The organism is Cedecea sp. B1(4), assembly GCF_059414925.1.
In genome coordinates, this window is record NZ_JCAHMZ010000003.1 from 281,256 (window position 1) to 467,832 (window position 186,577).

At 54.1% G+C, this 186,577-nt stretch carries 162 protein-coding genes, 1 riboswitch and 1 other annotated feature; of the genes, 103 read left to right on the forward strand and 59 right to left on the reverse strand.

The features are described 5' to 3' along the window. The first annotated feature begins 401 nt into the window (after nt 1-401). From ACR6JA_RS08855 to ACR6JA_RS08880, 6 genes are all read left to right on the forward strand, one after another. Complete coding sequence (locus tag ACR6JA_RS08855) at nt 402-1,088, forward strand: tRNA/rRNA methyltransferase (RefSeq protein WP_213715094.1); 687 nt, start codon at nt 402-404, stop codon at nt 1,086-1,088. Between the two features lie 196 nt (nt 1,089-1,284). After that, the gene (gene thrL / locus ACR6JA_RS08860; protein WP_071530522.1) at nt 1,285-1,353 is read left to right on the forward strand and encodes a thr operon leader peptide; all 69 of its coding nucleotides are present in this window, start codon (nt 1,285-1,287) and stop codon (nt 1,351-1,353) included. After that, nucleotides 1,292-1,409, forward strand: a sequence feature (Thr leader region). Its footprint overlaps the gene before it by 62 nt. A 25-nt stretch (nt 1,410-1,434) precedes the next feature. Further along, complete coding sequence (thrA, locus tag ACR6JA_RS08865; protein WP_494493914.1) at nt 1,435-3,897, forward strand: bifunctional aspartate kinase/homoserine dehydrogenase I; 2,463 nt, start codon at nt 1,435-1,437, stop codon at nt 3,895-3,897. Nucleotide 3,898: 1 nt separating this feature from the next. Then, a complete protein-coding gene (gene thrB, locus ACR6JA_RS08870) occupies nt 3,899-4,828 on the forward strand; it encodes a homoserine kinase (protein WP_008461668.1) in 930 nt (309 codons plus the stop codon). A 3-nt stretch (nt 4,829-4,831) separates the two neighbouring features. Next, nucleotides 4,832-6,118, forward strand: coding sequence for a threonine synthase (gene thrC, locus ACR6JA_RS08875; protein WP_213715097.1), 1,287 nt, complete (start codon nt 4,832-4,834; stop codon nt 6,116-6,118). A 212-nt stretch (nt 6,119-6,330) separates the two neighbouring features. Beyond that, nucleotides 6,331-6,591 (forward strand): DUF2502 domain-containing protein, encoded by a 261-nt coding sequence (locus ACR6JA_RS08880; RefSeq protein WP_213715098.1) that lies wholly within the window; start codon nt 6,331-6,333, stop codon nt 6,589-6,591. A 48-nt stretch (nt 6,592-6,639) separates the two neighbouring features. Here ACR6JA_RS08880 and yaaA read toward each other — a convergent pair whose 3' ends face one another. Continuing rightward, nucleotides 6,640-7,413, reverse strand: coding sequence for a peroxide stress protein YaaA (gene yaaA / locus ACR6JA_RS08885; protein ID WP_213715099.1), 774 nt, complete (start codon nt 7,411-7,413; stop codon nt 6,640-6,642). Between the two features lie 72 nt (nt 7,414-7,485). Next, the gene (locus ACR6JA_RS08890; protein ID WP_494493915.1) at nt 7,486-8,925 is read right to left on the reverse strand and encodes an alanine/glycine:cation symporter family protein; all 1,440 of its coding nucleotides are present in this window, start codon (nt 8,923-8,925) and stop codon (nt 7,486-7,488) included. A 217-nt stretch (nt 8,926-9,142) separates the two neighbouring features. On the opposite strand from ACR6JA_RS08890, the gene tal reads away from it, so the two are divergent. The 3 genes from tal to ACR6JA_RS08905 all read left to right on the forward strand — a co-directional run bounded on the left by tal (nt 9,143) and on the right by ACR6JA_RS08905 (nt 12,229). Beyond that, nucleotides 9,143-10,096 (forward strand): transaldolase, encoded by a 954-nt coding sequence (gene tal / locus ACR6JA_RS08895; protein WP_008461680.1) that lies wholly within the window; start codon nt 9,143-9,145, stop codon nt 10,094-10,096. A gap of 109 nt (nt 10,097-10,205) precedes the next feature. Next, nucleotides 10,206-10,793, forward strand: a complete 588-nt coding sequence (mog, locus tag ACR6JA_RS08900) for a molybdopterin adenylyltransferase (protein ID WP_085541382.1) — start codon at nt 10,206-10,208, stop codon at nt 10,791-10,793. A 125-nt stretch (nt 10,794-10,918) separates the two neighbouring features. Then, nucleotides 10,919-12,229 (forward strand): MFS transporter, encoded by a 1,311-nt coding sequence (locus tag ACR6JA_RS08905; protein ID WP_213715101.1) that lies wholly within the window; start codon nt 10,919-10,921, stop codon nt 12,227-12,229. Between the two features lie 51 nt (nt 12,230-12,280). Here ACR6JA_RS08905 and satP read toward each other — a convergent pair whose 3' ends face one another. After that, nucleotides 12,281-12,847: an acetate uptake transporter gene (gene satP, locus ACR6JA_RS08910; RefSeq protein WP_008461687.1), complete on the reverse strand. Its 567-nt coding sequence runs from the start codon at nt 12,845-12,847 to the stop codon at nt 12,281-12,283. A 297-nt stretch (nt 12,848-13,144) separates the two neighbouring features. On the opposite strand from satP, the gene dnaK reads away from it, so the two are divergent. The 4 genes from dnaK to nhaR all read left to right on the forward strand — a co-directional run bounded on the left by dnaK (nt 13,145) and on the right by nhaR (nt 18,616). Continuing rightward, entirely contained in the window at nt 13,145-15,067 is a 1,923-nt protein-coding gene (dnaK, locus tag ACR6JA_RS08915; RefSeq protein WP_008461689.1) for a molecular chaperone DnaK, read from the forward strand. Between the two features lie 84 nt (nt 15,068-15,151). Continuing rightward, nucleotides 15,152-16,285, forward strand: coding sequence for a molecular chaperone DnaJ (dnaJ, locus tag ACR6JA_RS08920; RefSeq protein WP_213715102.1), 1,134 nt, complete (start codon nt 15,152-15,154; stop codon nt 16,283-16,285). 198 nt (nt 16,286-16,483) lie between these two features. Beyond that, nucleotides 16,484-17,656 (forward strand): Na+/H+ antiporter NhaA, encoded by a 1,173-nt coding sequence (nhaA, locus tag ACR6JA_RS08925; RefSeq protein ID WP_213715103.1) that lies wholly within the window; start codon nt 16,484-16,486, stop codon nt 17,654-17,656. A 66-nt stretch (nt 17,657-17,722) separates the two neighbouring features. Continuing rightward, entirely contained in the window at nt 17,723-18,616 is an 894-nt protein-coding gene (gene nhaR, locus ACR6JA_RS08930) for a transcriptional activator NhaR (RefSeq protein ID WP_008461693.1), read from the forward strand. A 64-nt stretch (nt 18,617-18,680) separates the two neighbouring features. Here nhaR and rpsT read toward each other — a convergent pair whose 3' ends face one another. Then, nucleotides 18,681-18,944, reverse strand: coding sequence for a 30S ribosomal protein S20 (gene rpsT, locus ACR6JA_RS08935; RefSeq protein WP_008461694.1), 264 nt, complete (start codon nt 18,942-18,944; stop codon nt 18,681-18,683). Nucleotides 18,945-19,270: 326 nt separating this feature from the next. Here rpsT and ribF point away from each other — a divergent pair, with 326 nt between their 5' ends. The 13 genes from ribF (at nt 19,271) to folA (ending at nt 35,328) form a co-directional block, all read left to right on the forward strand. Further along, entirely contained in the window at nt 19,271-20,203 is a 933-nt protein-coding gene (ribF, locus tag ACR6JA_RS08940) for a bifunctional riboflavin kinase/FAD synthetase (RefSeq protein ID WP_494493916.1), read from the forward strand. A 32-nt stretch (nt 20,204-20,235) separates the two neighbouring features. After that, nucleotides 20,236-23,052 carry an isoleucine--tRNA ligase gene (ileS, locus tag ACR6JA_RS08945; RefSeq protein ID WP_494493917.1) on the forward strand — a complete coding sequence of 939 codons (2,817 nt, stop codon included), beginning with the start codon at nt 20,236-20,238 and terminating at the stop codon, nt 23,050-23,052. Next, the gene (gene lspA, locus ACR6JA_RS08950; protein ID WP_039290186.1) at nt 23,049-23,555 is read left to right on the forward strand and encodes a signal peptidase II; all 507 of its coding nucleotides are present in this window, start codon (nt 23,049-23,051) and stop codon (nt 23,553-23,555) included. Before ileS ends, lspA begins: the two co-directional genes overlap by 4 nt. Before the next feature lie 3 nt (nt 23,556-23,558). Further along, on the forward strand, nt 23,559-24,029 hold the full coding sequence (gene fkpB, locus ACR6JA_RS08955) for an FKBP-type peptidyl-prolyl cis-trans isomerase (protein ID WP_039300323.1): 471 nt from the start codon (nt 23,559-23,561) through the stop codon (nt 24,027-24,029). Further along, nucleotides 24,010-24,960 (forward strand): 4-hydroxy-3-methylbut-2-enyl diphosphate reductase, encoded by a 951-nt coding sequence (gene ispH / locus ACR6JA_RS08960; protein WP_166876868.1) that lies wholly within the window; start codon nt 24,010-24,012, stop codon nt 24,958-24,960. The genes fkpB and ispH overlap by 20 nt, the downstream gene beginning before the upstream one ends. A gap of 74 nt (nt 24,961-25,034) precedes the next feature. Then, nucleotides 25,035-25,949 carry a ribonucleoside hydrolase RihC gene (rihC, locus tag ACR6JA_RS08965; RefSeq protein ID WP_213715249.1) on the forward strand — a complete coding sequence of 305 codons (915 nt, stop codon included), beginning with the start codon at nt 25,035-25,037 and terminating at the stop codon, nt 25,947-25,949. 159 nt (nt 25,950-26,108) lie between these two features. Beyond that, on the forward strand, nt 26,109-26,930 hold the full coding sequence (dapB, locus tag ACR6JA_RS08970) for a 4-hydroxy-tetrahydrodipicolinate reductase (protein WP_213715106.1): 822 nt from the start codon (nt 26,109-26,111) through the stop codon (nt 26,928-26,930). Nucleotides 26,931-27,388: 458 nt separating this feature from the next. Continuing rightward, complete coding sequence (carA, locus tag ACR6JA_RS08975; protein WP_008461704.1) at nt 27,389-28,537, forward strand: glutamine-hydrolyzing carbamoyl-phosphate synthase small subunit; 1,149 nt, start codon at nt 27,389-27,391, stop codon at nt 28,535-28,537. A gap of 18 nt (nt 28,538-28,555) precedes the next feature. Then, on the forward strand, nt 28,556-31,780 hold the full coding sequence (gene carB, locus ACR6JA_RS08980; RefSeq protein ID WP_008461705.1) for a carbamoyl-phosphate synthase large subunit: 3,225 nt from the start codon (nt 28,556-28,558) through the stop codon (nt 31,778-31,780). A gap of 139 nt (nt 31,781-31,919) precedes the next feature. After that, nucleotides 31,920-32,153, forward strand: coding sequence for a YgdI/YgdR family lipoprotein (locus tag ACR6JA_RS08985; protein WP_494493918.1), 234 nt, complete (start codon nt 31,920-31,922; stop codon nt 32,151-32,153). A 104-nt stretch (nt 32,154-32,257) separates the two neighbouring features. Then, nucleotides 32,258-32,788, forward strand: coding sequence for a glutathione-regulated potassium-efflux system oxidoreductase KefF (gene kefF / locus ACR6JA_RS08990; RefSeq protein ID WP_494493919.1), 531 nt, complete (start codon nt 32,258-32,260; stop codon nt 32,786-32,788). Continuing rightward, nucleotides 32,781-34,643, forward strand: a complete 1,863-nt coding sequence (kefC, locus tag ACR6JA_RS08995; protein ID WP_494493920.1) for a glutathione-regulated potassium-efflux system protein KefC — start codon at nt 32,781-32,783, stop codon at nt 34,641-34,643. Before kefF ends, kefC begins: the two co-directional genes overlap by 8 nt. A 205-nt stretch (nt 34,644-34,848) precedes the next feature. Beyond that, the gene (gene folA / locus ACR6JA_RS09000) at nt 34,849-35,328 is read left to right on the forward strand and encodes a type 3 dihydrofolate reductase (RefSeq protein ID WP_008461713.1); all 480 of its coding nucleotides are present in this window, start codon (nt 34,849-34,851) and stop codon (nt 35,326-35,328) included. Between the two features lie 37 nt (nt 35,329-35,365). Here folA and apaH read toward each other — a convergent pair whose 3' ends face one another. From apaH to lptD, 6 genes are read right to left on the reverse strand one after another with little or no spacing between them, the layout of a single operon-like run. Continuing rightward, the gene (apaH, locus tag ACR6JA_RS09005) at nt 35,366-36,217 is read right to left on the reverse strand and encodes a bis(5'-nucleosyl)-tetraphosphatase (symmetrical) ApaH (RefSeq protein WP_213715110.1); all 852 of its coding nucleotides are present in this window, start codon (nt 36,215-36,217) and stop codon (nt 35,366-35,368) included. Between the two features lie 4 nt (nt 36,218-36,221). Beyond that, nucleotides 36,222-36,599: a Co2+/Mg2+ efflux facilitator ApaG/CorD gene (gene apaG / locus ACR6JA_RS09010; RefSeq protein ID WP_008461718.1), complete on the reverse strand. Its 378-nt coding sequence runs from the start codon at nt 36,597-36,599 to the stop codon at nt 36,222-36,224. A 3-nt stretch (nt 36,600-36,602) separates the two neighbouring features. Next, nucleotides 36,603-37,427: a 16S rRNA (adenine(1518)-N(6)/adenine(1519)-N(6))-dimethyltransferase RsmA gene (rsmA, locus tag ACR6JA_RS09015; RefSeq protein WP_039300352.1), complete on the reverse strand. Its 825-nt coding sequence runs from the start codon at nt 37,425-37,427 to the stop codon at nt 36,603-36,605. Further along, entirely contained in the window at nt 37,424-38,413 is a 990-nt protein-coding gene (pdxA, locus tag ACR6JA_RS09020) for a 4-hydroxythreonine-4-phosphate dehydrogenase PdxA (protein WP_008461723.1), read from the reverse strand. The genes rsmA and pdxA overlap by 4 nt, the downstream gene beginning before the upstream one ends. Next, on the reverse strand, nt 38,406-39,698 hold the full coding sequence (gene surA / locus ACR6JA_RS09025) for a peptidylprolyl isomerase SurA (RefSeq protein ID WP_008461725.1): 1,293 nt from the start codon (nt 39,696-39,698) through the stop codon (nt 38,406-38,408). Before surA ends, pdxA begins: the two co-directional genes overlap by 8 nt. A gap of 58 nt (nt 39,699-39,756) precedes the next feature. Next, a complete protein-coding gene (gene lptD, locus ACR6JA_RS09030) occupies nt 39,757-42,168 on the reverse strand; it encodes an LPS assembly protein LptD (protein WP_494493921.1) in 2,412 nt (803 codons plus the stop codon). A 181-nt stretch (nt 42,169-42,349) separates the two neighbouring features. Between lptD and djlA the strand changes: the two genes are divergently transcribed. Then, the gene (gene djlA, locus ACR6JA_RS09035) at nt 42,350-43,168 is read left to right on the forward strand and encodes a co-chaperone DjlA (protein WP_008461730.1); all 819 of its coding nucleotides are present in this window, start codon (nt 42,350-42,352) and stop codon (nt 43,166-43,168) included. 30 nt (nt 43,169-43,198) lie between these two features. On the opposite strand, the gene rluA is transcribed toward djlA, so the two are convergent. The 3 genes from rluA to polB all read right to left on the reverse strand — a co-directional run bounded on the left by rluA (nt 43,199) and on the right by polB (nt 49,358). Next, nucleotides 43,199-43,858 carry a bifunctional tRNA pseudouridine(32) synthase/23S rRNA pseudouridine(746) synthase RluA gene (gene rluA / locus ACR6JA_RS09040; RefSeq protein WP_213715116.1) on the reverse strand — a complete coding sequence of 220 codons (660 nt, stop codon included), beginning with the start codon at nt 43,856-43,858 and terminating at the stop codon, nt 43,199-43,201. Between the two features lie 10 nt (nt 43,859-43,868). Beyond that, nucleotides 43,869-46,775 (reverse strand): RNA polymerase-associated protein RapA, encoded by a 2,907-nt coding sequence (rapA, locus tag ACR6JA_RS09045; protein ID WP_494493922.1) that lies wholly within the window; start codon nt 46,773-46,775, stop codon nt 43,869-43,871. A 222-nt stretch (nt 46,776-46,997) separates the two neighbouring features. Continuing rightward, nucleotides 46,998-49,358 carry a DNA polymerase II gene (gene polB, locus ACR6JA_RS09050; protein ID WP_213715121.1) on the reverse strand — a complete coding sequence of 787 codons (2,361 nt, stop codon included), beginning with the start codon at nt 49,356-49,358 and terminating at the stop codon, nt 46,998-47,000. A gap of 198 nt (nt 49,359-49,556) precedes the next feature. Here polB and ACR6JA_RS09055 point away from each other — a divergent pair, with 198 nt between their 5' ends. Next, nucleotides 49,557-50,324: a DedA family protein gene (locus tag ACR6JA_RS09055; RefSeq protein ID WP_213715123.1), complete on the forward strand. Its 768-nt coding sequence runs from the start codon at nt 49,557-49,559 to the stop codon at nt 50,322-50,324. On the opposite strand, the gene thiQ is transcribed toward ACR6JA_RS09055, so the two are convergent. From thiQ to sgrR, 4 genes are all read right to left on the reverse strand, one after another. Next, nucleotides 50,321-51,019 (reverse strand): thiamine ABC transporter ATP-binding protein ThiQ, encoded by a 699-nt coding sequence (thiQ, locus tag ACR6JA_RS09060; protein ID WP_494493923.1) that lies wholly within the window; start codon nt 51,017-51,019, stop codon nt 50,321-50,323. The two genes, ACR6JA_RS09055 and thiQ, sit on opposite strands and share 4 nt — an antisense overlap. After that, entirely contained in the window at nt 51,003-52,613 is a 1,611-nt protein-coding gene (gene thiP / locus ACR6JA_RS09065) for a thiamine/thiamine pyrophosphate ABC transporter permease ThiP (protein WP_494493924.1), read from the reverse strand. Before thiP ends, thiQ begins: the two co-directional genes overlap by 17 nt. Then, nucleotides 52,589-53,572, reverse strand: a complete 984-nt coding sequence (thiB, locus tag ACR6JA_RS09070) for a thiamine ABC transporter substrate binding subunit (protein ID WP_494493925.1) — start codon at nt 53,570-53,572, stop codon at nt 52,589-52,591. Before thiB ends, thiP begins: the two co-directional genes overlap by 25 nt. Nucleotides 53,573-53,603: 31 nt before the next feature. Next, nucleotides 53,604-53,705: riboswitch (TPP riboswitch) on the reverse strand. Between the two features lie 49 nt (nt 53,706-53,754). Continuing rightward, a complete protein-coding gene (sgrR, locus tag ACR6JA_RS09075) occupies nt 53,755-55,413 on the reverse strand; it encodes an HTH-type transcriptional regulator SgrR (protein WP_008461747.1) in 1,659 nt (552 codons plus the stop codon). An 87-nt stretch (nt 55,414-55,500) separates the two neighbouring features. Here sgrR and sgrT point away from each other — a divergent pair, with 87 nt between their 5' ends. Both sgrT and ACR6JA_RS09085 read left to right on the forward strand, forming a co-directional pair. Next, nucleotides 55,501-55,680, forward strand: a complete 180-nt coding sequence (gene sgrT, locus ACR6JA_RS09080; protein ID WP_008461749.1) for a glucose uptake inhibitor SgrT — start codon at nt 55,501-55,503, stop codon at nt 55,678-55,680. A 112-nt stretch (nt 55,681-55,792) separates the two neighbouring features. Then, on the forward strand, nt 55,793-56,971 hold the full coding sequence (locus ACR6JA_RS09085; protein WP_494493926.1) for a sugar efflux transporter: 1,179 nt from the start codon (nt 55,793-55,795) through the stop codon (nt 56,969-56,971). 36 nt (nt 56,972-57,007) lie between these two features. Here the strand turns inward: ACR6JA_RS09085 and leuD are convergent, their stop codons facing one another. The 5 genes from leuD to leuL all read right to left on the reverse strand — a co-directional run bounded on the left by leuD (nt 57,008) and on the right by leuL (nt 61,870). Further along, complete coding sequence (gene leuD / locus ACR6JA_RS09090; protein WP_008461753.1) at nt 57,008-57,613, reverse strand: 3-isopropylmalate dehydratase small subunit; 606 nt, start codon at nt 57,611-57,613, stop codon at nt 57,008-57,010. An 11-nt stretch (nt 57,614-57,624) separates the two neighbouring features. Then, nucleotides 57,625-59,025 (reverse strand): 3-isopropylmalate dehydratase large subunit, encoded by a 1,401-nt coding sequence (leuC, locus tag ACR6JA_RS09095; protein WP_494493927.1) that lies wholly within the window; start codon nt 59,023-59,025, stop codon nt 57,625-57,627. A 2-nt stretch (nt 59,026-59,027) separates the two neighbouring features. Continuing rightward, on the reverse strand, nt 59,028-60,119 hold the full coding sequence (gene leuB, locus ACR6JA_RS09100; RefSeq protein WP_166993533.1) for a 3-isopropylmalate dehydrogenase: 1,092 nt from the start codon (nt 60,117-60,119) through the stop codon (nt 59,028-59,030). Further along, a complete protein-coding gene (gene leuA, locus ACR6JA_RS09105) occupies nt 60,119-61,696 on the reverse strand; it encodes a 2-isopropylmalate synthase (protein ID WP_008461762.1) in 1,578 nt (525 codons plus the stop codon). Before leuA ends, leuB begins: the two co-directional genes overlap by 1 nt. A gap of 90 nt (nt 61,697-61,786) precedes the next feature. After that, a complete protein-coding gene (gene leuL, locus ACR6JA_RS09110; RefSeq protein ID WP_139827388.1) occupies nt 61,787-61,870 on the reverse strand; it encodes a leu operon leader peptide in 84 nt (27 codons plus the stop codon). Nucleotides 61,871-62,314: 444 nt separating this feature from the next. Between leuL and leuO the strand changes: the two genes are divergently transcribed. From leuO to lpxC, 20 genes are all read left to right on the forward strand, one after another. Beyond that, on the forward strand, nt 62,315-63,259 hold the full coding sequence (gene leuO / locus ACR6JA_RS09115; RefSeq protein ID WP_213715133.1) for a transcriptional regulator LeuO: 945 nt from the start codon (nt 62,315-62,317) through the stop codon (nt 63,257-63,259). Nucleotides 63,260-63,664: 405 nt separating this feature from the next. Then, complete coding sequence (gene ilvI, locus ACR6JA_RS09120) at nt 63,665-65,389, forward strand: acetolactate synthase 3 large subunit (protein ID WP_213715135.1); 1,725 nt, start codon at nt 63,665-63,667, stop codon at nt 65,387-65,389. A 2-nt stretch (nt 65,390-65,391) separates the two neighbouring features. Then, complete coding sequence (gene ilvN / locus ACR6JA_RS09125) at nt 65,392-65,883, forward strand: acetolactate synthase small subunit (protein ID WP_008461768.1); 492 nt, start codon at nt 65,392-65,394, stop codon at nt 65,881-65,883. Between the two features lie 176 nt (nt 65,884-66,059). After that, complete coding sequence (gene cra / locus ACR6JA_RS09130; RefSeq protein WP_008461770.1) at nt 66,060-67,064, forward strand: catabolite repressor/activator; 1,005 nt, start codon at nt 66,060-66,062, stop codon at nt 67,062-67,064. A gap of 562 nt (nt 67,065-67,626) precedes the next feature. Beyond that, nucleotides 67,627-68,085, forward strand: a complete 459-nt coding sequence (mraZ, locus tag ACR6JA_RS09135) for a division/cell wall cluster transcriptional repressor MraZ (RefSeq protein ID WP_008461772.1) — start codon at nt 67,627-67,629, stop codon at nt 68,083-68,085. A 2-nt stretch (nt 68,086-68,087) separates the two neighbouring features. After that, nucleotides 68,088-69,029, forward strand: coding sequence for a 16S rRNA (cytosine(1402)-N(4))-methyltransferase RsmH (gene rsmH, locus ACR6JA_RS09140; protein WP_039300407.1), 942 nt, complete (start codon nt 68,088-68,090; stop codon nt 69,027-69,029). After that, complete coding sequence (gene ftsL, locus ACR6JA_RS09145; protein WP_008461776.1) at nt 69,026-69,388, forward strand: cell division protein FtsL; 363 nt, start codon at nt 69,026-69,028, stop codon at nt 69,386-69,388. The genes rsmH and ftsL overlap by 4 nt, the downstream gene beginning before the upstream one ends. A 15-nt stretch (nt 69,389-69,403) precedes the next feature. Continuing rightward, a complete protein-coding gene (locus ACR6JA_RS09150) occupies nt 69,404-71,170 on the forward strand; it encodes a peptidoglycan glycosyltransferase FtsI (RefSeq protein ID WP_166876803.1) in 1,767 nt (588 codons plus the stop codon). Further along, nucleotides 71,157-72,644 carry a UDP-N-acetylmuramoyl-L-alanyl-D-glutamate--2,6-diaminopimelate ligase gene (gene murE / locus ACR6JA_RS09155; RefSeq protein WP_494493928.1) on the forward strand — a complete coding sequence of 496 codons (1,488 nt, stop codon included), beginning with the start codon at nt 71,157-71,159 and terminating at the stop codon, nt 72,642-72,644. Before ACR6JA_RS09150 ends, murE begins: the two co-directional genes overlap by 14 nt. Continuing rightward, nucleotides 72,641-73,999 (forward strand): UDP-N-acetylmuramoyl-tripeptide--D-alanyl-D-alanine ligase, encoded by a 1,359-nt coding sequence (murF, locus tag ACR6JA_RS09160; RefSeq protein ID WP_494493929.1) that lies wholly within the window; start codon nt 72,641-72,643, stop codon nt 73,997-73,999. Before murE ends, murF begins: the two co-directional genes overlap by 4 nt. Continuing rightward, nucleotides 73,993-75,075 (forward strand): phospho-N-acetylmuramoyl-pentapeptide-transferase, encoded by a 1,083-nt coding sequence (gene mraY / locus ACR6JA_RS09165; protein ID WP_039290277.1) that lies wholly within the window; start codon nt 73,993-73,995, stop codon nt 75,073-75,075. Before murF ends, mraY begins: the two co-directional genes overlap by 7 nt. 2 nt (nt 75,076-75,077) lie before the next feature. Then, entirely contained in the window at nt 75,078-76,394 is a 1,317-nt protein-coding gene (gene murD, locus ACR6JA_RS09170) for a UDP-N-acetylmuramoyl-L-alanine--D-glutamate ligase (protein WP_494493930.1), read from the forward strand. Next, entirely contained in the window at nt 76,394-77,638 is a 1,245-nt protein-coding gene (gene ftsW / locus ACR6JA_RS09175; RefSeq protein WP_045781354.1) for a cell division protein FtsW, read from the forward strand. The genes murD and ftsW overlap by 1 nt, the downstream gene beginning before the upstream one ends. Then, nucleotides 77,635-78,702, forward strand: coding sequence for an undecaprenyldiphospho-muramoylpentapeptide beta-N-acetylglucosaminyltransferase (gene murG / locus ACR6JA_RS09180; protein ID WP_494493931.1), 1,068 nt, complete (start codon nt 77,635-77,637; stop codon nt 78,700-78,702). The genes ftsW and murG overlap by 4 nt, the downstream gene beginning before the upstream one ends. A gap of 70 nt (nt 78,703-78,772) precedes the next feature. Next, a complete protein-coding gene (gene murC, locus ACR6JA_RS09185) occupies nt 78,773-80,248 on the forward strand; it encodes a UDP-N-acetylmuramate--L-alanine ligase (protein ID WP_039300422.1) in 1,476 nt (491 codons plus the stop codon). Beyond that, nucleotides 80,241-81,161 (forward strand): D-alanine--D-alanine ligase, encoded by a 921-nt coding sequence (locus ACR6JA_RS09190; protein ID WP_008461794.1) that lies wholly within the window; start codon nt 80,241-80,243, stop codon nt 81,159-81,161. Before murC ends, ACR6JA_RS09190 begins: the two co-directional genes overlap by 8 nt. A 1-nt stretch (nt 81,162) precedes the next feature. Beyond that, the gene (ftsQ, locus tag ACR6JA_RS09195; RefSeq protein ID WP_008461795.1) at nt 81,163-81,999 is read left to right on the forward strand and encodes a cell division protein FtsQ; all 837 of its coding nucleotides are present in this window, start codon (nt 81,163-81,165) and stop codon (nt 81,997-81,999) included. Next, complete coding sequence (gene ftsA / locus ACR6JA_RS09200) at nt 81,996-83,252, forward strand: cell division protein FtsA (RefSeq protein WP_008461798.1); 1,257 nt, start codon at nt 81,996-81,998, stop codon at nt 83,250-83,252. Before ftsQ ends, ftsA begins: the two co-directional genes overlap by 4 nt. A 63-nt stretch (nt 83,253-83,315) precedes the next feature. Continuing rightward, nucleotides 83,316-84,467 (forward strand): cell division protein FtsZ, encoded by a 1,152-nt coding sequence (gene ftsZ / locus ACR6JA_RS09205; protein WP_008461800.1) that lies wholly within the window; start codon nt 83,316-83,318, stop codon nt 84,465-84,467. Nucleotides 84,468-84,568: 101 nt separating this feature from the next. Next, nucleotides 84,569-85,486 (forward strand): UDP-3-O-acyl-N-acetylglucosamine deacetylase, encoded by a 918-nt coding sequence (lpxC, locus tag ACR6JA_RS09210; RefSeq protein WP_085541415.1) that lies wholly within the window; start codon nt 84,569-84,571, stop codon nt 85,484-85,486. Nucleotides 85,487-85,494: 8 nt separating this feature from the next. Here the strand turns inward: lpxC and ACR6JA_RS09215 are convergent, their stop codons facing one another. Beyond that, the gene (locus ACR6JA_RS09215; protein ID WP_213715144.1) at nt 85,495-86,010 is read right to left on the reverse strand and encodes a DUF721 domain-containing protein; all 516 of its coding nucleotides are present in this window, start codon (nt 86,008-86,010) and stop codon (nt 85,495-85,497) included. A 22-nt stretch (nt 86,011-86,032) separates the two neighbouring features. Here ACR6JA_RS09215 and secM point away from each other — a divergent pair, with 22 nt between their 5' ends. The 3 genes from secM to mutT all read left to right on the forward strand — a co-directional run bounded on the left by secM (nt 86,033) and on the right by mutT (nt 89,760). Further along, complete coding sequence (gene secM, locus ACR6JA_RS09220; RefSeq protein WP_494493932.1) at nt 86,033-86,539, forward strand: secA translation cis-regulator SecM; 507 nt, start codon at nt 86,033-86,035, stop codon at nt 86,537-86,539. Nucleotides 86,540-86,602: 63 nt separating this feature from the next. Continuing rightward, on the forward strand, nt 86,603-89,308 hold the full coding sequence (gene secA, locus ACR6JA_RS09225; protein ID WP_494493933.1) for a preprotein translocase subunit SecA: 2,706 nt from the start codon (nt 86,603-86,605) through the stop codon (nt 89,306-89,308). Between the two features lie 62 nt (nt 89,309-89,370). Beyond that, nucleotides 89,371-89,760, forward strand: coding sequence for an 8-oxo-dGTP diphosphatase MutT (gene mutT / locus ACR6JA_RS09230; RefSeq protein ID WP_494493934.1), 390 nt, complete (start codon nt 89,371-89,373; stop codon nt 89,758-89,760). Here mutT and yacG read toward each other — a convergent pair. From yacG to coaE, 3 genes are read right to left on the reverse strand one after another with little or no spacing between them, the layout of a single operon-like run. Next, complete coding sequence (gene yacG, locus ACR6JA_RS09235; RefSeq protein WP_008461812.1) at nt 89,757-89,954, reverse strand: DNA gyrase inhibitor YacG; 198 nt, start codon at nt 89,952-89,954, stop codon at nt 89,757-89,759. The two genes, mutT and yacG, sit on opposite strands and share 4 nt — an antisense overlap. A gap of 9 nt (nt 89,955-89,963) precedes the next feature. Beyond that, nucleotides 89,964-90,707 (reverse strand): cell division protein ZapD, encoded by a 744-nt coding sequence (zapD, locus tag ACR6JA_RS09240; RefSeq protein ID WP_008461814.1) that lies wholly within the window; start codon nt 90,705-90,707, stop codon nt 89,964-89,966. Beyond that, complete coding sequence (gene coaE / locus ACR6JA_RS09245; protein WP_494493935.1) at nt 90,707-91,327, reverse strand: dephospho-CoA kinase; 621 nt, start codon at nt 91,325-91,327, stop codon at nt 90,707-90,709. Before coaE ends, zapD begins: the two co-directional genes overlap by 1 nt. Before the next feature lie 387 nt (nt 91,328-91,714). On the opposite strand from coaE, the gene ACR6JA_RS09250 reads away from it, so the two are divergent. Beyond that, nucleotides 91,715-92,758, forward strand: coding sequence for a GMP reductase (locus ACR6JA_RS09250; RefSeq protein WP_008461816.1), 1,044 nt, complete (start codon nt 91,715-91,717; stop codon nt 92,756-92,758). 29 nt (nt 92,759-92,787) lie between these two features. On the opposite strand, the gene hofC is transcribed toward ACR6JA_RS09250, so the two are convergent. From hofC to nadC, 4 genes are all read right to left on the reverse strand, one after another. After that, on the reverse strand, nt 92,788-93,996 hold the full coding sequence (gene hofC / locus ACR6JA_RS09255) for a protein transport protein HofC (RefSeq protein WP_494493936.1): 1,209 nt from the start codon (nt 93,994-93,996) through the stop codon (nt 92,788-92,790). Next, the gene (gspE, locus tag ACR6JA_RS09260) at nt 93,989-95,368 is read right to left on the reverse strand and encodes a type II secretion system protein GspE (protein WP_494493937.1); all 1,380 of its coding nucleotides are present in this window, start codon (nt 95,366-95,368) and stop codon (nt 93,989-93,991) included. The genes hofC and gspE overlap by 8 nt, the downstream gene beginning before the upstream one ends. After that, nucleotides 95,365-95,820 carry a prepilin peptidase-dependent pilin gene (gene ppdD / locus ACR6JA_RS09265; protein ID WP_494493938.1) on the reverse strand — a complete coding sequence of 152 codons (456 nt, stop codon included), beginning with the start codon at nt 95,818-95,820 and terminating at the stop codon, nt 95,365-95,367. Before ppdD ends, gspE begins: the two co-directional genes overlap by 4 nt. A gap of 185 nt (nt 95,821-96,005) precedes the next feature. Beyond that, entirely contained in the window at nt 96,006-96,896 is an 891-nt protein-coding gene (gene nadC / locus ACR6JA_RS09270; RefSeq protein ID WP_494493939.1) for a carboxylating nicotinate-nucleotide diphosphorylase, read from the reverse strand. Between the two features lie 83 nt (nt 96,897-96,979). Here nadC and ampD point away from each other — a divergent pair, with 83 nt between their 5' ends. Beyond that, nucleotides 96,980-97,543: a 1,6-anhydro-N-acetylmuramyl-L-alanine amidase AmpD gene (ampD, locus tag ACR6JA_RS09275; protein WP_213715170.1), complete on the forward strand. Its 564-nt coding sequence runs from the start codon at nt 96,980-96,982 to the stop codon at nt 97,541-97,543. After that, nucleotides 97,540-98,394 carry a beta-lactamase regulator AmpE gene (gene ampE, locus ACR6JA_RS09280; RefSeq protein ID WP_166876761.1) on the forward strand — a complete coding sequence of 285 codons (855 nt, stop codon included), beginning with the start codon at nt 97,540-97,542 and terminating at the stop codon, nt 98,392-98,394. The genes ampD and ampE overlap by 4 nt, the downstream gene beginning before the upstream one ends. Nucleotides 98,395-98,443: 49 nt before the next feature. Here the strand turns inward: ampE and aroP are convergent, their stop codons facing one another. Next, complete coding sequence (aroP, locus tag ACR6JA_RS09285) at nt 98,444-99,814, reverse strand: aromatic amino acid transporter AroP (protein WP_197061703.1); 1,371 nt, start codon at nt 99,812-99,814, stop codon at nt 98,444-98,446. A gap of 537 nt (nt 99,815-100,351) precedes the next feature. On the opposite strand from aroP, the gene pdhR reads away from it, so the two are divergent. The 6 genes from pdhR (at nt 100,352) to yacL (ending at nt 111,363) form a co-directional block, all read left to right on the forward strand. Then, a complete protein-coding gene (pdhR, locus tag ACR6JA_RS09290) occupies nt 100,352-101,116 on the forward strand; it encodes a pyruvate dehydrogenase complex transcriptional repressor PdhR (RefSeq protein WP_039290334.1) in 765 nt (254 codons plus the stop codon). Between the two features lie 145 nt (nt 101,117-101,261). Beyond that, nucleotides 101,262-103,925 (forward strand): pyruvate dehydrogenase (acetyl-transferring), homodimeric type, encoded by a 2,664-nt coding sequence (aceE, locus tag ACR6JA_RS09295; protein ID WP_008461826.1) that lies wholly within the window; start codon nt 101,262-101,264, stop codon nt 103,923-103,925. A gap of 14 nt (nt 103,926-103,939) precedes the next feature. After that, entirely contained in the window at nt 103,940-105,829 is a 1,890-nt protein-coding gene (gene aceF, locus ACR6JA_RS09300) for a pyruvate dehydrogenase complex dihydrolipoyllysine-residue acetyltransferase (protein ID WP_085541982.1), read from the forward strand. A gap of 175 nt (nt 105,830-106,004) precedes the next feature. Beyond that, nucleotides 106,005-107,429, forward strand: a complete 1,425-nt coding sequence (gene lpdA / locus ACR6JA_RS09305) for a dihydrolipoyl dehydrogenase (RefSeq protein ID WP_008461828.1) — start codon at nt 106,005-106,007, stop codon at nt 107,427-107,429. Between the two features lie 780 nt (nt 107,430-108,209). Further along, nucleotides 108,210-110,807 carry a bifunctional aconitate hydratase 2/2-methylisocitrate dehydratase gene (gene acnB, locus ACR6JA_RS09310; RefSeq protein WP_166993565.1) on the forward strand — a complete coding sequence of 866 codons (2,598 nt, stop codon included), beginning with the start codon at nt 108,210-108,212 and terminating at the stop codon, nt 110,805-110,807. A gap of 193 nt (nt 110,808-111,000) precedes the next feature. Beyond that, nucleotides 111,001-111,363 carry a protein YacL gene (gene yacL / locus ACR6JA_RS09315; RefSeq protein WP_213715179.1) on the forward strand — a complete coding sequence of 121 codons (363 nt, stop codon included), beginning with the start codon at nt 111,001-111,003 and terminating at the stop codon, nt 111,361-111,363. Nucleotides 111,364-111,456: 93 nt separating this feature from the next. Here yacL and ACR6JA_RS09320 read toward each other — a convergent pair whose 3' ends face one another. Then, nucleotides 111,457-111,804, reverse strand: a complete 348-nt coding sequence (locus tag ACR6JA_RS09320) for a YacC family pilotin-like protein (protein ID WP_213715181.1) — start codon at nt 111,802-111,804, stop codon at nt 111,457-111,459. Nucleotides 111,805-111,948: 144 nt separating this feature from the next. Between ACR6JA_RS09320 and cueO the strand changes: the two genes are divergently transcribed. Next, nucleotides 111,949-113,541, forward strand: a complete 1,593-nt coding sequence (gene cueO, locus ACR6JA_RS09325) for a multicopper oxidase CueO (protein WP_494493940.1) — start codon at nt 111,949-111,951, stop codon at nt 113,539-113,541. A gap of 36 nt (nt 113,542-113,577) precedes the next feature. Here cueO and ACR6JA_RS09330 read toward each other — a convergent pair whose 3' ends face one another. Continuing rightward, nucleotides 113,578-115,983 (reverse strand): glucose/quinate/shikimate family membrane-bound PQQ-dependent dehydrogenase, encoded by a 2,406-nt coding sequence (locus ACR6JA_RS09330; RefSeq protein WP_494493941.1) that lies wholly within the window; start codon nt 115,981-115,983, stop codon nt 113,578-113,580. A gap of 181 nt (nt 115,984-116,164) precedes the next feature. Between ACR6JA_RS09330 and hpt the strand changes: the two genes are divergently transcribed. Continuing rightward, nucleotides 116,165-116,701, forward strand: coding sequence for a hypoxanthine phosphoribosyltransferase (gene hpt / locus ACR6JA_RS09335; RefSeq protein ID WP_008461837.1), 537 nt, complete (start codon nt 116,165-116,167; stop codon nt 116,699-116,701). Between the two features lie 66 nt (nt 116,702-116,767). On the opposite strand, the gene can is transcribed toward hpt, so the two are convergent. After that, nucleotides 116,768-117,448: a carbonate dehydratase gene (can, locus tag ACR6JA_RS09340; protein ID WP_008461838.1), complete on the reverse strand. Its 681-nt coding sequence runs from the start codon at nt 117,446-117,448 to the stop codon at nt 116,768-116,770. Nucleotides 117,449-117,545: 97 nt separating this feature from the next. On the opposite strand from can, the gene ACR6JA_RS09345 reads away from it, so the two are divergent. The 4 genes from ACR6JA_RS09345 to ACR6JA_RS09360 all read left to right on the forward strand — a co-directional run bounded on the left by ACR6JA_RS09345 (nt 117,546) and on the right by ACR6JA_RS09360 (nt 121,128). Further along, a complete protein-coding gene (locus tag ACR6JA_RS09345) occupies nt 117,546-118,472 on the forward strand; it encodes an ABC transporter ATP-binding protein (protein WP_008461839.1) in 927 nt (308 codons plus the stop codon). Beyond that, the gene (locus ACR6JA_RS09350) at nt 118,469-119,239 is read left to right on the forward strand and encodes an ABC transporter permease (protein ID WP_008461840.1); all 771 of its coding nucleotides are present in this window, start codon (nt 118,469-118,471) and stop codon (nt 119,237-119,239) included. Before ACR6JA_RS09345 ends, ACR6JA_RS09350 begins: the two co-directional genes overlap by 4 nt. A gap of 115 nt (nt 119,240-119,354) precedes the next feature. Next, complete coding sequence (locus tag ACR6JA_RS09355) at nt 119,355-119,786, forward strand: PTS sugar transporter subunit IIA (RefSeq protein ID WP_494493942.1); 432 nt, start codon at nt 119,355-119,357, stop codon at nt 119,784-119,786. Nucleotides 119,787-119,877: 91 nt separating this feature from the next. Further along, nucleotides 119,878-121,128, forward strand: a complete 1,251-nt coding sequence (locus ACR6JA_RS09360; RefSeq protein WP_166876749.1) for a polysaccharide deacetylase family protein — start codon at nt 119,878-119,880, stop codon at nt 121,126-121,128. A 71-nt stretch (nt 121,129-121,199) separates the two neighbouring features. Here the strand turns inward: ACR6JA_RS09360 and panD are convergent, their stop codons facing one another. From panD to thpR, 9 genes are all read right to left on the reverse strand, one after another. Beyond that, a complete protein-coding gene (gene panD, locus ACR6JA_RS09365; RefSeq protein ID WP_008461846.1) occupies nt 121,200-121,580 on the reverse strand; it encodes an aspartate 1-decarboxylase in 381 nt (126 codons plus the stop codon). A 92-nt stretch (nt 121,581-121,672) separates the two neighbouring features. Continuing rightward, nucleotides 121,673-122,527 carry a pantoate--beta-alanine ligase gene (gene panC, locus ACR6JA_RS09370; protein ID WP_166993577.1) on the reverse strand — a complete coding sequence of 285 codons (855 nt, stop codon included), beginning with the start codon at nt 122,525-122,527 and terminating at the stop codon, nt 121,673-121,675. Nucleotides 122,528-122,540: 13 nt separating this feature from the next. Continuing rightward, nucleotides 122,541-123,335 carry a 3-methyl-2-oxobutanoate hydroxymethyltransferase gene (panB, locus tag ACR6JA_RS09375; RefSeq protein WP_166876740.1) on the reverse strand — a complete coding sequence of 265 codons (795 nt, stop codon included), beginning with the start codon at nt 123,333-123,335 and terminating at the stop codon, nt 122,541-122,543. A 44-nt stretch (nt 123,336-123,379) separates the two neighbouring features. Next, nucleotides 123,380-123,859, reverse strand: coding sequence for a 2-amino-4-hydroxy-6-hydroxymethyldihydropteridine diphosphokinase (gene folK / locus ACR6JA_RS09380; protein WP_494493943.1), 480 nt, complete (start codon nt 123,857-123,859; stop codon nt 123,380-123,382). Then, nucleotides 123,856-125,256 carry a polynucleotide adenylyltransferase PcnB gene (gene pcnB, locus ACR6JA_RS09385; protein ID WP_213715251.1) on the reverse strand — a complete coding sequence of 467 codons (1,401 nt, stop codon included), beginning with the start codon at nt 125,254-125,256 and terminating at the stop codon, nt 123,856-123,858. The genes folK and pcnB overlap by 4 nt, the downstream gene beginning before the upstream one ends. 56 nt (nt 125,257-125,312) lie before the next feature. Beyond that, a complete protein-coding gene (gluQRS, locus tag ACR6JA_RS09390; RefSeq protein WP_494493944.1) occupies nt 125,313-126,197 on the reverse strand; it encodes a tRNA glutamyl-Q(34) synthetase GluQRS in 885 nt (294 codons plus the stop codon). 71 nt (nt 126,198-126,268) lie between these two features. Then, entirely contained in the window at nt 126,269-126,724 is a 456-nt protein-coding gene (gene dksA, locus ACR6JA_RS09395; protein WP_008460361.1) for an RNA polymerase-binding protein DksA, read from the reverse strand. Nucleotides 126,725-126,915: 191 nt separating this feature from the next. Then, nucleotides 126,916-127,620, reverse strand: a complete 705-nt coding sequence (sfsA, locus tag ACR6JA_RS09400; protein ID WP_213715204.1) for a DNA/RNA nuclease SfsA — start codon at nt 127,618-127,620, stop codon at nt 126,916-126,918. Further along, on the reverse strand, nt 127,621-128,160 hold the full coding sequence (gene thpR, locus ACR6JA_RS09405; protein WP_494493945.1) for an RNA 2',3'-cyclic phosphodiesterase: 540 nt from the start codon (nt 128,158-128,160) through the stop codon (nt 127,621-127,623). It abuts the gene before it with no gap. A 73-nt stretch (nt 128,161-128,233) separates the two neighbouring features. On the opposite strand from thpR, the gene hrpB reads away from it, so the two are divergent. The 6 genes from hrpB to fhuB all read left to right on the forward strand — a co-directional run bounded on the left by hrpB (nt 128,234) and on the right by fhuB (nt 139,591). Next, nucleotides 128,234-130,669 (forward strand): ATP-dependent helicase HrpB, encoded by a 2,436-nt coding sequence (gene hrpB / locus ACR6JA_RS09410; RefSeq protein WP_494493946.1) that lies wholly within the window; start codon nt 128,234-128,236, stop codon nt 130,667-130,669. A gap of 147 nt (nt 130,670-130,816) precedes the next feature. Further along, nucleotides 130,817-133,375 carry a bifunctional glycosyl transferase/transpeptidase gene (gene mrcB, locus ACR6JA_RS09415; RefSeq protein WP_494493947.1) on the forward strand — a complete coding sequence of 853 codons (2,559 nt, stop codon included), beginning with the start codon at nt 130,817-130,819 and terminating at the stop codon, nt 133,373-133,375. Nucleotides 133,376-133,632: 257 nt separating this feature from the next. Continuing rightward, nucleotides 133,633-135,870: a ferrichrome porin FhuA gene (gene fhuA / locus ACR6JA_RS09420; RefSeq protein ID WP_494493948.1), complete on the forward strand. Its 2,238-nt coding sequence runs from the start codon at nt 133,633-133,635 to the stop codon at nt 135,868-135,870. A gap of 48 nt (nt 135,871-135,918) precedes the next feature. Further along, nucleotides 135,919-136,716 (forward strand): Fe3+-hydroxamate ABC transporter ATP-binding protein FhuC, encoded by a 798-nt coding sequence (fhuC, locus tag ACR6JA_RS09425; protein ID WP_494493949.1) that lies wholly within the window; start codon nt 135,919-135,921, stop codon nt 136,714-136,716. Continuing rightward, nucleotides 136,716-137,615 carry a Fe(3+)-hydroxamate ABC transporter substrate-binding protein FhuD gene (gene fhuD / locus ACR6JA_RS09430; RefSeq protein WP_494493950.1) on the forward strand — a complete coding sequence of 300 codons (900 nt, stop codon included), beginning with the start codon at nt 136,716-136,718 and terminating at the stop codon, nt 137,613-137,615. The genes fhuC and fhuD overlap by 1 nt, the downstream gene beginning before the upstream one ends. After that, the gene (gene fhuB, locus ACR6JA_RS09435; RefSeq protein WP_494493951.1) at nt 137,615-139,591 is read left to right on the forward strand and encodes a Fe(3+)-hydroxamate ABC transporter permease FhuB; all 1,977 of its coding nucleotides are present in this window, start codon (nt 137,615-137,617) and stop codon (nt 139,589-139,591) included. The genes fhuD and fhuB overlap by 1 nt, the downstream gene beginning before the upstream one ends. 108 nt (nt 139,592-139,699) lie before the next feature. Here fhuB and hemL read toward each other — a convergent pair whose 3' ends face one another. Then, nucleotides 139,700-140,980, reverse strand: a complete 1,281-nt coding sequence (gene hemL / locus ACR6JA_RS09440; RefSeq protein ID WP_166876711.1) for a glutamate-1-semialdehyde 2,1-aminomutase — start codon at nt 140,978-140,980, stop codon at nt 139,700-139,702. 176 nt (nt 140,981-141,156) lie between these two features. On the opposite strand from hemL, the gene clcA reads away from it, so the two are divergent. Both clcA and erpA read left to right on the forward strand, forming a co-directional pair. Further along, nucleotides 141,157-142,578 carry a H(+)/Cl(-) exchange transporter ClcA gene (gene clcA / locus ACR6JA_RS09445; protein WP_494493952.1) on the forward strand — a complete coding sequence of 474 codons (1,422 nt, stop codon included), beginning with the start codon at nt 141,157-141,159 and terminating at the stop codon, nt 142,576-142,578. 80 nt (nt 142,579-142,658) lie between these two features. Further along, entirely contained in the window at nt 142,659-143,006 is a 348-nt protein-coding gene (gene erpA / locus ACR6JA_RS09450) for an iron-sulfur cluster insertion protein ErpA (protein WP_008456903.1), read from the forward strand. Between the two features lie 50 nt (nt 143,007-143,056). Here the strand turns inward: erpA and ACR6JA_RS09455 are convergent, their stop codons facing one another. Genes ACR6JA_RS09455 through mtnN form a run of 3 tightly spaced genes read right to left on the reverse strand, consistent with a single transcriptional unit; the run spans nt 143,057 to nt 145,191 of the window. Further along, entirely contained in the window at nt 143,057-143,677 is a 621-nt protein-coding gene (locus tag ACR6JA_RS09455; protein WP_008456904.1) for a TRIC cation channel family protein, read from the reverse strand. A gap of 22 nt (nt 143,678-143,699) precedes the next feature. Continuing rightward, nucleotides 143,700-144,500: a vitamin B12 ABC transporter substrate-binding protein BtuF gene (gene btuF / locus ACR6JA_RS09460; RefSeq protein ID WP_213715217.1), complete on the reverse strand. Its 801-nt coding sequence runs from the start codon at nt 144,498-144,500 to the stop codon at nt 143,700-143,702. After that, nucleotides 144,493-145,191 carry a 5'-methylthioadenosine/S-adenosylhomocysteine nucleosidase gene (gene mtnN, locus ACR6JA_RS09465; RefSeq protein ID WP_039296490.1) on the reverse strand — a complete coding sequence of 233 codons (699 nt, stop codon included), beginning with the start codon at nt 145,189-145,191 and terminating at the stop codon, nt 144,493-144,495. Before mtnN ends, btuF begins: the two co-directional genes overlap by 8 nt. Nucleotides 145,192-145,285: 94 nt before the next feature. Between mtnN and dgt the strand changes: the two genes are divergently transcribed. Continuing rightward, nucleotides 145,286-146,800: a dGTPase gene (gene dgt / locus ACR6JA_RS09470; RefSeq protein ID WP_494493953.1), complete on the forward strand. Its 1,515-nt coding sequence runs from the start codon at nt 145,286-145,288 to the stop codon at nt 146,798-146,800. A 142-nt stretch (nt 146,801-146,942) separates the two neighbouring features. Then, nucleotides 146,943-148,385, forward strand: coding sequence for a serine endoprotease DegP (degP, locus tag ACR6JA_RS09475; RefSeq protein WP_312744158.1), 1,443 nt, complete (start codon nt 146,943-146,945; stop codon nt 148,383-148,385). A gap of 57 nt (nt 148,386-148,442) precedes the next feature. On the opposite strand, the gene ACR6JA_RS09480 is transcribed toward degP, so the two are convergent. The 4 genes from ACR6JA_RS09480 to map form a co-directional block, all read right to left on the reverse strand. After that, the gene (locus ACR6JA_RS09480; RefSeq protein ID WP_008456913.1) at nt 148,443-148,832 is read right to left on the reverse strand and encodes a DUF3461 family protein; all 390 of its coding nucleotides are present in this window, start codon (nt 148,830-148,832) and stop codon (nt 148,443-148,445) included. A gap of 110 nt (nt 148,833-148,942) precedes the next feature. Continuing rightward, nucleotides 148,943-149,767: a 2,3,4,5-tetrahydropyridine-2,6-dicarboxylate N-succinyltransferase gene (dapD, locus tag ACR6JA_RS09485; RefSeq protein WP_008456915.1), complete on the reverse strand. Its 825-nt coding sequence runs from the start codon at nt 149,765-149,767 to the stop codon at nt 148,943-148,945. Nucleotides 149,768-149,864: 97 nt separating this feature from the next. Next, a complete protein-coding gene (gene glnD, locus ACR6JA_RS09490; protein ID WP_213715221.1) occupies nt 149,865-152,537 on the reverse strand; it encodes a bifunctional uridylyltransferase/uridylyl-removing protein GlnD in 2,673 nt (890 codons plus the stop codon). 64 nt (nt 152,538-152,601) lie between these two features. Continuing rightward, entirely contained in the window at nt 152,602-153,396 is a 795-nt protein-coding gene (map, locus tag ACR6JA_RS09495) for a type I methionyl aminopeptidase (RefSeq protein ID WP_494493954.1), read from the reverse strand. A 314-nt stretch (nt 153,397-153,710) separates the two neighbouring features. Here map and rpsB point away from each other — a divergent pair, with 314 nt between their 5' ends. The 21 genes from rpsB (at nt 153,711) to ACR6JA_RS09600 (ending at nt 177,762) form a co-directional block, all read left to right on the forward strand. After that, nucleotides 153,711-154,436, forward strand: a complete 726-nt coding sequence (gene rpsB, locus ACR6JA_RS09500) for a 30S ribosomal protein S2 (protein WP_008456923.1) — start codon at nt 153,711-153,713, stop codon at nt 154,434-154,436. Between the two features lie 256 nt (nt 154,437-154,692). Next, nucleotides 154,693-155,544 carry a translation elongation factor Ts gene (gene tsf / locus ACR6JA_RS09505; RefSeq protein ID WP_008456925.1) on the forward strand — a complete coding sequence of 284 codons (852 nt, stop codon included), beginning with the start codon at nt 154,693-154,695 and terminating at the stop codon, nt 155,542-155,544. Between the two features lie 147 nt (nt 155,545-155,691). Beyond that, nucleotides 155,692-156,417, forward strand: coding sequence for a UMP kinase (pyrH, locus tag ACR6JA_RS09510; RefSeq protein ID WP_008456928.1), 726 nt, complete (start codon nt 155,692-155,694; stop codon nt 156,415-156,417). 138 nt (nt 156,418-156,555) lie between these two features. Next, nucleotides 156,556-157,113 carry a ribosome recycling factor gene (frr, locus tag ACR6JA_RS09515; RefSeq protein ID WP_008456929.1) on the forward strand — a complete coding sequence of 186 codons (558 nt, stop codon included), beginning with the start codon at nt 156,556-156,558 and terminating at the stop codon, nt 157,111-157,113. A 170-nt stretch (nt 157,114-157,283) separates the two neighbouring features. Beyond that, nucleotides 157,284-158,483: a 1-deoxy-D-xylulose-5-phosphate reductoisomerase gene (ispC, locus tag ACR6JA_RS09520; RefSeq protein WP_494493955.1), complete on the forward strand. Its 1,200-nt coding sequence runs from the start codon at nt 157,284-157,286 to the stop codon at nt 158,481-158,483. A gap of 186 nt (nt 158,484-158,669) precedes the next feature. Next, complete coding sequence (ispU, locus tag ACR6JA_RS09525; protein ID WP_008456932.1) at nt 158,670-159,422, forward strand: (2E,6E)-farnesyl-diphosphate-specific ditrans,polycis-undecaprenyl-diphosphate synthase; 753 nt, start codon at nt 158,670-158,672, stop codon at nt 159,420-159,422. Between the two features lie 18 nt (nt 159,423-159,440). Next, nucleotides 159,441-160,298: a phosphatidate cytidylyltransferase gene (gene cdsA / locus ACR6JA_RS09530; protein ID WP_008456935.1), complete on the forward strand. Its 858-nt coding sequence runs from the start codon at nt 159,441-159,443 to the stop codon at nt 160,296-160,298. A gap of 11 nt (nt 160,299-160,309) precedes the next feature. Then, nucleotides 160,310-161,662 carry a sigma E protease regulator RseP gene (gene rseP, locus ACR6JA_RS09535; RefSeq protein ID WP_494493956.1) on the forward strand — a complete coding sequence of 451 codons (1,353 nt, stop codon included), beginning with the start codon at nt 160,310-160,312 and terminating at the stop codon, nt 161,660-161,662. A gap of 33 nt (nt 161,663-161,695) precedes the next feature. Further along, the gene (gene bamA / locus ACR6JA_RS09540) at nt 161,696-164,101 is read left to right on the forward strand and encodes an outer membrane protein assembly factor BamA (RefSeq protein ID WP_213715227.1); all 2,406 of its coding nucleotides are present in this window, start codon (nt 161,696-161,698) and stop codon (nt 164,099-164,101) included. A gap of 123 nt (nt 164,102-164,224) precedes the next feature. Beyond that, nucleotides 164,225-164,725 carry a molecular chaperone Skp gene (skp, locus tag ACR6JA_RS09545; RefSeq protein WP_008456940.1) on the forward strand — a complete coding sequence of 167 codons (501 nt, stop codon included), beginning with the start codon at nt 164,225-164,227 and terminating at the stop codon, nt 164,723-164,725. A 3-nt stretch (nt 164,726-164,728) separates the two neighbouring features. Then, entirely contained in the window at nt 164,729-165,754 is a 1,026-nt protein-coding gene (gene lpxD / locus ACR6JA_RS09550) for a UDP-3-O-(3-hydroxymyristoyl)glucosamine N-acyltransferase (protein ID WP_494493957.1), read from the forward strand. A 148-nt stretch (nt 165,755-165,902) separates the two neighbouring features. Next, nucleotides 165,903-166,358 (forward strand): 3-hydroxyacyl-ACP dehydratase FabZ, encoded by a 456-nt coding sequence (gene fabZ / locus ACR6JA_RS09555; protein WP_039290428.1) that lies wholly within the window; start codon nt 165,903-165,905, stop codon nt 166,356-166,358. A gap of 3 nt (nt 166,359-166,361) precedes the next feature. Beyond that, a complete protein-coding gene (gene lpxA / locus ACR6JA_RS09560; protein ID WP_008456945.1) occupies nt 166,362-167,150 on the forward strand; it encodes an acyl-ACP--UDP-N-acetylglucosamine O-acyltransferase in 789 nt (262 codons plus the stop codon). Beyond that, nucleotides 167,151-168,299 (forward strand): lipid-A-disaccharide synthase, encoded by a 1,149-nt coding sequence (gene lpxB / locus ACR6JA_RS09565; RefSeq protein WP_213715229.1) that lies wholly within the window; start codon nt 167,151-167,153, stop codon nt 168,297-168,299. Beyond that, nucleotides 168,296-168,892, forward strand: a complete 597-nt coding sequence (rnhB, locus tag ACR6JA_RS09570; RefSeq protein ID WP_008456948.1) for a ribonuclease HII — start codon at nt 168,296-168,298, stop codon at nt 168,890-168,892. The genes lpxB and rnhB overlap by 4 nt, the downstream gene beginning before the upstream one ends. 34 nt (nt 168,893-168,926) lie before the next feature. After that, nucleotides 168,927-172,409 carry a DNA polymerase III subunit alpha gene (gene dnaE, locus ACR6JA_RS09575; protein WP_166876682.1) on the forward strand — a complete coding sequence of 1,161 codons (3,483 nt, stop codon included), beginning with the start codon at nt 168,927-168,929 and terminating at the stop codon, nt 172,407-172,409. A 12-nt stretch (nt 172,410-172,421) separates the two neighbouring features. Further along, nucleotides 172,422-173,381, forward strand: a complete 960-nt coding sequence (gene accA / locus ACR6JA_RS09580; protein ID WP_008456951.1) for an acetyl-CoA carboxylase carboxyl transferase subunit alpha — start codon at nt 172,422-172,424, stop codon at nt 173,379-173,381. 115 nt (nt 173,382-173,496) lie between these two features. Next, the gene (locus ACR6JA_RS09585) at nt 173,497-175,638 is read left to right on the forward strand and encodes a lysine decarboxylase LdcC (protein WP_213715233.1); all 2,142 of its coding nucleotides are present in this window, start codon (nt 173,497-173,499) and stop codon (nt 175,636-175,638) included. A 57-nt stretch (nt 175,639-175,695) separates the two neighbouring features. After that, a complete protein-coding gene (locus ACR6JA_RS09590) occupies nt 175,696-176,085 on the forward strand; it encodes a VOC family protein (protein WP_213715236.1) in 390 nt (129 codons plus the stop codon). A 61-nt stretch (nt 176,086-176,146) separates the two neighbouring features. Beyond that, nucleotides 176,147-177,454 carry a tRNA lysidine(34) synthetase TilS gene (tilS, locus tag ACR6JA_RS09595; RefSeq protein ID WP_494493958.1) on the forward strand — a complete coding sequence of 436 codons (1,308 nt, stop codon included), beginning with the start codon at nt 176,147-176,149 and terminating at the stop codon, nt 177,452-177,454. Beyond that, nucleotides 177,451-177,762: a c-type cytochrome gene (locus ACR6JA_RS09600; protein ID WP_213715240.1), complete on the forward strand. Its 312-nt coding sequence runs from the start codon at nt 177,451-177,453 to the stop codon at nt 177,760-177,762. The genes tilS and ACR6JA_RS09600 overlap by 4 nt, the downstream gene beginning before the upstream one ends. A gap of 55 nt (nt 177,763-177,817) precedes the next feature. Here the strand turns inward: ACR6JA_RS09600 and rof are convergent, their stop codons facing one another. Then, nucleotides 177,818-178,078, reverse strand: coding sequence for a Rho-binding antiterminator (gene rof / locus ACR6JA_RS09605; protein WP_008456962.1), 261 nt, complete (start codon nt 178,076-178,078; stop codon nt 177,818-177,820). Beyond that, nucleotides 178,065-178,265: a YaeP family protein gene (locus ACR6JA_RS09610; protein ID WP_008456963.1), complete on the reverse strand. Its 201-nt coding sequence runs from the start codon at nt 178,263-178,265 to the stop codon at nt 178,065-178,067. Before ACR6JA_RS09610 ends, rof begins: the two co-directional genes overlap by 14 nt. A 198-nt stretch (nt 178,266-178,463) precedes the next feature. Between ACR6JA_RS09610 and ACR6JA_RS09615 the strand changes: the two genes are divergently transcribed. Genes ACR6JA_RS09615 through nlpE form a run of 3 tightly spaced genes read left to right on the forward strand, consistent with a single transcriptional unit; the run spans nt 178,464 to nt 180,151 of the window. Continuing rightward, entirely contained in the window at nt 178,464-179,006 is a 543-nt protein-coding gene (locus ACR6JA_RS09615) for a YaeQ family protein (RefSeq protein WP_008456965.1), read from the forward strand. Next, nucleotides 179,003-179,425, forward strand: a complete 423-nt coding sequence (gene arfB / locus ACR6JA_RS09620) for an alternative ribosome rescue aminoacyl-tRNA hydrolase ArfB (protein WP_008456967.1) — start codon at nt 179,003-179,005, stop codon at nt 179,423-179,425. Before ACR6JA_RS09615 ends, arfB begins: the two co-directional genes overlap by 4 nt. A gap of 36 nt (nt 179,426-179,461) precedes the next feature. Continuing rightward, on the forward strand, nt 179,462-180,151 hold the full coding sequence (gene nlpE, locus ACR6JA_RS09625; protein ID WP_008456969.1) for an envelope stress response activation lipoprotein NlpE: 690 nt from the start codon (nt 179,462-179,464) through the stop codon (nt 180,149-180,151). Nucleotides 180,152-180,201: 50 nt separating this feature from the next. Here nlpE and proS read toward each other — a convergent pair whose 3' ends face one another. From proS to metN, 6 genes are all read right to left on the reverse strand, one after another. Next, a complete protein-coding gene (gene proS, locus ACR6JA_RS09630) occupies nt 180,202-181,920 on the reverse strand; it encodes a proline--tRNA ligase (protein ID WP_494493959.1) in 1,719 nt (572 codons plus the stop codon). A 110-nt stretch (nt 181,921-182,030) separates the two neighbouring features. Next, complete coding sequence (gene tsaA / locus ACR6JA_RS09635) at nt 182,031-182,738, reverse strand: tRNA (N6-threonylcarbamoyladenosine(37)-N6)-methyltransferase TrmO (RefSeq protein ID WP_494493960.1); 708 nt, start codon at nt 182,736-182,738, stop codon at nt 182,031-182,033. Beyond that, the gene (gene rcsF, locus ACR6JA_RS09640) at nt 182,735-183,139 is read right to left on the reverse strand and encodes an Rcs stress response system protein RcsF (protein ID WP_008456976.1); all 405 of its coding nucleotides are present in this window, start codon (nt 183,137-183,139) and stop codon (nt 182,735-182,737) included. Before rcsF ends, tsaA begins: the two co-directional genes overlap by 4 nt. Nucleotides 183,140-183,252: 113 nt before the next feature. Next, complete coding sequence (locus tag ACR6JA_RS09645; RefSeq protein ID WP_008456978.1) at nt 183,253-184,068, reverse strand: MetQ/NlpA family lipoprotein; 816 nt, start codon at nt 184,066-184,068, stop codon at nt 183,253-183,255. A 30-nt stretch (nt 184,069-184,098) separates the two neighbouring features. Further along, complete coding sequence (locus ACR6JA_RS09650; RefSeq protein ID WP_008456980.1) at nt 184,099-184,752, reverse strand: methionine ABC transporter permease MetI; 654 nt, start codon at nt 184,750-184,752, stop codon at nt 184,099-184,101. Next, a complete protein-coding gene (gene metN / locus ACR6JA_RS09655; RefSeq protein WP_008456982.1) occupies nt 184,745-185,776 on the reverse strand; it encodes a methionine ABC transporter ATP-binding protein MetN in 1,032 nt (343 codons plus the stop codon). Before metN ends, ACR6JA_RS09650 begins: the two co-directional genes overlap by 8 nt. 188 nt (nt 185,777-185,964) lie before the next feature. Between metN and gmhB the strand changes: the two genes are divergently transcribed. After that, on the forward strand, nt 185,965-186,531 hold the full coding sequence (gene gmhB / locus ACR6JA_RS09660) for a D-glycero-beta-D-manno-heptose 1,7-bisphosphate 7-phosphatase (protein ID WP_213715245.1): 567 nt from the start codon (nt 185,965-185,967) through the stop codon (nt 186,529-186,531). Nucleotides 186,532-186,577 lie beyond the last annotated feature (46 nt).

Consider the following 186,577-nt stretch of genomic DNA (forward strand, 5'->3'; position numbering starts at 1 on the left):
CAGGCTAGTGCTGCTTAGACACCTGATAAAACTACGCTTCGTTGACATATATCAATTTCAATTGTAGCACGTTAACAGTTTCATTAAATCATCGTAGCTCAATGCTAGCTTTTGTCACAACTTTTTAATAATCAAGATCGTAAAGCGTTAAAAAAGTAAGCTGAATCTGGCCTGTGGTGGTAATGAGCTTACGGAAGAATAAACCATACTAAACAAGTGGATATAGCCGGTATTTACCCCATTTTCATGGTATATAATCACGTAAAAGCATAAGGTTAAGTTATAAATCCATCGAAAGCCGTTGCCACAATATATGTTGCAACAAAGTAAATTTGCGATGCGTATTATCCAAATTTGTGCATCACTTCGCACGTTTTAACGAATTTTAGAAGAGAGTTCCAATGCGTTTGCCAATTATCCTGGTTTCACCGGCCAGAGCAGAGAACGTCGGGGCAGCTGCCCGGGCGATGAAGACCATGGGGTTTACGGAGATGAGGATCGTTGCCAGTGATGCGCATCTCCAGCCCGCCGCGCGCTGGGTAGCGCATGGCGCGGGCGATATTCTTGATGGAATTCGCCACTTTGACACGCTTGCGGATGCTCTGAGTGACGTGGATTTTTCCATCGCCACAACGGCCCGCAGTCGGGCGAAGTTTCATTACTATGCGACGCCACAGCAGCTGCTGCCAATGCTCGAAGAGAAACGCCAGTGGGTAGGATGCGTGGCGCTGGTTTTTGGCCGTGAAGACTCCGGGCTGACGAACGAGGAGCTGGCGCTGGCGGATGTTTTAACCGGCGTGCCGATGGTCGCGGATTATCCGTCGCTTAACCTGGGGCAGGCCGTGATGGTTTATTGCTACCAGCTTTCCGCTTTGATGCAGCAACCGCCTGTGGAAAACGTGGCCGGTGACGGGCAGCAGTTGAATGCGCTGCGTTTGCGAATGGCGGCGCTTTTGCATCGTCTTGAGGTCGCGGGCGACCAAAAAATGGTCGATTGGGTCCAGCAGCGTTTGGGGCTACTGGAGCAGAGAGATACGGCAATGCTTCACCGTTTGCTTCATGACATCGAAAAAAAATTACCAGAATGAAATGTTTTTGAATGACTCTTTTTGAGGCGTTCATCTAACTTATTGCGCTATTTACGCGCTTTTGCTCCCATTTTCGGTGGGTTTTTCAGCTCAACCGGGCAAGGCGATTTTTTGTGACAGAACTAAAAAAAATTGACTTGGTAAAGGGATTGCTTTAACCAATAGAGCTATTACAAATTTAGAGCACACAACATCCATGTTTCGCTTCAGCCTGATTACCACAATTATCACAACCACCATTACCACAGGTAACGGTGCGGGCTGACGCATACAGGTAAAAATGAAAAAAGCCCGCACCTAAACAGTGCGGGCTTTTTTTTCGGGAAAAAATCAAGGGGTCACAACAATGCGAGTGTTGAAATTCGGCGGTACTTCGGTGGCAAATGCGGAGCGTTTCCTTCGCGTTGCCGATATCCTGGAAAGTAATGCCAAACAGGGGCAGGTGGCGACCGTGTTGTCTGCTCCGGCAAAAATTACTAACCACCTTGTGGCGATGATTGAGAAAACCATCGGGGGCCAGGACGCTGTGCCGAATATCAGCGACGCAGAGCGTATTTTTGCTGAACTGCTGAATGGTCTGGCAGAGGCGCAGCCGGGCTTTCCGTTGGCTGAACTGAAAGGGTTAGTGAATCAGGAGTTTGCTCAGCTTAAACATGTTCTGCACGGGATCAGCCTGCTGAGTCAGTGCCCGGACAGCATCAATGCGGCGATCATTTGCCGTGGCGAGAAGCTGTCTATCGCTATTATGTCGGGCGTGCTGCAGGCTCGCGGCTACCAGGTGACCGTGATCGATCCGGTCGAGAAGCTGCTGGCAGTGGGGCATTATCTGGATTCCAGCGTGGATATCGCAGAGTCAACTCGCCGCATTGCCGCCAGCCGCATTCCTGAAGATCACATGATCCTGATGGCTGGGTTTACCGCCGGGAACGACAAAGGTGAGCTGGTTGTTCTGGGCCGCAATGGTTCCGACTATTCTGCCGCCGTGCTGGCTGCCTGTCTGCGAGCCGACTGTTGTGAAATCTGGACTGACGTCGACGGCGTTTATACCTGCGACCCACGCCAGGTCCCTGATGCCCGACTGCTGAAGTCGATGTCTTACCAGGAAGCGATGGAGCTTTCCTACTTCGGCGCCAAAGTACTTCACCCTCGCACCATCACCCCGATTGCTCAGTTCCAGATCCCTTGCCTGATTAAAAATACCGGAAACCCGCAGGCGCCAGGTACGCTCATTGGCGACAAGAGTGATGACGAAGGGCTGCCGGTGAAAGGCATCACCAACCTGAATAACATGGCGATGTTTAGCGTTTCAGGCCCGGGCATGAAAGGCATGGTCGGCATGGCTGCACGCGTGTTTGCCGCGATGTCCCGTGCCGGGATCTCCGTGGTGCTGATCACCCAGTCCTCTTCCGAGTACAGCATCAGCTTCTGCGTTCCGCAGGCCGATTGCGGCCGCGCTCGCAAGGCGATGGAAGACGAATTCTATCTCGAACTGAAAGAAGAGCTGCTGGAGCCGCTGGCGGTCACCGAACGCCTGGCGGTTATCTCCGTTGTGGGCGACGGCATGAAAACGCTGCGCGGTATCTCCGCCAAGTTCTTTGCTGCCCTGGCCCGCGCGAATATCAACATTATCGCTATCGCACAGGGCTCTTCCGAGCGCTCTATCTCCGTTGTGGTCAATAACGACGATGCTGTGACCGGTGTTCGTGTGACTCACCAGATGCTGTTTAACACCGACCAGGTTATTGAGCTGTTCCTGGTGGGCGTTGGCGGCGTGGGCGCGGCTCTGCTGGAGCAGGTTAAACGCCAGCAAGCGTGGCTGAAGGAGAAGCATATCGACCTGCGCGTTTGCGGCGTGGCGAATTCTAAAGCCCTGCTGACTAACGTGCATGGCCTGGATCTCGAGAACTGGCAGCAGGCGCTGGAGCAGGCCAAAGAGCCGTTCAACCTTGGCCGCCTGATCCGCCTGGTGAAAGAGTATCATCTGCTGAACCCGGTGATTGTGGACTGTACTTCCAGCCAGGCCGTGGCGGATCAGTATGCTGATTTCCTGAGCGAAGGTTTCCACGTAGTGACGCCAAACAAAAAGGCCAACACCTCAAGCATGAATTATTACCACCAGTTGCGTAATGCCGCGGAGAGTTCTCGCCGGAAGTTCCTCTACGACACCAACGTGGGAGCAGGCTTGCCGGTTATCGAAAACCTGCAAAACCTGCTGAATGCGGGCGATGAGCTGCAGCGTTTCTCCGGCATTCTTTCCGGGTCGCTTTCTTACATCTTCGGGAAGTTGGATGAGGGAATGAGCTTCTCGCTGGCGACCAGCACTGCGCGTGAAATGGGATACACCGAACCGGATCCGCGAGACGATCTTTCCGGTATGGATGTGGCGCGTAAGCTGTTGATCCTGGCACGTGAGACCGGGAGCGATCTGGAACTTTCGGATATTGAGATCGAATCCGTACTTCCGGAAAATTTTGATGCAAGCGGAGACGTCGAGTCTTTTATGGCACGCCTTCCTCAGTTGGATGATGAGTTTGCGGCTCGTGTGAGGAAGGCGCGTGACGATGGGAAAGTGCTACGTTACGTCGGCATTATTGAAGAAGACGGCAGCTGCAAAGTGAAAATCGACGCCGTAGACGGCAACGATCCGCTGTATAAGGTGAAGAACGGCGAAAATGCCCTGGCCTTCTACAGCCACTATTATCAACCGCTGCCGCTGGTACTGCGTGGCTACGGGGCGGGTAACGACGTTACCGCCGCCGGTGTCTTTGCGGATCTGCTTCGCACCCTGTCATGGAAGTTAGGAGTTTAAGATGGTTAAAGTATATGCCCCGGCTTCCAGCGCCAATATGAGCGTCGGTTTTGATGTGCTGGGTGCGGCGGTGTCGCCGGTTGATGGCTCACATTTGGGTGATTACGTCACGGTTGAAGCGGCAGACAGCTTCAGCCTGACCAACCTTGGGCGGTTCGCCAGCAAGCTGCCGGATGAACCGCGCGAGAACATTGTTTATCAGTGCTGGGAGCGTTTCTGCCAGGAAATTGGCAAGACTATTCCCGTGGCGATGACGCTTGAGAAAAACATGCCCATCGGCTCCGGGCTGGGATCCAGCGCCTGTTCGGTGGTGGCTGGCCTGATGGCGATGAATGAATTTTGCGGTAAGCCTTTGAGCGACACACGCTTGCTGGCGCTAATGGGCGAGCTGGAAGGGCGTATTTCAGGCAGTATTCATTACGATAACGTCGCGCCTTGTTTCCTCGGCGGCATGCAGTTAATGATTGAAGAAAACGGCATCATCAGCCAGCAGGTGCCAGGCTTTGATGAGTGGCTTTGGGTGCTGGCGTACCCTGGGATTAAGGTTTCAACCGCCGAAGCGCGTGCGATTTTACCCGCCCAGTATCGCCGTCAGGACTGCATCAGCCACGGTCGCCATCTTGCCGGTTTTATTCATGCCTGTCATACCCGCCAGCCTGCACTCGCGGCGAAGCTGATGAAGGATGTGATTGCTGAACCTTACCGCGCCAAATTGCTGCCGAAGTTTGATGAATCCCGTAAAGCCGTGGCGGATATCGGCGCGTTGGCGAGCGGGATTTCGGGTTCTGGCCCGACCTTATTTGCACTGTGCGATAACACCGATACCGCGCAGCGCGTGGCTGACTGGCTCAGCCAACATTATTTGCAGAACCAGGAAGGTTTTGTACATATTTGCCGTCTGGATACGGCTGGCGCACGAGTTTTGGGATAAGACATGAAACTGTACAACCTTAAAGATCACAACGAGCAGGTCTCCTTTGCACAGGCGGTTACCCAGGGCCTGGGCAAACAGCAGGGCCTGTTTTTCCCGCATGACCTGCCTGAATTTGAACTGACTGAAATCGACGCCATGCTGGAGATGGATTTTGTCAGCCGTAGCAGCAAAATTTTGTCCGCATTTATCGGGGATGAGATCCCGCAGGAGATTCTGGAAGAGCGCGTGCGTGCGGCCTTCGCGTTTCCTGCACCGGTGAACATGGTTGAGCCGGACGTGGGCTGCCTGGAGCTGTTCCACGGCCCGACGCTGGCGTTTAAAGACTTTGGCGGGCGCTTTATGGCGCAGATGCTGACCCACATCAGCGGCGACAAGCCTGTAACCATTCTGACCGCAACATCCGGCGATACCGGTGCGGCGGTGGCCCATGCGTTCTACGGCCTTAAGAATGTGCGCGTCGTTATTCTTTATCCGCGCGGGAAAATCAGCCCGCTGCAGGAAAAACTGTTCTGTACCCTCGGTGGAAATATCGAAACCGTGGCAATTGACGGCGATTTTGATGCCTGCCAGGCGCTAGTGAAACAGGCATTTGATGATGAAGAACTGAAGGTGGCGCTGGGGTTAAACTCGGCTAACTCTATTAACATCAGCCGCCTGCTGGCGCAGATCTGCTATTACTTCGAAGCGGTAGCCCAGTTGCCGCAGGAAGCGCGTAATCAGCTTGTGGTCTCCGTGCCGAGCGGTAACTTTGGCGATCTGACGGCTGGCCTGCTGGCAAAATCCCTCGGCCTGCCGATTAAGCGCTTTATTGCGGCGACTAATGCCAACGACACCGTTCCGCGTTTCCTGGCTGAAGGCCAGTGGGCGCCTAAAGCGACCGTGGCCACGCTGTCCAACGCCATGGATGTTAGCCAGCCGAACAACTGGCCGCGAGTGGAAGAGCTTTTCCGCCGTAAAATTTGGCGTCTGACCGACCTTGGCTATGCTGCCGTGACCGACGCAACCACCAAAGACACGATGCGCGAGCTGAAGGCGATTGGCTACGTTTCTGAACCACACGCGGCGATTGCTTACCGTGCTCTGCGCGACCAGTTGCAGCCAGGTGAGTTTGGGCTGTTCCTGGGGACCGCGCATCCGGCGAAGTTTAAAGAGTGCGTAGAAGAGATTCTGGGCGAAGCGCTGCCGCTGCCGGAGGAGCTGGCCTCCCGCGCCGATCTGCCGCTGCTGTCCCACAACCTCCCAGCTGATTTTGCCGAACTGCGTAAGTTTATGATGGTTAAAGCGTAATTCTGAAGCCCCATTTTGCTTGTCAGACTGGGGCGTTTTTCCCTGTAAATCAGGGAGAAAATAAGCAGGCATTTAGCAGGAAAAAAGGAGAAATTCCCATAAAATGCGGATGCTTAGAGATTAGGATTGCGGAGAATAACGCGGGCGTGATTTCCGACATAAGCTCATCTTAACGGGCCTACTGGGCCGGCTTAAGAAGTAAGGAGCAAGTTATGTTGAAATCCATTTTTCTGGCGTTGTCCCTGCTGGTGGTGACGCCGCTGGCGGTACAGGCGGGAGAAATCACGCTGGTGCCTGCCGTGACGCTGCACTTCGGCGATCAGGATAACCACGGGCGCTACTGGGACGGCCGCTACTGGCGAGACCACGACTGGTGGGTAAGACACTATGAGTGGCGTGAACACCGTTGGCAGCGCCACGCAAGGTTTGATGGCCCGCCACGGGAACATCATGATAATCGCTGGGACAGATAACCGGCGCGAGTTCAAAGTAAAACGCCAGCATAATGCTGGCGTTTTTTTCTATTGCTCGTGGCGCTTAAACACCAGTTCGTTTTTCTGTGAGGCGTCTTCATCAAAGAAATAGCCGTCGGTATTAAACGCTTTGAGTTGTTCTGGCTTTGTCAGGCGATTCTCAATGATGTAGCGGCTCATCAGTCCGCGCGCTTTTTTCGCGTAGAAGCTGATAACTTTAAACTTGCCGTTCTTTTCATCCAGGAAAACGGGCTTGACGATCTCCGCGTTCAGCTTCTTCGGCTTGACCGCTTTAAAGTATTCATCAGACGCCAGGTTGACCACGATATTGTCGCCCTGGGTGGCCAGCACCTGATTGAGCTTCTCGGTAATTGTCTCGCCCCAGAAGTGATACAGATCTTTGCCTTTTGGGTTTTCCAGGCGAATGCCCATTTCCAGCCGGTAAGGCTGCATTAAATCCAGCGGGCGCAGCACGCCGTACAGCCCGGAAAGCATACGCAGATGCTGTTGGGCGAAATCAAAGTCGGCTTCACTAAACTCTTCGGCCTGCAGGCCGGTATACACATCGCCTTTAAAGGCGAGAATGGCCGGGCGCGCGTTTTGTGGCGTAAATGCCGGATGCCACTCGTGGAAACGGGTTTCGTTAAGAGAAGCCAGCTTATCGCTGATGCTCATCAGGGAGGCAATTTGCGGTGCGCTAAGCTTGCGGGCAACGCTGATTAACTGCTGTGAATATTCCAACAGTTCCGGCTGTGTATAGCGATCCGTCGGCAGCTCGCTTTGGTAATCCAGCGTTTTGGCAGGTGAGATAAGAATTAGCATGTCCACTCCTTGCATAGTTTGGCCGTTACTTTAGCAAATTTCCTGCCTGTCGCGGCCTATGGCTGCAATCAGCTAAGGTTTTTTTTCCACGTCTCTGTCCCAAACGCCGGGGGCAAGCTGGGTCTTAATCTCCGGGAAACGGTTGGGGTTGAAAATAGGCGATATGCCCAGCTTTTGCTGGCGCAGATAATCTGCCGCTATCGTTTTCACCACCGGAGAAAGCAGCAGGATCGCCGTGATATTGGTTAACGCCATAATCGCCATCGCCACGTCTGCCAGCTGCCAGACCAGCGGCAGCGCGGCCTGCGTACCGAACATCACCATAGTGAGTACCATAAAGCGCAGTAAAAATTTCAGCGCGCGGCTGTCCTGGTTCAGGAACAGCAAATTGTTCTCAGCGTAGGAGTAATTCGCCATGATAGACGTGAAGGCGAACAGGAAAACGATAACCACGATAAAACCGCTTCCCCAGCCGCCTACGGCTGAGCTGAGCGCCTGCTGAACCAAAATAATGCCGCTGCGCGACGTTTCTATGCCGTCCATCATGCCGGACATCAGCACAATGGCGGCAGTCGCGGTGCAGATGATCACCGTATCAATTAACACCCCAAACATTTGCACCACGCCCTGAGTGGCCGGATGTGGAGGCCATGCCGCTGCCGCGGCGGCTGCGTTAGGCGTGGAGCCCATGCCCGCTTCGTTAGAAAACATCCCGCGCTGGAAGCCATTGGTGATGGCCTGGCTGACGGTATAACCCAGCGCGCCCGAAGCGGCTTCGTGCCAGCCGAAGGCTTGGCTGAAAATCAGCCGGATGACTTCGGGGAAACGTTCAATGTGCAGCCCCACAACATACAGGCTCATGCATACCCAGAGTAATGCCATTGGCGGCACTAGCCACTGGGAGAGGCGAGCAATGGTCCGCATTCCTCGCCAGATGACCAGCGCGGTAGCCGTAACCAGGAAAAGGCCCACCCAGATTTTTGGCACGTCAAACGCGTAGTGAGTGGCAATCGCGATGGAGTTGGCCTGTACGGCGTTGAACACCATGCCGAAGGCAACGATCAAAAAGACGGAAAACAGCACCCCCATCCAGCGTATGCCAAGCCCACGCTCCATATACCAGGCCGGGCCGCCGCGGTAGTTTCCTTCTTTGTCGCGGGTTTTATAGAGTTGGGCGAGGGAGCACTCTGCGAAGGCGGTGGCCATGCTGAGCACGGCGGCAACCCACATCCAGAACACCGAGCCGGGGCCACCTGCTGAGATGGCCAGCGCAATGCCCGCAAGGTTACCGCTGCCGACGCGCGCGGCAAGGCTGGTGCAAAGTGCCTGGAATGAGGATATTCCGGAAGGATCCGGCGAGTCGCTGTTGCGCAGGAAAAGGCGCAGCCGGGTAAAGTAACGGAACTGGACGAAGCCGCTGCGGAAGGTGAACCAGATGCCCGCGCCAATAAGCAGCCAAAGTAGGACCGAGCCCCAAAGCACCTCATTGATAAAAAATAAAAAATCTGTCATTAACGTCCCTCTTGTTAATGCGTGATGGCGGCGAGGTTGACGGGCCCGGGCCATACAATCCATTACGTTACAGATAAATTGGCGGTCGAGTTTAGCATATTCTCGTCCACTGGACGGACAGCACTTGTCGCGGTTGCACCTGATGGGCGGCGTGATATCATCAAGCCAGACCGGTTACATCTCCCTAACAAGCTACACCTGAAGAGAAACACTCATTATGACGGATAAATTGACTTCTTTGCGTCAACTGACCACCGTGGTTGCTGACACCGGAGATATCGCGGCGATGAAGCTGTACCAGCCGCAAGATGCTACTACCAACCCTTCTCTGATCCTTAACGCTGCGCAGATCCCTGAGTACCGTAAACTGATCGACGAAGCGATTACCTGGGCTCGTAGCCAGAGCAACGATCGCGCTCAGCAGGTGGTTGATGCTTCCGACAAGCTGGCGGTAAACATCGGCCTGGAAATTCTGAAGCTGATCCCTGGCCGTATCTCGACCGAAGTGGATGCTCGCCTTTCCTATGATACCGAAGCCAGCATCGCGAAAGCCAAACACCTGATCAAGCTCTACAACGACGCGGGCATCAGCAACGATCGCATCCTGATTAAACTGGCTTCTACCTGGCAGGGCATCCGCGCTGCAGAACAGCTGGAAAAAGAAGGCATCAACTGTAACCTGACCCTGCTGTTCTCCTTCGCTCAGGCTCGTGCCTGTGCTGAAGCTGGCGTGTTCCTGATTTCTCCGTTCGTTGGCCGTATCCTTGACTGGTACAAAGCTAACACCGATAAGAAAGAGTACGCACCGCAGGAAGATCCAGGCGTGGTTTCCGTGACTGAAATCTACCAGTACTACAAGCAGCACGGTTATGAAACCGTGGTGATGGGTGCAAGCTTCCGTAACGTCGGTGAAATCGTCGAGCTGGCTGGCTGTGACCGCCTGACTATCGCACCTGCCCTGCTGAAAGAGCTGGCAGAAAGCGAAGGCGCAATCGAGCGTAAGCTGAGCTACACCGGGGAAGTGAAAGCGCGTCCTGAGCGCATCACCGAGTCCCAGTTCCTGTGGCAGCACAACCAGGATCCAATGGCCGTAGACAAACTGGCGGACGGTATCCGTAAGTTTGCTATCGACCAGGAAAAACTGGAAAAAATGATCGGCGACCTGCTGTAATCATTCTCGTGGCCGGCTTCTGTCGGCCACGCTTTTCACCGCTTTCCCTGTCTGCAACGCCTTTCCCCGTGTATCATTCCTCTCAGACTTGCTGATTTCCGGGATTGATATGAATACCTTACGCATTGGACTCGTGTCCATTTCAGACCGCGCTTCTAGCGGCGTTTATCAGGATAAAGGCATCCCTGCGCTGCAAGAGTGGCTTGAGCAGACGTTGACGACGCCGTTTAAAATAGAAACCCGACTGATCCCTGACGAGCAATCCATCATTGAACAAGCACTTTGCGAGCTGGTGGATGAAATGGCCTGCCATTTGGTGCTGACCACCGGCGGAACCGGGCCGGCGCGTCGTGACGTAACGCCGGACGCTACGCTCGCCGTCGCAGATCGTTTAATGCCTGGCTTTGGCGAACAGATGCGTCAGATCAGCCTGCATTTTGTCCCGACAGCGATCCTCTCGCGTCAGGTGGGCGTCATTCGCAAACAGGCGTTGATCCTCAACCTTCCGGGGCAGCCAAAATCGATTCAGGAAACGCTGGAAGGCGTGAAAGATGAAACCGGCAAGGTTGTGGTGCCGGGAATTTTTGCGAGTGTACCGTATTGTATACAACTGCTGGATGGGCCTTATGTTGAAACACATGACCATGTGGTAGCAGCTTTCCGCCCTAAAAGTGCTCGGCGCGAGACAAAACCCTGAATAATTGGCTTTTGTGACATAAGATCGAATTGGTATGGAGTGTGAACATTTTATCGTTATAGTAACTCTGGCTTTACAGCTAAACGGAAAAAATAATTAACACTCCTCTTTACAAGCGGTCCCCTATGTCAAAACAGCACGCCAGACCTCTTAACCGGCAGGATTACAAAACCCTGACGCTTGCAGCCCTCGGTGGCGCCCTCGAATTCTACGACTTCATTATCTTCGTCTTCTTTGCGGCGGTGCTGGGAGAGCTCTTCTTCCCGGCCGATATCCCGGAGTGGCTGCGCCAGGTGCAGACATTCGCTATTTTCGCGGCCGGTTATCTTGTGCGTCCGCTGGGCGGGGTTGTGATGGCGCACTTTGGCGATCTGGTTGGCCGCAAAAAGATGTTTACCCTCAGCATTCTGCTGATGGCGGTACCGACGCTGGCCATAGGTTTGTTGCCAACGTACGCTTCATTAGGCATTGCGGCTCCTCTGTTGCTGCTGCTGATGCGTATTCTGCAGGGGGCGGCAATCGGCGGCGAAGTTCCGGGCGCCTGGGTGTTTGTCTCTGAGCATGTGCCGGATAAGCGGATTGGTATTGCCTGCGGCATTTTGACGATGGGGCTGACCGTCGGGATTCTGTTGGGCTCCGTGGTGGCAACCATTATTAATACTTCCATGACCCAGCAGGCGATTCATGACGGCGGCTGGCGCATTCCTTTCTTCCTTGGCGGGATTTTTGGTCTGGTGGCGATGTACCTTCGCCGCTGGCTGCGTGAAACGCCGATCTTCCTCGAAATGCAGCAGCGTAAAGCGCTGGCCGAGGAGATGCCGCTTAAGTCAGTCGTGGTTGGGCATAAAAAAGCGGTGGTTGTTTCTATGCTGCTGACCTGGCTGCTCTCCGCCTGCATCGTGGTGGTGATATTGATGTCGCCGATCTGGCTGCAAAAACAGCATGGGATCGCGCCTGCTTTAACGTTGCAGGCAAACAGTATTGCCACGATTATGCTGTGCGTGGGCTGCCTGCTGGCAGGGCTGTCGGCTGACCGCTATGGCTCAGGGAAAACCTTTACCGTCGGCAGCGTCTTGCTCGCCATCTGTAGCTGGATGTTTTATCACCTGAGTGGGACGCATCCAGAGCATCTCTTCTTGCTGTATGGCCTGGTCGGGCTGAGCGTGGGCGTGGTTGGCGCGGTGCCATATGTTATGGTGCGAGCCTTCCCGGCGCAGGTACGATTCACCGGAATTTCGTTTTCTTACAATCTGTCCTATGCCATTTTTGGCGGCCTGACGCCGATTGCGGTCACCATGTTAATGGGCGTTTCGCCGATGGCTCCGGCCTGGTACGTGCTGGCGCTTGCCATTGTGGGTTTGGTGATGGGGATTTGGCTAAGAAAGGATATTCATCATCAGGATAAGATAGAGGAAAGGGCGCTGACGCCTTCCTGAATAAAAAAACGCGGAGCAGAGCTCCGCGTTTTGCTTTTCGCTAAAGGAATATTAGTGCTTTTCGCCGATCGGCAGTACGGTGCGGCCAAACTGCTCGTTCAGCACTTCACCCATCGCCAGGTAGATAGCGCTTGCGCCACACACCAGGCCAATCCAGCCCGCGACTTTCACCATACCTTCGTTATCTGCCAGGTGGCCAATCGCCAGCAGGGCAAACAGCACGGTCAGGCTGGCAAACACGAACTGCAGCATACGTGGGGCCTTCAGGGTGCCGAAGAACATGAACAGGGTGAAGACACCCCACAGGCCCAGGTACGCGCCAAGGAAGTGGCCGTTGGCCGCATCGCTAAGGCCCATCTTAGGCATCAGCAGAATCGCCACCAGCGTCAGCCAGAAAGAGCCGTAGGAGGTGAAGGCGGTTAAACCGAAAGTGTTCCCTTTTTTAAACTCCAGCAGGCCCGCGAAGATTTGCGCGATACCGCCGTAGAAAATCCCCATCGCGAGGATAGTAACGTCAAAACCAAAAATACCTGCGTTATGCAGGTTGAGCAAAATGGTGGTCATGCCGAAGCCCATTAAGCCCAGGGGAGCTGGATTAGCCAACTTAGTGTTGCCCATAGTTCCTCTAAAAAATTCATCTGAAATGTAGTGTTAATTAAGGCCCCGCAGCCGGGAGTCCGGTTGCGGGCGCGGCATAATAATCAGGCTGCACGTCGGCGTCTATGATCTGAGCGGGGGGAAAGCGGAAAATTTTTTTTCACCTGCCCCTTGATGGCAAGCGTTGCGACCCCATCTTGTATGCAACCGCAGTTGGCGGACCTGAAAAAAAACGCTTCGGGCAGTTGAAACAGACGCTTTTGCCCGCATAACAGGTTCACAACCACATGATGACGAATTTTTAGTGGAGACGTTTAGATGGGTAAAATTATTGGTATCGACCTGGGGACTACTAACTCTTGTGTCGCGATTATGGATGGTACAACTGCTCGTGTGCTGGAGAACGCCGAGGGCGACCGCACCACGCCTTCTATCATTGCTTACACGCAGGACGGAGAAATCCTGGTAGGTCAGCCGGCTAAACGTCAGGCAGTGACTAACCCGCAAAACACTCTCTTTGCGATTAAACGCCTGATTGGCCGTCGCTTCCAGGACGAAGAAGTGCAGCGTGATGAAGCCATCATGCCTTACAAAATCATCGGCGCTGACAACGGCGACGCATGGATTGACGTAAAAGGTCAGAAAATGGCACCGCCGCAGATCTCTGCTGAAGTGCTGAAGAAAATGAAGAAAACCGCTGAAGATTACCTGGGTGAGCCGGTAACCGAAGCTGTTATCACCGTACCTGCATACTTTAACGATGCTCAGCGTCAGGCAACCAAAGACGCTGGCCGTATCGCAGGTCTGGAAGTGAAACGTATCATCAACGAACCAACCGCCGCCGCTCTGGCTTACGGCCTCGATAAAGAAGTCGGCAACCGTACAATCGCGGTTTACGACCTCGGTGGTGGTACTTTCGATATCTCTATTATCGAAATCGACGAAGTTGACGGCGAGAAAACCTTCGAAGTTCTGGCAACCAACGGTGATACCCACCTGGGTGGTGAAGACTTCGACAGCCGTATGATCAACTACCTCGTTGACGAGTTTAAGAAAGATCAGGGTATTGACCTGCGTAACGATCCGCTGGCAATGCAGCGCCTGAAAGAAGCGGCAGAAAAAGCCAAAATCGAGCTTTCTTCTGCACAGCAGACCGACGTGAACCTGCCGTACATCACTGCAGACGCGACCGGTCCAAAGCATATGAACATCAAAGTGACCCGTGCGAAACTGGAATCCCTGGTCGAAGACCTGGTCAACCGTTCTATCGAGCCGCTGAAAGTTGCCCTGCAGGATGCTGGCCTGTCCGTTTCCGATATCCAGGACGTTATCCTGGTCGGCGGCCAGACTCGTATGCCAATGGTGCAGAAAAAAGTTGCTGAGTTCTTCGGTAAAGAGCCGCGTAAAGACGTTAACCCGGACGAAGCTGTTGCTATCGGTGCAGCGGTTCAGGGCGGCGTGCTGACCGGTGATGTAAAAGACGTGCTGTTGCTGGACGTTACCCCACTGTCTCTGGGTATCGAAACTATGGGTGGCGTGATGACTGCGCTCATCAGCAAAAACACCACCATCCCAACCAAGCACAGCCAGGTGTTCTCTACTGCGGAAGACAACCAGTCTGCGGTAACCATCCACGTGATTCAGGGTGAGCGTAAACGCGCATCCGATAACAAATCACTGGGTCAGTTCAACCTGGATGGGATCAGCCCGGCACCGCGCGGTATGCCACAGATCGAAGTCACCTTCGACATCGATGCTGACGGTATTCTGCACGTCTCCGCGAAAGACAAAAACAGCGGTAAAGAGCAGAAGATCACCATCAAAGCATCTTCTGGCCTGAACGAAGACGAAATCCAGAAAATGGTTCGTGATGCAGAAGCTAACGCCGAAGCTGACCGTAAGTTCGAAGAGCTGGTTCAGACCCGTAACCAGGGTGACCATCTGCTGCACAGCACCCGTAAGCAGGTTGAAGAAGCAGGCGACAAACTGCCGGCTGACGACAAAACTGCTATCGAGTCTGCGCTGACCGCGCTGGAAGCGTCCCTGAAGGGCGAAGACAAAGCGGACATCGAAGCTAAAATCCAGGCTCTGGCTGAAGTTTCCCAGAAGCTGATGGAACTGGCTCAGCAGCAGCACGCTGAGCAGCAGGCTGGCAATGCCGCAGATGCAGGCCACGCCAACGCCGGCAAAGACGACGATGTTGTTGATGCCGAGTTCGAAGAAGTTAAAGATAAAAAATAATCGCCCTGATGCAGGGTAATTAACCGGCACGGGCGCGGAGTTTACTCCACGCCCGTGCTCGTATGTTAAGGGCAGAAAAAAGAGATGGCGAAGAGAGACTATTACGAGGTTTTAGGCGTTCCGAAGTCAGCGGAAGAGCGTGAAATCAAAAAGGCTTACAAGCGCCTGGCGATGAAGTTCCATCCGGACCGTAACCAGGGCGATAAAGAGGCCGAGGCGAAGTTCAAAGAGATCAAAGAAGCCTACGAAATCCTGACCGATGACCAAAAACGTGCGGCCTACGATCAGTACGGTCACGCTGCGTTTGAACAAGGTGGTATGGGCGGCGGTGGCGGCTTTGGCGGCGGCGGTGCCGACTTCAGCGATATCTTTGGCGACGTATTCGGCGACATTTTTGGTGGCGGACGACGCCAGCGTGCGTCCCGCGGTGCAGACCTGCGCTACAACATGGACTTAACGCTTGAGGAAGCGGTTCGTGGCGTCACCAAAGAGATCCGTATCCCGACGCTCGAAGAGTGCGAAGTTTGCCACGGCAGCGGCGCGAAGAAAGGGTCTTCCCCGCAGACCTGTCCAACCTGTCACGGCCAGGGCCAGGTGCAGATGCGCCAGGGCTTCTTTACCGTGCAGCAAAGCTGCCCGCACTGTCAGGGCCGCGGCACTATCATTAAAGATCCGTGCAACAGCTGTCACGGTCATGGCCGCGTAGAGAAAACCAAAACGCTGTCGGTGAAAATCCCGGCAGGCGTGGATACCGGTGACCGTATTCGTCTGTCTGGCGAAGGCGAAGCGGGCGAACACGGCGCGCCATCAGGCGATCTGTACGTTCAGGTTCAGGTGAAACAGCACCCAATCTTCGAACGTGAAGGCAATAACCTCTACTGCGAAGTGCCGATCAACTTTGCGATGGCTGCGCTGGGTGGGGAAATTGAAGTCCCCACTCTGGACGGTCGAGTTAACTTGAAGGTTCCGGGTGAAACGCAAACTGGCAAGCTGTTCAGAATGCGCGGTAAAGGCGTGAAGTCCGTACGCGGCGGTGCGCAGGGCGATCTGCTGTGCCGTGTCGTTGTAGAGACGCCAGTTAGTCTGAACGAAAAACAGAAAAAGCTGCTGCGTGATTTAGAAGAGAGCTTCGGCGGCCCTACCGGGTCGAATAACAGCCCGCGTTCGAAGAGCTTCTTCGACGGGGTGAAGAAATTCTTTGATGATTTAACTCGGTAATTTCTTCCTGTTGGTGTGCTTCAAAAAACCTGAACTGCTTCATTCGGTTCAGGTTTTTTTTATGTTTTTTGATATGAATCGGTTTTTCCGATCGTTTTTTGCCATATAAGCTGTTTTTAACGATGTGTCATTATCGCTATGCTGGCTACCCTATTAGTGTTCAGGATGAATACGCTACTTAGAGAGTTGGGTGAAATAATGACTAAAAATCTGCAACGTTTCTTTCAGAATGATGCCGCTGGCGGTATTTTTTTGATTGTTGCCGCGGCACTGGCAATGCTACTGGCAAATATGGGATCGACCAGCGCTGGCTATGAGGCTTTTCTTGCCACACCTGTTGAAGTGAGAATTGGGCCGCTGGATATCAGTAAAAATCTGCTGCTGTGGGTGAATGATGCCTTGATGGCGATTTTCTTCCTGATGATTGGCCTTGAGGTAAAGAGGGAAATGGTTATCGGGTCACTGGCCGATCGCCGTCAGGCTTCATTCCCGGTCATTGCCGCCCTGGGTGGGATGGTGGTACCGGCTCTGCTTTATCTGGTTTTTAACTATGCTGATCCTGTAACCCGTGAAGGCTGGGCGATACCTGCGGCAACCGACATTGCCTTTGCTTTAGGGATCCTTGCGCTTCTAGGCAACCGTGTCCCGCTGGCACTGAAGGTTTTCCTGATGGCGCTGGCAATTATTGATGATCTTGGCGCAATTGTGATTATCGCGCTGTTTTATACCAGCGATCTTTCGGTGATGTCGCTCGGTGTCGCTGCCGTGGCCATTGTGGCACTGGCATTGCTGAACCTGTTTAACGTGCGTCGTACCGGAGTCTACATTCTGGTGGGCGTAATATTGTGGACTGCGGTACTGAAATCAGGCGTGCATGCCACGCTAGCAGGCGTGATTATTGGCTTCTTCATTCCACTGAAAGAAGAAAAGGGACGCTCGCCAGCTCAGGACCTGGAGCATGTGCTGCATCCGTGGGTCGCCTTCCTGATCCTGCCGCTGTTTGCTTTTGCTAATGCAGGGGTTTCCCTCAGCGGAGTGACCATGCAGGGGCTAACGTCGCTTCTGCCGCTGGGTATTATGGCCGGGTTGTTCATCGGTAAGCCGCTAGGTATCAGCCTGTTTTGCTGGCTGGCGCTCAAGTTTAAACTTGCCTCACTGCCAGAGGGAACAACCTTCAGGGACATTATGGCAGTAGGCGTGCTGTGCGGCATAGGGTTTACGATGTCCATCTTTATCGCTTCGCTGGCCTTTGGTGACGTTGACGCGGAACTGATCACTTGGGCGAAGCTGGGAATTCTGCTGGGCTCGTTGCTCTCTGCCGTCGTCGGTTTCATGATGCTAAAAGCACGATTGCCTAAGGCGACTTCATGACGTTACTGGCTGCCGGGTCATCGTCAGATGACCCGATAATGGATTAATTCTCAGGGAGTGAAGGGCATGTCCCATATCAATTACAATCATCTTTATTATTTCTGGCACGTTTGCAAAGAAGGGTCGGTTGTCGGTGCCGCTGAGGCATTGTTCCTGACCCCACAAACGATCACCGGGCAAATCAAAGCGCTTGAAGAGCGCCTGCAGGGCAAACTATTTCGCCGTCAGGGCAGGGGACTTGTCCCTTCGGAGCTGGGGCAACTGGTGTTCCGCTACGCCGACAGAATGTTTACCCTGAGCCAGGAAATGCTGGATATCGTTAACTACCGTAAAGAAGCTAACATTCTGTTTGATGTTGGCGTGGCGGATGCGTTATCCAAGCGTCTGGTTAGCGGCGTGCTGGATGCGGCCGTGGTCGAGGATGAGCAGATCCACCTGCGCTGTTTTGAATCTACCCATGAAATGCTGCTGGAGCAGCTTAGCCAGCATAAGCTGGATATGATCATCTCGGACTGCCCGATTGATTCTACTCAGCAGGAAGGGCTGTTCTCGGTGAAGCTCGGTGAATGCGGTATCAGTTTCTGGTGCCAGGGACCGAAGCCTGAACTGCCTTTCCCCGCCTGTCTGGAAACCAGGCGTCTGCTTATTCCCGGGCGTCGCTCAATGCTGGGGCGCAAACTGCTTAACTGGATTAACATCCAGGGACTGAAGATTGAGATTCTGGGCGAGTTCGATGATGCCGCGCTGATGAAGGCGTTTGGCGCCGCACATAACGCTATCTTTGTGGCACCGACGCTATATGCGCAGGATATCTATAGCGATGACGATATCGTCGAGATAGGCAGAATGGATAACGTGCTGGAGGAGTACCATGCCATTTTTGCCGAACGCATGATTCAGCATCCTGCGGTGCAGCGTATCTGCAGCAAGGATTACTCAGCGCTGTTTAAAGTTGACTGAATGACAGGCATAAAAAAACCGGCGTTAGCCGGTTTTTTTATCAAAGCTCACAGCAAAAAGGCGATTAAGCCAGTTTGTTGATTTGCGCAGTCAGGTTTGCTTTATGACGCGCAGCTTTGTTTTTGTGGATCAGACCTTTAGCAGCCTGACGGTCCACGATTGGTTGCATTTCGTTAAATGCTTTCTGTGCAGCAGCTTTATCGCCAGTTTCAATCGCTGCGTATACTTTCTTGATGAAAGTACGCATCATAGAGCGACGGCTTGCGTTGTGCTTACGAGCCTTTTCAGACTGTACGGCACGTTTCTTAGCTGATTTGATATTAGCCAAGGTCCAACTCCCAAATATGATCTATGTGGACAATTCAAAGGCCGAGGAATATGCCCCGTTAGCCTTCTTTTGTCAATGGATTTGTGCAAATAAGCGTCGTTAAATTTCCGACACCTCTTACGTGTGATGGCGCGGATTCTACCAGCATCAGGCTTCGGAATACAGTCTTTCGCATCAAAATTCGTCAAGACAAATGCGAAGTCTGCGCAAAGCCCTTCCCAGTACAATGAATTCATTCAAGCTTTACGTTAAAGGCGCTAATCGCCGGTTAACCTTAATCGCGGTAGTTGGTATAATCCGCCAATTTCCACTGTTTTGAGCCAGCCATGAAGCTGATACGCGGTATACATAATCTGCGCCGGGAGCACCACGGGTGTGTACTCACCATTGGTAATTTCGACGGCGTGCATCGTGGCCATCAGGCGCTATTAAAGGGTCTGTGCGAAGAGGGGCGTGCGCGCAACCTTCCGGTAATGGTCATGATTTTTGAGCCTCAACCGCTCGAATTGTTTGCACCGGAAAAAGCCCCTGCCCGGCTGACTCGCCTGCGAGAAAAGCTGCGCTACTTGGCCGAGTGTGGTGTGGACTACGTGCTGTGCGTGCGCTTTGATCGCCGCTTCGCCGCGCTGAGCGCACAAAATTTTGTGAGCAACCTTCTGGTTGACCGGCTCGGGGTGCAATTCCTCGCGGTGGGGGATGATTTCCGCTTTGGCGCTGGTCGCCAGGGGGATTTCTTGTTATTACAGAAGGCTGGCCGCGAATACGGTTTTGATATCACCAGCACCCAAACGTTTTGTGACGATGGGGTGCGTATCAGCAGTACCGCGGTGCGCCAGGCGCTGGCCGATGATGATCTGCAGCAGGCAGAAAACCTGTTAGGGCATCCGTTTATGATCTCCGGCCGCGTTGTGCATGGGGATGAACTGGGCCGTACTATTGGCTTCCCGACGGCAAACCTGCCGCTGCGTCGCCACGTTTCCCCGGTAAAAGGGGTTTATGCGGTGGAAGTCTCAGGCCTTGGTGAAAAGCCGATTGCCGGCGTGGCAAACATCGGTACTCGCCCTACGGTGGCGGGAATACGCCAGCAGCTTGAAGTCCATTTACTGGACGTTGTAATGGACCTTTATGGTCGCCATATAGAAGTAGTGCTGCGTAAAAAGATACGTAATGAGCAGCGATTTGCTTCACTCGATGAGCTGAAGGCGCAAATCGCCAGAGATGTGGTGTCAGCCCGAGAATTTTTTGAGTCAAATGCCTGAAAGGCTAACCGAAATACGGAACCGAGAATCTAATGAGTGACTTTAAATCTACCCTAAATTTGCCTGAAACAGGGTTCCCGATGCGCGGCGACTTAGCCAAGCGCGAACCGGGTATGCTGGCGCGTTGGAATGATGACGATCTGTACGGCATCATCCGTAATGCGAAAAAAGGCAAAAAAACCTTTATTTTGCATGATGGCCCTCCTTATGCGAACGGTAGCATTCACATTGGTCACTCAGTTAACAAGATTCTGAAAGATATTATTATCAAATCTAAAGGGCTTTCCGGCTTCGACTCGCCGTACGTTCCAGGCTGGGACTGTCACGGTCTGCCAATCGAGCTTAAGGTTGAGCAGGAATTTGGCAAGCCGGGGGAGAAATTCACCGCAGCAGAATTCCGTGCAAAATGCCGCGAATACGCCGCTAATCAGGTTAACGGTCAGCGCGAAGACTTCATCCGTCTGGGCGTGCTGGGCGACTGGTCGCGTCCTTATCTGACCATGGACTTCAATACTGAAGCCAACATCATTCGTGCGCTGGGCAAAATCATTGGCAATGGCCACCTGCACAAAGGTGCTAAGCCGGTTCACTGGTGCGTGGACTGCCGTTCTGCGCTTGCGGAGGCCGAAGTTGAGTATTACGACAAAACATCCCCGTCCATTGACGTAACGTTCAATGCCGTTGATGCCGATGCCGTGAAAGCTAAGTTTGGTGCTTCTGCCGTTAATGGCCCGGTCTCTCTGCTTATCTGGACCACAACGCCGTGGACGCTGCCAGCGAACCGCGCTATCTCTCTGGGCGCCGAGTTCGATTACGTGCTGGTGCAGATTGAAGGCCAGGCGCTGATCGTGGCGAAAGACCTGCTGGAAAGCGTGCTGAAGCGCGCTGGCGTAACTGATTACCAGGTTCTCGGTACCGTGAAAGGTGCTGAGCTTGAGCTGCTGCGCTTTAAGCACCCGTTCATGGGCTTTGACGTCCCGGCTATTCTGGGCGATCACGTTACCCTGGACGCTGGCACAGGTGCGGTTCACACCGCCGGTGGTCACGGCCCGGACGACTACACCATCAGTCAGAAATACGGCCTGGAAATCGCGAACCCGGTTGGCCCGGACGGGAGCTATCTGCCGGGGACCTATGAAGGTCTGGACGGTGTTCAGGTGTTCAAAGCGAACGACCTGATCGTTAACATCCTGCGTGATAAAGGTGCTCTGCTGCACGTTGAAAAACTGCTGCACAGCTACCCACATTGCTGGCGCCACAAAACGCCGATCATCTTCCGTGCAACGCCACAGTGGTTTATCAGCATGGATCAGAAAGGCCTGCGCGCGCAGTCCCTGAAAGAGATCAAAGGCGTGCAGTGGATCCCTGACTGGGGCCAGGCGCGTATCGAATCCATGGTGGCAAATCGCCCTGACTGGTGTATCTCGCGTCAGCGTACCTGGGGCGTGCCGATGTCCCTGTTCGTGCATAAAGAGACCGAAGAACTGCACCCACGTTCGCTCGAGCTGATGGAAGAAGTCGCTAAGCGCGTTGAGCAAGATGGTATCCAGGCGTGGTGGGATCTCGATCCGCGCGACATCATGGGTGATGACGCAGACAACTACGTTAAAGTGCCGGATACCCTGGACGTTTGGTTCGATTCAGGATCTACGCACTCTTCCGTTGTTGACGTGCGTCCAGAATTCCACGGTCACGCGGCGGATATGTACCTGGAAGGTTCGGATCAGCATCGTGGCTGGTTCATGTCCTCCCTGATGATTTCCACTGCGATGAAAGGCAAAGCGCCTTACCGTCAGGTACTGACCCACGGCTTTACCGTGGATGGTCAGGGCCGCAAGATGTCCAAATCTATCGGCAACACCGTTAGCCCGCAGGACGTGATGAACAAACTCGGCGCGGATATTCTGCGTCTGTGGGTGGCATCTACCGATTACACTGGCGAAATGGCCGTTTCCGACGAGATCCTGAAACGCTCCGCTGACGCTTACCGCCGTATCCGTAACACCGCCCGCTTCCTGCTGGCCAACCTGAACGGCTTCAATCCGGAAACCGATATGGTGAAACCGGAAGAAATGGTGGTGCTGGATCGCTGGGCCGTTGGCTGTGCGCAAGAAGCTCAGGCGGATATCATCGCCTCTTACGAAAACTACGATTTCCACGAAGTTGTGCAGCGCCTGATGCGCTTCTGCTCCGTGGAAATGGGCTCGTTCTACCTCGACATCATCAAAGACCGCCAGTACACCGCGAAAGCGGACAGCGTGGCACGTCGCAGCTGCCAGACCGCGCTGTACCACATTGCTGAAGCGCTGGTCCGCTGGATGGCGCCGATCATGTCCTTCACCGCCGATGAAATCTGGGGCTACCTGCCAGGTTCTCGCGAGAAGTATGTATTCACCGGTGAATGGTACGAAGGTCTGTTTGGCCTGGCGGAAAGCGAAGCGATGAACGGTGAGTTCTGGGACACGCTGCTGATCGTTCGTGGTGAAGTGAACAAGGTTATCGAGCAGGCTCGTACTGATAAGCGCATCGGTGGTTCTCTGGAAGCGGCAGTAACGCTGTACGCTGACGCAGAGCTGGCGGCCAAGCTGAACAGCCTGAGCGACGAATTACGATTTGTCTTGTTGACCTCCGGGGCTGCGGTTGCCGATTATGCGCAGGCGAGTGAAGATGCTCAGCAGAGCGAAATCCTCAAGGGGCTGAAAGTGGCTCTGCGTAAAGCCGACGGTGAGAAGTGCCCGCGCTGCTGGCATTACACCACCGATATCGGTCAGGTAGCGGAACACGCAGAAATCTGCGGCCGCTGTGTCAGCAACGTAGCCGGTGACGGCGAACAACGTAAGTTTGCTTGATGAAACCCATTTTCTCTACCGGATTGCGCTGGCTGTGGCTGGTGGTGGTAGTGCTGATTGTGGACTTGGGCAGTAAATATCTGATCCTCCAGCATTTCATGCTGGGGGATACGGTATCCCTGTTCCCGTCCCTGAATTTGCACTATGCGCGTAACTATGGCGCGGCGTTTAGCTTCCTGGCCGACAAAGGCGGCTGGCAGCGCTGGTTCTTCGCGGGTATCGCTATCGGTATCTGTGTGGCGTTGGTATGGATGATGTATCGCGCTAAAGCCAGCCAGAAACTGAATAACATCGCCTATGCGTTAATCATTGGCGGTGCGCTCGGGAATCTGTTCGATCGCCTGTGGCACGGTTTTGTCGTCGACATGATCGATTTCTACGTTGGCGACTGGCATTTTGCCACCTTCAATCTGGCCGATACCGCAATTTGTATCGGTGCGGCGCTGATTGTGCTGGAGGGATTCTTTGTTTCCTCCGACAAGCCCGCGAAGCAAAAAGGGTAATCCATGGCTGAGTCCGTACAAACCAACAGCGCGGTGCTGGTGCACTTTACGCTTAAGCTTGAGGATGGTTCCACCGCGGAGTCAACCCGTGCTAACGGTAAGCCTGCGCTATTCCGCCTCGGGGATGAAACATTGTCGCCGGGCCTGGAAGACCAACTGGTTGGCCTGAAAGCTGGCGACAAAAAAGCGTTCTCGCTGGCGCCAGAAGCAGCTTTTGGAATTCCAAGCCCGGATATGATCCAGTACTTCTCGCGCCGTGAGTTTGTCGAAGCGGGCGAGCCGGAGCCGGGCGCTATCATGCTCTTTACCGCAATGGATGGCAGCGAAATGCCGGGCGTGGTGCGTGAAGTTAACGGTGATTCTATCACCGTAGACTTTAACCATCCGCTGGCCGGGCAGACTATCCATTTTGATATTGAAGTGCTGGAAGTTGATCCGGTCCTGGAGGCGTTGAATGCAGATCCTGTTGGCTAACCCCAGAGGCTTTTGCGCTGGAGTCGACCGTGCTATCAGCATTGTGGAAAACGCGCTGCAGATTTACGGCGCGCCTATCTACGTTCGTCATGAAGTGGTGCATAACCGCTATGTGGTGGACAGCCTGCGCGAGCGCGGAGCGATTTTTATCGAGCAAATTAGCGAAGTGCCGGACGGCGCTATCCTGATTTTCTCCGCGCACGGTGTTTCTCAGGCGGTGCGTAACGAAGCGAAGAGCCGTGAGCTGACAGTTTTCGATGCCACCTGTCCGTTAGTGACTAAAGTGCATATGGAAGTGGCGCGTGCCAGCCGCCGTGGTGAAGAGTCTATTCTGATTGGCCATGCTGGCCACCCGGAAGTGGAAGGCACCATGGGCCAGTACAGCAACCCGAAAGGGGGCATGTATCTGGTGGAGTCACCGGACGATGTCTGGACGCTTGAAGTCAAAGACGAAAGCAATCTGTCGTTTATGACCCAAACTACGCTTTCCGTGGACGATACCTCGGATGTGATTGACGCCCTGCGTCAGCGCTTCCCGAAAATTATCGGCCCGCGTAAAGACGACATTTGTTATGCCACGACCAACCGTCAGGAAGCGGTTCGGGCGCTGGCCACGGAAGCTGATGTTGTGCTGGTGGTAGGCTCCAAAAACTCCTCGAACTCCAACCGTCTTGCCGAACTGGCGCAGCGGATGGGGAAAGCCGCCTGGCTTATTGATGATGCTTCTGATATTCAGGAGTCCTGGCTAAAAGACGTGAATTGCGTCGGTGTTACCGCCGGGGCCTCTGCGCCTGATGTATTGGTGCAAAACGTCATTGCTCGCCTGCGCGAACTTGGCGGGAGCGAAGCGCAGGAACTGACAGGGCGTGAAGAGAACATCGTCTTTGAAGTGCCGCGTGAACTGCGCGTGGACATCCGTGAAGTGGATTAGCGTCGCAGGTTTCCGTTTATGAGAAGATGCCAGCTGGTGTATGCCCGCTGGCATTTTTTATGGAGAACAGCATGATCAGAACCCCGATTATTCTTGATACTGACCCCGGTATCGACGATGCGGTTGCCCTTGCCGCGGCTTTATTTGCACCCCAGCTGGATTTGAAACTCATCACCACCGTGGCTGGAAATGTCTCGGTGGACAAAACCACGCGTAATGCCCTTCAACTGCTGGAGTTTTGGCAGAAAGAGACGCCCGTGGCGAAAGGGGCTTCTGTCCCGCTGCTACGCCCGCTGCGGGATGCAGCTTACGTGCACGGCGAGTCGGGAATGGAAGGGTATGTCTTCACCGAAACATCTCGCCGTGAACTGCCAATTCCCGCATTCCAGGCCATGTACGATTGTCTGAAAAGCAGCGATGAGCCGGTGACTCTGGTTACCATTGGCCCATTGACTAACGTTGCCATGCTGCTGACGCAGTACCCTGAATGTAAGGCGCGTATTAAACGCGTGGTTATGATGGGCGGCTCTGCGGGGCGGGGCAACTTTACGCCGACGGCTGAATTTAATATGGCCATTGATCCCGAGGCGGCAGCACGCGTCTTTGACAGCGGGCTGGATATCGTCATGTGTGGGCTGGATGTGACAAATCGTGCAATGCTTGCGCCTGAATTTCTGGCTCAGCTGCCAGCCTTGAATCGCACCGGGAAGATGCTGCACGCGCTATTCAGTCATTACCGCAGCGGCAGCATGGATACCGGGCTGCGAATGCATGATTTGACCGCCATTGCGTGGCTGGTGAAGCCCGAGCTGTTCCAGACATTCGCCTGCTTTGTCGCGGTAGAAACGCACGGCACTTATACCAGCGGAACGACAGTGGTGGATCTCGAACATCGTCTCGAACGTCCGGCCAATGCACAGGTTGCGCTGGATATTGATATCCCTGGTTTTCAGGCGTGGGTTGCTGAAGTTCTGGCGTTGGCACCGTGAATAATTATCCCATTAAAAATAGGGGAATTATCTACGTTATTGATAACTGTCGGGCCATGACAGTAAATTCTAATTATGGGTGTTTTCGGCTGGCGGCCTGTTAGAGGGCTGGTTAACCTGATAACGTTTTTACGAATTATTTAACCAAAGAGTAATGATATGCATGATGCACAGATTCGCGTAGCCATCGCGGGCGCGGGCGGCCGTATGGGGCGCCAGTTAATTCAGGCGGCTTTACAGCTGGATGGCGTTCAGCTTGGGGCGGCGCTTGAGCGTCCGGGTTCTTCTCTGGTCGGTAGCGATGCGGGCGAGCTGGCCGGCGTGGCAAAAACAGGGGTGCTGGTAAGCGATAACCTGGATGCGGTCGCTAACGATTTCGACGTTTTTATTGATTTTACTCGCCCTGAGGGAACGCTAGCTCACCTGGCATTTTGCCTCAAGCATGGCAAAGGCATGGTCATCGGCACGACGGGTTTTGATGAAGCCGGTAAGCAGGCCATTAACGATGCGGCGTGTGAGATCCCGATTGTTTTCGCGGCAAACTTTAGCGTGGGCGTGAATGTCATGCTGAAGCTGCTGGAGAAAGCGGCAAAAGTCATGGGCGAATACACCGATATCGAAATCATCGAAGCGCACCACCGCTACAAGGTGGATGCCCCGTCAGGCACCGCGTTGGCGATGGGCGAAGCGATTGCTCAGGCGATGGACAAAGATCTTAAAGATTGTGCTGTTTATACCCGCGAAGGTCATACCGGTGAACGTGTGCCTGGTACCATCGGTTTTGCCACCGTGCGTGCGGGCGATATCGTCGGGGAGCATACCGCGATGTTTGCAGATATTGGCGAACGAGTTGAGATTACCCACAAGGCTTCCAGCCGCATGACGTTTGCTAATGGGGCAGTTCGATCAGCTTCATGGCTTAAAGGTAAAAAGAACGGTATTTTTGATATGCGAGATGTGTTAGATCTCAATAATTTGTAGTTAAACGCATCCTTATAAATGTGGTTATTTGTTTTTAATTGATTGATTTTAGGGTGATTAATTTCACCCTTTTGTTTTTTTAAGTGTTTGATATTAATTTGTATATATTAGCCATTAAACTAGTGGTTATCCTCTGTTTTTGTGTTGTTGCAATGTTAATTTTGACCACTTGGTCCACTTTTTTACTGCCCTCTCTCCACTTTTCCAGTATTCATGGTCGGCAACCGATTACTTTCCCCAGGTTAGTTGGCTATTTTGACCTTCAAATCAGATATTTTTACTCTGAGCGGCAAAAGAGACATAAAAACTTCGTCTTGAGGTAGACTTTTACCCGGCTTGTCTCTAGAATGCCGCCGTTTGCCAAAAATCCGTAGGGCAGACGCTTTTTGCATTTGATTCAGGCGTTAGTTTTGAATTAATATGCGAATAAATTGAATGTTTATTCCCTGGAGGACGTTTTGATTAAGTCAGCGCTGTTGGTTCTGGAAGACGGAACCCAATTCCACGGTCGGGCCATTGGGGCATCGGGTACGGCAGTGGGTGAAGTCGTTTTCAATACCTCATTGACCGGTTATCAAGAAATCCTCACTGATCCTTCCTACTCCCGCCAGATCGTCACTCTTACTTATCCTCATATCGGTAATGTCGGCACCAATGAAGCCGACGAAGAATCCTCCCAGGTTCATGCGCAAGGCCTCGTCATTCGTGACCTGCCGCTGATTGCCAGTAACTTCAGAAGTCAGGAAGACCTTTCTTCTTACCTTAAGCGCCATAACATCGTGGCGATTGCCGATATTGATACCCGTAAGCTGACCCGCCTGCTGCGTGAAAAAGGTGCCCAGAACGGCTGCATCATCGCGGGCGATAACGTAGACGCGGCCCTAGCGCTGGAAAAAGCGAAAGCATTCCCTGGCCTGAACGGCATGGACCTCGCTAAAGAAGTAACCACGAAAGAAGCTTATACCTGGCAGCAGGGGAGCTGGACGCTGGAAGGCGACCTGCCGGAAGCGGCAAAAACCGAAGAGTTACCTTTCCACGTAGTGGCTTATGACTACGGCGCGAAACGCAATATTTTGCGTATGTTGGTAGACAGAGGCTGCCGCCTGACGGTGGTGCCTGCTCAAACGCCAGCGGAAGACGTGCTGAAGATGAACCCGGATGGCATCTTCCTTTCTAACGGCCCTGGCGACCCGGCACCTTGCGACTACGCCATCAGCGCAATCAAATCCTTCCTGGAGACAGAAATTCCTGTCTTTGGTATCTGCCTTGGCCACCAGCTGTTGGCGCTGGCCAGCGGTGCCAACACCGTAAAAATGAAGTTTGGTCACCACGGCGGCAACCACCCGGTAAAAGACCTGGATAAAGACTGCGTGATGATCACCGCGCAGAACCACGGTTTCGCGGTTGATGAGGCCACGCTGCCTGCTAACCTGCGCGTAACCCACAAATCACTGTTCGATGGCACCCTGCAGGGGATTCATCGTACCGATAAAGCCGCGTTCAGCTTCCAGGGGCACCCTGAGGCGAGCCCGGGGCCGCACGACGCTGCACCGCTGTTTGACCACTTTATCGATTTGATTAAGCAATACCGTTCTACCGCTAAATAATCAGGAGCCGAGAAGACCATGCCAAAACGTACAGATATAAAAAGCATCCTGATCCTCGGTGCGGGCCCGATTGTTATCGGCCAGGCCTGTGAGTTTGACTACTCTGGCGCGCAGGCTTGTAAAGCGCTGCGTGAAGAGGGTTACCGCGTTATTCTGGTGAACTCCAACCCGGCCACCATCATGACCGACCCGGAAATGGCAGATGCAACTTACATCGAGCCAATTCACTGGGAAGTGGTACGCAAAATCATCGAAAAAGAGCGTCCGGATGCAGTGCTGCCAACCATGGGTGGCCAGACCGCGCTGAACTGCGCGCTGGAGCTTGAGCGTCAGGGCGTACTGGAAGAGTTCGGCGTCACCATGATCGGCGCTACCGCCGATGCTATCGACAAGGCTGAAGACCGTCGTCGCTTCGACATTGCGATGAAAAAAATCGGTCTCGACACCGCTCGTTCCGGTATCGCGCACAATATGGAAGAAGCGCTGGCGGTTGCGGCAGACGTGGGTTATCCGTGCATCATTCGTCCATCCTTTACCATGGGCGGTACCGGCGGCGGCATCGCTTATAACCGCGAAGAGTTTGAAGAGATTTGCGAGCGTGGCCTGGATCTCTCCCCAACCAAAGAGCTGCTGATTGATGAGTCGCTGATTGGCTGGAAAGAGTACGAGATGGAAGTGGTGCGTGATAAGAACGACAACTGCATCATCGTCTGCTCTATCGAAAACTTCGACCCGATGGGGATTCATACCGGGGACTCCATCACCGTGGCACCAGCGCAAACGCTGACCGATAAAGAATACCAAATCATGCGTAACGCCTCGATGGCGGTACTGCGTGAAATCGGCGTGGAAACTGGCGGCTCAAACGTTCAGTTCTCCGTGAACCCAAAAACGGGCCGCCTGATTATCATCGAGATGAACCCGCGTGTGTCCCGTTCCTCTGCGCTGGCATCTAAAGCTACGGGCTTCCCGATTGCTAAAGTTGCCGCGAAGCTGGCAGTCGGTTACACCCTTGATGAGCTGATGAACGACATCACCGGTGGCCGCACTCCGGCATCCTTCGAACCGTCCATCGACTACGTTGTGACTAAAATTCCTCGCTTTAACTTCGAGAAATTTGCTGGTGCAAACGACCGTCTGACCACCCAGATGAAATCCGTGGGTGAAGTCATGGCTATCGGCCGTACTCAGCAGGAATCACTGCAGAAAGCGCTGCGTGGCCTGGAAGTGGGCGCTACCGGCTTTGACCCGAAAGTCAGCCTGGATGACCCGGAAGCGCTGACCAAAATCCGCCGCGAGCTGAAAGACGCTGGCGCAGAGCGTATCTGGTATGTGGCTGACGCATTCCGCGCGGGCCTGTCCGTAGATGGTGTGTTCAATCTGACCAACATCGACCGCTGGTTCCTGGTGCAGATTGAAGAGCTGGTGCGTCTGGAAGAGCAGGTGGCTGAAGTGGGCATCACCGGCCTGAACCATGACTTCCTGCGTATGCTGAAGCGCAAAGGTTTTGCGGATGCACGCCTGGCTAAACTGGCTGGCGTTCGTGAAGCTGAAATTCGCAAACTGCGCGAGCAATATAACCTGCACCCTGTCTACAAACGCGTAGACACCTGTGCGGCAGAATTCGCTACCGACACCGCTTATATGTACTCCACGTATGAAGAAGAGTGTGAAGCGAACCCGAACCATGACCGTGACAAAATCATGGTGCTGGGCGGCGGACCAAACCGTATCGGCCAGGGCATCGAGTTCGACTATTGCTGCGTACACGCCTCGCTGGCGCTGCGTGAAGATGGTTACGAAACCATTATGGTTAACTGTAACCCGGAAACCGTGTCTACCGACTACGACACCTCCGACCGCCTCTACTTTGAGCCTGTCACCTTTGAAGACGTGCTGGAAATCGTCCGCGTTGAGAAACCAAAAGGTGTCATCGTACAGTACGGCGGCCAGACTCCGCTGAAACTGGCTCGTGCGCTGGAAGCGGCTGGTGTGCCGGTTATCGGTACCAGCCCGGATGCTATCGACCGTGCAGAAGATCGTGAGCGCTTCCAGCACGCCGTTGAGCGCCTGAAGCTGAAACAGCCTGCTAACGCCACCGTAACGGCTATCGAGCAGGCGGTAGAGAAAGCCGTCCAGATTGGCTATCCGCTGGTGGTTCGCCCTTCCTATGTGCTGGGCGGCCGCGCGATGGAAATCGTCTACGACGAAGCAGACCTTCGCCGTTACTTCCAGACCGCGGTTAGCGTTTCCAACGACGCGCCGGTGCTGCTTGACCGCTTCCTTGACGATGCGGTCGAAGTGGACGTGGATGCCATTTGCGACGGTGAAACCGTGCTGATTGGCGGCATCATGGAACACATCGAGCAGGCGGGCGTTCACTCCGGTGACTCCGCATGTTCTCTGCCGGCTTACACTTTGAGCCAGGAAATCCAGGATGTGATGCGCCAGCAGGTGCAGAAACTGGCCTTTGAGCTCCAGGTGCGTGGCCTGATGAACGTGCAGTTTGCGGTGAAGGACAACGAAGTTTACCTGATTGAAGTGAACCCACGTGCCGCGCGTACCGTGCCGTTCGTTTCTAAAGCGACGGGCGTGCCGCTGGCAAAAGTTGCCGCTCGCGTTATGGCAGGCAAAACGCTTGTTGAGCAGGGCGTCACCAAAGAAATCATCCCGCCTTATTACTCGGTGAAAGAAGTGGTGCTGCCGTTCAACAAATTCCCGGGCGTTGACCCGCTGTTAGGGCCAGAAATGCGCTCTACCGGGGAAGTGATGGGCGTGGGTCGTACTTTCGCAGAAGCTTTCTCTAAAGCGATGCTGGGCAGCCAGTCCACCATGCGTAAACCAGGCCGCGCGCTTCTCTCCGTGCGTGAAGGTGACAAAGAGCGCGTAGTTGACCTGGCCGCGAAGCTGCTGAAACAGGGCTTTGAGCTGGATGCGACCCACGGTACAGCGATTGTGCTGGGCGAAGCGGGTATTAATCCACGCCTGGTGAACAAGGTGCATGAAGGGCGTCCGCACATTCAGGACCGTATCAAGAATGGCGAATACACCTACATCATCAACACCACCGCGGGCCGCCAGGCGATTGAAGACTCCAAGCTGATTCGCCGCAGCGCACTGCAGTACAAAGTGCATTATGACACCACGCTGAACGGCGGTTTCGCCACGGCGATGGCGCTGAATGCCGATGCTACCGAGAAGGTGATTTCGGTGCAGGAAATGCATGCCCAAATTAAGGGCTAAGCTTTCTCGTCCTGAAAGAATGTTCCGAAAATAACGCCAACGGCCTCTGAAAAGAGGCCGTTTTACTTTATACCCAGCGAGATAGTCTACAGTTAACTAGCACACAACTGAAAATGACTAAACACGCTGGGAGAACACCATGCAGAAACGAACTTTACTTGCTTCCCTCTTCACTGCCGCAACGCTGCTGACCGTGGTGGGCTGCTCGTCCAATCAGGCAGTTAAAACCAACGATGGCAAAACGATCGTGACCGACGGCAAACCGCAGGTCGACAAAGACACGGGGCTGGTGTCGTACAAAAATGCCGAAACGGGTAAAACCGAGCAGATCAACCGCGATCAGGTGAAAGAGATGAGCGAGCTGGATAACTAGTTAAGAAATATCCAACAACACGCTCAGCAATATTGACTGTTAGCCTGTCGATTAACTGACTAAACTCACTGTCATTAAAGGCAGTAGTGAAGACAGGCTTAACAATGATTCTTATAATTTATGCGCATCCCTATCCTCAGCATTCCCATGCCAACCGGCAAATGCTCGAGCGAGCCAAAGTGCTTCCGGGGGTAGAGATTCGCTCCCTCTATGAACTTTATCCCGATTTTAATATCGACATTGCCGCTGAGCAGCAGGCGTTAAGCCGCGCTGATTTGGTTATCTGGCAGCATCCCATGCAGTGGTACAGCATGCCGCCGCTGATGAAATTGTGGATAGACAAAGTGCTTTCGCACGGCTGGGCATACGGCAAAGGCGGGAATGCCCTGCACGGTAAAGAAGTGATGTGGGCCGTGACAACCGGCGGCAGCGAAAAACATTTTGAACTGGGCGATCATCCTGGATTTGACGTTCTCGCCCAGCCTCTGCAGGCCACGGCGCTCTACTGCGGAATGCAGTGGCTTCCGGCCTTCGCGATTCATTTCACCTTTGTTTGCGATGAATTGACGCTTGCCCGCCAGGCGGATGACTATAAGCAACGCTTAATTGACTGGCAGGAGGCTCATCGTGGATAGCCATAGCTTAATTCAGGCATTGATTTACCTCGGTTCTGCCGCGCTGATCGTGCCTATCGCCGTGCGGCTCGGATTAGGTTCTGTGCTGGGCTACCTGATTGCCGGCTGCATTATTGGACCATGGGGGCTGGGGCTGGTTACCGACGCCGAAACTATTCTGCACTTTGCTGAAATTGGCGTGGTGCTGATGCTCTTTGTTATCGGGCTTGAGCTTGATCCTCAGCGGCTATGGACGCTTCGCGCCTCGGTATTTGGCGGCGGTTTTCTGCAAATGGCGGCCTGCGGGCTGGCGCTCGGCGCGTTTTGTATCGTGATGGGGCTCAACTGGAAGATCGCCTTGCTTATTGGCCTGACGCTGGCGCTCTCATCCACCGCGATTGCTATGCAGGCGATGAACGAACGCAACCTGACCGTCACGCCGATGGGGCGGGGCGCGTTTGCCGTGCTGCTGTTCCAGGATATTGCGGCGATCCCTCTGGTGGCGATGATCCCGCTGCTGGCGAGCAGCGGCGGGACGATGACCTTTGCGACGTTTTTAATTTCCGCGCTTAAGGTTGCGGCGGCGCTTGCTCTGGTTGTACTGCTTGGGCGCTATGTCACCCGGCCAGTGCTGCGATTTGTGGCGCGCTCGGGGTTACGTGAAGTGTTCAGCGCCGTGGCGCTATTCCTGGTGTTTGGCTTTGGCCTGCTGCTTGAAGAGGCCGGTCTTTCGATGGCGATGGGGGCGTTTCTTGCCGGGGTGCTGTTAGCCAGCTCCGAATATCGTCACGCGCTGGAAAGCGATATTGAGCCGTTCAAGGGCCTGCTGCTGGGGCTGTTCTTTATCGGGGTTGGGATGTCTATCGACTTCGGGACTTTGCTCGACAACCCGCTGCGTATTCTCTTCCTGCTGGTCGGTTTCCTGATCATCAAAACGCTGGTGCTCTGGCTGGTCGCTAAGCCTTTAAAAGTGCCGCGTAAGCAGCGACGCTGGTTCGCCGTTTTGCTGGGGCAGGGAAGTGAATTTGCTTTTGTTATCTTCGGCGCGGCTCATATGGCTCAGGTGCTGGACGACGACTGGTCGAAGTCGCTGACGCTTGCCGTGGCGCTATCCATGGCGGCCACGCCTCTGTTGCTGGTGCTGCTGAACAGGCTCGAGAAAACGGGCAGCGAGCAGGCCGGAGAGGCCGACGAAATTGATGAAGAGCAGCCTCGGGTTATCATCGCGGGCTTCGGACGCTTTGGGCAGATTGCCGGTCGTCTGTTACTGAGCAGCGGAGTAAACGTGGTTATTCTGGATCACGATCCTGACCATATAGAGACGCTGCGAAAATTTGGCACCAAGGTCTTTTATGGGGACGCCACCCGCGTTGACCTGCTTGAGTCAGCCGGGGCCACAGGAGCTGAAGTGCTGATTAACGCCATTGACGATCCTGAAGCCAGCATGCAGCTCACTGAACTGGCGAAGGAGCACTTCCCGCATCTGCAGATCCTTGCCCGCGCGCGCGATATTAATCACTACATCCGCCTGCGCCAGGCGGGGGTCGAGATGCCGGAACGTGAAACGTTCGAAAGCTCGCTGAAGATTGGCCGTCGTGCGCTGGAGGGATTGGGCGTCGGCAAATATGAAGCGCGTGAGCGGGCCGACCACTTCCGCCGTTTTAACCTGCAAATGCTTGAAGAAATGGTACCGACTGATGATAAGACCGCCGAACGTGCGGATGTCTTTAAGCGCAACAGCGCGATGCTGACAGAGGTTATTAACGAGGATCGTGCGCATCTGCACGTTATCCAACGTGATGGCTGGCAGGGAACAAAAGAGGGTCTTCACAGCGGTAAACTTTCCGATGAACCCCCGGTCAGGCCAGCAGAGTGAACTTGCTGAAAAATATTTACTTTTCCTTATAGTGGGCGGGGGTTAACGCTAACCCCTTGTTCCATATCCCGCAGTTGAAAATCAGGGCGCGATGGCCGCAGCAGAATAAAAAAAATTCTCGTTACGCCCATTGCCTGCTGTCGACGAAAGATTGCGCTTTCCGTATAGTGGCGGCAATTTTTTTCATCATCATTAGGTTATATAAATGATCAGTCTGATTGCTGCTTTGGCGGTGGATCGCGTTATCGGCATGGAAAACGCCATGCCATGGGATTTGCCTGCCGACCTGGCCTGGTTCAAGCGCAATACGCTCAATAAACCTGTTGTTATGGGGCGCCTGACCTGGGAGTCTATTGGCCGCCCGCTGCCGGGGCGTAAAAACATCGTTATTAGCAGCCAGGCCGGAAATGACGATCGCGTTGAGTGGGTGAAATCGGTGGAAGAGGCGATTAAAGCCTGCGGTGATGCCGAAGAAATCATGGTGATTGGCGGGGGGCGCGTATACGAGCAGTTCCTGCCCAAGGCGCAGCGTCTTTACCTGACCCATATTGATGCGGAAGTGGAAGGGGACACGCATTTCCCGGATTACGATCCGGATGAGTGGCAGTCAACCTTCAGTGAATTCCACGATGCCGACGAGAATAACTCCCACGGTTATTGCTTCGAAATTCTGGAGCGTCGTTAAGTTTACCCCCTCTCTCGACAGAGAGAGGGGGTAACTTCTAAGAGGCGGCAGCGGTTTGATCTTCACCGCTATCCTGCTGACGATTTGAAGGCTGTACGAACCAGGCTTTATCTTCCCAGCGCAGGCAGGTTAGTTCTCCCCCCCAGCAGCAACCCGTATCCAGCGCATAGATCCCTTCTGGCGTGCCTTTCCCTTCCAGCGATGCCCAGTGACCAAAAGCCACAGAATATTCGGCGGTAACGGGGCCAGGAATCGCAAACCAGGGCTTCAGCGGCGAAGGCGCTTTTTCCGGCGTGTCTTTGCAGTACATATCCAGCTGGCCGTTAGGGAAGCAATAGCGCATGCGGGTGAGCGAGTTAGTGATGAAACGCAGGCGTGCCAGCCCGGAGAGATCGCTGGACCAGTTGTTGGGCATATCGCCATACATTGCATCCAGGAAAAGCGGGTAGCTGTCGCTGGAGAGAACGGCTTCGACATCACGTGCACAGGCCAGCGCGGTATTGATATCCCACTGAGGCGTGATCCCCGCATGAGACATAACAAGCCTTTTCTCTTCATCCACCTGAATGAGCGGCTGACGACGAAGCCAATTGAGAAGCTCGTCGGCATCAGGCGCTTCCAGCAGTGGCGTAATGCGGTCTTTAGGTTTGTTGCGGCTGATGCCCGCAAAGACGGCTAAAAGATGCAGGTCATGGTTACCGAGTACCACTCGTACGCTGTCACCGAGACTGCGAACATAGCGCAGCACCTCCAGCGAAGCTGGCCCACGGGCCACCAGATCGCCCGTCAGCCACAGCGTATCTTCTTCAGGGTTGAAATTAACCTGCTGCAGCAACGCGATCAGTTCATCGTAGCAGCCGTGAACATCGCCAATCAGATATGTAGACATGGTATCAGTGAATAAAAGTTGGAATGGCCAGACGGAAAACGGGGATCTCGACCCTGAAGGCCTCTCCCTGCGCATCGACCATTTCATAATGGCCCTGCATGGTGCCGAGCGGCGTTTCGATAACCGCTCCGCTGGTGTACTGGTAGTCGTTGCCCGGTTCAATATGCGGCTGTTCGCCGACGACACCTTCGCCCTGAACCTCGGTTTCGCGGCCGTTACCGTTGGTAATTAGCCAGTAACGGCCAAGTAGCTGAACTGCTGTTCGCCCCAGATTGCGAATAGTGACTGTGTACGCAAATACGAAACGCTCATCCTCAGGCGAGGACTGCGACTCAATATAAAAGCTTTGTACCTGCACGCATACGCGGGGCGAATCAAGCATGGTTTAGCTCTCCGACGGCTGTTGTGGGTTGTCAGCCAAATAGTTTGCAAGCTTACAGTATTGCTCAACGGAAATGTTTTCCGCACGCAGCGTCGCATCGACGCCCAGCTCCGCCAGCACGTCGGCACTGAACAGATGACCAAGGCTGTTACGGATAGTTTTACGACGCTTGTTAAAGGCTTCCGTGGTGATACGGCTCAGCACGCGCAGATCTTTCACCGGGTGCGGTAAAGTCGCGTGTGGTACCAGACGCACAACGGCAGAGTCCACTTTTGGCGCCGGCGTAAACGCCGTTGGCGGGACTTCAAGCACAGGAATAACGTTGCAGTAGTACTGTGCCATCACCGACAGGCGCCCATAGGCTTTACTGTTTGGCCCGGCGACTAAGCGGTTAACCACCTCTTTTTGCAGCATGAAGTGCATGTCTGCAATGGCATCAGTATAGCTAAAGAGATGGAACATCAGCGGCGTAGAGATGTTATACGGCAGGTTACCGAAGACGCGCAACGGCTGGCCGATTTTCTGCGAAAGATCGCCGAAATCCATGGTCATGGCATCCTGCTGATAAATTGTCAGCTTGGGGGCCAGGAACGGGTGCGTTTGCAAACGTGCGGCAAGATCGCGGTCCAGTTCGATAACGGTCATTTTATCCATGCGTTCACCCACAGGCTCGGTCAGTGCACCAAGGCCTGGGCCAATTTCGACCATTGCCTGGCCTGGCTGTGGGTTAATTGCGGAGACAATACTGTCGATAACGAACTGGTCATTAAGGAAGTTTTGTCCAAAACGTTTGCGGGCAAGGTGGCCCTGGTGGACTCGAGTATTCATTGACTATTTACAATCATTTTAATGGCGAGATTAAGCGCCGTAATAAAACTGCCGACGTCGGCTTTCCCCTGGCCTGCCAGCTCAAGAGCCGTGCCGTGGTCAACCGAGGTACGGATAAAAGGTAACCCCAACGTGATATTTACCGCGCGGCCGAAGCCCTGATATTTCAACACGGGCAGACCCTGATCGTGATACATCGCCAGTACGGCGTCAGCACTATCGAGGTATTTAGGCTGGAATAGCGTATCTGCCGGTAACGGGCCAGAAAGGTGCATCCCCAGAGCGCGCATCTCATTTAACACCGGGATAATAGTGTCTATCTCTTCGGTGCCCATGTGGCCACCTTCCCCGGCGTGCGGATTGAGACCGCAAACCAGTACATGCGGCTGCGGGATACCAAATTTGGTTTGCAGGTCATGATACAGGATGGTGACAATCTGGCGTAGTAAATCCGGTGTAATGGCGTCAGAAATTGCTTTCAGCGGCAGATGCGTTGTGGCCAGCGCAACGCGCAACTCTTCCGTGGCCAGCATCATCACCACTTTTTCGCTATGTGAGCGCTCTTCGAAGAACTCGGTGTGACCAATAAACGGAATCCCGGCATCGTTGATAATGCCTTTGTGTACCGGCCCGGTAATCAGCGCGGCGAATTCTCCGTTCAGGCAGCCATCGCATGCCCGAGCGAGCGTCTCGACGACGTAAGCACTGTTACGCACATCCAGTTGCCCTGGAATGACCGGCGCACGTAGCTCAACGGGCAGCACGGTCAACGTACCTGCAGCCTGTGGTTTTGCCGGTTGATTTGCCTCGAAAGGCTGGAGCGTCAGGGGGAGGCCGAGCAGAGAGGCTCTGGCAAGTAGCAATTCTGGAGAAGCACAGACGACCAGTTCAACGGGCCAGTCGCGTTGCGCTAACGCGACGACCAGGTCGGGACCAATCCCGGCGGGTTCGCCGGGAGTGATGGTCACACGAAAGATGTTAGCCATTGCTGCCTATGATTTTCACGTAAGCGCTGGCGCGCTGTTCCTGCATCCAGGTTTGCGCTTCTTCGGAGAACTTGCGGTTGAACAGCATGCGGTAGGCACGGTCTTTTTGCGCCGCATCGGTTCTGTCGACTTTACGCGTGTCCAGCAGTTCGATCAGGTGCCAGCCGAAGGAGGAGTGCACCGGGGCGCTCATCTGGCCTTTGTTCAGCTTCTGCAGTGCATCGCGGAAAGCAGGATCATAAATATCCGTTGCCGCCCAGCCTAGATCGCCACCCTGGTTCGCTGAACCTGGATCGTCCGAGAAGGATTTCGCTGCTGCGGCAAAGGTGGTTTTACCGCTCTTAATGTCAGCGGCAATTTGCTCCAGCTTCTGGCGCGCCTGAGTATCGTTCATGATAGGCGACGTTTTCAGCAGAATGTGGCGGGCGTGAACTTCGGTCACAGAAATATTCTGGTTCTGACCGCGCATATCGTTAACTTTCAGGATGTGGAAACCAACGCCTGAACGAATAGGCCCGATAATGTCTCCCTTCTTCGCTGTGCTCAATGCCTGGGCAAAAATAGAAGGCAGTTCCTGGATGCGACCCCAACCCATTTGGCCGCCTTTCAGCGCCTGCTGGTCGGCAGAATAGCTGATCGCTAGCTTGCCGAAGTCTGCCCCGTTGCGTGCCTGATCGACAACGTTACGTGCCTGTTTTTCTGCGTCATCAACCTGAGCAGAGCTTGGGTTTTCTGGCAGCGCAATCAGGATGTGGCTCAGGTTCAGTTCCGTACTGCTGTCGTTCTGGTTTCCGACCTGTTGTGCCAGGGCATCAACTTCCTGCGGCAGGATTGAGACGCGACGACGGACTTCATTGTTACGCACTTCCGAAATCGTCATCTCTTTACGGATCTGACTGCGGTAGGTGTTGTAGTTCACGCCATCATAGGCCAGACGGCTGCGCATCTGATCCATGGTCATGTTGTTCTGTTTTGCGATGTTGGCGATGGCCTGATCGAGTTCATCGTCGGTGATCTTCACGCCCATCTTCTGGCCCATCTGCAGGATGATTTGATCCATGATCAGACGTTCAATGATTTGATGGCGAAGCGTCGCGTCGTCAGGAAGCTGTTGCCCCGCGTCGCGTGAGTTCATTTTGACGGACTGCATTAACCCGTCAACATCACTTTCAAGGACTACGCCGTTATTGACTACGGCAGCTACTTTGTCGACAACCTGCGGGGCTGCAAAAGTCGTGTTCGCCACAAGCGCGACACCAAGAAGCAGCGTTCTCCAGTTCTTCATACTTTTTCCATTTTACTTAGCCGCAAAGCGGATTATTTAGAGAATTCGTCAAAGTGAATTACATCGAACTCTGGTACGGCAGAATGTTAGAACGCAGCATCTGCGGAATACCCAGGCCATAGTTGGAACTCAGGCCGCGTAATTCGATGTTAAAGCCGATTACGTTATCGTATTTGCTTTGGTTATTTTCCCAGCCGTTGATTTTACGTTCGACGCCTACGCGAATGGCATAACAGCAAGAGCTGTACTGCACGGCGAACATAGAATCAGCGGACTGTCGGGCATTGGTATCGTAGTAGTAGGCCCCGACAACTGACCAGCGATCCACGATTGGCCAGCTGGCGACCATACCGATCTGCGAAATCCCTTCTTTATACTGTTCGTAAGTCGAGTATGTCGGCAATGTTGCCTGAATATACTCCGGACTCGCATAACGATAGGTCAACTGCGCAATACGATCGGCATCACGGCGGTATTCAATGGCTCCGTTACCGTTAGCCACGCTGCCCAAGCGAGCATCATACTGAACGCCGCCACGCAGGCCCCAACGGTCGGTCATACGCCAGTAAGTATCGCCAGCCCAAAGCATAGAGCCCGTTTTCTTATCTTTCTCCCAGTTAATATTGTCATCCCCGGTACGGGACTGGGTGAAATAGTAGATTTGACCCGCGGATACGTTAAAACGTTCAACCGAAGCGTCATCATAAACGCGAGAAGTGACGCCCGTCGTTACCTGATTGGCGGAAGCAATACGGTCAAGGCCGCCGTAAGTACGGTCGCGGAACAGCCCGTTGTAATCAGACTGCAACAGCGATGAGTCGTAGTTGTTGATAGCACTTTGGTTACGATACGGCACGTACAGGTACTGAGCGCGTGGCTCCAGAGTCTGCGTCCAGCCGGCAACGGAGTCCATATCACGATCGAAGATCAGCTTACCATCCACTTTAAACTGCGGCAGCGTGCGGTTGACTGATGATTCGAGGCCGTTCGCTGAGGCCAGCGTTTGCTGATTAGCGGATGTGGCGTTGCTCTTGTACAGATTTGCTGCGTAATTCTGGTACTGCTCAAGGTTACCCTGCTGATAATGGGTCATCATCAGCTTGGCTTCGGTGTTCAGACTGGCCCAGCCGTTAGACAGCGGCAGGTTGATCACCGGCTCAAGGTGCAGACGCGTTGCATCAGGCATATTGTCATTCACGTTAGTGAATTTCACCGCCTGGCCATAAATTCGGGTATCAAATGGACCAACGTCATTCTGGTAGAAGTTGACGTCCAGCTGTGGTTCCGCACGGTAAGAGCTCGCACCGCTGTTTAGCTGGTTAGCGAACACCTGAAACTGTTTAGTTGATAATGTGGCGTCGAAGTTTTCAACTGCGTAGCCGACGCTAAATTTTTGCGTGGCGTAGCCGTCGGTACTGTTGCCGTACTGCGAGCTGAAGTCGTTGAAGTAGCGTGAGTCGCTAACCTTGGTGTAATCGACGTTGAAGCGCCACACCTGATCCATGACCCCGCTGTGGTTCCAGTAGAACAGCCAGCGGCGATCTTTTTCGCCCGGCGAAACGCCCGACTCGTTTTTGTATTCGTCATCCGACGGGAGATAGTCAAACTCCATCAGGCCTGAACCTGCCTGGGTCAGATAGCGGAATTCGTTCTGCCACTGGATACCGCCACGCTTATCAATATAGTGAGGCGTGATAGTGGCATCGAAGTTAGGCGCAATGTTCCAGTAATATGGCAGCGCGAACTCAATGCCGCTGTTGGTGCTGTATTTAGCGCTGGGGATCAGGAAGCCCGAACGGCGTTTATCACCAATGGGAAGCTGCAGATAAGGGCTGTAGAAGACCGGCACGGGGCCCAGTTTAAAGCGGGCATTCCAAATCTCTGCCACTTCTTCCTGTCTGTCCTGGATCACTTCACTGCCGACCACGCTCCAGGTATTGGAACCCGGCAGGCAGGAGGTAAACGTCCCGTTCTCAAGAATCGTGTAACGGTTGTCGCCGCGCTGTTTCATGAGGTCTGCGGTACCGCGACCCTGGCGGCCAACCATCTGGTAATCACCGTTCCAGACGTTAGTATCTTTGGTGTTTAAATTTGACCAGGCTTTAGGACCTTTCAGGATGACCTGATTGTCGTCGTAATGCACATTACCTAAGGCATCCACGGTGCGGACGGGATCGGGTTGACCTTCGACCTGCTTCTGGCGAAGCTGAACTTCGTCTGATTGCAGGCGGCTGTTGCCCTGCTGAACGTCAACATTCCCGGTAAAAACGGCATTGTCCGGGTAGTCACCTTTGGCGTGATCGGCCTGGATTGTTACCGGCTGGCTATTGCCGTCGTCCTTAACCAATGGACGATTGTAGCTTGGGATACCCAGCATACACTGCGAGGCAAGGTCGGCAGCCATACCTTGTTGGCTATAAAGGGCTGAACCAATCAGTGTGGCCAGCAAGGTGGGAATACGTTTTTTCATACGTGTTATTTGTTGTTCCGTCATCAGGGTATAGCGAAGGCAAACGGTCAGAGACTAACGTACTCATCACCACAGCGCTAGTGTTAATCCAGCCCATTAGCAGTATGCCGTTAGGCAGCGCTATCAATGGCGGGTATGATAAAGCAAATTCTAGACGACAGCATGACGATTTGGGGAGTATATGCAGTATTGGGGAAAAGTACTCGGTGTTGCTTTGGGTTTAATCTCGGGCGGCGGCTTTTGGGGTGTGGTGATAGGTTTTCTTATCGGCCATATGTTTGATAAGGCACGCAGCCGTCGCGGGGCCTGGTTTGCTAACCAACAGCAGCGTCAGGCGATCTTTTTTTCTACCACTTTTGAAGTGATGGGGCACCTCACCAAATCGAAAGGTCGGGTAACGGAAGCTGATATTCAAATAGCGTCTTTATTGATGGACCGAATGCAGCTTCATGGTGAGGCGCGCGCCGCCGCTCAGCGAGCATTTCGCGCGGGGAAAGAAAATAACTATCCACTCAGAGAAAAGATGGGGCAGATGCGAAGCGTCTGTTTTGGCCGTTCTGACTTAATTCGGATGTTTCTGGAAATACAAATCCAGGCTGCGTTTGCGGATGGCTCGCTGCACCCAAATGAGCGTCAGGTGCTGTATGTGATTGCCGAAGAACTGGGGATCTCGCGTGCCCAGTTCGACCAGTTCTTGCGCATGATGGAAGGCGGCCAGCAGTTCGGTGGTGGCCAGTACCAATACCAGCAATCGCAAGGCGGCTTCGCGCAGCAGCAAAGAGGCCCGACATTGGAAGATGCCTGCAAGGTGCTTGGAGTAAAAAGCAGCGATGAGCCAACGGTTATCAAGCGCGCGTATCGTAAGTTAATGAGTGAGCACCACCCTGACAAGCTGGTGGCAAAAGGCCTGCCGCCGGAAATGATGCAGATGGCGAAGCAAAAGGCCCAGGAGATTCAGGGCGCTTACGACCTGATTAAAACCGCAAAAGGGTTTAAATAGAAAAAAGCCTCTCAAATGAGAGGCTTTTCTTTAGAACTCCGCCGGCGCTTTAAACGTCATTGGTGTGCCGTAGCTCGGGTGCGTGATGGTGAGCATCTCGGCATGGAGCTGAAGACGCGGCGCCATGGCAAGCGCTTCTGGCGTGGCATAGAAGCGATCGCCTAGAATCGGATGCCCCAGCGCCTGCATATGGACGCGAAGTTGATGTGAACGTCCGGTAATCGGCTTGAGCTGTATACGCGAGGTATTATCCGCAGCGTATTCCAGCACCAGATACTCGGTCTGCGCGGATTTCCCTGTCTCGTAGCACACCTTCTGTTTTGGTCTGTTAGGCCAGTCGCAAATCAGCGGCAAATCTACCAAACCTTCTTCCGATTGTGGATGGCCCCAAACGCGAGCCACATACTGCTTTTTCGGCTCGCGTTCACGGAACTGACGCTTCAGCTCGCGCTCTGCCGCTTTGGTCAGCGCCACCACGATCACGCCGCTGGTTGCCATATCAAGCCGATGGACAGATTCCGCTAGCGGGAAGTCGCGCTGAATGCGCGTCATCACGCTGTCTTTGTGCTCATCAAGACGCCCCGGAACGGACAACAGGCCGCTGGGCTTGTTAACCACCATGATGTGCTCATCCTGGTAAAGGATAACCAGCCAGGGCTCGAGAGGCGGATTGTACGGTTCCATCAGCATGGCCATTTCCTTACTGGTGCGTCACAACAATCAGGCGTAGCGCATCAAGACGCCAGTTAGCCTGGCTCAGCGCTTCCATCACCTGCTGGCGATTGGTTTCGATAGCCGCAAGCTCGTCGTCACGAATGTTTGGGTTAACGGCTTTCAACGCTTCCAGACGGGACAGCTCAGCGCTCAGCTTCTCATCGGCTTCTTCACGAGCTGCGTCGATCAACGCCTGTGCCGCATCGGCAACTTTCTCTTCCGCCACCTGCAGAATAGCGTGCACGTCGGACTGCACCGCATTCACCAGTTTGCTGCCGGTATGGCGGTTAACCGCGCTGAGCTGGCGGTTGAAGCTTTCAAACTCCACCTGCGCCGCGAGGTTGGTGCCGTTCTTATCCACCAGCATGCGCACCGGCGTCGGCGGCAGGAAGCGATTGAGCTGCAGCTGTTTAGGCGCTTTAGCCTCAACAACGTAAACCAGCTCCAGCAGCAGCGTGCCCACCGGCAGCGCTTTGTTTTTCAGCAGAGACAGGGCACAGCTACCGGTATCGCCTGACAGAATCAAATCCAGGCCGTTGCGGATGATCGGGTGTTCCCAGGTCACAAACTGCGCGTCTTCGCGGGACAAGGCGACGTCACGCTCGAAGGTGATTGTGCAGCCGTCTTCCGGCAGGCCCGGGAAGTCAGGGACCAGCATATGGTCGGACGGAGTAATGACGACCATGTTGTCGCCGCGATCGTCTTGGTTAATGCCGACGATATCAAACAGGTTCATGGCAAAACTAACGAGGTTAGTGTCGTTATCTTGCTCGGAAATGGCTTCTGCCAGCGCCTGCGCTTTTTCACCGCCGTTGGAATGAATTTCCAGCAGACGGTCGCGGCCCTGCTCAAGCTGCTGCTTCAGGGCATCGTGTTGCTCGCGGCACTGCTTGATCAGCGCGTCAAAGCCTTCGGTATTTTCCGGGGCCGCGAGATATTCGATCAGCTGCGGGTAGACGCTGTCATAAATGGTGCGGCCAGTCGGGCAGGTGTGTTCGAAGGCATCCAGGCCAGCATGGTACCAGTCCACCAGGACCGACTGAGCGGTTTTTTCCAGGTAAGGAACGTGGATCTGGATGTCGTGCGCCTGGCCAATACGGTCGAGACGGCCAATACGCTGCTCCAGCAGGTCCGGGTTAAACGGCAGGTCAAACATCACCAGTTGGCTGGCGAACTGGAAGTTACGGCCTTCTGAACCAATCTCGGAGCACAGCAGGACCTGAGCGCCGGTATCTTCTTCCGCAAACCAGGCTGCAGCGCGGTCTCGTTCGAGGATAGACATGCCTTCATGGAAGACGGCTGCGCGGATGCCTTCGCGCTCACGCAGAACCTGCTCAAGCTGGAGTGCCGTCGCGGCCTTGGCGCAGATCACCAGCACTTTCTGCGAACGGTGGCTTGTCAGGTAGCCCATCAGCCATTCAACGCGTGGGTCGAAGTTCCACCAGGTGCCGGTGTCGCCTTCGAACTCCTGATAAATCTGCTCCGGATACAGCATATCCCGGGCGCGATCCTCCACGGACTTACGCGCGGCCATAATACCGGAGACTTTAATCGCCGTCTGGTACTGGGTTGGCAGCGGCAGGCGAATGGTGTGCAGTTCGCGTTTCGGGAAACCTTTCACGCCGTTACGGGTGTTACGGAACAGCACGCGGCTGGTGCCGTGCCTGTCCATCAGCATGGAGACCAGCTCCTGGCGTGCGGCTTCACTGCCTTCGCGATCGCTGTTGGCAGTTTGCAGCAGTGGCTCGATATCCTGCTCGCCAATCAGCTCACCCATGGTATTCAGCTGCTCATCGTTCAAGCGATCACCTGCCAGCAGCAAGGCGACGGCGTCTGCAACCGGGCGGTAATTTTGCTGCTCGTCGACGAACATGGCGAAATCATGGAAGCGATTTGGGTCCAGCAGGCGTAAGCGCGCGAAGTGGCTTTCCATGCCCAGCTGTTCAGGCGTGGCGGTCAGCAACAGGACGCCAGGAACATGTTCGGCCAGCTGTTCAATAGCCTGGTATTCACGGCTGGGCGCATCTTCGCTCCACACCAAATGGTGAGCTTCATCGACAACCAGCAGATCCCACTCCGCTTCGCAGAGGTTTTCCAGACGCTGTTTATTGCGGCGCACGAAGTCCAGCGAGCAAATGACCAATTGTTCGGTGTCAAACGGGTTGCTGCTGTCGTGCTGGGCTTCCGCGTAACGTTCATCGTCAAACAGCGCGAAGCGCAAGTTAAAGCGGCGCAGCATTTCGACCAGCCACTGATGCTGCAGTGTTTCCGGCACCACAATCAGCACGCGCTCGGCGCTACCGGCCAGCAGTTGCTGGTGGATGATCATCCCGGCTTCAATGGTTTTACCCAGGCCAACCTCATCCGCGAGCAATACGCGCGGCGCATGGCGGCGGCCAACATCATGAGCGATGTTTAGCTGGTGAGGGATCAGGCTAGTGCGCATCCCGCGCAGGCCGCTCCAAATCTGGCGTGACTGTTCGCTCTGATATTTGCGGGCGCGGAAACGCAGCGCAAAGCGGTCCATACGATCGATTTGCCCGGCAAACAGGCGATCCTGTGGTTTGCTGAAGACCAATTTGCTGTCGAGAAACACTTCGCGCAGCAGGACGTCAGACTCTTCGGTATCGAGACGGGTGCCGAGGTAGGCGAGTAAACCCTTTTCTTCCTTAACTTCATCAACTTTCAGCTGCCAGCCTTCATGGCTGGTAATCACATCGCCTGGGTTAAACATCACGCGGGTGATCGGGGAGTCATTTCTGGCGTACAGACGATTTTCACCCGTTGCCGGGAAGAGCAGGGTAACCATACGCGCATCCAGCGCCACCACGGTTCCCAGTCCCAGTTCGCTTTCGGTATCGCTGATCCAACGTTGACCAAGTGTAAAAGGCATAAGTTTTCGGCTCTATTTCAGTGACTTAAATTTGCAGGCAATAGCATGGCAACCGCGCACAGGCGGCGCAGTTGTTTAAAATTGGGTCTAAGGATTCGAAGAAAGGGCGCTATGGTACTGGATGGCAACGGATTCGTCACGCACTCGTCATGCTTCAAATTACGGCGGCGCTGGCTGTACGCTCTTAGCGCCTCGCCGTAAGCAGAGTTATGTAGAGTATTTTTAAAATAGCCCCATCTGCCCCGTCATCAGTGTAGCAAAGTCGTCCTCAAGGAAGGGCAAAATCCCCTCGGCGACGGGCTGCAGCTGGCGAGTCAGGTAGTGGTCATAATCCGGCGGAGATTGCTGATAATCAACCGGCTCCGGGCCGCTCAGGGTCATGACATATTTTATCGTGCCGCGATTCTGGTATTGCGCCGGCCTGCCCAGACGTTGGTTATGTTCATCGGCAAGCCTTGCCGCACGAACGTGAGGCGGCACGTTTTTCTGGTACTCGCTTAACGGGCGACGCAGGCGTTTGCGATAGATCAGCTGTGAATCCAGCTCACCCGACATCAGGCTTGCAATGGTCTCACGGATGTAGTCCTGATAGGGCTCGCCGCGGAAAATTCGCCAATAGAGCGTTTGCTGGAACTGTTGGGCGAGGGGCGTCCAGTCGGTGCGCACTGTTTCAAGCCCTTTAAATACCATGCGCTGTTCGTCGCCCTCCTGAATAAGCCCGGCGTAACGCTTTTTACTGCCCAGATCCGTTCCCCGGATGGTGGGCATCAGGAAGCGGCAGAAGTGCGTTTCGTACTCAAGCTCAAGGGCGCAGTCGAGATTCAGCGTGGTTTTCAGATGCCGTTGCCACCAGGTGTTGACGTACTCAACCAGCTTCCTGCCAATCTGTGCGGCGTCCTTTTCGCTGTGGGCCTGTTTCAGCCAGACAAAGGTTGAATCCGTATCGCCGTATATAACGTCATAGCCCTGGGATTCAATCAGCGCTTTTGTCTGGCGCATGATCTCGTGACCGCGCATGGTGATCGACGAAGCCAGGCGGGGATCGAAAAAGCGACAGGCGCTGGTACCCAGCACGCCGTAAAAAGCATTCATGATGATCTTGAGCGCCTGGGAGAGCGGCTTGTTGCCGTGGCGTTTTGCCTCGTCCCGGCCATGCCAGATCTGGCTCACGATCTCGGGCAGGCAGTGTTTGTCGCGGGAGAACCAGCCGCCAATAAACCCTTCAACGGAGTGCGTCACGTCTGGCTGGGCTGTACCTTCGACGAGGCCGACCGGATCGATTAAGAAGGTACGGATAATCGACGGATACAGGCTTTTATAATCGAGCACCAGCACCGAGTCATAGAGTCCAGGACTTGAATCCATCACATAGCCGCCGGGGCTTGCCTGCGGCGGAACCTCGCCCAGATTGGGGGCAACATAGCCTGCACGATGCATACGCGGGAAATAAAGGTGGCTGAAAGCAGCTACCGAGCCGCCGTGTTTATCCAGCGGGAGCCCGTTGACCGTCGCCCGCTCGAGCAGGAAAGGCATCAGCTCCGTTTTGTGGAAAATACGCGTGACCAGCTCGCAGTCTTTGAGGTTATAGGTCGCCAGCGCGGGTTTGTCTTCGGCAAAGCGGCGGTCGATCTCATCCATACGATCCCAGGGATTATCAATCGACTTCCCTTCACCTAGAAGTTCACGGGAGACCGTTTCCAGTGAAAACGAAGAGAAATTCCAGAACGCCGATTTTAGCGCTTCGATGCCGTCGATAATGACCCGGCCCGCAAGTTGGGCAAAGAAAACGCCCTGCTTAAAGCCGTGCTCACGCCATTCTAGCGGGCTGTTGCCGCGGCCCAGGCGGAGCGGAACCTGGTAGCGTTCGGCCATTTTTTGCAGCACGCGCAGGTCAAACTGCACGACGTTCCAGCCGATCAGGACGTCGGGATCGTGCTCGGCAAACCAGCCATTCAGCTTCTCCAGCAGCAAAGGGCGGCTGGCGACATATTCCAGCGTAAAATCCAGGCCAGCAGCATCGCCGTTTTCAGGCCCCAGCATATAGACGTGACGCTGCCCGCAGCCTTCAAGGCCGATGCAGTACAGCTCCCCGTGTCGATTCGTTTCTATATCCAGCGAGACCCATTTCAACGGCGGGCGGTATTCTGGGGAAGGTTTCAGGCGGGTATCCAGCAGTACATCGCCCTGAGAGTATCCGCTAAACCAAACCGGCGCGGTAATAAAGCGTTCCATCAGGAAGCGCTCCGGAGGGCGAATATCCGCCTCATAGACCGTCACGCCGCCGTCGCGGAGCAGTTTCTCCAGCCGCATTAACTGGCGGTGCTGCTGGCAATACAGGCCCGCTACCGGCTGGCGATGGAAGTCTTTGAGTTCAAGCGGCGTAAGGCGGAACTGGTTTTCACCGGCTAGCAGACGCTGCGCCTGGGCTAACTGCGCCTGGGGAATAAAAGCGACGGATTCCTGCGGCGGCAGGCGCACCTTAAGCGGGCCATCGTCCGTGGCCAGCCAGAAATCGACTTCGGTACCGCGCGGGGTGTCTCGCCAGTGCCTGGTCAGCAGAAACCCCTGACGAGCTTGAGACACGCTGCATTCTCTCTCAGGAAAAGTGTTTCGATTATAGCGCAAACAACCGTGACTTACTGCATTTATATACAGTGTTGTTGTCCGGGAGTGCGAATTGTCCGGAACTTTACCGTCTATTCTTTATTCATAGAAATGAGACCTTGACGCCTGTCACGTTAATTCTGGAGAATCGCCCGCTCGCTCATCGACGGAAAGCTTATGGAAGCCTTACTGGAACACTTTATTACACAGTCAGTTGCATATTCGCTTCTCGCGGTGATGCTGGTGGCCTTTTTTGAGTCGCTGGCGCTGGTGGGACTGATCCTGCCGGGCACGGTGATGATGGCCGGACTGGGGGCGCTGATCGGCAGTGGCCAGGTGAATTTCTATTATGCCTGGGGCGCCGGGATCGTCGGCTGTCTGCTGGGTGACTGGATCTCGTTCTGGCTTGGGCAGCGTTTCAAAGGGCCGCTGCACCGCTGGTCATTTATGAAGAAGAATAAAGCTCTGCTGGATAAAACCGAACATGCGCTGCATCAGCACAGCATGTTTACGATCCTGGTTGGGCGCTTTGTTGGCCCTACGCGCCCGCTGGTGCCGATGGTTGCTGGCATGCTGGATTTACCGCTGGCGAAGTTTTTGCCGCCGAATATCATCGGCTGCCTGCTCTGGCCGCCGCTCTATTTTCTGCCGGGGATCCTCGCCGGGGCAGCAATCGACATTCCTGCAGACATGAAAAGCGCGAGCTTCAAATGGCTGCTATTGGCGGTGGCTTTACTGCTTTGGCTGGCCGCATGGCTAAGCTGGCGTTGGTATCGCAGCGGTAAGCCAGGCTCAGATCGACTGGCCCGCTATTTACCGCAGGCCCGACTAAATTGGCTGGCTCCGCTGATGCTGGTGGCGGGCATTGGCAGTTTTGTCGCCTTGCTGCAGCATCCCTTGATGCCGGTTTACTGGGATATCCTTCGGAAGGTGCTGTCGCACTAAGTGCAGATTCCCAACAGCGCGGAGGCGCTTGCCTCGCCGCTGAGCAACCTGCCCGTTTCGCCGTCCCATGCAATGCGCCCGTCTTTTATCACGATGCTGCGGCCGGCGATGCGGGCGGCATCTTCAATACTGTGGGAGACCATCAGCAGCGCCAGCTGTTGCTCCCGGCATAGCTCGTCGAGCAGCTGTAGCATTTCTTTGCGCAGCGCCGGATCGAGCGCTGAGAAAGGTTCGTCCAGCAATAAAACGGGCTGCTGACGAACCAGGCAGCGAGCCAGGGCGACGCGCTGCCGCTGGCCGCCGGAAAGCTGAGACGGCAGACGGTCCAGCATGTCAGTTAACCCCACGCGTTCCGTTATTTCCCGCAGTCGCTGCTTCTGGGCTTCATCAAGTTTCATTCCCGGATGCATGCCCAGGGCGATATTTTGCCGGACGGTCAAATGGCTAAACAGATTATTTTCCTGGAAAAGCATGGAAACCGGGCGAGCTGAAGGCGGTGTCAGGGTGTGATCCACGCCGTCGATGACGATGTTGCCGCTGGCAGGCTGCAGGAACCCGGCGACCAGGCTCAGTAACGTACTTTTCCCCGCCCCGCTTGGCCCCAGGATGGCGATTCGTTCCCCCGCCGCAACCTTCAGGGAAAAGCGCATGGGTAACTGCTGGTACAGCCAGGTTACATCAGTCAGAGTTAGCATCTTGCCCCGGAAGTTTTTCAATCAAGGTAAACAGCATAAAACAAAGCAGCAGTAGAAGTAGCGCTGTGACTGCGCCTTCCTGGCTGCGGTAAGAGCCGATCTGCTGATACAGCCAGAAGGGCAGCGTGCGGAAGTCTTCATTGCCGAACAGCGCCACCACGCCGAAATCGCCAATCGACAGGACGCAGGCAAATGCCAGCGCCTGGGCTATTGGGCGTTTCAGCGCTTTTAACTCAATAAATCGCAGGCGATTAAAGCCGCTGATATTTAGCGACTGGCAAAGCTGAGAGTAGCGTTCCGCCACATCTCGCATGGGGTTTTCGAGCACCTTTAAGGCGTAAGGAATCGCCATCAGCGCATTGGTAAAAATAACAATGCCGTCGGCGGATTGCGGCAGGCCCACGGTATTGTTTAACAGCAAGAAGAAGCCGGTGGCGAGGACGATGCCCGGCATGGCCAGAATCAACATGCCGCTAAGTTCAATGGCCTGCCCGGCGAAGCGTTGGTTACGCAGCCGAAGTTCACGCGAACTCCAAAGCAGCATCAGCGTCAGCGTCACGCTGACAAGCCCGGCGGCAATGGCAATTCTCAGTGAAGTCCAGAGCGCGTTCCAGAGCGCTGGCTGCCGTAGCACGCTGCCCATGCTGCCGTTAACCCCATCGACCACCACCGCTAGCAGCGGTGGGAGCAGCAGCAGCAGGGCGAGCATGATAAGCAGGCCATCGCTAAGTTTTCGGCGCAGAGAATCCTGTGGATCGCGCCAGCCCTGAAGCTGGCTGACGCCGACGGGAATCGCCTTGCTTAACTTCTGACTCAACAACACCAGGCCAAGGCAACACGTCATTTGCAGCAGAGCCAGCAATGCCGCTTTGGTGGGATCGTAGTCGTAGCTTAATGCCTGAAAGATGGCCAGCTCGATGGTGGTTGCCTGTGGGCCGCCGCCCAGAGAAAGCACGGTGGCGAAGCTCGCGAAGCAAAGCATAAAAATCAGGGCGCCAACCGGGAGTATCTGGCGGCGCAGCCAGGGCCACTCGACGAAACGGAAGAAATGCCAGCCCTGCATCCCCAACTGTGCCGCCAGCTGACGTTGTTCCGAAGGGATATTGTTCAGCGCCTGCAGCAAAAGGCGGGTCGCCATCGGCATATTAAAGAAGACGTGCGCCAGCAGAATGCCCTGTAGGCCATAAGGGGAAAAGCGCCATTCAAAGCCCAGCCAGGCGCAGAGCGTTGCCAGCCAGCCTTCTCGCCCATAAACGGAAAGAATACCGAAAACGGCGACCAGCACCGGCAGCACCAGCGTCATGGCGCACAGCCTCAGCAGCGCCAGTCGGCCAGGAAAGCGGCGGCGGTAAAGCGCGCGGGCTAAAAAGATTGCCGGGAAAACGGAAAGTGCGGCGGAAAGGAAGGCCTGCCAGAATGAAAAGCGCAGGACGTGCCAAAGATAGTCGTCCTGTAAGATGGCAAAGACATCCACCTGCGGAGCGTTAAGCCACAGCGCCAGAAAAGCCGCCAGGGCTACCGCCACGACCAGCGTTGCGGCAAAGAGCCCTGGATACAGCCAGCCTGGTATTAGCGGCTGACGGCGCGTTGCCATTCATTGATCCATTCTGCGCGCTGGGTGGCCACCTGCTGAGGGGGAAATTCCAGCGTGGTTTGCGGCTTCACCAGGCTGTCGAAGCCAGCAGGTAATGCCACGTTGGTCACCGGATACATCCAGTTGCCGGTAGCAATGGTGTTCTGGAAACCTGGCGTGGTGATGAATTTGATAAATTTCTCGGCGAGTTCAGGCTGTTTACTGTTCGCCAATCGGCCCGCAACTTCAACCTGCAGGTAATGTCCTTCGCTAAAGTCCGCGGCGGCGTAGTTGTCTTTCTTCTCTTCGATGATGTGGTAGGCCGGGGAGGTGGTGTAGCTGAGTACCAGGTCGGCTTCCCCTTTCAGGAACAAGCCGTAAGCTTCGCTCCAGCCTTTGGTGACGGTGACGGTTTTTTTCGCCAGCTTTTGCCAGGCTTCCGGGGCTTTATTGCCGTACACTTTTTGCATCCACAGCAGCAGGCCAAGCCCTGGGGTGCTGGTGCGCGGATCTTCGTAAATGACCTTCCATTTTTGATCGCTTTCAACCAGCTCTTTCAGGCTTTTTGGCGGGTTTTTTAACTTGTTCTTGTCGTATACGAAAGCAAAGTAGCCGTAATCGTAAGGCACGAAGGTGCTGTTCCTCCAGCCGCCTGGCACCTGAAGGACGCCGCGTTCAATATTAGAAGGCGCAAACAGTTTGGTTTGCGTGGCGGCCTCTACCAGGTTGTTGTCCAGCCCCAGCACGACATCCGCTTTGCTGTTCTTGCCTTCCATGCGCACGCGGTTCAGCAGAGAAACGCCGTCTTCCAGCGCCACAAATTTCAGCTCGCAGTTACAGTCGGCCTCAAAGGCTTTTTTCACCGCCGGGCCAGGGCCCCAGTCGGCGGCGAACGAGTCGTAGGTGTAAACGGTTAATACAGGTTTAGCGAAAACGGGCATGGCGGCCAGCGCCAGCAGCGGCAGAAATTTTTTGAACACTTTGCACCTCAGTAAAAGGGGGCAAAGGAATTGAGTTGAGTGTCTCAAATCCCTTCGCCGGCGTTATCCGGATCAGGTTCGACGGGTATTATCTCAGCGCGGACAAACTGTCCTGGCACCCCGTTGAGCAGGGAGGATTCTACTGATTTCCTTTGGGTTACGGAAGTCATGTTACGAAAGCGTTATGGCCCCGGTGGGGCAAACCAGGCTGACTTGAAATCAAACCAGCCTAGCGTGTTCATCCTCACCCCGCGCATACTGCGCTGGCCTTCAATGCGCAACCAGTGGTGAATCAATGGGATAACGTCATTGCGCTCCAGCATTTGCTTGCACCACTCAGGCAGGGCCAGCGTTTTGCTGTGCCAGCGACGGGCATCGCCCTGCCAGTCGCCAGGGATGCATTTTTGAATCAGCGGGACTTCGTAAAGCTGGGCAAACAGAGAGTATTCCAGCGGCATGGTGAAGTTCACGCTGTTCAGCCAGATGTCGCTTTCGGCCTCGCCCTGATGCCACTCAGCATAGTCTATCTCCTGCACAACCAGCTTCACGCCCTGCTCTGCGAGTAATTCGGTCATGATGCTACTGATCACCCGGTGCTCTACGTGGTCGCGGTAGTAGGTAAGCGTTATGCTCTCCAGGCCGGCAGGTTTAGGGAGCAACGGTCCGGGCCTCGAATGGTGCCAGCGGGGGAGCAAACCATAAGCCGGGAACCAGTACTGCTGATACTGCTCGGTAGCGCGGTAGATAAGGTTAACCGGGGAGAGAATATGCCCAATCCACTGGCGCACGCTTTCGTCAACGCCAAGGCTGGATCGGCTGTCGAACAGCAGATAGTAGCAGCCTTCTTCCGGGCGGCTTTCGACGGCTTTTTCGCTGTCCGGCATGCCCTGGAGCTGCACGCCGCAGCTGGACTCCTCGCCAACTTCCGGCAGTACCCAAAAGTTGACCTCGTCAATGAGCGCCCGGAAGCCAAAGTAATCATCAAAGGCGTGGATCTTCAGCTGGTTGCGGTTGTTCCGTGCCACGGAATAGGGGCCCGTGCCGATGGGCTGGCTGGCGAAATTCGTCATCGTTGTCCATTCGCGCGGCAGGATCATGGCGTTCACGCTGCCCAACAGCCACGGCAGCCAGTCATCCGGCTGACTAAGGTGGATATCCAGTGTCCAGATAGTCGGCGAGGTGATTTGCGTGATATGGGCAAAAAGCGGCAGAGCGTTGATGCGCTGCAGGGAAGAGATGATATCGAGCATGTCCAGCTCGCGACCGTGGTGGAAATGGATGCCTGGGCGCAGGAAGAAGCGCCAGCGTAAAGGGGATATTTGCTGCCAATGGTGAGCAATATCCGCTTCGAGTTCCCCATTTTCCTCATTTATTCGCGTCAGGCCGCTAAAAATCTGGCGAGCGATGTGGGTTTCAGAGCGGCGCAGCGCCGAGCCGGGCAGCAGATTTAGCAGCGGGCGATAGTAAAGGACACGCAGAATATGTCGGCCCTGGCGAAAACTACGGCCAAGATGAGAAATCAGCATCTGGCGGACCGCAGCTTTGTCGCCGACGATTTGAACCAGCTGATCGATGCGATCCTGCTCCAGTAGGTCTTCCGCCCGCTGCTGCTGAAGCGCCAGCCCGGTATAGAGGAAAGTGAGCTGTGAGCGCTTGCCTCGTCCGGCTTCCGCCTGCCAGCTTAGCCAGCCCTTTTCCTGCATCGCATTAAGCAGCGTACGCATATGGCGGCGGGAACAGCTCAGCAAATCTGCTAAATCATTGAGCGTGGTTTCCTGAGGTTTGCCTTCGCAGCATTGCCACAGGCGGATGAATTGTTGTTGCAGGCGTGACGAAGACATAAAAGAGGAACTCCTGGCGGAAACTCATCAATTTAACTCTCCCTATATTACGTCAATAATGATTCCCGATGAAGCGAGGAGGTGTTTATGAAGCGGTCATCACCTGCGAAGTTTTTCCAACAGTACTTTGCCGCAACACAGTTTGTTTGCTCTGGATGGCTGGCTCGCCTGACGGTGGAGCAAAGACTAAGGATGCTCGAAGACTTGATGCAGTGGGAGGTTACAACCCCGATGCCCGAGAACGCCAACGCGCCGACTCATGTGTGACTGAGTATTGGTGCTTTTCACCGGCCAGCAGCTGTTTACTGCTGGCTTTTTTCGTTTAATCTTTATGCATTTAACAAATACCTCTGAAGACATCTCCTTTTAAGGACATTCCATGCTCTGGTTTTTGACCCGCGCACGCCGTTTTAACCCTGTTTACGCTGCCTTCATGGCCGTCTCTTTTATGATTGGCGTGGCCGGGGCGCTGCAGGCTCCGACGCTTAGCCTGTTTTTAACTCGAGAAGTCGTAGTGAGGCCGTTTTGGGTCGGCCTGTTTTACACCGTTAACGCGATTGCCGGGATTGGCGTCAGTTTGCTGTTGGCCAAAAGGTCGGACAGTCGGGGCGACCGGCGAAAACTGATTATGGTTTGCTGCGCGATGGCGGTGGCAAACTGCGTTCTGTTTGCCTTTAATCGTCATTATCTGACGCTGATTACGCTTGGCGTGATGTTTGCCTCAATAGCCAATACCGCCATGCCGCAGATTTTTGCCCTGGCGCGTGAATACGCCGACCGTTCCGCTCGCGAAGTGGTGATGTTCAGCTCGATCATGCGGGCGCAGCTTTCTCTGGCGTGGGTTATCGGGCCGCCACTCTCTTTTATGCTGGCGCTGAAATATGGCTTTACCACGATGTTTCTTATCGCTGCCGGGATATTCGTTATTTCACTGGCGCTAATTATTTTCGCGCTGCCGTCCGTGCCGAGAGTTGAGCAGCCCGAAGAGGTGGCAATAACGCAGGTCAGCGGCTGGAAAGACAGTAACGTGCGGATGCTGTTTATCGCTTCGATGCTGATGTGGACCTGCAACACCATGTACATCATCGATATGCCGCTGTGGATAAGCCAGGATCTTGGGCTGCCGGATGAGCTGGCGGGGTTATTAATGGGCACGGCGGCAGGGATTGAGATCCCCGCGATGATCCTCGCCGGCTACTACGTGAAGCGCTTTGGAAAACGTAACATGATGGTGGCGGCGGTTGGTGCGGGCGTGCTGTTTTATGTTGGGCTGATCCTGTTCCACTCGAAAACGGCATTGGTGATCTTACAGCTGTTTAATGCGGTGTTTATCGGGATCATTGCGGGGATAGGCATGCTGTGGTTCCAGGATTTGATGCCGGGAAGGCCGGGTTCTGCGACGACGTTATTCACCAACAGTATTTCAACGGGCGTGATTCTGGCTGGGATACTGCAGGGCGCGCTGGCGGAAGGTTTTGGTCACTATTCTGTTTACTGGCTGATGGCGGTGCTGGCGGTGGTCGCGCTGTTCCTGACTAGCCGGGTTAAGAACGTTTAAAATTTTCCCCTCTCATGAGCGAGAGGGGAAAATGAATTACCGCATAAATGCTGGCAGTTTTTGCTCGTAGCCAGAAATAGCGGCTTCGTGCTGTAGCGTCAGGCCGATGCTGTCCAGGCCGTTCAACATGCAGTGACGGCGGAAGCTATCCAGCTCGAACGAATAGCTTTTCTCACCCGCCTGAACCGTCTGGGCTTCAAGGTCGACGACAAACTTAATGCCAGGCTGGGCATCGACCAGCTTGAACAGCTCATCAACCTGCTCATCGCTCAAGATAACCGGCAACAGCTGGTTGTTAAACGAGTTGCCATAGAAGATGTCCGCAAAGCTTGGCGCGATGACCACTTTGAAACCGTAGTCGGTTAATGCCCACGGGGCGTGCTCGCGGGAAGAGCCGCAGCCGAAGTTTTCACGCGCCAGCAAAATAGAGGCGCCTTTAAATTCCGGGTAGTTCAGCACGAACTCCGGGTTAGGCACTTGCCCGGCATCGTCCAGAAAACGCCAGTCGTTAAACAGGTGGGCGCCAAAACCGGTGCGGGTGACCTTCTGCAAAAACTGCTTCGGGATAATGGCATCGGTATCGACGTTCGCCGCGTCCAGCGGAACGACCAGGCCGGTATGTTGGATAAATTTCTCTGCCATGGTAGTTCCCCTTATTTCAATGTACGAATATCGGCAAAATGACCGGAAACAGCGGCTGCGGCTGCCATCGCCGGGCTGACCAGATGAGTACGCCCGCCACGGCCCTGGCGACCTTCGAAATTACGGTTGCTGGTGGAGGCGCAACGCTCGCCCGGATTCAGACGGTCGTTGTTCATGGCCAGGCACATGGAACACCCAGGCAAACGCCACTCAAAACCGGCTTCAATGAAGATCTTATCCAGCCCTTCAGACTCGGCCTGAGCTTTAACCGGACCTGAGCCTGGCACAACCATGGCCAAAACTCCTGGTGCGACTTTGCGACCTTTGGCGACTTCAGCTGCTGCGCGCAGGTCTTCAATACGCGAGTTGGTGCAGGAACCGATAAAGACTTTATCGATAGCCACTTCGGTCAAGGGAATACCCGGTTGCAGGCCCATATAGGCCAGCGCTTTTTCTGCCGAGGCACGTTCTACCGGATCGCTGAAAGACTCCGGAGCAGGAATATTATCGGTGACGGAAATCACCTGGCCTGGGTTGGTTCCCCAGGTCACTTGTGGGGCAATGTCGGCGGCGTCTAAGGTGACGATGGCGTCAAATTTAGCGCCTTCGTCGGTGCTGAAGGTTTTCCAGTACTCGACGGCTTCATCCCAGTCCGCGCCTTTAGGGGCGTGCAGACGACCTTTCACATAGTTGAAGGTGGTTTCATCCGGCGCAACAATCCCGGCTTTGGCCCCCATTTCGATCGCCATGTTGCACAGCGTCATGCGGCCTTCCATGCTCAGGGCACGAATAGCGTCGCCGCAGAATTCAACCACGTGACCGGTACCGCCGGCGCTGCCGGTTTTGCCGATGATAGCCAGCACGATATCTTTGGCCGTGATCCCCGGGGCCGCTTTGCCCTGGACTTCAATTTTCATGGTTTTCGCACGACCCTGTTTCAGAGTCTGCGTTGCCAGGACATGCTCAACTTCGGAAGTCCCAATCCCAAAAGCCAGCGCGCCGAATGCACCGTGAGTGGCAGTATGGGAGTCGCCGCACACGATGGTCATGCCCGGCAGGGTGATCCCTTGTTCTGGCCCCATAACGTGAACGATGCCCTGATAAGGGTGGTTCAGATCGTACAGCTCAACGCCAAACTCTTTGCAGTTCTTCATCAGTTCCTGCATCTGAATACGGGCCATCTCGCCGGAGGCATTGATGTCCTTAGTTTGGGTCGACACGTTGTGGTCCATTGTGGCGAAGGTTTTCCCCGGCTGACGAACCGGGCGGCCATGGGCGCGCAATCCGTCAAAGGCCTGCGGGGAAGTCACTTCATGCACCAGGTGGCGATCGATATACAGCAGCGGTGTCTCTTCCGGGGCTTCATACACGACGTGGGCGTCGTACAACTTCTGATATAAGGTCCTGGCCATGATTATTTCCCCTGAGCGATGTAGCGGGCAATGATATCGCCCATTTCGTCGGTGCTGACTGCGTGACCATCGCGGGCTAAATCCCCGGTACGGTGGCCTTCTTCTAACGCGCGATTAATGGCGCTTTCGATAGCCTGCGCGGCTTCTTCGGCATCCAGGCTATAGCGCAACAGCAGCGCCAGCGACAGGATCTGCGCGATAGGGTTGGCAATGTTCTTCCCGGCGATATCCGGTGCTGAACCGCCCGCAGGTTCGTATAAGCCAAAGCCTTGTTCGTTGAGGCTGGCAGAAGGCAGCATGCCCATAGATCCGGTGATCATGGCGCACTCGTCGGACAGGATGTCTCCGAACAAGTTGGAGCACAGCAGAACGTCGAACTGCGATGGATCTTTAATTAACTGCATAGTGGCGTTGTCGATATACATGTGGGACAGCGACACATCCGGGTATTCTTTAGCGATTTCGTTGACGATTTCACGCCACAACAGTGAGGTTTGCAGCACGTTTGCTTTATCAATGGAGGTCACTTTGCTGCGGCGTTTGCGGGCAGATTCAAAGGCGATGCGTGCAATGCGCTCGATCTCAAAGCGGTGGTAAACCTCGGTATCGAAAGCTTTCTCGTGCATACCGCTACCTTCACGGCCTTTCGGCTGGCCGAAATAAATCCCGCCGGTCAGTTCGCGAACGCACAGAATGTCGAAGCCGTTAGCTGCGATGTCGGCGCGCAGCGGGCAAAACTCTTCCAGCCCCTGATACAGACGCGCAGGACGCAGGTTGCTGAAGAGTTTAAAATGTTTACGCAACGGCAGCAGGGCACCGCGTTCAGGCTGTTCTGCTGGCGGCAGATGTTCCCATTTCGGGCCACCTACAGAGCCGAACAGAATCGCATCGGCCTGCTCACAACCTTCGACTGTGGCCTGCGGCAGCGGGCTGCCGTGGCGATCAATCGCGGCACCACCGACGTCATAGGAGCTGGTGCTGATGCGGATATCAAAGCGATTGCGAACTGCATCCAGTACTTTCAGGGCCTGAGCCATCACTTCCGGGCCAATACCGTCACCCGGCAAAACTGCAATATGGTAATTTTTCGACATTACACGGTTTCCTGATTTTGTTCTTTATTCTGATGTTGAGCTTTGCGTTGCAATTCTTTTTCGACTTCACCGGCACGCCAGATGTTGTTCAGCACGTGGACCATGGCTTTGGCTGATGATTCGACGATGTCGGTTGTCAGCCCTACGCCGTGGAAGCGGCGGCCGTTGTAATCCACCACGATATCTACCTGGCCCAGGGCGTCTTTGCCCTGCCCTTTGGCGGTTAAGCTGTATTTCACCAGCTCAATGTTGTAATCGGTGATGCGGTTAATTGCCTGATAGACCGCATCCACCGGGCCGTTACCGTTTGCTGCTTCAGCTTTGACCTCTTCGCCGCAAACCAGCTTCACGGATGCCGTCGCGATACCGTTAGAACCCGACTGCACGCTGAAATAATCCAGGCTGAAGTGCTCAGGCTCTTCCTGCTGCTTGTTGATGAAGGCCAATGCTTCCAGGTCGTAGTCAAATACCTGGCCTTTTTTATCTGCCAGTTTCAGGAAGGCGTCGTACAGGTTATCCAGGTTGTAATCAGCCTCTTTGTAACCCATCTCATCCATGCGGTGCTTAACCGCGGCACGGCCGGAGCGTGAGGTCAGGTTCAGCTGTACCTGATTCAGGCCGATGGATTCTGGCGTCATGATTTCGTAGTTTTCGCGATTTTTCAGCACGCCATCCTGGTGAATACCGGAGGAGTGGGCGAAGGCGCCGGTGCCGACGATAGCTTTGTTGGCCGGAATTGGCATGTTGCAGATTTGGCTAACCATCTGGCTGGTGCGCCAAATTTCCTGATGATTGATATTGGTGTGCAGGTTCATGATGTCCTTGCGCACCTTGATAGCCATAATGACTTCTTCCAGTGAGCAGTTACCCGCCCGTTCACCGATGCCGTTCATTGCGCCTTCCACCTGGCGAGCACCCGCGTGAACTGCCGCCATGGCATTACCTACGGCCAGCCCCAAATCGTCGTGGGTGTGCACGGAAATAATCGCTTTATCAATGTTCGGCACGCGCTCATACAAACCGGTGATGATGTTGGAGAACTCAAACGGCATGGTGTAGCCGACGGTATCTGGGATGTTAATGGTGGTTGCACCTGCGTTGATCGCGGCTTCGACTACGCGAGCCAGGTCGGCAATCGGCGTGCGGCCAGCATCTTCACAGGAAAATTCTACGTCATCGGTGTAATTACGGGCGCGTTTCACCATATAAATAGCGCGCTCAATGACTTCATCCAGCGTACTGCGCAGCTTGGTGGCGATGTGCATTGGAGAGGTGGCGATGAAAGTATGAATACGGAAGGCTTCAGCGACTTTTAAGGATTCAGCGGCAACATCTATGTCTTTCTCAACGCAGCGAGCGAGGCCACAAACGCGGCTGTTTTTGATATTGCGGGCAATAGTCTGTACGGATTCGAAATCACCGGGGGAAGAGACAGGGAAGCCGACTTCCATGACGTCGACGCCCATACGTTCCAGCGCCATAGCGATCTGCAATTTCTCTTTTACGCTCAGGCTTGCCTGTAAAGCCTGTTCGCCGTCGCGCAATGTGGTATCAAAAATAATGACTTGCTGGCTCATGGTTCGGTCCTTTATCTCTTTGGGTGCCTTCGCGACGAGCATAAAAAAACCCGCGCATTGGCGCGGGTTTTTTCTGTCTGAAGGCTTGAATCAACGCTGATTGTCGCCCACCAGTCTACCGCGCAAATAAGATGCGTTTAGTAGTAGACCAAGTAGGCGGACGGTGCGATTCATGTTTCAAGCCCTGTGCAATTTCGTGATGTATTTATTGGTACTTGATCTCAACGCAGGTGTCAACCTTTAGGCTGGCTGGGGGAGCATTGGGCCGATGGGCTAGCTGCGTTTTTTCAGTGAAAGATACCGAGAAAGCACCTTTTCTTAATATATTAATTAAGATTATAAATCACAATGTCGTCTGATAATAGACTGAATTTTAAAAAATACATCTTATGAATATGATAGAACTGATGTATTGTTCCCGGCCTGACATGTTTTTTATTATTCGCTAAATGCGCTGCGGGTTTTTATTGAGTGGTTTTTAGATGATTTTTATTACTTCAATTATAAGTGTTCTAGTTAACTGAGTTGTTATAAAAGGCAAGTGTCAGGTGAATAATAAAATGGAGTTTACCAACCTATGCATTGTGGAATGGTCCTCAATTCATTACTGGAGTAAAAATGGATTATAAAATTAATAAGAGTCAGGAGACTCTGGATGCAATAAAACCTCGACTTCGTAATGTAGACTTAAACTTGCTGACCGTTTTTGATATGGTGATGAGAGTACAAAGTATTACCGGCGCCGCCAGGTTGCTGGGGATGTCTCAACCTGCCGTCAGCAACGCCGTGTCCCGGTTGAAAATGACTTTTAATGATGAGTTATTCGTTCGCAATGGTCGGAATATACAGGCAACAGCCAGAGCTTTTCAGCTTTATGACGTGATTCGTGACGCCTTACAGATGGTCCAGAATGAGCTACCGGAAGGGGATTTTGATCCTCTGAGGAGCAAGCGGCAGTTTACGCTTTGCGTTGCCAGTCCTTTAGACAGTAAAATAATGTCACGTATTTTAGATGCGATGAAATATACGGCACCAAACGTTCAATTAATTTTTAAATCTTCTTTTAATGAAGATATTGAGCGGCAGCTACGCTATCAGGAAGTTGATTTTTTGATTTGCTATGATGAAATCCCTCGGCCTGAGTTTAAAAAAATCCCACTGTTTGAGGATGAAATCGTTTTAGTCACTGGCCAGGATCATCCTGGTTTTTGTTCTCCGCTAACGACGAGTGATTTCTATAATCAGCAGCATGCGGTGGCTTCCCCTGAATGTTATGGCTCCTTCAGTTCGCCGTGGTATGACACGTTGAATAAGCAAAATGCGATTGCCTATCAGGGAATGGCAATGACCTGTGTATTAAATGTGGTTTCACAAACACGGCTTGTGGCAGTTGCACCACGCTGGTTGGTTGATAGTGTTTCTAATGAATTGAATCTAAGGGTGTTTTCTCTGCCTTTTATCAAAAGAAAGCGTACTTGTCATTTATCCTGGTATGGCTCAGTCGGGCAAGACAAGGGGCATTTGTGGATGCAAAATCAGATAGCAAAAAGCTTATGTCAATAACGTTACCAGTACTATGGATACTCGGGCCTGAACAGCCCGTTTCCACTTTTTTATATTAGAAAGACAGTATTTTATACTTTAGCATTTTCTGGTGGCCCCTTCCTCACAGCTTAATAATGCTAAATTAATACATAACGCACTGTGTTTCCCCACATCTTTGGCATATTCGTCATTAGTCACCCTCTCTATTTAGTCGATCGCTCCGCTAAGCCTGATTTTTATAGAGGTGAGTGCAATTTCTTCTCTTCAGGTTGCTCTGGCGGGTAATTGCCTGACGGATCTTGAGCGGTTATGTTAATGGGCTAAACCTATAAAAATGATACAGGCAGAGACACAACCTGTCGCAACGACGGTGCGGAAATGACTTCTGCATGCAGTCAAAAACGTGAGCCTGGAGGCAAAATCATGGAGATGTTGTCAGGAGCCGAGATGGTCGTCCGGTCGTTAATCGATCAGGGCGTAAAACAAGTATTCGGCTATCCGGGAGGCGCAGTACTCGATATTTACGATGCGCTTCATACTATGGGTGGGATCGATCATGTGCTGGTACGCCATGAACAGGCTGCAGTGCATATGGCCGACGGCCTGGCGCGTGCTACGGGGGAAACTGGCGTTGTGCTGGTGACTTCAGGGCCTGGCGCTACAAATGCTATTACCGGCATTGCAACCGCCTACATGGACTCTATTCCGATGGTTGTGTTGTCCGGGCAGGTCGCAACTTCATTGATTGGTTACGACGCCTTTCAGGAATGTGACATGGTCGGTATCTCCCGACCAGTCGTTAAACATAGCTTCCTGGTAAAACAGGTCGAGGACATACCAGGGATCATCAAAAAGGCATTCTGGCTTGCTTCCAGCGGCCGCCCAGGGCCGGTGGTCGTTGATTTACCCAAAGACATCATGAGTCCGCTGAATAAGCTGCCGTATGCCTGGCCAGACGCCGTTAGCATGCGCTCTTACAACCCAACGACGCAGGGCCACAAGGGGCAGATCAAGCGCGCCCTGCAGACGCTGATTGCGGCTAAAAAACCGGTGATGTACGTAGGCGGTGGGGCGATCAATTCAGCCTGCGAGGCAGAATTGTTGACGATTGCCGAAAAGCTCAACATTCCGGTTGTCTCATCGCTGATGGGGCTAGGTGCATTCCCGGCTACACATCGGCAGTCTCTGGGGATGCTGGGCATGCACGGCACCTACGAAGCCAACATGACGATGCATCATTCGGACGTCATCTTTGCCGTTGGCGTTCGCTTTGATGACCGAACCACTAACAATCTCGCTAAATACTGCCCGAATGCGACGGTGTTGCATATTGATATCGACCCTACGTCTATCTCCAAAACAGTTGCGGCGGATATCCCAATTGTGGGGGATGCGCGTCAAGCTCTGACACAAATGCTGGACTTGCTTACTCAGGAAGACATTCAGCAATCCGGGGATGATATTCGGGACTGGTGGCAACAGATTGAACAGTGGCGCTCTCGTCATTGCCTTGAGTTCGATCGCCATAGCCAGGCTATCAAGCCGCAGGCTGTTATTGAAACCGCTTATCGCCTGACGAACGGAGATGCTTATGTCACCTCCGATGTGGGCCAGCACCAAATGTTTGCCGCGCTCTATTATCCGTTCGATAAGCCACGCCGTTGGATAAATTCCGGTGGTTTAGGCACGATGGGCTTTGGTCTTCCTGCCGCGCTTGGCGTGAAGATGGCGTTGCCGGATGAAACGGTCATTTGCGTCACCGGCGATGGCAGTATCCAGATGAATATCCAGGAGCTTTCTACCGCGCTGCAGTACGGCTTGTCGGTTCTGGTTTTGAACCTTAACAACCGTTACCTCGGCATGGTGAAACAGTGGCAGGACATGATTTATTCGGGCCGCCACTCTCAGTCTTATATGGAGTCGCTCCCTGACTTTGTTCGCCTGGCTGAAGCTTATGGCCATGTGGGGATTAGTATCACTAAGCCAGAAGAACTGGAAAGTAAACTCGCCGAAGCGCTGGAAACCGTGCGCGGTGGGCGACTGGTGTTTGTAGATGTCACAGTTGATGGTACTGAACACGTTTATCCGATGCAGATTCGCGGTGGCGGTATGGATGAAATGTGGCTAAGCAAAACGGAGAGAACCTGATTATGCGCCGGATATTATCTGTATTACTGGAAAATGAATCAGGTGCGCTGTCCCGAGTCATTGGTCTGTTTTCCCAGCGTGGTTACAACATTGAAAGCCTTACCGTAGCGCCTACGGACGATCCCACGCTTTCTCGTATGACGATCCAAACCGTGGGTGACGAGAAGGTGCTGGAACAGATTGAGAAACAGCTGCACAAGCTAGTGGATGTGTTGCGCGTCAGTGAGCTGGGGCAGGGGGCCTACGTTGAGCGTGAAATCATGCTGGTGAAGGTACAGGCCAGCGGATACGGGCGGGAAGAGGTGAAGCGCAGCACGGAAATTTTCCGTGGGCAAATCATTGATGTGACGCCAACGCTTTACACCGTCCAGCTTGCCGGGACCAGTGATAAGCTCAATGCGTTCCTTGATACGATCCGTGATGTTGCGAAAATCGTCGAAGTGGCCCGTTCGGGTATTGTTGGCGTTTCGCGTGGCGATAAGATCATGCGTTAGTCCCGAATGTGATCTAATTCACATGCCCGGTAATCACTGCCGGGCTTTTTTTTGCAAATAAGAAAACAAGCGCCTGCAAAAGCGGTTGCCGGAGTTATTATTCTGCGCTTAGATGTGAATGTCGTTAACCATAACCAGAGCATGGGTATGGATCACCTGGAGAGTAAGGGGCTACAGTGAAATTGGATGAAATCGCGCGTCTGGCTGGCGTGTCGCGTACCACGGCAAGCTATGTTATCAACGGAAAAGCAAAACAGTATCGCGTCAGCGATAAAACCGTTGAGAAAGTCATGGCGGTGGTACGCGAGCATAATTACCACCCTAATGCGGTAGCCGCTGGGCTACGTGCAGGACGCACGCGTTCTATTGGGCTGGTGATCCCAGACCTGGAAAACACCAGCTACACCCGTATAGCAAATTACCTTGAGCGTCAGGCTCGCCAGCGCGGCTATCAGTTGCTGATCGCTTGCTCTGAGGATCAACCCGACAACGAAATGCGCTGTATTGAACATCTTCTGCAGCGGCAGGTTGATGCCATTATAGTGTCTACCTCGTTGCCGCCGGAGCATCCTTTTTATCAGCGTTGGGCAAACGATTCGTTCCCGATTATTGCGCTCGACCGTGCGTTAGACCGTGAACACTTCACCAGCGTTGTCGGTGCCGATCAGGACGATGCAGAAATGCTGGCTGAAGAGCTGCGGAAATTCCCTGGTGAAAATATCCTTTACCTTGGTGCATTACCTGAACTGTCCGTGAGCTTCCTGCGTGAGCAAGGGTTCCGTACTGCCTGGAAAGACGATCCTCGTACCGTCAATTATCTCTACGCTAACAGCTATGAGCGTGAGGCTGCCGCTCAGCTTTTTGAAAAGTGGCTGGAAACTCACGAGATGCCTGATGCGCTCTACACAACGTCCTTCGCACTGCTGCAGGGCGTGATGGATGTCACGTTGCGCCGCCAGGGGCGGCTGCCTTCGGAGTTGGCGATCGCCACCTTTGGCGATCATGAGCTGCTGGATTTCCTGCAGTGTCCGGTATTGGCGGTCGCACAGCGTCACCGCGATGTTGCCGAGCGCGTACTGGAACTGGTGCTGGCAAGCCTTGATGAGCCACGTAAGCCGAAGCCAGGGTTGACCCGAATTCGCCGCAATCTTTATCGTCGGGGTAGCTTAAGTCGTTACTGATAAAGAGATCATTATCAGCCACTTAAAGTTAATTAAGATTTTTCCCGTATATTTACCCTTATTTTTTAAGGCAATTAATTAGGCGGGAAAAATCGGGTAAAAAAATCTCCATCGCGAAATAAATCTCTTCTCTGTATTATTTTGTTACACACCAGCAGTTAAGAAATGTTGGATTATTAATCATTAGCAACCTCTCTTTACTTCTGTCTCGCGCAGAGTCAGCGCCAGACGGGCATCTGGCGCTGTTCACTCGCTTTGAAATACCTTAAAATGCCGCCCGCGTCGCAAACTGAGTACTTAATATTTCTCCAAACAAGTATTCGGTCGTTTTAACGCTGTTGATGTTTATTGGTCTTTTTCTTTCAAATATTCATAACGTTAATTTTGCCTCGCTATTGCGGGCTTTTTCACGCCAGCCATTTATCAATCGCTTAGGCGCGGGAATTTATTCCCGTAAGCGGCCTGGCTGGCTTGACAAGGTTTTCCTCCCCTCCGTAAACTCCTTTGTGTGGGAATTTGTGGGTTAAAGTGGTGAAATGGGTCATTAAAGGGTGAGGCTGGCATGTTCCGTGGGGCAACGTTAGTCAATCTCGACAGCAAGGGGCGGCTCGCCGTACCTACCCGTTATAGGGAAAAGCTGATCGAAACCTCAGAAGGTCAGATGGTTTGTACCATCGACATCCATCACCCCTGCCTGCTGCTTTATACCGTTCCTGAGTGGGAAATCATTGAACAAAAGCTTGCCCGTCTGTCGAGCATGAACCCTGCAGAACGCCGCGTACAGCGTCTGTTATTGGGGCATGCCAGTGAATGTCAGATGGATAACGCCGGGCGATTGCTGTTGGCGCCCGTTTTACGGCAGCACGCCGGGCTTACCAAAGAAGTCATGCTGGTCGGCCAGTTCAATAAGTTTGAGCTGTGGGATGAAGCGACCTGGCATCAACAGGTCAAGGAAGATATCGACGCTGAGCAGGGTTCGACAAACACCTTGTCGGATCGTCTGCAGGACTTGTCACTTTAGAAATGATGGAAAATTTTAAACACACTACGGTGCTGCTGGACGAGGCCGTGAACGGCCTGAATATTCGTCCCGACGGCATCTACATTGATGGCACTTTTGGTCGCGGTGGCCATTCACGCCTGATTCTGTCCCAGCTCGGTGAGCAAGGACGGCTGCTGGCGATCGACCGCGATCCGCAGGCGATTGCTGCTGCTGCCGCTATTGATGACCCACGCTTCTCCATCATTCATGGCCCATTCTCTGCGCTTGCAGATTACGCACGTGAGCGCGAACTGGACGGCAAGATCGACGGCATTTTGCTGGATCTCGGTGTCTCTTCTCCTCAACTGGATGATGCAGAACGCGGTTTCTCGTTTATGCGTGATGGGCCACTGGATATGCGTATGGACCCAACGCGAGGTCAATCCGCTGCCCAATGGTTGATGACGGCGGAAGAGGCCGATATTGCCTGGGTTATTAAAACCTTTGGTGAAGAACGTTTTGGTAAGCGCATTGCACGCGCCATCGTTGAGCGTAACCGTGAAGAGCCGATGACGCGTACCAAAGAGCTGGCGGCCGTCGTCTCTGCCGCTATGCCGGTTAAAGATAAGTTTAAGCACCCGGCTACCCGAACATTTCAGGCTATCCGGATCTGGATCAACAGCGAGCTGGATGAAATTGAAAAAGCGCTGAATGGCTCGCTGGAGGCGTTATCTCCCGGTGGCCGTTTATCGATCATCAGCTTCCATTCTCTGGAAGATCGCATTGTTAAACGCTTCATGCGTGAAAACAGCCGTGGGCCACAGGTCCCAGCCGGTTTACCGATGACGGAAGCACAGCTGAATAAGCTGGGTGGCCGCCAGTTGAAAGCGCTAGGTAAGCTGATGCCAGGTGAAGAAGAAGTGGCGGAAAATCCACGTGCCCGTAGTTCTGTTTTGCGGATTGCGGAGAGGACTAACGCATGATCAATCGGGTGACAGAAACCCTCAGCAGAGTGACGCAGCTCGGCAGCAACGAGCGTCATGCGCTGCCTGCCGTGATTGGTGGCGATCTTCTGCGCCATGGGAAACTGGCACTTTGCTTGTTCGTTGCCATTATTGTGACCGCGGTTTCCGTGGTCACGACGGCGCACCATACTCGTCTGCTCACTGCACAGCGCGAGCAGATGGTACTCGAACGTGATGCGCTGGATATTGAATGGCGCAACCTGATTCTTGAAGAAAATGCGCTCGGCGATCATAGCCGGGTAGAACGGATCGCGACGGAAAAGCTGCAGCTGCAGCATGTCGATCCTTCACAGGAAAACATCGTAGTTCAGCAATAAGGAACAGTGCGGCAGATGAGAGCAGCGGCAAAAACGCTTAAACCAAAACGTCAGGAAGAACAGGCCAACTTTGTGAGTTGGCGTTTTGCGTTGCTCTGCGGTTGCATTCTGTTGGCGCTGACTTTCCTTCTGGGCCGTGTTGCCTGGCTGCAGATAATCAACCCGGACATGCTGGTACGTCAGGGGGACATGCGTTCATTGCGTGTGCAGGAAGTGTCTACTTCCCGAGGGATGATAAGCGATCGCGCGGGACGTCCTCTTGCGGTTAGCGTACCGGTAAATGCCGTCTGGGCCGATCCGAAAGAATTGCATGACGCTGGCGGAGTCACGCTGGACAACCGCTGGAAAGCGCTAGCCGATGCACTAAAAATGCCTCTCGACCAGCTTTCATCCCGCGTGAACAGCAACCCCAATGGGCGGTTTATTTATCTTGCGCGTCAGGTTAACCCGGATATTGGCGACTACATCAAAAAGCTTAAGCTTCCGGGAATTCACCTTCGCCAGGAATCGCGTCGCTACTACCCATCCGGCGAAGTGACTGCTCACCTCATCGGCTTCACCAACGTGGACAGCGAAGGGATCGAGGGGGTGGAAAAAAGCTTTGATAAATGGCTCACCGGTCAGCCTGGCGAGCGCATTGTGCGTAAAGACCGCTACGGGCGCGTTATCGAAGACATTTCCTCTACCGACAGCCAGGCCGCCCATAACCTGGCTTTGAGCATTGATGAACGCCTGCAGGCGCTGGTTTATCGTGAACTGAATAACGCCGTTGCCTTTAACAAAGCCGAATCGGGCAGTGCCGTTTTGGTTGATGTTAATACTGGTGAAGTTTTGGCGATGGCGAACAGTCCGTCCTACAACCCAAACAATCTAACCGGCACGGCAAAAGACGTAATGCGTAACCGCACCATCACTGACGTCTTCGAGCCGGGTTCCACCGTTAAGCCGATGGTGGTGATGACCGCGTTGCAGCGTGGTGTGGTGAATGAAAATAGCGTACTGAATACGATTCCGTACCGCATTAATGGTCATGAGATCAAAGATGTGGCGCGGTACAGCGAATTGACCCTTACCGGGGTATTACAGAAGTCGAGTAACGTCGGTGTTTCTAAGCTGGCGTTAGCGATGCCCTCCTCAGCGTTAGTAGATACTTACTCACGTTTTGGACTGGGAAAAGCGACCAATTTGGGGTTGGTCGGGGAACGCAGTGGCTTATATCCTCAAAAACAACGGTGGTCTGACATAGAGAGGGCCACCTTCTCTTTCGGCTATGGGCTAATGGTAACCCCGTTACAGTTAGCGCGAGTCTACGCAACGATTGGCAGCTACGGCATTTATCGCCCGCTGTCGATAACCAAAGTTGACCCGCCGGTTCCCGGCGAGCGTATCTTTGCTGAATCAACCGTCCGCACCGTGGTGCACATGATGGAAAGCGTGGCGCTTCCCGGCGGCGGCGGCGTGAAGGCGGCCATTAAGGGCTACCGTATTGCGATTAAAACCGGTACCGCGAAAAAAGTCGGGCCGGACGGTAAATACATAAACAAATACATTGCTTACACCGCAGGCGTTGCGCCAGCCAGCCAGCCGCGATTTGCGCTGGTGGTGGTTATCAATGACCCGCAGGGCGGTAAGTATTACGGCGGTGCCGTATCTGCACCTGTGTTCGGTGCCATCATGGGCGGCGTACTGCGCACCATGAACATCGAGCCGGATGCGCTGGCAACCGGTGAGAAAAGCGAATTTGTAATTAATCAGAAAGAGGCATCAGGTGGCAGATCGTAATTTGAGCGACCTTCTTGCTCCGTGGGTAGCCGGGCTACCTGCGAGAGCGCTGCGAGAGATGACACTCGACAGTCGCGTGGCGGCTGCGGGCGATCTTTTTGTGGCCGTGGTCGGTCATCAGGCGGACGGGCGTCGTTATATCCCGCAGGCGATAGCACAGGGTGTGGCTGCCGTGATCGCAGAAGCGGACGGTGAAGCGGCGGATGGCGAAGTTCGCGAGATGCACGGCGTACCGGTCATTTACCTGAGCCAGCTGCATCAGCGCCTGTCTGCATTGGCTGGCCGTTTCTATCATCAACCTTCTGAATCCTTACGTCTGGTTGGTGTCACCGGCACCAACGGCAAAACGACAACGACTCAACTGTTGGCGCAGTGGGCGCAGCTGTTGGGTGAAACCGGCGCAGTGATGGGGACCGTAGGCAATGGCCTGCTCGGGCAGGTTGTGCCGACAGAAAATACCACGGGCTCTGCGGTAGACGTGCAGCACGTGCTGGCGAGCCTGAAGGCTCAAGGTGCAACCTTTGGTGCCATGGAAGTTTCATCCCATGGTCTGGTTCAGCATCGCGTGGCGGCGCTGAAGTTTGCTGCGTCGGTATTTACCAATTTAAGCCGCGATCACCTTGATTATCACGGTGATATGGCGAATTACGAAGCCGCTAAGTGGCTGTTGTTTTCCGAGCATGACTGCGGTCAGGCGATCATCAACGCCGATGACGAAGTGGGTCATCGCTGGTTGGCGCGCCTGCCGGATGCTGTGGCGGTCACTATGGAAAATAACCTTGAGCCGGGGGCGCATGGGCGCTGGCTGAAAGCTGATAAAGTGGTTTATCACGATGGTGGAGCGACGATTCACTTCAGTTCATCGTGGGGTAATGGCGAAATTGAAAGCCGCCTGATGGGCGCGTTTAACGTCAGTAACCTGCTGTTGGCTTTAGCCACGCTGCTGGCGCTGGGTTATCCGCTCGAAGCATTAATTGCCACAGGCCCGCGTCTGCAACCTGTTTGTGGGCGAATGGAAGTGTTCAGCACTACCGGCAAACCTACCGTGGTTGTGGATTATGCCCACACGCCGGATGCGTTGGAAAAAGCGCTACAGGCAGCTCGCCTGCACTGTTCCGGCAAACTGTGGTGTGTATTCGGCTGTGGCGGCGATCGCGATAAAGGTAAGCGGCCAATTATGGGCGGTATTGCCGAACAATATGCCGATGTGGTGGTGGTGACCGATGACAACCCACGCACCGAAGAACCGAAGGCCATCGTCGACGATATCCTGACCGGTATGCTGGATGCAGGCCGTGTGCACGTTGTGCTGGGCCGCGCAGAAGCGGTGACTAACGCGATTATGCAGGCCAAAGAAAATGATGTGGTTCTGCTGGCGGGAAAAGGTCACGAGGACTATCAGATTGTTGGCAACCGTCGTCTGGATTACTCCGACCGCGTTACCGCAGCGCGCCTGCTGGGGGTTGTGGCATGATTCGCGTCTCCCTGAAGCAACTGACATCCATTCTTAATGGGCAGCTACACGGCGCAGACGCCGACATTATTGATGTCACAACGGATACCCGTAAGCTGACAGCTGGCTGTCTGTTTGTTGCGCTGAAAGGCGAACGTTTTGATGCCCATGACTTTGCCGCCGATGCGGTGAAAGGCGGGGCAGGCGCATTATTGGTTAACCGTAAGCTGGATATTGATGTTCCCCAACTGATTGTGGCCGATACCCGCCTTGCATTTGGCGAACTAGGTGCGTGGGTTCGCCATCAGGTGCCTACTCGCGTTGTGGCGCTAACCGGCTCTTCCGGCAAAACCTCCGTGAAGGAAATGGCGGCATCTATTCTGCGCCAGTGCGGCAACACGCTTTATACAGCTGGCAACCTGAATAACGATATTGGCGTGCCGATGACGCTGCTGCGCCTGACGCCGGAATACGATTATGCCGTTATTGAGCTGGGTGCAAACCACCAGGGGGAAATAGCCTGGACCGTAGGGTTAACCCGCCCGGAAGCGGCTCTGGTAAACAACCTGGCGGCTGCGCATCTTGAAGGGTTTGGTTCTCTGGCTGGCGTGGCAAAAGCCAAAGGCGAGATCTTTACCGGCCTTGCGGCAAACGGTACGGCGATCCTTAATGCCGATAACAACGACTGGCTGAACTGGCAGGCGATCATTGGCGATCGTAAAACCTGGCGCTTCTCACCGAACGCTGCCGGAAGCGATTTCACCGCAACGAATATCCATATCACCTCCCACGGTACCGAATTTACTCTGCATACGCCGCAGGGCGATGTTGATGTCATTCTGCCTTTGCCGGGTCGCCACAATATTGCTAACTCGCTGGCGGCTACCGCGCTGGCAATGGCCGTTGGTGCGACGCTCGAATCCGTAAAAGCGGGGCTTGCTGAGCTTAAAGCCGTGCCGGGCCGCCTGTTCCCTATCCAGCTTGCAGAAAATCAACTGCTGCTGGACGACAGCTACAACGCTAACGTGGGTTCAATGACCGCGGCGGCACAGGTTCTGTCAGAAATGCCGGGTTACCGTGTGATGGTAGTTGGCGATATGGGCGAGCTGGGTGAGGAAGCCGAAGCTTGCCATCGTCAGGTTGGCGAAGCGGCAAAAGCCGCAGGTATTGACCGTGTTTTGAGCGTTGGCGTGTTAAGCAAAACGCTGAGTGACGCATCAGAAGTTGGTGAACATTTTGCCGATAAACAGGCCGTGGTGGCGCGTTTGAAAGCGCTTATCGCGGAACATTCAATTTTAACCATTTTGGTGAAAGGTTCACGTAGTGCGGCCATGGAAGAGGTGGTTCGCGCATTACAGGAGAAACAAGCATGCTAGTTTGGCTGGCCGAACATTTGGTCAAATATTATTCCGGCTTTAACGTCTTTTCCTATCTGACGTTTCGCGCCATCGTCAGCCTGCTGACCGCTCTGTTTATCTCCCTGTGGATGGGACCGCGGATGATCGCGCGTTTACAGCAACTCTCCTTCGGGCAGGTTGTACGTAACGATGGTCCAGAGTCGCACTTTAGCAAGAAAGGAACGCCAACCATGGGCGGGATCATGATCCTGACCGCCATTGTGGTGTCCGTGCTGATGTGGGCTTATCCCTCGAACCCTTACGTCTGGTGCGTGCTGTTCGTACTGATCGGCTTCGGGATTGTTGGCTTTGTCGATGACTACCGCAAAGTGGTTCGTAAGGACACCAAAGGTCTGATTGCTCGCTGGAAATACTTCTGGATGTCGGTGATTGCACTGGTCGTTGCTTTCACAATGTATGCAGCCGGGAAAGGGACGCCAGCAACTGAACTTGTTGTGCCGTTCTTCAAAGACGTGATGCCGCAGCTTGGTTTGTTCTATGTACTGCTGGCGTATTTTGTAATTGTTGGTACCGGTAATGCGGTAAACCTGACGGATGGTCTTGATGGCCTGGCGATTATGCCTACCGTGTTTGTCGCTGCAGGGTTTGCGCTGGTGGCATGGGCTACGGGGAACATGAATTTTGCGGGCTACCTGCACATTCCTTACCTGCGCCATGCGGGTGAACTGGTTATCGTCTGTACGGCGATTGTCGGCGCAGGCCTGGGCTTCCTGTGGTTCAACACATACCCGGCTCAGGTCTTCATGGGCGATGTAGGCTCGTTGGCTCTTGGCGGGGCGCTGGGGACTATCGCGGTACTGCTGCGTCAGGAGTTCCTGCTGGTGATTATGGGTGGCGTGTTCGTCGTTGAAACGCTATCGGTGATCCTGCAGGTGGGCTCGTTCAAGCTCCGAGGGCAGCGTATCTTCCGTATGGCGCCCATTCACCATCACTATGAATTGAAAGGCTGGCCGGAGCCACGCGTGATTGTGCGCTTCTGGATTATTTCGCTGATGCTGGTGCTTATTGGCCTGGCTACGCTGAAGGTTCGCTAAATATGGCAGATTACCAGGATAAAAATGTTGTCATCATTGGACTGGGCCTGACGGGCCTGTCCTGCGTGGATTTCTTTATTGCGCGCGGCATTACGCCACGGGTAATGGATTCCCGTATCTCCCCTCCTGGTCTTGATAAGCTGCCTGAGAACGTTGATCGTCATACCGGTTCGCTGAATGAGGACTGGTTGCTGGCGGCGGATTTGATTATTGCCAGCCCTGGCGTGGCGCTGGCAACTCCAGCCTTGAGTGCGGCGGTGGATGCCGGGGTCGAGGTTATTGGTGATATAGAGCTGTTTTGCCGAGAGGCCCAGGCGCCGATTGTCGCGATTACCGGCTCCAACGGGAAAAGTACCGTCACCACCCTGGTGGGAGAGATGGCGAAAGCCGCGGGTGTGAACGTGGGCGTTGGCGGAAATATTGGTCTGCCGGCGTTGATGCTGCTGGACAAAGGCTGCGAGCTTTATGTTCTTGAGCTATCAAGCTTCCAGTTGGAAACCACCCATAGCCTGAAGGCTGCGGCGGCGACCGTTCTGAACGTGACAGAAGATCATATGGATCGCTATCCGTTCGGGATGCAGCAATATCGTGCGGCAAAACTGAGCATCTATGAAAATGCCAAAGTTTGCGTGGTCAACGCAGATGACGCGTTAACGATGCCAGTACGCGGCGCGGACGAGCGCTGTATCAGCTTCGGTGTGGACGTCGGCGATTATCATCTTAATCGTCAGCAGGGTGACACCTGGCTGCGGGTGAAAGGGGAGAAAATCCTCAACACCAAAGAAATGAAACTGGTTGGGCAGCATAACTATACTAACGCGCTGGCAGCGCTGGCGCTGGCGGATGCGGTGAATCTGCCTCGTTCCAGCAGCCTGAAAGCGTTGACCACCTATACTGGCCTGGCTCATCGCTTCCAACTGGCCTGGGAACGGAATGGCGTTCGCTGGATTAATGACTCTAAAGCCACCAACGTCGGCAGTACTGAAGCTGCGTTAAACGGTCTGCACGTTGAAGGAACTCTGCATCTTTTGTTAGGCGGTGACGGCAAGTCTGCCGACTTCTCACCTTTAGCTCGCTACCTGCAGGGTGATCGCGTACGCCTTTACTGCTTTGGTCGTGACGGTGCTGAACTGGCTGAGTTACGCCCGGATATTGCCGAGCGTACAGAAACCATGGAGCAGGCGATGAAGCTTGCCGCGGCCCGTGTAGAATCTGGCGATATGGTGCTGCTCTCTCCAGCCTGCGCGAGTCTCGATCAGTTTAAAAACTTTGAACAACGCGGCGACATGTTTACTCAATTAGCGAAGGAGCTAGGCTGATGCGTTTATCTCTCCCTCGCCTTCGCGTCCCCCGTATTCCAGGGTTTGGTATCCTGGCCTGGGTCGCTTCGGCGTTAAAAGGGTGGGTAATGGGCTCCCGTGAGGCCGACGCCAACAGCATGGTACTGTATGACCGCACACTGCTTTGGCTGACCTTCGGCCTTGCTGCGATCGGTTTTATTATGGTGACCTCGGCGTCGATGCCGGTAGGCCAGCGCCTGGCAAACGATCCATTCCTGTTTGCCAAACGCGACGGGCTCTACATCATCGTCGCGTTTGTGCTGGCGATGGTGACGCTGCGCTTGCCGATGGATTTCTGGCAGCGTCACAGCACGGCCATGCTGCTGGCTTCGATCGTGATGCTGCTAATTGTACTGGTCGTCGGTAGCTCGGTTAATGGGGCATCGCGCTGGATTGCTTTCGGCCCGCTGCGTATTCAGCCCGCAGAGTTTTCCAAGCTGTCACTGTTCTGTTATCTCGCCAACTACCTTGTGCGCAAGGTGGATGAAGTTCGAAATAACCTGCGCGGCTTCCTGAAGCCAATGGGCGTGATTCTGGTGATGGCCGTTCTGCTGCTAGCCCAGCCTGACCTTGGTACCGTAGTTGTGCTGTTTGTCACTACGCTGGCGATGTTGTTCCTCGCAGGAGCAAAGCTGTGGCAGTTTATCGCGATCATCGGGATGGGGATCTCGGCAGTTATCCTGCTGATCCTCGCCGAACCTTACCGTATTCGCCGCGTAACGTCGTTCTGGAACCCGTGGGAAGATCCATTCGGCAGCGGCTACCAGTTAACGCAATCACTGATGGCTTTTGGGCGCGGTGAATTGTGGGGACAAGGGCTTGGGAACTCGGTTCAGAAGCTGGAATATCTGCCTGAAGCGCACACTGACTTTATCTTCTCGATCATCGGCGAGGAGCTGGGATATATCGGTGTGGTGCTTGCACTTTTGATGGTATTCTTCGTCGCTTTTCGCGCGATGTCCATCGGCAAGCGCGCGCTGGAATTGGATCAGCGTTTCTCCGGTTTCCTGGCGTGTTCTATCGGGATCTGGTTTAGCTTCCAGGCGCTGGTTAACGTTGGCGCTGCGGCGGGGATGTTGCCCACGAAAGGCCTGACGCTGCCGCTTATTAGTTACGGCGGTTCCAGCCTGTTGATTATGTCCACGGCAATCATGCTGTTGTTGAGAATAGATTATGAAACGCGTCTGGCTAAGGCTCAGGCGTTTACACGGAGTGCCAAATGACGGGCAAAGCGAAGCGATTGATGGTGATGGCGGGTGGTACAGGTGGGCATGTTTTCCCAGGCCTGGCCGTTGCCCATCACCTTCGGGCGGAAGGATGGGATATTCGCTGGCTTGGTACTGCGGACCGTATGGAAGCCGATCTGGTGCCGAAAAACGGGATTGAGATCGATTTTATTCGCATTTCTGGCCTGCGCGGCAAAGGCGCAAAGGCCTTGTTGATGGCTCCTGTACGTATTTTTAACGCGTGGCGCCAGGCTCGCGCCATCATGAAAGCTTGGAAGCCGGATGTTGTGCTGGGCATGGGCGGGTATGTTTCCGGACCCGGTGGTCTGGCTGCCTGGTCTCTTGGCATTCCGGTTGTCTTGCATGAACAGAACGGCATTGCCGGTCTGACGAATAAATGGTTGGCAAAGATCGCCACCAAGGTAATGCAAGCCTTTCCCGGTGCATTCCCTGAAGCGGACGTTGTTGGCAATCCGGTGCGGACAGATGTGCTTGCTTTACCGCTGCCGCAAGAGCGTTTTGCCGGAAGAGAAGGTCCGGTTCGCGTGCTGGTTGTCGGCGGTTCTCAGGGCGCTCGAGTGTTGAACCAAACCATGCCGCAGGTCGCGGGGCGTTTAGGTGAATCCGTGACTGTCTGGCACCAAACCGGAAAGGGTGGTCAGGCGGTTGTGCAGCAGGCTTACGCTGAAGCAGGGCAGCCTCAGCACAAGGTCACCGAGTTTATTGATGATATGGCAGCAGCCTACGAATGGGCTGATGTTGTGGTTTGTCGCTCCGGGGCGTTAACCGTGAGTGAAATCGCGGCAGCAGGGTTACCAGCCTTGTTCGTTCCTTTCCAGCACAAAGATCGGCAGCAGTACTGGAATGCGCTGCCGCTGGAAAAAGCGGGCGCCGCGAAAATACTGGAGCAACCGCAGTTTACCGTGGATGCCGTTACCCGTACCCTGGCCGGATGGGACAGAGCAACGCTGCTGGCAATGGCCGAGCGAGCGCGCGCTGCCTCCATTCCTGATGCAACTGAACGTGTAGCAAACGAAGTCAGCGCCGCAGCGCGCGCGTAATACTTGTGGGTGGCAAATTGTCGCCCGTAAATTTGATGTAATGGCGGCATGCCGCTTGCAGGTTTAGAGAATGAATACACAACAACTGGCGAAACTGCGTTCAATTGTGCCTGAGATGCGTCGCGTCCGGCACATTCACTTTGTTGGCATCGGCGGCGCCGGTATGGGCGGTATTGCTGAAGTATTGGCTAACGAAGGTTACCAGATCAGCGGTTCCGATTTGGCGCCGAACCCGGTCACGCAGCAGTTGTCGGCACTGGGTGCCACGATTTATTTCAACCATCGCCCTGAAAATGTGCGCGATGCAAGCGTGGTTGTTGTTTCTACGGCAATTTCTGCGGATAACCCAGAAATTGTTGCTGCCCACGAAGCGCGTATTCCAGTCATCCGTCGTGCTGAAATGCTGGCTGAATTGATGCGTTTCCGTCACGGCATTGCGATTGCGGGAACGCATGGCAAAACCACGACAACGGCGATGGTATCGAGCATTTATGCCGAAGCGGGCCTGGATCCAACGTTTGTAAATGGTGGTCTGGTGAAAGCCGCAGGTGTCCATGCCCGCTTGGGCAACAGTCGCTACCTGATTGCAGAGGCTGACGAAAGCGATGCTTCGTTCCTGCACCTGCAGCCGATGGTCTCTATTGTGACCAATATCGAAGCCGATCATATGGATACTTACCAGGGCGACTTCGAAAATTTAAAGCAGACGTTTATTAATTTCCTGCACAACTTGCCGTTTTATGGACGTGCGGTGATGTGCGTAGACGATCCGGTGATTCGTGAGCTTCTGCCGCGCGTGGGTCGTCAAATCACCACATATGGCTTTAGCGACGACGCGGATGTACGCGTTGAAAATTATCAGCAAAAGGGCGCTCAGGGCTTTTTCACCATTGTGCGTCAGGACAAGCCTGAGATGCATGTGGTGCTGAATGCGCCAGGTCGCCATAACGCGCTGAATGCGGCTGCCGCGGTTGCCGTGGCGACAGAAGAGGGCATCGAAGACGACGCTATTTTGCGTGCGCTCGAAAGCTTCCAGGGAACGGGGCGCCGTTTCGATTTCTTGGGCGAATATCCGCTGGCACCGGTAAACGGCAAAGCGGGCACCGCTATGCTGGTGGACGACTATGGCCACCACCCGACGGAAGTGGATGCCACCATTAAGGCGGCGCGCGCAGGCTGGCCGGATAAAAATCTGGTGATGATTTTCCAGCCACACCGCTATACGCGTACGCGTGATTTGTATGATGACTTTGCTGGGGTGCTGTCCCAGGTTGACTCCCTGGTGATGCTGGAAGTTTATCCTGCAGGTGAAGCACCCATTCCTGGTGCGGATAGCCGTTCTTTATGCCGCACCATTCGCGGCCGTGGCAAAGTTGACCCTATTTTAGTTTCCGATCATGCGGAAGTGGCGGAAATTTTAGCTCCTGTGTTGACGGGAAATGATTTGATCCTCGTTCAAGGTGCCGGGAATATCGGCAAAATCGCCCGAAACCTGGCTGAAATCAAATTGCAGCCTCAAACTAAAGAGGAAGGGCGTCATGGCTGATAAGATCGCCGTTCTTCTGGGAGGAACCTCTGCCGAGCGCGAGGTCTCTCTGCAATCCGGCAGCGCGGTGCTGGCGGGATTAAAAGAAGCGGGTATTGATGCACATGCTTTTGATCCACAAAGCGAGTCTGTACTCGAGCTGAAGGCTCAGGGGTTTGACAAGGTTTTTATCGCGCTGCACGGTCGCGGTGGTGAAGACGGGACTTTGCAAGGGCTGTTGGAGTTCCTTCAACTGCCTTATACCGGCAGCGGCGTTATGGCTTCGGCGATAACGATGGATAAGCTGCGCAGCAAACTGCTGTGGCAGGGGGCAGGTTTACCCGTTGCACCATGGGTTGCCGTCAACCGTCAGGATTTTGCAGCTGGCCTGAGCGCGGCGCTGGTTGAGCGTGTTACTGCATTAGGTTTACCGGTTATCGTCAAGCCGAGCCGTGAAGGTTCCAGCGTAGGTATGTCTAAGGTGGACAGCGTAGATGTGCTGCCAGCCGCGCTTGAGCTGGCCTTCGAGCATGACGAAGAAGTGCTGATTGAAAAATGGTTGAGTGGCCCGGAATATACGGTTGCGATTTTAGGCGAGGAAATTTTACCGTCTATTCGCATCCAACCCGCTGGAACCTTCTATGATTATGAAGCGAAGTATCTCTCTGATGAAACTCAATATTTCTGCCCCGGTGGATTAATTGAACAAAGAGAGCAGGAATTGCAGGCATTAGTTCTGCAGGCCTGGCAGATTCTCGGCTGTAGCGGCTGGGGCCGGGTCGATGTGATGCTGGATAGCGATGGTCAGTTTTACCTGTTAGAAGTGAACACTTCTCCGGGGATGACCAGCCACAGCCTGGTGCCGATGGCGGCTCGCCAGGCGGGAATGAGCTTCTCACAATTGGTTGTACGTATTTTGGAACTGGCGGACTGATATGTCGCAGGCTGCACTGAATGCGCGTAATCGTGCCGAGGAAAATGCCAGCGCTCGGCGCAGCAACGGCTCCCGTCTGGCAGGGATGATTTTCCTGGGCGCGGTATTGTTGAGCGTGTTTATCGGCGGTTGGATTGTGGTGGGCTGGATGGAAGATGCCCAGCGTTTACCACTCTCCAGGCTGGTGGTAACCGGGGAGCGGCACTACACACGTAATGATGATATACGCCAGTCTATTCTGGCCCTGGGGCCTCCGGGTACTTTTATGACCCAGGATGTGAATATCATCCAACAGCAGATAGAACGGTTGCCCTGGATCAAGCAGGCAAGCGTTAGAAAGCAGTGGCCGGACGAATTGAAGATTCATCTGGTTGAATATGTGCCGATAGCACGTTGGAATGACCAGCATATGGTTGACGCAGAGGGAAATTCCTTCAGCGTACCAGCAGAACGCACCAGCAAGCAGACTTTGCCGATGCTTTCCGGCCCGGAAGGCAGCGAAAACGAAGTTCTGCAAGGTTACCGTGACATGGGCGTGGTGCTGGCAAAGGATAAATTTACGTTGAAACAAGCGGCTATGACCGCTCGTCGCTCCTGGCAGTTGACGCTGAATAACGGAATTAAGCTCAACCTTGGTCGGGGCGACACGATGAAACGTCTGGATCGTTTTGTAGAACTGTACCCGGTTCTGCAGCAGCAGGCGCAGGCTGATAACAAACGGATCAGTTATGTCGACCTGCGATACGATTCAGGCGCCGCGGTAGGTTGGGAGGCACTTCCTCCTCCGGTACCTAATCCGAATCAGCAACAGAATCAGGCACAGGCAGAACAACGATGATCAAGGCGACGGACAGAAAACTGGTAGTTGGACTGGAGATTGGCACCGCGAAGGTTGCCGCTTTAGTAGGGGAAGTTCTGCCCGACGGTATGGTCAATATTATTGGCGTGGGCAGTTGCCCTTCGCGTGGTATGGACAAAGGCGGAGTAAACGACCTCGAGTCGGTGGTTAAATGCGTTCAACGGGCGATTGACCAGGCTGAATTGATGGCAGACTGCCAGATATCTTCGGTTTACCTGGCGCTGTCCGGCAAGCATATCAGCTGCCAAAACGAGATAGGCATGGTGCCGATTTCGGAAGAGGAAGTGACGCAGGAAGATGTTGAAAATGTGGTGCATACGGCAAAATCAGTGCGTGTTCGCGATGAACACCGCGTTCTGCATGTTATTCCACAGGAATACGCTATTGATTACCAGGAAGGGATCAAAAATCCGGTAGGCTTGTCCGGCGTCCGTATGCAGGCGAAAGTGCATCTGATTACCTGCCATAACGATATGGCGAAAAACATCGTTAAAGCGGTTGAACGTTGTGGTTTGAAAGTTGACCAATTAATTTTCGCCGGTCTGGCCGCAAGCTACGCGGTACTGACTGAAGATGAACGCGAGCTGGGTGTCTGTGTTGTGGACATCGGCGGTGGTACCATGGATATGGCGGTGTATACCGGTGGTGCGCTGCGTCACACCAAAGTTATCCCTTATGCAGGGAACGTGGTTACCAGCGATATCGCCTATGCGTTCGGAACGCCACCGAGCGATGCTGAGGCTATTAAAGTTCGCCATGGTTGTGCCCTGGGATCTATCGTCGGCAAAGACGAGAACGTTGAGGTTCCGAGCGTGGGTGGACGCCCACCACGCAGTCTTCAGCGTCAGACGCTGGCTGAAGTGATTGAGCCTCGTTACACCGAGCTGCTCAACCTGGTCAATGAAGAGATTTTGCAGTTACAGGAACAGCTTCGCCAGCAGGGTGTGAAACATCATCTGGCGGCGGGGATTGTGTTAACCGGCGGCGCGGCACAAATTGAAGGCCTGGCAGCCTGTGCTCAGCGTGTGTTCCATACGCAGGTGCGTATCGGTCAGCCGTTGAATATTACTGGCCTTACTGATTATGCCCAGGAGTCGTATTACTCGACCGCAGTAGGGTTGCTGCACTACGGGAAAGAGTCACATCTCAGTGGTGAAGCAGAAGTGGAAAAAAGGACCTCTGTTGGCTCATGGTTTAAGCGACTGAACAGCTGGCTGAGAAAAGAATTTTAATTTTTATAAGAGACCGGAGACAATTAGCGGTCTCAGGCGACAGGCACAAAACGGAGAGAAACTATGTTTGAACCTATGGAACTGACCAACGACGCGGTGATTAAAGTCATCGGCGTCGGTGGCGGCGGCGGTAACGCCGTTGAACACATGGTGCGTGAACGCATCGAAGGCGTTGAATTCTTTGCGGTTAACACTGACGCTCAGGCACTGCGTAAAACCGCTGTCGGCCAGACGATCCAGATCGGTAATGGGATCACTAAAGGTCTGGGTGCAGGTGCAAATCCAGAAGTGGGTCGTAACGCTGCGGAAGAAGACCGCGAAGCTTTACGAGCTGCACTGGACGGGGCAGACATGGTGTTCATCGCTGCTGGTATGGGCGGTGGTACCGGTACGGGTGCTGCTCCTGTTGTTGCCGAAGTAGCTAAAGATTTGGGTATCCTGACCGTTGCCGTCGTGACTAAGCCTTTCAACTTTGAAGGCAAGAAGCGTATGGCTTTCGCGGAGCAGGGTATCGCCGAGCTGTCTAAGCACGTTGACTCCTTGATCACTATCCCGAATGACAAGCTGCTGAAAGTGCTGGGGCGCGGCATTTCTCTGCTTGACGCATTTGGTGCAGCAAACGACGTACTGAAAGGCGCCGTGCAGGGTATTGCCGAGCTGATTACTCGTCCGGGCCTTATGAACGTTGACTTCGCGGACGTGCGTACGGTTATGTCCGAAATGGGCTATGCCATGATGGGCTCTGGCGTTGCCAGCGGCGAAGACCGTGCTGAAGAAGCGGCAGAAATGGCTATCTCCAGCCCGCTGCTGGAAGATATCGACCTGTCTGGCGCTCGTGGCGTGTTGGTTAACATCACCGCTGGCTTCGACCTGCGTCTGGATGAGTTCGAAACCGTGGGTAACACTATTCGTGCGTTCGCATCTGACAACGCAACTGTGGTTATCGGTACTTCTCTGGATCCAGAGATGAACGACGAACTGCGCGTAACTGTTGTTGCTACTGGGATCGGCATGGACAAACGTCCTGAGATTACCCTGGTGACTAACAAGCAGGTACAGCAGCCAGTGATGGATCGCTACCAGCAGCACGGTATGGCTCCGCTGACGCAAGAGCAAAAGCCGGCCGCTAAAGTGGTTAACGACAATACACCGCAGACGGCGAAAGAGCCTGATTATCTGGATATTCCAGCGTTCCTGCGTAAGCAAGCTGATTAAGAATAAACCGGAAGTTGGGAATATTCGCTCTTTGTGCTAAACTGGCCTGCCGTTAGTGATATACACTCTCGGCTAGCTTAGTAATTTGGCGGGATTATACGATGATCAAACAAAGGACACTTAAACGTATCGTTCAGGCGACTGGCGTCGGTTTACATACCGGCAAGAAAGTCACACTGACGCTGCGCCCTGCGCCGGCAAATACCGGGGTCATCTATCGTCGCACCGACTTGAATCCTCCGGTAGATTTTCCGGCTGATGCCAAATCCGTGCGGGATACCATGCTCTGTACTTGTCTGGTCAACGAGCATGATGTACGGATTTCTACCGTAGAGCACCTCAACGCTGCCCTGGCAGGGCTGGGTATCGACAACATTATTGTTGAAGTCGATGCGCCAGAAATCCCTATTATGGACGGCAGTGCGGCGCCGTTTGTCTATCTGCTGCTTGATGCAGGGATTGACGAACTGAACTCGGCCAAGAAATTTATACGTCTGAAAGAGACGGTTCGCGTGGAAGATGGCGATAAATGGGCTGAAATGTCACCGTTTAATGGTTTCTCGTTGGACTTTACCATCGACTTCAACCATCCGGCGATTGATGCAAGCACCCAGCGCTACACCATGAACTTCTCTGCTGAAGCATTTATGCGTCAGATTAGCCGTGCGCGTACCTTCGGTTTTATGCGTGATATCGAATATCTGCAGTCCCGCGGCCTGTGCCTGGGCGGCAGCTTCGATTGTGCCATCGTTGTTGACGATTATCGCGTATTGAACGAAGACGGCTTGCGTTTTGAAGATGAATTCGTTCGTCACAAAATGCTGGATGCTATCGGTGATCTGTTCATGTGTGGCCACAACATTATCGGTGCGTTTACCGCCTATAAGTCTGGTCATGCTCTGAACAACAAACTGCTGCAGGCTGTTTTGGCTAAACAGGAAGCCTGGGAATGGGCGACCTTCGAAGACGAAGCCGAACTTCCGCTGGCGTTTAAAGCACCTAAACTGGTGCTCGCGTAACGCTTAAATTAGCGATTACGACTGGTTTTGCTGGTACCCTCTCCGGCCAGTGAAGCCAGTCGTTCTATTGTTGCTCTTAATTTCTCCGGGCTACGTTTAGCCACCTCTCTCAACACTTCTGCACTCTGCTTACTCAGTTGACGATTCACCTCGTATTTCCCAGTCTCTGTCTGAGTGGTGTTTTCTTGAACAAATTCCTGCCCTTTTACCGCCAGTGAAGGATTAATCCTGATGTCGATTGATGTCAATGATGGTAAGATTTGGGCGCGTAATGCACTCAGCAGCGTGGCTTGTTCATAGCGTAAGCGCATCAGCCAGCTGGCATTTGCGGTTTCAAGGACGAGAATGCCCTGACGGAAGTTGGCCACCCGGCACCAGGGATGCAGTGGAGCAGGCAAAATGCCTTTCACTGCCCGGTTAAGACGCAGCAGAGCGACGGCACGTTGCTGCACGTTCTGTAGCATGCTTTCCTGACCGGCTTCGTCAAACAGATTTTCTAAAGATTGCGGGCGACTGTCGCGCATACATTAAGCTCCGGCGGAAAAAGTGATTGGTATTCTAAATCGTTGGCGACAATTTGGCAGACGTTATTTCTGGCCGCATCTCCTGTTGGGGATGGTCGCGGCGAGTTTTGGCATGCCTGCACTCAACGGTAACACAGAAACCGGCGTGCCCGCTGAAGCTTCCGCCAGCCGCCACGATTCGTCGCGTCAGCTGCGTTTCGATAGCCTTGTTCAACTGCAAGAAAGCACTCGTCGTCCTTCCTTTAGTGTGGACTATTGGCACCAGCATGCAATCCGCACCGTTATCCGTCATCTTTCCTTTGCTATGGCACCTCAGGCTTTGCCTGTGGCACAGGAAAGCGTGCCGCTTCAGGCACAGCATCTTGCCCTGCTGGACACGCTTAGCGCGTTGTTAACGCAGGAAAGTAAACCTCCCGTTATTGTTCGCCAGACTGCGTTTAGGTCATCTCCTGTAGGAGACGTTTTCAGTACCGTGGCGTGGATCCGTCAGGTACAGGGCATCCGCGCAGGCCCGCTTTGCCTCAGCTAATTCATCTTCCAAACTAACAACAATTTATTGACCGTACTGACGGCAGGCGTTTGAGAATTTATTATGCTAATCAAATTATTAACTAAAGTTTTCGGTAGTCGTAACGATCGTACACTGCGCCGTATGCGCAAAGTGGTTTCCGTGATCAACAGCATGGAACCGCAGATGGAAAAGCTCACGGATGATGAGCTGAAGGCTAAAACCGGTGAGTTCCGCGCGCGTCTGGAAAAAGGTGAAGTGCTGGAAAACCTGATCCCCGAAGCTTTCGCCGTTGTTCGTGAAGCAAGTAAGCGTGTCTTCGGCATGCGTCACTTCGACGTGCAGCTGTTGGGCGGTATGGTCCTGAACGATCGCTGCATCGCGGAAATGCGTACTGGTGAAGGTAAAACCCTGACGGCAACGCTGCCAGCTTATCTAAATGCACTTAGCGGCAAAGGCGTGCACGTTGTTACCGTGAACGACTATCTGGCCCAGCGTGACGCCGAAAACAACCGTCCTCTGTTTGAATACTTGGGCCTGAGCGTAGGTATTAACCTGCCAGGCATGCCAGCGCCAGCTAAGCGTGAAGCTTACGCAGCAGACATCACCTACGGTACCAACAACGAATACGGTTTCGACTACCTCCGCGACAATATGGCTTTCAGCCCTGAAGAGCGAGTGCAGCGCAAGCTTCACTATGCGCTGGTGGATGAAGTTGACTCCATCCTGATCGACGAAGCGCGTACGCCGCTGATCATCTCCGGCCCAGCGGAAGACAGCTCTGAGCTTTACAAACGCGTGAACAAAATCATTCCGCACCTGATGCGTCAGGAAAAAGAAGACTCCGACACCTTCCAGGGTGAAGGCCACTTCTCTGTGGATGAAAAATCTCGCCAGGTTAACCTGACCGAACGTGGTCTGGTGCTGATTGAAGAGCTGCTTGTGCAAGAAGGAATGATGGAAGAGGGCGAGTCGCTGTACTCACCAGCCAACATCATGCTGATGCATCATGTGACCGCGGCACTTCGCGCCCATGCGCTGTTCACCCGCGACGTTGACTACATCGTTAAAGATGGCGAAGTCATCATCGTTGATGAACACACGGGCCGTACTATGCAGGGGCGTCGTTGGTCAGATGGTCTTCACCAGGCCGTTGAAGCAAAAGAAGGCGTCGAAATTCAGAATGAAAACCAGACGTTGGCGTCTATCACCTTCCAGAACTACTTCCGTCTTTACGAGAAGCTGGCAGGGATGACCGGTACTGCAGACACCGAAGCGTTTGAATTTAGCTCTATTTATAAGCTCGACACCATCGTTGTGCCGACCAACCGCCCAATGATCCGTAAAGATATGCCGGATCTGGTCTACATGACCGAACTGGATAAAATTGGCGCGATTATCGAAGACATTAAAGAGCGTACCGCGAACGGTCAGCCTGTGCTGGTGGGGACTATCTCCATTGAGAAATCTGAAGTGGTTTCCAATGAGTTGACCAAGGCCGGTATCAAACACAATGTTCTGAACGCCAAGTTCCACGCCAACGAAGCGGCTATCGTTGCTCAGGCGGGTTATCCAGCCGCGGTAACCATCGCGACTAACATGGCGGGTCGTGGTACGGATATCGTGTTGGGTGGGAGCTGGCAGGAAGAGATTGCTGAGCTGGATGAGCCAACGCCAGAGCAAATTGCTCAGATCAAAGCGGACTGGAAAGTTCGCCACGATGCGGTACTGGCTTCAGGTGGTCTGCATATCATCGGCACCGAGCGTCATGAATCCCGCCGTATCGATAACCAGCTGCGTGGCCGTTCTGGCCGTCAGGGTGATGCCGGTTCTTCCCGCTTCTACCTGTCGATGGAAGATGCCCTGATGCGTATCTTCGCCTCAGATCGCGTATCCAATATGATGCGTAAACTGGGTATGAAGCCGGGCGAGGCCATTGAACACCCTTGGGTAACCAAGGCGATTGCCAACGCACAGCGTAAAGTCGAGAGCCGTAACTTTGATATTCGTAAGCAGCTGCTGGAATACGATGACGTCGCAAACGATCAGCGCCGAGCTATTTATACCCAGCGTAATGAGCTGCTCGACGTTACCGACGTTAGCGAAACCATCGCCAGCATTCGTGAAGACGTCTTCAAAGTCACCATCGATGCGCATATTCCGCCTCAGTCTCTGGAAGAAATGTGGGATGTAGAAGGTCTGGAAGAACGCCTGAAAAACGACTTTGATCTCGAGATGCCGATCAAAGAGTGGCTGGATAAAGAACCTGAGCTGCATGAAGAAACGCTGCGTGAGCGTATTCTGCAGACGGCGACTGAGCTTTATCAGCGTAAAGAAGAAGTCGTGGGTGCAGAAATGATGCGCCATTTCGAAAAAGGCGTGATGCTGCAAACGCTGGATTCCCTGTGGAAAGAGCACCTGGCGGCAATGGATTACCTGCGTCAGGGGATCCACCTGCGCGGTTATGCGCAGAAAGATCCGAAGCAGGAATACAAGCGTGAATCCTTCTCTATGTTTGCTGCGATGCTGGAATCACTGAAATATGAAGTGATCAGCACCCTGAGCAAAGTCCAGGTACGCCTGCCGGAAGAAGTTGAAGCGATGGAACAACAGCGTCGCGAAGAGGCTGAACGCCTGGCACGTATGCAGCAACTTAGCCATGTGGATGACGAAACTCAGGCTGCACAGGCGCTTGCAGCAGAAACAGGCGATCGTAAAGTGGGTCGAAACGATCCTTGCCCATGTGGTTCCGGCAAAAAATATAAACAGTGCCATGGCCGTCTGAGCTAAGGTCTGACAAAATCGAAAAGGCGCAGCTTGCTGCGCCTTTTTTACGCATGGAGTTTGAGAATATGAAGCAACTGCACATCGCTGTCGGTATTATCCGTAATCAACAGGGTGAAATTTTTATCACGCAGCGCGCAGCCGATGCGCATATGGCGAACAAATGGGAATTTCCCGGCGGGAAGATTGAGGCAGGTGAATCCCCGGAACAGGCCGTTATTCGGGAATTAAAGGAAGAAACCGGTATTGTGGTGCAAAGTGCCAGCCTGTTTGAAACCCTGGAGTATCAGTTCCCGGATCGTCATATTTCCCTGTGGTTCTATCTGATAGAAAATTGGGAAGGTGAGCCTTGGGGCAAAGAAGGGCAGCCCGGGCGTTGGGTTGCTCAAGGAGAACTCATCGCCGACGAGTTTCCGCCAGCCAATGAGCCCGTCATTTTAAAGCTGCTAAACGATTAGCGTTCCTGTTCTTCACTCCAGCCTTCGCTTTCAGAGAGGTCGCCGCTGCTTGGAATTCGTTTTTCCTCAGCGGCCCACTCGCCCAAGTCGATAAGCTGGCAGCGCTTGCTGCAAAATGGTCGGTATGGGCTGCTTTCGTTCCAGATAACCGCTTTGCCGCAGCCAGGACAATTAACGATAGTTTCTTCGTTCATGTTTTTTCCTTAGCAGCAGGCCAGCTCAAAGTCGAGACGTTCAGGGACCAGGCCATTCTCTGAATCCAGCGGCATAAAACGAATCGCAAAGCGGCTTTTGTGGCCGGAAATCTGTGGATAAAGCTGATCGCCGAGGGTGAGATGAAGACGAAGCAGATCGGCATCGTCGCCATTGTCCTGGTAGAATCCATTGAGGCTGGTTTGTTTACGAAACGGCGCAGAATTGCGGATGATGTCCAGCAGAAGATCGAGCGACTGTTTCACCGGCTCAAGACTGTTTAGCCAAAAGTGAACCTGAGCATCGCGTTGTTCCTGCGGCAGATAAAGCCAAATGTGCAGGGTAGGCAGGTCGAAGCTACAGCAGCCGCCAGGGATGCTAAGCCGCTGGCGTACCAGCGCAATAAGGCGATCTTCTCGCAGTATTTGCCCAATGCGCGGCGCGGCCATTAACACGCTGCCGCAGCTCTCCAACTGGCTTCGCAGCGAGTCGATGCGCTGCATATCAACCCCCGGGACTTCTGACCAGCTCAGCAGTTTACGCTGCTGACGGCTTATCTCTTTGAGAATATCGGTGCGAATTTCGCCCCTTTCAAACACATCCAGTAAGTCACCGACGTTACGAAAAAAATGCAGCGCCTTTGCGCTGTCATTGATAGGAAGTGCTGACTGCATCTGTTGGATCAAAAACTCAATACGCAGCCATGTGCGCATTTTCTCATTCAATGGGTGTTCGAAAAGAACCTGAGTGTTCATCATTCTGCTTCCTGTTGTGCGGCCAGACTAGCCAGTTTCAGGTACTGGCGATGCAGGCGGTCAACATGCACGACAACGTCCTGGGGACTGCCGTCATTATTAATTACATCATCTGCCACGGCGAGGCGAGCTTCCCGGGACGCCTGAGCGTCCAGAATCTGCTGGGCGTGTTCGCGGGAAACATTGTCCCGCAGCATAGTACGCGCAATCTGGGTCTCGGGGGAAACATCCACCACTAAAATCCGGTCTGCCTTTTGTTGCAGATTGTTTTCTACCAGCAGAGGGACTACCCACAACACGTAAGGTGAGGTAGCACGGGCAATCTCATCACGAGTTTGCTGCTGGATAATAGGATGTAGCAGGCTATTAACCCATTGCTTTTGCTGCGGGGAGCTGAAGATCGTTTCTCTCAACGCTCGACGGTTTAAAGAACCATCTTCCAGAAGGATCTTTGGACCAAAATGTTGAGAAATGAGAGCTAACGCACGTTGGCCTGGCTCAACAACCTGACGGGCAATTACATCTGCATCTATGACGGTGACTCCAGCGCGGGAAAAGGCTTCGGCGATGGTACTTTTACCACTGCCAATGCCGCCCGTAAGTGCAACCGTGTAAACCATAAATAACCGATCCTGATGCTATATTTATCAATAAGATAAAAAGTCTTTAGTAGCGTGATTTTAGGTGATTTTGTATCACGTAAAAATCGAGTATTCGCCGTCTGCGGGCTTTTTACCGTTTACCAGGTAAATTTAAACGATTGTAGCGTAAAAAAGTCGGTTTTCGCAGTCTTGCGGAGTCATTATTACTGCGTATGATAGCGTCACTGGAGTTGGCTGTTGTTTGCTCGTTTTACTTTAAGCCACAGGTACGTTTTCCGTGCTTGCTCACCCCAGCGTCTGATTTCTGTATATCTGGGTTCCGGGCTTGCCGTTGTTCTCTGTCTTGAGTAATGAAGAGCCTACCGCCGATCGCGTTCATCGCCATTCGACCCAGGGATCTGCATCATGCGTATTGAAGAAGATTTGAAGTTAGGTTTTAAAGACGTTTTAATCCGCCCAAAACGCTCCACCCTCAAAAGCCGTTCAGACGTTGAGCTGGAACGTCAATTCACATTCAAGCATTCCGGTATCACGTGGTCTGGCGTCCCTATTATTGCTGCGAATATGGACACCGTAGGCACTTTCGCGATGGCGCAGGCGCTGGCCTCATTCGATATTCTTACCGCCGTGCACAAACACTACTCTGTAGAAGAGTGGAGCAACTTTATTCGTTCCGTGCCTGAAAACCTGCTGCGCCATATCATGGTCTCAACCGGCACGTCTGATGCAGATTTTGCCAAAACTAAGCAGATTTTGGCTCTGACTCCTGCACTGAAATTTATCTGCATCGACGTTGCGAACGGCTACTCTGAGCACTTCACCCAGTTCGTCAGCAAAGCCCGCGAAGCTTGGCCTGATAAAGTTATCTGCGCGGGTAACGTGGTTACCGGTGAAATGTGTGAAGAATTGATTCTGTCCGGGGCCGATATCGTGAAAGTGGGCATTGGACCAGGCTCTGTATGCACCACGCGCGTTAAAACCGGCGTGGGGTATCCTCAGCTTTCCGCCGTCATTGAATGTGCTGATGCAGCTCACGGCTTAGGAGGCCAGATCGTCAGCGACGGCGGCTGTACTGTGCCGGGCGATGTGGCTAAAGCTTTTGGTGGTGGGGCTGACTTCGTTATGCTGGGCGGTATGCTGGCAGGGCATGAAGAAAGCGGTGGTACCGTTGTTGAGCAGGATGGCGAGAAGTTTATGTTGTTCTACGGCATGAGCTCCGAGTCTGCCATGACCCGCCACGTAGGCGGTGTTGCGCAGTACCGCGCTGCGGAAGGAAAAACCGTTAAGCTGCCTCTGCGAGGGCCGGTGGAAAATACCGCTCGCGATATCCTTGGTGGCCTGCGTTCTGCCTGTACCTATGTAGGTGCCTCTCGCCTTAAAGAGCTGACTAAACGCACAACTTTCATCCGCGTAGCGGAACAGGAAAACCGCGTTTTCAATAGCCTCTGATGAGCATCGATGACGCAGCTCAGCCTGCGTCATCCTCCTCCTCCCATGGCATCCCCCATCTGGAAAATAGGTAGATACATGGCTATCACCAGCGTGCCAATGATCAAGCCAATGACCAGCATCATGACTGGCTCCAGCGTGGCGGCAAGATTTTCAGCCAGCTCCTGCGTTTTCTCATAATGCCAGCGCGCCAGGCGCTCAAGCATCAGATCCAGAGAACCGGATTCTTCACCAATTCGAACCAACTGTTGGCAAAGTGGTGTGAAATACCCCGACTGCTCCAACGCCTGCCATAGGGGCTTTCCCTCGGAAACCCGATTGCGTACATCAGTAATTTGCCGTTGCCAGAACGTCTGGGTCAGCGTTTTTTCAACCGCTTCAAGACCCTGTAACAGGGGGACGCCAGAGTGCTGAGACAGCGTTAGTACGGTAAATATCTGGCTGAGTAGCTGGCCTCGCCTCAAGGGAGCAATGACCGGTATTTTTAACAGCAGTAATTGTTCTTTTTCTCGAATGACGGGTTGGGTGCGGCGAAGCCACCAACCTATAACGGCTAAGAGCATAGCGGTTAAAACCCACCATCCTCCTTGAGACGTTGCCCACTCTGAAATACTCATAACGGCCTGGGTGAGCGCGGGCAGAGGCGCGTTAAAAGAACGATAGATATTGGCAAACTCAGGTAGAACAAACCCAACCATGCCTGCGGTCACCAGCAGTGCAACAATCAAAATAAAGAGCGGATAACGCAGGGCTTTTACGACCTTTTTGCTGAGTTGGTAGTGTTGTTCTTGTTGTTCTGCCAGCCGCTGGCAACACTCTGCAAGCCTTCCCGTCAGCTCTCCGGTATGCAGTAATGCAATAAACAGAGGTGGGAAGATATGGGGCCATTGCTTAAGCGCTTCGGAAAACGGTATGCCCTGCGCTACCTGTCGTTCTATGTGCTGTAATAATGCCGACCATGCAGGTTTGGGATGCTGTCGGGCTATGAGCAACAGTGCGTCAGTTAAGGCGATACCTGCATGGATCAGCGCTGCAAGTTGCCGGACAAAGTCAATTTTGTGCTGAATATGCCAACAGGATCTTCCTGACAGCGATGATTTTTTTACGGACAGGAGCTGAAGCTGCTGCTGAGCAAGCTCCTGCTCAAGAGAAGCGCGCTCGCCGGCAAGCGATTCACCATTTTTTAATTGGCCTTCGTGGTCTATGGCTTCCCATCGCCAAAGCAGAGGTTTAGGCATGTGGCACACCTAGCACGCGGTAAACCTCTTCCAGCGTCGTATGGCCTTGTGCTACGGCAACGCAGCCATTTTCGAAAAGCGTACTCATCCCTTGCTCTCTGGCGAGCCTTTCAATGTTACTAGCGGATTCGCCTTGCGTGATGGCTTGTCTTAGAGCGGCGGATAGCGGCAGGATTTCAAATAACGCTGTGCGCCCATAATATCCTCCGTAGCAACGTTCACATCCTGTCGGATGCCAATTGGGCAGCGCGGAAGGCCAAATGTGTCCAGGTAATGTTATGGCTGGTTCGTGGTGTGTCTTGCAGTGAGGGCAAAGCTTTCTCACCAGCCTTTGAGCCACGATGATATTCAAGGCAGACGCGATCATCCAGCGAGGAATGGCCATTTGCTCCAGACGGACAAGCGTTTCAACGGTGGAGTTGGTGTGTAATGTCGATAAAACCAGGTGCCCGGTCTGGGCAGCTTTGATGGCAATTTCTGCTGTTTCACCATCCCTGATTTCACCGACCATAATGACGTCTGGATCCTGCCTCAGTAATGCGCGCAGGACGTGCTGAAAGGTGAGACCAGCCTTAGGGTTTATCTGCGTCTGATTCAGCCCTTCCTGAGGAATTTCTATTGGATCTTCTACGCTGCAGACGTTGATACCCGGTTGGTTAAGCGCCGCCAGGGCGCTATACAGCGTAATAGTTTTTCCGCTCCCTGTAGGACCGGTTACCAGAATCATCCCCTGCGGGGCCTGGAGTGATTGCTGAAGTTGTTTTTTTTCATCCTCTGACATCCCCAGAGAATGAATGTCCATATGCTGTTTGCCCTGCTGAAGAAGCCGTAAAACGACCTTCTCGCCGTATCGGCAAGGCAGCGTCGAGACGCGAAATGACGCTTTCACCTCCTCGGTGAGGTAGTCCATTTGTCCGTCCTGAGGCAGCCGCTTTTCCGCGATATCCAGGTTAGCCAGAATTTTGAGCCTTGAAGTAACGGACGCTGCCATTGCCTGAGGCAGTAGCGGTTGACATTGCAGCACGCCATCAATGCGAAGCCGAATTCGATAGGCATTTTCGAAGGGCTCAAAATGGATATCGGATGCACGCTGCTGTACGGCGGCGGCAAGTGTTGTATTCAAAAGTGCGACCACTGAACTGCTGCGGTCGTGCTTCGAAGGTTGAGAGGGCTCCAGCGTTTGCCATTTCTCGAGCCGTTCAATGGGCCAGATCTCTACATCAATGTGTTTATCGCAAAGAAAGCGGAGCGCCTCGTACATTTGCTCGTTTGGGGCTTCAACCGCAGCAATTCGTACCGCGTCAGGCGTTTCCTCTATCAGTATGGCGTTGTAGTGCTGGCATAGGGAGTTAAGCTGTTCTTTTGTGCTCATTTACCAGCCCTCGCTTGCGTTTCGTTAAAGCGGAATACATCTTCACAGGCTTGTTTCAGCGGCGATCCGTTTTCAGCACTGCAGACCCTTGTCCAGCCGGTTACGCCGTTAGCGTCGCTCCACTGAGGGGTGAACGTAACCGCCAGCCCGTTCAGGGATTCCTGGCCGTTGAGCGTCACAATCCCGCTGGCAACGCTCATTGAACTGATGTAGCGCGTCGTTTTGGTTTCAGCGATGCCGTTACTGCCGGCATTGCAACCGGAGATCCCTCCACGCTCGATGGCACAAAGTTCGACGGCGGTACGATAGGGCAGGAAGGTTTGCAGCATATCGGTCAATGCTGCTTTACGAAGGTAGTTTTGATATCCAGGAATGCCGATGGCGCTCAGAATGGCGATGATGCCTATCACCACCATGAGCTCAATTAGCGTAAATCCTTTTTGCTTGTTCATCTGTCGCTCCTTTTGGTTAGAGAGCAACACTGTGCTGAACAGGCTAAGCAATAGCGAACAGGGAAACGGACATTCGGGAAATGCCTTCCGCGTTAGTTAACGCAGTTGTATGTATCGACAATAAAAATGGAAGTCAGTACGCAATAAAGCGGGCGCAGTAATGGCTGGCCCGCCGTGGTGTTGCATTAGCGGAAGCGCATAGACAAGTCGAGGGCGCGTATGTGCTTAGTCAGAGCGCCTACGGAGATGTAGTCCACGCCGGTATCAGCGAATGTTCTCAGCGTCTCTTTGGTCACGTTGCCAGAGACTTCCAGGCGCGCTTTCCCTTGGGTAAGTGCCACGGCTTCACGCATTTGCTCAGCGGTAAAGTTGTCCAGCATGATGATGTCAGCCCCAGCTTTGAGCGCTTGCTCCAATTCATCCAGTGACTCAACTTCCACCTCTACCGGCACGTCAGGGTGCATCCAGAATGCTTTCTCCACTGCCTGACGAATAGAGCCGGAAGCAATAATGTGATTTTCTTTGATCAGGAAAGCATCGGAAAGGCCGAGACGATGGTTGCTGCCCCCGCCGCACAGCACGGCATATTTCAGCGCGGTGCGCAGGCCCGGAAGCGTTTTACGGGTATCCAGCAACTGCGTTTTAGTGCCCTCAAGCAGCGCCACGTAACTGTGAACTTCGCTGGCTACGCCTGAAAGTGTTTGCACGAAGTTCAGCGCCGTTCTTTCTCCGGTCAAGAGAATACGGGCCGGGCCATTAAGCTCAAAAAGTGGCTGATTGATGGTGACTTCAGCGCCATCTTCGACATGCCATGTCACCTTCACGTCGCCGCCAAGCTGAATAAAGACTTCTTCTACCCAGCGTTTACCGCAAAAAATGCCATTTTCGCGGGTGATAACAACCGCATGCGACGTGTTTTCTGGGGGTAATAATTGTGCCGTGATGTCGTTGTTTGGGTCGACTTCGCCGCCCAGATCTTCCCGCAGCGCTTGGGCTACGGCGAGAGGGATATCGAGGGTAATTCGTTCGAGCAGCTCGTCACGTCGGCGGTCAGGATTATAACGGCGGGGCGGCATGATTAAACTCCAGAATGAATAAGTTAATATTGTTTCATGCTACTCTGAAGCGACTTCAAGTACCACTCTAAGGAGAACCTCTCATGCAGCTTAAAGACGGCTGGCTGGTGGGGGTAAAACATCTGCCATCCCCGCATTGTGACGGCCGACCGGAAGAGGAAAACCCCTCATTGCTGGTGGTGCACAATATTAGTTTGCCGCCGGGGGAGTTCGGTGGCCCCTGGATTGATGCGTTATTTGCCGGAACGCTCGATCCTGCAGCGCACCCTTACTTTGCCGGTATTTCGCATTTGCGCGTTTCAGCCCATTGTCTGATTCGCCGGGACGGCGAAATTGTTCAGTACGTCCCTTTCGATAAACGAGCCTGGCATGCGGGCGTCTCGAGCTATCAGGGAAGAGAAAAGTGCAACGACTTTTCTATCGGTATTGAGCTGGAAGGTACCGATACGCTGGCCTATACCGACGCTCAATATGAACAGCTCAGCGTTTTAGCTAACTTACTGATTCAACACTATCCTGATATGGCGAAAAACATCACGGGCCACAGCGATATAGCACCTGGTCGGAAGACCGATCCAGGCCCTTCGTTTGACTGGCCGCGCTTTTTGGGTGCGGTTGAAGAGGCAACTGACAAGGAGAGCACATGACCCTGTTTACCCTGCTGTTAGTCCTGATGGGCGAGCGATTGTTCAAAATGGGCGAGCACTGGCAGTTAGATCATCGTCTTGAAGTCCTGTTTGGACGGGTTAAGCATTTTTCTCTGTTAAGAACGCTGTTAATGACCGCTGCATTTATGGCCGTGGTTTTCCTGATTCTCCGTGCTTTGCATGGGTTACTATTCAACGTCCCACTGCTGGTGTTCTGGATTGCGCTGGGTGTGCTTTGCATCGGGGCTGGGCAGGTTAGGCTGCATTACCATTCGTATCTTAAAGCCGCCAGCCATGATGATGAACATGCCCGTGATGCAATGGCTGCAGAGCTTACATTGATTCATGGTGTTCCGCCTGAATGCAGCGAGCGTGAATACCTGCGCGAGCTACAAAACGCGCTGCTGTGGATTAACTTCCGTTTCTATCTCGCGCCGCTGTTTTGGTTTGTGGTGGGCGGAACATGGGGGCCGGTTACGCTCGCAGGGTATGCTTTCCTGCGAGCATGGCAGACATGGCTTGCCCGGCACCATACGGCACACGAGCGCTTGCTCTCGGGAATTGACGGCATTCTTCATATTCTTGACTGGGTGCCCGTGCGTTTGGTGGGGGTCGCTTATGCCCTGTTGGGCCACGGTGAGCGAGCGCTTCCGGCCTGGTTTGCATCCCTTGCCGACAGGCATACCTCTCAATACCAGGTTCTCACACAACTGGCACAGTACTCGCTGGCGAGAGAACCCCATCAGGATAAGATGAAAACACCGAAAGCTGCGGTATCGCTGGCGAAGAAGATTTCATTGGTGATTGTGGTCGTGGTGGCGTTACTGACGATTTACGGCACTTTGGTTTAGGGCCGGAAGGCTGTAATAAAACGCCCCGCATTGCGGGGCGTTTTATTTATCAGGCTTTCACTGCCTTCAGGTTTTTCTGCTTCAGGAAATAACCGACGCCCAGAATCGCAATCCACACTGGGATCAGGTAAACCGAGATGGCCATGCCTGGCGTTATCAGCATGATGACTAACACGCCAACCATAAACAGGAGGCAGACCCAGTTTCCTAACGGATAGAACAGGGCAGGGAAGCGGGTTTTCACCCCTTGTTGCTGCTTAGCACGGCGGAATTTCATGTGCGCCAGGCTGATCATCGCCCAGTTGATCACCAGGGCTGAGACAACCAGCGCCATCAGCAGGCCGAAAGCAGATTCCGGTGCCAGGTAGTTAATCAGCACGCAAAGGGCGGTAAAGCCTGCGGAAACCAGAATCGTGTTCACCGGTACACCGCGCTTATCGACGCTTTTCAACATCTTCGGCGCGTTCCCCTGCTGTGCCAGGCCGAACAGCATACGGCTGTTGCAGTAAACGCAGCTGTTGTAAACCGACAGGGCGGCGGTGAGCACCACGATATTCAGAGCGTTAGCCACGAAAGTGTCGCCCAGCTCATGGAAGATCAGCACGAACGGGCTGGTGTCTGCGGTCACGCGCGTCCACGGCAGCAGGGACAGCAGAATTGCCAGCGACCCCACATAGAAAATCAGAATACGGTAGATAACCTGGTTGGTCGCTTTTGGAATGCTCACTTCCGGGTTGTCTGCCTCTGCGGCGGTAATACCGACCAGTTCAAGCCCGCCGAAGGAGAACATAATGATAGCCATCATCATGACCAGCCCGGTGATGCCGTGCGGCAGGAAGCCACCCTGATCCCAGAGGTTGCTGACGGACGCCTGTGGACCACCGTTGCCGCTAAAGAGTAACCAGCCGCCGAACAGAATCATGGCGATAACCGCCACCACTTTGATGATAGCGAACCAAAACTCCATCTCACCAAAGACTTTAACGTTAGTTAAGTTGATGGCGTTGATAGCGATGAAGAACACCGCCGCCGTAGCCCAGGTTGGGATCTCCGGCCACCAGAACTGGATGTATTTGCCGACGGCCGTCAGTTCAGCCATGGCGACCAGAACGTAGAGTACCCAGTAGTTCCAGCCTGAAGCGAAGCCCGCGAAACCACCCCAGTACTTGTAAGCAAAATGGCTGAAGGACCCGGCTACCGGCTCCTCAACAACCATTTCACCCAGCTGGCGCATAATTAAAAATGCGATAAACCCGGCGATAGCATAGCCGAGAATAATTGCCGGACCTGCGGACTGGATGACGGATGCGCTGCCCAGAAACAGGCCCGTCCCGATAGCTCCACCCAGCGCGATAAGCTGAATGTGGCGGTTTTTAAGACCGCGCTTCAGCGTGTCGCCGTGCTGTTGACCTTCCATCATGTAACCTCGTAGTGGTTAATGTCTGCGCTACATTGACGCGGATGTAATTGTTGTATTCCGTAATGTGTAGTCTTTTTTTTACGGTTATCAATTATGAATTTTGCGGATAGGGCTACCGCATCGCAAAGAATAATGTTAAGTGCAGGCCTTTGCACCTGCTTTCTGCCACTGCTCTGACGAGTTGGGCAAAAAGAAACCATTTGTAAAAAAGAGGGGAGGACAAGGTGAGTCGGGAATACTTCTTGAGCCGCCGTTTTGCGTCACAAAAATGACATACATTCACCGCGTCTTTCGGTTGTTTTTGAAAAATATATCGTTTCATAAACGTTAACTTACCGCTTTGTGGGTAAACGCGAGTTAGTGCCCAAGTTATGGTTTTGAAAATCCCTTCTTTTGTTATTGTTAAAATGTGCCTGCTTTCATGATTTCAATCAAAACCAATATGGACAGAAGGTGAATACTTTGTTACTTTTAGCCTCACGAACGTGAAATTGGTCTTACCAATTGACTCCGGGCTAATGGCAGAGATAGGGAACGATGGCCTACAGCAAAATCCGCCAACCAAAATTATCCGATGTGATAGAGCAGCAGCTGGAGTTTCTCATCCTTGAGGGCACTCTACGCCCGGGCGAAAAACTTCCACCTGAACGCGAACTGGCGAAACAATTTGATGTTTCCCGTCCTTCGCTGCGCGAGGCCATCCAGCGTCTCGAAGCCAAGGGTTTGCTGCTTCGTCGCCAGGGCGGTGGTACTTTTGTCCAGAACAGCCTTTGGCAGAGCCTGAGCGACCCGCTGGTCGAACTGCTCTCAGACCATCCCGAATCCCAGTTTGATCTGCTTGAAACCCGCCATGCGCTTGAAGGTATTGCTGCTTATTACGCGGCGCTGCGCGGAACCGAAGAAGATCTCTCGCGCATTGGTGATTGCCATATTGCCATCCAGCAGGCTCAGGAGTCCGGTGATTTAGACGCCGAAGCCGATGCCGTCATGCAGTATCAAATTGCCGTAACCGAAGCCGCGCATAATGTTGTGCTTCTTCATTTATTGCGCTGCATGGAGCCTATGCTCGAACAGAACGTTCGCCAGAATTTTGAATTGCTCTACGCGCGCCGCGAGATGTTGGCGCAAGTGAGCAGCCATCGCGCCAGCATTTTTGCGGCGATTATGGCTCGCCAGCCGGAGCAGGCGCGAGAAGCGTCGCACCGTCACCTGGCGTTTATTGAGGAAATATTGCTGGATCGCAGCCGTGAGCAGAGCCGTCGTGAGCGCTCTCTCCGTCTCCTTCAGCAACGTAAGGATTAAGCGCCAAACTTTTAGCGCGCGGCAACTAAACACAGAACCTGTCTTATTGCGTTCTTTTCTTCAGTTACCCGAATTCATTCGGGTAAGAGCGCAATGGGACAGGTTCCAGATAAATCAACGTATTAGACAGATAAGGAATACCCCCATGTCAGAACGTTTCCCAAATGACGTGGATCCGATTGAAACTCGCGACTGGCTACAGGCGATCGAATCGGTTATCCGTGAAGAAGGTGTTGAGCGTGCACAGTATCTGATCGATCAGCTGCTGTCCGAAGCCAGCAAAGGCGGTGTGAAAGTCGCTGCTTCTGCAGGTGCTCGCAACTATGTGAACACCATTGCCGTTGAAGACGAACCGGAATACCCGGGCAATCTGGATCTGGAACGCCGTATCCGTTCTGCTATCCGCTGGAACGCCATCATGACCGTTCTGCGCGCATCCAAGAAAGATCTGGAACTGGGCGGCCACATGGCATCCTTCCAGTCTTCTGCGACCGTTTACGAAGTGTGCTTCAACCACTTCTTCCGTGCAGCCAATGAGAAAGACGGCGGCGATCTGGTGTACTTCCAGGGCCACATCTCTCCGGGCATCTATGCACGTGCTTTCCTTGAAGGCCGCCTGACCGAAGAGCAGATGAACAATTTCCGTCAGGAAGTTCACGGTAAAGGTCTGTCTTCTTATCCGCACCCTAAACTGATGCCAGAATTCTGGCAGTTCCCGACCGTTTCCATGGGTCTGGGCCCAATCGGTGCGATCTACCAGGCTAAATTCCTGAAATATCTGGAACACCGTGGCCTGAAAGACACCTCTGAGCAAACCGTTTACGCCTTCCTGGGCGACGGTGAAATGGATGAGCCAGAATCTAAAGGCGCGATCACCATCGCGACCCGTGAGAAGCTGGACAACCTGTGCTTCATCATCAACTGTAACCTGCAGCGTCTGGATGGTCCGGTCACCGGTAACGGCAAGATCATCAACGAACTGGAAGGCATCTTCAGCGGTGCTGGCTGGAACGTTATCAAAGTGATGTGGGGCGGTCGTTGGGATGAGCTGCTGCGTAAAGATACCAGCGGTAAACTGATCCAACTGATGAACGAAACCGTTGACGGTGACTACCAGACCTTCAAATCCAAAGACGGTGCCTACGTTCGTGAGCACTTCTTCGGCAAATACCCTGAAACCGCAGCGCTGGTTGCCGACTGGACTGATGAGCAGATCTGGGCCCTGAACCGCGGTGGTCACGATCCGAAGAAAGTCTACGCTGCACTGAAAAAAGCGCAGGAAACCAAAGGTAAAGCGACCGTTATCCTGGCCCACACCATCAAAGGTTACGGCATGGGCGATACCGCAGAAGGTAAAAACATCGCTCACCAGGTGAAGAAAATGAACATGGACGGCGTGCGTTACATCCGCGACCGTTTCAACGTGCCAGTGACCGATGAGCAGGTAGAAAACCTGTCTTACATCACCTTCCCAGAAGGCACTGAAGAGCACAAGTACCTGCACGAACGTCGTCAGGCGCTGAAAGGCTACCTGCCTGCTCGTCAGCCTAACTTCTCCGAAAAACTGGAACTGCCTGCGCTGGAAGACTTCTCTCAGCTGCTGGAAGAGCAGAACAAAGAGATCTCAACCACCATCGCCTTCGTTCGTGCCCTGAACGTGATGCTGAAGAACCCGTCTATCAAAGACCGTCTGGTTCCAATCATCGCCGATGAAGCGCGTACCTTTGGTATGGAAGGTCTGTTCCGTCAGATCGGTATCTACAGCCCGAACGGCCAGCAGTACACCCCGCAGGACCGCGAGCAGGTTGCATACTACAAAGAAGACGAGAAAGGCCAGATTCTGCAGGAAGGGATCAACGAACTGGGTGCTGGCGCATCCTGGCTGGCGGCTGCGACTTCTTACAGCACCAACAACCTGCCGATGATTCCGTTCTACATCTACTACTCGATGTTCGGTTTCCAGCGTATCGGTGACCTGTGCTGGCAGGCTGGCGACCAACAGGCTCGCGGCTTCCTGGTCGGCGGGACTTCCGGTCGTACTACGCTGAACGGTGAAGGTTTGCAGCACGAAGATGGCCACAGCCACATTCAGTCTCTGACTATTCCTAACTGTATCTCTTACGATCCGTCTTACGCGTACGAAGTGGCTGTCATCATGCACGACGGTTTGACCCGTATGTACGGTGAAGCGCAAGAGAACATTTACTACTACATCACCACCCTGAACGAAAACTACCACATGCCGGCTATGCCAGCAGGTGCCGAGGAAGGTATCCGTAAAGGTATCTACAAACTCGAAACCGTTGCAGGTAGCAAAGGTAAAGTTCAGCTGCTGGGCTCCGGTTCTATCCTGCGTCACGTGCGTGAAGCAGCACAGATCCTGGCGAACGACTACGGCGTGGGCTCTGACGTGTACAGCGTAACCTCCTTCACCGAACTGGCTCGCGATGGCCAGGATTGTGAGCGCTGGAACATGCTGCACCCAATGGAAACTCCGCGCGTACCTTACATTGCTCAGGTGATGAACGACGCTCCAGCGGTTGCTTCTACTGACTATATGAAACTGTTCGCTGAGCAGGTTCGTACTTACGTACCAGCTGATGATTATCGCGTACTGGGCACCGACGGCTTCGGTCGTTCTGACAGCCGCGAAAACCTGCGTCACCACTTCGAAGTTGATGCTTCTTACGTGGTCGTAGCAGCCCTGGGCGAACTGGCTAAACGTGGCGAAATCGATAAGAAAGTGGTTGCTGATGCAATTACTAAATTCAACATCGATGCAGAAAAAGTTAACCCGCGTCTGGCGTAAGAGGTAAAGAGACAATGGCTATCGAAATCAAAGTACCAGACATCGGCGCTGATGAAGTTGAAATCACCGAGATTCTGGTCAAAGTTGGCGACAAAGTTGAAGCTGAACAGTCGCTGATCACTGTAGAAGGCGATAAAGCCTCTATGGAAGTTCCGTCTCCACAGGCTGGCGTCGTGAAAGAGATCAAAGTCTCTGTCGGCGACAAAACCGAGACCGGCAAACTGATCATGATTTTCGATTCCGCCGAAGGTGCAGCAGCCGCTGCACCTGCTAAGGCAGAAGAGAAGAAAGAAGCCGCTCCGGCCGCAGCACCTGCTGCCGCGAGCGCAAAAGACGTTAACGTGCCAGATATCGGCGGTGACGAAGTAGAAGTTACCGAGATCATGGTGAAAGTGGGCGACACCGTTGCCGCTGAACAGTCTCTGATCACCGTAGAAGGCGACAAAGCTTCTATGGAAGTCCCAGCTCCGTTCGCGGGCGTGGTGAAAGAGATCAAAATCAGCACCGGCGACAAAGTGTCTACCGGCTCTCTGATCATGGTCTTCGAAGTGGCGGGTGCCGCACCTGCTGCTGCTCCAGCACAGGCTGCTGCTCCGGCTGCCGCCGCAGCACCTGCGGCTTCCGGCTCTAAAGAAGTTAACGTCCCGGACATCGGCGGTGATGAAGTTGAAGTCACTGAAGTGATGGTTAAAGTGGGCGACAAAGTTGCCGCTGAGCAGTCACTGATCACCGTAGAAGGCGACAAAGCTTCCATGGAAGTGCCTGCACCGTTCGCCGGTACCGTGAAAGAAATAAAAATCAGCACCGGCGACAAAGTGTCCACTGGTTCCCTGATCATGGTCTTCGAAGTAGAAGGCGCTGCACCTGCTGCGGCTCCAACTGCTGCTGCACCAGCTCCAGCCGCTGCGGCACCAGCCCCGGCAGCCAAAGCCGCTGCGCCTGCTGCTAAAGCAGAAGGTAAATCTGAATTCGCTGAAAACGACGCGTACGTTCATGCGACTCCGCTGATCCGCCGTCTGGCTCGCGAGTTCGGCGTTAACCTGGCGAAAGTGAAAGGCACCGGCCGTAAAGGTCGTATCCTGCGTGAAGACGTTCAGGCTTACGTGAAAGACGCTGTTAAACGCGCTGAAGCAGCTCCGGCTGCGACCGGCGGTGGTCTGCCAGGCATGCTGCCATGGCCGAAAGTTGACTTCAGCAAGTTCGGCGAAATCGAAGAAGTGGAAATGGGCCGCATCCAGAAAATCTCTGGTGCTAACCTGAGCCGTAACTGGGTGATGATCCCGCACGTTACCCACTTCGACAAAACCGATATCACCGATCTGGAAGCGTTCCGTAAGCAGCAGAACGACGAAGCCGCTAAGCGTAAGCTGGACGTGAAGTTCACTCCTGTAGTGTTCATCATGAAAGCCGTTGCGGCCGCGCTGGAGCAGATGCCTCGCTTCAACAGCTCCCTGTCCGAAGATGGCCAGAAGCTGACGCTGAAAAAATACATCAACATCGGTGTGGCGGTTGATACCCCGAATGGTCTGGTTGTTCCAGTCTTCAAAGACGTGAACAAGAAGAGCATCACTGAGCTGTCTCGCGAACTGATGGCTATCTCCAAGAAAGCTCGCGACGGCAAGCTGACCGCTGGCGAAATGCAGGGCGGCTGTTTCACCATCTCCAGCCTGGGCGGTATCGGGACTACTCACTTCGCGCCGATCGTTAACGCGCCAGAAGTGGCTATCCTGGGTGTCTCCAAGTCTGCGATGGAGCCAGTCTGGAACGGTAAAGAGTTCACGCCGCGTCTGATGATGCCGATGTCTCTTTCCTTCGACCACCGCGTAATCGACGGCGCTGATGGAGCTCGCTTCATCACCATCATCAACAACATGTTGTCTGATATTCGCCGCCTGGTGATGTAATTGAAAAGCCGGCCAATCGGCCGGCTTTTTTCTGGTAATCTCATGGTGTTTGTGAGGTTATTGGCGAAAGCGACAATTCGTGAGCCGTTTGTTGTTTCAAAATTGTTAACAATTTTGTAAACTGCGGGCGGATAGAACGACCCGGTGGACGACGGGTATAAATTAAGAGGTCATGATGAGCACAGAAATCAAAACTCAGGTCGTAGTACTTGGGGCAGGCCCGGCAGGTTACTCCGCAGCATTCCGCGCCGCGGATTTAGGTCTGGAAACCGTCATCGTAGAGCGTTACAGCACCCTTGGTGGTGTTTGTCTGAACGTCGGCTGTATCCCTTCTAAAGCGCTGCTGCACGTTGCTAAAGTTATCGAAGAAGCAAAAGCACTGGCCGAACACGGCATCGTTTTCGGTGAGCCGAAAACCGATATCGACAAAATTCGTACCTGGAAAGAGAAAGTTATCACTCAGCTGACCGGCGGCCTGGCGGGTATGGCCAAAGGCCGTAAAGTGAAAGTGGTAAACGGTCTGGGTAAATTCACCGGGGCTAACACCCTGGAAGTGGAAGGCGAAAACGGTAAAACCGTGATTAACTTCGACAACGCTATCATCGCGGCGGGTTCCCGTCCGATCGAGCTGCCGTTCATTCCTCATGAAGATCCACGCGTGTGGGATTCCACGGATGCGCTGGAGCTGAAATCCGTACCTAAACGCCTGTTGGTAATGGGCGGCGGTATCATCGGCCTGGAAATGGGCACCGTATACCATGCGCTGGGTTCAGACATTGACGTGGTTGAAATGTTCGACCAGGTTATCCCTGCCGCAGACAAAGACATCGTTAAAGTCTTCACCAAGCGCATCAGCAAGAAATTCAACCTGATGCTGGAAACCAAAGTGACTGCCGTTGAAGCGAAAGAAGACGGCATCTATGTTTCCATGGAAGGCAAAAAAGCCCCCGCAGAACCACAGCGTTACGACGCGGTTCTGGTGGCTATCGGCCGCGTGCCGAACGGTAAAAACCTCGATGCAGGCAAAGCCGGCGTTGAAGTTGACGACCGTGGCTTTATCCGCGTTGACAAACAGCTGCGCACCAACGTGCCACACATCTTTGCTATCGGCGACATCGTCGGTCAGCCAATGCTGGCACACAAGGGTGTTCATGAAGGCCATGTTGCCGCAGAAGTTATCGCCGGGATGAAGCACTACTTCGATCCGAAAGTGATCCCATCTATCGCTTACACCGAGCCAGAAGTTGCATGGGTTGGTCTGACTGAGAAAGAAGCGAAAGAGAAAGGTATCAGCTACGAAACCGCCACCTTCCCGTGGGCTGCTTCTGGCCGTGCTATCGCTTCCGATTGCGCAGACGGTATGACCAAGCTTATCTTCGACAAAGAGACTCACCGCGTTATCGGTGGGGCGATTGTCGGGACCAACGGCGGCGAGCTGCTGGGCGAAATCGGTCTGGCTATCGAGATGGGTTGTGACGCAGAAGACATCGCGCTCACCATCCACGCTCACCCGACGCTGCACGAATCCGTTGGCCTGGCGGCTGAAGTCTTCGAAGGCAGCATCACCGACCTGCCAAACGCGAAAGCGAAGAAAAAGTAACTTTCAGCGTCTGATAAAGCGGCCCTTTGGGGCCGTTTTTTTTTGCCCGTAAAAGGCCGCCCTTGCGAGCGGCCAGTAGCTTAATTGCCCAGGTTTAAAACGAACTGAACGGTAATGTCTGAAATATTCCAGCCACCCTGGCTTAGCGAAAGCAGTGAACCTAACGACAGAAGCAGCGCGTACAGCAAACGCATTTCCATTGCGTGTATACCCTTTGGGCTACGGCGATTCCTTCTTCACCGGAAAAGGCAGAATCAGGCAAGTGTTTGAGGCTTGCCACGTAGAGCGGTAGATCTGCTCCCATGCCCGGCGACTGGCTGCTACGCAAGCGAAGCAGGCCAAGAGTAGCGTTACGGTAGATCGCCTGAACGCTGAATCATCATTTTTAATTTGCGGTAAGTTGCAGCTGTTTTTATAAGGTTGTACGCAAAAGGTACAATTCATCTCGCCGTGATTCATTTTCAAATGCAGAATAGACAGCGTTTGGGGCTTGCCACAAAACATTGCCTTTCATCGTGTGCTACCACTTTGTCAGGGCAAACGAACCGCCGAAAGGCGGTTTTTTTGTGTCTGATGGTCATATCAAAAAGTAATCTATCCCCCCTTAACGATTCAGCAAAGTTTTAATGTTGCTTTTTTGTAAACAGATTAACACCCCCTGAAAATCCTGCTATGCTGCCCGACGCGGTACCGGGCATTTACCCTACAAACTGCTGTCTCACAGGAGCGTGAAGAGAGATCCGGTGTCGCCAAATGACAATGAGAGCGAGGAGAACCGTCGTGCTAGAAGAATACCGTAAGCACGTAGCTGAACGTGCCGCAGAAGGGATTGTTCCAAAGCCCTTAGATGCCACCCAAATGGCCGCACTGGTTGAGCTGCTGAAAACCCCACCAGCAGGTGAAGAAGCATTCCTGTTAGATCTGATTACTAACCGTGTACCGCCGGGCGTTGATGAAGCCGCCTACGTGAAAGCCGGTTTCCTTGCTGCCATTGCCAAAGGCGATGCCACTTCCCCGCTGATCTCCCCTGAAAAAGCCGTTGAACTGCTCGGCACCATGCAGGGTGGCTACAACATTCATCCGCTGATTGACGCGCTGGATAACGAAAAGCTGGCGCCGATTGCCGCCAAAGCGCTGTCCCATACGCTGCTGATGTTTGATAACTTCTACGACGTAGAAGAGAAAGCCAAAGCGGGCAACACCTACGCTCAGCAAGTGCTGAAGTCCTGGTCCGAAGCCGAGTGGTTCCTGTCTCGCCCTAAACTGGCCGAGAAAATCACCGTTACCGTCTTTAAAGTCACCGGTGAAACCAACACCGATGACCTGTCCCCGGCCCCGGATGCATGGTCCCGCCCGGACATCCCGCTGCACGCCCTGGCGATGCTGAAAAACGCCCGCGAAGGCATTGAGCCGGATCAGGCTGGCGTAATTGGCCCGATCAAGCAGATCGAAGCGCTGCAGAAAAAAGGTTTCCCTCTGGCCTACGTGGGCGACGTTGTAGGCACCGGTTCTTCCCGTAAATCTGCCACTAACTCCGTGCTGTGGTTCATGGGTGACGATATTCCGAACGTGCCAAACAAGCGCGGCGGTGGCGTTGTGCTGGGCGGCAAAATCGCCCCCATCTTCTTCAACACCATGGAAGATGCTGGCGCACTGCCGATCGAAGTTGACGTTAACGATCTGAATATGGGCGATGTGATCGACATTTACCCGTACAAAGGTGAAGTGCGTAACCACGAAACCGACGCGGTGATCGCTAACTTTGAACTGAAAACTGACGTGCTGCTGGACGAAGTTCGCGCCGGCGGCCGTATTCCGCTGATCATCGGCCGTGGCCTGACCACCAAAGCGCGCGAAGCACTGAGCTTGCCACATAGCGACGTATTTGTTCAGGCGAAAGACGTTGCCGCCAGCACCCGCGGTTACTCGCTGGCGCAGAAAATGGTTGGCCGCGCCTGTGGCGTGGAAGGTATTCGCCCTGGCGCTTACTGCGAACCGAAAATGACTTCCGTAGGTTCCCAGGACACCACCGGGCCGATGACCCGTGATGAGCTGAAAGACCTTGCCTGCCTTGGTTTCTCTGCGGATCTGGTGATGCAGTCCTTCTGTCACACCGCGGCCTATCCTAAGCCGGTGGACGTGACAACGCACCACACGCTGCCTGACTTCATTATGAACCGTGGCGGCGTGTCTCTGCGCCCGGGCGATGGCGTTATTCACTCATGGCTGAACCGCATGCTGCTACCGGATACCGTCGGCACCGGTGGTGACTCCCATACCCGTTTCCCAATCGGGATTTCCTTCCCGGCAGGTTCCGGTCTGGTGGCGTTTGCCGCGGCGACCGGCGTTATGCCGCTGGATATGCCTGAGTCCGTGCTGGTTCGCTTTAAAGGCGAAATGCAGCCGGGTATTACCCTGCGTGATTTGGTACACGCGATCCCGCTGTACGCGATCAAACAGGGCCTGCTGACCGTGGAGAAGAAAGGCAAGAAAAACATCTTCTCTGGCCGTATCCTTGAAATCGAAGGTCTGCCGACGCTGAAAGTTGAGCAGGCGTTTGAGCTGACCGATGCTTCCGCAGAGCGTTCTGCCGCAGGTTGCACCATTAAACTGGATCGCGAACCGATCGAAGAGTACCTGAATTCCAACATCGTGCTGCTGAAGTGGATGATTGCCGAAGGTTACGGCGACCGTCGTACGCTTGAGCGCCGTATTCAGGGCATGGAAAAATGGCTGGCAGATCCGCAACTGATGGAAGCCGACGCTGATGCAGAATATGCGGCAGTGATCGACATCGATCTGAACGATATCAAAGAGCCAATCCTCTGCGCGCCAAACGACCCGGACGATGCTCGTCTGCTGTCCGACGTAGCCGGGGAGAAGATCGACGAAGTGTTTATCGGTTCCTGCATGACCAACATCGGTCACTTCCGTGCGGCCGGTAAACTGCTGGACAGCCACAAAGGTCAGCTGCCAACTCGCCTGTGGGTGGCGCCGCCAACCCGTATGGACGCGGCTCAGCTGACGGAAGAAGGCTATTACAGCGTGTTTGGTAAGAGCGGGGCCCGTATCGAAATTCCAGGCTGCTCCCTGTGCATGGGTAACCAGGCTCGTGTGGCAGATGGCGCGACGGTCGTGTCGACTTCAACCCGTAACTTCCCGAACCGTTTGGGAACCGGCGCGAATGTCTTCCTGGCTTCTGCTGAGCTGGCGGCCGTGGCTTCCCTGTTGGGTAAACTGCCTACTCCTGACGAATATCAGACCTTCATGACTCAGGTTGATAAAACGGCGGTAGACACTTACCGCTACCTGAACTTTGACCAGCTGTCTCAGTACACCGAGAAAGCGGACGGCGTCATCTTCCAGACCGCCGTTTAAAGGCTAAATACCCTCACTCTGTGCTCTCTCTCCCTGTGGGAGAGGGCCGGGGTGAGGGCACCAGACCACTCTGCGTTTCTCCTTTTTATTTCTCGTCCTTCTACTCGCCACGCTGTTTTCCCCTGACTTTGCTGCGATAATTAAGCCTATAGGCGTGGGTGAGGATTTCCCCCGCGATGTAGAGGAAACAGCGATGGACTATGAATTTCTGCGTGACATCACCGGTATGGTAAAGGTGCGTATGTCAATGGGGCACGAGGTTGTCGGCCACTGGTTTAATGAGGAAGTGAAGGGTAACCTGGCGCTGCTGGATGAAGTCGAGCAGGCCGTGCTTGCAGTGAAAGGCAGCGAGCGGCAGTGGCAGCGTGCCGGGCACGAATATACTCTGTGGTTGGACGAGGAGGAGGTAATCGTCCGCGCTAACCAGCTGGAAATTTCCGGGGATGAGATGGAAGAGGGAATGAGCTACTACGACGAAGAGAGTCTCTCTTTTTGCGGCGTAGAGGACTTCCTGCAGGTGGTACATGCTTACCGGGAATTCCTGCAGCAGCGTTAACGCGCTGGGGCTGATACCGCCCCCACGTTGTTTGGTCTTAGAGCCAATGACCGTGGTTACACGGTCATTATTTCAGCCTCGGTGGGGAAAGCGTTATTTAACGTAGGCCAGCAGGCTTAAGGAATCGCGCGCCAGAGATTTGCATTTTGTTGCCGTGGGGATGGCAATACCGCTCAAATCTTTGTAGCTGTCTTCACCTAATGCTTTCATGTTCCAGCTATCGTAGTTGGTGAGATCCCATTGATTTTGTTGGGCAAAAAATACCAGCGCGCGTCGGATCTGGCCGTTAGGGAGGTTTTGGTAGCCACAATCATTTTTTAAGAACACAAATACCGCAGTCAGATCGGCCATATCTTCTGCTTCAGACTCACTCAGCGCCAGGCTGCTGGTAGAAAAAGCCAGCAAAATGCCCAGTAATAACGCCCTAACTCCCATCTTCATCACGTCTACCACTTTTTCTCAGATACGAAACGTTAACACAGTTAAATGGGCGTCGACGATATTTATTATGAGCTTAAAACTTGACCTTACCGTTAGGGAAAGGTTTATGCTCGCCGACAAGTATGCCAACTAAAGGAATTGACTATGCATCGCCGTAATTTTCTAAAATATACCGCGGCGCTGGGGGCTTTCAGCGCGCTGCCACTCTGGAGCCGTGCCGCGCTGGCGGCCGATCGTCCGGCGTTGCCTATCCCACCTTTGCTTGCCCCGGATGCCAAAAATAGCATTCGCCTCACCGTAAACGCAGGAAAGAGCGTTTTTGCCGGGAAATCTGCCACGACCTGGGGCTATAACGGCGCTTTGCTTGGCCCGGCGTTAAAGCTAACGCAAGGGGAAGCGGTCACGGTCGATATCCATAATAACCTGGCAGAAGAAACCACGCTGCACTGGCACGGGCTTGAGGTCGGCGGCGGAGTCGATGGCGGCCCGCAGGGCGTTATCGCCGCCGGTGCAAAACGCAGCGTCACCTTTACGCCGCAGCAGCGGGCGGCGACCTGTTGGTTCCACCCGCATCAGCATGGTAAAACCGGGCATCAGGTGGCCATGGGGCTTGGTGGCCTCGTATTGATTGAAGATAACGAAAGTGCCCAACTGATGCTGCCGAAGCAGTGGGGCATCGATGATATTCCGCTGATTATCCAGGATAAACGTTTCGGTAAGGACGGAGAGATTGACTACCAGCTGGACGTCATGAGCGCGGCCGTAGGCTGGTTTGGCGACACGCTGCTATGCAACGGCGCCGTTTATCCCCAGCACACCAATCCGCGCGGCTGGCTGCGCCTGCGTTTGCTTAACGGCTGTAATGCCCGCTCGTTGAACATTGCTGCCAGCGACAATCGCCCGCTCTATGTCATCGCCAGCGACGGCGGACTGCTGGCAGAGCCAGTCAAAGTCATGGAGCTGGAAATTTTGATGGGGGAACGGTTCGAGGTGTTGGTCGATACCCGTGACGGCAAGCCTTTTGATATTGTTACGCTGCCGGTGAAGCAAATGGGCATGACCGTGGCACCTTTCGACAAACCTGCTCCGGTGGTTCGCATTCAGCCGCTGATTATCGCAGCCTCTGGCACGCTGCCGGACAAACTGGTCAACGTGCCTGGGCTCCCGTCGCTGGAAGGTGTAACCGAGCGCTGGCTGCAACTGATGATGGATCCGATGCTCGACATGATGGGCATGCAGGCGCTGATGGATAAATATGGCATGCAGGCGATGGCGGGCATGTCGATGGACGGCCACGGTGATATGGGCGGTATGAGCCATGGCAGCATGAAGAACATGGACCACGGCAGTATGGGGAATATGAATCACGGCGGCATGGGCCACGGATTTGATTTCCACAATGCCAACAAAATCAACGGCAAAGCTTTCGATATGGTGACCCCGGCGTTTGCTGCGCAAAAAGGGAAATACGAGAAGTGGACGATATCCGGGGAAGGCGACATGATGCTGCACCCGTTCCATATTCACGGCACCCAGTTCCGTATCCTGTCCGAAAACGGTAAACCTGTGGCGGCGCACCGCCAGGGCTGGAAAGATACGGTGAAGGTGGAAGGTGCGCGCAGCGAAGTGCTGGTGAAGTTTGAGCATGCAGCACCAAAGGAAGCGGCCTATATGGCGCACTGCCATCTGCTGGAGCATGAAGATACCGGGATGATGCTCGGTTTTACCGTCGCATAAAAGAAAGAGCGGGTGGCCTGAGCCACCCGCAGTGTTTTATTTTGCGTCGTCCGGCAGAGCGTACGCCACAATATAATCCCCCATCTTCGTGCCGAAGGAACCGTGGCCGCCTGCGGAAATCACCACATACTGCTTACCGTTCACTTCATACGTCATCGGCGTAGCCTGTCCACCGGCTGGCAGACGCGCTTCCCACAGCTGTTTCCCGTCACGCATATCAAACGCGCGCAGGTAGTTATCTGCGGTGGCACCAATAAACATTACGTTACCAGCGGTGGAGATTGGGCCACCCAGCATTGGCATCCCCATGCGGAATTTCATTGGAATACCGGTTGGGAATGGCATGCTGTCTTCCACGGTACCAATACGTTTTTTCCACACGATTTCGTTGGTTTTCAGATCAACGCCGGAGATGTAGCCCCAGGCCGGCTGTTTGCACGGCAGGCTGAGCGGCGACAGGAACGGGTTCAGCGTAACGCCATACGGCACGCCGTACTGCGGCTGAACGCCGGATTCCGTGCCCGAGCCTTTTGCGTCTTTTGGTGGTTCCATTGGGTTGCCTGGCCCGCGTGGGATCAGCTTAGACACGAACGGCAGCGCCATCGGGTTGGTCATTGCGACCTGGTTATTCGGGTCAACGGAGATCCCGCCCCACTCGAACATGCCCAGGTTGCCAGGGAACACTAGCGTCCCTTTTTCTGAAGGTGGGGTAAAGATGCCTTCATAGCGCATGCTGTGGAACATCACGCGGCAGACCAACTGATCGAACATGGTCGCACCCCACATATCCGCTCCGCTCAGATCTTTCTTCGGACGGAAGGTCAGCTCGGAGAATGGTTGGGTAGGGGAAACATGGTCGCCTTTGGCGGCACCCTGCGGAACAGGCTGCTCCGGGGCTGGTACCACTAATTTGCCGTCGCGGCGGTCCAGCACAAAAATGTTGCCGGTTTTAGCCGGGGCGTAGACAACCGGCACCTTGTTGCCGTTCTTGTCGGTGATATCCGCCAGCGTTGGCTGGGCAGGCATGTCCATATCCCACAGGTCGTGGTGGACGGTCTGATAGGACCAGGCCAGCTTACCGGTGGTGGCATTCAGCGCCACGATGCTGCTGGCGTAGCGTTCCTGCTCAGGCGTGCGGTTGCCGCCCCAGATGTCCGGCGTGGTCACGCCCATCGGCAGGTAAACCAGATCCAGTTTCGCATCATATGCCGCCGGAGCCCACGAGTTCGGCGAGTTCAGCGTGTAATGATGCTCGTCATCCGGGATAGCGTTTGGATCTTTCGCGCCTGGGTCAAACGCCCACAGCAGTTTACCGGTATTAACGTCAAAACCACGGATGACGCCGGAAGGCTCACGGGTAGAGAAGTTGTCGGTCACTGCCCCGGCAATCACAATCACCTTGTCGGTCACGATAGGCGGTGAAGTCGGCTCGTACATACCTGGCGTGGTCACCGGCTGGTTGGTCTGCAGGTTCAGAATACCTTTGTTCGCAAAGCTCTCACACAGCTTGCCGGTATCGGCGTTGAGCGCGAACAGGCGACCATCGTTCACCGGCAGAAGGATGCGGCGAGGACAGTCGGCCACTACATCCGCAGGGGCGTTATCCGCGGTGGCTTCGTGGTAAGAAACGCCACGGCAGGTCACGTGCTGGAACGAAGGGTCGGTATTTAACTGAGGGTCAAACTTCCACTTTTCTTTCCCGGTGGAGGCATCCAGTGCGAACAGCTGCTGGTGGGCAGTACACAGGTAAAGCATATCGCGGATTTTGATCGGGGTGACTTCGTTGGTGATTTCACCCGGGTCGGTAGCACGCTTCACGTCGCCGGTCTGGAAGCGCCAGGCTTCCTTCAACTGGCCCACGTTCTGCGTGGTGATCTGCTTGAGCGGAGAGAAACGCTGCCCTTCCTGATTGCGGCCATAAGCTGGCCAGTCGGCATCAGGAATGGAAGACTCAGCGGTAGCTTCGGCATTATCCAGATTCAGCGTACCGTTGATCTCTTGCGGGTCATTAAAGCCCGCCCAGACCAGCACAACGGCGGTAATCAGCAGGGAAACCACCAGCGATGCTGCCGCGCCGCTTGCTGGAATCACCAGGCGGCGATACACAAACGGTAGCAGAAGCCAGACGCCGAAGAACACCAGCACGTCGCAGCGCGGCGTCAGCGCCCAGAAGTCGAAGCCGACTTCCCAGACGCCCCAGGCCATCGTACACAGCAGCAGGGCGGCGTAGAGCCAAAGCGCGGAGGCTTTGCTCTTCCACAGCAGCCAGGCGACACCGAGCATCACCAAGCCGGCGATCGGGTAATACCACGACCCGCCTATAGCCACTAACCATATCCCGCCAAAGAGTAAATAGAGCCCGCAAAGTACAGCAAAGAGGGCCGAGAGGGTCACAAATAGTTGCGATCCGGTTTTATTTATTTTCACAATTATCACACTCATAAAGGTTTGATAGCATTTAATTATAGTTATTAACAAGTGTGATGGTTGTCACATTTATGGCTTTTTTTTGAAGTGGGGATGTGAAGGCGATTTGCTGGTATACTCCACGCCTCAATATTTTGTGTTGGCTGCAGGTGAACCAGCATTAAATGATTTGTTTTTAAATCATATGGTTAGAGATATGAAACATACTGTTGAAGTGATGATCCCGGAAGCGGAGATCAAAGCCCGTGTCGCTGAACTGGGTCGTCAAATCACCGAACACTATCGCGACAGCGGCAGTGACATGGTGCTGGTGGGTCTGCTGCGTGGTTCATTTATGTTTATGGCGGATCTGTGCCGTGAAGTTCAGGTTTCCCATGAAGTCGATTTTATGACCGCATCAAGCTACGGCAGCGGCATGTCCACCACTCGCGACGTGAAGATCCTAAAAGATCTGGACGAAGATATCCGTGGGAAAGATGTGCTGATCGTGGAAGATATCATCGACTCCGGCAACACCCTGAGCAAAGTGCGCGAGATCCTGAGCCTGCGTGAACCAAAATCTCTGGCCATTTGTACGCTACTGGACAAACCGACTCGCCGCGAAGTGAATGTTAACGTTGAATACGTTGGCTTCTCTATCCCAGACGAATTCGTCGTTGGCTACGGCATTGACTATGCCCAGCGCTATCGCCACCTGCCGTTCGTTGGCAAAGTGGTGATGCTGGACGAGTAATCAATCGTCGTAAGCTAACAAAAAAGGGCCTTAAAAGGCCCTTTTTGCTATCCACATTTCACGGAATTATTGCGAAGCTGCGCGATTCCGGTGGCTATGGTGGGTATTCTTCAGGTTGGCTATGCCGCTGCGGTAGCCCTGCTCAAGTGACTCGCGGCTGGTGGCCGTCACTTCAAGGTCGCGCAAGCGTCCGTCGTGAATACCGTAGACCCAGCCGTGAACCGTGACTTTCTGGCCACGCTTCCAGGCAGACTGCATGATGGTGGAATGGCCGATGTTGTACACCTGCTCCATGACGTTCAATTCGCAGAGCGTGTCCATCCGCTGTTCCGGTGCCAGTTCCCCTAAGAGCGAACTATGCTTGAACCACAGGTCGCGAATGTGCAGCAGCCAGTTGTTAATTAGGCCCAGCTCCGGGTTTTCTACCGCAGCCTGAACGCCGCCGCAGCCGTAGTGACCGCAGATAATAATGTGCTCAACTTCAAGGACGTCTACAGCGTATTGCACAACGGAAAGGCAATTCAGATCGGTATGAACAACGAGGTTTGCCACGTTACGGTGAACAAAGAGTTCGCCTGGCTCCAGGCCGGTAAGTCGTTCGGCGGGAACACGGCTGTCGGAGCAGCCAATCCAGAGAAAGCGGGGTTTTTGTGCCTGGGCAAGTCTTTCGAAGAAACCGGGGTCTTCCTCAACCAGCATTTTTGACCAAAGTTCATTATTGCTGATAAGGGAATCAATGTCTTTCATGTGAGGTTAACGCCTGTCACCCGAGAAGTGCGATGGGGTAATATAGGGTAACTCAACGAATTTTCAAACAAGTACCGAATAAGGTAAGCGAATATCCATGACAATTGCATTGGAACTGGAACAGTTAACGAAAACCTATCCCGGTGGCGTCCAGGCGCTACGTGGCATAGATCTTCGCGTTGAAGCGGGTGATTTCTATGCGCTGCTCGGCCCTAACGGTGCGGGAAAATCCACCACTATCGGCATTATCAGTTCGCTGGTGAATAAAACCTCCGGCCGTGTGCGGGTGTTTGGCTACGATCTGCAAAAAGACGTGGTCAACGCCAAACGCCAGCTTGGCCTGGTGCCCCAGGAATTCAACTTCAACCCGTTTGAAACGGTGCAGCAGATCGTCGTGCACCAGGCTGGCTATTACGGCGTTGAGCGCAGCGAAGCGATAGCGCGCAGCGAAAAGTATTTAAAACAGCTCGATCTGTGGGAAAAACGCAACGAACGTGCGCGGATGTTATCGGGAGGGATGAAGCGCCGCCTGATGATTGCCCGTGCGTTAATGCACGAACCTAAGCTGCTGATTTTGGACGAACCTACCGCCGGCGTAGACATCGAGCTGCGCCGCTCTATGTGGGGCTTCCTGAAAGATCTCAACGACAAAGGCACCACCATTATTCTGACTACTCACTATCTGGAAGAAGCCGAAATGCTGTGCCGCAACATCGGCATTATCCAGCGTGGTGAATTGGTAGAGAACACCTCGATGAAATCGCTGCTTTCCAAGCTGAAATCAGAAACCTTCATCCTGGATCTGGCTCCTAAAAGTCCACTGCCTAAGCTCGACGGTTACCAGTATCGGCTGGTGGACACGTCCACGCTGGAAGTCGAAGTTTTGCGTGAACAGGGGATTAACAGCGTGTTCAGCCAGCTAAGCGCGCAGGGGATTCAGGTACAGAGTATGCGTAACAAAGCTAACCGTCTCGAAGAGTTGTTCGTGACGCTGGTAAACGGTAAACAAGGGGATCAGGCATGATGCAGCTGTACTGGGTGGCGCTGAAAAGCATCTGGACCAAAGAAGTTCACCGCTTCGCCCGTATCTGGATCCAGACGCTGGTTCCGCCGGTCATCACCATGACCCTGTATTTCATTATCTTTGGTAACTTGATTGGCTCGCGTATCGGCGAAATGCACGGCTTCACCTATATGCAGTTCATCGTGCCGGGCCTGATCATGATGGCGGTGATCACCAACGCCTACGCCAACGTCGCTTCCTCATTCTTCAGCGCGAAGTTCCAGCGCAATATCGAAGAGCTGCTGGTGGCACCGGTACCCACGCACGTGATCATCGCGGGCTACGTTGGTGGCGGCGTCGCGCGCGGTCTGTGCGTGGGGATCCTGGTCACGGCGGTGTCGCTGTTCTTCGTCCCGTTCCAGGTGCATTCCTGGCTGTTCGTGGCGTTGACGCTGGTACTGACGGCTATTCTGTTCTCGCTGGCCGGTCTGCTGAACGCCGTCTTTGCCAAAACGTTCGATGATATCAGCCTGATCCCGACCTTCGTGCTGACGCCGCTGACCTATCTGGGCGGGGTGTTTTATTCCCTGACCCTGCTGCCTCCGTTCTGGCAGGCGCTCTCGCACCTGAACCCCATCGTCTACATGATTAGCGGCTTCCGTTTTGGTTTCCTGGGTATTACCGATGTGCCATTGGTGACCACCGTCGGCGTGCTGGCAATCTTTATCGTCGTGTTTTACTTGTTGTGCTGGTATCTCATCCAGCGCGGTCGCGGGCTACGAACCTAATAGTTCCTGATTAAATCCCCCTCTTTAGGGGGATTTTTTTACGCCAAATTGATACGCATCAGGCTACTTATTCAGCGTTCTGGCACACTGTCGCTCCATAAACAGGAGAGACTTTATGCTTGGCTGGGTCATTGCCGGACACGACGACTACGCACAAAAGATACTGGATGCTCTCGAGCAGCGCTTTGGGCCGCAGCCTCAGTGCTGTGCGGTGAATTTCTGGCACGGGTTAAGCACCAATATGCTTAGCCGGATGATGTGCGATGCTCTTCACCACTGCGATTCGGGCGACGGCGTTATCTTTCTGACCGATATCAGCGGGGCGGAACCTTACCGGGCAGCGGCATTGATGAACCATAAGCATGAACATTGCGAAGTTATCGCCGGGGTAACGCTGCCGCTGCTTTTAGCGATGCGTGAACAGCGGGACAATATCTCCAGCGAAGCCTTTCGGCAGCTTATTGTGGAGCAGGGCGGGGATACGGTGACCAGCCTTTGGCATCAGCAACAAAAGAACCCGCCGTTTGTATTGCTGCACAATTATTAAGGGCATGTATCTATTGAGGTTGGTATTCCTCTGTCTTTTGCTAAAATAATGACTTCCTTCCGTCTTTCCGACAAAAACTGACTAATTTGCCATGTTAACTCGCCTTGTTTATTGCGTCATGCTAGTCATCAGCATCGGAACTGCTCAGGCTAGCCTGCTCAGTAGCCATGACACCCCCGCCCAATATATGCAAACCACCGAAGATGCCGATATCTGGGCGCAGGTTGGTGATAATGTGATTTCCGTCGGCCGTATCGGCCAGGGGCAAATCCTGGCGGTGGTGCCGACGCCCGCAGATTACTACGAGTTTAATTTCGGCTTCGGTACTGGGTTTATCGATAAGGCGCATCTTGGCCCGGTAAAAGGCAAGCAGCGAGTGGAAGACCGGCTGGGGGATCTCAACAATCCGTTGAGTAACCAAAACTTGATCACCTTCCGCGACGTGGCTATCTATAGCGAGCCGGCCACCTCGTCAGCGGTGTTCGGCACGCTGGCAGATAACCTGCGCTACCCAATCATCGGCAAGCTCAAAGATCGCCTGAACCAGACCTGGTACCAAATCCGCATTGGCAATCGTCTGGGCTACATCAGCAGCCTAGACGCGCAGCCGGATAACGGCATTCCGGTTCTGACCTATCACCACATTCTGCGTGATGAGGAAAATACGCGTTTCCGCCATACGTCGACGACCACCTCGGTGGTTGCGTTCAGTAACCAGATGACCTGGCTGCGTGACATGGGCTACACCACGCTGACGATGTATCAGTTGGAAGGTTATCTGCGTAACCGTATGAATCTCCCGGCTCGCTCGGTGGTGATCACCTTTGATGACGGGTTGAAATCAGTCTACCGTTACGCATTCCCGATTCTGAAACAGTACGGCTTTAAAGCGACGGCTTACATTATCTCGTCACGCATTAAGCGTCATCCACAGCCGTGGAATCCAAAGTCTCTGCAGTTTATGAGTATTTCTGAGCTGGAGGCGATTCAAAGCGTGTTCGATATTCAGTCGCACACGCATTTCCTGCATCGCGTGGATAACTACCGCCGCCCGATTCTTCTGAGCCGTAGCTACCACAATATCCTGTTTGATTTTGAGCACTCGCGCCGTGCGCTGTCGCAGTTCAATCCGCACGTGCTTTATCTCTCTTATCCGTTTGGCGGCTATAACGATATTGCGGTAAAAGCTGCAAACGATGCAGGGTTCCATATGGCCGTAACCACGGTGCGTGGGAAGGTGAAACCGGGCGACAACCCGTTCTTACTGAAGCGGCTTTATATTATGAGGACGGATTCGCTGGAGACGATGTCGAGGACGATTACCAATCAGCCTGAATCGTGAGTACGTGAGCTAAACTGGGGTTGTTCGATCCCCTCTCCCGCGTGGGGAGAGGGTTAGGGTGAGGGCGGTTGTTACGCGACCTGAACCGGCACGGCTTTCGCGAGACGCTTCATCTCATTCTCACCGTCAAAGTAGGCCACTTTTGGCTGCCAGCTGCGCGCCTGCTCATCTGGCATAGTAACGTAACTGGCGATAATCAGGATGTCACCGACGTCGGCGCAGTGTGCCGCCGCGCCGTTAACGGAGATGATTTTAGAACCACGTTCACCGGCGATAGCGTAGGTAGAAAAACGCTTCCCGTTGGTGACGTTGTAGATGTCGATGGCTTCATATTCCAGAATGCCTGCCGCCTCAAGGAAGTCCTGATCGATGGCGCAGGAGCCTTCGTAATGCAAGTCCGCCTGAGTCACTTTGACGCGGTGTAACTTGCCTTGCAGCATGGTGCGAATCATAAACTTGAACCTTTGTTACTGGGCTTAAAAAGCGCGGATATCACCCGCGCCGTGGATATTCGAGGCAGTATTGCCCTTTTTATTTAGGCTGTCTACTGCGCCAGATCGACGGTGACGTTATCAATCAGTCGGGCCTGACCGAGCCAGGCCGCCATCAGGATCACCGCACGTTTGCTTTCCGCTGACAGCTCCAGCAAAGTGTCCGCATCGCGGATTTGCAGGTCATCAGAACGGAAACCTTTTTCGTTCAGTTCTGTTGCCGCGAGAATCAGCATCTCTTCGGTATCACGGTCGCCGCCGCGCAGTTTTTCCGCCAGGCCGTTCATGACCTTGCTCAATCCCGGGGCGATTTTACGCTGATCTGCAGTCAGGTAGCCATTACGTGAGCTGAGCGCCAGGCCGTCTTTAGCGCGCACGGTCGGCACGCCAATAATCTCAATGTCGTAGCCCATATCGGCGACCATTTTACGGATCAGCGCTAGCTGCTGATAATCCTTTTGGCCAAAGCAGGCAACGTCGGGCTGAACGAGGTTGAACAGTTTGCTGACAATGGTGGAAACACCACGGAAATGCCCTGGGCGGCTGGCGCCTTCCAGCATGGTGGAGATGCCCGGCACATCCACAAATGTCTGTGTGTCGAGGCCCTGAGGGTAAACGTCAACCGGTGCCGGGGCAAAGACCATATCCACCTTGCGGCGGTTCAGCTTTTCGCAATCTTCCTGCAGAGTGCGCGGGTAGCGGGCTAAGTCGTCCGGCCGGTCAAACTGCATCGGGTTCACGAAAATACTGACCACGACCACATCAGCAACGGCTTTGGCTTCTTCCACCAGCGTCATGTGCCCATCGTGCAGGTTGCCCATGGTCGGCACCAGGGCGATGCGTTTCCCTTCCTGGCGCCAGCGGCGAATCTGCTGACGCAGCAGCGGTAACGTTTCGATAATCAGCACAACCTATCTCCTGTCAGTAAAAACTGTGTTCGTTGCCCGGATAACTGCCGGATTCGACTTCACTAATGTACTGGCGCACCGCGGTGCGAATATCGGCGGTCTCAGCAAGGAAATTCTTCGCAAACTTAGGAATATGGCCGCCAGTAATCCCAAAGGCATCATGCATCACCAGAATCTGCCCGTCCGTGACGTTGCCCGCGCCAATGCCAATCACTGGGATAGAAAGCGCTTCTGTTACGCGTTTAGCCAGCTCAACGGGAACGCACTCCAGCACCAGCAACTGGGCGCCAGCGGCTTCCAGCGCCAGAGCGTCATCCAGCAGCGTTTGCGCGGCCTGTTCGTCGCGGCCCTGAACTTTATATCCGCCAAAAATATTGACCGACTGCGGCGTTAATCCCAAATGACCACAAACCGGAACGGCGCGCTCCGTCAGCATTTTCACCGTGTCAGCCAGCCAGCGTCCGCCTTCGATTTTCACCATGTTAGCCCCGGCGCGCATTACCTCTGCGGAGTTGGCAAACGCCTGCTCCGGCGTGGCGTAGGCCATAAACGGCAGGTCAGCCAGCAGCAGGCAGTTTGGTGCACCGCGGCGAACCGCACGAGTGTGGTAGGCAATGTCTGCCACCGTGACCGGCAGCGTAGAGTCGTGGCCCTGAACCGTCATGCCCAGCGAATCGCCAACCAGCAAAACGCCGACGCCTTCGTCAGCAAACAGCTTAGCGAAGCTAAAGTCATAGGCGGTAAGGGTGGCGAATTTCTTGTTATCCTGCTTGAGCTTACGCAGGGTGGAGGTGGTAGTGGGTTTCATCATCATCCCCGGAGAAAGGTTAGAACAGGATACGGGCGCGCTGTTTACCAGCGGGTGATGCCCTCCAGGGAGAGGCTAGCCAGTATCGTGGCAACAGACTGCCCGTCGGGAAAGCGGCATTCCGGTGCTATTTCCAGCAGAGGAACCAGCATAAACGCGCGGTTCTTCATGTCGTAATGAGGCACAGTCAGGCGTTCGGTGTGCATTACCTCATCGCCAAACAGCATAAGATCGAGATCTAACGTCCGCGGCCCCCAGCGCTCTGCTTTGCGCATGCGGCCATGCTCCAGTTCAATACGTTGGGTATGGTCCAGAAGGGCTTCGGCAGACAGGTCGGTGTCCAGCATCACGGCAGCATTCAGATAATCTGGCTGATCCTGAGGGCCGAGCGGGGGAGTGCGGTAAAAAGAAGAACTGGCCACCATTCGGCTTTGTGGAATGGCGGCCAGGGCGTCAAGGGCAGAGGAAACCTGCTCCAGCGGCGACGCCTGGTTACTGCCCAGCGCGATATACGCGAGGGTCATGAATTACCTTCGCGACGTGGCGCGCGTTTGCGTGGGCGACGCGTGCGGCGGCGAGCTGCAGGCTCATCGCCAAGGTCGTTCAGCATATCTTTTTGCATTGGCGGCGCAGCTACCTGGAACTCGCCCCACCATTTGGTCAGACGCAGCAGTTCCTGGTTGTTCTCGACTTCCGCGCGCAGCGCCAGCAGGTCGTAAGACGCCCGGAATTTAGGATGCTCCATCAGCTTCCAGGCGCGTTTACCCTGGCGGCGGGACAGACGAAGCTGCAGGCCCCAGATGTCACGCACCAGCGTAGTAATGCGTTTTGGAATCGCCAGCGCACGGCAGGCTTCATCCAGCACTTCATTCATTGCCAGCGCAAAGGCGTCGTAGTAGGCGAGGCCGCTTTCCTGGGCAATCTTTTGCGCCATTTCCAGCTGCGGATACCAGAACATCGCCGCAAACAGGAACGCCGGATTTACGCGCATATCGTTATGAATGCGGGTATCGGTATTCTTCAGCACCAGCGCAATAATGCGTTCCATCGGGCTGTCGCCCTGCTCGGTGAAATAGCGGGTGATGATCGGGAACAACGGCTGGAAGAGCTGATATTCACGCAGCAGTTGGTAGGTTTCAAACCCGTATCCGGCCTGCAGAAGTTTGAGCGATTCTTCAAAGAGACGCGCCGGGGGCACATCGTTCAGCAGCGTGGCAAGGCGAGGAATCGGCTCGCCGGTTTCCGGGCTGATGGTCATATTCAGCTTGGCGGCAAAGCGCACGGCGCGCAGCATTCGCACTGGATCTTCGCGGTAACGTGTTTCCGGGTCGCCAATCAGGCGAATAATGCCTTTGTTCAGATCGTTCAGGCCGCCGACGTAATCCCGCACGGAGAAATCGGCCACGCTGTAGTAAAGACTGTTGATAGTGAAGTCGCGGCGTTGAGCATCTTCTTCGATAGAACCAAAGATGTTGTCACGCAGCAGCATGCCGTTCTGGCCACGCTGCGAGGTCTGACGGTCGGCAGACTGCTGCTCTTCATGATGGCCGCGGAAGGTGGCCACTTCGATGATTTCTGGCCCGAACATCACGTGAGCCAGGCGGAAACGGCGGCCAACCAGGCGGCAGTTACGGAACAGTTTGCGAACTTGTTCTGGCGTCGCGCTGGTGGTGACGTCGAAATCTTTCGGTTTTTTGCCCAGCAACAGGTCGCGGACGCCACCGCCGACGAGGTAAGCCTCGTAGCCTGCTTTGTTTAAACGGTAGAGCACCTTGAGGGCATTTTCACTGATATCTTTGCGGGAAATAGCGTGCTGATCGCGCGGGATAACAGTAATGTGCGGGAGAGTTTCGGTCTCCTCGACCACGACGTCATCGCGGTTAAGCACCTTGCGGCAAAAATTAGCGACTCGGGTAAAAATAGTCCACCTCGGCAGTGTCAATCATAGGGACAAAAAAAACAGCGGCTAATCATAGCTCAGTGTGGGGCATTTGAGAATGATGTATTCACCGGCACACTATTAAGCGACCAGTTCATTACGGCTTGCTCCAGCAGCCTTTCCAACGTCAGATCCTGCCAGCCGTCCGCGACTTGTTGATTTAAAAAGCGCAACGCTTCCACCAGCAGCGGGCGAGGATCGCCCTGCGGCAGCGCGGGCGCGTGATTCTGCTTCGAAAGCTTAAAGCCCTGCTCGTTGAGAGCCAGTGGCAGATGAATATAGCCAGGAGCGGGCCAGCCAAACTGCTGGTATAGCGAGATTTGCCGCACCGTCGGCTCAATCAAATCTGCACCGCGCACGATCTCCGTCACACCCTGGAAGTGGTCATCCACCACGACAGCAAGATTATAGGCGAACAGACCGTCACGACGGTGAATGATGAAATCTTCCCGCGCCAAAGACTCATCGGCATGCAATTGCCCGCGCAGGCCGTCCTGGAAGCTCAGCACCGGGTTGTTTTGCACCAGGCGCATTGCGGCGTTTTGTGGTCCGTTGCCAAGGGTTCTGCAATGCCCATCGTAGAAACCGCCGATCTGCTGAATACGGCTGCGAGTGCAGGTGCAGTAATAGCTCAGCCCTTGCTGCCGTAGCCAGTTCAGCGCGGCGCGATAGGCCTCATGGCGCTGGGATTGCCATAGCACGTCGCCATCCCAGTGCAGGCCGTAATGCTCAAGCTGTTTGAGGATGGTGTCGGCGGCGCCGGGAACTTCGCGAGGAGGATCGATATCTTCGATGCGTACCAGCCAGCGGCCCTGTTGAGCGCGAGCCTGAAGGTAGCTGCCAAGAGCGGCAATGAGTGAGCCAAAATGCAGTTCCCCGGAAGGTGAGGGGGCAAAACGGCCAATGTAGAGTTGAGCTGACATTTTTTGAGGTGCAATAAAGTAATATGGCGGGAGAGTCTCCCGCCATAGAGGTTTGGCATTTCCGAGGGCCGTTAGCCGGCCATCTGTTTTTCGCGGATTTCTGCCAACGTTTTGCAGTCGATACACAAATCAGCGGTCGGACGTGCTTCAAGGCGACGAATGCCGATTTCTACACCGCAGGATTCGCAGTAGCCGAAATCTTCGTCTTCCACTTTCTTGAGCGTTTTTTCGATCTTTTTGATCAGTTTGCGTTCACGATCGCGGTTACGCAGTTCGAGGCTGAACTCTTCTTCCTGGGCCGCACGGTCTACCGGGTCCGGGAAGTTAGCCGCTTCATCCTGCATGTGCGAAACGGTGCGATCTACCTCGTCCCTGAGCTGATTACGCCATGCTTCAAGAATAAGCTTGAAGTGCGACAGCTGGGCTTCGTTCATGTACTCTTCGCCCGTTTTCTCCTGGTATGGCTCCACCCCAGCGATGGCGAGAATACTCAGGGACGACGTTTTACGCTTTTGCCCTTCTTGCATGTTGCTTCTCCTTAACACGCACTTATCGGTCCCCTGTCGGGGTAAAATCAGGCCGCTATAAATAGCAGATGCTTTTCAGGTTGGCAATTATATAAACTCCTCTCTTGACAACCGTGTGAAGAAAAGCTTATTTGCGAAACGACCCGACTATAAAAAAGACAATACGTTATCTGTCCTTAACCAGATGCTGATTATAAATAGACAGGCAACGGCGTAGTTAGAGTGATCCTCTCGGCAGAAAGTTCTGCTTTCCAGGCGATAATTTCAACCCCACACTGCTGTGCCTCGGTTAACAGCCGCGCATATTTCTCATCAATGTGGCGGGCTGGCGAGACGCTATTTATAGCAGAATGTAAAACCGCAAACAGTAGCACCGCGCGCTCTCCTTGCTGAACCACATTCATCAACTCTCTTAAATGCTTCTGGCCCCGCAGGCTAACAGCATCGGGAAAATAGCCTTTATCCTGCTCGAGCAACGTGACTGATTTCACTTCAATATAGCAGTTAACCTTGTTACTCGCTTGTAACATAAAGTCAATTCTGCTGCGTTCTTCACCGTATTTTACTTCGGCCTGAAGGCTGTCATAGCCCGCCAGTTCTGTCGGAGGATATGTCGTCAGCATCTCTCTGACCAGAGTGTTTGCTCGTAACGTATTGACGCAAATTATCTCACCCTTTTGTGTTTGAGTAAGCTCCCATGTATGGGGGTATTTGCGCGTTGGGCTGGCCGATGTGGAATACCAAACCGTGTCGCCCGGCGTGGCGCAGCCTGTCATTGCTCCGGTATTGGGGCAATGCAGCGTCATGGTTTCGCCGCTGGCGGTTACAACGTCCGCCAGAAAGCGTTTATAGCGTTTAATTAGCGTGGCGGGCTGCAGCGCGGGTGAAAACTCCATCTACTCTTCCTTATTAGTCAGCGACCAGCGCTCCAGCGCCTGATAGCGGGTTCTGCCCTGTTCAAAAACGGACTCGTACAGCGAAAATTCATTCACCTGAACTTGCCAGCTAAAGCCCGGCGCGGGGATCGCCACGGAGCGTATGGCATTGCGATAAAGCGTCACGTGGGGATGAAACGGCTGCGGAGACTGATAGCAGCCGCTGCGTGCGGCCTGGGAGCGGAGCATATTGGCCAACTGCAGCAGGCCGCGTGGTGCCTGCCGTGGCCCCAGCCATACGACGCTAGAGCGTAGCCATTGCCCGGCATCGTTCAGGCACAGCGTAAAGCCGGGCTGGCTAATTCTTCCGGCGAGGCGGCACAAGGCCTGGCGTTTTTCGTCGGAGACATCCCCCAAAAACGCCAGCGTGAGGTGCAGATTGGCCGCGGCTACCGGTCGGCCAGCATCCGCAGGGAATTGGGCGGCTCGCCAGTGAATGATTTGCTGCTGAACCTCGGACGGTAACGTCAGGGCAAAAAAAAGGCGTCGATTTTCGGCCATGCTTGTCTCTCGGTTATGGTTTGGCGGGATGCTACAATGCGCGACTGCCGATGTTAACCCTTTGGAGCCATTTGTGTCCTCATTACCGGTTGCGGCCGTACTGCCAGAAGTGCTGAAAGCGCTCGAGTACGCCCCGCAAGTTTTGCTCAATGCCCCTACCGGCGCAGGTAAATCTACCTGGCTCCCGCTGCAAATCCTTCAGCAGAGTAATCTGGGAGGCCGCATTCTGCTGCTTGAACCTCGTCGCCTTGCCGCCCGGAATGTTGCTCAGCGGCTGGCCGAATTATTGGGTGAGAAACCAGGCGAAACCGTTGGCTACCGGATGCGCGCTGACAGCTGCGTGGGGCCAAACACCCGGCTTGAGGTGGTGACCGAAGGGATTCTAACGCGGCTTATCCAACAGGATCCCGAGCTCAACGGTATTGGGCTTGTGATCCTCGATGAATTTCACGAGCGCAGTTTGCAGGCCGATCTTGCTCTGGCGCTGCTGCTGGACGTGCAGGCCGGGCTTCGCGATGACCTCAAAATTCTGATTATGTCGGCGACGCTGGACAACCAGCGCCTGCAGCAATGCCTGCCGGATGCGCCGGTGATTACCTCTGAAGGCCGTGCTTTCCCGGTTGAGCGCCGCTACATGGCTTTGCCAGTGCATCAGCGCTTTGATGACGCAGTTGCCGCCGCCGTGGCCGGGCTGCTGCGTGAAGCGTCAGGATCGCTGCTGCTGTTCTTACCCGGCGTGGGTGAAATTCAGCGTGTACAGGAACAACTCAAAGAGCGAGTGCCGAGCGATGTTCAGCTTTGCCCGCTGTATGGCGCTTTACCTTTGAGCGAGCAGCGTAAAGCGATTCTGCCCGCCGCGGCGGGAACCCGGAAGGTCGTACTGGCGACTAACATTGCCGAGACCAGTTTGACCATTGAAGGCATTCGCCTGGTGGTGGATGCAGCGCAGGAGCGCGTCGCTCGCTTTGACGCTCGTACCGGGCTGACCCGGCTGGTCACTCAGCGTGTGAGTCAAGCCTCAATGACCCAGAGGGCCGGGCGCGCCGGGCGTCTGGAGCCGGGTATATGCCTGCATCTAATCGCCGCCGACCAGGCTGAACGTGCGGCGGCCCAGAGCGAACCGGAAATATTACAAAGTGATTTATCCGGCCTGCTGCTGGAGCTATTGCAATGGGGCTGCCAGGACGTGCGCCAGCTAACCTGGCTTGATGTGCCGCCGGAGGTAAACCTGGCTGCAGCTCAACGTCTGCTACGTCAGCTAGGGGCCGTTGACGAACAGCAGCGCCTGACGGCAGAAGGGCAAAAAATGGCGAAAATGGGTAACGACCCGCGTCTTGCCTCAATGCTGGTGACGGCCAAAACGCCGGATGAGCAGGTTACAGCCGCGTGGCTGGCGGCAATCTTGGAGGAACCGCCGCGTACTCGGGGCGGCGGCGATTTGCGGTCACTTTTCGACAGTAGAAACGGTAACTGGCGGCAGCGCGCCGCTCAGCTGCTGAAAAGAATAAATGCCCGAAGCGGGGAGCCGGATATCTCGCTAGCTATGCCGCTGCTGGCAAGCGGGTTTGGCGACCGTATCGCCCGGCGGCGCGGGGCAGAAGGTCGCTATCAGTTAGCCAACGGCATGGGCGCGATGCTGGAGCAGGATGACGCCATGACGCGGCATGAATGGCTAATAGCGCCGCTTTTGCTGCAGGGCAGCCAGTCGCCGGATGCCCGCATCCTGCTGGCGCTGCCGCTGGATGTTGAAGAACTTGTCGTTCGTATCCCGCATCTGCTGACGGAAAGTGATTCGGTGGAGTGGGATGAAGATCGGGGGGCGCTAAAAGCCTGGCGGCGGCGTCAGATCGGCAAATTAGTGGTGAAAACTCAGCTGTTAGCGAAGCCTTCCGAAGAGGAAATGCAGCAGGCGATTTTAAACGGCATTCGTGAACGCGGGCTTGGCCTGCTGGAGTGGTCCGTTCCAGCCCAGCAGCTGCGGTTGCGCATGAGCTGCGCGGCTCGCTGGCTGCCGGAGCAGAAATGGCCTGCGGTGGACGATGACTCCCTGCTGGCAAAGCTCGATGACTGGCTGCTGCCGGAAATGCGCGGCGTGCATTCGCTACGTGCGTTGAAAAATATCGACCTTAGCCGGGCGCTGGGTAACTTGCTTGACTGGCCAATGCGTCAACGGCTGGATAGTGCCCTGCCAACTCATTACACTGTGCCGACCGGAAGCCAGATTGCGATTCGCTATGACAGCGAAAATCCGCCGGTACTGGCGGTGCGTATTCAGGAAATGTTTGGTGAAGCACAGACGCCTTGCATCGCCGAGGGGCGCGTTCCGCTGGTGCTTGAGCTATTATCTCCGGCGCAGCGGCCGTTGCAGATCACCCGCGATTTAACGGCGTTCTGGAACGGGGCCTGGCGCGAAGTGCAAAAAGAGATGAAGGGACGTTATCCGAAGCACGTCTGGCCGGACGATCCGGCGAATACTGCCCCGACGCGCCGGACGAAAAAGTATTCCTGATGCTCTCCCCAATGGGATAGCTGGCAATCATGAAAAGGCATTCTTGAAAAGAATGTCCGGTTGTTTTTTTGAGAGATTTCTTCTTTCGCATTGCGCGGAAGAACGGAGAATCGGGCCTTTGCGCCTGAACTTTTGTGGAGAAGATGCATGGCGGGGAATGACCGCGAGCCTATTGGACGTAAAGGAAAACCAACGCGTCCGGCGAAAGAGAAGGTGAGCCGTCGTCGACTCAAGGAAGAGGAGTATGACGACGAGTATGAAGACGATGATTACGAGGACGAAGAACCTATGCCGCCGCGTAAAGGAAAAGGTAAGGGGAAAGGCTCGGGCCGCCCGTCAAAAAAACGCCGTTTCTTCTGGCTGTTGGTGAAGCTGGCGATCATCTTCTTTGTGGTGCTGGTTATTTACGGTGTGTACCTCGATCAGCAGATCCGCAGCCGCATTGACGGCAAAGTCTGGCAGCTTCCGGCTGCGGTCTATGGCCGCATGGTAAACCTTGAGCCAGATATGCCTTACAGCAAAGCGGAGATGGTGAAGCTGCTGGAAGCAACGCAGTACCGGCAGGTGTCGAGCATGACGCGCCCGGGCGAGTTCACCGTGCAGGGGAACAACATCGAGCTGATTCGCCGCCCGTTTGACTTCCCGGACGGTAAAGAAGGGCAGATTCGCGCTCGCCTGGTGTTCGACGGTGGCCATCTGGAATCTATCCAGAACATGGATAATAACCGCAGCTTCGGTATCTTCCGCCTCGACCCGCGGCTGATCACCATGCTTTCTTCGCCAAACGGCGAGCAGCGCCTGTTCGTACCTCGTTCCGGCTTCCCAGATCTGCTGGTGGACACGCTGATTGCGACCGAAGACCGCCATTTCTATGAGCACGACGGGATCAGCATTTACTCTATTGGCCGCGCCGTTGTCGCTAACCTGACGGCCGGGCGAGCGGTGCAGGGCGGCAGTACGCTGACTCAGCAGCTGGTAAAAAACCTCTTCCTGAGCAACCAGCGTACGCTGTGGCGTAAAGCCAACGAAGCCTACATGGCGCTGATCATGGATGCTCGCTACGACAAAGATCGCATTCTTGAGCTGTATCTGAACGAGGTGTACCTCGGCCAGAGCGGCGACGATCAGATTCGTGGCTTCCCGCTGGCCAGCCTTTATTACTTCGGCCGCCCGGTGGAAGAGCTTAGCCTCGACCAGCAGGCGCTGTTGGTAGGTATGGTGAAAGGGGCATCGCTGTATAACCCATGGCGAAATCCGAAGCTGGCGCTTGAACGTCGTAACCTGGTCCTGCGCCTGCTGCAGGAACAGAAAGTTATCGATCAGGAGCTGTACGACATGTTGAGCGCGCGTCCTCTGGGCGTGCAGCCTCGCGGCGGCGTGATTTCGCCACAGCCAGCCTTTATGCAGATGGTGCGTCAGGAGCTTCAGGACAAGCTGGGCGACAAGGTGAAAGACCTGTCCGGCGTGAAGATCTTCACCACCTTTGATTCTGTGTCTCAGGATGCGGCAGAAAAAGCAGTGACCGAAGGCGTTCCGGTGCTGCGTGCTTCCCGTAAGCTGAACGACCTGGAAGCGGCGATGGTCATTGTTGACCGCTTTACCGGTGAAGTTCGCGCGGTCGTCGGCGGCGCGGAACCGCAGTTTGCGGGCTTTAACCGTGCGCTGCAGGCTCGTCGCTCCATTGGCTCGCTGGCAAAACCGGCCACTTATCTGACGGCGTTGAGCCAGCCGGATACGTTCCGCCTGAACACATGGCTTGCCGATGCCCCGATTGGCATCAAACTGTCGAATGGCCAGGTCTGGTCGCCGCAGAACGATAACCACCAGTACAGCGGGCAAGTGATGCTGGTGGATGCGCTGACGCGTTCGATGAACGTGCCAACCGTAAACCTGGGGATGACGCTGGGCCTGCCGGCCATTACCGATACCTGGACCAAGCTTGGGGTACCCAAAGACCAGCTTAATCCGGTGCCGGCGATGATTCTGGGGGCGTTGAACCTGACGCCTATTCAGGTTGCGCAGGCGTTCCAGACGATCGCCAGCGGCGGGAACCGCGCCACGCTTTCCGCGCTGCGGTCGGTGATTGCTGAAGACGGCACCGTGCTGTATCAGAGCTTCCCACAGGCAGAGCAGGCGGTGCCTGCGCAGGCCGCTTATCTGACGCTGTTTGGTATGCAGCAGGTGGTGGCTCGCGGTACGGGCCGTGCGCTGGGCGGGAAATACCCGAACCTGCATCTGGCCGGGAAAACGGGGACCACCAACAACAACGTGGATACCTGGTTTGCCGGCGTTGATGGCCGTGAAGTGACCATTACCTGGGTAGGACGTGATAACAACCAGCCAACCAAGCTGTACGGTGCCAGCGGCGCAATGTCGCTGTATCAGCGTTATCTGTCAAACCAGTCGCCGATCCCGCTGGATCTGACCCAGCCGGAAGATATCGTGGATATGGGCGTCAACAGCGCGGGTTACTTCATGTGTAGCGGCGGTGGTGACCGTGTGCTGCCAGTCTGGACGACGAATCCGAGCGCGCTTTGCCAGCAAAGCCAGCAGGAAGAGCAATCCGCTAACCCGTTCAGCCAGACGCCAGCAGGCCAGCAGCCGCAGCAACAACCGCAGCAGCAGCCCCAGCAGCAACAGCCCGCTCAGGAACAGAAGAGCGATGGCGTTGCCGGCTGGATTAAGGATATGTTCGGCAGCAATTAAGTCTCGCTTCACTTATCAACCTCTCCCAAAGTGGGAGAGGTTTTTTTTCGCCTTTTTTTACCCGTCATAACGCGTTTCTTATCTTAAATTTCACGCCCAATTAACACCCTATAAACCATCAGGTTATTTATTGTTCCCTTAATAACCCTAAGGGTGTGAGGCGCTTGCTATGCAGCCAGCGTTTCGTCTATTATCCTGCGGGCATAATAATAATTATCGTTTACGTTATCATTTACCATTTCACCAGAGAAAATATCATGGCGCGTTCACTCCCAGGTCAGCCAGCCAAAAACCCTGTCCGTAAGCTTGCTCTGCTTGTAGCGGCGGCGGTGGGCACCGTCAGCGTTAACAGCTTCGCGGCGGACACCGGCACGACCAAAAAAGAAGACACTATCACCGTTTCAGCTGCAGCAGTACCTACCGAAAGCGCATGGGGGCCATCGCCAACCATCGCCGCTAAACGCAGCGCCACGGCGACCAAAACCGATACCCCCATTGAAAAGACCCCGCAGTCTATTTCGGTGGTGACCAGCGAAGAGATGCAGATGCATCAATTCCAGTCCGTGAAGGAAGCGCTGGGCTATACGCCGGGCGTAACGGTTAGCAGCCGTGGTGCTTCCAATACCTACGACTTTGTCATTATCCGTGGTTTTTCATCCGTGGGCCTGAATCAGAATAACTATCTGGACGGCCTGAAGATGCAGGGTGATTTCTATAATGACGCGGTCATTGACCCTTATATGCTGGAGCGCGTGGAGCTGATGCGCGGTCCAACTTCCGTGCTGTACGGCAAAAGCAGCCCGGGCGGTATTGTGAACATGGTCAGCAAGCGTCCGACCACCGAGCCGCTGCATGAAATCCAGTTCAAAATGGGCACGGACAACCTGTATCAGACAGGCTTTGACTTCAGCGATGCTCTGGATGATGCGGGTGTTTATTCTTATCGCCTGACCGGCGTTGCGCGCTCTAATAACGAGCAGCAGGATAATGCCAAACAGAAGCGTTATGCCATTGCACCATCTTTCTCATGGCGTCCTGACGACAAGACAAACTTCACCTTCCTGTCTTACTTCCAGAATGAGCCTGATACAGGCTATTACGGCTGGCTGCCGAAAGAAGGTACCGTTCAACCGTTGCCAAACGGTGGGCGTCTGTCTACCAGCTTCAACGAAGCGGCAACTAACAATAGCTATTCCCGTAACCAGAAAATGGTGGGCTATAGCTTTGAACATGGTTTCGACGACACCTTTACCGTGCGTCAAAACCTGCGTTTCTCTGAAATGAAAGTTGCTCAACAAAGCGCTTATGGTACTGGGCTGTGCAACAACAGCATGAATGCTTTCAATGTCTACTGTCAGGCACTGACTGCAGAGCAAAAAGCTCACTATTTAGGGCGTGGTACCGTTGTTGATAATGAACGTCTGCAAAACTTTAGCGTAGATACCCAGCTACAGAGTAAATTTGCAACCGGAGCTATCGATCACACGCTGTTAACCGGTGTGGATTATATGCGCATGCGTAATGACATTAGCGCTCTGTTTGGTAATGCACCTGCCCTCGATCTAAACAATCTGCCCTCAATGAGCGATGTCGATTTTGGCAGCGCTGTGCCTTACCAGATGAACGAAAGTAAGCAAACGGGTCTTTACGTGCAGGATCAGGCGGAGTGGAACAAGTGGGTGATGACTCTGGGTGGACGCTATGACTGGTCTAAACAGGCGACCACAGTTCGCAGTGATAACGGTTATATAGACCGTAATGATCATCAGTTTACCTGGCGCGGTGGAGTTAACTACCTGTTCGACAACGGAATCTCTCCGTACTTCAGCTACAGCCAATCCTTTGAGCCGAACGCGTTCAGTCTCTACAGCACACCTCGTGTGGCCTATCAGCCATCCAAAGGTGAACAGTATGAAGCTGGTGTGAAATATGTGCCTAAGGATATGCCGATCGTTGTGACGGGTGCAGTTTATCAGTTGACGAAAACCGATACCCTGATGACTGATCCGACGAACGCTCTGAATCAGGTTCCGGCGGGCGAAGTCCGTGCGCGTGGCGTTGAGCTGGAGGCAAAAGCGGCGTTGAACGCCAACATTAACGTGACGGCTTCCTACACATACACCGATGCACAGTACACTAAAGACACGACCCTTCAGGGCAATAGCCCGGTTCAGGTTCCTAAACATATGGCTTCCCTGTGGGGGGATTACACCTTCAACAGCGGCATCCTGACAGGCCTGACGCTGGGGACTGGTGGACGCTTTATCGGCTCCAGCTATGGCGATCCGGCTAACACCTTCAAGGTGGGCAGCGCTGCGGTTATGGATGCGGTCGTGAAGTATGACCTCGGTCGCTTCGGCCTGAACGGCTCCAGCATTGCTGTTAACGTGAATAACCTGCTTGACCGCGAATACGTTGCCAGTTGCTTCGACACTTACGGTTGCTTCTGGGGCGCTGAGCGTCAGGTGGTTGCTACCGCGACCTTCCGCTTCTAACTTGTCTCCCGGGCACGGTTCGCCGTGCCCTTCACTAAGATGGCTACCATGCAGGATAAACAGCTTCATCCCGACACGACTTTTAGCCTCACTGATGTCACGTTCCGCGTGCCTGGCCGCACGCTACTCCATCCGCTGTCTATCACCTTCCCGGTGGGTAAAGTTACTGGTCTGATTGGCCATAACGGCTCCGGTAAATCGACGCTGCTGAAAATGCTGGGTCGCCACCAGAAACCTTCTGAGGGTGAAATTCTGCTGAACTCACAGCCGCTGGACAGCTGGGGCAGCAAAGCGTTTGCCCGGCAGGTGGCCTATCTTCCCCAGCAGCTTCCTGCCGCGGAGGGCATGACGGTGCGTGAGCTGGTGGCGATTGGCCGTTACCCGTGGCATGGGGCGTTAGGGCGCTTTGGCACGGCTGACCGTGAGCTGGTGGATGAGGCTATTAGCCTGGTAGGGCTGAAGCCGTTTGCGCATCGCCTGGTGGATAGCCTGTCCGGCGGCGAGCGGCAGCGGGCATGGATCGCCATGCTGGTGGCGCAGGATAGCCGCTGCTTGCTGCTGGATGAGCCAACGTCTGCGCTGGATATCGCTCATCAGGTTGACGTGCTGGCGCTGATCCATCGTCTTAGCCAGGAGCGCGGCCTGACGGTAGTTGCTGTTCTGCACGACATTAATATGGCTGCGCGGTACTGCGACAACCTGGTGGCGCTACGCGGTGGCGAAATGATCGCGCAAGGGACGCCGGAAGCCTTAATGCAAAGCGATACGCTGGAGCATATCTACGGTATTCCGATGGGCATCCTGCCGCACCCGGCGGGGGCTGCGCCGGTGAGTTTTGTTTATTGATGAGCCGTATGAATGACTTTCTTTTAACCCGTCGCCGCCTTTTGGCGGCGATGGCGCTTTCACCGCTGCTGCTAAAATTACCTGCCGCGCAGGCGGCGGTGCCGGATGCAAAACGCATCATCGCCCTGGAATGGCTGCCCGTTGAGCTGATGATGGCGCTCGGCGTCACGCCGATGGCCGTCGCCGACATCCCTAATTACCAAATCTGGGTGAACGAACCTAAGCTGCCGGAAGGCGTGATTGATGTTGGCCTGCGCACCGAACCTAACCTCGAGCTGATGGCGCAGCTAAAACCTTCTCTGATTCTCTATTCTGCAGGCTACGGCCCTTCGCCGGAAAAAATCACCCGTATCGCCCCTGGGCTTGGGTTCAATTTTAACGATGGCTCCGGCAAGCCGCTGGAGATTGCGCGTAAATCGCTCATTCAACTGGGGGATACGCTGGGTATGCAGCAGGCCGCCAGTCGGCATCTGGCCGAATTTGATGCGTTTATTACCAGCATGAAGCCTCGCTTTGCCGCGCGCGGCAACCGTCCAGTGCTGCTGATGTCATTTTTGGATAATCGCCATGCGCTGGTGGTGGGCAAGCACAGCTTATTTGAGCAGGTGATGGATTTGCTGGGGGTGAAAAATGCCTGGCAAGAAGAGGCGAATTTCTGGGGAACTGCCGTCGTTGGGATTGAACGCCTGGCGGCGATAAAAGACGCCGATGTGCTGTGCTTCGACCATAAAAACGAAGCGGTGGCCCGCCAGGTGACGGCCACGCCGCTGTGGAAAGCGATGCCGTTTATCCGCCAGAACCGTTTTCAGCAAGTTCCCGCCGTCTGGCTTTATGGCACGACCATGTCGGCTATGCACTTTGCCCGCGTGTTGGACGACGGCCTGAGGAGCCTGGCCTGATGAGACGTCACGTTATTTTCCCCACCAGCCTGCTGCTGGTGCTGTTTGTTTGTGCGCTGTGGCTGACGCTGCATAACATGCATGGCGTCTTACCTTCCTCGCAGTGGCGCAGTGCTTTTGTCGAGCCGGACATCGACAATGTTCAACAGATGCTGTTTCACTTCAGCCTGCTGCCGCGTCTCGCAATATCGCTGTTGGTTGGTGCCGGGCTGGGTCTCGTCGGTGTACTGTTCCAGCAGGTGCTGCGCAATCCTCTGGCGGAGCCGACAACGCTTGGCGTAGCCAGCGGGGCTCAGCTTGGCGTCACGGTTGCTACGCTTTGGATGCTGCCGCTGGCTGCCCAGCCGTTTGCAGCGCTGATTGGTGCGGCGGTCGTTGGCCTGCTTGTTTTTGGCGTCGCCTGGGGCAAGCGGATGTCGCCGGTCACGCTGATTCTTGCGGGCCTGGTGCTGAGCCTTTATTGCGGTGCGGTCAACCAACTGCTGGCAATCTTCCACCATGACCAGCTGCAGAATATGTTCCTGTGGAGCACTGGATCGCTCAATCAACAGGACTGGAGCAGCGTTGAAAGTCTGTGGCCACGCCTGATGGGCGGCCTGCTGCTAACGCTGCTGTTGCTGCGTCCGTTGACGCTGATGGGACTGGATGATGGCGTGGCGCGTAATCTGGGCCTGGCGCTTTCGCTGGTCAGGCTGGTGACGCTGGCGCTGGCGATTGTGATCAGTGCTCAGTTGGTTAATGCGGTCGGGATCGTTGGTTTTATCGGGCTATTTGCGCCGCTGCTGGCAAAAATGCTGGGGGCTCGGCGCCTGGTTGCTCGTTTGTTCCTGGCTCCGCTCATTGGGGCGCTAATTCTCTGGCTGTCTGACCAGGTGGTGGTTTGGCTCTCCAGCGTGTGGGGTGAAGTCTCTACCGGGACGGTCACTGCGCTGATTGGCGCCCCTATCCTGCTGTGGCTGCTGCCGCGTCTGCGTACCAGCGGTGCGCCGTCCATGACCGCCGGAGATCATGTTCAGGCTGAACGCCAGCGTGTGCTGCTTTGGGTGGTCACGGGACTTGGCATTCTGCTGCTGGTGATTGCCGCCGCGCTGGCACTGGGGCGTGACGCACACGGCTGGCGATGGTTAAGTGGTGCACTCTTTGACGATGCGCTGCCGTGGCGCTGGCCGCGCGTTATGGCGGCTTTGACCGCAGGCGTGATGCTGGCGGTTGCGGGCTGCCTGATCCAGCGGTTAACCGGCAACGCGATGGCAAGTCCGGAAGTCTTGGGTATTAGCTCCGGCGCGGCCTTCGGCGTGGTGTTGATGCTGTTTATTGTGCCGGGGAACGCGTTTGTCTGGCTGTTGCCGGCGGGCAGTCTTGGTGCGGCGGTAACGCTGCTGATCATCATGATGGCTGCCGGACGGGGCGGGTTTTCTCCTCAGCGTATGCTGTTGGCTGGGATGGCGCTCAGCACCGCCTTTACCATGCTGCTGATGATGCTGATGGCAAGCGGCGATCCGCGTATGGCGACGCTGCTGACCTGGATTTCTGGCTCGACGTATAACGTTACAGGCGAGCAGGCGGTCAGAACGTTGGTTGTCATGGTTGGGCTGTTAGCCATCACGCCGCTACTGCGCCGCTGGCTGGTGATTTTACCGCTGGGCGGTGCCACCGCACGGGCGGTCGGAATGGCGTTAACACCATCGCGCTTTGCGCTGCTGTTGCTGGCGGCAACGCTTACCGCCACGGCGACGTTAATCGTCGGCCCGCTAAGTTTTGTCGGACTGATGGCACCGCACATTGCTCGCATGCTTGGGTTCCGCAGGGCAATGCCGCAGATAGCGATGGCCGGGATTTTTGGCGGGATGTTAATGATTCTGGCGGACTGGTGCGGCAGGATGATTCTGTTCCCGAATCAGGTGCCGGCGGGGCTATTGGCGACGTTTATCGGCGCGCCTTATTTCGTTTATTTGCTGAGAAAGCAGGGACGGTAACCCCTCACCCTAACCCTCTCCCCAAAGGGGAGAGGGAACTGAAAAGAGCATAAATCTGCTGTTTTTCCCCCTCGCCCTTCCAGGGAGAGAACCGGGGTGAGGGTAAAATTACAGCTTCGCAAATACGCGGCGTGCCGCGTCGATGGTCCGCTGAATATCTTCTTTGCTATGCGCCACGGACATAAAGCCCGCCTCAAACGCTGACGGCGCAAGGTATACACCTTCTTCCAGCATCAGGTGGAAGAAGCGCTTGAAGCGCTCTACATCGCAAGCAACCACGTCTTTATAGCTGGTGACGGTTTCGGCATCGGTGAAAAACAGGCCGAACATGCCGCCGACGTTATTCACCACCAATGGGATGTTTTCTGCTTTAGCCGCATTCAACAGGCCGTTAGCCAGCATTTCCGTCAGCTCGGTCAGGGTCTGGTGAACGCCGGGCTGAGACACTTCGGTCAGGCAGGCGAAGCCCGCCGCCATGGCGATAGGGTTCCCGGAGAGCGTGCCCGCCTGGTAAACAGGGCCCGTTGGTGCCAGCGCGTCCATGATTTCGCGACGGCCACCGAAGGCGCCGACTGGCATCCCGCCGCCGATGATTTTGCCGAGGCAGGTCAGGTCTGGTTCGACGTCGTAGTAAGACTGAGCGCCCGCAAGCGCCACGCGGAAGCCGGTCATCACTTCATCAATGATCAGCAGTGCACCAAATTCGTCGCACAGCGCTCGCAGGCCCGGCAGGAAGTCCGCATGCGGAGGAATACAGTTCATGTTGCCCGCGACGGGTTCAACGATGATACAGGCCACGTCCTGAGGGTATTGCTCAAAGGCTTCGCGCACGGAGGCCAGATCGTTATAGGTGCAGGTCAGGGTGTGCTTCGCAAAGTCAGCCGGCACGCCCGGAGAGTTTGGTTGGCCGAGTGTCAGCGCGCCGGAACCGGCTTTCACCAGCAGGCAATCTGCGTGGCCATGATAGCAGCCTTCGAATTTGATGATTTTATCCCGGCCAGTGTAGCCGCGAGCGAGGCGGATAGCGCTCATGGTGGCTTCGGTGCCGGAGTTCACCATACGAACCATGTCCATGGTCGGCACCAGCTCACAAACCAGCTCCGCCATTTTCACTTCCATTTCGGTTGGCGCCCCAAAGCTCAGGCCGCGCTCAACGGCTTCAATGACCGCGTTGCGGATCGCCGGGTGGTTGTGGCCGAGCACCATTGGGCCCCATGAGCCAACGTAATCGATATAGGCTTTACCGTCTGCGTCATACAGGTAAGCCCCGTCCGCACGCTCGATAAACAGAGGCACTCCGCCTACGCCGGTAAAGGCGCGTACCGGAGAGTTAACGCCGCCGGGAATGACCTGGCGGGCTGCGGCGTACAGGTTTTCAGACTTACTCATGAATCGGCTCCTGATTCGTGGAAATGGTGACAGCGGGCTATTCTATGTGAAACCTGCCCCGCGTTGAAATATTTGCCCAAATCAAACGTTACGGTTTATTAGCTAATTTAAAAAGACGAAGGTCTTTTCTGTGGGTAAAATGCCCGCCTTATTTGTATGACTAAACGGTTAGAACCATGAATTTAGCCCATAACTCTCCCGATCGGGCGCAAAGCGTCCAGCAGCGTCGCGGGGCTATTCTGCGTCGCCTGATTGGCCAGGATAAAATGCCGCTAATGATTTTGCTGATGGCCGCGGTGGTTGGCACGCTGGCGGGCCTGGTCGGCGTGGCGTTTGAAAAGTCGGTTAACTGGGTGCTTCAGCACCGTATCGGTATGCTGGCTCAGGTCGCGGACAGCGCCTGGCTGGTGTGGCCGCTGGCGTTTATCAGCTCGGCGCTGCTGGCGATGGTGGGCTATTTTCTGGTGCGTCGTTTCGCGCCTGAAGCCGGCGGGTCGGGCATTCCTGAAATCGAAGGGGCACTGGAGGATTTGCGGCCAGTGCGCTGGTGGCGCGTGATCCCGGTGAAATTCATCGGCGGGATGGGCACGCTCGGCGCGGGAATGGTGCTGGGGCGTGAAGGGCCGACCGTACAGCTTGGCGGTAACATCGGGCGTATGGTGACGGACATTTTCCGCATGAAAAGTGCGGAAGCTCGTCATTCGCTGCTGGCAACCGGTGCTGCTGCCGGGCTGTCTGCGGCATTTAATGCGCCGCTGGCCGGGATCCTGTTTATCATCGAAGAGATGCGTACCCAGTTCCGCTATAACTTGGTTTCGATAAAAGCGGTGTTTATCGGCGTGATTATGTCGAGCATCGTGTTCCGGATCTTTAATACCGAAACCACGGTGATTCAGGTGGGTAAGCTGGCGGATGCGCCGGTCAACACGCTGTGGCTGTATCTGATCCTCGGCATGATTTTTGGCATTGTCGGCGTGGTGTTTAACCGGCTGGTGATCGGCGCTCAGGATATGTTCCAGCGCATTCACGGCGGCAACATTAAGAAGTGGGTGCTGATCGGCGGGCTTATTGGCGGGCTTTGCGGTGTGCTGGGACTTATTCAGCAGGCGGCGTCCGGCGGCGGGTTTAGCCTTATCCCGATTGCGGCCATGGGGAATTACACCATTGGCATGCTGTTGTTCCTGTTCATCGCTCGGGTCATCACCACTTTGCTCTGTTTCTCCTCCGGTGCACCGGGCGGTATTTTTGCCCCGATGCTGGCGCTGGGCACGCTGCTTGGCACCGCGTTTGGCACGGCTTGTGCCGCCTGGTTCCCCGCGTATCATCTTGATATGGGCACCTTTGCAATTGCCGGAATGGGGGCGTTACTCGCCGCCTCACTGCGTGCGCCGCTCACCGCTATCGTGCTGGTGCTTGAGATGACGGATAATTACCAGCTCATTCTGCCAATGATTATCACCTGTCTTGGGGCGACACTGTTGGCACAATTTTTGGGCGGGAAACCGCTATACTCGGTGATTCTGGCAAGAACGCTGGCAAAACAAGAAGCTGAGAAAGCGCGAGCGGGCGAGCAGGCTTCCGCCGGGCAGAATACTTGAACGAATTACTCGGGTATTAGATAATGCTGCAAAAGTGCGGGTTGTTTTCTGCCCGACTTGTTAATTGTTGGGAGCAAAAAATGAGTGATGACGTAGTAGCGCTGCCGCTGCAGTTTACCGAAGCCGCAGCCAATAAAGTGAAAAGTCTGATTGCAGACGAAGAGAACCCGAATCTGAAACTTCGCGTCTATATCACCGGTGGTGGTTGCAGCGGCTTCCAGTATGGCTTTACCTTTGACGACCAGATCAACGACGGCGATATGACCATCGAGAAGCAGGGCGTTGCTCTGGTTGTGGATCCAATGAGCCTGCAATATCTGGTCGGTGGTGCGGTGGATTACAGCGAAGGCCTGGAAGGCTCCCGCTTCGTGGTGACTAACCCGAACGCGAAAAGCACCTGCGGGTGTGGTTCCTCCTTCAGCATCTGATAAGTTGCTGAAATAAAAAAGCCGCGTATAAAACGCGGCTTTTTTTATCGCTATTGTCGGTCATTTAGCGCAAAGGTCGGCAGTTTAAGGTGCCAGTAGATGGCAGCCAGGCGAATCGCCAGCGTGACCACCATGCCAATCATACTGGCCTGCTCCAGCGGGACGTTAAAGGTGTGGTAAGCCGTGGCGTGGACGATACCGCCAATAATACAGGCGGTGGCATAAATCTCGGTGCGCAGAATCATCGGGACTTCACGGGCCAATACGTCGCGGATGATCCCGCCGCCTACGCCAGTGATTACGCCCATGCAGATTGCAACCAGCGGGCTGGCATGGGCCAGAAACGCTTTATTGACGCCGATGCCAACAAACACCGCCAGGCCGACGGCATCCAGCACGGGAAGCACCCACTTAGGCAGGCGTCGCGGCTGGCGCACCAGGACGATCGTCAGCATACAGGTCACCATGGCGACGACAAGGTCCGTGGGATCTTTCACCCAGAATACCGGGCCATTGGCTAATGCCATATCGCGGATTGTTCCCCCGCCTACCGCGGTAACTACCCCGAGCACCAGCACGCCAAAGGGATCCATCCGCAGCTTCCCGGCCAACAAAACGCCGGAAATAGCGAACACGGCGGTACCGACAATATCCAGCCAATAGACCAGCATTTATGACCCTCAGAGCATGACGTTAAGCTTTCGCCAGCTCTTCGCAGAGCTGTTTTGCGGCGAGGATAATACGCGGGCCCGAGCGAGTAAACCAGTCATCATTGACGGCAATAACCGGAACTTTTAACTGATTACTCCAGAACTGTTGCACCGACGGAATATTGCTCGCATCACCCGAGATAATAATAGCCTGCGGCTGGCGCGTCAGAACTTGCTCGCGACTGACCTGCGGCCAGGGAACCCGGCTGTCGGCGAAAATATTGCGCCCACCACAAAGCTCAACGACTTCGTTCTGAATGGAATCTTTGCTGGTGGTAAACAGCGGCTGCTGGCTGAACTGCAGGAACACTTTTTTGCTTTGGGTATGGCCGTAGCGAGTTTTTAGCTCAGCGAACTGCCGGGACAGCGTCTCTGCCGCTTTGATTGCCTTTTCTGGTGTTGGACTGAGCGGGGCTAGTTGGCGCAGCGCGGCCTCAACGTCGGCAACGCTTTTAGGATCCAGCCAGATGACCTTAATGCCCAGCGAAACCAGTTGGTTTACCTGCCTGTCCGGGTTACCACCTCGCCACGCGAGGACTGCGTCCGGCTTGAGGGCAACGATTCGCTCGAAGTTCACACCCTGCCAGTTGGCTAACTGTTCAATCTGCTTTGCCTGAGGTGGGTAATCAGAATAGGCGCTCACCGCAATAGGAGTGATACCGGCGGCAAAGGCCAGTTCTGTATTCGCGGGAGAGAGGGAGATTACCCGAGGCGCCGCAAACAGCAGCGCCGGGAGGCAAAGGAGCAGGGCGGTCGCCCCGCGCCAAAGGATGAGCTTAGCCACGAGCCAGGTGCTGAACCAGTTTTTCCACCATCAGGGTGGATTGCTTGGCGGCAACGGCCAGGAATTCTTCGAAGCTCAGGTGGGACTGCTGATCGGCCACGTCGGAGATGGCGCGTACAACCACAAACGGCGTGTTGAAGTTATGGCAAACGTGGCCGATGGCCGTCGCTTCCATTTCTACCGCCACGGCCTGCGGGAAGTTGTGGCGAATTTTTGCCAGCGCTACGGAGCCGTTAATAAACGCGTCGCCGCTGACGATCAGGCCGCGAACCGCGTGCAGATCCAGCTCTTTAATGCAGGTTTCTGCTGCCTCAATAAGCTTTTTATCGGCAATGAAAGCTGCCGGACAGCCCGCCATCTGGCCATATTCGTAACCGAAAGCAGTGACGTCAGCATCGTGGTAACGCACTTCGTCAGATACCACGATATCACCCACTTTCAGCGTCGGCGCCAGGCCGCCTGCGGAACCGGTGTTGATGATCACGTCTGGCTTGCAGTGTTCCAGCAGCAGCGTAGCACCCATGGCCGCAGAAACTTTGCCGATGCCGGACTTCAGCAGCGCCACTTCAACGCCGTTCAGCGTCCCGGTATAAATTTCGCAACCGGCGATGCTCAGAGTGTGACGGTTTTCGATTTTGTCACGCAGCAGCGTAACTTCTTCTTCCATTGCACCAATAATGCCTGCTTTCATAGAGATACTCGCTAATGTGGTGGAACATGACTCAATTTTCGGGGCATAGTCTATCATGGCAAACAGTCTCCTTATCAACGGAACAGGAGTGGGCATGAGCGAAATAGACTTCCGCAAAAAAATTAACTGGCACCGACGCTTCCGCTCGCCCGAAGGAGAGAAGAGCGAACTTGAGATCCTGCGGATCTTCGAAAGCGATCGCGGTAGGATCATTAATTCTCCCGCAATCCGCCGCCTGCAGCAGAAAACGCAGGTCTTCCCGCTGGAGCGTAATGCTGCCGTGCGCACCCGTCTTACCCATTCGCTGGAGGTGCAGCAGGTCGGGCGCTACATTGCCAAAGAGATCCTTAGCCGCCTGAAAGAGCAGAGGGCGCTGGAGAAATATGGACTGGATGAGCTAACCGGCCCGTTTGAAAGCATAGTGGAAATGGCCTGCCTGATGCATGACATCGGCAATCCGCCGTTCGGGCATTTTGGCGAGTCGGCGATTAACGACTGGTTCCGCCAGCGCCTGCAGCCGAAAGACAGCGGCGGGCAGCCACGGAGTGACGATCGCTGCAAGGTGGATGTGCTCCGGCTACGCGAAGGCGAAGAAGGATTAAATACGTTACGCAGCAAAGTTCGCCAGGACTTGTGCCATTTTGAAGGGAATGCGCAAGGCATCCGGCTGGTGCACAGCCTGCTGCGGATGAACCTGACCTGGGCGCAGGTCGGCTGCATTCTCAAATACACCCGCCCGGCCTGGTTTGCCCAAAAGCCGCCAGCAAGCCACGCTTATTTGATGAAGAAGCCGGGCTTTTATTTGTCGGAAGAAGGATACATCGAGCGCCTGCGCAAAGAGTTGAACCTGGGCGAGTACAGCCGTTTTCCGCTAACCTGGATCATGGAGGCAGCGGACGATATTTCTTACTGCGTGGCGGATCTCGAAGATGCCGTTGAGAAACGTATTTTCAGCGTCGAGCAGCTTTACCAGCATCTGAGCGAGTCCTGGGGCGAGCAGAAGAAAGGCGATCTCTTTGAGCTGGTAGTCAAAGATGCCTGGGAGAAATCCCGCACCAACCAAATGCGCCGCAGTGCGGAAGATCAGTTCTTTATGTACCTGCGCGTCAATACGCTAAACAAACTGGCGCCGTATGCCGCCCAGCGTTTTATCGACAATTTGCCTGAGATTTATTCCGGCGAGTTCAATCATGCGCTGCTGGAGGACGACAGCCCGTATGCCCGACTGCTGGAGCTGTACAAGCAGGTGGCCGTGCGGCAGGTCTTCAGCCACCCGGATATTGAGCAACTGGAGCTGCAGGGTTATCGGGTTATCAGCGGTTTACTGGATATTTACAGTCCCTTACTCGAGCTTTCAACGAAGGACTTCACGGAGCTGGTGAGCAAGGAAAGCCTGCGTCGTCTGCCTATTGAATCAAGACTTTTCCACAAACTTTCAACTAAACATAGGCTTGCCTATGTAGAAGCGGTGAGCGCTTTGCACCCGGCAAGCCTTGATTTTTCCGTGTGGGAATACTATTTCCGTGCAAGGCTCATTCAGGATTACATCAGTGGAATGACCGATTTATATGCCTGGGATGAGTATCGACGCCTGATGGCGGTGGAGTGAGTTTTCTCGGGAGTTTTGTAAAGATAGAGAATAAATTTTTACTTTTTCCATGCACTTAAGCGCTGAACTTAGCGCGTAAACTTCACTCTGAATGGTGTACCAACACAGCAATTTTGCGTTATTTGAAAGTTGAGATGATTCCATGAAAAAAACCACGTTAGCAATGAGTGCGCTGGCTCTTAGTCTGGGTTTGGCGCTGAGTCCGATGTCTGCCTCCGCCGCTGAGACGGCCTCTTCCGCATCTGCTGCGCAGCCGCTGCCAAGCCTTGCGCCGATGCTGGAGCAGGTGATGCCTTCAGTGGTGAGTATCAACGTTGAAGGGAGCACAACGGTAAATACTCCGCGTATGGGGCGTAATTTCCAGCAATTCTTCGGTGACAATTCTCCGTTCTGCCAGGACGGTTCGCCGTTCCAAAGTTCACCGTTCTGCCAGGGCGGTGGCGCTCAGGGCGGCGGTGACGGCGGCAGCCAGCAGCAGAAATTTATGGCCCTGGGCTCTGGGGTAATTATTGATGCGGCGAAAGGCTATGTCGTGACCAACAACCACGTGGTGGATAACGCCACCGTGATTAAAGTTCAGCTAAGCGATGGCCGTAAGTTTGACGCCAAAGTGGTGGGTAAAGACCCACGCTCCGATATCGCACTGATTCAGCTGCAGGATCCTAAAAACCTGACGGCGATTAAAATTGCCGACTCCGACGCGTTGCGCGTAGGTGATTACACCGTAGCCATCGGTAACCCATATGGCCTGGGCGAAACCGTGACCTCCGGTATCGTTTCTGCGCTGGGCCGTAGCGGCCTGAACGTGGAAAACTACGAAAACTTTATCCAGACCGATGCGGCGATCAACCGCGGTAACTCCGGCGGTGCGCTGGTTAACCTGAACGGCGAGCTTATCGGTATCAACACGGCGATTCTGGCCCCGGACGGCGGCAACATCGGTATTGGCTTTGCTATCCCGAGTAACATGGTGAAAAACCTGACCGCTCAGATGGTGCAGTACGGTCAGGTTCGTCGCGGGGAGCTGGGGATTATGGGCACAGAGCTGAACTCCGAGCTGGCGAAAGCGATGAAAGTCGACGCTCAGCGTGGCGCGTTTGTCAGCCAGGTCATGCCGAACTCTTCCGCGGCTAAAGCAGGGATCAAAGCAGGTGATGTGATCACCACGCTGAACGGCAAGGCGATCAGTAGCTTTGCCGCACTGCGCGCAGAAGTTGGTTCTATGCCGGTGGGCAGCAAAATCTCGCTGGGTCTGCTGCGTGATGGCAAGCCAGTGACGGTGAGTCTGGAGCTGCAGCAAAGCACTCAGAACCAGGTTGATGCCGCCACTATCTTCACCGGTATTGAAGGTGCGGAGATGAGCAACCGCGGCGGTAAAGACCAGAAAGGCGTGCAGGTCACCAGCGTGAAGCCAAATACCCCGGCCGCGCGTATTGGCCTGAAAAAAGGTGACATTATCGTCGGCGTTAACCAGCAGGCGGTGAACAATATCGCTGAGCTGCGTAAAGTGATGGACAGTAAGCCGTCGGTGATGGCGCTGAGCATTCAGCGTGGTGATGCGCAGATTTACCTTCTGATGCAGTAATCTTCGTGTAGAGCTGAAAAGGGCCGCGTTTGCGGCCCTTTTTTATTGAGTTCTGAACTACTTGTTGCGAGTCAGTTTTTCCAGATCGGATTCAATTTCGCTGATCTTGTTGGTCACCACGGACTCGAGGTGGCGCAAATCGTCGAGGATCTTACGCTTAAGATCGACTTCGGTGCGGTCACGCTGGCAAAGCTGATCGAGTTCATCGATGACATAGCGCAGGTTGGGGCTGATCTCCTGCACTTCTTTGTAGCCTTGGCCTACGCCATCGGCCACCACGGTTTTGCGCTGGCGTGGGTATTTAAACTTCACGCTTTTGGCAAAAAACTCGCCCTTATCCTTCTGGAAATAGACTTTCAGGATATCGTTGTTGGCTTCCTGCCGGAGGCTGTAACGATCGATTTCATCAGGATTGGTAATACCCAGACTTTTTAAATTATCGTACATAAGCGGTACCCTTCAATATCAATAACCATTAGAGAGTTAACGGAAAATTCCTTTTCCGCTAGTGCCAGATGCAAAAAAGGCGGGATAGCCCGCCTTTTGGTGCAAAAAACTTAGTCGATGGTACGCAGCAGTTCGTTGATGCCCACTTTACCGCGGGTTTTGGCGTCTACTTTCTTCACGATCACCGCACAGTACAGGCTGTAAGAGCCATCTTTAGAAGGCAGGTTGCCGGAAACGACAACGGAGCCTGCTGGCACGCGGCCGTAGTGGACTTCACCGGTTTCGCGATCATAGATGCGGGTGCTTTGGCCGATGTAAACACCCATGGAGATCACGGAACCTTCTTCAACGATCACGCCTTCAACCACTTCGGAACGCGCGCCGATGAAGCAGTTGTCTTCTATGATGGTTGGGTTAGCCTGCAGTGGTTCCAGTACGCCACCGATGCCGACACCGCCGGACAGGTGAACGTTTTTACCGATCTGCGCGCAAGAGCCCACGGTTGCCCAGGTGTCGACCATGGTGCCTTCATCAACATAAGCACCGATATTGACGTAGGATGGCATCAGCACGGTGTTACGTGCGATGAACGCGCCCTGGCGTACTGCCGCCGGCGGCACAACGCGGAAACCTTCTTTCTGGAAGCGCGCTTCGTCGTAGTCGGCGAATTTCATCGGGACTTTATCGAAATAGCGGCTTTCTGCACCTTCGATAACTTTGTTGTCGTTAATGCGGAAAGAAAGCAGTACCGCCTTCTTCAGCCACTGGTGAGTGACCCACTGGCCATCAATTTTTTCAGCAACGCGCAGCGCACCGCTGTCGAGCAGGGCAATCACCTGATTTACCGCTTCGCGGGTCACGGTATCAACATTTGCCGGGGTGATCTCGGCGCGACGCTCGAAAGCGGTTTCGATTACATTTTGTAGCTGCTGCATGATGAACATTTCCTGATTGTGACTTACCTTTCAACTTTTGGGCGACAATCAACTTGACTGTCGCTTTCGGGCTAAAAAGGTAAAAAATAAAAGACCGTTATTTATCGTTTGGATTAAGGGCCGCTGTCAACCGTTGCTGCACTTCCTGCTGGAGCACATTATTAAGTGCACGCCGGTCTGCGGTGGCGATTATAAATAAATCTTCTACTCGCTCACCAATTGTCGTAATTCTCGCCCCGTAGAGCGAAATACCGAGGTCGGCGAACACTTCACCCACCCTGGCCAAAAGACCTGGCTGATCGAGCGCAATCAGCTCAAGGAACGTACGCCGGTCAGTGTGCGTTGGCAGGAAATTGACTTCGGTATCGACGGTAAAGTGGCGCAGTTTTGCCGACTGGCGACGTGGCTGCGGCGGCTGCCAGGTCGTCTGGGTGATCGCCTGTTCGAGGCTGTGGCGAATAATATTGTGTCGGTCAATGGACAGCGGGCTGCCGTCGGGCTCGAGCACGATAAAGGTGTCCATCGCCATACCGTCGCGGGTCGTGAAGATCTGCGCGTCGTGAACGCTGAGATTACGGCGGTCGAGTTCGGCGCAGACGGCGGCAAACAGATAAGGCCTGTCCGGACTCCAGATAAAGATCTCCGTGCCGCCGCGCGTTGCCTGCGGGCTCAGCAGGATCATCGGCTGGCTAAGATCGTGCTTCAGCAAATGCCGGGCATGCCACGCGATCTGGTTTGGCGTATGGCGAACAAAGTAGTTTGCCCGGCAGCGCGCCCAGATGTGATGCAGAGCTTCCTCATTAATGTTGTCCATCCGCAGCAGTGCAAGCGCCTGAAGCTGGTGGTGACGAACGCGTTCGCGCATATCCGGGCTGTTCTGCATCCCGCGGCGCAGCTGTTTCTCGGTGGCGAAGTACAGCTCACGCAGCAGGCTTTGCTTCCAACTGTTCCACAGCGTTTCGTTGGTTGCGCAGATATCCGCCACCGTCAGGCAGACCAGATAGCGCAGGCGGTTTTCGGTCTGCACCTCTTCGGCAAACTGTTTAATGACTTCAGGATCCTGAATATCACGACGCTGAGCGGTGACGGACATCAGCAGATGCTGACGCACCAGCCACGCAACCAACTGAGTTTCTCGGGAGTTCAGGCCATGAAGCTCGGCAAATTTCAGCACGTCCTGCGCGCCCAGCACGGAATGATCGCCGCCTCGCCCTTTGGCGATATCGTGGAAGAGGGCGGCGATTAAAATAAGCTCAGGATGGGAAAGGCGCGGCCAAAGATCGACGCACAGCGGGTGCTTAGAGCGAGTTTCTTCTTTCGCGAAGCTTTCCAGCTTTTGCAGGACGCGAATGGTGTGTTCATCCACGGTGTAGGCATGGAACAGGTCGAACTGCATCTGGCCGACAATATGCGACCACTGCGGCATATAGGCCCACAGCACGCTATGACGATGCATTGGCACCAGCGCACGGCTTACTGCGCCGGGGTGGCGCAGCATAACCAGAAACAGCTCGCGCGCTTCTGGGATGTAGCAGAGCGGCTGGGTCAGGTGACGGCGGGCGTGACGAAGGTGGCGCAGCGTCGTGGAGTAAATGCCGGTGATGTCGCGATTACGCACCATCATATAAAACATGCGCAGAATAGCCTGCGGCTCGCGTATAAACAGGGTTTCATCCCGCAGATCGATAAGCGTGCCGCGAAGCTGGAAGTCATCATCCAGCGGGCGCGGTTTTTCGCTGGCATCGAGCGCCAGAATGGCTTCATCGAACAGTTGCAAAAGCATCTGGTTCAATTCGCCCACGCGGCGAGTGACGCGGTAAAAGTCCTTCATCATGTGTTCGACCGGCTCGTTGCCTTCGCCGCTATAGTGCAGGCGTTGGGCTACGCTAAGCTGGCGGTCAAACAGCAGCCGGTTGTCGTAGCGATTGACTTCCAGATGCAGGGCAAAGCGAATGCGCCACAGCAAATGCTGGCATTCATCCAGCTCTTTACGCTCTGCTTCAGTCAGGAAGCCAAAGTCCACCATTTCTCCCATGGAGGTGGCGCCGAAGTGACGGCGGGCAACCCACTGCAGCGTGTGAATGTCACGCAGGCCGCCAGGACTGCTTTTGATGTCGGGTTCAAGGTTGTAGCTGGTGCCGTGATAGCGCTGGTGACGTTCGTTTTGCTCTTCGACTTTGGCGGCAAAGAATTTTGCGGACGGCCAGAAACCTTCGCTGAAAATATGTTTCTGAAGCTCAAGGAACAGGGCGACATCGCCAATTAACAAGCGAGATTCGATGAGGTTAGTGGCGACCGTCAGATCGGACAAGCCTTCCAGCAGGCACTCTTCCAGCGTACGTACGCTATGGCCCACTTCCAGCTTCACGTCCCAAAGCAGGGTCAGCAACTCGCCGATACTCTGCGCCTGGGCATCCGTTAGCCGCTTTCTGCTTAGAATCAGGAGATCGATATCCGACAGCGGGTGAAGTTCGGCGCGGCCATAGCCGCCCACGGCAACCAGCGCGGCTTCTGGAACATCGGCAAAGCCGTAGGCAATCCACAGCCGCTGCAGCAGTTGATCGATAAATTCGGTGCGGGCTTCTATAAGCCGTTCAGCGGAAACGCCGCTATCGAAGGCTTTACCCAGCCATTTTTGGAAAGTGTCTAAGTGCGACTTGATGTCTGCGCAGTTAAGTTCGGCTTCCTGCCAGCTGTTTGGATAGTCCGGCTGGCCGGCGATCTCGGGTTCGGTGGTGTTGGCAAACTGCTCTGGCAAAGCTGGACTCATTGTGCGCTACCCATAAAAAAAGCCGGCTCAGGGCCGGCTTAGATTGCTGACTGACGTCAGGGCATCATTCGTTATGCGAAATCACTGCCGGGATGGTGTCATCTTTACGCAGGGTCATAATCTCGCAGCCGTTCTCCGTCACCACAATAGTATGCTCGTATTGAGCAGACAAGCTGCGATCTTTGGTTTTCACCGTCCAGCCGTCTTTCATAGTGCGAATGCGGTAATCACCAGCGTTAACCATCGGTTCAATGGTGAAGGTCATGCCCGGCTGAAGCACTACGCCGCCGTCGTCTGCGTCATAGTGAAGTACTTGAGGTTCTTCATGGAATACGCGGCCAATGCCGTGGCCACAGTACTCACGTACGACAGAGAAACCTTCTGCTTCAACAAACTTCTGGATTGCCGCGCCGAGCGTGCGCAGGCGGATGCCCGGTTTCACCATGCGCAGCGCGAGATACAGGCTTTCCTGCGTGATGCCGCACAGGCGTTCGCCGAGAATCGTCGGCTTGCCCACGATGAACATCTTAGAGGTGTCGCCGTGGTATTCGTCTTTGATAACGGTCACGTCGATATTGACGATGTCGCCATCTTTCAGCACTTTTTCATCATCTGGAATGCCGTGGCAAACCACTTCGTTGATAGAGATACAGACGGATTTTGGGAAGCCGTGATAGCCCAGGCAAGCGGAAATAGCCTGCTGTTCATTCACGATGTAATCATTACAGATGCGATCCAGCTCGCCGGTGGTAATGCCCGGTTTAACGTGGGATTCGATCATTTCCAGCACTTCGGCAGCCAGGCGGCCAGCGACGCGCATTTTTTCGATTTCTTCAGGTGTCTTAATTGAGATAGCCATATCAGATCCGCAGATGTCGATAACGTCGACATGAAATGAGCAGGGAAGTTGCTGTAATGGTATCAGGGGGGGCGTCTCCCTGCAAAATTGAGAATCATCAAGTGCGTATCACGGCAACAACTATTGGAGTCTGGGCGCCATTTATGGTATAAAGCGCGCCGGACTTGTATTCCGATTTTTCGGGTACAGCCAAATACGCTCACTTTGTGTAAATAACACACACGTATCGACACATATTCCGGGGTGCCCTTTGGGGTCGGCAATATGGGATACGTGGAGGCATAACCCCATACTTTATATAGAGGTTTTAAAACATGGCTACTGTTTCCATGCGCGACATGCTCAAGGCTGGTGTTCACTTCGGTCACCAGACCCGTTACTGGAACCCGAAAATGAAGCCTTTCATCTTCGGCGCACGTAACAAAGTTCACATCATCAACCTTGAGAAAACTGTACCAATGTTCAACGAAGCTCTGGCTGAACTGAACAAGATTTCTTCTCGCAAAGGCAAAATCCTTTTCGTTGGTACTAAACGCGCTGCAAGCGAAGCGGTGAAAGACGCTGCTAACAGCTGCGATCAGTTCTTTGTGAACCATCGCTGGTTGGGCGGCATGCTGACTAACTGGAAAACCGTTCGTCAGTCCATCAAACGTCTGAAAGACCTGGAAACTCAGGCTCAAGACGGTACTTTCGACAAGCTGACTAAGAAAGAAGCGCTGATGCGCACTCGTGAGCTGGACAAGCTGGAAAACAGCCTGGGCGGTATCAAAGACATGGGCGGCCTGCCGGACGCACTGTTTGTTATCGATGCCGATCACGAGCACATCGCTATCAAAGAAGCAAACAACCTGGGTATCCCAGTATTTGCTATCGTTGATACCAACTCTGATCCGGACGGTGTTGATTTCGTTATCCCTGGTAACGACGATGCTATCCGTGCTGTTAGCCTGTACCTGGGCGCTGTAGCTGCAACCGTTCGTGAAGGCCGTTCTCAGGATCTGGCTTCTCAGGCGGAAGAAAGCTTCGTAGAAGCAGAATAATAAGGTTTGATGATTCCCCAAGAGATTTCGAGTTGCAGGAAGGCGGCAAACTCGAGAATTCCTGGGAGCTTACATCAGTAAGTGACCAGGATGAGCGAGTGAAGGTAACGCACCTACGGCTCGAAATATAAAGGGGAAAGCCCTTATTTAACCAGGTAGTATCTCGTTTGGTTAGGGGCCTTTTTATGGCCCCTTTTTCACTTTTAAGCCCGTCTGGCCAATGCGCCGGGCGGGCAACATCTCCGAGGATTTTAGAATGGCTGAAATTACCGCATCCCTGGTAAAAGAGCTGCGTGAGCGTACTGGCGCTGGCATGATGGATTGTAAAAAAGCGCTGACCGAAGCCAACGGCGACATTGAGCTGGCAATCGAGAATATGCGTAAATCCGGTGCGATCAAAGCGGCTAAGAAAGCAGGCAACGTTGCTGCTGACGGTGTGATCATCACTAAGATCGACGGCAACTACGGCGTGATTCTGGAAGTTAACTGCCAGACTGACTTCGTTGCTAAAGACGGCGGTTTCCAGGCATTTGCTAACAAAGTTCTGGATGCAGCAGTCGCTGGTAAAATCACCGACGTTGAAGTCCTGAAAGCGCAGTTCGAAGAAGAGCGCGTTGCACTAGTTGCTAAAATCGGCGAGAACATCAACATCCGTCGCGTTTCTTCCCTGGAAGGCGAAGTTCTGGGTTCTTACCAGCACGGCGCACGTATCGGTGTTCTGGTTGCCGCTAAAGGTGCTGATGAAGAGCTGGTTAAACAGCTGGCAATGCACATCGCTGCAAGCAAACCTGAGTTCGTTAAGCCTGAAGACGTTTCTGCAGAAGTTGTAGAGAAAGAGTACCAGGTTCAGCTGGACATCGCGATGCAGTCCGGTAAACCAAAAGAAATCGCAGAGAAAATGGTTGAAGGCCGCATGAAGAAATTCACCGGTGAAGTTTCTCTGACTGGTCAGCCGTTCGTCATGGACCCAAGCAAAACTGTTGCTCAGCTGCTGAAAGAGCACAATGCTGACGTAACTAACTTCATCCGCTTCGAAGTGGGTGAAGGTATCGAGAAAGTTGAGACTGACTTTGCAGCAGAAGTTGCTGCCATGTCCAAGCAGTCTTAATGGTTTAAAAGGAACCGCCAACCGGCGGTTCCTTTTTATCCAGCCTTACAATTTCAGAGCGCTCCCTTAGGCGAGCGGGCTGAAATGCGACAGAATGTCGCCAGAATTAACCATCCCCCATTCGTTGACTGTTCTCAGGAAAGAAACATGGCTACCAATGCAAAACCCGTCTACAAACGTATTCTGCTCAAACTGAGCGGCGAAGCTCTGCAAGGCACAGAAGGCTTTGGTATTGACGCGAGTATTCTGGACCGTATGGCTCAGGAAATTAAAGAGCTGGTGGAACTTGGCATTCAGGTCGGGGTGGTAATCGGCGGTGGCAATTTATTCCGTGGTGCAGGCCTGGCTAAAGCCGGCATGAACCGAGTCGTGGGCGACCACATGGGCATGCTGGCGACCGTAATGAATGGCCTGGCAATGCGCGATGCGCTCCACCGCGCCTATGTGAACGCCCGCCTGATGTCCGCTATTCCATTGAATGGCGTTTGTGATAACTACAGCTGGGCAGAAGCGATCAGCCTGCTGCGCGCTAACCGCGTAGTTATCCTGTCTGCCGGTACCGGTAACCCGTTCTTTACCACTGACTCTGCGGCCTGCCTGCGTGGAATCGAAATCGAAGCAGACGTGGTACTGAAAGCCACTAAAGTGGATGGCGTGTTTACCGCCGATCCGGCAAAAGATCCTGCTGCAACCATGTACGATCAGCTGACCTACAGTGAAGTGCTGGATAAAGAGCTGAAAGTGATGGATCTTGCCGCGTTCACCCTTGCTCGTGACCACAAATTGCCGATCCGCGTGTTCAACATGAACAAGCCGGGTGCGCTGCGTCGTGTGGTAATGGGTGAGAAAGAAGGCACTTTAATTACTGAATAATTTCAGTTGCCCGGTAATCAGGGTAAGATTTGGCTTTATCTACAGCCAGGAATAAACAGGGCTATACTTAGCCTGCGGCGTTGCAGCTGCAGAGAATAAGCGTGGTCTGCCTTAAACCAGTTTTCAAGGATTCGTAACGTGATTAGCGATATCAGAAAAGATGCTGAAGTGCGTATGGATAAATGCGTCGAAGCGTTTAAAAACCAAATCAGCAAAATCCGTACCGGCCGCGCTTCTCCAAGCCTGCTGGACGGCATCGTCGTAGAATACTACGGCACACCAACGCCGCTGCGCCAGCTGGCCAGCGTCACCGTTGAAGATACCCGTACTCTGAAGATCAACGTCTTCGATCGTTCTATGGGCCCGGCGGTAGAGAAAGCGATCATGGCTTCTGACCTTGGTCTGAACCCAAGCTCTGCGGGCACCGATATCCGTGTTCCACTGCCTCCGCTCACCGAAGAGCGTCGTAAAGACCTGATCAAAGTGGTACGTGGCGAAGCCGAAGGCGCACGCGTGGCTGTTCGTAACGTTCGCCGCGACGCTAACGATAAAGTTAAAGCGCTGTTGAAAGACAAAGAGATCAGTGAAGATGACGATCGCCGTTCTCAGGACGACGTTCAGAAGCTGACTGATGCTGCTATCAAGAAAGTGGATGCGGCTCTGTCTGAAAAAGAAACCGAGCTGATGCAGTTCTAATCCACAATTTCTGTGGAAAATTCGCCGCCCAGTAAGCCCTCGCGCACCGCGAAGCGTTTACGGGCGGCGTTTTGCTTTATAAAAACGTCAAGTAAAGGCGTAGACAATGGGCGTCCCGCGCCGCAAACTATTGCGCCATTAATCCTTCATTTTACGACCCCGAGTACCTCATGAAGCAGCTCACTATTCTTGGTTCCACCGGCTCTATTGGCGTCAGCACGCTTAGCGTCGTTCGTCATAATCCTGAAAAATTTGCCGTTACGGCTCTGGTTGCAGGCACTAATGTCGGGAAAATGGTGGAGCAGTGCCTGGCGTTCTCACCGAAGTATGCGGTCATGGCCAGTGAGTCTGCGGCGACGGAAGTCCGTCGTACCCTGAAAGAGCAGGGGAGTAAAACTGAAGTCATGGCCGGTGAGCAGGCCGCTTGCGAAGTTGCTACGCTTGACGAAGTGGATCAGGTGATGGCTGCTATTGTGGGCGTGGCAGGGCTGTCTCCAACGCTTGCCGCGATATCCGCCGGTAAGCAGGTTCTGCTGGCGAACAAAGAGTCGCTGATTACCTGCGGGCGTTTGTTTATGGAAGCTGTTGCTCGTAGCAAAGCGCAGTTGTTGCCTATCGATAGCGAACATAACGCCATTTTTCAGAGTATGCCGGAAACAATCCAGCGTAACCTGGGATACGCTAGCCTCGAAGATAATGGCGTGTCGTCTATTATCCTCACCGGATCGGGTGGCCCGTTCCGGGAAACGGCTTATGCAGACCTTGCGGCGATGACGCCGGATCAGGCATGCAGCCACCCGAACTGGTCGATGGGGCGTAAGATTTCCGTCGACTCTGCCACTATGATGAACAAAGGTCTCGAATACATTGAAGCTCGCTGGTTGTTCAACGCTTCAGCTGCACAAATGGAAGTGCTGATTCACCCTCAGTCTGTCATTCATTCTATGGTTCGTTACCGCGATGGCAGCGTACTGGCTCAGCTTGGTGAGCCCGACATGCGCACGCCTATTGCCCACGCGATGGCTTACCCCGCACGCGTAGAATCTGGTGTTACACCACTCGATTTCTGCAAAATCGGTTCGCTGACTTTCATGGAACCTGACTTTGAGCGCTATCCATGCCTTAAGTTAGCCATTGATGCCAGCGCGCAAGGGCAGGCGGCGACAACCGCGCTAAATGCGGCAAACGAAGTGGTTGTTGAGGCGTTCCTGAATCAGCAGGTCAGATTTACCGATATCGCCGTGCTGAACCGCAGCGTGCTGGATCAAATGAATTTAACTGATCCACAAAGTGTGGATGAAGTGCTTAGTGTGGACGCTGTTGCTCGTGAAATCGCCAGGAAACAAGTGATGCACCTCGCAAGCCGGTGATAATTCATCCGGCTGAAGTGCCGCCATTTGTTCGCTTTGTGCTTCAGTGATATAGTCTGCGCCACTTAATCGCCAGATGTGACTGAGCGTTGAGTGGAAAGCCGTGTCACAACACGGCTTTTTTATGCACCAGGCTTCAATATTCCTGAGTACCGCTTAATTTTTTTCAGGGAATCATTACGCGTTATGTTGTCTGCTAATCAACAATTAAGCGAATCCTTAACTACGCATGGCGCCCGCCATGTTGCCATCATTATGGATGGCAACGGCCGATGGGCTAAGCGTCAGGGGAAAATGAGGGTTTTCGGTCATAAAGCTGGAGCGAAATCGGTACGCCGCGCTGTGACTTTTGCAGCAAATAACGGTATCGATGCGCTGACGCTTTACGCTTTTAGTAGCGAGAACTGGAACCGCCCCGCTCAGGAAGTGACCGCGTTGATGGAGTTGTTCGTCTGGGCATTAGACAGTGAGGTGAAAAGCCTGCACCGTCATAATGTTCGCTTGCGTATTATCGGCGATACCAGCCGATTTAATCTCCGCCTGCAGGAAAGAATCAAAAAAGCTGAAGCATTAACCAGTGAGAATACTGGGCTGACGCTCAATATCGCTGCGAATTATGGCGGGCGTTGGGATATCATTCAGGGAGTGCGACAGCTTGCGTCGCAGGTGCAGGAAGGCTTATTGCGCCCGGATCAGATAGATGAAGAACTGCTCGGTCAGCAGATCTGCATGCATGAACTGGCTCCCGTAGATTTAGTAATTAGGACAGGAGGAGAGCATCGCATCAGTAACTTCCTCATCTGGCAAATTGCCTATGCGGAACTTTATTTTACCGATGTTCTTTGGCCTGATTTCGATGAACAAGACTTTGAAGGTGCGCTAAATGCTTTTGCAAACCGAGAGCGTCGTTTTGGTGGCACAGCACCTGGTGGTGAATAAGCCTGTTGGGGGTCACTTTTGCTGAAGTATCGCCTGATTTCCGCGTTTATTATGATTCCCGTTGTCATCGCGGCGCTGTTTTGGCTTCCGCCAGTAGGATTTGCGATTGCTACGCTGGTGATTTGTATGCTAGCCGCATGGGAATGGGGGCAACTCGCCGGTTTCGTTGCGCGTTCGCAGCGTGTCTGGCTGGCGGTGCTATGTGGTCTGTTGCTTGCCGTCATGCTGATTTCGTTGCCGGAGTATCGGCATTCGGTGCATTTGCCGATAATCGAATTCTCACTCTGGGCATCGCTAGTCTGGTGGGTAGCGGCGCTGTTGCTGGTTCTGTTCTATCCGGCTTCTGCGGCGCTGTGGCGTAATTCCAAACCGCTTCGCTTGGTCTTTGGCCTGCTAACCATTGTTCCCTTCTTCTGGGGCATGGTAGCGTTGCGCAGCTGGCATTATGATATTAACCACTACAGCGGCTCTGTTTGGTTACTGTATGTGATGTTCCTGGTCTGGGGCGCAGACTCTGGCGCTTATGTCTTCGGGAAGATGTTTGGCAAGCATAAACTTGCGCCAAAGGTTTCTCCTGGCAAGACCTGGCAAGGGTTTATTGGTGGCCTTGCGACTTCTGCCGTCATCTCGCTGTTGTTCGGCATGTGGGCGAATTTGAACGTGGCGCCCGTTGTTCTGCTAACCTGTTCCATTGTTGCCGCGCTGGCTTCCGTTTTAGGTGATTTGACCGAAAGTATGTTCAAACGCGAAGCGGGGATTAAAGATAGTGGTCACCTTATCCCGGGACATGGTGGTATTCTTGACCGCATTGACAGCCTGACAGCGGCAGTGCCGGTGTTTGCCTGTCTGCTGCTTCTGGTATTCAGGACGATTTAACGGAAGGTTTTATGTTGAGCATACTCTGGAATTTGGCTGCGTTTATCGTTGCACTGGGTGTTTTAATTACCGTGCACGAGTTCGGCCATTTTTGGGTTGCTCGCCGCTGTGGCGTTCGTGTGGAACGCTTCTCCATCGGGTTTGGTAAGGCGCTTTGGCGTCGTACTGACCGTCAGGGAACCGAATTTGTTATCGCGCTGATCCCGCTGGGTGGCTACGTTAAAATGCTGGATGAACGCGTTGAGCCGGTGCTGCCGGAGATGCGTCATGCTGCTTTTAACAATAAAACGGTTTCTCAGCGAGCGGCGATTATCGCCGCTGGCCCAATCGCTAACTTCATCTTCGCTATCTTTGCCTATTGGCTGGTGTTTATCATTGGCATTCCCAGCCTGCGTCCAGTGATCGGTGAAATAACCCCCAACTCTATCGCGGCGGAAGCACAAATTAGCGCCGGCATGGAACTAAAAGCGATAGATGGTATCGAAACGCCTGATTGGGATGCTGTTCGTTTAGCTTTAATCGGTAAGATTGGCGATGCGAGTGCGAGAGTTTCTTATGCGCCGTTTGGGACAAATCAAACGCGTGATGTAACCCTTGATCTAAGCCATTGGCAGTTTGAGCCTGATAAGCAGGATCCGGTCGTATCACTTGGATTCAGGCCCCGTGGTCCGCAGATTGAAAACGTGCTGGACGAAGTTCAGCCGCAGTCCGCGGCCAATAAAGCAGGTTTGCAAGCGGGGGACAGGATCGTTAAAGTCAACGGTCAGCCACTCCTTAAATGGAGTGAGTTTGTTAACCTGGTGCGTGACAATCCAGGGCAGCCGCTAGCCTTAGAGATTGAAAGACAGGGGAGCCCCTTGTCTTTGACGCTGATACCGGATACAAAACCGGGTAAAGCGAAGACAGAAGGGTTTGCAGGGGTAGTACCTAAAATTATCCCGCTGCCCGACGAGTACAAAACAGTGCGTCAGTATGGGCCGTTTACCGCTGTAGCAGAAGCCACGGATAAAACCTGGCAACTGATGAAGCTGACGGTCAACATGCTGGGGAAATTAATAACCGGTGATGTAAAACTGAACAACCTCAGTGGGCCAATCTCCATAGCTCAAGGGGCAGGTATGTCGGCGGAATATGGGTTAATTTACTTCCTGATGTTCCTGGCGCTTATCAGCGTCAACTTAGGGATCATTAACCTGTTTCCTCTTCCCGTCCTTGACGGCGGGCACCTGCTCTTTTTGGCGGTTGAGAAACTGAAAGGCACTCCGGTTTCCGAGCGAGTTCAGGACTTCAGTTATCGCATTGGCTCTATTTTGCTGGTGCTATTAATGGGGCTTGCACTTTTCAATGATTTCTCTCGTTTATAGAGAGAATTAGGTTAGGAAGAACGCATAACAACGATGGCGATGAAAAAGCTCCTCATAGCGACGCTGCTGTTTAGCAGCGCCACCGTATACGGTGCAGACGGGTTCGTGGTGAAAGACATTCATTTCGAAGGCCTGCAGCGAGTCGCCGTCGGTGCGGCCCTCCTCAGTATGCCGGTTCGCGTAGGCGATACCGTCTCTGACGAGGATATCAGTAATACAATCCGCTCACTGTTTGCCACCGGCAACTTTGAAGATGTGCGAGTTCTGCGTGATGGTAATACGCTGCTTGTGCAGGTCAAAGAGCGTCCAACCATTGCCAGCATCACCTTCTCCGGCAACAAGTCGGTGAAAGATGACATGCTGAAGCAGAACCTTGAAGCATCCGGCGTACGCGTGGGGGAATCCCTCGACCGCACGACCCTTGGTGACATCGAGAAAGGGCTGGAAGATTTCTACTACAGCGTCGGGAAATACAGCGCCAGCGTCAAAGCTGTCGTCACGCCGCTGCCGCGTAACCGTGTTGACCTGAAACTGGTGTTCCAGGAAGGCGTCTCCGCAAAAATTCAGCAGATCAACATCGTCGGTAACCATGCGTTTACCACGGATGAGCTGATCTCCCGTTTCCAACTGCGTGATGAAGTGCCGTGGTGGAACGTTGTCGGCGATCGTAAATACCAGAAGCAAAAGCTGGCGGGTGACCTTGAAACCCTGCGTAGCTACTATCTGGATCGCGGCTATGCGCGTTTCAATATTGACTCCACGCAGGTTAGCCTGACGCCGGATAAGAAAAGCATTTATGTGACCATCAACATCACCGAAGGCGAGCAGTACAAGATCGCCGGCGTGGATGTGAAAGGCAATCTGGCCGGGCATTCTGCGGAAATCGAAAGCCTGACTAAGATGCAGCCGGGTGAGCTGTATAACGGCACCAAAGTTACCAAAATGGAAGATGACATTAAGAAACTGCTGGGTCGCTATGGTTACGCTTATCCGCGCGTACAGACTCAGCCTGAAATTAATGATGCTGACAAAACTGTGAAGCTGCACGTTAACGTCGACTCCGGTAACCGTTACTACGTGCGTAAGATCCGCTTCGAAGGTAACGACACCAGTAAAGATTCCGTTCTGCGCCGTGAAATGCGCCAGATGGAAGGGGCGTGGCTGGGAAGTAACCTTGTTGATGCCGGTAAAGAACGTCTGAACCGCTTGGGTTACTTCGAGACCGTCGATGTGGACACCCAGCGCGTATCCGGCAGCCCGGATCAGGTTGACGTTGTCTATAAAGTGAAAGAGCGTAACACCGGTAGCTTCAACTTCGGCGTTGGCTACGGTACTGAAAGCGGTGTGAGCTTCCAGGTCGGTGTTCAGCAGGATAACTGGTTGGGTACAGGCTACTCGGTTGGGATCAGCGGAACCAAAAACGATTACCAGACCTACGCGGAACTGTCAGCGACCGATCCGTACTTTACGGTTGATGGTGTTAGCCTTGGTGGTCGTATCTTCTTCAACGATTTTAAAGCTGATGACGCGGACCTGTCTGACTATACCAACAAGAGCTACGGGCTGGATACAACACTGGGCTTCCCGGTGAATGAATACAACACGCTGCGTCTCGGTTTGGGTTACGTGCATAACGATCTGTCGAACATGCAGCCGCAGATAGCAATGTGGCGCTACCTGGATTCTGTGGGTCAGCACCCAACTATGAATGCCAACGACAACAGTTTCTCGGCAGATGACTTCACTCTGAACTATGGTTGGACATACAGCAACCTTGACCGCGGTTACTTCCCGACGGATGGTTCTCGCGTCAACCTGAATGGTAAAGTCACCATTCCGGGTTCCGATAACGAGTTCTACAAAGTGACGTTAGATACGGCGAGTTACTTCCCGATCAATGACAATCATACGTGGGTTGTGCTGGGTCGTACCCGTTGGGGTTACGGCGATGGTCTGGGTGGTAAAGAACTGCCGTTCTACGAGAACTTCTATGCCGGTGGTTCCAGTACCGTGCGTGGTTTCCAGTCAAATAACATTGGTCCAAAAGCCGCTTATTACGGCCCGAACCAACGTAACTGTGGAACCGGCGCTGTGTGTAGCTCTAACGATGCGGTGGGCGGTAACGCCATGGGCGTAGCCAGTCTTGAGCTGATTACCCCGACGCCGTTCCTGAGCGAGAAGTACTCAAACTCTGTTCGTACTTCCCTGTTTGTCGATGCAGGTACCGTTTGGGATACCAAATGGGAGAACACCGACGCGACCAGAGCGGCAGGTATACCTGATTACAGTTCGCCAAGTAACATCCGTATGTCTGCAGGTATTGCACTGCAGTGGATGTCGCCTCTGGGGCCGCTGGTCTTCTCTTATGCTCAGCCGTATAAGAAATATGATGGAGACAAGGCAGAACAGTTCCAGTTTAACATTGGTAAAACCTGGTAATTTGTTCTGCGCGATGGAACGCAACAGCAGTGAGGCGTTGCACCTGTTAGCCGTTTGTTCAGCTAGCCGGTGCTCGCAAAAAACAGTGTCTTCGGACGCCTATGGGATGGTAAGGAGTTTATAGTGAAAAAGTGGTTAGTTGCCGCAGGTCTCGGGATTGCTATGGTTGCTTCAGCCGGCGCTCAGGCTGCCTCCAGCATCGCAGTAGTTAACATGGGTAACCTGTTCCAACAGGTTGCACAAAACACCGGTGTTTCTAAAACCCTGGAAAATGAGTTCAAAGGCCGCGCCAGCGAACTGCAGGGGATGGAAAACGATCTGCAATCCAAAATGCAGCGCCTGCAGCGCGATGGTTCAACCATGAAAGCTTCAGATCGCAGCAAAATGGAAAAAGACGTCATGGCTCAGCGCCAGTCGTTCTCCGAAAAAGCACAGGCTTTTGAGCAGGATCGTAACCGTCGTTCCAACGAAGAGCGCAGCAAACTGGTTACTCGTATCCAGGCCGCTGTGAAGAAAGTTGCAGACGATAAAGGCTATGATGTTGTTCTGGATGCAAACACCGTTGCTTACGCAGGTAACGACGTTAAAGACATCACTGCAGACGTACTGAAACAGGTTAAATAAGTAATGTCTTCAATTCGACTGGCTGAATTAGCCCAGCAGTTGGATGCAGAATTGCACGGTGATGGCGATATCGTCATCACCGGCGTCGCATCTATGCAAACTGCCCAGTCTGGCCACATTACGTTCATGGTTAACCCTCGCTATCGTGAACAGCTGGCTGTCTGCCAGGCTTCTGCCGTCGTGATGACCGAAGCCGACCTTCCATACGCTAAGAGCGCGGCGCTGGTAGTGAAGAATCCCTACCTGACCTATGCCCGTATGGCTCAAATTCTTGATACCACGCCTCAGCCAGCAAGCAATATTGCGCCAAGCGCAGCTGTTGATGCGACCGCGAGGCTTGGTCAAAATGTTTCTATCGGCGCAAATGCCGTTATCGAATCAGACGTTGAGCTGGGCGATAACGTGGTGATCGGCGCTGGCTGCTTTGTAGGTAAAAATACCAAAATCGGCGCGGGTAGCCGTTTATGGGCCAATGTCTCCATCTATCACAACATCGAAATCGGTGCTCAGTGCTTGATTCAGTCCAGCACGGTGATTGGGTCAGATGGTTTTGGCTACGCTAACGATCGCGGTAACTGGGTGAAAATTCCTCAGCTAGGCCGGGTAATTATTGGCGATCGCGTTGAAATTGGTGCGTGTACGACAATCGATCGCGGCGCCCTGGATGACACGATCATCGGCAATGGTGTTATCATTGATAACCAGTGCCAGATTGCACATAACGTTGTGATTGGCGACAATACTGCGGTTGCGGGTGGCGTTATCATGGCGGGCAGCCTTAAAATCGGCCGTTACTGCATGATTGGTGGTGCCAGCGTAATCAACGGCCATATGGAAATCTGTGACAAGGTGACCGTGACAGGAATGGGAATGGTGATGCGTCCAATCACTGAACCGGGAGTTTACTCTTCGGGGATCCCGCTCCAGCCGAACAAAGCGTGGCGTAAAACCGCCGCCCTGGTGATGAACATCGATGAGATGAGCAAACGCTTAAAAGCCATCGAACGTAAGGTCAATCAACAAGACTGATCGTCGCCTGCTCCCTGCGCTGCCGTGTTTCCGGCCATTAGGGCTGGAGCGTAAGCCGCGCTTTTTGATTTGCGGCCTGCTGGCATTCTTTGATTGCCGCAGGCCGTGTTATTATTGTCATTTAGAATATTTAGACAGGAAGAGTATTTTGACAACTGACACTCATACTCTGCACATTGAAGAGATTTTAGAGCTTCTGCCGCACCGTTACCCGTTCTTGCTGGTTGATCGCGTGCTGGATTTTGAAGAAGGTCGTTTTCTGCGCGCAGTAAAAAATGTCTCTGTAAATGAGCCGTTTTTCCAGGGGCACTTCCCTGGTAAGCCGATTTTCCCGGGTGTATTGATCCTGGAAGCGATGGCGCAGGCTACCGGTATTCTTGCGTTTAAAAGCGTGGGTAAACTTGAGCCGGGTGAACTGTATTACTTTGCTGGCATCGATGAAGCGCGCTTTAAGCGCCCTGTTGTGCCTGGCGATCAGATGATTATGGAAGTGACCTTTGAGAAAACTCGTCGTGGTTTGACGCGTTTCAAAGGCGTCGCAATTGTTGACGGCAAGATTGTCTGCGAAGCGACCATGATGTGTGCACGCAGCCGGGAGGCATAATACGTGATTGATAAGTCCGCCTTTATTCATCCAACCGCTATTGTGGAAGAAGGTGCCGTTATTGGCGCTAACGTTCACATTGGCCCGTTTTGTCTCGTAGGTCCAAACGTTGAAATCGGCGAAGGTACGGTTCTGAAATCTCATGTTGTCGTCAATGGTCATACCAAAATTGGCCGTGACAATGAGATCTACCAGTTCGCGTCTATCGGTGAAGTTAACCAGGATCTGAAATATGCGGGTGAGCCAACTCGCGTGGAGATTGGCGACCGCAACCGCATTCGCGAAAGCGTCACCATCCACCGCGGTACGGTGCAAGATGCTGGATTAACGAAGGTGGGAAGCGACAACCTGCTGATGATCAATGCGCACGTAGCGCATGATTGCCAGATTGGCGATCGCGTTATTCTCGCGAACAACGCAACGCTTGCGGGTCACGTACAAATCGGGGATCACGCCATCATCGGTGGAATGACTGCGGTGCATCAGTTCTGCATCATCGGTGCCCATGTGATGGTTGGCGGCTGTTCCGGCGTTGCTCAGGACGTTCCACCTTACGTTATCGCACAGGGCAACCATGCGACGCCGTTTGGTGTGAACATTGAAGGCCTGAAGCGTCGCGGTTTCAGCAAAGAAGCGCTGCACGCTATTCGCAACGCCTACAAGATCCTCTATCGCAGCGGCAAGACGCTTGAAGAGGCGAAGCCGGAAATTGCTGAAATTGCAGCTCAGCATCCGGAAGTGAATGCATTTATTGAATTCTTTGCCCGCTCCACGCGCGGTTTGATTCGTTAAATGAAGCCTGGTCGTCCCCTTACGATTGCCCTGGTCGCCGGAGAAACCTCCGGCGATATTCTTGGTGCCGGACTTATTCGCGAACTGAAAGCTCGCGTGCCTGATGCTCGCTTTGTTGGCGTGGCCGGGCCGCTTATGCAGGCTGAAGGTTGTGAAGCCTGGTATGACATGGAAGAGCTTGCGGTCATGGGCATCGTTGAAGTGCTTGGCCGTTTACGTCGCCTGCTGCAGATCCGCAGCGATCTCACGAAGCGATTCACCGAGCTGCAGCCCGACGTCTTTGTCGGCATTGATGCGCCGGATTTCAATATCACGCTTGAAGGCAACCTCAAGAAACAAGGGATCCGTACGATCCATTACGTCAGTCCGTCCGTTTGGGCATGGCGACAAAAACGCGTTTTCAAAATTGGCAGAGCGACCGATCTGGTATTGGCTTTTCTGCCTTTCGAAAAAGCGTTTTACGACCGGTTTAATGTACCGTGTCGCTTCATCGGGCATACCATGGCGGATGCCATGCCGCTCGATCCGGATAAAAACGCTGCTCGTGCGACGTTAGGCATTGCGGCAGATGCAAAATGCCTGGCATTGCTGCCCGGCAGTCGCGGCGCTGAAGTCGAAATGCTTAGCGCAGACTTCCTCAGAACAGCGCAATTGCTTCGTAAGCGTTGGCCTGCGCTGGAAGTCGTGGTGCCACTGGTGAATGCAAAGCGTCGAGAGCAGTTTGAAAAGATTAAAGCTGAGATTGCCCCCGAACTGCATGTACATCTGCTGGACGGAAAAGCACGTGAAGCGATGATTGCCAGTGACGCGGCGCTTCTGGCCTCCGGCACGGCTGCGCTTGAATGTATGTTGGCCAAATGCCCGATGGTGGTTGGCTATCGCATGAAGCCGTTCACATTCTGGCTGGCGAAGCGGCTGGTGAAAACCGATTACGTTTCCCTGCCAAATTTACTGGCAGGCCGCGAGCTGGTTAAAGAGCTGCTGCAAAACGAATGTGAGCCTATCGGGCTTGCCTGTGCACTGGAGCCCTTGCTGGAAGACGGTGCTGTTAGCCATCAGATGCATGACACCTTCCGGGATTTGCATCAGCAGATCCGTTGTAATGCGGACAAGCAGGCGGCGGACGCCGTACTGGAGCTGGCTCAATGATCGAATTTGTTTACCCGCATACGCACCTTGTCGCCGGCGTGGATGAAGTAGGGCGCGGGCCTTTGGTCGGCGCCGTTGTTACTGCTGCTGTGATCCTCGATCCGGCAAAGCCGATTATAGGGCTGGCGGACTCGAAAAAATTATCTGAAAAACGCCGTTTGGCGCTGTATGACGAAATTGTCGAAAAGGCATTAAGCTGGAGTCTGGGCCGTGCCGAGCCTCACGAGATCGACAATATCAACATTTTGCATGCCACGATGCTGGCCATGCAGCGTGCAGTTGCGGGCCTGAATGTTGTGCCTGAATATGTGTTGATTGACGGCAACCGTTGCCCTGTGTTGCCTATGCCGTCGCTGGCGGTTGTTAAAGGCGACAGCCGGGTGGCAGAAATCAGTGCGGCGTCAATACTTGCCAAAGTCACTCGCGACCGTGAAATGGCCGAGCTGGATCTCAGCTTCCCGCAGTACGGTTTTGCTCAGCACAAGGGCTACCCAACCGCTTTTCATCTCGAAAAGCTGGCCGAGCATGGTGCCACCGAGCACCACCGCCGCAGCTTTGGCCCCGTCAAACGCGCGCTTGGGCTCGTCTCCTGAGCCTTAGTAGCTGATACAGAGTAATTGGTGAGAGATGGCTGAACCACGTTTCATTCACCTTCGGGTGCACAGCGACTATTCCATGATTGATGGGCTGGCGAAGACCGGGCCGCTGGTAAAAAAAGCCGCGGCGCTGGGAATGCCTGCTCTCGCTATCACCGATTTCACCAACCTCTGTGGGTTGGTCAAATTCTACGGCTCCGGCCACGGAGCCGGTATTAAGCCGATCATCGGTGCGGACTTTAACGTTGCCAATGAGCTGTTGGGCGATGAGCTTAGTCATTTGACGGTGCTGGCTGCAAACAATGAAGGCTATCAAAACCTTACCTTACTGATCTCTCGTGCCTACCAGCGTGGCTACGGCGCAGCGGGCCCAATTATTGACCGAGAGTGGCTGGTAGAGTTAAACGAAGGGCTAATTCTGCTCTCCGGTGGGCGCATGGGAGATATTGGCAAAAGCCTGCTTCGTGGAAACCAGCCGCTGGTCGATCAGTGCCTGGAATTCTGGCAGCAGCATTTTGCCGATCGCTTCTATCTGGAACTGATTCGCACCGGTCGGGTGGATGAAGAAAACTATCTTCACGCTGCCGTGGCGCTGGCTGACGAACGCGGCTTGCCGGTGGTTGCCACCAACGATGTCCGCTTTATTGATGCCGGCGACTTTGATGCCCACGAGATCCGAGTGGCGATCCACGATGGCTTTACGCTGGATGATCCTAAGCGCCCGCGTAACTACTCCGCCCAGCAATATATGCGTAGCGAAGAAGAGATGTGCGAGCTATTTTCGGACATCCCGGAAGCGCTGGAAAACAGCGTTGAGATTGCCAAGCGCTGTAACGTGACCGTGCGCCTGGGTGAGTACTTCCTGCCGCAATTTCCGACGGGAGAGATGACTACCGAAGACTTCCTGGTCATGAAATCCAAAGAGGGGCTGGAGGAACGTCTTGAGTTCCTGTTCCCGGACCCGGAAGTGCGCGCGCAGAAACGCCCAGAATACGACGAACGCCTGGATATCGAGCTGCAGGTTATCAACCAGATGGGCTTTCCCGGTTACTTCCTGATCGTGATGGAGTTTATCCAGTGGTCGAAGGATAACGGTGTGCCGGTCGGGCCTGGCCGTGGTTCAGGTGCGGGTTCGCTGGTGGCCTATGCGCTGAAGATCACCGACCTCGACCCGCTTGAGTTTGACCTGCTGTTCGAACGTTTCCTTAACCCGGAACGTGTTTCGATGCCTGACTTCGACGTTGATTTCTGCATGGAAAAACGCGACCAGGTGATCGACCACGTTTCCGAGATGTATGGGCGTGAAGCCGTTTCGCAGATCATTACCTTTGGTACGATGGCGGCGAAGGCGGTTATTCGCGACGTAGGTCGCGTACTCGGTCACCCTTACGGTTTTGTCGATCGTATTTCCAAACTGGTACCACCGGATCCCGGCATGACGCTGGCGAAAGCCTTTGAGGCGGAGCCGCAGCTGCCGGAGATCTACGAAGCTGACGAAGAAGTTAAAGCCCTGATCGACATGGCGCGCAAGCTGGAAGGCGTCACGCGTAACGCCGGTAAGCATGCCGGGGGCGTGGTTATCGCCCCAACCAAAATTACCGATTTTGCGCCGCTTTATTGTGACGACCAGGGGCAGCATCCGGTTACCCAGTTCGACAAGAACGACGTTGAATATGCGGGCCTGGTGAAGTTTGACTTCCTGGGGCTGCGTACGCTGACGATCATCGACTGGGCGCTGAAAATGATCAACCCGCGTCGGGCAAAACAGGGGCTGGAGCCGATTGATATCGCCGCCATTCCGCTCGACGATAAGAAAAGCTTCGACATGCTGCAGCGCTCGGAAACCACCGCGGTCTTCCAGCTTGAATCCCGCGGCATGAAAGACCTGATTAAGCGTCTGCAGCCTGACTGCTTCGAAGATATGATCGCCCTTGTGGCACTTTTCCGTCCGGGCCCGCTGCAGTCGGGGATGGTAGATAACTTCATCGACCGTAAACATGGCCGCGAAGCGATTTCTTATCCGGACGTGGAATGGCAGCACGAAAGCCTGAAGCCGGTACTGGAGCCTACCTACGGCATCATCCTGTATCAGGAACAGGTTATGCAGATTGCCCAGGTACTTTCCGGTTATACCCTCGGCGGCGCGGATATGCTGCGTCGTGCGATGGGTAAAAAGAAACCGGAAGAGATGGCCAAGCAGCGCGGCACCTTTGAAGAGGGCGCAATTAAAAACGGCGTCGACGGCGAGCTGTCGATGAAAATCTTTGACCTGGTAGAGAAATTTGCCGGGTACGGATTTAACAAATCTCACTCCGCCGCCTATGCTTTGGTTTCGTATCAGACGCTGTGGCTGAAGGCGCACTACCCGGCAGAGTTTATGGCGGCCGTGATGACCGCCGATATGGATAACACCGAGAAAGTGGTGGGCCTGGTGGATGAGTGCTGGCGCATGGGGCTGAAAGTCCTGTCGCCGGACATTAACTCTGGTCTTTATCATTTCCACGTTAACGATGACGGGGAAATTGTTTACGGCATCGGCGCGATAAAAGGCGTGGGTGAAGGCCCGATTGAAGCCATTATCGAAGCGCGTAATCAAGGCGGGCATTTCCTCGATCTCTTTGATTTGTGCGCGCGTTCCGATATCAAAAAGCTTAACCGCAGGGTGCTGGAAAAACTCATTATGTCCGGGGCTTTTGACCGCCTTGGGCCTCACCGTGCGGCGCTGATGAATGCGCTGGGTGATGCGTTAAAGGCAGCTGACCAGCACGCGAAAGCGGAAGCTATTGGCCAGGCCGATATGTTCGGCGTTCTGGCCGAAGAGCCTGAGCAGGTCGAAAAGTCCTACGCCAGCGTGATTCCCTGGCCTGAACAAGTGGTGCTGGAAGGGGAGCGTGAAACGCTTGGGCTGTATCTCACCGGTCACCCGATTAACCAGTACCTGAAAGAAATCGAGCGCTATGTCGGTGGCATGCGCCTGAAAGAGATGCACCCGACGGAACGTGGTAAAATGACCACGGCTGCGGGTCTGGTGATTGCTTCGCGGGTTATGGTCACCAAGCGAGGTAATCGCATCGGCATCTGTACGCTGGATGACCGCTCCGGTCGTCTGGAAGTGATGTTATTCACAGATGCGCTAGAAAAATACCAGCATCTGCTGGAAAAAGACCGTATCCTGATCGTTAGCGGACAGGTCAGCTTTGATGACTTCAGCGGAGGGCTTAAAATGACGGCCCGCGAGCTGATGGACATCGACGAAGCCCGTGAAAAGTACGCGCGTGGGCTTGCTATCTCGCTGACGGACAGGCAAATTGATGACCAGCTTTTAAACCGTCTCCGTCAGTCTCTGGAACCCCATCGTTCGGGGACAATTCCAGTACATCTCTACTATCAGAGGGTGGATGCACGAGCCCGGTTGCGCTTCGGTGCGACATGGCGTGTTTCCCCTAGCGATCGTTTACTTAACGATCTGCGAACGCTGATTGGTTCGGAGCAGGTGGAACTGGAGTTTGACTAAAACAGGAATATTATGAGTCTGAATTTCCTTGATTTCGAACAGCCGATTGCAGAGCTGGAAGCGAAAATCGATTCCCTGACGGCCGTTAGCCGCCAGGATGAAAAACTGGATATTAATCTGGACGAAGAAGTGCAGCGTCTGCGCGAGAAAAGCGTTGAGCTGACCCGCAAGATCTTCGCTGATTTAGGTGCATGGCAGATTGCGCAGCTGGCGCGCCATCCGCAGCGTCCGTACACCCTGGATTACGTTCGTCTGGCTTTTGATGAATTCGACGAACTGGCCGGCGATCGTGCCTATGCCGACGATAAAGCTATCGTGGGTGGTATTGCTCGTCTGGAAGGTCGTCCGGTGATGATCATTGGTCATCAGAAAGGGCGCGAAACCAAAGAGAAAATCCGTCGTAACTTCGGTATGCCGGCACCAGAAGGCTACCGTAAAGCGCTGCGTCTGATGGAAATGGCTGAACGTTTTAACATGCCGATCATTACCTTCATCGACACGCCGGGTGCTTATCCGGGCGTTGGCGCCGAAGAACGTGGTCAGTCTGAAGCGATCGCCCGCAACCTGCGTGAAATGTCCCGTCTGAAAGTACCGGTCATCTGTACCGTTATCGGTGAAGGTGGTTCCGGTGGTGCGCTGGCCATTGGCGTGGGTGACAAAGTGAACATGCTGCAGTACAGCACTTATTCCGTTATTTCCCCGGAAGGCTGTGCGTCAATCCTGTGGAAGAGCGCGGATAAAGCCCCGCTGGCCGCAGAAGCGATGGGGATCATTGCTCCTCGCTTGAAAGAGCTGAAGCTGATTGATACCGTGATCCCTGAGCCGTTGGGCGGTGCGCACCGCAATCCAGAAGTGATGGCCGCTTCCCTGCGTGCACAGCTGCTGGCCGATCTGGCGGATCTCGATGTGTTGAATAAAGACGAATTGTTAAACCGTCGTTATCAGCGCCTGATGAGCTACGGCTACGCCTGATTTTAAGGTGTAAAATAGCGATAAGGGTCGGATTTTCCGGCCCTTTTTGCATTTATAGCTTCATGGAACATCCCATTGCGCTATGCTTAGCCAGGTGATTTCCAGGAGGTGAACATTGAATACCATTGCGATTATGGGGCCGCACGGCGTTTTCTACAAAGACGAGCCTATTAAGGAACTGCATCGCGCGCTGGAGCTGCAGGGCTTTCAGCTCATCTACCCCACCAACAGCACTGACCTGCTTAAGCTGATTGAGCACAACCCTCGTATCTGCGGCGTGGTCTTTGACTGGGACGAATACAGCCTCGACTTGTGCAGCGAAATTAACCTGCTGAATGAAGATCTGCCGCTGTACGCATTCATCAATACACATTCCTCTCTAAACGTTAGCGTGAATGAAATGCGCATGGCGCTGTGGTTCTTCGAGTATGCGCTTAGCGCGGCCGACGACATCGCCCTGCGTATTCGCCAGTACACCGACGAGTACCTGGATACGATTACGCCGCCGCTGACCAAAGCGCTGTTCACCTATGTGAAAGAGGGAAAATACACTTTCTGTACGCCAGGGCATATGGCCGGTACCGCCTACCAGAAAAGCCCGGTCGGCTGTTTGTTTTACGACTTCTTTGGCGGCAACACGCTGAAGGCCGATGTGTCGATTTCGGTTACGGAGCTGGGTTCGCTGCTAGATCATACCGGCCCTCATCTGGAGGCGGAGGAGTACATTGCCCGCACCTTCGGTGCCGAACAAAGCTATATGGTGACTAACGGTACTTCGACGTCGAACAAGATAGTCGGCATGTATGCCGCGCCATCCGGCAGCACAATTCTGGTCGATCGTAACTGCCATAAATCGCTGACCCATTTGCTGATGATGACCAATCTGGTGCCAATCTGGCTGAAGCCAACGCGTAACGCGCTGGGGATCTTGGGCGGTATTCCGCAGCGTGAATTTACTCGTGAAAATATCGAGAAAAAGGTCGCTGAAACCCCGAATGCGCAGTGGCCGGTGCACGCGGTTATCACCAACTCGACCTACGACGGGCTGCTGTACAACACCGATTTCATCAAGAAAACCCTCGATGTGCCGTCGATTCACTTTGACTCCGCCTGGGTGCCCTATACCAACTTCCACCCGATTTATCAGGGAAAAAGTGGCATGAGCGGCGATCGAGTACCGGGGAAAATTATCTATGAAACCCAGTCGACCCATAAGCTGCTGGCGGCGTTCTCTCAGGCTTCGCTGATTCACATTAAAGGTGATTACGATGAAGAGACCTTTAACGAAGCCTACATGATGCATACCACCACTTCCCCGAGCTATCCGCTGGTGGCCTCGATTGAAACAGCCGCGGCGATGCTGCGCGGTAACACTGGGAAGCGGCTGATCAACCGTTCCGTTGAGCGAGCCCTGCATTTCCGTCGTGAAGTGCAGCGCCTGCGCGAAGAATCAGAAGACTGGTTCTTCGATATCTGGCAGCCCGATCATGTTGATGAGGCGAAGTGCTGGCCCATTGCCCCCGGAGAGGAAGACTGGCATGGCTTCAGGGATGTCGATGCGGATCACATGTACCTCGATCCGATCAAAGTCACTATTCTAACGCCGGGCATGAGCGAGTTGGGCGAAATGGCAGAAGAGGGGATACCGGCGGCGCTGGTGGCCAAGTTTCTCGACGAGCGAGGCGTTGTTGTTGAGAAGACCGGTCCGTACAACCTGCTGTTCCTGTTCAGTATCGGTATTGATAAGACAAAAGCGCTAAGCCTGCTGCGCGGGCTGACGGAGTTTAAGCGCTCTTACGATCTTAATTTGCGTGTGAAGAACATGCTGCCGGATCTTTATGCGGAAGATCCGGACTTTTATCGCAACATGCGCATTCAGACGCTGGCGCAGGGGATCCACAAACTGATTAAGCAACATAACCTGCCCGATCTGATGCTGCGCGCTTTTGATGTCCTGCCTGAAATGCGTATGACCCCGCACGAGGCTTATCAGCAGCAGGTGAAAGGCAACGTAGAAACGGTAGAAATAGAGGAACTGTTGGGCAGAGTTTCAGCCAATATGATCCTGCCTTATCCGCCAGGCGTGCCGGTGGTGATGCCGGGAGAAGTGATCACCAAAGAGAGTCGGGCGGTGCTCGACTTCCTGCTGATGCTGTGTTCCGTTGGGGAGCATTATCCGGGCTTTGAAACGGATATTCACGGGGCTAAACTCGGTGAGGACGGCGTCTACAGAGTACGAGTCTTAAAAGAGGCTTGAGCGCTTGCTTTGCAGGGAAGCGATGATTACCTTGCCTGAAGTGACTAAGGAGATTTTATGCTGGGTTTAAAGCAAATTCATCACGTCGCGATTATCGCGTCGGACTACGAACGCAGTAAGCAATTCTATTGCGATGTGCTGGAGTTTACGCTGGAAGCGGAAGTTTACCGCAAAGAGCGGGACTCCTGGAAAGGTGATCTGGCGCTGAAAGGCCAGTACGTTATTGAGCTATTCTCTTTTCCGTTTCCGCCAGTACGCCCAAGTCGCCCGGAGGCCTGCGGGCTTCGTCACTTGGCATTCAGCGTGGAAAACATTGATCAGGCGATTACGCATCTGGAAAGCCATGGCGTGAAATGCGAGCCCATTCGCGTCGATCCTTATACCGATAAACGTTTCACCTTCTTCAGCGATCCCGACGGCCTGCCGCTGGAACTTTATCAGCAGTAAACCTTGCCAGCGCCGCGAATGCCCGGTAATTTGCCGGGCAAACCCCTCGTAACGACAAACTATGACTAGCCGCGAACTTCAGTCTTTTCTGCATCCTCACCGCCAGCTGCTGGTGGCGTTTAGCGGTGGGCTGGATTCGACGGTTCTGCTGCATCAAGTCGTTACCCTGCGAGATACTCTGCAACCTGGCCTGCATATCAGGGCAATGCATATCCACCATGGACTCAGCCCAAGAGCAGACAGCTGGGTGGAACATTGCCGGGCGCTTTGTGAGAAATGGAACGTGCCTTTCGAAGTGGCGTATGTTCAGCTTCCCTCCGGCGGCCAGGGGATTGAAGGGGAGGCGAGGGCGGCCCGCTATCAGGCGCTTTCTGACTCGCTTTTGGCAGGCGAAGTGTTGTTGACGGCGCAGCATTTGGACGACCAGTGTGAGACCTTCCTGTTGGCGCTTAAACGCGGCAGCGGCCCGGCCGGGCTGGCGTCGATGCCCGCGATTTTGCCTTTCGGCGACACTTCATTACTGCGTCCTCTACTGGCAACTTCACGTGCACAGCTCGAGGAGTGGGCTGGCGTTCACCGGCTAAGCTGGATTGAGGACGAAAGTAATCAGGACGATAAGTATGACCGGAATTTCCTGCGTCTGAGAGTCGTTCCTCTGCTGCAGCAAAGATGGCCCCATTTTTCCCGCAGCGTTGCCCGTAGTGCGGATTTATGTGGTGAGCAGGAGCAACTGCTTGATGAACTGCTTGCCGAACAGCTGAATAACTTGATGTCCCCCGAGGGCGCGCTGCATATCGAACCGATGCTGACGATGAGCGAGGCACGGCGATTTGCCCTGCTGCGGCGCTGGCTCTCCTGGCATCGTGCTGCGATGCCGTCCCGGGCTTCTCTTCAACGTTTATGGCAGGAAGTCGCTTTAAGTCGGGAAGATGCCAATCCTCGCCTTCGCCTGGGTGAACATGAAATCAGGCGTTTTCAGGGGGAACTGTATTGGGTTCCGCTGCTGAACATCGATCGGGAAAAAAGCTATTTATGGCCCGCACCTTATCACCCCCAGAATCTCCCTGGGCTGGGAATGATTTTACTCAGTGAGAAGGGAATGCCGGTGCGTGCGCCAGCAGAGGGCGAAATTGTTAGCCTGCGTTTTAAGGCTTCGGGTTTGCTGCATATTGTCGGCCGTGATAAAGGGCGAACGCTGAAAAAAATCTGGCAGGAATTGCGCATTCCGCCATGGGAACGTGACGCCACGCCGCTGCTGTTTTATGGCGAGCAACTTATCGCTGCGCCGGGTATTTTTGTCACTCGTGAAGGACAGGCTACGGAACATTCATGCTGGCACATAGACTGGCAAAAGGGAGTTGAGCAATGAAAAAATTCGTATTGCTGCTTGGGCTGATAGCCTGCAGTTTACCTGCTCTGGCGAAAGGCGATGCTCAGGCTGGAGAAGCGAAGGCCATGACCTGCGTTGCCTGCCATGGCATGAGTGGGAAAGCTTCTGCGCCGCTGTACCCAAACATTGGCGGGCAGAGCGAAGCTTATCTGGAGCATTCGCTTCAGGCTTATAAAAAAGGGGAGCGCAGCGGTGGTCAGGCAGAAATCATGAAGGCTTACGTCAGCGGGCTTTCAGACGAGGATATCTCTAATTTAGCGGCCTACTACGCCTCAATGAAGCCGTAAACAAAACGGGCAGCCTCGATAGCTGCCCGTTTTGTTTGAGATGGGGTGATCAGATTTATTCGACGCTCACCACGATAGTGCCGATTTCGGGGTGGCTAAAGCTGTTAATTTTATCGAGGCGTAACTCACGTGTAGCGCCGGCGTTATCGACAACCAGGTATTCGACGTTTTTACGAGAAACCAGATCGCTCGCTTTGGCTTTCAAAACCTCCCCGTCTTTTAACTCCAGCGTCAGTAACAAATGATGCTGGCAGGCGAGCTCGAGATTGTCATAATCATCACAGTTGATGGGTTGATACGCATCATTCATTGACATAATCGCTCACCAGTAAGTTCGCGGCAGCATAAGCCGCCTGTTCCCTGACCGACTCCGACACGGCCTCGCTGGAGGCAACTTCGTTCAGAGCCTTCAATACGCATCCTAAGGCATCAGGAATATAGCCTAAATCGCCGCTGGCAATTTCCGCGTAGCGTTGCCGAACTAATTCACAATACTTTTCCACATACCCTCCTCTCAGAGTCCCGACTTCAGACCTACCCGTGGGGTCAAGTCTAAGCCTACGAAGATAAACTCTGTTTAGCAAGGTGACTATACCACAGCAATGTAACCGATATCAGCCACGCAAATATACCCGTCATACTCAGAGCCGAAGGAGTGTTATTTCGCTACAATAGCGCGCAATTGTGTATGGAGAAGTGTGATGGCGTTAAAAGCGACAATTTATAAGGCGACGGTGAATGTGGCCGATCTCGATCGTAATCGGTTTCTGGACAGCAGCCTGACGCTGGCGCGTCATCCTTCGGAAACGCAGGAACGCATGATGCTGCGCCTGCTGGCATGGATTAAATATGCGGATGAGCGTCTGGAATTTACCCGTGGCCTCAGCGCAGAAGACGAGCCGGAAATCTGGCGTAAAAACGATCACCTTGGCATTGATTTGTGGGTAGAACTAGGGTTACCGGAAGAACGTCGGGTCAAAAAAGCCTGCAGCCAGTCGGCTGAGGTGGCATTGTTTACCTATAATAGTCGGGCGGCGGAAATTTGGTGGCAGCAAAACCAGACCCGCCTGAGCCAGTTTAAAAACCTGTCCATCTGGTATCTGGATGACGCACAGCTGGCGAAGCTAAGTGAGTTTGGTACGCGCACCATGAACCTACAGGCGACGATTCAGGATGGCGCAATCTGGCTATCCGACAGCGAGAATAATCTGGAAATTCACTTTACGGCCTGGCTGCAACAATGATTTCCGTGTCGCGAACGGTCGTTATCCCGGACAATGAAGTTACGATTACCGCGATTCGCGCCCAGGGGGCTGGAGGGCAGCATGTGAATAAAACCTCAACGGCGATTCATTTGCGCTTTGATATCCCTGCCTCTAGCCTGCCGGAGTCGTATAAGATACGTCTGCTGGCAGTAAGTCACCATTTGATCACGCCTGAGGGCGTGGTGGTGATTAAAGCCCAGGAATACCGAAGCCAGGAGATGAACCGCGAAGCGGCGGTGGCTCGCCTGGTTTCACTGATACAAGAACTCACCGTAGTGCAGAAGAGCCGCCGTGCCACAAAGCCGACGCGGGCTTCTAAAGAGCGTCGTCTGGCCTCAAAGGCGCAGAAATCGACAACCAAAGCACTACGCGGCAAAGTTCGTCGCCATCCGGAGTAGCGACGAACATTGGGACAACGGCATAAGGAATGAAGCATGAAGAAGAGTCTTCTGGCTGCGCTGGCAGCGCTCAGCCTGTTCACGCTATTTGGCTGTAATAATCGTACGGAAACGCAAACTTTGATCCCGGCTCAGGCGGCGGAATTGAAACCGATGCAGCAGAGCTATCGCGGCGTAGTGCCGTGTGCGGATTGTGAAGGGATTGAAACCTCGCTGTTTCTGGAAAAGGACGGCACCTGGGTGATGAATCAGACCTACCAGGGTAAAGGAGCCTCATTTGCCAGCTACGGTAAATGGGCGCGGACTGCCGATAAACTGGTCTTAACCGACAGCGAAGGCGAGAAGCAGTATTACCACCCTAAGGGCGACAGCCTGGTGATGCTGGATCGTGAAGGCAATCCGATTGATTCGCAGTTCAACTACACGCTAAAAGCGGTGGATGCGAAGCTGCCGTCAACGCCAATGCCGATGAAAGGCAAGTATAAATACATGGCTGACGCGGCGGTATTCCAGGACTGTGCGACCGGTAAAACCTTTGCCGTTGCGGATAATGCCGAACTGGAAAGAGCCTATGCGGCAGCGCGCGGCAAGAACAGCGCGCCAATCCTGCTGGTGGTAGAAGGGCACTTTACGCTGCAGGCTTCTCCAGACAGTGGGGAGTTACAAAAAGCGCTGGTCGCGGATAAGGGTGCGAAGTTTAAGCCCGGCAAAGAGTGTAACGACTAAAACGAAAAAGCCCGTCCAGATGGACGGGCTTTTTTATGCTCAGCGGCTAATTAGCCTTTGATCTGCTTCACCAGGAAATCAACGATCTCGTTGGTTTTGATCATCTGCTTCTCACCTGCACGGCGATGTTTGTATTCGATCTCTTCGTTGTCAAGATTGCGGTCGCCGATAACGATAGTGTGAGGAATACCAATCAGTTCCATGTCTGCAAACATCACGCCTGGACGCTCTTTACGATCATCCAGCAGCACGTCGATGCCCTGAGCGCGCAGCGTGGTATACAGCTCTTCAGCCAGTTGCTGCACGCGGAATGACTTGTGCATGTTCATTGGCAAAATCGCAACGTGGAACGGGGCGATAGCATCCGGCCACAGAATACCGCGATCGTCAAAGTTCTGTTCAATCGCAGCCGCGACCACGCGGGTAACACCGATACCATAGCAACCCATGGTCAGAGTCTGGTTACGGCCATCTTCACCCTGAACGGCGGCTTTCAGCGCTTCAGAGTACTTGGTACCCAACTGGAAGATGTGACCCACTTCGATGCCGCGCTTGATCATCAAGGTGCCTTTGCCGTCCGGGCTTGGATCGCCGGCCACAACGTTACGGATATCAGCAACTTCTGGCAGCGCAACATCGCGTTCCCAGTTAATGCCGATAAAGTGTTTGCCGTCGATGTTGGCGCCAGCGGCGAAATCACTCATTGCCGCAACGCTGCGGTCAATCACAACTGGAACAGGCAGATTGATTGGACCCAGGGAACCAGGACCGGCTTTCACGATGTCGCGAATCTCTTGTTCGGTGGCGAATGTTAGCGGACTTGCTACCTGCGGCAGTTTCTCAGCCTTCACTTCGTTCAGTTCGTGATCGCCACGAACCAGCAAAGCAACCAGCGGGTAAGCGCTGCCTTCGGTGGCTTTCACCAGCAGAGTCTTAACCGTTTTCTCGATTGGCAGGTTGAACTGCTCAACCAGCTCGGCGATAGTTTTTGCGTTCGGGGTGTCGATTTGGCTCATTGCAGCGGTTGGCGCTGTGCGGCCTGATGCCGGTGCTAAAGCTTCAGCGAATTCGATGTTTGCCGCATAGTCTGAGCTGTCAGAGAAGATTACATCGTCTTCACCGCTTTGGGCCAGCACCTGGAACTCATGGGAAGCGCTGCCGCCAATAGAGCCGGTATCTGCCTGAACGGCACGGAAATCCAGACCCATACGGGAGAAAATCTTGCTGTAAGCCTCATACATCTTGTCGTAGGTTTCCTGCAGGGATTCCTGAGACGTATGGAACGAGTAGGCGTCTTTCATCAGGAATTCGCGGGAACGCATTACGCCAAAGCGTGGGCGAACTTCGTCACGGAATTTAGTCTGGATCTGGAACAGATTCAGCGGCAACTGCTTGTAGGAGCTCAGTTCGTTGCGAATCAGGTCGGTGATCACTTCTTCGTGGGTTGGACCCAGCACGAAAGGACGTTCGCCACGGTCAACAAAGCGCAGCAGCTCCGGGCCGTATTGCTCCCAACGTCCACTCTCCTGCCACAGGTCGGCGGGTTGAACCACCGGCATGCACATTTCGATAGCACCGGCATTGTTCATTTCTTCTCGCACGATGTTTTCGACTTTCTTCAGGACGCGCAAACCGGTCGGCAGCCAGGTGTATAAACCGGAGGCCAGCTTGCGGATCATCCCGGCGCGCAGCATCAGCTGGTGGCTGACTACTTCAGCGTCGGCAGGTGTCTCCTTCAGAGTGGAGAGCAGATATTGGCTAGTACGCATGTTGTTACGGTTCCATTTGAACGGCATAGCGCAGGCCAGCGGCGGCCTGCTTCAAAAAAAGTGGTTTAGTTTACCAGTGTGGCAGAGATGTCAAAAGAGAGAGGGCTAAATTAACTCGTTTCGAGAGCGAACACTTCAAAACCGTGTTCTGTGACGCGCCAGCGAACGTTAAAGTCAAGCAGCAGAACGGCGTAAGTTTTCCCGACATCTTCACCTTTACGATAGGCAGGACGAGGGTCCTGAGCAAGCACCTGACTGATAAAACGCGCAAAATGCGGATAGCGTTTTTCCAGCCCGGTCAACTGATGCTGCACTTCTGGTGTAAACATCACAGGCATGTCCGCCTGCGGAGCCTGCTGTGCGTAGCCAGCACGTGCGTCCGGCACGGCTTCTGCAAATGGCAGGTACGGTTTGATATCTACAATGGGCGTACCATCCATCAAATCCAGACTGCCGAGCTGTAAGATCACTTCGTCTTTTTGGCAACGAATACCTTTAAGCTCAACCAGCGACATACCGATTGGATTCGGGCGAAACGTGGAACGCGTAGCAAACACGCCCATTCGCGCGTTTCCGCCAAGCCGGGGAGGACGTACGGTTGGGCGCCAGCCGCCTTCCATCGTTTGGTGAAAGACAAACAATAGCCACAGGTGGCTAAACTCTTCCAGCCCACGAACGGCATCGGCCTGGTTGTAAGGCGCAAGCAGACGCAGTTCACCGCCGCCGTCTTTGACAAGACCGGGCTGACGCGGGACGGCGAACTTTTCTTTATATGGGGAGCGAATAACGCCTATTTGTGCAAATTGAAATGGGGTCATTGCGCCGAAACTTGCAGCGCGGAGCCAACGCAAACAGCCTGACGGTAGCACCCCGGCGTGCCAGTGGTGATGTCGCAGCTGTGCTGCAGCACAGCATTGGCTTTCATTTTGGAGGCATTAATCTGCATGCGTTTACGTGCTGTCGGGATATTCGGTGGGGAATCCTGATTGCTTGCCTGGCAAGACTCGCCGCTGACTTCGCCTAAATCACGGAACGGTTTACCCACTAAGTCTTCTGCGTTTGTGTAGATTCTGACCGGAACAGGGCGAGGCGCTTTCGGCTTCTCTGTTTCTGTCTTCGGCGCAGCTGCCGTGCTTTGAACGGGTTCTACTGGGGATCTGCTTAGCATTGAACAGCCGCTCAGCGCGAAGGCTAATAAACAGATCGGTAAAGCACGCATAATATTTCCTCAATGAATGTAAAACGGGGAACATTGAAGCAAGCTCGAACCAAAATAACAAGGCGGGCTTGCGCCCGCCTTTAATTATTTACGTAAAACTGAAGAATGGAAACTTACCAGCCTTTAACCGCACCGCCGTTAAAGACTTTGTTAGCCGCTTCGTTCACTTCGTCAGACTGGTAGGCCTGAACGAACTTCTTCACGTTTTCTGCATCTTTGTTGTCTTCACGAGAAACGATCAGGTTCACGTAAGGAGAGTTTTTGTCTTCAACGAAGATACCGTCTTTCGCTGGTGTCAGGCCAATCTGGCTAGCGTAAGTGGTGTTGATGATGGCCAGAGCAATCTGCGCATCGTCAAGAGAGCGCGGCAGTTGTGGTGCTTCCAGCTCAACCAGTTTCAGATTTTTTGGGTTCTCGGTGACATCCAGCACGGTTGGCAGCAGACCAACACCGTCTTTCAGTTTGATCAGACCTTCTTTCTGCAGCAGCAGCAGAGAACGGCCGAGGTTAGTTGGGTCGTTTGGCAGTGCTACCTGAGAACCCGGCTGCAGTTCAGCCAGTGATTTGATTTTTTTGGAGTAGCCGGCAATTGGATAAACAAAGGTATTGCCTACGGAAACCAGCTTATAACCACGATCTTTGATCTGCTGATCCAGGTAAGGTTTGTGTTGGAAGGCGTTAACGTCGATATCGCCTTTGCTGAGTGCTTCGTTTGGCAGGACATAGTCGGTAAAGGTCACCAGCTCAACATCGAGGCCATACTTCTCTTTAGCCACTTTCTGAGCCACTTCCGCAACCTGCTGCTCAGCGCCAGCAATCACGCCGACTTTAATGTGGTTTGGATCTTTTTCTTCCTGACCGCAACCCACCAGGGCCAGAGAGCCAATCAGAGCGCCGACCGCGGCGAACGTTTTAAAGTTAAAAGCCATGTCCTTTTCCTTGTATGAATGCAGTTGTGTTTATTTGTGTGTAACAGCCCGGACGATACGATCGCCAGAGAATTGAATTAAGTAAACTAGCACGACCAGCAGAACCAGTACGGTATTCATTACGGTAGCGTTGTAGCCGATGTACCCGTACTGATAGCCAATCTGCCCCAGACCACCGGCACCGACGGCACCGCCCATAGCAGAATAGCCCACTAAAGTGATAAGGGTAATCGTCGCGGCATTGACCAGGCCTGGAAGCGCTTCTGGAAGCAGTACTTTACGGATGATTTGCAGCGGCGTGGCGCCCATCGCGCGTGAAGCTTCAATCAGGCCGGTTGGAATTTCCAGCAGGGCATTTTCAACCATACGCGCAATAAACGGCGCGGCACCAACGGTCAACGGAACGATAGCAGCTTGCAGACCGATAGACGTTCCTACGATGACGCGAGTAAAAGGGATCATCCAGACAAGCAGGATAATGAATGGAATAGAACGGAAAATGTTAACTATCGCCGAGAGGCTGCGGTAAAGCTTCGCATTGGCGCTGATTTGCCCAGGACGAGTGATGTAAAGCAGCACGCCGACAGGCAGACCGAGCACAAATCCGAAGAAACCGGAAACAAAGGTCATAGCCAACGTTTCATATACGCCGCGAGCCAGTAACCAAATCATTGCTTCAGACATAACCCAGCACCTCTACTTTCACGTGTTGCTCCTGCAGCCAGGCAATAGCGGCTTGCGTATCTTTTGGCTCGCCGTGCATTTCACACAGCATGATGCCGAACTTCACGCCGCCGGCATAATCCATCTGCGCGCTAATAATGTTGCTGTTCACGTTGAAGGTACGTGCTGTTTCTGAGAGCAGTGGGGCATCGACCGACTGGCCAGTGAACTCCAGGCGTAATAAAGGTACCGCATTTTCTTTATGCTCTGCGTTCAGACGCTGCGCGTAATCTTCCGGCACGTCGAGGTGCAGTGTGGACTGAATAAACTGCTGCGCCAGAGGCGTTTTCGGATGGGAGAACACTTCGCTCACCGTATCCTGCTCAATAAGCTCGCCGTTGCTGATCACGGCCACGCAGTCACAAATACGCTTGACCACATCCATCTCGTGGGTGATAAGCAGAATGGTCAGGCCCAGGCGGCGGTTAATGTCTTTCAGCAGCTCCAGAATAGAGCGGGTCGTGGCTGGGTCCAACGCGCTGGTAGCTTCGTCACACAGCAGGACCTTTGGGTTGCTGGCTAGCGCACGAGCAATCGCGACGCGCTGCTTCTGACCGCCGGATAGATTTGCAGGCCAGGCATCGTGCTTTTCACCTAAACCCACTAAGTCTAGTAGCTCGGTAACGCGACGTTTAATCTCTTCTTTTGGCGTGTTATCCAACTCGAGCGGCAGAGCGACGTTACCAAAAACGGTACGCGAAGAAAGCAGATTAAAGTGCTGGAAGATCATACCGATCTGGCGGCGGGCTTTGGTTAACTGGGTTTCAGAAAGCGTTGTCAGGTCCTGACCGTCAACCAGAACTGAACCTTCGGTTGGACGTTCGAGCAGGTTTACACAGCGGATAAGGGTGCTTTTCCCCGCACCGGACGCGCCAATCACGCCATAAATTTGCCCGGCAGGGACGTGCAGACTGACATTATTCAATGCCTGTATGCTGCGGTTTCCCTGCTGGAACACCTTGGTGATATTTGAAAGTTTAATCATTGAGTTATTTATTATCGTATCTGTATTAGCCGTGGAATTTTCTGCTACCAGTAACCAAAGTTACCGTAATCGATATGGATGTTAAGGCATCCAGACGTCTAAATCAATCGGCGAGTGAAGGACTGTTCTCTCCTTATTACTAAATCATGCGATACTAAACGTCATTAACCCGTTTCAGGAGCTCTCAAGTGGCACAGTCCGTACCCGCTATTTTTCTCGACCGCGATGGCACCATTAATGTCGATCATGGCTATGTATATGAAGTTGACCGATTCGAGTTTATTGATGGTGTTATAGAAGCAATGCGCGAATTAAAAGAGATGGGCTTTGCTCTGGTGCTGGTGACTAACCAGTCCGGCATTGCACGCGGGATGTTCACCGAGGCTGACTTTGAAAACCTGACCGAATGGATGGACTGGTCGCTGGCGGACCGCGGCGTCGATCTCGACGGCATCTATTATTGCCCTCATCACCCGGATGGGAGCGTGAAAGAGTTTAGCCAGACTTGTGACTGTCGTAAGCCGCAGCCTGGCATGCTGATTTCTGCCCGTGACTTCCTGCACATTGATATGGCTTCTTCTTATATGGTTGGTGATAAAATTGAAGATATGCAGGCCGGTGCTGCCGCAATGGTGGGGACTAAAGTGCTGGTTCGCACCGGCAAACCAGTGACAGAAGCAGGTGAGACGGCCGCAGATGTGGTTATTAATAGCCTCGCAGACCTGCCAAAACTCATCAAACAGCGCCAAAAATAAGCATTTCGTTTAAAAAACAGGCTATCAGAAAGTTTTTTCAAATTAG

Excerpts from the sequence above, each read along its gene's own strand:
- fhuB (WP_494493951.1), top strand. The coding sequence starts at position 137,615 with ATGAGACGTCACGTTATTTTCCCCACCAGCCTGCTGCTGGTGCTGTTT.
- ACR6JA_RS09590 (WP_213715236.1), top strand. The coding sequence starts at position 175,696 with ATGCTGGGTTTAAAGCAAATTCATCACGTCGCGATTATCGCGTCGGAC.
- ribF (WP_494493916.1), top strand. The coding sequence starts at position 19,271 with ATGAAGCTGATACGCGGTATACATAATCTGCGCCGGGAGCACCACGGG.
- accA (WP_008456951.1), top strand. The coding sequence starts at position 172,422 with ATGAGTCTGAATTTCCTTGATTTCGAACAGCCGATTGCAGAGCTGGAA.
- mraZ (WP_008461772.1), top strand. The coding sequence starts at position 67,627 with ATGTTCCGTGGGGCAACGTTAGTCAATCTCGACAGCAAGGGGCGGCTC.
- leuC (WP_494493927.1), bottom strand. The coding sequence starts at position 59,025 with ATGGCCAGGACCTTATATCAGAAGTTGTACGACGCCCACGTCGTGTAT.
- aroP (WP_197061703.1), bottom strand. The coding sequence starts at position 99,814 with ATGATGGAAGGTCAACAGCACGGCGACACGCTGAAGCGCGGTCTTAAA.
- metN (WP_008456982.1), bottom strand. The coding sequence starts at position 185,776 with ATGATTAAACTTTCAAATATCACCAAGGTGTTCCAGCAGGGAAACCGC.
- tsf (WP_008456925.1), top strand. The coding sequence starts at position 154,693 with ATGGCTGAAATTACCGCATCCCTGGTAAAAGAGCTGCGTGAGCGTACT.
- ACR6JA_RS09455 (WP_008456904.1), bottom strand. The coding sequence starts at position 143,677 with ATGCTGGTCTATTGGCTGGATATTGTCGGTACCGCCGTGTTCGCTATT.
- thrB (WP_008461668.1), top strand. The coding sequence starts at position 3,899 with ATGGTTAAAGTATATGCCCCGGCTTCCAGCGCCAATATGAGCGTCGGT.
- aceE (WP_008461826.1), top strand. The coding sequence starts at position 101,262 with ATGTCAGAACGTTTCCCAAATGACGTGGATCCGATTGAAACTCGCGAC.
- dnaE (WP_166876682.1), top strand. The coding sequence starts at position 168,927 with ATGGCTGAACCACGTTTCATTCACCTTCGGGTGCACAGCGACTATTCC.
- rof (WP_008456962.1), bottom strand. The coding sequence starts at position 178,078 with ATGTCAATGAATGATGCGTATCAACCCATCAACTGTGATGATTATGAC.
- arfB (WP_008456967.1), top strand. The coding sequence starts at position 179,003 with ATGATTTCCGTGTCGCGAACGGTCGTTATCCCGGACAATGAAGTTACG.
- pyrH (WP_008456928.1), top strand. The coding sequence starts at position 155,692 with ATGGCTACCAATGCAAAACCCGTCTACAAACGTATTCTGCTCAAACTG.
- ACR6JA_RS09330 (WP_494493941.1), bottom strand. The coding sequence starts at position 115,983 with ATGAGTGTGATAATTGTGAAAATAAATAAAACCGGATCGCAACTATTT.
- panD (WP_008461846.1), bottom strand. The coding sequence starts at position 121,580 with ATGATTCGCACCATGCTGCAAGGCAAGTTACACCGCGTCAAAGTGACT.
- ACR6JA_RS08905 (WP_213715101.1), top strand. The coding sequence starts at position 10,919 with ATGTCAAAACAGCACGCCAGACCTCTTAACCGGCAGGATTACAAAACC.
- dapD (WP_008456915.1), bottom strand. The coding sequence starts at position 149,767 with ATGCAGCAGCTACAAAATGTAATCGAAACCGCTTTCGAGCGTCGCGCC.
- thrA (WP_494493914.1), top strand. The coding sequence starts at position 1,435 with ATGCGAGTGTTGAAATTCGGCGGTACTTCGGTGGCAAATGCGGAGCGT.
- ispH (WP_166876868.1), top strand. The coding sequence starts at position 24,010 with ATGCAGATCCTGTTGGCTAACCCCAGAGGCTTTTGCGCTGGAGTCGAC.
- lpdA (WP_008461828.1), top strand. The coding sequence starts at position 106,005 with ATGAGCACAGAAATCAAAACTCAGGTCGTAGTACTTGGGGCAGGCCCG.
- dksA (WP_008460361.1), bottom strand. The coding sequence starts at position 126,724 with ATGCAAGAAGGGCAAAAGCGTAAAACGTCGTCCCTGAGTATTCTCGCC.
- ACR6JA_RS09615 (WP_008456965.1), top strand. The coding sequence starts at position 178,464 with ATGGCGTTAAAAGCGACAATTTATAAGGCGACGGTGAATGTGGCCGAT.
- erpA (WP_008456903.1), top strand. The coding sequence starts at position 142,659 with ATGAGTGATGACGTAGTAGCGCTGCCGCTGCAGTTTACCGAAGCCGCA.
- folK (WP_494493943.1), bottom strand. The coding sequence starts at position 123,859 with ATGACCCTCGCGTATATCGCGCTGGGCAGTAACCAGGCGTCGCCGCTG.
- ftsQ (WP_008461795.1), top strand. The coding sequence starts at position 81,163 with ATGTCGCAGGCTGCACTGAATGCGCGTAATCGTGCCGAGGAAAATGCC.
- lpxB (WP_213715229.1), top strand. The coding sequence starts at position 167,151 with ATGAAGCCTGGTCGTCCCCTTACGATTGCCCTGGTCGCCGGAGAAACC.
- ACR6JA_RS09250 (WP_008461816.1), top strand. The coding sequence starts at position 91,715 with ATGCGTATTGAAGAAGATTTGAAGTTAGGTTTTAAAGACGTTTTAATC.
- carB (WP_008461705.1), top strand. The coding sequence starts at position 28,556 with ATGCCAAAACGTACAGATATAAAAAGCATCCTGATCCTCGGTGCGGGC.
- ACR6JA_RS09600 (WP_213715240.1), top strand. The coding sequence starts at position 177,451 with ATGAAAAAATTCGTATTGCTGCTTGGGCTGATAGCCTGCAGTTTACCT.
- mog (WP_085541382.1), top strand. The coding sequence starts at position 10,206 with ATGAATACCTTACGCATTGGACTCGTGTCCATTTCAGACCGCGCTTCT.
- gluQRS (WP_494493944.1), bottom strand. The coding sequence starts at position 126,197 with ATGTCAGCTCAACTCTACATTGGCCGTTTTGCCCCCTCACCTTCCGGG.
- ftsA (WP_008461798.1), top strand. The coding sequence starts at position 81,996 with ATGATCAAGGCGACGGACAGAAAACTGGTAGTTGGACTGGAGATTGGC.
- ACR6JA_RS09645 (WP_008456978.1), bottom strand. The coding sequence starts at position 184,068 with ATGGCTTTTAACTTTAAAACGTTCGCCGCGGTCGGCGCTCTGATTGGC.
- aceF (WP_085541982.1), top strand. The coding sequence starts at position 103,940 with ATGGCTATCGAAATCAAAGTACCAGACATCGGCGCTGATGAAGTTGAA.
- mraY (WP_039290277.1), top strand. The coding sequence starts at position 73,993 with ATGCTAGTTTGGCTGGCCGAACATTTGGTCAAATATTATTCCGGCTTT.
- rseP (WP_494493956.1), top strand. The coding sequence starts at position 160,310 with ATGTTGAGCATACTCTGGAATTTGGCTGCGTTTATCGTTGCACTGGGT.
- apaH (WP_213715110.1), bottom strand. The coding sequence starts at position 36,217 with ATGTCTACATATCTGATTGGCGATGTTCACGGCTGCTACGATGAACTG.
- ACR6JA_RS09480 (WP_008456913.1), bottom strand. The coding sequence starts at position 148,832 with ATGTACGATAATTTAAAAAGTCTGGGTATTACCAATCCTGATGAAATC.
- rsmA (WP_039300352.1), bottom strand. The coding sequence starts at position 37,427 with ATGAATACTCGAGTCCACCAGGGCCACCTTGCCCGCAAACGTTTTGGA.
- ACR6JA_RS09355 (WP_494493942.1), top strand. The coding sequence starts at position 119,355 with ATGCTTGGCTGGGTCATTGCCGGACACGACGACTACGCACAAAAGATA.
- degP (WP_312744158.1), top strand. The coding sequence starts at position 146,943 with ATGAAAAAAACCACGTTAGCAATGAGTGCGCTGGCTCTTAGTCTGGGT.
- ftsW (WP_045781354.1), top strand. The coding sequence starts at position 76,394 with ATGCGTTTATCTCTCCCTCGCCTTCGCGTCCCCCGTATTCCAGGGTTT.
- bamA (WP_213715227.1), top strand. The coding sequence starts at position 161,696 with ATGGCGATGAAAAAGCTCCTCATAGCGACGCTGCTGTTTAGCAGCGCC.
- rnhB (WP_008456948.1), top strand. The coding sequence starts at position 168,296 with ATGATCGAATTTGTTTACCCGCATACGCACCTTGTCGCCGGCGTGGAT.
- ampE (WP_166876761.1), top strand. The coding sequence starts at position 97,540 with ATGACCCTGTTTACCCTGCTGTTAGTCCTGATGGGCGAGCGATTGTTC.
- fhuD (WP_494493950.1), top strand. The coding sequence starts at position 136,716 with ATGAGCCGTATGAATGACTTTCTTTTAACCCGTCGCCGCCTTTTGGCG.
- hofC (WP_494493936.1), bottom strand. The coding sequence starts at position 93,996 with ATGCCTAAACCTCTGCTTTGGCGATGGGAAGCCATAGACCACGAAGGC.
- murD (WP_494493930.1), top strand. The coding sequence starts at position 75,078 with ATGGCAGATTACCAGGATAAAAATGTTGTCATCATTGGACTGGGCCTG.
- pdhR (WP_039290334.1), top strand. The coding sequence starts at position 100,352 with ATGGCCTACAGCAAAATCCGCCAACCAAAATTATCCGATGTGATAGAG.
- nadC (WP_494493939.1), bottom strand. The coding sequence starts at position 96,896 with ATGCCGCCCCGCCGTTATAATCCTGACCGCCGACGTGACGAGCTGCTC.
- ilvN (WP_008461768.1), top strand. The coding sequence starts at position 65,392 with ATGCGCCGGATATTATCTGTATTACTGGAAAATGAATCAGGTGCGCTG.
- dgt (WP_494493953.1), top strand. The coding sequence starts at position 145,286 with ATGAGCGAAATAGACTTCCGCAAAAAAATTAACTGGCACCGACGCTTC.
- nhaR (WP_008461693.1), top strand. The coding sequence starts at position 17,723 with ATGTCCCATATCAATTACAATCATCTTTATTATTTCTGGCACGTTTGC.
- yacG (WP_008461812.1), bottom strand. The coding sequence starts at position 89,954 with ATGAACGAAGAAACTATCGTTAATTGTCCTGGCTGCGGCAAAGCGGTT.
- tilS (WP_494493958.1), top strand. The coding sequence starts at position 176,147 with ATGACTAGCCGCGAACTTCAGTCTTTTCTGCATCCTCACCGCCAGCTG.
- rpsB (WP_008456923.1), top strand. The coding sequence starts at position 153,711 with ATGGCTACTGTTTCCATGCGCGACATGCTCAAGGCTGGTGTTCACTTC.
- mrcB (WP_494493947.1), top strand. The coding sequence starts at position 130,817 with ATGGCGGGGAATGACCGCGAGCCTATTGGACGTAAAGGAAAACCAACG.
- murF (WP_494493929.1), top strand. The coding sequence starts at position 72,641 with ATGATTCGCGTCTCCCTGAAGCAACTGACATCCATTCTTAATGGGCAG.
- ACR6JA_RS08890 (WP_494493915.1), bottom strand. The coding sequence starts at position 8,925 with ATGACAGATTTTTTATTTTTTATCAATGAGGTGCTTTGGGGCTCGGTC.
- glnD (WP_213715221.1), bottom strand. The coding sequence starts at position 152,537 with ATGAGTCCAGCTTTGCCAGAGCAGTTTGCCAACACCACCGAACCCGAG.
- ACR6JA_RS09055 (WP_213715123.1), top strand. The coding sequence starts at position 49,557 with ATGGAAGCCTTACTGGAACACTTTATTACACAGTCAGTTGCATATTCG.
- leuO (WP_213715133.1), top strand. The coding sequence starts at position 62,315 with ATGGATTATAAAATTAATAAGAGTCAGGAGACTCTGGATGCAATAAAA.
- apaG (WP_008461718.1), bottom strand. The coding sequence starts at position 36,599 with ATGCTTGATTCGCCCCGCGTATGCGTGCAGGTACAAAGCTTTTATATT.
- fkpB (WP_039300323.1), top strand. The coding sequence starts at position 23,559 with ATGGCTGAGTCCGTACAAACCAACAGCGCGGTGCTGGTGCACTTTACG.
- djlA (WP_008461730.1), top strand. The coding sequence starts at position 42,350 with ATGCAGTATTGGGGAAAAGTACTCGGTGTTGCTTTGGGTTTAATCTCG.
- ACR6JA_RS09150 (WP_166876803.1), top strand. The coding sequence starts at position 69,404 with ATGAGAGCAGCGGCAAAAACGCTTAAACCAAAACGTCAGGAAGAACAG.
- ACR6JA_RS09350 (WP_008461840.1), top strand. The coding sequence starts at position 118,469 with ATGATGCAGCTGTACTGGGTGGCGCTGAAAAGCATCTGGACCAAAGAA.
- ispU (WP_008456932.1), top strand. The coding sequence starts at position 158,670 with ATGTTGTCTGCTAATCAACAATTAAGCGAATCCTTAACTACGCATGGC.
- ampD (WP_213715170.1), top strand. The coding sequence starts at position 96,980 with ATGCAGCTTAAAGACGGCTGGCTGGTGGGGGTAAAACATCTGCCATCC.
- thrC (WP_213715097.1), top strand. The coding sequence starts at position 4,832 with ATGAAACTGTACAACCTTAAAGATCACAACGAGCAGGTCTCCTTTGCA.
- ACR6JA_RS09320 (WP_213715181.1), bottom strand. The coding sequence starts at position 111,804 with ATGAAGATGGGAGTTAGGGCGTTATTACTGGGCATTTTGCTGGCTTTT.
- cueO (WP_494493940.1), top strand. The coding sequence starts at position 111,949 with ATGCATCGCCGTAATTTTCTAAAATATACCGCGGCGCTGGGGGCTTTC.
- ispC (WP_494493955.1), top strand. The coding sequence starts at position 157,284 with ATGAAGCAGCTCACTATTCTTGGTTCCACCGGCTCTATTGGCGTCAGC.
- ACR6JA_RS09360 (WP_166876749.1), top strand. The coding sequence starts at position 119,878 with ATGTTAACTCGCCTTGTTTATTGCGTCATGCTAGTCATCAGCATCGGA.
- ACR6JA_RS09085 (WP_494493926.1), top strand. The coding sequence starts at position 55,793 with ATGCTCTGGTTTTTGACCCGCGCACGCCGTTTTAACCCTGTTTACGCT.
- sgrR (WP_008461747.1), bottom strand. The coding sequence starts at position 55,413 with ATGTCTTCGTCACGCCTGCAACAACAATTCATCCGCCTGTGGCAATGC.
- fhuA (WP_494493948.1), top strand. The coding sequence starts at position 133,633 with ATGGCGCGTTCACTCCCAGGTCAGCCAGCCAAAAACCCTGTCCGTAAG.
- map (WP_494493954.1), bottom strand. The coding sequence starts at position 153,396 with ATGGCTATCTCAATTAAGACACCTGAAGAAATCGAAAAAATGCGCGTC.
- nlpE (WP_008456969.1), top strand. The coding sequence starts at position 179,462 with ATGAAGAAGAGTCTTCTGGCTGCGCTGGCAGCGCTCAGCCTGTTCACG.
- lpxC (WP_085541415.1), top strand. The coding sequence starts at position 84,569 with ATGATCAAACAAAGGACACTTAAACGTATCGTTCAGGCGACTGGCGTC.
- ACR6JA_RS09190 (WP_008461794.1), top strand. The coding sequence starts at position 80,241 with ATGGCTGATAAGATCGCCGTTCTTCTGGGAGGAACCTCTGCCGAGCGC.
- hemL (WP_166876711.1), bottom strand. The coding sequence starts at position 140,980 with ATGAGTAAGTCTGAAAACCTGTACGCCGCAGCCCGCCAGGTCATTCCC.
- kefF (WP_494493919.1), top strand. The coding sequence starts at position 32,258 with ATGATTCTTATAATTTATGCGCATCCCTATCCTCAGCATTCCCATGCC.
- ftsZ (WP_008461800.1), top strand. The coding sequence starts at position 83,316 with ATGTTTGAACCTATGGAACTGACCAACGACGCGGTGATTAAAGTCATC.
- ACR6JA_RS08855 (WP_213715094.1), top strand. The coding sequence starts at position 402 with ATGCGTTTGCCAATTATCCTGGTTTCACCGGCCAGAGCAGAGAACGTC.
- dapB (WP_213715106.1), top strand. The coding sequence starts at position 26,109 with ATGCATGATGCACAGATTCGCGTAGCCATCGCGGGCGCGGGCGGCCGT.
- ppdD (WP_494493938.1), bottom strand. The coding sequence starts at position 95,820 with ATGAACAAGCAAAAAGGATTTACGCTAATTGAGCTCATGGTGGTGATA.
- rcsF (WP_008456976.1), bottom strand. The coding sequence starts at position 183,139 with ATGCGTGCTTTACCGATCTGTTTATTAGCCTTCGCGCTGAGCGGCTGT.
- zapD (WP_008461814.1), bottom strand. The coding sequence starts at position 90,707 with ATGAACACTCAGGTTCTTTTCGAACACCCATTGAATGAGAAAATGCGC.
- leuA (WP_008461762.1), bottom strand. The coding sequence starts at position 61,696 with ATGAGCCAGCAAGTCATTATTTTTGATACCACATTGCGCGACGGCGAA.
- sfsA (WP_213715204.1), bottom strand. The coding sequence starts at position 127,620 with ATGGAGTTTTCACCCGCGCTGCAGCCCGCCACGCTAATTAAACGCTAT.
- lpxD (WP_494493957.1), top strand. The coding sequence starts at position 164,729 with ATGTCTTCAATTCGACTGGCTGAATTAGCCCAGCAGTTGGATGCAGAA.
- ACR6JA_RS08985 (WP_494493918.1), top strand. The coding sequence starts at position 31,920 with ATGCAGAAACGAACTTTACTTGCTTCCCTCTTCACTGCCGCAACGCTG.
- ACR6JA_RS09345 (WP_008461839.1), top strand. The coding sequence starts at position 117,546 with ATGACAATTGCATTGGAACTGGAACAGTTAACGAAAACCTATCCCGGT.
- lptD (WP_494493921.1), bottom strand. The coding sequence starts at position 42,168 with ATGAAAAAACGTATTCCCACCTTGCTGGCCACACTGATTGGTTCAGCC.
- hpt (WP_008461837.1), top strand. The coding sequence starts at position 116,165 with ATGAAACATACTGTTGAAGTGATGATCCCGGAAGCGGAGATCAAAGCC.
- ACR6JA_RS09215 (WP_213715144.1), bottom strand. The coding sequence starts at position 86,010 with ATGCGCGACAGTCGCCCGCAATCTTTAGAAAATCTGTTTGACGAAGCC.
- ACR6JA_RS08880 (WP_213715098.1), top strand. The coding sequence starts at position 6,331 with ATGTTGAAATCCATTTTTCTGGCGTTGTCCCTGCTGGTGGTGACGCCG.
- ACR6JA_RS09650 (WP_008456980.1), bottom strand. The coding sequence starts at position 184,752 with ATGTCTGAAGCAATGATTTGGTTACTGGCTCGCGGCGTATATGAAACG.
- sgrT (WP_008461749.1), top strand. The coding sequence starts at position 55,501 with ATGAAGCGGTCATCACCTGCGAAGTTTTTCCAACAGTACTTTGCCGCA.
- ilvI (WP_213715135.1), top strand. The coding sequence starts at position 63,665 with ATGGAGATGTTGTCAGGAGCCGAGATGGTCGTCCGGTCGTTAATCGAT.
- rsmH (WP_039300407.1), top strand. The coding sequence starts at position 68,088 with ATGATGGAAAATTTTAAACACACTACGGTGCTGCTGGACGAGGCCGTG.
- coaE (WP_494493935.1), bottom strand. The coding sequence starts at position 91,327 with ATGGTTTACACGGTTGCACTTACGGGCGGCATTGGCAGTGGTAAAAGT.
- panB (WP_166876740.1), bottom strand. The coding sequence starts at position 123,335 with ATGAAACCCACTACCACCTCCACCCTGCGTAAGCTCAAGCAGGATAAC.
- leuD (WP_008461753.1), bottom strand. The coding sequence starts at position 57,613 with ATGGCAGAGAAATTTATCCAACATACCGGCCTGGTCGTTCCGCTGGAC.
- clcA (WP_494493952.1), top strand. The coding sequence starts at position 141,157 with ATGAATTTAGCCCATAACTCTCCCGATCGGGCGCAAAGCGTCCAGCAG.
- thpR (WP_494493945.1), bottom strand. The coding sequence starts at position 128,160 with ATGGCCGAAAATCGACGCCTTTTTTTTGCCCTGACGTTACCGTCCGAG.
- can (WP_008461838.1), bottom strand. The coding sequence starts at position 117,448 with ATGAAAGACATTGATTCCCTTATCAGCAATAATGAACTTTGGTCAAAA.
- tsaA (WP_494493960.1), bottom strand. The coding sequence starts at position 182,738 with ATGACCCCATTTCAATTTGCACAAATAGGCGTTATTCGCTCCCCATAT.
- fhuC (WP_494493949.1), top strand. The coding sequence starts at position 135,919 with ATGCAGGATAAACAGCTTCATCCCGACACGACTTTTAGCCTCACTGAT.
- pdxA (WP_008461723.1), bottom strand. The coding sequence starts at position 38,413 with ATGGCTAACATCTTTCGTGTGACCATCACTCCCGGCGAACCCGCCGGG.
- thiQ (WP_494493923.1), bottom strand. The coding sequence starts at position 51,019 with ATGCTAACTCTGACTGATGTAACCTGGCTGTACCAGCAGTTACCCATG.
- ftsL (WP_008461776.1), top strand. The coding sequence starts at position 69,026 with ATGATCAATCGGGTGACAGAAACCCTCAGCAGAGTGACGCAGCTCGGC.
- leuL (WP_139827388.1), bottom strand. The coding sequence starts at position 61,870 with ATGAATCGCACCGTCCGCCTACTTGGTCTACTACTAAACGCATCTTAT.
- leuB (WP_166993533.1), bottom strand. The coding sequence starts at position 60,119 with ATGTCGAAAAATTACCATATTGCAGTTTTGCCGGGTGACGGTATTGGC.
- proS (WP_494493959.1), bottom strand. The coding sequence starts at position 181,920 with ATGCGTACTAGCCAATATCTGCTCTCCACTCTGAAGGAGACACCTGCC.
- thiP (WP_494493924.1), bottom strand. The coding sequence starts at position 52,613 with ATGGCAACGCGCCGTCAGCCGCTAATACCAGGCTGGCTGTATCCAGGG.
- secA (WP_494493933.1), top strand. The coding sequence starts at position 86,603 with ATGCTAATCAAATTATTAACTAAAGTTTTCGGTAGTCGTAACGATCGT.
- yacL (WP_213715179.1), top strand. The coding sequence starts at position 111,001 with ATGGACTATGAATTTCTGCGTGACATCACCGGTATGGTAAAGGTGCGT.
- dnaK (WP_008461689.1), top strand. The coding sequence starts at position 13,145 with ATGGGTAAAATTATTGGTATCGACCTGGGGACTACTAACTCTTGTGTC.
- mutT (WP_494493934.1), top strand. The coding sequence starts at position 89,371 with ATGAAGCAACTGCACATCGCTGTCGGTATTATCCGTAATCAACAGGGT.
- satP (WP_008461687.1), bottom strand. The coding sequence starts at position 12,847 with ATGGGCAACACTAAGTTGGCTAATCCAGCTCCCCTGGGCTTAATGGGC.
- murG (WP_494493931.1), top strand. The coding sequence starts at position 77,635 with ATGACGGGCAAAGCGAAGCGATTGATGGTGATGGCGGGTGGTACAGGT.
- nhaA (WP_213715103.1), top strand. The coding sequence starts at position 16,484 with ATGACTAAAAATCTGCAACGTTTCTTTCAGAATGATGCCGCTGGCGGT.
- yaaA (WP_213715099.1), bottom strand. The coding sequence starts at position 7,413 with ATGCTAATTCTTATCTCACCTGCCAAAACGCTGGATTACCAAAGCGAG.
- folA (WP_008461713.1), top strand. The coding sequence starts at position 34,849 with ATGATCAGTCTGATTGCTGCTTTGGCGGTGGATCGCGTTATCGGCATG.
- rluA (WP_213715116.1), bottom strand. The coding sequence starts at position 43,858 with ATGCTGATGGAACCGTACAATCCGCCTCTCGAGCCCTGGCTGGTTATC.
- mtnN (WP_039296490.1), bottom strand. The coding sequence starts at position 145,191 with ATGAAAGCAGGCATTATTGGTGCAATGGAAGAAGAAGTTACGCTGCTG.
- rapA (WP_494493922.1), bottom strand. The coding sequence starts at position 46,775 with ATGCCTTTTACACTTGGTCAACGTTGGATCAGCGATACCGAAAGCGAA.
- murC (WP_039300422.1), top strand. The coding sequence starts at position 78,773 with ATGAATACACAACAACTGGCGAAACTGCGTTCAATTGTGCCTGAGATG.
- surA (WP_008461725.1), bottom strand. The coding sequence starts at position 39,698 with ATGAAGAACTGGAGAACGCTGCTTCTTGGTGTCGCGCTTGTGGCGAAC.
- gspE (WP_494493937.1), bottom strand. The coding sequence starts at position 95,368 with ATGAGCACAAAAGAACAGCTTAACTCCCTATGCCAGCACTACAACGCC.
- dnaJ (WP_213715102.1), top strand. The coding sequence starts at position 15,152 with ATGGCGAAGAGAGACTATTACGAGGTTTTAGGCGTTCCGAAGTCAGCG.
- ileS (WP_494493917.1), top strand. The coding sequence starts at position 20,236 with ATGAGTGACTTTAAATCTACCCTAAATTTGCCTGAAACAGGGTTCCCG.
- tal (WP_008461680.1), top strand. The coding sequence starts at position 9,143 with ATGACGGATAAATTGACTTCTTTGCGTCAACTGACCACCGTGGTTGCT.